The organism is Streptomyces sp. SS7 (assembly GCF_037993025.1).
Taxonomy (GTDB): domain Bacteria; phylum Actinomycetota; class Actinomycetes; order Streptomycetales; family Streptomycetaceae; genus Streptomyces.
Genome location: NZ_CP141223.1, coordinates 2,178,010 through 2,380,000 on the forward strand (window position 1 = coordinate 2,178,010; position 201,991 = coordinate 2,380,000).

Below are 201,991 nucleotides of genomic sequence, written 5' to 3' on the forward strand. Positions count from 1 at the left end.
AAGGAGGCTCCGGGCAGCACCGTGACGGTCTCCTTGCCCGCGTTGATCAGGTCGGGGTCGACCTCGGCCTCGGTCGGGTACGGGCCTGTGCCCAGGATGCCGTTCTCGGAGTGCAGGACCACATGGACGTCCGGGGGCAGGTGGCCGGGTATGAGGGTGGGCAGGCCTATGCCGAGGTTGACGTAGGAGCCGTCGGTGAGTTCGGCGGCGGCGCGGGCGGCCATCTGGTCCCGGGTCCAGCCCAGCCGCGTTCCGAGGGTGGTGCTCATGCGCGTACGGCTCCTCGTGTCGAAGACGCGGAAAGGGAAAGGCGCTCGATCTGCTTGTCGGCGGCCTCGGTCGGGGTGAGGACCACGATCCGCTGGACGAAGATGCCCGGCAGGTGGATTTCGTCCGGGCTCAGCGCGCCCGGCTCGACGAGCTCCTCCACCTCGGCGACGGTGATGCTGCCCGCCATGGCGGCCAGCGGGTTGAAGTTGGCGGCGGACTTACGGAAGACCAGGTTCCCGTGGCGGTCGCCGCGCCAGGCCCGTACGAGGGCGAAGTCGGTGGTGATGCCGTGCTCCAGGACGTACGTACGGCCCACGAAGTCGCGGGTCTCCTTGGGCGGGGAGGCCACCGCGACCGTGCCGTCGGGCCGGTAACGCCAGGGCAGCCCTCCCCTGGCCACCTGGGTGCCCACCCCTGCCGGGGTGTAGAAGGCGGGGATGCCCGCTCCCCCGGCGCGCAGCCGTTCGGCCAGCGTGCCCTGCGGCACCAGCTCCACCTCCAGCTCGCCCGACAGGTACCGGCGGGCGAACTCCTTGTTCTCGCCCACGTAACTGCCCGTGACACGGGCGATCCGGCCGTCGGCCAGCAGGACTCCCAGTCCGCGCCCGTCCACACCGCAGTTGTTCGACACGACCTCCAGGCCGGTGGTGCCCTGGGTGTGGAGTGCCTGGATGAGCACGCCGGGGATGCCGCTGAGGCCGAAGCCGCCGACGGCCAGCGACGCGCCGTCGGGGATGTCGGCGACCGCCTCGGCGGCGCTCGCGCGGACCTTGTCCATGAGAGAGGGGGCCTTTCTGTCGTGGCTGTCCTGCGTGGTCGCCGGTTCAGGCGTCCGCGCGCAGGGCGTCGGAGATCGACTTGGCGCCGCCGTGCGCGGTGAGTCCGCCGTCGACCGGTATCTCGGCCCCCGTGATGAAGGACGCCTCGTCGGAGAGAAGGAAGACGACGAGCGGGGTGATCTCGTCGACGGTTCCGGTCCGGCCGAGCGGTGTCTCGCGGACGTTCGCCTCTCGGAAGCCGGGCGCCGCGGAGGCGGTCATGTCCGTTTCGATGAAGCCGGGGTGAATGGTGTTCACGCGGATGCCGGCGGGTCCCAGTTCCATGGCGGCGGTCCGCGACAGGCCGCGCAGCGCCCACTTGCTGGCCGTGTAGGCGACCGGGTAGTGGGCGGTAAGCGCCGCGGTCGAGCCGACGTTCACGATCGAGGAGCCGGGTGGCATCAGCGGGGCGAGGTGCTGGATGCCCAGCAGCGGGCCGGTGACGTTGACCGCGTGGACGTGGGCCATGTCCTCGAGGCGTACGGCGTCGAGACGGGCTCGCCAGGTGACGCCCGCGTTGTTGACCAGGCCGTGCACCTGCCCGTACGCCTCACGCAGGTCGGCGGCGAGTTCGGCCCAGTCCTTCTCGTTCGTGACGTCGAGACGGCGGCAGCCGGGTGACTCCGAGACGTCGGTGGCGATCACCCGGGCGCCCTCGCGGGTCAGCTCCTCGGCCTCCGCGGCGCCCTGGCCGCGGGCGGCGCCGGTGACCACGACGACCTTGCCGAGCAGCCTCCCCCAGCCTTCGGCCGGGAGGTGCCCCCAGGGGTGGAGGTCGGTCACGGCCGCTCCCGGGAGCGGCGTCGGGCGACGGGAACGGTCATGGGGTCCGGGCCGGCCACCACGGTGTTGGAGACGGAGCCGATGCCCTCGACGGTGAGGGTGACCGTGTCGCCGGGCTTCAGGGGAGGCGGGGACTGCTCACCCCGTACACCCCACAGCTCGGCGAGGCAGCCGCCGTTTCCGCAGGTCCCGGAACCGAGGACGTCGCCGGGGCGGACGACGGTGCCGCGTGAGGCGTAGGCGGCCATCTCCTCGAAGGTCCAGCTCATGTTGGACAGCAGGTCCTCGCCGACCACCTCGCCGTTGATCTCGGCGGTGAGCGCCAGGCGCAGGAAGCCGTCCGCGTCGCGGTACTTGGCCAGCTCGTCGGCGGTGACCAGGTAAGGACCCAGCGTGGTGGCGGTGTCCTTGCCCTTGCAGGGGCCGAGGCCGACCTTCATCTCGGCGGACTGCAGGTCCCGTGCCGACCAGTCGTTGAAGACGGTGTAGCCGACGATGTGGTCGCGGGCCTGCTCGGGCGTGAGGTCGCGGCCCTCCTTTCCGATCACGGCGGCGACCTCCAGCTCGAAGTCGAGCACGCTCGACCCCGGCGGCATGGGGATGTCGTCGTGCGGCCCGTACATCGCGTAGGGGTTGCCGAAGTAGAACGTCGGGGCCGCGTACCACCGCTCCGGTACCCCCGCAGCCCCGTCCACGGACCGCCGTACGCCCTCGACGTGTTCCTCGAAGGTGACGAAGTCCCGCACGGTGGGCGGCTGGAGCGGCGCCAGCAGTCGTACGTCGCAGACGTGGGGGCCGGCCGGGACGTCGAGCGTCGCGGAGCCCGCCTCCAGCAGTTCGGGCAGGCCGCCGCCCTCGGCGAGCAGGCCGGTCAGTGAGCTCACGCCGGGCAGGGGGTGAAGCGTGCCGTCCTCTGAGACGACGGCCACGTGGCGTCGGTGGCGGTACTCGTACGCGGCGAAACGCATGGCGGTCTCCTGTCGGCTGGCGGCGTGAGGGGTGGCACGAGGGCCGGGGGTGCGGCAGGGAGTCAGGGCAGTTGACAGGGCAACCGCACCCCCGGGGACTGAGGGCTCCGCCGATCAGACCGGCGGAGCGACGAAGACGCCGCGGTCCACGTCGTTGAAGGACTCCTTGGTGACCAGTTCGTTCATGGGGTTGGCGGTGCCCCACTGGTCGGTGACCTCGGGCTGGGAGAAGTCGTAGACGTGCGGGTGCCAGGTGTCCTCGTCCAGCAGCTCCAACTCCGTCGTGTACTCCACCGTGTTGCCGTGCGGGTCGAGGAAGTAGGTGAAGGTGTTGTCGCCCGCCATGTGCCGGCCCGGCCCCCAGATCTTGCGGGCACCGGAACGGATGACACGGCCGGAGCCGCGCATGTACTCGTCGATTCCGCGCATCTCGAAGGAGATGTGGTGCAGCGAGGTGTGCGGGCCCTTGGCGATGGCCATGGAGTGGTGCTGGTTGCTGATCCGCATGAAGTGCATGACGTCGCCGATGTGCGGATGGCCGAGCGTGTCGGACAGCCGGAAGCCGAGGTGCTCCTCGTACCACGCCTTGGTCTTGTCCAGATCCGGCGAGTTGAGGACGACGTGCGACAGCTTGACCGGGATCGACTCCTTCTCCTCGATCTTGCGGTGCTGTCGCACCTCGACGTCCGCCGACACCTCGATGGTGCGGCCGTCGACGTCGAAGAAGCGGAAGCCGTAGCCGCCTCCGGGGGTGTCGACCTTGCCCGGATGGGAGATCAACTGCACTCCGTCTGCGAGGAGTTGCTCGGCGAGCGTGTCCACGTCGACGGCACTCGCGGCACCGTAGGAGACGAGGTCGAGACGCTTCTCATCGGCCTTGCGCAGCCGGACGACGTACTGCTCCGGGCTGCCCTCGGCGGCCAGGAAGGAGATGCCGGAGTCCTCGGCGACCTTGGTCAGGCCCCAGACTCCGGCGTAGAAGTCGAGTTGCTCGTCGTACTCCGGCACGGCGAGGTCGACGTGGCGGAGGTGGGTGAGCAGGCGGTTGTTCATGGGGGGCTCCTCAGACGAGGTCGAGCAGAGCGGCGGCGTTTCCGCCGCGGACGGAGTGGAAGTCGGTGTCGGGCAGGTCCGCGGCGCGCAGCGCGCCGAGCGGGTCGTCGGTGCCCATGTCGAAGGGGAAGTCGGAGCCGAGCAGGACCCGTTCCGGGCCGACCGCTCGCAGCAACTCCCGCAGCACCTGAGGGTCGTGGACCAGGGAGTCGAAGTACAGCTGCTTCAGATAGCTGCTGGGTTCCCGCTCACAGTCCCGGGCGTCGGGACGGGCCCGCCAGGCGTGGTCGGAGCGGCCGATGTGGGTGGGCAGGTAGCCGCCGCCGTGCGCTGCTATCAGCTTCAGGCCCGGGTGCCGGTCCAGGACACCGGAGAAGATCAGGTGGGAGAGGGCGACCGCGTTCTCGGTGGGCTGGCCGACGGTGTTGGACAGGTACCACCGGTCCAGGCGCTCGTCGAGGGAGCAGCCGAACGGGTGCAGGAAGACCAGGGCGCCTGTCTCCTCCGCACGGGACCAGAAGGCTTCGTACGCCGGGTCCGACAGTTCGTGGCCAGGCGCGTGCGAGGAGATCTCCACGCCCCTCAACCCCTGGTCCAGGGCGTGGTCGAGCAGGCCGACCACGAGGTCGGAATGCTGGAGCGGGACCAGGCCCAGGCCGTGCAGGCGGTCGGGAGCCTTCGCACAGTGTGCGGCGGTGCCCTCGTTGGCCAGTCGGCAGACCTTCTCGGCCAGTTGGGGCTCGGCCCAGTAGTGGTAGTGGGAGGGCGAGGGGCTGACCAGCTGGATGTCCACGCCCTGCGCGTCCATGGCCGTCAGGCGCACCGCGGCGTCCGTCAGCTTCGGCACGCGCGCGCCGACCATCGGACCGTTCACTGCCAGGGCCGCCGGGCCGTTGCGGCGCGCGTCGAGGGCACGGGCCTCGGCGAGACAGGGATGACCGGCGACGGCCTCCTCGACCTCCGGGAGCAGGAGGTGGGCGTGGACGTCGACGGTCGGCGCGGAGGATGCGGTGGTGGTCACGGGCGCTCCTTGAGGAGGTTCATGGTGCGCGCGACCAGCCCGGCCATGTCGGCGTCGCGCACACCGTCCAGCTGCCACTGGCCGATCTGCAAGGACGCCTCGACGACGGTGCGCACCCGGGGAATGCGGCGGTCGTGGTAGGCCCGGAGCAGCTCGTCGTCCCAGTCCCGGCCGTCGGCCATGGCCCCGCTGAGCAGCTCGGCGAGGACGAGGGCGTCCTCCAGGGACATGGCCGCGCCCTGGGCCATGGTGGGCGGGCAGCAGTGGGCGGCGTCGCCGATGAGCACGACCCGGCCCCGGTGCCAGGAGTCCTCGACCAGCAGGCGGTCGAACCAGGTGTAGTTGACCTTCTTCGGGTCGGTGATGTGCTCGGTGATCTCCGGCCAGACCCCGCCGTAGCTCTGCGCCAAGCGGCGCATCTCCTCGGCGTAGGTGGCCGGGTCGATGGAGGCGCGGTCGCGGCACCCTTCGACGACGTATGCGTAGATGGTGTTCTCGCTGGTGGGGCAGTAGCCGGCGATGTAGGCGGGGCCGCCGTAGGCGAGGTCGGTGCGCGTCACGCTCTCGGGTCGCGGGGCGGCGATGCGCCAGATGGCCATGCCGGTCGGCTCGGGTTTGTCCGTGATGCCGATCGCGGCGCGGGTGGCGGAGTTGACTCCGTCGGCGCCGATCACCAGGTCGTAGCGGCCCTCGCTGCCGTCGCTGAAGCGCACCGACACGCCGTCGGCGTCCTGCTCCAGCGCTTCGGCGGTGATGCCGAGGCGAACGCCGGCGCCGGAGGCCCGGACCGTGTCGATGAGGATCTGCTGCAGCTGGGGGCGCTGCATGCCGAGGGTGGCGGGCAGGTCCTCGCCGCCGGTCTGGATGTCCTCGGCGACGAACAGGACGGTGCCGTCGGGGGTGGTCACGCCCAGCGAGCCGAAGGCGTATCCGGAGGCTCTCACCCGTTCCCACACGCCCAGCTCGCGCAGGACCCGCAGGGCGTTGCCCTGGAGGGTGATGCCGGAGCCGGTGGTGGCGTTCCAGTCCGGCTTGGCCTCGATCAGGTCGACGGCGATGCCGGCGTGGCGCAGCAGGATGGTGACGGCGTTGCCTGAGGCGCCCCCGCCGATGACCAGGACGGTGGGCGTGCCCCCGGCCGGAGGCTGGGAGAGAGTGCGGCTGTCAGCCATGTCGGGGATTCCTCCCGGGGTTGGGCCGCGCGACTTCGGGCGGCGGGGGCTGCGGCTCGCCCGCTGCGAGTGCGGGCCAGAGGTGGGGCGGGTCACCCGGCGAAGCGGGTGGAGCGGTGGGGGCCGGATGCGCCGCTGCTGTCCGGGGAACGGCGCATCCGGCAGTGGTGCGGGTTACTTGACGGCGATCGGGTTGACCGGGGAGCCGACGGCTCCGGTGATGGGGAGGGGGGCGGCGGTGAGCCAGAACTCGTACACGCCGTCGTCGGCGCAGTCGGCGGCGAGTGTGTCGAGGTCCCACATTTCGCCGATCAGCAGGCCCATGTTGGGGATGACGACCTGGTGCAGCGGCTGGAAGGCGCCCTCGAACTCGTTGGGGCGGACCTCGAAGCCCCAGGTGTCGGTGGCGATGGCGGCGATCTCGGTGCCGTGCAGCCAGCCGGCGGTGGTGAACGACAGGCCGGGCGCGGGGCCGCCCGCGTAGTCGCCCCAGCCGTCGCGGCGGGCGCGGGCGAGACGTCCGGTACGGACGAGGACGATGTCGCCGGGGCCGACGGTCACCCCATGGGCCTCGGCGGTCTGCTCGAGGTGCTCCTCGGTGATGGCGAACCCGTCGGGCAGCTCGGGCAGCTCTCCCCCACTCTCGGCTCCGCTCGAGCGGGAGGTGCCTCCACCCGCGCCGACGACCAGGCCCACGTCCAGCAGCACGCCGCGTCCCGCGACGTACGGCGCCATGTGCTCGATGCCGGTGACCAGGTCTCCGTCGGAGGTGACCACCTGCTCGGCGGCCCGTCCGTTCCACGCCTTGCCGTGGTCGAAGATGTGCCCGAGGCCGTCCCACTGGGTGGAGCACTGCAGCGGCATCGCGATCACGTCGTCAGCGCCGCCGATGCCGTGCGGGAAACCCTGGTTTCCCAGTGCCGCGTCGGTCCCCGTGTCGAGCATGGTGTGCACCGGGTTGGTCCGTCGGCGCCAGCCCTTCTGCGGGCCGTTCATGTCGAACCGCTGCGACAGTGAGAAGCTCACGCCGCGGCGCACGAGCGCCGCGCCCTCGCGCCGCTTGGCCTCGTCGAGGAAGTTCAGTGTGCCGAGCACGTCGTCCTCACCCCAACGCCCCCAGTTGGAGTACGCCTTGGCGGCCTCGGCTATCGCGCCCTCCGGGTCGCGGCGGTCCAGGCTCATGCCGTTCCCTCCGCGACACAGCGGGTGCGCTGCAGGCCCAGACCGGTGATCGAACCCTCCATGACGTCGCCGTCGCGCAGCAGGCGTCCCCAGTGCATGCCGTTGCCGGCCGGGCTGCCGGTCAGCACCAGGTCACCGGGCAGAAGTTGAGCCGTCTGCGAGGCGTACGACACCAGCCGGGCGACTCCGAAGAGCATGTCCTTGGTGGACTCGTCCTGCATGGTCTCGCCGTTCAGCTTGAGCGTGACCCGTAGATCACCGGGGTCCGCGATCGACTCCGCGGGTACGAGCCACGGGCCGAGCGGCGTGAAACCGGGAGCGTTCTTGCAGCGCAGCCAGTCGGTGCCGATGGCCTTCATGTCCCGGCGGAACACGGTGGCGCGGTCGGTGAGGTCGTTGGCGATGGTGTACCCGGCGACGTACTCCAGGGCCTCCTCGACCGTGACCCGGTAGGCGGGCTTGGCGATGACGGCCGCCAACTCCAGCTCCCAGTCCGGCTGTTCGGCCCAGGCGGGCAGGACCACGTCGTCGTAGGGGCCCGTGATCGCGCTGGGCAGGCCGATGAACACGTAGGGCAGGTCCTCGGCGGCCCGGCGGTCCATGACCGCGGCGATCTCCGCTCGTGCCTCCTCGACGGTGCGGGGGTCGTCGGGGGAGCGGTGGGCGACCTCCAGATCGATCACGTGCTGCCGGTAGTTGGCGCCGGACTGAAAGATCTGCCGCGGCTCGACGGGGGCGTGCACTCGCAGGCCCTCCAGTGGCAGCCGGCCGAGGGAGTCGTCGTCCGCCAGGGTGCGCAGGACGGGAAGGGTCTCCTCCCACCGCTCCAGGACTGCGCGCAGATCCGACGGCGCCCAGTCCAGGGCGCTGCGCAGATCGAGTACCCGGTCATCGGCCAGGAGGCCGGGAAACGACTCCCCGTCCTGAGCGGAGAACGTGCCGAGCGCGAACGGGCCGGCTGATTGCGCAAGCATTGCCATCAGATTTCCTCCTGCGGGGTTGGGGTCTACTCTGAGCCCGATCGGCCAATCACGGAAATTAATCCTGCGGATGTGTCGAATCCACGACATGGATGGCTCTCGTTGCTGGGTGGTTGCCGGTGAACCTGTCCCGACTCGACCTCAATCTGGTCCTCGCCCTTCGCGCGCTGCTGGAGGAGCGCAATGTCACCCGGGCCGGCGAGCGCATCGGCCTCAGCCAGCCGGCCATGAGCGCCGCGTTGTCCCGGCTGCGCCGCCATTTCGACGACGAATTGCTCGCACGCACCGGCAACGCCTACGAGCTGACTCCGCTCGGGGCCGCCCTGCGCGACCGCAGCGCCACCGCGTGCGACCTGCTGGAGCGGGTCTTCTCCAGCCAGGCCGACTTCGACCCGGCGGCGGAGTCTCGTGAGTTCACCCTGCTCGCCTCCGACTACGGGGCGGCCGTGTTCGGTGCCGCACTCGCCCGCACCCTCCACGAGGAGGCGCCCGGCATCCGGCTCACCTTCCAGCACCCGGCACCGTCCGTCGTGGAGAACACCGCCGCGGTGCTGAGCACCGTCGACGGACTGCTGATGCCGCACGGCGTCATCGACGGCTTGCCCGCCGTCGACCTCCACCAGGACCGCTGGCTGTTCCTGGTCCCCGACGATCACCCCGAAATCGGTGACGAACTCTCCCTGGACCAGCTGGGGCGTCTGCCCTGGGCCGTCTACCAGCGTCCCTACGACGCCCCGGCAGCCCGCCAGCTCAGCATGACAGGGATCAGTCCCCAGGTGGAGGTGTCCGTGCAGACCTTCCAGCTGCTGCCCCTCATGGTCGAGGGCACCCGCCGGATCGCGATGATCCAGGAGCGCCTGGCGCGCAAAGCGGTCCGATCGGCCGCGGTGCGCGTCCTGCCCTGCCCGTTCGAGGCAGTACCGGTGCGGGAGGCGATGTGGTGGCACCCGGTGCACGCTCAGGACGCGGGCCACATCTGGCTGCGGCAGAAGGCCGCGGAAGTGGGCGCGACGCTGGCGGGCAACGGCTACAGCTATGGCAAGGGCCCCGGGAAGGCCGTGCCCGTCGACCAGAGCGCGGGGTTGCCGCCGGGCCGGCTCTGACCGGGCCCGGCGGCAGCCCGTGACCGACGCGCTCTCAGTGGTCTTCCCGCACGCCCTCAGGCCAACTGCTCCGGCAACGGCCGGGGATCGACGGCGCCCACCCGGCGGCGGGCCGCCCACAGCCCCGCCGCGACGAGGGCGGTGGCCAGCCCCAGCACGCCCACCGCACCTGCGAGACTGCCGGCCGCGGACTCCCCGGCGAGCAGCACCAGCGGGCAGATGAACTCACCGCCGAAGAAGGCCGCCGTCCACAGCCCCGTCCCGCGGCCGCGGTCCTCGAATGCCAGGCGGGACATGGCACTGGTGAGAAGGGCGGGCAGCAGCATGCCGGTGCCCACACAGTTGACGACCGCCCCGATGACCAGCAGCGGGGCCTTGCCCGCGAGGAACATCACCCCGAAGCCGACCGCGCAGACCGCGAAGACGGCGGGCAGCATCGGGTCGGGAGAACGCTTGAGCCGGGCGAAGGTGACCGCTCCGCCCACGGTCGCGGCACTGGCGACCGCGGTGGCCAGTCCGATCACGCCGGTGTTCTCCACCCCGAGGTCGTCGAGCAGGTACGACATCTCCACCGGGACGGTGTAGAAGACCATCGCGCCGAAGAAGGTGAGGGCACAGATGCCGCCCAACTGCCGCCAGGGGAACGAGCGGCGGGCCTCCGTCTCGGCCGGAGGCTCCTCGCCGTCCGCACGGGCCGCCGGGTTGGGCAGGGCGGTTGCCATCAGCGGGGCGAGCGCCAGGCTCACGGCGTAGACCCAGAAGGGCACGCGCCAGCCCGCCGATCCGGCGGCGCCGCCGAGCACGAAGAAGACGGTGGCCGACGCGGAGGCGCACATGGTCTGCAGGGCGAGGTACTTCACCCGCCGGTGACCGCTGTAGTAGTCGCCGATCAGAGTCGTGCAGCAGGTCATGATCGCGGCCTCGGCGACTCCGACCAGGGCACGGCTGGCGATGATGCCGCCCAGCGAGTCCAGCCACAGCGGTGCCGTGCCGAAAAGCGCGTACAGGACGGTCGCCACGACCAGCAGGCGCTTGCGGCCCACCCGATCCACGATCACCCCGGCGAACGGGGCCAGCAGCGCCAGCGCCAGCGCCGGGACGGTCAGCGCGAGGGGCACCAGCGCCTTGGCCCCCGGGACCGACGCGAAGTGGTCCTGCATTTTCGGCAGTACCGGGGCGATCAGCACCGCCCCCAGGATCGGCAGACAACTGCCCGCCATCAGCAGGGTCACCCGCAGCAGATGGGCCGGGCCCGAGACGGCGACGGCTGACGGAGTGGTGGCATCGACCGCCGCGTGAGGCAGCGGGGGCACGGAACCGGGCATGGCGACTCCACGGGGCGGTGTAAGGGAGTGGGCATGCCTCACAGGCGCCGACGGCGCACGGCATGCTGGGGAAGCTCGCACGCCGACGCCCATCCGGACGGCGGCGTGCGGTAGCGACGACTATGAGGGCGCCGAAGCGCCGATGCCATCCCCTGCGCGATCCGAATCCCCTATCCGGGTTATCCAGGCCGTGGATGGGACGGCCAACCGTCACGCAGACGGAAGACGTGCACGACCGTTCCTGCGCAGCGGTGTCCCGGAGCTCGGTCGTCCCGGCCTCCGAGACACCGCCGACAGCCGGCAGCCGACGCGTCGCGCACGCCGGGCAGCGTCAGCGGACAGGCAGCGGCAGGACGCGCCGATAGGCGGCGACGGCCACGACCGCGACCACCACATGCATCACCATCAGCGCGGCGACGGCCAGCGGCCCACTGCCGGGCGTACCGCCGCCGAGCAGGGACAGGTCGGGCCCGAACGACACGACCACGAGCACGGGCACCAGCCACCGCAGCAGCCCCGCCGGGTTCTTGGCGACACCACGGACGACCGCCCAGCCTATGGCGCCCAGGACGACGCCGAACACCGTCAGCGGCCCGTACGCGGAGAAGTGCAGCGGAGCGAAATCGCCCGACGCCCCCGCCGCGCGGGCGAGCAACGCGACCACCACGTCTCCGAGGACGGCCACGACAGCCGCCGCGAGAAGCCCTGCGACCGCGGTCAGGCCGCGGGAGCGCGGCGCGGGCGGGGCGGACGATACGGCTTCGGGGACGGAACCGGGCATGGGGACCTCCTGTGGAGAGCTCAAGAACGACAGGTACAGCGCCGGAATGGCAGGCGTTTGATTCCTCAAACATGCGGGACGCTACTCCGAAGTGTTTGATCAGGCAAACACCTCGGTTAGGGTGGCCACCATGACATCCCCCCGGTGGCTCGCTCCCGAAGAGCTGCGAGCCTGGATCAACTACCTCGACTGCTCGACGCTGCTGAACGACTACCTCGATCAGCAGTTGCGGCGCGACGCGGCCATGACCCACGCGGACTACAGCCTCCTGGCCCGCCTGTCCGTGGCACCCGGCCGCGCCCTGGGGATGTCCTTGCTCGCCGAGCAGTTGAAGTTCACCCGCAGCCGCCTCACGCGCGCGGTGATCCGCCTGGAGGAGTCGGGCTACGTGCGACGCCGGGAGGATCCGGCCGACGGACGCGGACAGCTGGCCGAACTCACCGATGCCGGCATGGAGTTGATGACCAAGGTCGCCCCCGGCCACGTTGCTGCCGTACGCCGCGTGGTGTTCGACGCCCTCAGCCCCGAGCAGGTGGAACAACTCGCCGCCATCACCGCCACCATGGTCGCCTCCCTCAAGCAGGCCGGCGAGGAGGACGCCTACCCGGCGGCCCTGCCGTGGCATCGCCGCTGACTCCGAGAACCCCGGAGTCCGACAACCATCCCAGGCGGCCACAAGGCCACCTGCCCAAGCGCCGCCTCTGCCACCGGTTCCTTCTTCGGCGCATCGCCTGCCCGAGCGGCCGCCCCCCAAGGGCCGACACCCGGGTGTCCGCGCTCGATGCCGACCGACCGCTGTACACCTTCCGCGCCCCGCCCGAGGGCACTTCCTCACGCCAAGGGGCCGCTCTCGACTGCCTGGCCGGCCTGAGCGGCAATGCGGCGCAGCCATATGTGGGCCGGTTCCCGCTCATGGAGGGGATGCCACCACAGGGACTCCACCAAGTGGCCGATCTCGAAGTCGGGTTGGACGACGGTGATCGGTTGTCCGGAGAGGATGGGGATCGCGGCCCGTTCGGGCATCAGGCCGATCCGGTCGGTCCCCACGACCAGGTGGGGAATGGCCAGGAAGTTCTCCGTGACGATCTCCGCGTGCGGTTCGATGCCCTCGGCGTGCAGACGGTTGAACGGGGAGAAGACCGGCGACGGGTGACGGTAGGGCAACACCCAAGGATGTTCCGCCAGTTCCTCCCGCCCGAGGACGGCCGGGGCGCGGTCGGCGGACATCACGCACACCCAACGGTCCTTGTACAGGTCGAAGGTGGGGATGTTCGACAGGATGCCCTGGGGCAGGACGAGGGCGTCCACCGTGCGCAGGTTGTCCAGCGCCTGCTGCACGACCCGTTCGGTGCTGTGCTGGAACCGCAGCCGCACGTTCGGCGCGGCGGTGCGGACCAGGTCGGCCAAGGCCCGCCCGAACGTAGGCAGTTGGCAGTCGGCCATGATCACGGTGAACTCGTGCCGGGCCTGCGTGGGATCGAAGTCGGGGCGCGTCCGGAGGACTCGGTCCGCCCAGCTCAGGGCCTGCTCGGTGTGTTCCACCAGTCGTTCCGCCAGGGGGGTCAGCTCGTAGCTGTTGCCCACCCTGACGAGGAGTTCGTCACCGTAGTGCCGGCGCAGCCGGGCCAGGGCTGCGCTCAGCGAGGGCTGGCTGAGACCGAGCCGTTGTGCGGCCCGCGTCACACTGCGCTCCTGGAGGAGCGCGTCCAGCGACGTCAGCAGGTTGAGGTCCAGATTCACGGCACCCACCTCGAATGATCATCAGCCCTGTCTATGTCGAGCATAGGCGATTTCGGCTTCCCTGATCCCAGCGCGGACGCGAGAGTGGTGACACGGCTCGGCGGGACCTCGCATCAGACGGACCGCCACCACCCCAGACGTTCGCATTCTCGGGCCTGCACCGATCGATGCAGGTGTTCCGAGCCCATCAAGGAGGCGACAATGCCGTCGTTCCATGTCCTGATCGCCGGCGGAGGCATCGGAGGGCTCTGTCTGGCGCAGGGTCTTCGCCGCGCGGGCATCAGCTGCACCGTCTACGAGAGCGCGCCGGGCATTGGACAGGCCGGCTACCGCCTGCACATGAACGGCGCGGGTGGCCGCGCTCTGCAGCAGTGCCTGCCGGACAACCTCTTCGAGCTGTACATGCAGACCTCGCGCGAGACGCCTCGCCGTGAGGTCATGGTCATGCTCGACCACCAGGCCCGCGAACTGGGCGCCCGTCCCCACATCGGCCCGCCCAACGACCCGCGGCGGCCCCACACAGCGGTCAACCGGCGCACGCTGCGCCAGATCCTGAGCCTGGGGCTGGAGGACATCGTCCGCTACGACAGCACCGTCACCGGCTTCGAGACGGACGGCGAGAAGGTGCGGGTGCTGCTCGACGACGGCACGAGCGAGACCGGAGACGTACTGGTGGGCGCCGACGGCATCAACTCCGTCGTGCGCGGGCAGTTGCTGCCCGACGTTCCGGTCGTGGACACCGGCATACGCGGCCTGTACTCCACCGCACCGCTGACCGAGGATCTGGCAGCGGGCCTGCCCGAGGCACTGTTCGACGGTTTCGCCATCGCCGCGGAGCCGAACGGCGCGATGTTCGCGTACGGCGTGTACCGACCGCGCAGGCCGGTCGACGAGGCGGTGGCCGAACTGGCGCCCGGCGCCGCCGTCGATCCCGTCGATCCCTACATCATGGTCAACCTCGCCCTGCTGCCCGGCAGCCCTTTCGCCGTCGCAGCTCCCGACCTGTGGCACAGCTCCGCCGAAACCCTGCACGCGCTGATGCGCACCGCGGTACGGGGTTGGGACCCCGCCCTGGCCGATCTCGTCGAGCACGTCGACGCGTCGACGATCTTCCCGGTGTCCATGCGTCACCTACAGCCGGCAGACCCCTGGCCTGCCGGCCGTGTCACCCTGCTCGGTGACGCGATCCACGCCATGCCTCCCTCGTTCGGCTCCGGCGCCAACACGGCACTGCGCGACGCCGCGGCCCTCACCCGGGCCCTGGAGCGCGCCGCCCACGGTGACACACCTGTGGCGGCGGCCGTGGCCGAGTACGAGACCGAGATGCGCGCCGAGGTCTTCCCCATCCTGCGCGCCTCGGCCGACCCGCGGGCCGTCGACATCGACTTCCTGCCCGACGACCTCCCCGTCAGTCACACCTGATCGCCGCCTGCCCCACACGAGCCGCACCACGAGGAGAATCATGCCTGTCGCCGAAGACATCGAGTTCCGAGTGTCGGAACTGACCCTGCGGGGCAAACTGTTCCGCCCGACCGACGGTCCCGAACGCCCGCCCGTCGCCATCCTCCAGGGCGGCCTGGGCGGTCCCGCGGAATCCATGTTCGCCATGGCCGAGGGCTTCACCGACGCCGGTCTGGCCTGCCTGATCTACGACCACCGCAACACCGGCTACAGCGACGGCGAACCCCGTCAGCAGTTCGATCCCTGGCAGCAGTGCCGCGACCTGCGCGACGTCATCACCCATCTGACCTTGCGTGAGGACGTCGACCCCGACCGCATCGCCCTGTGGGGCATCAGCATCGGCGGCGCCAACTCCCTCTTCACGGCCGCCACCGACCGCCGGGTCAAAGCGGTCGTCAGCATCATCCCCCCGGTCAGCGGCTGGAGCGCGCGCACCCTCCAACCGGCCGACACACTCGCGGCGCTGGAAGCTCTCATCCCCGCCGACCGTCAGGCCCAGCTGCGCGGCCAGCCGGCCGCGAGTATCCGCCTGCACGGCGTCCCGGAACCCGGGGACCCGGTCATGTTCAGCGACCAGGAGGGTCTGGAATTCGTCGAGAACATGATCCACCAGCTGCCCAGCTTCCGGAACGAGATCACCATCTCGACCCTCGACCGCATCTTCGAGATGGAGGCGCGCGCCTACGCCGAACGCATCACCGCCCCGGTCCTGATGATCCTCGCCTCCAAGGACACCGTCGCCCCCGTCGAGGAGGCCCGCGAGATGTACGAGCGGATCCCCGGCCCGAAGGAGGTCATCGAGTACGCGGGCCAGCACTACGAGATCCTCTCGAACCACTTCCCCGAGATCATCACCCGCAGCGCCGACTGGCTGGCCGCCACCCTGCGCGGCTGACCGCCCCACCATCCGCTCCCGTCCGGTCCGCCGGAACCCGCCTGGCCCGGCGGACCGCCCCTCGTCCCCCCGACCACACAGAGAGGTGTCGTCAATGCGTCTGCTCGGACTTGCCTGCGGGCAGGAGGACGGCAGTGCCGAGGTACTGCTGAAGGCCGCGCTCACCGCGGCCGCGCGCGATGGTACAGCCGTGGAGATGGTCAGGCTGACCGACCTGTCCCTGGTGACCGCCGCCACCGCGGACGCCGGGGACGACGCGGCCTGGTTCTGCGACCGGCTGCTCGACGCGGACGGCGTGATCGTCAGCTCCCCCACCTACACCCGCAGCGCACCGGGCGCGTTGAAGCTCCTCATCGACCGCGCCTTCGGTCCGCGCACGGACGTGGTCTTCGTCCGTGAGGCCCTCGCCCCCCGCGAACACGGCCCGGCCGAGCAGGAGGAGACTCGCGGTCTTCTGGGCCTCGACTCGGCCCCCGATCCGCGGGTCCTCAAGCCGCGCGTGGCCGGCTTCATCGCCGTGGGCGGCTGCCCGTCACCCCACTGGCGCACGCTGACGCTGCCCACTCTGCACGCCCTGGCCTTCCCCCTGCACATGGCCGTCGCCGACCAGATGGAAGTCCCCACCCCCGGCGGCCTGGGTGGCATAGCCACCGACCGGGCGGCTGTGCTGCGCGCCGAGCGGCTGGGCGGCGCGGTTGCCCGGCAGCTCGGCCTGCCCCACGACGAGGTCCGGTTCCTGGGGGAGCCCGGCACCTGTCCGATGTGCCACCTCGACCTGATCGTGCTGCGCGGCGGCCACGCCGAATGCGGCACCTGTGGGGCCGCGGGCCGTTTCGTCGTCGAGGACGGCGACGTCCGGGTCGACTTCTCCCCCGCCGGCACCGCTTCCTCCGTCCACACCCTCACGGAGCTGGAGGAGCACTACCGGGAACTGCTGAGCGCCGCCGCGCTGGAGCCGGACCCCCAGGAGATCGACAAGCACGCCGCCGCGTTCCGCGACAGCGTCCCCGTCCTACGCCCACCGCGGCCGTAGACGACCGTGGGGGGTCTCCACCGACGCCGGCGCGGCCCATCAGCGGTGGCAGATCATCCCCTCCTGACAGGGGGCGCAGGATGCCTGCAGTCGGCGCGCTCAGGCGCCGGCTGCGGGGTCGATCCGGCTGTGCGGGCAAGGCGGTGTCATGGCTGGTGCCGGCCACCGGCCATGACACCGACGGTGGCTTGGTGCGCCCGTGGGTGACCTGGTTGATGACACCGTCAACAAAGCCACCACCGGCACCGCGGTCACTCCTGGCGTCCCATCCCGCACCTCCGTGCTGGCCGCGCCGCGCGCCGCCGTGCTGCCTGACATGCCGTAAATCGCCGCCACACCCCCGGCGCGACTTCGTCCCTTCGTCACGCGAGGCGGTACACCGCACACGCGAGCGGAATGGGCTAGACCACACTCTCACGAGCACCTGACGTGCCATCAGATCGAGCGTCGTATGAGCGTCGAGACTGCCGCGCACCGCCCCGCGGAAATCCTGGCGCAACGCCCGCCCCCGAGGCTGCTATGTCGTGTCAAGCCGCTTGAGCGAGTTCTTCGACGTTGCCGAGTTGGTTCCGGTCGGCACGCTCAAGGATCTTGAAGATCTGGCGGCAGATCACCCGCTTGAGGCATCGCTGCGCGTCACGGGAGGTCTTCCCTTCGGCGACCTTGCGTGCGACGTACGTCTTCGTAGGGGGATCGAGTCGCATCCGGATCAGGGTGATCGTGTGCATGGCCCGGTTAAGACGTCATCTCATTTGGCTGGGTAAGCTGCCGGTCGTGGTGGGGATCGTTGAGCGGCTGGTGCCGGATGAGTTGTGGGAGCTGTTTCAGCGGGTGGTGCCGGAGGCACCGTCGCGACCTCAGGGAGGTGGCCGGCGTCGGCACGGCGACCGTGAAGTGCTGGCCGCGATCGTGTTCGTGGCCACGTCGGGCTGCACGTGGCAGCAGTTGCCTTCCGCCTCGTTCGGCCCGTCAGGGGCGACGGCTCACCGGCGCTTTGCCGAGTGGACGAGGGCCCGCGTATGGGCCAAACTCCACCGCCTGGTCCTCGACGAGTTGGGCTCCCGTGGCGAGTTGGACTGGTCCCGGTGCGCGATCGACTCGGTGAACATGCGGGCCCTGAAAAGGGGGACCTGACAGGCCCGAATCCTGTCGATCGAGGCAAGTACGGCTCGAAGATCCACCTGATCACCGAGCGGACCGGTCTGCCCCTGTCCGCCGGAATCTCGGGGGCGAACCTGCACGACAGTCAGGCGCTGATCCCGTTGGTGCAAGGGATACCGCCGATCCGCTCACGGCGCGGACGCCGACGGCGCAGGCCGTCCAAACTCCACGCCGACAAGGGATACGACTACGACCACCTGCGCCGATGGTTACGCGGACGCGGCATCAAGCACCGCATCGCCCGCAAAGGCATCGAGTCCTCGACCCGGCTGGGCCGCCACCGCTGGACCATAGAACGCACCATGTCCTGGCTCGCCGGATGCCGCAGACTGCACCGACGCTACGAGCGCAAAGCCGAGCACTTCCTGGCCTTCACCAGCATCGCCTGCACCCTCATCTGCTACCGCCGACTCACCAAATGAGATGACGTCTAAGCTGCCGGTCGCCGCTGCGGTTGAGACGGTGTCGGTTGGTCAGCCCGGACGAGGCAGGGATCGGCGACACACCGGCGAAGGAGGCGAAGGCGGCTTCCGAGCGGAATCGTCCCTGGTGAGACCAGCTGACCAAGACCTGGGCGGCGGTGATCGGTCCGACTCCGAGCAAGCCGAGAAGCTCGGGAGCCTGTTGCCGTACCAGGGCGAGGATCTCGTTCTCGAGCTCCTTGGCCTCGGCCTGCAGGGCCTGGACGCGCTGGGCCGTGGACCGCATGGCTCGCACCGTCATCCGGTGCTCGAGGTCCTGGGCCGGGCGGTCGCGGAACTGAGCGCAGTAGGCGATCTGGGTGGGGCGCTTGAGCTTCCGCAGCTCGGCGCGGAGCCCGTCCGGCGCAGAGACGATCAGGGCCTTGAGCTGGTTGATCGCGGCGGTGGAAGCGAGGACCGCGCCGTGACGGGTGGCAAGCAGCACCCGCAGTGCCTCGCGTTCGCCGCGGAGGCGGGGCTGGATCAGATGCTCGGTGGCCAGGGCCTCCTTGGCGGCCCGGATGGCGTCGAGCATGTCGGTCTTGCGGCCTCCGCGGTTGGCCGCTCGTTTCGGGCGGCAGACCTCGACGACCTGCTCGCCGGCCTGGTCCAGGAAGACCGCGAGGCCGGCGCCGTAGCTGCCGATGCCTTCCAGCGCCCAGCAGCGGCGGCCGGGAACCTGCTGGCGGGCGAAGTCCAGCAGGCGCCGGTAGCCGCGGGCGTTGGCCGGGGAATCGGTGCTGGCCAGGACGGCGCCGATGGGGCTGACGGCGGCTGCGGCGAGAGTGTCGCGGTGGGTGTCGACGCCGATGACGCCATCGACGTGTTCTGCGAGCATGGTCATGCGGTTGTTCTCCTCCGGGCGGACGACCGTAACGGCGTCGGCCTGGGTGGAGTCACCACGTGGCGGAACTGTGATGAGTCACGCCGGAAGGCGGACAAGCTGCTGATCAAGCCAACGGGTGGGCCGGGCCGACGCCCGTGTCCGGCAGACATCTCGGGGGAACGGCAGTCCCTGACGGGACGCCAGTTATGTTTCGAGTCATGCCGGATCACGAGCGCCGAGCCTGGCAGCAACCCATCCCGGGCCGCAGAAGAACTCTCACAGTTATGTTTTCCGCGGCTCCGCAACGGGGCCGCTGGCCTCTGGGCCCGGCATGACTGTTGCCCCCTGTCGAAGGCATGACCTGGGGGGTGGTGTCACCGGGCCCGGGAGGTGCCGTCGGAGACGCTGATCAGAGGTCCGGCCACCGTCCGGTCCGGCGCAACGCCGGGCAGTTCGCGGACGGCAGGTCTGCATAACGTGGATGCGCGAGCACGACACCCAAGCCGAGGCCGGCACCGTCAACACCCGGGAAAGGGCACGATGTTCGAGATCGAAGACGTGGGCGTGTTCCTGGGCCTGGACGTCGGCAAGAGTGCCCACCACGGCCACGGGCTCACCCCGGCAGGGAAGAAGGTCTTCGACAAGCCGCTGCCCAATAGCGAACCCAAGCTGCGGGCCGTGTTCGACAAGCTGACCGCAAAGTTCGGCACCGTCCTGGTCACCGTGGACCAGCCCGCCTCCATCGGCGCCCTCCCACTGACCGTCGCCCGCGACGCCGGCTGCCGCGTCGCCTACCTGCCCGGCCTGGCCATGCGCCGGATCGCCGACCTCTACCCCGGCGAGGCCAAGACCGACGCCAAGGACGCCGCGGTGATCGCGGACGCAGCCCGCACCATGCCGCACACCCTGCGCTCCCTCGAACTGACCGACGAGATCACCGCCGAACTGACCGTGCTGGTCGGCTTCGACCAGGACCTCGCGGCCGAGGCCACCCGCACGTCCAACCGGATACGCGGCCTGCTCACCCAGTTCCACCCCAGCCTCGAACGCGTTCTGGGTCCCCGCCTCGACCACCAGGCCGTGACCTGGCTGCTGGAGCGCTACGGCTCCCCGGCCGCTCTGCGCAAAGCCGGCCGCCGCAGACTCGTCGAGCTGATCCGGCCCAAGGCCCCGCGCATGGCCCAGCGGCTGATCGACGACGTCTTCGACGCCCTCGACGAACAGACCGTCACGGTCCCCGGCACCGGCACCCTCGACATCGTCATCCCCTCCCTGGCCGCCTCCCTGGCCGCCGTCCACACCCAGCGCCGGGCGATGGAAGCCCAGATCAACACCCTGCTGGAGGCCCACCCTCTTTCCCCGGTCCTGACGTCGATGCCCGGCGTCGGCGTCAGGACCGCCGCCGTCCTGCTGGTCACCGTCGGCGACGGCACCAGCTTCCCCACCGCCGCCCACCTCGCCTCCTACGCCGGACTTGCCCCACCACGAAGTCGTCGGGAACCTCGATCCACGGTGAACACGCACCCCGAAGCGGCAACCGGCAGCTCAAACGGGCCATGTTCCTGTCCGCCTTCGCCTGCATGAACGCCGACCCGGCCTCCCGGCCTACTACGACAAGCAACGCGCCCGCGGCAAGACCCACACCCAGGCCCTCCTCCGCCTCGCCCGCCAACGCATCAGCGTCCTGTTCGCCATGCTCCGCGACGGCACCTTCTACGAACCCCGCACCCCCAAGGACGTCGAACTCGCCGCATAACCCCAGCGACCCTGAACCACCCCACACCCGACAGGGGCGCCTTGACGCAGGACATAGAGGCACCCCCCGCCGGGCCGTGAAGCCGACTCCCTTCAGTACGTCCTGACTGCGATAGCCCATCCATAACTCGCTTACGTCGATGACCGTGTCGCTCTGCGGCGGTGCACCGCCCCGTCCATCGAGCGAGGCATGAACAGTCGTCATCAGTGTTCCCCCATCCCGGTCCATGGACCGTGGTCTTTATGCCGTTAGCTTGCCTGGTCAAGAGGTCTCGTTGGCCGTGGGACCGTGTCTGCGGCCGCGACTGCCCACCCTCGGCTCCACCACATTCCTCAACCGAACACACTACCGAGCAGCATGAACGGCTTACGGCGCTGCCGGGTGTACAGGTCTCGTCGTCGCTGCGGTGGTCGAGCATCTGCAAAGCAGGCTCAAAAACTCGCCAACGTCTTACCAGAACCACGCAACCACTACGAGCATCTCCACACGCCTGAAATAAAGGCACTTGATAAGTGCGCTAGCGGGGCCACCAACGGTCGCGCAATAAATTACAGCGAACGCTGCAAGATTAGCATGGCGGCCAGGTCGGCTTGAAAGAGTCACACGTCAGACCTCCAATTCAACCCACCCTTGCATCTCCTCTCCCCTCCCGTAGCATTGACCCGCTAGCTGGCGTTTACGCAGATGCCGACCGCAAGGAGGGGTAATGAGTTCAGGACAGCCGGGTACCACGACAGGCTCCGTCACTGCCTCTTGAATTAATGGTCGGCAGCCCACGGTTCGGCTAGGTGGTTCGGCACACGGTGGACCGAACGACAGCGGGACAGTTCTCGTGGTCAACATCCCCCCAGTACGGTGCCGAAGTCTCTCCCGTCAACCTTCGGCTGAGCTATCGACCCACCACCACCAGCCAACTGAAGGTGTGTCGGGGCGCCGCGGACACCGCAGACTACGAATCGGCCACATCTCTCACTACCTGACCGATAAGCAACGCGAAGAGAGCCATCTCCTACACTTAATCGCCTCCTTGTTGATATCCCTGGTGGACCGGCATACCAGGGCTCCTGGAATGCCGGCCCATATCAACTCCACTATTGAAAGGCCCCCCACATGCCACAGTCCCTGTGGAAACGCCACGGCCTGGTCCTGGCCGTCGGCGCCGCGTGCATCCTCGTCAACGGCGAAGGCATCGGGCCGTTATGGCTCGTCGGGCTCGCCCTGCTGGTGACAGGTCTGCTGATGCGGTGGGTGATGACGCGTGCCCAGCGCCCGCCGAGCGAGGAGGCCCCACCGTTGGCACTGGACATCCCCGTGCATGGCCGCTGGATGGCCCGCAACGGGCCCGCCACCAAGGTGCCCAGCCACACCCACAACCTCGCGCAGACCTACGCCATCGACCTGGCCCGCCGCCCGGCGCCGGAACCCGTGTGGCTGTGGCCGCTGACGCGGCGCCCGGAGTCCTACCCGTCCTTCGGTGAACCGCTGCTGGCCCCCGCGGACGGCCGGGTGGTCGCCGCCACGGACAGCCAGCGCGACCACCTGACGCGTACTTCCCTGGCCGGCTTGCTCTACGTACTGCCGGAGGGTTTCGTGCGCTCCCTCGGCCTTCCTCGCCACCTGCTCGGCAACCACTTGATCATCGACTTGGGCAACAACGGAGCACACGCCGTCTTCGCACACCTGCGGCGCCACTCGCTGAACGTGGCCGTGGGGGACCACGTGACCGTCGGTCAACTGCTGGCCGAATGCGGCAACTCCGGAAGCTCCGCAGAGCCCCACCTGCACTTCCAGTTGATGGACGGCCCTGACATCGCCTCCGCCCACGGCCTGCGCTTCAGCTGGCGCTACCAGGCCGACGACGGTCGCGAGCACGAAGGCGTCCCCGCCGACAACACGTGCTTCGTCCCCGTCCGGACCGCCCCGGCCGACTCGTCGGCCCCCTACGCAGCGCCGTAGCCGGGATCGAGCGCGAAGCGGACCGACTGAATACGGCCGTCCGGGGCGAACTCACCGAAGGCGAAGACTTCCTGCGGCCGCTTCGGGTTCCCGTCCCGGCTCGTGGCCTTGCTGGCATTGGGATAACGCTGCGTCAGCCGGTACGCGCGCTCGAGGCCGTAGGTGCGGAGCAAGTCCAGTGACCGTCTGCACCTGTGTGGCAACTTGGTCCGAGCCGTCCGTGCCGTAGCGGTGGCGTGCCTGGAGAAGGGTGGTCGTGGCGGCGAGATAGAGGTTGCCTGCCGCCCGCCACTTGCCGTTGCCGGGCAACAGCATTCCCAGGCTGCAGGCGACGCGCGTGGCGTGCAGGGTCAGCGTGGTCCGCCTGCCACTCACAGTATTGGTGAGCTTCTGGATCACCGGGATCTTACTCTCCGGCGTCTGTTTCATGATCTCCCAGTCGTTGAGACCACCCGACGCCAGGTTCCGATGCTGGTGCAGGTATTCGAGAGAAGGTCCGCACCAAGGACGCCCGCGGTGCCAGCAGCCCGGCCGCAGCGCTCGCCATGGTGTTCAATCTCGTCGCCACACCCCCTCCAAGCCCAGACCCGCAGACCTGGAACCGTTCCTCCACGGCTGGAGCCCGCACGGACCCCGCTCCTACTGAGCCGCTCCCTCACCAAGGGACAGTAAAGAAAGGCTTCCCACAGGGAGTAGCTGACCGCCCGCCACCTGCAAGAACAGCTACCTGACATCCCATCAGAACGTGCGTCAAACATCCGCAGCACGCGTCAAACATGCGTCAAGATATCGCCCGTAACGCCCACAGCGCACATAACGCACACCACCCGAACCTGCAGGTCAGGAGCCCTTTGCCGCAGGCTCAAGAATCGCCACGCACTCAACGTGATGCGTCATCGGGAACAGATCGAACGCCCGCAGCGTCCGCACCCGGTACCCCCCGTCCCGGAAGTACCCCAGGTCGCGCGCCAGGGCGGCGGGGTCGCAGGCGACGTAGGCGATGCGGCGGGCGTCCAGGGAGACCAGGTGTTCGACCGTGGCGCGGCCCGCTCCCGCGCGGGGCGGGTCGAGGACGATGAGGTTGACCTCGGTGATGCCGGTGCGCGGCAGGACGGATTCCACCTTGCCCTGTTCGATGCGGACCCGGGGGAAGTCCGCGAGGTTGTGCCGGGCGTCCTCGACCGCGCGCTTGCCGGACTCGATGCCGAGGACCGCGCCCTTCTCGCCGAGGCGGTCCGCCAGGGCGCCGGCGAAGAGGCCGACGCCGCAGTACAGGTCGAGGGCGGTGTCGCCCTTGCGCGGCAGCAGGCCCTGCATCACGGCGGTCACCAGGGTGTCCGCCGCCTTCGGGTGGACCTGCCAGAAGCCGCCGCTGCCGACCCGGTGGGTGCGGCCGTCCGCGCGCTCACGGACGAAGGGGCGGCCGTGGACGCGGTGCACGCCGCCGTCCTTCTCGCCGACCCGCATGACGGAGACGGGACGGTCCAGTTCCACGATCGGCAGCCGTGCGCCGGGCCGCGGGGTGAGGATCACCTGCCGGTCCTGGGAGCCGGTCGCCGAGATCGCCTCGACCGTCGCCATCCCGGTCCAGTCGCGCCGCTCGATGCCCAGTTCGGCGACGCCCTCGGCGGCGATCATGCAGTGGTCGATCCGCTCCACGTCGTGCGAGCGGTGCCGGCGCAGGCCGGCGTGGCCCTCGGCGTCCACCGCGTACTGCACGCGCGTGCGCCACTGCGGCACCTGCCCGGCGGGCAGCTTGTCGCCCTCCGCCGGCATCACGGTGCCGTCCCAGCCGGCCTCCTCGGGCGTGAGGCCCGCGAGCCGCTGGAGCTGCTCGGCGATCACCTCGCCCTTGAGCCGGCGCTGGGCGCCCGGCTTGGCGTGCTGCCAGTCGCAGCCGCCGCAGCGGCCGGGGCCGGCGAAGGGACAGGGGGCCTCGACGCGGTCCTTGGAGGCGGAGAGGATCTCCACGGCGTCCGCGCGCAGGAAACGGGCGCCCTCCTCGCCCTCGGTCACCCGGGCCACGACCCGCTCGCCGGGCAGGGCGTGCCGGACGAACAGCACCTGACCGGCGTCGGTGCGGGCGATGCAGTGGCCGCCGTGGGCGACGGGGCCGATCTCGACCTCGTACTCGTTCCCCACCAGTGTCTTCTTCGGTTCTGCCTGCATGGCGGGGTGACTCCACAACGTCGAACGAGGAACGGCCGGACAACAGCCCACCAGTCTACGTGGCTGTCGTCCGGCCGTTCACCACACGGTGGGCCCGCCGGGCGCTACGACTCCGACGAGGAGCCCGAGGGGCCCGTGGCCGAACCCGACGCCTCCTTCGCCCGGCCCTGCTCTGCGGGACCGCGCCGCACCGCACCGGGCGCGTTCCACTCCTGCCGCTTGCGGGCCCGCATCCGGGCCGCCTCGGAGGACTCCAGCTGGTACGGCACGGAGGTGACCATGACGCCGGGCGTGAACAGCAGGCGCCCCTTGAGCCGCAGCGCGCTCTGGTTGTGCAGCAGGTGCTCGTACCAGTGGCCGACCACGTACTCCGGGATGATCACCGAGACGGCGGCGCGCGGCGACTCCTTGCGCAGGCTCTTGACGTACTCGATGATCGGCCGCGTGATCTCGCGGTACGGGGAGTCCAGGACCTTCAGCGGTACGTCGATCCCGCGCCGCTCCCACTCCTCGCGCAGCGCCTTCGTCTCGGTGGGGTCGACGTTGACGGTGAGCGCCTCCAGGGTGTCGGAGCGCATCAGCTTGGCGTAGGCGAGGGCCCGCAGGGTCGGGCGGTGGATCTTGGAGATCAGGACCACGGAGTGCACCCGGGACGGCCGTACGCTGTCGTCGCTCGGGCCCTCGGGTGCCGCGATCTCGTCGGAGACGCGGTCGTAGTGCTTGCGGATCGCCGTCATCGTCGCGTAGAAGATCACCATGCCGAGCAGCGCGACCCAGGCGCCGTGCGTGAACTTGGTGACGAGGACGACGACCAGCACGAGGCCGGTGAAGAAGGCGCCGAAGGCGTTGATCGCCCGGGAGCGGACCATGTGGCGGCGCTTGGCCTGGTCGGTCTCGGTGGCCAGATGGCGGTTCCAGTGGCGGACCATGCCGGTCTGGCTGAGCGTGAAGGACACGAACACGCCGACGATGTACAGCTGGATGAGACGGGTGGAGTCGGCGCCGTAGATGATGATCAGGAAGGTCGCCGCGCCGGCCAGGAGCACGATGCCGTTGGAGAAGGCGAGGCGGTCGCCGCGGGTGTGCAGCTGGCGGGGCAGGTAGCGGTCCTGGGCGAGGATCGAGCCGAGCACCGGGAAGCCGTTGTAGGCGGTGTTGGCGGCGAGGAACAGCACCAGCGCGGTGGCCGCCGCGAGGACCACGAAGAAGAAGCTGCCCTTGCCGAAGACGGCCTCGGCGACCTGGGTGATCACCGGGTTCTGGACGTAGTCGGGGCCGACCCCGACGCCGTTCTTCAGCAGGTCGACGGCCGGGTTCTCGGCCATGCGGACATCGGTGGTCAGGGCGAGCACGATGATGCCGCAGAACATGGTGACGGCCAGCAGGCCCATCGCCGCGAGCGTGGTCGCAGCGTTCTTCGACTTGGGCTTGCGGAAGGCCGGCACGCCGTTGGAGATGGCCTCGACGCCGGTGAGCGCCGCACAGCCGGAGGAGAAGGCGCGCAGCATCAGGAAGACCAGGGCGAAACCGGCCAGGCCCTGGTGCTCGGCCTTGATCGTGTACTCGGCGGTCGGCGCCCGCATGGTGTCGTCGAGGACGAGTCCGCGGAACGCACCCCACGCGATCATGATGAAGACGCCCGCGACGAACACGTACGTCGGGATGGCGAAGAGCTTCCCGGACTCCTTGACCCCGCGCAGGTTCATCAGCGTCAGCAGCACCACGACGGCGACCGCGCAGACCACCTTGTGCTCGACGACGAAGGGGATCGCGGAGCCGAGGTTCTCGATGCCGGAGGCGATGGAGACGGCGACCGTGAGGACGTAGTCGACGAGCAGCGCGCTCGCGACGGTCAGGCCCGCCTTGGCGCCGAGGTTGGTGGTGGCCACCTCGTAGTCGCCGCCGCCGCTCGGGTAGGCGTGGACGTTCTGACGGTAGGAGGCGACCACCGTGAACATCAGCACGACGACCGCGAGGGCGATCCACGGGCTGAAGTGGTAGGCCGACACGCCCGCGATGGACAGGACCAGCAGCACCTCCCCGGGCGCGTAGGCCACGGAGGACAGCGGGTCGGAGGCGAACACGGGCAGGGCGATGCGCTTCGGCAGGAGCGTTTCTCCGAGCCGATCACTGCGCAGGGCGCGCCCGATCAGGATCCGTTTGGGCACGTCGGTCAGTTTGGACACAACAGAGGATCGTATGCCTTCGAACTGGGGCGCGCCCACCCTCCCCCGGGGTGAGCCGGGTGACGCAGCACCGCGTCTGCCTCACGAGTGAAATCGGCCACGCGTCGGCTGCGGATTCCCTGGCCGCGCCGATCGTCATGCCTATATGACAAACCCCGTCCCGCCGCCGCCCATCGGAGGTCCCATGCACACGACCGCGGAGCTGATCGGAGCCGTCGGCACCCTCGTCGGCCTCGGAATCCTTACCGCGCTCAGTCTCTGGAGCATCAGCCGGCGCTGATCGCGCAAAGCGTGCACGGGGGTGCCCCACGTGCACCGTGGCTGTGTAGCTTGGTCGCCGGTCTGAGACTCTGTTCAGAGCCACGCCAGAAAATTTATTGACTTCTTGACTTCTTTACTTCCGGAAGGACGGTCGTGCACATCGTCATCATGGGCTGCGGCAGAGTGGGTTCCGCTCTCGCGCAGACCCTGGAGCAACAGGGGCACACGGTCGCCGTGATCGACCAGGACCCCACCGCCTTCCGACGACTGGGCTCCGGGTTCGGCGGCCGTCGTGTCACCGGGGTCGGCTTCGACCAGGACACCCTGCGCGAGGCGGGCATCGAGGAGGCCGGCGCCTTCGCCGCCGTCTCCAGCGGCGACAACTCCAACATCATCGCCGCCCGGGTGGCCCGCGAGATGTTCGGCATCGAGAACGTCGCCGCCCGGATCTACGACCCCCGGCGGGCCGAGGTCTACCAGCGCCTGGGCATCCCCACCGTCGCCACCGTCCGCTGGACGGCCGACCAGATGCTGCGCCGGCTGCTGCCCTCGGGCGCCGAGCCGCTGTGGCGCGACCCCACCGGCGGCGTCCAGCTGGCCGAGGTGCACGCGGCGCCGTCCTGGGTCGGCCACAAGATCAGCGAGCTCCAGGAGGAGACGGGCGTCCGGGTGGCGTTCCTGACCCGCCTCGGCGAGGCCATGCTGCCCACCTCGCAGACGGTGCTGCAGGAGGGCGACCTGGTGCATGTGATGATGCGTACCGACGAGGTGGAGAAGGTCGAGGCGTCGTTCGCCGAGGGCCCGAAGGAAGGCGGTCACTGATGAGGGTCGCCATCGCCGGAGCCGGTGCCGTCGGCCGCTCGATCGCGGGCGAGCTGCTGGAGAACGGCCACGAGGTCCTGCTCGTCGACAAGGCGCCGACCGCCATCTCGGTCGAGCGCGTCCCCCAGGCGGAGTGGCTGCTCGCCGACGCCTGCGAGATCACGTCCCTGGACGAGGCGGCGCTCCAGCGCTGCAACGTCGTGATCGCCGCCACCGGTGACGACAAGGTCAACCTGGTGGTGTCGCTGCTGGCGAAGACGGAGTACGGCGTCCCGCGCGTCGTCGCCCGCGTCAACAACCCCAAGAACGAGTGGCTCTTCAACGAGTCCTGGGGCGTCGACGTCGCCGTCTCCACGCCGCGGCTGATGTCCGCCCTGGTCGAGGAGGCGGTCTCGGTCGGCGACCTGGTCCGGCTGCTGCGCTTCAGCCACGGCGACGCCAACCTCGTCGAACTGACCCTGCCCGAGGAGTCGGCGCTGGCCGGCACCCAGGTCGGCGACGTCGAGTGGCCCGAGGACACCTCCCTGGTCACCATCATCCGCGGCACCAGGGTCCTCACCCCGACCAGGGAGGACTCCCTGGAACCGGGCGACGAGCTGCTCTTCGTGGCCGCGCAGGCACGGGAGGAGCAGTTGGAGGACCTGTTGTCCGTACGGCGCGACACGTAGGCCTGTCCGCAGCGGGGGTCTGGGGGCGGCAGCCCCCAGGCCTCAGCCGTCCCTACGGTGCCGACCGCCCGCGGCCTCGGCGGCGGCCTTGCGCTCGGCCTCCGCCTTCTCCTCCGCCTCCATCTCGGCGAACACGTCGATCGGCGCGGGCGCCTTGGCCAGGAAGACCCAGGTCAGCCAGACGGCCAGCAGGAAGGGCGGGATCTTCAGCGCGATCAGGACCCAGCCCAGCTGCGCGGTGTTCGCCCACCAGTACAGCGGGAAGAGGATCGCGCACTTGGCGAGCAGGATCAGGCCCCAGGCCCAGCTGGCCTTGGCGTACGCCTTCTTGCGGCCGGGGTTGCGGGTGCGCCAGGAGAGGTTCTCCTTGAAGACCGGGCCGAGGATCAGACCGATCAGCGGGACCCCGCACAGGGTCGTGATGATGTACGCCAGCGCCAGGCCCAGCGTGTAGAGCATGCCGGGGAGGTAGAAGTCCTTCGCGTTGCCGGTCATCATCGCGAAGACGACGCCGAAGGCGACCCCGAAGACCCCGCTGAAGGCGTGCTTGACGGTGTCCTTCATCGCCAGCCGGACCACGACCAGGACCAGCGACACCGCGAGCGCGGCGATCGCGGACATGTGCAGGTCCTTGTTGATCGTGAAGATGGTGACGAAGAGCAGGCCGGGCACGACCGTCTCGATCATGCCCCGCAGCCCGCCGAACGCCTCGAACAGCGCGGCCTCGGTCACCGCCCGGGCGTCGGCCGCGGCGGTGTCCTCCGCGGTCGTGTCTTCGGTCGGCTTCTCGAGCGACGTCACCGGCTACTCCCTACCGAGGGGTCTCAGTTCGTACTTCGGGTTGAACAGCACCCGGCGGCCTCTGCTCATGGAGACCCGGCCCGATGCGATGAGCCGGCGCCCCGGCTCTATGCCCACGATGGAGCGCCTGCCCAGCCACACCACGTCCAGCGCGGCGCTGCCGTCGAACAGCTCGGCCTCCAGGGCCGGGACTCCGGCGCGCGGACGCAGGGTGACCGTGCGCAAGGTACCAGTAACGGTGACGATCTGCCGGTCCTGGCAGTCGCCGATCCGGACGCAGCCGGCCGTCTCGGCGTCCTCCCGCAGCTCCTGGGACTCCAGGTCCTCCTGGGACGAGGAGAGCCGGTCGAGCATGCGCCGGAACCGGCCCACCGGCTTGTCGGAACGCGGAACAGTACTCATGTCTGAAAGCGTACCGGGGCGCACCGACACGGCCGTACCCGTCCCGTGGCTCACTTCTCGAAGCGGTAGCCCATCCCCGGCTCGGTGATGAAGTGCCGCGGATGTGAGGGGTCCGCCTCCAGTTTCCGTCTGAGCTGGGCCATGTAGACCCGCAGGTAGTTCGTCTCGGTGCCGTACGACGGCCCCCACACCTCCTGGAGGAGCTGCTTCTGCCCGACCAGGCGCCCGGTGTTGCGCACCAGCACCTCCAGCAGATGCCACTCCGTCGGGGTGAGCCGGACGTCCCGGCCGTCCCGGTGGACCTTCTTGGCGGCGAGGTCGACGGTGAACCCGTCCGTCTCCACCAGGACGTCGTCCTCCCCGCCCCCGGCCGGCTCGGCCCGGCGCACGGCGGCCCGCAGCCGGGCCAGCAGCTCGTCCATGCCGAAGGGCTTGGTGACGTAGTCGTCGGCGCCCGCGTCGAGCGCCTCGACCTTCTCGTCCGAGGAGTGCCGGGCCGACAGCACCAGGATCGGCACCCGGGTCCAGCCCCGCAGCCCCCTGATCACCTCGACGCCGTCCATGTCGGGCAGCCCGAGGTCGAGGACCACCACGTCCGGCTGGCGGGCGGCGGCGAGCCGGAGGGCGGTGGCGCCGTCGTGGGCGGCGTCGACCTCGTACTTGCGCGCCTTGAGGTTGATCACGAGGGCGCGCACGATCTGCGGTTCGTCGTCGATCACCAGCACCCTGGTGGCGGTCTGGGAGGTTCCCCCAGCAGGACTCACCATGAAGCCTGCCTTTCCGGTCGTACCGAATGTCCTGGTGCCGCGGGGTCCGCGGCGGGCGGTGCCGGCGGCTGTGCCGTCACCGCCGCCGCGCGCAGTGTGAGGACCATGGTGAGGCCTCCGCCGGGGGTGTCCTCGGCGTTGAGGGTGCCGCCCATGGCCTCGGCGAAGCCGCGCGCCACCGCGAGGCCCAGCCCCACCCCCGCCCCGCGCGGTGCGTCGCCGTGGCGCTGGAAGGGCGCGAAGATCCGCTCCTTGGCCTCGTCGGGGACGCCCGGTCCGCGGTCCACCACCCGGACCTCGACGCGGTCGGACAGGGCGCTCGCGGCGACCAGCACCGGTTCGCCGTCCGGGCTGTACTTGACCGCGTTCTCCACGAGGTTGGCCACCGACCGCTCCAGCAGCCCGGCGTCGACGGCGACCATGGGCAGCGTCTCGGGGATGTCCAGCTCGACGCTCTCCTCCGGGTCGGGGACCCCGCCGAGGGCCATCGGCACCACCTCGTCGAGGTCGATCTCCCGGATGATCGGCGTGACCGTCCCCGTCTGCAGACGCGACATGTCGAGCAGATTGCCCACCAGGTGGTCGAGCCGGTCGGCGCCGTCCTCGATGCCTTCGAGCAGCTCCGCGCGGTCCTCCTCGGACCAGGCCACGTCGTCGGACCGCAGACTGGAGACCGCGGCCTTGATCGCGGCCAGCGGGGTGCGCAGATCGTGGCTGACGGCGGCCAGCAGCGCGGTGCGGATCCGGTTGCCCTCGGCCAGCGCGCGGGCGTGCTCGGCCTCCTCCTTGAGTCGTCGGCGGTCCAGGACGACGACGGCCTGCGCGGCGAACGCGGCCAGCACCCGCCGGTCCTCGGCCGGCAGCACGCGGCCGGTGAGCGCCAGCGCCGCGCGGTCGCCGACCGGAACGTCGACGTCCGCCTCGTCGGGGCGCTGGACCGGCCGCCCGGGGCCGACATGGCCCGCGCAGGTCCACGGGGCCCGGTCGTCCGCCCGCTCCAGCAGGGCGGCCGACTCCATGCCGAACGTCTCCCGGACGCGTTCCAGCAGGGCCTCCAGGCTCGTCTCGCCGCGCAGCACGTTGCCCGCGAGGAAGGACAGGATCTCCGACTCGGCTCTCAGCCGGGCCGCCTGGTGGGTGCGGCGGGCCGCCAGGTCGACCACCGACGCCACCGACACCCCCACCCCCACGAAGATCACTATGGCGATGATGTTCTTCGGGTCGGCGATCGTCCACCGGTGCAGGGGCGGGGTGTAGAAGAAGTTCAGCAGCAGCGAGCCCAGCGCCGCCGAGGCCAGCGCCGGAAGCAGTCCGCCGAGCAGCGCCGCCGCCACGGTCACCGCCAGGAACAGCAGCATGTCGTTGGCGAGCCCGAGCTGGACGGTGTTCAGCAGCAGCGCGAGGATCACCGGGCCGCCCAGGCCGACGAGCCAGCCCCAGATGATCCGGGCCCGCCCGAGCCGGGCACCGCGGGCCACGGGGAGCCCCCGGCCCTTGGCGACCTCGCCGTGCGTGACGATGTGCACGTCGAGGTCGGGGCCGGACTCGCGGGCGACGGTGGCGCCGACGCCGGGCCCGAAGACGTACTGCCAGGCCTTGCGGCGCGAGGAGCCGAGGACGATCTGGGTGGCGTTCACCCCCCGGGCGAAGTCCAGCAGCGCGGACGGTATGTCGTCGCCGACCACATGGTGGAAGGTGCCGCCGAGGTCCTCCACGAGGGTGCGCTGGACGGCCAGTTCCTTGGGCGAGGCCGAGGTCAGTCCGTCGCTGCGCGCGATGTAGACGGCGAGGACCTCGCCGCCGGCGCCCTTCTCGGCGAGCCGGGCCGCCCGACGGATCAGGGTGCGCCCCTCGGGGCCGCCGGTGAGCCCGACGACGATCCGCTCGCGCGAGCCCCAGATCGCCGACACCCGGTGCTCGCTGCGGTACCGCTTCAGGTACGCGTCGACCCGGTCGGCCACCCACAGCAGGGCGAGCTCCCGCAGGGCGGTGAGGTTGCCGGGCCGGAAGTAGTTGGAGAGGGCCGCGTCGACCTTGTCCGGCCGGTAGATGTTGCCGTGCGCCATCCGGCGGCGGAGGGCCTCCGGTGACATGTCCACCAGCTCGATCTGGTCGGCCCGGCGGACGAACTCGTCGGGGACGGTCTCCTGCTGCCGTACGCCCGTGATGGACTCGACCACGTCTCCGAGGGACTCCAGGTGCTGGATGTTGACGGTGGAGACGACGTCGACACCGGCCGCGAGGAGTTCCGCCACGTCCTGCCAGCGCTTGGCGTTGCGCGAGCCGGGGACGTTGGTGTGCGCGAGTTCGTCCACCAGGGCGACCTGCGGGTGGCGGGCGAGGACCGCGTCCACGTCCATCTCGGTGAAGACGGCGCCCCGGTGCTCCAGCTCGCGGCGCGCGACCTGCTCCAGGCCGTGCAGCATCACCTCGGTGCGGGTACGGCCGTGGTGCTCGACGAACGCCACCACGCAGTCCGTACCGCGTTCCACCCGGCGGTGCGCCTCGGACAGCATGGCGTAGGTCTTGCCCACGCCCGGTGCCGCACCGAGGTAGATCCGAAGCTTGCCGCGCGCCATGGCCCCATTGTCTTCCCGTGACTCCTGCCCACGCAGCGTCGACCCTACGGCCAGGGGGTCCGACAAATGGGGCGAGGGGTGCGCCGGGGGGCGCCTTTGACGCAACCCTGACGCGACCGGGTCGTACGCGGTCGTCCCCGGCGGTACGAAAAGAGCCGCACCCCGAAGGATGCGGCTCTCTGTGACTCGCTCTCGCGCTCAGCGGACCTCGGTGATCTCCGGTCCGCGCTGGAGCTGGCCCATGCCTCCGGAGAAGCGGGAGCTCTCGTCCTGCTGCTGGATGCCCTCGGGGACCATCTGCGCGTCGTTCGGCAGCTTGAGGACGATGGGGTCGCGCGGCGCCATCGGGCCGTCTCCGCGCACCACGACCGTGTCCCGGAAGATCTGCTCCAGCAGCCCGGCGGCCTGCGGCTGCACCGCGCCCTGGCCGGAGATCACTCCGCGCAGGAACCAGCGGGGGCCGTCCACACCGACGAACCGGACGACGTGGAAGCCGCCGGTGCCGTCCGGCAGCTGCACCGGGACCTGGGCCCGCAGCTCCCAGCCCAGCGGGCCCTCGACCTCGTCGATGATCCCGCCCTGCTGGGTGATGCCCGCCCCGATCTCCTCGCGCACCTCGCCCCAGATGCCCTCGCGCTTGGGTGCGGCGAAGGCCTGGAGCTGGACGGCGCTGTCACGCAGGACGACGGTGGCGGCGACGATCGCGTCACCCGCGACCTCGACGCGCAGCTCCATGCCGTCGACGCCCGGCACGAACAGACCGCCCAGGTCCACCCGGCCCTCGGCCGGGTCGCGGACCTCGGAGCTGTCCCAGGGTCCGTCGGGCCGCGGCTCGGGCTCGAGCCGGACGCGCTCACGCTCGCCCGTTACCTCTTCGTCCGCCTCAGTGTCGACACTGTCGACGACCTGCTCGGCCTCGCCGGCCGCGTCCTCGGCGGCACCCTTCTTCTTGCGACGTCCGAACACGTCACTGTCCTTCCCGGTCGGATACGACCGATGCGTATCGATACCCACCCACACTGCCGCCCAGGGCGGCCTGACCGCTTGCATCGCCCACCGCGGCATGCCCGCCGGTGGACCCGAAGCCCCCCGCGGCCCGTGCCGATTCGGGAAGTTCCGCGACCTCCTGGAAGCGGACCCTCTCGACCTGCTGGACGACCAGTTGGGCAATCCGGTCGAAGCGCTCGAACCGCACGGACTCGCGCGGGTCGAGATTCACCACGATCACCTTGATCTCCCCACGGTACCCGGCATCAACCGTCCCCGGGGCATTCACGAGTCCGACTCCGCAGCGGGCCGCGAGCCCCGACCGGGGATGCACGAAGGCCGCGTACCCCTCGGGCAGCGCGACGGACACCCCCGTGGGCAGGACGGCCCGTTCCCCGGGCCCCAGCTCGCAGGCCTCGGTGGTCCGCAGATCCGCCCCGGCGTCCCCGGGGTGCTCGTACGCCGGAAGCGGTACGTCGGGGTGGACGCGCCGGATCAGGACGTTCAGGGGGGCACGGCTCACGGGTTCACCTCGAAGGCGCGGGCGCGCCGGACCTGGTCGGGGTCGCTCATGGCCGCCTGGATCTCCTCCTCGCGGCCGTGGTGGACGAAGTGCGCCACCTCGACCTCGACGAAGAGTGCGTCGGCGCGGACCGCGACGGGGCCCTCGGGGCCGCCGATGCGTCCGGTGGCCGTCGAGTAGATCTTCCGCCGGGCCACCGCCGTCACCTCGGCCTCCAGGTACAGGGTGGTGCCGACCGGCACCGGCCGGACGAAGTCGGTCTCCAGCCGGCCGGTCACCGCGACGGTGCGCAGCAGCCAGTTCAGCGAGCCGAGCGTCTCGTCGAGTGCGGTGGCCAGCACCCCGCCGTGCGCGAGCCCCGGAGCGCCCTGGTGGGCGGGCTGCACGGTGAACTCGGCGGTGACGGCGACCCCTTCGCCGGCCCGCGCCTCGAGGTGCAGCCCGTGCACCTGTCCGCCGCCGCACCCGAAACACTGTTCGTAGTGGGCACCGAGGAGCTCGCCGGGTGCGGGAGCATCGGGGTGCCGAACGGGTTTCACGGCGTCGGCGGGGGGCTGAAGAGCTGCGGAAGTACCACTCACAGCCGCAGACCTTACCCGCGCGTCGGCCGATACCGGGCACCGTGCCAAGCTTGACTCCATGCAGCTCTCCGCCGCCCCTTACGAAGAACGTCTCACCGCGCCCCGCACCTGGTGGCTGATCTCGTTCCTCGTGGGCGTCTCCTTCGCCCTGATCCTGCTGCCCTTCGGCACCCTGCCGCTGCTGGGCGGCCTGGTCGGCGGGACGGCGGTGGCCGCCGTCGCCGCCAGTTCGTACGGCTCCGTGCGCATCCGGGTGGTCGGGGACGCGCTGATCGCCGGCGAGGCGAAGATCCCGGTCGCGGACCTCGGCGAGGCAGAGGTCCTGGACCCGGAGGAGGCGCGCGCCTGGCGCACCTACAAGGCGGACGTGCGCGCGTTCCTGCTGCTGCGCGCCTACATCCCCACCGCGCTGAAGGTGCAGGTCACCGATCCGGACGACCCGACCCCCTACCTGTACCTGTCGACGCGGGAGCCGGAGCGGCTGGCGCAGGCGCTGCGCACGGCGCGGGAGGCCGCGGTCTAGGTCGCCGCGCCCCGGCTCAGTACCCGAGCTCCCTGGGATGTCCGGGGAGCTCCGTCATGTCCAGCGGTTCGGCGGGCTTCTCCAGCGGCGGCAGGTCCGCCAGGGCCTCCCAGGGCACCTGGGCCTTGCGCAGATCGGCGCGGATCCTCGCGGCCAGCTTCTTGGTGTCGCGCCGGTTCATGGCCGCCCCCACCACGGCGCCCACCAGGAACGGCATCAGCATCGGCAGGTCACGGACGAGCCGTTTCATGATCTGCTGGCGCAGCTCGCGTTTCATCTGGCCGCCGAGCGCGGAGTTGACCGAGGACGGCTTGAGCGGGTCTATGCCGCGCTCGCCCGACCAGGCGCGCAGATAGGCCGTGCTGCGGTCCTTGAGGTTGCCGGGGGGTCTGAGGCCGTACACCTCGTGCAGTTCGGCGATGAGCTTCAGCTCGATCGCCGCCACGCCGGTGATCTCCGCGGCCAGCTCGGTCGGCATCGCGGGCGGCACGGGCAGCATGGCCGCCGCGCCGACGCCCGCGCCGACCGTGGACGTGGCGTTCGCGGCGCCCGCCACGAGCTTGTCGGCGAGCTGTTCCGGCCCGAGGCCGGGGAACTGTCCGCGGAGCGTCCTGAGGTCCCGTACGGGGATCCTCGGGGCGATCTCGATGATCCGGTCCGTCAGGTAGGCCAGACCGGCCCTGGCGCGGTCCCCGCCCTTGCGGACGCCTTCCCGGGCCAGGTCCCCGGCCTTGTCGCGGATCACCGCGGCCCGTCGCCTGGCGACGGGCGCGGGTCCTCGTCCAGGCTCGGGGAGGTCGGTCCCGTCGCCTGTCGTACCGAGCGAGGCCGATCCCGCCGGGACCACTCCCGTACAGGATGAGCCTCGCCCGTCGTCACGCACGCCGTGAGGGCCGTCGGACGGCCCGTGGTCCGCTCCCGGCTTGCGGAAGCGGCGCTTCCGAGAGGGGGTCGAGCCAGTCACGGCCGACCCCGCCTCAGTCGCAGTCGCGGCAGATCGGCTGACCGTTCTTCTCCCGGGCCAGCTGGCTGCGGTGGTGCACCAGGAAGCAGCTCATGCAGGTGAACTCGTCCTGCTGCTTCGGCAGCACCCGGACGGCCAGTTCCTCGTTGGACAGGTCCGCTCCGGGGAGCTCCAGCCCTTCCGCGGCCTCGAACTCGTCGACATCGACGGCGGAGGCGGACTTGTCGTTCCGCCGGGCCTTCAGCTCCTCAAGGCTGTCGGAGTCGACATCGTCGTCGGTCTTGCGTGGGGTGTCGTAATCGGTTGCCATTTCGCCTCTCCCCCTCTGGGTGAATGCGGTGTCTCCAGCGCACGTAACGCGTGAGAGGCCGGACTTGTGCCCGCCTCGAGGCGGAGATTTTGCCTCACATCAAGGTCTGTTACTCAATCGACACCCAACCGGACTCCTCATGAGTGATCGGCTTGGATGGCGATCGGGACCGTACACGGTCCTGATGCCGCACTTCAAAGGCGTCTCACCGTGTACTTCCCGTGTTCAGGACCCCCGAAAACCCGGATTTTCCGGGCTTTCCGGCGGGCATCATGATCACGGAGAGTAGATGGCCGGAAATTCGCCTTTGTGATCGATCACACACGGGGCCGCCCTGGCCGAGTGCTGAGAATTCCGCGCAAAGCGAACATCCCCGCGTGTGTCGGCGACATGATCTCAGACGGGCAGGGTCACCCGCATCACGAGTCCTCCCCCCTCCCGCGGCTGGGCCGCGATGTGCCCGCCGTGCGCCCGGGCCACGGACCGCGCGATGGACAGCCCGAGCCCGACCCCCTTGTCGCTGCCCGTGCGCTCCGTGCGCAGCCGCCGGAACGGCTCGAAGAGATTGTCGATCTCGTACGCCGGCACGACCGGCCCGGTGTTGGACACCACCAGGACCGCGTGCCCGTGCTGGACCTCGGTGGTCACCTCGACCCAGCCGTCCTCCGGGACGTTGTAGCGCACGGCGTTCTGCACCAGGTTCAGCGCGATGCGCTCCAGCAGGACGCCGTTGCCCTGCACGACCGCGGGTTTCTGCTCACCGCGGATCACCACGCCCTTCGCCTCCGCCTCCGCGTGCACCTGGTCGACGGCCTGCTCGGCGACCTCGGCCAGGTCCACCGGCTTGCGCTCGACGATCTGGTTGTCGCTGCGGGCGAGCAGCAGCAGGCCCTCCACGAGCTGCTCGCTGCGCTCGTTGGTGGCCAGCAGGGTCTTGCCGAGCTGTTGCAGCTCCACGGGCGCGTGCGGGTCGGAGAGGTGCACCTCCAGCAGCGTGCGGTTGATCGCCAGCGGGGTGCGCAGCTCGTGCGAGGCGTTGCCGACGAAACGCTGCTGGGCGGTGAAGGCCCGCTGGAGGCGCTCCAGCATGTCGTCGAAGGTGTCCGCGAGCTCCTTGAACTCGTCGTCCGGGCCGTCCAGCTCGATCCGGCGGGAGAGGTCCGAGCCGGCCACGGCGCGCGCGGTACGGGTGATCCGCCCCAGCGGCGACAGGACGCGTCCGGCCATGGCGTAGCCGAAGGCGAAGGCGATCACGGCGAGACCGAGGAGTGCCAGGAGGGAGCGGCTGAGGAGGTCGTCCAGCGCGTGCTGGCGCTGTTGGTTGACGCACTCGGCCATCGAGCGGTTCAGCTCGGTCGCCGTCGGGTTGGCGGGGAAGTTGCAGCTCTCGCTCGCGACCTGACCCGAGAGGATCTTGAAGGGCAGCTCACTGCCGACGTTCAGCGCGTGCGCGGCGAGCAGGTAGATGATCGACAGCAGCACGATGCCGGCGATCAGGAACATCCCGCCGTACAGCAGGGTGAGCCGTATGCGAATGGTCGGGCGCAGCCAGGGCAGCTGGGGCTGCACCCGCCGGGGGTCCCACGTGGGCTTCGGGGGCGCCTGGGGAGGCGCGGGTGCGGCGGCCACGGCCGTCAGATCCGGTAGCCGGAGCCGGGGACGGTGACGATCACCGGGGGTTCGCCGAGCTTGCGGCGGAGCGTCATGACGGTCACCCGGACGACGTTGGTGAACGGGTCGGTGTTCTCGTCCCACGCCTTCTCCAGGAGCTGTTCCGCGGAGACGACGGCGCCCTCGCTGCGCATCAGGACCTCCAGGACGGCGAACTCCTTGGGTGCGAGCTGGACCTCCTTGCCGTCGCGGAAGACCTCGCGGCGGTTCGGGTCGAGCTTGATGCCGGCGCGCTCCAGGACGGGCGGCAGCGGCACGCTGGTACGCCGGCCGAGGGCCCGCACGCGCGCGATGAGCTCGCTGAAGGCGAAGGGCTTGGGGAGGTAGTCGTCGGCGCCGATCTCCAGGCCCTCGACGCGGTCGCTGACGTCACCGGAGGCCGTGAGCATCAGCACGCGCGTGGGCATGCCGAGCTCGACGATCTTGCGGCAGACGTCGTCGCCGTGCACGAGCGGGAGGTCGCGGTCGAGGACGACCACGTCGTAGTCGTTGACGCCGATGCGCTCCAGGGCGGCCGCACCGTCGTACACGACGTCGACGGCCATGGCCTCCCGGCGCAGTCCGGTGGCCACCGCATCGGCGAGCAGCTGCTCGTCCTCGACGACGAGTACGCGCACGTCGCTTGTCCTTCCTGTGTCCACCCGTAGCGCTCCGTGAGCGCACGCGGGCAGGGATTCCTGGTGGGTGTGTGCTTCCATCCTGCCCTTTTCGGCCATAAGTCGGCGGTAAGACGGTGAGCACGCGATGAAGGACAGGTATGAACCCCGGGAATGCGAGATTTTCTCGTTCGGTTGAGGTTTCCGTGGAAGGGAGCGGGGGGAGGACGGCTTTACACCCCGCGATCACGCTCTGCATGTGCCACAACACCATGTGGTACTCCGCTGTCCGCTTGCCGCAGAGTGGGCGTGGGTGTCCGGCACCGTCGCCGCCCGGCAGGGCAGCGCTGGGCACCCACGGGAGACGTGATCGCCCCTTCCGAACCGGCACACCCCCGTGCCATCGACCCACGACCCAGGACGAGGGGGCGCAGCATGGACGCATTCACCACAGGACTTCTGCAGCGCATAAGGGCGACCGAGTCCGATCTGACCAGGGCGCTCGACGAGGGCGACGACTTCCTCGTCGAGGTGGAGCAGGCTGAACTCGACGACCTGCGACGCCTCGCCGCCGAACACGGTGTGGAGGTCGGCGCGACGAGCGTCTGAGTGGTTGGTACGCGTCGTTCGCACGCGTGACGGAGGGGCCCCGGCGAATCCAGCGCCGGGGCCCCTTCGCGTGCGCGCCGGGCCTCAGTCGTGCCAGGCGCCGAAGTCCTCCAGGAGGCGCTGAAGGGGCTCGAAGACGGCCGGGGTGGCGGCGATCGCCAGGTCGCGCGAGGGAGGCTCTCCGGGGCGTCCACCGGTCAGCGCGCCCGCCTCCCGGGCGATCAGGTCACCCGCGGCGAGGTCCCAGGGGTGCAGTCCGCGCTCGTAGTAGCCGTCGAGGCGGCCGGCGGCCACGTCCGCCAGGTCCACGGCGGCCGACCCGCTGCGCCGGATGTCCCGCAGCAGCGGGACGATCCGCCGGGCCACCTCGGCCTGGTGGGTGCGGACCTCCGTGACGTAGTTGAAGCCGGTGGAGACCAGGGCCTGGTCGAGCGGGGCCGGGGCCCGGCAGGACAGCTCCCGCTCGCCGTCCCGGGCGCCGGTCGCGCGGGCGCCACGACCGCGCACGGCGTGGTACGACTCCCCGCGCATCGGGATCTCCACGACCCCGACGACGGTCTCGCCGTCCTGCTCGGCGGCGATGGAGACGGCCCAGGTGGGCAGGCCGTAGAGGTAGTTGACCGTGCCGTCGAGGGGGTCGATCACCCAGCGGATGCCGGTGCTGCCGGGGCTGGCGGCGCCCTCCTCGCCGAGGAAGCCGTCATGGGGGCGGTGCTCGGAGATCAGCCCGGTGATCAGCTTCTCGGCGGCGATGTCCATCTCGGTGACCACGTCGATCGGGCTCGACTTGGTGGCGGCCACCGCGAGGTCGGCCGGGCGGCCGTCCCGCAGCAGCGCGCCGGCCCGGCGGGCGGCCTCCCGGGCGAGTGCGAGCAGATCGGCGTGGAGGGGGTCGGTCACGGGGTTCCTCACGCGTAGGGGCTGTCGGCGCCGGCGGCGGCGGGGCGGGGCGCGCGGGCCGGGCAGCAGCCGACGGGGCACAGGTCGTGGCTCGCGCCGAGCGCGCCGAGGGCGCACGGGGTGACCGGCCGGCCGGTCTCGGCCGCGGCACGCTCCAGGACCAGCTCGCGTACGGCGGCGGCGAACCTCGGGTCGGCGCCGACGGTGGCCGAGCGGCGCACCGGCAGGCCGAGTTCCGTGGCCTTGGCCGTGGCCTCGGTGTCGAGGTCGTAGAGGACCTCCATGTGGTCGGAGACGAAGCCGATGGGGGCCATCACGACGGCGGGGACGCCGGCCGCGTGGCGCTCCTCGAGGTGGTCGCAGATGTCGGGCTCCAGCCAGGGGATGTGCGGGGCGCCGGAGCGGGACTGGTAGACGAGCTGCCAGGGGTGGTCGACGCCGGTGCGCTCGCGGACGGCGTCGGCGATCGTACGGGCCACGTCCAGGTGCTGCCTCACGTACGCCCCGCCGTCGCCGTGGTCCTCTTCGGGGCCGGAGGTGTCGGCCGAGGCGTCGGGGATCGAGTGGGTGGAGAAGGCGAGGTGGGCGCCGTCGCGGACGTCCTCGGGGAGGTCGGCGAGGGACCGGAGGACGCCGTCGATCATGGGCTCCAGGAAACCCGGGTGGTTGAAGTAGTGCCGCAGCTTGTCGATCCGGGGCAGCGGCAGGCCCTCGGCCTCCAGCGCGGCCAGCGAGTCGGCGAGGTTCTCGCGGTACTGGCGGCAGCCCGAGTAGGAGGCGTAGGCGCTGGTGGCGAGGACGAGGATGCGACGGCGGCCGTCGGCGACCATCTCGCGCAGGGTGTCGGTGAGGTAGGGGGCCCAGTTGCGGTTGCCCCAGTAGACCGGCAGGTCCAGGCCGTGATCGGCGAAGTCCTTGCGCAGGGCGTCCAGGAGGGCGCGGTTCTGGTCGTTGATGGGGCTGACCCCGCCGAACAGGAAGTAGTGCCGGCCGACCTCCTTGAGGCGTTCCTTCGGGATGCCGCGCCCGCGGGTCACGTTCTCCAGGAACGGGACCACGTCGTCCGGGCCTTCCGGGCCGCCGAAGGAGAGCAGGAGCAGGGCGTCGTAGGGGGTGGCATCGAGCGCGTCTGGCATGACTCCGATCCTGCCACCCGCCCCCGACAGCCGAGAAACGGCGGGGGCAGACGGGGGCAGACGGGGGCAGACGGGGCGGCAGCGGGCGCGGAACCGGGGTGCCCGCGGGGACGCGCGCGCCGGTGGCGCCGGTGCGGGCCGGTACGACCGGCGGGTGCAGGCCCGTACGGCCGGTACGGGCCAGTGCGCCCGATACGGACCGGTGCAGCCGGTGCACCCGTGCGGCCCGGTCCAGCAGGGGCGCCGGTGCGGGCCGGTACCGCCGGTGCAGGCCGGTCCAGCCGGTGCGGACCGGTGCGCCCGGTGGGGACCGGTGCAGCCGGTGCGAACCGGTCCAGCCGGAGCGGCCGGTCCAGCCGGAGCGGCCAGTGCGGACCGGTACGCCCGGTGGGGACCGGACGCCCGTTGCAGCCGGTGCGAACCGGTGCAGTCGCTGCAGGCCGGTGCCCCCGGCCCAGGCCGGTGCAGCAGGTGCAGGCCGGTGCAGTCGCTGCAGGCCGGTGCATTAGGGTTGCCTAACTCGTAAGCTGTATGGGTTGCCTTCGCGCCTTACCGGGCGTGACCGGGCACGCACCGACGAGCCGCTTTACTTGTCCCGCCGCGCGGAGCCGCCACGCGCGCGTGACCGGACCGACCGGAGACACCGTGCCCAGCCCGTACCGCGCCCTGTTCGCCGCCCCCGGCTCCAAGGGCTTCTCCGCCGCGGGGTTCCTCGGCCGGATGCCGTTGTCGATGATGGGCATCGGCGTGGTCACGATGGTCTCCCAGCTGACCGGGCGCTACGGCCTCGCGGGCGCGCTGTCGGCGACGATCGCGCTGGCGGCGGCGGTGGCCGGCCCGCAGATATCCCGCCTGGTGGACCAGTACGGCCAGCGCCGGGTGCTGCGTCCGGCGACGCTCTTCGCGCTGGCCGCGGCGGCCGGGCTGCTGCTGGCCGCTCACTTCCGCCTGCCGGACTGGGTGCTGTTCGTGTGCGCCGCCGGCATCGGCGCGGTACCGAGTCTCGGCGCGATGGTGAGGGCCCGGTGGGCGGCCCTGTACCGGGGCACCCCGCAGCTGCACACGGCGTACTCCTTCGAGTCCGTGGTGGACGAGGTGTGCTTCATCTTCGGGCCGATCATCTCGATCGGGCTGTCCACGGTCTGGTTCCCGGAGGCGGGCCCGTTGCTGGCGGCCTGCTTCCTCGCGGCCGGGGTCTTCTGGCTGACGGCACAACGGGCCACCGAGCCCGTGCCGCACCCGCGCGAGCAGCGCGGCGGCGGCAGCGCCCTGCGCTCGCCCGGTCTGCAGGTCCTGGTGGTGACGTTCGTGGCGACCGGAACGATCTTCGGCGCGGTCGACGTCGTCACGGTCGCCTTCGCCGACGAGCGGGGCCACAAGGGCGCGGCGAGCGTGGTGCTGGCGCTCTACGCGGCCGGTTCCTGTGCCGCCGGGCTCGTCTTCGGCCTGCTGCGGCTGCGGGGAGCGCCGGAAAAGCGCTGGCTGCTGGGCGTGTTCATGATGGCCGTGAGTATGATCCCCCTCCTACTGGTCGGAAACTTGCCGTTTCTGGCCGTGGCGCTGTTCGCTGCGGGACTGGCCATCGCTCCGACGATGATCACCACCATGTCCCTCATCGAAGAGCACGTACCACGCGCACAATTGACCGAGGGCATGACCTGGATCAGCACCGGGCTCGCGGTCGGGGTGGCGCTCGGCTCCTCCATCGCCGGCTGGGTCATCGACGCGGCCGGGGCACAGGCCGGGTACGGGGTTCCGGCGGTGTCCGGGGCCGTCGCGGTCGCGGTCGGTTTCCTCGGGTACCGCCGGCTCGGCAGGCCGGCTCCGGGTCGGGGAGGCACCCTTGAGCACCACAACGAGCGGGAAGAACGGCACGTGGCGTAACTGGGGCGGCAATGTGACCGCCCGCCCCGCGCGGGAGGTGATGCCCGCCTCCGTCGACGAGCTGGCCGCGGCCGTGCGCCGGGCGGCCGAGGACGGCCTGAAGGTGAAGGCGGTCGGTACCGGCCATTCCTTCACCTCGATCGCCGCCACGGACGGCGTATTGATCCGCCCTCAACTGTTGACCGGTATCCGCAGGATCGACCGGGACACCATGACGGTCACGGTCGAGGCCGGCACCCCGCTCAAGAGACTCAACATGGCGCTCCTGCGCGAGGGCCTCTCGCTCACCAACATGGGCGACATCATGGAACAGACGGTCTCCGGGGCCACCAGCACCGGCACCCACGGCACCGGCCGTGACTCCGGCTCGATCGCCGCACAGATCAAGGGCCTGGAGCTGGTGACGGCGGACGGCTCGGTGCTCAGCTGTTCGGAGAAGGAGAACCCGGAGGTCTTCGCGGCCGCCCGGATCGGCCTCGGCGCCCTGGGCGTCGTCACCGCGATCACCTTCGCCGTGGAGCCGGTCTTCCTCCTCACCGCTCGCGAGGAGCCGATGCCGTTCGACAAGGTCCTCGCCGACTTCGACGAGCTGTGGGCGGAGAACGAGCACTTCGAGTTCTACTGGTTCCCGCACACCGGGAACACCAACACCAAGCGCAACAACCGCAGCGCGGGCCCGAGCAAGCCGGTGAGCCAGGTCTCGGGCTGGATCGAGGACGAGTTCCTCTCCAACGGCGTGTTCCAGGTGGCGCAGTGGGTCGGCCGGGCGGTGCCCGCGACGATCCCGGCGATCGCGCAGATCTCCAGCAAGGCGCTGTCGGCGCGCACCTACACCGACGTCCCCTACAAGGTCTTCACCTCTCCGCGCCGGGTGCGCTTCGTGGAGATGGAGTACGCCGTCCCGCGCGCGGCCGTCACCGAGGTGCTGCGTGAGCTGAAGGCGATGGTCGAGCGCTCCGGCCTGCGGGTCAGCTTCCCCGTCGAGGTGCGCACCGCGCCGGCCGACGACATCGCGCTGTCCACCGCCTCCGGCCGCGACACTGCGTACGTCGCCGTCCACATGGTCAAGGGGACGGCGTACCAGGGGTACTTCACGGCCGCCGAGCGGATCTTCACCGCACACGAGGGCCGGCCGCACTGGGGCAAGGTGCACACGCGCGACGCGGAGTACTTCGCGCGGGTCTATCCGCGTTTCGGGGAGTTCACGGCGCTGCGTGACCGGCTCGACCCCGGCCGTCTGTTCCAGAACGACTACCTGCGGAGGGTTCTCGGGGCGTGACCCGACCGGCGACCGGGTCCGTGACTGCACGGCGACCGGGCCCGCTCGCCGTGGCGGAAAACGTATGAAGCGCTCCCGGCGGTTCCGATTCGGGAGATTGCGTGAAGTGTGCCACTTCCAAGATCACAGAAACCGCGTAACGGGCGGCCAAGTCGCACCTCTTGCCAGAAGTTGAGCGGCGCGCCAATCCACGCACGTGGCCCAAATGGAGTACTGTTGCGAGCCTTGGGCCCGGGCCCCCTACAGGGTGTCCTGGGCCTTGCTGGACCGCCGGGAGGGGACTAGTTGCACAGGGTGACGGTGTTGGTCACTTAGCGTGGCGAACAGGTAACCGTGCCATAACGGCGATCCAGGGCCCGCGCCCGACACGCCGGGCAACTCGGCAAGGTTGTGGCAGGCTGCACCCGGGCAGGCCACACTCGACTAGCGGAAGCAGCGACGCACGTGACGTCGGCAGGCACCACCCGGGAGGTCCCCATGCCCGAACTGCGTGTCGTGGCCGTCTCGAATGACGGCACACGGCTGGTGCTGAAGGCTGCGGACAGCACGGAGTACACGCTTCCGATCGATGAGCGTCTGCGCGCCGCCGTCCGCGGCGACCGTCCCCGCCTCGGCCAGATCGAGATCGAGGTGGAGAGCCATCTCCGCCCCCGAGACATCCAGGCGCGTATACGAGCCGGTGCGACCGCGGAAGAGGTCGCCCAGATGGCGGGCATCCCGGTCGACCGGGTCCGCCGCTTCGAGGGGCCCGTGCTGGCCGAACGCGCCTTCATGGCCGAGCGGGCCCGCAAGACCCCCGTCCGCAGGCCCGGCGAGAACGCCGCGGGACCCCAGCTCGGCGAGGCCGTCCAGGAGCGGCTGCTGCTGCGCGGCGCCGACAAGGACACCGTCCAGTGGGACTCCTGGCGCCGCGACGACGGGACCTGGGAGGTCCTGCTCGTCTACTGCGTCGCGGGCGAACCGCACTCGGCGAGCTGGACCTACGACCCGCCCCGGCGACTGGTCCAGGCCGTCGACGACGAGGCGCGCTCGCTGATCGGCGAGTCCGACGACCTCGCCGCCCCGGAGCCCAGCTTTCCGTTCGTCCCCCGTATCGCGCGGCTGCCGCGCGACCGTTCGATGGACCGTGCGCTGGAGCGCCCGAGCCTGCCCGCCCAACCGTCCGAACCGGCCGAGGAGAGCATCGGCGAGCGTGAGCGGGACTCGCTGACCAGCCTGCTGGAGGCGGTGCCGAGCTTCCGCGGCGACATGGTCGTCCCGGAGCGCCCCGCCGAGCCCGCGGAGGAGCCGGAGGAGCAGGAACCGGAGGCCGAGGAGCCCCCGGCGCCCGCCGCCTCCGCCGGTTCCGCGTACGCCGACGTCCTGATGCCGCGTTCGGTCGGCAGCCACCGCGACCGGCTGATCGGCGCCACCGACCGGCAGGCCGAGGCGGACGGGGTCCGTCCCGGACGCCGGGCCGCCGTGCCCAGCTGGGACGAGATCGTGTTCGGGACGCGCCGCAAGAAACAGGAGTGACGGGACCGGGACGCCGTACGGCGGCGCGGTCCCGGCCTTCGCCGGTTCGGGTAATTCGGTTTGCACGACGATCCATACGTACGGAGGGGCCGCACCTGCTCGGTGCGGCCCCTCCGTATGTCCGGATGCGAGGCAGGTCACTGTGGGTCGGGGCCCACCGCGACCGGCCGGGCCGGGTCCGAGGACCACTCCGACCAGGAGCCCACGTACAGGTCCGCCGGGATGCCGGCCACCGCCAGCGCCAGCACCTCGTGGGCGCCGGAGACGCCCGAGCCGCAGTACACACCCACCTCGGTGCCGTCGGACGCACCCAGCGCCTTGAAGCGGTCGTGCAGTTCCTCGGCGGGCAGGAACCGGCCGTCGGGGGCGACGTTGTCGGTGGTGGGCGCCGACACCGCGCCCGGGATGTGCCCGCCGACCCGGTCGATCGGCTCGACCTCGCCCCGGTAGCGCTCCCCCGCACGCGCGTCGAACAGCACCCCGGCGCGTGCCCGTTCGGCGGCACCGTCCGCGTCGAGCAGGCCCGCGGCGCCCGCCACGGGCACGAAGTCGCCCTCCACGCGCGCGGGGACGTCCGTCGAGAGCTCGCCGCGCCACTGCGGCAGCCCGCCGTCGAGGACCCGCACGTCCGGGTGACCCGTCCAGCGCAGCAGCCACCAGGCGCGGGCGGCGGCCCAGCCCTGTCCCCCGTCGTACACGACGACCGGCCGGGCGGCCGACACCCCCGCCCGGCGCATCGCCGCGCCGAACTCCGCCAGATCGGGCAGCGGATGGCGGCCTGCCACGCCTGCCGTGCCCGCGAGTTCGCGGTCCAGGTCGACGTAGACCGCGCCGGGCACATGTCCGGCCGCGTAGGCGGCCCTGCCGTCGAAGGGCGGCTCACCGGCCGCCTTCGCCACGGTGAGCTGCCAGCGGACGTCGAGGACGACGGGCGGGTTCTCCCCCGCCAGGTCGCCGCCGAGTTCGGTTGCGGTGATGATGGCGTTCATGGTCCCCATCCTCGCGCACGGGGGTGGCCCCCACGCTCCGCTCCGGCTACTCTGCTCGGCCGGACAGGGTCGGTCACGGGGCGTACGGGATCGAGCACATGCCGTACAGAAGGTCGCCCTACGGCGACCACCGCGTGTATCCCGGCGGGAAACCCCCCATCAGGCATCCTCCGAGGGCGGAAGCGACACGGCCACCGCGAGGGGCCGGGGAGAGAGGGACGATGACCGAGGCACGCGGGTCGGCCGGCCCGAGCGGCGCAGCGCAGGCCCGGTACGCGCCCGGTACACCCTGTTGGGTGAGACTGATGGTGCACGGATTGACGGCCACGCAGGAGTTCTACGGCGCTCTCTTCGGCTGGGAGTTCCAGCCCGGTCCGCAGCAGCTCGGCCCCTACGTCCGGGCCCTCCTCGACGGCCGTGAGGTCGCCGGGATCGGCCAACTGCCCCCGGACCGGCATCTCCCCGTCGCCTGGACGCCGTACCTCGCCTCGGACGACGTGGACACGAGCGCCGAGACGGTGCGGCTGTGCGGCGGCACCATCGGGGTCGGCCCGCTGGACGCCGCGGAGGCCGGGCGGCTCGCGATCGGCTCCGATCCGTCCGGCGCCGTCTTCGGCATCTGGCAGGCGGCGGCCCACCGCGGCACGAACATCACCGGGGTCCCCGGCACCCCCGCCTGGAACGAACTGGTGACCTTCGAGACCGCGAGCGTCACCAAGTTCTACGAGACGGTCTTCGGCTACACCCAGGAGGCGGAGGTGTCCGCCGACTTCGACTACGTGACCCTGCACATCGGCGGGCACCCGGTGGCCGGCATCCACGGTGTGGGCAACGCCCTGCCCCGGGACCGGGGTCCGCACTGGGTGACGTACTTCGAAGTGGCCGACGTGGACGCCTCCCTCGCACTCGTCACCGACCTCGGCGGCCACGTCCTCGGACCGGCCCGGGACAGCGCCCACGGGCGCGTGGCCACCGTCAGCGATCCCGAGGGGGCCCGCTTCGCCCTGATCGAGGGGCCGCTCTGAGGCGCTCACGGCAGACGAACACCTTCTTGACGAGTCACCCTGACGGTGTTGCGGATGCGCTTGGTGCGGCCGGCCCGGGCGAGGATCTCGAGTGCTTCCGTGTCCGTCCCGGCGGCGGTCTTGAGCTGGAGCCAGTCGGATGACGCGATCAGGTCCTCCGGCTGCCAGGGAAGGTGGAGCGTGATGGCGCGGAAGAGCGACCACTCCCGCAGGCGCTGAGCCGGGTAGGGATGGCCGCTCGTGGCCTGAGCCATCGTCCGGTCCGGGTCGGCGTCCGGGGAGGCAAGGCCCCCAACGGTAGGTGGAGCTCGCCCCGTTCAGCCGAGTTCGCAGTCGGAGCCCACCGGCAGGACGTCCGGTGAGAGCGCGCCGGCGCGGGTGGAGGCGCTGGTCATGCGGCGCCGGAAGTGGCGGCGGCACAGGACCTCGTAGGCGACGGTGTCCGCCTGGTCCACGTCGCCGACGACGACCTGGGCGCCCTCGACCACCATGGCGCCGCCGACCGTACGGGCGTTGTGGGTGGCGCGGGCGCCGCACCAGCACAGGGCCTCGACCTGGAGGACCTCGACGCGGTCGGCGAGTTCGACGAGCCGCTGGGAGCCGGGGAAGAGCTTGGAGCGGAAGTCCGTGGTGATGCCGAACGCGTAGACGTCTATCCCGAGATCGTCCACCACGCGCGCGAGCTGGTCGATCTGCTCCTCGGCGAGGAACTGCGCCTCGTCCGCGATGACGTAGTCCGCGCGGCGGCCCTGGGAGAGGTGGTCGACGAGGTAGGCGTACAGGTCCTGGCCGTCCTCGACCTCGACCGCGTCGGTGACGAGGCCCAGGCGGGAGGAGAGCTTGCCCTGGCCCGCGCGGTCGTCGCGGGTGAAGATCATGCCCTGCAGTCCGCGCGCGGAACGGTTGTGCTCGATCTGGAGAGCCAGCGTCGACTTCCCGCAGTCCATGGTTCCGGAGAAGAACACCAGCTCGGGCATGGTGAGGGGGGAACCTTTCGGTGGGGAGGTCGGTGGCGACGGGGGACGTGCGGGCGTCAGGAGCGTACTTCGAGCAGCGGGACGAGCTGCTCGGCAGGGGTCATCGAGCCGTGGTTGCCGACCATGGCCGACTCCTTGGGCTCCCGCTCGGAGGCGATGATCAGGACGTCGTCCCGGGCGGCCGCGATCACGTCGCCGAGCCGGTCGTACACACGGTCGTCTATGTGCGGCCCGAACCAGCCCGCGGCGATCGCCTCGTCCCGCGAGGCCACCCAGAACTGCTCGCCGAGCACCTCGCGCCAGCAGGTCAGCACGTCGTCGGCGGCACCGGGGACGGCGTAGACATGGCGGGCCCGGCCCTCGCCGCCGAGCAGGGCGACTCCGGCGCGCAGCTCCCAGTCCTCGTCGAAGTCGATGCGGTGCTGCTCGTCGAAGGGGATGTCGAGCATGCCGTGGTCGGCGGTGACGTAGAGCGCGCTGCGCGGGGGCAGTTGCTCGGCGAGGCGCTGGACCAGCCGGTCGACGTACATGAGCTGGCCGCGCCAGGTGTCGGAGGCGACGCCGTAGCGGTGGCCCGCGCCGTCCAGTTCGGCGTAGTACGTGTAGACGAGGGAGCGGTCGCCGGCGGCGAGCTGCGCGGCGGCGAGGTCCATGCGCTCCTCGCCGGTGAGCCGCCCGTGGAACGTGCCGCCGCTGAGCGCGACCTTGGTCAGCGGGGTGTTCTGGAAGGCGGGTGAGGAGACCTGCGCGGCGTGCACGCCCGCCCGGTCGGCGAGCTGGAAGACGGTGGGGTACGGCTGCCAGGTGTGCGGCGCGGTCCACGGGTGCCAGCGCAGCTGGTTCATCAGCTCGCCGGTGGCCGGGTCGCGCACGGTGTAGCCGGGCAGGCCGTGGGCGCCCGGCGGGAGACCGGTGCCGACGGAGGCGAGGGAGGTCGCGGTGGTCGCCGGGTAGCCGGCGGTGAGCGGGCGGCCGGTGCCGCCGCGGGAGCCGCCGAGCAGCGCGTGCAGGTACGGCGCCTCGTCCGGGTGGGCCTTGATCTGCTCCCAGCCGAGGCCGTCGATCAGGAAGACGCAGTTCCGGTCGGCCGGGGTGAGCTCCTCGATCGCCGCGGTCACCCCGGGCACGCCCATGCCGGCGGCGAGTGTGGGCAGCAGGTCGGCGAGGGAGCCGGTGCCGTACTCGGGGACGGGGGCGGAGGAGACGGCGAGGGGTTCGGGGTGGTCCCAGGAGGCGGGGGCGGCCATCAGCGGGAGGTGTCCGCGGTCGCCTCGGAGAGCGCCTGGGCGAAGACGAGCGCCTGGCGCACCGTCTCCGGTCCGTCGCCCGCCTCGCTGACGCGCAGGCTGAGGTCGTCCGCCGTGGAGTTGCCCGTGTAGCCGTGGTCGGCGTCGCAGTTGGGGTCGCCGCAGGCGGCCGGCTCCAGGTCGATGCGGGAGACGGCGCCCCAGCCGATGGTCAGCACGACCTCGCGGGGCAGGGTGCCCGGGGTGTAGGACTCCGGGTTCGCGACCACGCGGCTGAGGACGACCGAGGAGATCCGGCCGAGCTTCACCGACTCCGTGGACGTCGTGGCGTACGGCGTCGGGGAGGTGGTGTCGGCGGCCTGCTCGTCGGTGTGGCTGACGATGAAGCGGTTGCCGGTGAGGACCAGCACGGTCACATGCCGGCGCACCTCGTTCTGGTCGAACGTGGTCTCCTGGTGGACCAGGTACGACCGGATCGGCTCGCCGCCGACGGCGGCCTCCACCGCCTCGGCCACGAGGGCCGGGTAGTAGCCGCTGCGCTCGATCGCCGCGCGCAGCCCCTGGGTCGTCGTACTGGTCTTGGCCATGCCGTCCATCCTACGGGGACCCACTGACTGCGAGGCACCGCTCGGGGGCGCCCGGTCCGGGGCCGTGCGGGGCGTCCGGCCCGTCAGTACGCCGGCAGGGTCCGCGGGCCCAGGTCGTCGCGGGCCGGGGGCGGGGCGAGGCGGACCGAGGCGCCCAGGACGCTGACGCCGTGCCGGGCGACGACGACCGGCTCCAGCGTGACCGCGACGACCTCGGGGTGGTCGTCGACCAGGCGGGAGACGCGCAGCAGCAGCTCTTCGAGGGCGGGGGTGTCGACCGGGGCGGCACCGCGCCAGCCGAAGAGCAGAGGGGCCGTGCGGATCGAGCGGATCAGGGAGGTCGCGTCGCGGTCGGTCACCGGCACCAGGCGGTGCGCCATGTCGCCGAGCAGCTGGGAGGCCGCTCCGGCGAGCCCGAAGGAGAGCACGGCCCCGGCCGCCGGGTCGATGACCGCGCGGACGACGGTGTCGACCCCGCGCGGAGCCATCGCCTGGACGACCGGACGGATCTCCTCCGGCCTGCCGAACAGCTCGGTCAACTCGGCGTACGCCCGCAGCAGTTGTTCCTCGTCGGCGAGGTCGAGGCGGACGCCGCCCAGGTCGGCGCGGTGGCGCAGGTGCGGGGCGGTGGCCTTGAGGGCGACGGGGTAGCCGAGCGCGCCGGCGGCGCAGGCCGCCTCGTCGGGGGTGGGCGCGGGGGTGGCGCGGCGGGGGTGGACGCCGTAGTGGCCGAGCAGCTCGCAGGTCTCCTCGGTGCCGAGGGTGAGGCCCTGCCCGCGGGAGAGGAGCCCGTCGATCAGCCGGGCGGCGCCCTTCTCGTCGATGTCGTCGTAGGCGGGCACCCGGCCGGGGTCGGCGGCCTCGCGTCGCCACTGTCCGTACTTCACCGCTTCGGCGAGGGCGCGTACGGCGCGTTCGGCGGCGGGGTAGGCGGGGATGAGGTGGGCACCCGCGGGGGCCTCCACCGCTGGGGCGCCCGCGGGGGCGCCGGTCCGGGGCGGTGTCGTGTCACGCGTGCGTGCGCCGGCTCCGGCGCGCGGTGCGGTGCTGGTCGCGGCGGACAGCGCGGCGGCGAGGCCGCCGAGTTCCACGTGGACGACGAGGACCGGTTTGGCGGGGGCCGCGGCGGCCGCCGAGCGCAGGGCCTGGGCGAGGGCCGCGTCGCTGGGCGAGGTCTCGCCGATCGCGGGGATCGCCGTCACCACGACCGCGTCGCAGGTCTCGTCGGCGAGGGCCCGGGCGAGCGCGGCGTGGAAGTCGTCCGCCGACGCCTCGGTGGTCAGGTCCAGCGGGGGCAGCGGGCGCAGCCCCTCGGAGAGGCAGGCGTCGTAGGTCAGCAGGCCGAGCGACTCGGAGTTGCCGAGGATGGCGACCCGGGGTCCGGTCGGCAGGGGCTGGCGGGCGAGCAGCAGGCCCGCGTCGACCAGTTCGGTGATGGTGTCGACGCGGATGACGCCGGCCTGGCGCAGCAGCGCCGACACGGTGGCGTGCGGGAGCCGGGTAGCGCGGACGGCGTGGCCCTGCGGGGCGGAGCCGGAGCCCTGGACGACCACCAGGGGCTTGACCGCCGCGGTGCGCCGGGCGAGGCGGGTGAACTTGCGGGGGTTGCCGATGGATTCGAGGTACATCAGGGCGACGTCCGTGTCCGGGTCGTCGTACCAGTACTGGAGGACGTCGTTGCCCGAGACGTCCGCGCGGTTGCCGGAGGAGACGAAGGTGGAGACCCCGGTGGTGCCGGTGACGCCGCCGCCGCGCCGGTGCAGCCGGGACAGCAGGGCGATGCCGATGGCGCCGGACTGGGCGAACAGTCCGATGCGGCCGGGGCGCGGCATCTCGGGGGCGAGCGAGGCGTTGAGCCGGACCTGCGGCGAGGTGTTGATGACGCCGAACGCGTTGGGGCCGATGATCCGCATGCCGTAGGCGCGTGCGTGGCGGACGAGGGCGCGCTGGCGTTCGCGGCCGTCGGGGCCGCTCTCGGCGTAACCGGCGGAGAGCACGACGAGGCCCTGGACGCCGTGCTCCCCGCACTCGCGGACGACCTCGGGCACGTCCTCGGCGGGGACGGCGACGATCCCGAGGTCGACGGGGCCGGCGATCTCGCGCACCGAGCGGTGGGCGGGGATGCCGTCGATGTCCTTGAGGTCCTCGGGGAAGGCCCGGTTCACGGCGTACAGCGGGCCGGTGAAGCCCGCCGCACGGAGGTTGCCGAGGACGCTGCGGCCGACGCCGCCGGGGGCACGTCCGGTGCCGAACACGGCGACCGAGCCGGGTGCCAGCAGCCGTCGTACGGAGTGGGACTCGGCGCGCTGCTCCCGCGCGCGCTGCACGGCCAGGGACCGCGCGGTGGGTTCGAGGTCCAGCTCCAGGCGGACGACGCCGTCCTCGAAACTGCGCTGCTGGGTGTAGCCGGCGTCCGTGAACACCTTGATCATCTTGGTGTTGGCGGGCAGTACCTCGGCGGCGAACCGGCGGATGTCGCGCTCGCGCGCGACGGCCGCGATGTGTTCGAGGAGGGCGGAGGCGACGCCGCGCCCCTGGTGGGCGTCCTGGACCAGGAAGGCGACCTCGGCCTCGTCGGCGGGTGCGGAGGCGGGCATGCCGTCGGCACCAATGCGGTCATAGCGTACGGTGGCGATGAACTCGCCGCCGACCGTGGCCGCGAGTCCCACCCTGTCCACAAAGTCGTGGTGCGTGAAGCGGTGGACGTCCTTCGCGGACAGTCGCGGGTAGGGCGCGAAGAAGCGGTAGTACTTCGACTCGTCCGAGACCTGCTCGTAGAAGCTGACCAGGCGCTCGGCGTCATCGACGGTGATGGGGCGGATGCGCGCGGTGCCGCCGTCGCGCAGCACCACGTCGGCTTCCCAGTGGGCGGGGTACTCGTGCCGGTCCGAGGCGCTCTGCATGGGGCCCAGAGTACGGCTCGCGTACGACAACGGCGCGGGGCAGTCTGTGGAGGACGGGGGCCGGATCGAGGCCGCGATCCGGTGACCGCCCGAGGGACGGGACGTTCGACCCGTTCCTCACCGGCTTCACGTGTGGAACACTGGTCTAGACAACACCGGTCTAGACAACCTGAGAACCGAAGGGCAGCAACACATGGCTGAGCGCCGCGTCAACGTCGGCTGGGCCGAGGGCCTCCACGCCCGCCCCGCTTCCATCTTCGTCCGAGCCGCCACGGCCGCAGGCGTCCCGGTGACGATCGCCAAGGCCGACGGCAACCCCGTCAACGCGGCCTCCATGCTGGCCGTCCTCGGCCTCGGCGCGAAGGGTGGCGAGGAGATCGTCCTCGCCTCCGACGCCGAGGGCGCGGACGTCGCGCTGGACCGGCTGGCCAAGCTGGTCGCCGAGGGTCTCGAGGAACTCCCCGAGACCGTCTGACGCACCCGCCGGGCCGTGTCACCTTCGAAGGTGACACGGCCCGGCTTTTTTTTGCACAAACGGAAACCCGGCCCCGGGCACACCGAAAGCGCGCCTTCGAGAATTCCCGGGCGCGCATGAAAAGGGCAGCGGAAATACTCCTCCGCTGAATATCCCTTCTTTGTATACGGCCCCCGTGTTAATGCCGCAGCCCCGTCATGTTTACGGGAGGTTGCGAAGTCCTCACACGGTCGGCGCGGTCCCCGCCGCCGGCGAAACGCAGGCGGTGCACGGCCGTGGCGCGCTCGGTGTGCAGGGCCGTGACCGTCCGCGCGCGCTCCTGGTCGCCGCGCGCCACCGCGTCCACGATCGCGCCGTGCTCGGCCCAGGACTCCACCGGGTCGGCCGGCGCCTCCACCGCGTACATCCAGGCGATCTTGTGGCGGAGCTGGGTGAGCACCGAGGTCAGGGCATGGCTTCCGGAGGCCTGGGCGAGCGTCTCGTGGAACCAGCCGCCCAGCGAGCGCAGATCCTCGCTGTTGCCCCTGCGGGCCCGCTCCTGGCCCAGCCGGACGAGCCCGCGCAGCACCTTCAGATGCGCCTCCGTGCGGCGCTGGGCGGCCCGGGCGGCCCCCAGCGGCTCCAGGAGCATGCGCATCTCCAGCAGGTCGGCCGCCTCCTGCTCGGTCGGCTCCGCGACGCACGCGCCCGCGTGCCGCCGGGTGACGACGAAGCCCTCGGCCTCCAGGGTGCGCAGCGCCTCCCGGACGGGGACGCGGGAGACGCCGTAGCGGCGGGCGAGGAGTTCCTCGGTGAGACGGCTGCCGCGCTCGTAGACACCCGCGACGATGTCGTCCCGGATGGCCGTGCACACCGAGTGCGCCGGAATACGCATGACAGCCTCCGTCTTAATCCCCGTGAAACGTCGCCGAGCTCCGCCGATTGACGTGTGTTCCGTGACTCTATTGCAATCAGCGGCAATTTCCGAAGGCGGACCGGAATCCAGGGATATTTTTTGGACAGCGGGGTGGCGAAAACGGCGAAAGCCCCGGCCGCTGGGGCCGGGGCTCTGGGACGCGGTGTCGCCGGGTGGCGTCAGACGTTGACGCCGTGCTGGCGGAGGTAGGCGACCGGGTCGATGTCGGAGCCGTACTCCGCCGTCGTCCGGGCCTCGAAGTGCAGGTGCGGGCCGGTGACGTTGCCGGTCGCGCCGGACAGGCCGATCTGCTGCCCGGGGGTGACCTGCTGGCCGACCGAGACCCCGATGGAGGACAGGTGCGCGTACTGGGTGTACGTGCCGTCGTTCATCCGGATGACGACGTTGTTGCCGTAGGACCCGCCCCAGCCCGCCTCGACGACGGTGCCGAGGCCGACCGCGTGCACGGGGGTGCCGCTGGCGGCGTGGAAGTCGATGCCGGTGTGGCTGCCGGAGGACCACAGGGAGCTGCTCGCGTGGTAGCCGGTGGAGACGTAGGACCCGGTGATCGGCAGCACGAAGGCGTTCAGGCGCTTGCGCTCGGCCTCACGGGCGGCACGCACGCGTGCCTCGCGCTCCTCGGCGGCCTTTTTGGCGGCGGCCTTGCGCGCGGCCTCCTCGAAGGCGGCCTTCTTCTGCAGGGCGACCTGGTCGTCGACCTGCTCGGCGACGGCCTCGCCGGCGGTGACGACCGGGATCAGGCCGGTCTGCTCGGGGGTCGGCTCCGCGGCGAAGGCCGGGCTGGAGGCGACGGTGGCCATGACACCGGTGGTGGTCAGCGCCGCGAATCCCGCCGCGCGGGCGGTGGTGCGCTGCATCCGGCTGGGCCGGCGGTGCTTCCCGGTGGTGCAGGTATACGCCATGAAGGGCGAGCGGTCCTTTCCTTCCCTCTCGCCTACCGGGTTAGCTGACGGGTTCGGAGCAGGAAGGTCTCCTACGGACCCCCTCGCTCACGCGCGGGCGTCCGATTCACCCCAGGGACTGGGCCCCTCCAGCCCCGAAGGCGGCGACAGGAGGGCGGGTCCCCGGCTCCCCTGGCTCGCGCCGTACGGGGACTCGGCGATGACTGTCCGGTGCCGCGGATGCGGCGCGGTGCCTGACGGACAGCCGGGCCGACGCTATGCGGGACCGTTATCAATCCTCAAACGGATCACGGTTTTTGTAGCGCACGCCACAGCACAGACACACAACCTCCGCATCAATTCGGACATCTTGCGGCCCCGGGACGACGCCCCGGGGCCGCAGTACGTCCGCCTCTGCCGCGTCTACTCGGCGGGGACGACGGTGACTTCGCCGATCCCGAGCGCCTCGACGGGCTCCTTGATCTGCGCGGCGTCACCGACGAGGACGGTCACCAGACGGTCCACCGGGAAGGCGCTCACGGCCGCGGCGGTGGCCTCGACCGTGCCGGTCGCGGCGAGCTGACGGTAGAGCGTGGCCTGGTAGTCGTCGGGCAGGAACTGCTCGACCTGGTCGGCCAGCGTGCTCGCGACGGCCGCCGCGGTCTCGTACTTCAGCGGCGCCACGCCCACCAGGTTCTGCACGGCGACATCGCGCTCGGCGTCCGTCAGGCCCTCCGCCGCGAGGGTGCGCAGCACCTTCCACAGGTCGTCCAGCGCGGGACCGGTGTTCGGCGTGTCGACGGAACCGCTGATGGCGAGCATCGCGGCGCCCGAGCCGTCCGGGGCGGAGCGCAGGACCTGCCCGAAGGCACGCACGCCGTACGTGTAGCCCTTCTCCTCGCGCAGGACGCGGTCGAGGCGGGAGGTGAGGGTGCCGCCGAGGCAGTAGGTGCCGAGGACCTGGGCGGCCCACACGCGTGCGTGCCGGTCGGGGCCGACGCGGCCGATGAGCAGCTGCGTCTGGACGGCGCCGGGGCGGTCCACGATGACGACGCGGCCGGTGTCGTCGGCGGTCACCGGCGGGACGGGCCGCTGCTGGGCCGGGGAGCCCGTCCAGGCGCCCAGGGTCTCGCCGAGGAGCGCGGCGAGGTCGATGTCCGTGAGGTCGCCGACCACCACGGCGGTGGACGTGGCCGGCCGGACATGGCGCTCGTAGAAGGCCCGTACGGCGGCGGAGTCGATCTTCTCGACGGTCTCCGCGGTGCCCTGGCGCGGCCGCGACATGCGCACGGTCGCCGGGAACAGCTCCTTGGAGAGCTCCTTGGCGGCGCGGCGGGAGGGGTTGGCCAGCTCGTGCGGGATCTCGTCGAGCCGGTTGTGGACGAGACGCTCCACCTCGCTGTCGGCGAAGGCGGGGGCGCGCAGGGCGTCGGCGAGCAGGCCGAGCGCCTTGGGCAGCCGGGAGGCGGGCACCTCCAGGCTGATCCGGACGCCGGGGTGGTCGGCGTGGGCGTCGAGGGTGGCGCCGCAGCGCTCCAGCTCGGCGGCGAACTCCTCGGCGGAGTGCTTGTCGGTGCCCTCGGTGAACGCGCGCGCCATGATCGTGGCGACGCCGTCCAGGCCGGACGGCTCGGCGTCCAGGGGCGCGTCGAGGAGGACCTCGACGGCGACGACCTGCTGGCCGGGGCGGTGGCAGTGCAGGACGGTCAGGCCGTTGTCCAGCGTGCCGCGCTCGGGCGCCGGGAACGCCCACGGCCTGGCCTCGCCCGCCCGGGGCTGGGGGTGGAAGTCCATCGTGGCGAGCTCCGTCACTGGGCCGCCTCCTCGTTCTCGTCCTGGTCGGCGGGGGCTTCGGGGGCGGTCGGCTCGTAGACGAGGACCGCGCGGTTGTCGGGGCGCAGGCGGGCCTGGGCGACCTCCTGCACCTCCTCGGGGGTGATGTCCAGGACGCGCTGGACGGCGGTGAGGGCGAGCTGCGGGTCGCCGAACAGGACCGCGAACCGGCACAGTTCGTCCGCGCGGCCGGCGACGGTGCCGAGCCGGTCGAGCCACTCGCGCTCCAACTGGGCCTGGGCGCGCTCCATCTCCTCGGCCGTGGGGCCCTCCTCGGCGAACCGGGCGAGCTCCTCGTCGATGGCGGTCTCGATGACGGGCACCTCGACGTCCCCAGAGGTCTTCACGTCCAGCCAGCCCAGGGAGGGCGCTCCGGCGAGCCGCAGCAGCCCGAAGCCGGCCGCGACGGCCGTACGGTCGCGGCGCACCAGCCGGTTGTACAGGCGGGAGGACTCGCCGCCGCCCAGGACCGTGAGCGCCAGGTCTGCCGCATCGCACGCGCGCGTGCCGTCCTGCGGCAGACGATAGGCGGCCATCAGCGCGCGGGCCGGGACCTCCTCCTCGACGAGCTCGCGCAGCTGCTCGCCGATCACGTCGGGCAGGGTGCCGTCCCGCGGCTCCGGCTTGCCGTCGTGGGAGGGGATGGAGCCGAAGTACTTCTCGATCCACGCGAGCGTCTGCTCGGGGTCGATGTCGCCGACGACCGACAGGACGGCGTTGTTGGGCGCGTAGTAGGTGCGGAAGAACGCGCGCGCGTCCTCCAGCGTCGCCGCGTCCAGGTCGGCCATCGAGCCGATCGGCGTGTGGTGGTAGGGGTGGCCGTCCGGGTAGGCGAGGGCGGTCAGCTTCTCGAAGGCGGTGCCGTACGGCACGTTGTCGTAGCGCTGGCGGCGTTCGTTCTTGACGACGTCGCGCTGGTTCTCCATGGACTCGTCGTCCAGGGCGGCGAGGAGGGAGCCCATGCGGTCGGCCTCCAGCCAGAGGGCGAGCTCCAGCTGGTGGGTGGGCATGGTCTCGAAGTAGTTGGTGCGCTCGAAGCTGGTGGTGCCGTTGAGCGAGCCGCCGGCGCCCTGGACCAGCTCGAAGTGGCCGTTGCCCTTGACCTGGGCGGATCCCTGGAACATGAGGTGCTCGAAAAGGTGAGCCAGGCCGGTACGGCCCTTGACTTCGTGGCGGGAGCCGACGTCGTACCAGAGGCACACCGCCGCGACGGGGGTCAGGTGGTCCTCGGAGAGCACCACGCGCAGGCCGTTGGCCAGGCGGTGCTCGGTCGCTGTCAGGCCCCCGGTGCCTGCCTGGTCTGTGGCCGTGTGACCCATGGGCATGTACGTCCTTCCGATCGCGGACGCGGTCGTGGAAACCGCGCGTTTCCTGCCGGTCCTGTCACTGTATGCAAGCGCGCGGTGGGTCGGCGAAGTTCCCGGGTGCGGTACGCCGAGAGCGAGAATCCGGGACGTCGCGCCGGATCGGACATGACGTACCCTGCGGGCAATCATGAGAGGGCGGGGGTCCTGGGCCCGTCTTGTCAGTGCCGCGGTCCACAATGGACCGCGTCAGCATCCGTCACACGCCTCAGCAAGGAGCCGGCAGCGATGGCCCGCCGCAGCACGAAGACCCCGCCGCCCGACGACTCGTACGAGGAGCGGATCCTCGACATCGACGTCGTCGACGAGATGCAGGGCTCCTTCCTCGAGTACGCGTACTCGGTCATCTACTCCCGCGCCCTGCCCGACGCCCGCGACGGACTCAAGCCGGTCCACCGTCGCATCGTCTACCAGATGGCCGAGATGGGCCTGCGCCCCGACCGCGGGTATGTGAAGTGCGCGCGCGTCGTCGGCGAGGTCATGGGCAAGCTGCACCCGCACGGCGACGCGTCGATCTACGACGCCCTGGTGCGGATGGCGCAGCCGTTCTCCATGCGTGTGCCCCTGGTCGACGGCCACGGCAACTTCGGCTCCCTGGGCAATGACGACCCGCCGGCCGCCATGCGGTACACGGAGTGCCGTCAGGCCGAGGCGACCAGCCTGATGACGGAGTCGATCGACGAGGACACCGTCGATTTCGCACCGAACTACGACGGCCAGGAGCAGGAGCCGGTGGCGCTGCCCGCCGCCTTCCCGAACCTGCTGGTCAACGGCGCTTCCGGGATCGCGGTCGGCATGGCCACGAACATGCCGCCGCACAACCTGGGCGAGGTCGTCGCGGCCGCCCGGCACCTGATCCGCTACCCCAACGCGGACCTGGACACCCTGATGAAGTTCGTCCCGGGGCCGGACCTGCCCACCGGTGGCCGGATCGTCGGTCTGTCCGGCGTCCGCGACGCCTACGAGACGGGCCGCGGCACCTTCAAGATCCGAGCCACGGTCGCGGTGGAGACCGTGACGGCCCGCCGCAAGGGCCTGGTCGTCACGGAGCTGCCGTTCACGGTCGGCCCCGAGAAGGTCATCGCCAAGATCAAGGACCTGGTCGGTTCGAAGAAGATCCAGGGCATCGCCGACGTCAAGGACCTGACCGACCGTCAGCACGGCCTGCGCCTGGTCATCGAGATCAAGAACGGCTTCGTGCCGGAGGCCGTCCTGGAGCAGCTCTACAAGCTGACCCCGATGGAGGAGTCCTTCGGCATCAACAACGTGGCGCTGGTGGACGGCCAGCCGCTGACGCTGGGCCTCAAGGAGCTGCTGGAGGTCTATCTCGACCACCGCTTCGACGTGGTCCGCCGGCGCAGCGAGTACCGCCGCGGCAAGCGCCGGGACCGGCTGCACCTGGTGGAGGGCCTGCTCACGGCGCTCGTCGACATCGACGAGGTCATCCGGCTGATCCGCTCCAGCGAGAACAGCGCACAGGCCAAGGAGCGCCTGATGGAGCGCTTCTCGCTGTCGGAGATCCAGACCCAGTACATCCTCGACACTCCGCTGCGCCGTCTCACCAAGTTCGACCGGATCGAGCTGGAGGCGGAGAAGGAGCGGCTCAACGCGGAGATCGCGGAGCTGACCCGGATCCTGGACTCGGACGCGGAGCTGCGCAAGCTGGTCTCCGCGGAACTGGCCGCGGTGGCCAAGAAGTTCGGCACCGAGCGGCGTACGGTCCTGCTGGAGTCGTCCGGCACCCCGGCCGCCGCCGTACCGCTCCAGGTCGCGGACGACCCGTGCCGGGTCCTGCTGTCGTCCACGGGTCTGCTGGCCCGTACGGCGAACGGCGAGCCCTTCACCGGTGAGGGCGACGGCAGACGCGCCAAGCACGACGTGATCGTCTCGGCGGTGCCGGCCACCGCGCGCGGGGAGATCGGCGCGGTCACCTCGGCGGGCCGGCTGCTGCGGATCAACGTCGTCGACCTGCCGCAACTGCCGGACACGGCGTCGGCGCCCAACCTCGCGGGGGGTGCCCCGGTGACGGAGTTCGTCTCCCTGGAGGGCGACGAGACACTGGTCTGCCTGATCACGCTCGACGAGTCCTCGCCCGGGCTGGCGCTCGGCACCGAGCAGGGCGTGGTCAAGCGGGTGGTGCCCGACTATCCGACCAACAAGGAGGAGCTGGAGGTCATCACCCTCAAGGAGGGCGACCGGATCGTGGGCGCGATCGAGCTGCGCACCGGCGAGGAGGACCTGGTCTTCATCACCGACGACGCCCAGCTGCTGCGCTACCAGGCGGCGCAGGTGCGTCCGCAGGGCCGTCCGGCGGGCGGCATGGCGGGCATCAAGCTCGCCGAGGGCGTGAAGGTCATCTCGTTCACCGCGGTGGACCCGTCCGTGGACGCGGTGGTCTTCACGGTCGCCGGCTCGCGGGGCACGCTGGACGACTCCGTCCAGACGACGGCCAAGCTGACCCCGTTCGACCAGTACCCGCGCAAGGGCCGTGCCACCGGGGGTGTGCGCTGCCAGCGGTTCCTGAAGGGCGAGGACTGCCTGTCCTTCGCCTGGGCGGGACCGGTCCCGGCGAAGGCCGCCCAGAAGAACGGCATGCCGGCCGAACTGCCCGAGATGGACCCGCGCCGCGACGGCTCGGGAGTCTCCCTGCCGAAGACGGTGGGCGTGGTGGCGGGGCCGATCTAGGCCGTGTCCGGGAAGGGAAGGGGGCTTCGTTCCTTGCCCTGCGCCACGGATCATCTTGGTGTGGGGCGAGGGGACCTTTCTGACGAGCAGTGGTCCGTGGTGAAGTCGTTGCTTCCGGTCGCGGCGTGGGGGGCAGGCCGATGGAGTACGGGCATCGGCAGACGGTCTCCGGACTCTTCCGCCGCCGACAGCGCGACGGCACCCGGCCCCGTGACCGGAAAGTCACCAACGGGACCGCCGAAACGGCGCCCGGGCTGACCGTCACCCGTAGACCCCTTCGAGGCCGGCCCGTCCCCGTGGGACGGGCCGGTTCTGTATGGCCGTCCGCCACCGCCCCGGACGGTCGTCGAGCCGGATCACCGGCTTCTCTCCCCTGGTTCAGGCCGGTTCGCCGGGGTCCGACGCGCCGTCCGGTTCCTGTACGTAACGCAGGACGCCCCACATGCCGTGCTCGTCGGCGTGCGGGGCGTCGCTGCCGCAGGCCCGGAGCTCCTTGCCGAGCGCCTCGGCGTCGATGCCGGTGCCGATGAGGACGAGCTGGGTGAGGCGGTCCTCGGCGGGGCCGCGGCGCTCCGGGTAGAAGCGCAGGAAGCGGCCGACGGCGTGCACGGCGTAGCGGTTCAGGACGTCGTGCGCGCCGAAGTCGACGTACCCCTTGATGCGGTAGAGCCCCTCGGGCCTGCTGTCGAGGAAGGCCATCAACCGGCGCGGGTCGAGGGGGACTTCGGAGACGAAGGAGACGCTGTCGTAGGCGGCGTGCAGGTGTCCGCCGTGGTCTTCGTCGTCGCCGTGCTCGTGCAGGTCGTCGAAGGACAGCTGTCCGACGCGTTCCTCGCCGGGCCGGCAGTCGAAGAGGAACTCCGGGTCGACCCGGCCGTACGTCGCGGGGACGACGGCCGCGCGGTCGGTGAGCGAGCGGACGAGGTCCAGGACGTGCCCGGCCCGCGGGGCGCGGTCCACCTTGTTGACGACGACCAGGTCGGCGAGGGCGAGATGCCGGTCGATCCCCGGGTGCCTGGCGCGGGTGTCGTCGAACTCGGCGGCGTCGACGACCTCGACGAGCCCTCCGTACACGATCCCCGGGTGCTCGCTGGCGAGCACCATCCGCACCAGCTCCTCGGGTTCGGCGAGACCGCTGGCCTCGATGACGATGACGTCGATACCGGTGTCGGGGTGGGCGAGCCGCTCCAGGTACACGTCGAGCTCGCTCGCGTCGACGGCACAGCACAGACAGCCGTTGCCGAGGGAGACGGTGGAGTCGCCGAGCGCGCCGGCCACGGCCATGGCGTCGATCTCGATCGCGCCGAAGTCGTTGACGATCGCCCCGATACGGCTGCCCCCGCTGCGGTGGAGGAGGTGGTTCAGCAGGGTCGTCTTGCCGGAGCCGAGGAATCCGGCGAGTACGACGACCGGGATCTGCTGCGGACTGCGGCTCTGCGTCACCGTGCGACCTCTCTGACACCTGCGCGCACTCCGGCTCACGGCCGCGGAGCGCGTACGACGTTGGGACGCGCCCCAGGATACGAGTCCACCGAATCCCCCCGAAGTGAACGATTGTCAGCCGCACTTGCCGGGCAGACGTCTGGCAAGGCGCCCTGGCGTGCGACCCTCGCTTCCCTCCGTGCGCCTCCCCTCCGCCTCCCCCGCCGATCAGGGCGGCTCGGCACCCTGGAGGCGGCAAGCGCCGCCCACCGCTCGCCGGTCCCCGTCACTCCACCCGCACCCCGACGACCGGCGCACGGCCGCCTGATTCGGGGGTTGACATGGCCACACGGAAGTCCCGGACGCGAGGACTCGCTCCCGTCGCTGCGGCGGGCCTCGGCCTCGCGGCCGGGGCCCTCGCGGCACTGACCGTCCAGCGGAGCGCCCTCAACGCGCTGCGCACCCGGCTGGAGCGCCTGGAGCGGGCGGTCCCGGCGCCGCCCGGCACGAACCTCGCCCACCAGCAGAGGCTGCACTGGGAACTGCTGAGCAAGGCGATCGACAGCCCCGAGCTGGCCGAGGTGCTGGACATCTTCGAGGTGCCGGCGTCGCCCCAGAAGCGACGGCAGTACCTGTTCGCGAACGCCCTGTACACGAACCTGCTCTTCTACCACCGCATCGGCAACCTCACCCGCGAGGAGTTCCACGGCCGGATGCGCGGACTGCTGCAGAACCCCGTCGTCCGGGAGTACTGGTACGCCACCCAGGGCCAGCGGGCGACCCTCCCCGCCGACTCGATCGAGGCCGACCTCGGGCGCATGGTCGACGAGCTGCTGCGGCAGCTCGAAGAGGCCGATGTGGACGAGTGGTGGGTGGTGGGCGAGCCACCGGCCGAGTAGACGGCGCGCGCCGTGAGGTTCACGCCGACGGCCCATAACGAACCGATCAAGTGCACAGTTGAGGGGTGCGTCAGGGAGTTGACTCGCGCTTGATCGCGTAGAGGACCCCACACCATCGTCGCCTACGCCGCCGGATGACGAGTGCACCCCACAGGGTCCGCCTTGCACCGAGCAGTCGTCGTGCGCAAGCCAATGGACCAAGGGAAACAACAGTGAGTCAGATCATCCGTCGGATCGGTGCGGCCCCAGCCGAGCGGGGGAGCACGGGCGGGGGCAACTGCCCCGACATCTTCGAGTTGGCCGACGGGAACTTCGCCGTGATCGGTACGGACGCCACGGATTCGCTGGACCCCGGCCTCCCGTCCGACGCCTCCCGCGCCGACTACGAACGGATCGTCGTCATCACCCGGGAGACCCTGATTCGCGCGAAGGCCGACATCCCGGACGCCTGACACCGCTTCGGGGAGGGCCGTCCGGCTCCGGCACCGGCGGCCCCGTCGGGTGGCCGGTGCGCCGTCGCCGCCTGCTCGGTTCAGGCGAGTGCGTTCACCGCTGCCGCGAAGAGCCGCGGGAGCCGGGCCGCCGCCGGGGCGATGCGCGGGCCCAGGGCGCGCTGGGTGCGAGCCCGCACCAGGGTTTCGGTGAGGAGCCGGTGGCGGCGGGTGACCCGGCGCCAGTCGCTCTCGTAGCGGCCGGGGGTGCCGCGGCGCACGTTGGCGACCAGGACCTCGGCACCCGTGAGCGCGAGGGAGATTCCCTCGCCGGTCAGCGCGTCGACGTAGCCGGCGGCGTCGCCGACCAGCAGGACCCGCCCGTGCACGCGGGTTCGGGCGCTCTGGCGCAGCGGCCCCGCGCCCCGCACCGGGGTGACGGCCGCTTCCGGCGGGAGCCGCGCCACCAGTTCGGGGAACGCCCGCAGCTGGTCACCGAAGGGGGCGCGCCGGCCCGTCAGCAGGGCGACGCCGACCAGCGCGGGACCGAGCGGGGTGACGTACGCCTCCCCCTCCGCGCCCCAGTGCACCTCGACGTACGACGACCAGGGCGGCACCGCGTAGTGCCGCCGCAGCCCGTACCGCGCCTCCGCCGCGCCCCGCGGTGTGGCACCGAGGCCCAGGGCGCGGCGTACCGGCGAGTGCAGCCCGTCCGCGGCCACGAACCACCGGGCCCGCAGTCCCGTGCCGGGGACGGTCACGCCCGCGCCGTCCTGCCGCACCTCCGCCACCCGCAGCGGCAGGACGGGCACCCCCGCGTCCAGCACGGCGCGGTGCAGGGCGCCGTGCAGGGCGGTGCGGCGCACGCCGAGACCGGGCCCGCGCCGGAACGCGGCCTGCACCGCGCGGGGTCCCTGGACGTACCGGATGCCGGCCAGGGGGCGGCCGGGGACCTCCAGTCCCAGCGCGGCGAGGGCACGGACGGCGCCCGGCATCAGGCCCTCACCGCACGCCTTGTCGACGGGCGCGGGGCGCGGCTCGACGACGACCGTGTCGAGACCGGCGCGCGCCGCGTGCAGGGCGGTGGCCAAACCGGCGGGTCCGCCTCCGGCGATCACCAGGTCGTGCACGTACCTCACGCGGGCCCCGCGAGGGCCAGAGCGGTGTTCTCACACCGGACGCGGACCGTCAGCAGCGCCGCGTTGGCGAGGCTGAACACGGCCGCGGTCAGCCAGGCGGAGTGCACGAGCGGAAGAGCGGCGATCTCCACGACCACCGCGAGGTAGTTGGGGTGGCGCAGGAACCGGTAGGGTCCCGCGGCGACCAGGCGGGCCCCGGGCACGACGATGACCCGGGTGTTCCAGAACGGACCGAGCGTGGTCACGCACCACCAGCGCAGCCCCTGGGCCAGCACCGCGAGCGCCAGCATGGGCCAGCCCAGGGCGGGCAGGAAGGGCCGGCCCGCCAGCGCGGGTTCGAGCAGACAGCACACCAGCAGCCCGGTGTGCAGGGCGACCATGACGGGGTAGTGACCCCGGCCGTGCTCCACTCCGGCGCGGGCGAGGGTCAGGGCGGCGTTGCGCCGGGCGACGAGGAGCTCGGCGAGGCGTTCGGCGGCGACGGCGAGGAGGACCAGCGCGTACCAGGACATGGGCATCCCTCACCAGCGCAGGAGGACGAGTTCGGAGCAGAAGCCGGGCCCCATCGCGAGCAGCAGACCCCAGGTGCCGGGCGCGGGCCGGCCGGCCGCCCGGATGCTCTCCAGGACGTGCAGGACGGAGACCGAGGACATGTTCCCCGCCGCCGCGAGGGAGCGTCGCGCCGGGTCCAGGGCGTCAGGTGGCAGCTCCAGCGCGTCGGCCAGGGCGGACAGCACCCTCGGGCCGCCCGGATGGCACACCCAGGTCCCGATGTCGTCGACGGTGAGACCGTGTTCGGCGAGGAAGTCGCGCAGGTCTCGGCCGATGTGCTCGCGCACGAGGGCGGGCACGCCCGCGTCGATCACCACGCGGAATCCGCCGGCCCCGATCTCCCATCCGAGCAGCCGCTCGCTGTCCGGGTACAGACGGCTGCGGGTGGCGACCACCGACGGGCCGGCCGCCGCGTCGGGCGCTCCGGCATGGGGTTTGGCACCGGCGCGGCGTGCCACGAGCGCGGCCGCGCCGTCGCCGAACAGGGCGCCGGCGACGAGGTTGGCGCGCGAGTCGTCGTGCCGCTGCAGCGTCAGCGAGCAGAGTTCCACGGTGAGCAGGACCGCGACGCCGCCGGGATGCCCGCGCAGGTAGTCGTGCACCCGGGCGAGTCCCGCGGCGCCCGCCACGCACCCCAGGCCGAACACCGGCACCCTCTTGACGTCGGGCCGCAGTCCGATGCGTCCGGCCAGCCGGGCGTCGAGGGACGGCGCGGCGACGCCGGTGATGGAGGCGCACACGAGCAGGTCCACGTCGGCCGGCCCGAGCCCCGCCTCCGTCAGCGCCCCCGTCACGGCCGCCTCACCCAGCTCCAGGCCCGCCGCGAGCCACGCGTCGTTCGTCTGCCCGAAGTCGCCGAGAGCGGCGTACCGCTCGATCGGCAGGGCGAGGTGGCGCGTACGCACCCCGGAGGCGGCGTGCAGACGGCGCAGCACCGCGCGGTCGGCGCCCGGGGGCAGACACAGGTCGCCGATCCGCTCGGTGAGGTCCTCCTGGGCGTACCGGTGCGGGGGCAACACGGTCCGGACGGCGGCGACGGTGGTGGTGGCGGCGGCGGGCGTCGTGGCGACGGGCGTCGTGCCGAAGGGCGTGGCGGGGGCGGTCGTGGCGGTGGCCGGCGTCGTGCCGACAGGCGTGGTCGCGGTGGGGGTCGTCGCGGTACGGGCGGGGGTGGCGGCCGCCGTGGCGGCGGCGGCCGTGGTGAGGGCGTCGGTGGTGGTCATGGTGGCGGGGACGGCCGTCCGGCCGGGCGCCAGCGACGGCACGGCCGCGGCGGCCGGAGGGCCTGCGGACGGGGCCGCGGCGGGGGACGGCGCTGCGTCGGCGATCGCGGGGACACGCATGCCGGCAATGCCTTCCTCGTGCCGGACGCCCGCCTACCGTGCGTAGGTGTCTCTCCACCCGTCTGGGGCTCTCCCCCGTACGGCATACGGGCTCTCGGCGCTGCTGCGCTCGTGTCACCCGGAGCCGGCGCTCGCCGTCACCGTGTTCGTGACGGCCCTGGCCGTGGCGGCCGGCCGCGGGGCGGCGGGGTCGGCGGCGGTGGCGGCGGCCGTCCTGGCCGGCCAGCTCTCGGTCGGCTGGTGCAACGACGCGGCCGACGCACGGCGCGACACGGCCTGCGGCCGCCGTGACAAACCGGTGGCGGCGGGCGAGCTGCCGCCCCGGGCGGTGGCCGTGGCGGCCGGGACGGCGTTGGGGCTGTGCGTCCCCCTGTCCCTGCTGAGCGGCGCCGCCGCCGGAGCGGTACACCTCGGGGGCGTGGCCTCGGGCTGGGCCTACAACCTGCGGCTGAAGCGGACCGTGCTCTCACCGCTTCCCTACGCCGCCGGCTTCGCCTCACTGCCGGCGTTCGTCACCCTCGGCCCGCCGTCACAGACGTGGCCCGCATGGTGGGCGACCACGGCGGGGGCGCTGCTCGGCGTCGGCGCGCACCTGGTGAACGTCCTCCCGGACATCGACGACGATCTCGCCACCGGAGTGCGCGGGCTGCCGCAGCGGCTGGGCCGTCCGGGCTGCCGCCGGCTGGCTCCTGCCGTGATGCTGACGGCCCTGGCCGCGGTCGTGGCCGGGCCACCCGGGCCGGTCGGGCTCACGGACCGCGTCCTGGCGGCGACGGCCGGGATCGTCGCGGTCGCGGGCAGTGCCCTGCCGGGGGAGGTGAGCCGATGGCCGTTCCGCGCGTCGCTCGCGGTGGCCGGACTGGCCGTGGCGCTGCTCCTGCTGCGGGGCGCCGCCATGGGCTGAGCGGGTCCGCTGCCGGGTGCGTGCGTTTCCGCGCGCCCGCGACGGGGGACTCGCCGCGCGTGGTGGCGTACGGAGCGGAGCAGCGGGTGCTCCTGCCCGCGTTGCGGGCCGGCTGGGTCGCGCAGACCTTCGTCCACTGGGCCTACCGGCCCCGGGAGGTGCAGGCCCTCCTGCCGCCGGAGCTGGTGGCGGACCTTCACGAGGACGCGGCCTGGGTCGGGCTCACGCCCTTCGTCATGGCGGACGTGCGCCCTCCGGTCGTACCGGCGACGGCCCCGGGGCTGCCGACGTTCGCGGAGACCAATCTGCGGACGTACGTACGGCACCACGACGGACGGGACGGGCTCTGGTTGCTGACCGGCGCGGCGGGCCTGCCCGCCCCGCTCGGTGAGCCGGTGGTGCACTTCTCGGAAGGGGTCAGGCAGGTCCGCCTCGGCGCCACGAGGCCCTGCGCCCGGCGTCCCGGGGCGAGCGGATGAGGATGAGGCCGCCACGGCGCGGCCGGTCCGGCAGCGCCTCCCGCATGCGCTTCGACGGCTGGATCGCCGGTCTGGGCACCGCTTCCGGGACGCGCGTCGTGCTCGGGCACTGGGAGCGGTCGCCGTTCGGGCCGTTCAGCGACGTGATGCTCGAACGGGCCGACGGTGAACGGATTCTGCTGGCGCCCACCCGGGAGATCGCCGACTTCGTCAGCGGCACCTACACGTTCGACTCGGTCCGCCTCGTCGCGGTCGACGTCCGCGTCACGGGCCGCACCTGGACGGTCACGGCGGGGCCGCTCGGCCTGGGCTTCCGCACCGGCCGAAGGGGGTTCCTCGGACTCCTGTTGTGTGCCGTTCCGGGCGTCCTGGCCCGGCGTCCGGCGTGGGCGGCGCTGACCGACCGGCCGGCCCGGGTGCTGCTGCCCGGCGTACGGACGCGGGGCAGCGCCGGCGCGGGCCGCCGTGAGTGGTACGGCGCCCGTGACCTGCGGGCGGTGTGCGCGGTGTCGGGGGTGTTCGAGGGCACCGACCTCGGCGGGCCGGCGCCCGTCGAGCCGCCGGTCCGCTTCGGTTTCGGATCGGTGCCACGACGCCCCTGCCTCACCCGGGTCACCACGACCGTGGAAATGCCGTCGGCGCGGTGAGCGGCCCGGCCGGGTACGTCCGGCGGGCCCGGCTCGCGCTCGCTCCGGCTCGCGCTCGCTCCCGCAGCGCACGCCTAGTCGGACAGTGCGCCCGGGCGCGCCCCGCGCTCGGTGACCGCTCCCGCGAGGCCGTCGTAGACGAGGAGCCCGTCCGCGCGCAGCCGGACCCCGGCCGTCGGGACATGGGCGCCGGCGCGGCCGCCGGGCAGGAGGTGGCGGACCGGTGTGTCGCGGGCGAGCACCGCGAAGTCGGCGATGAGACGCCGGTGACAGCGCCACCAGACGGCCTCGCTGCACATCACCGCGGTGCGGACGCGGGCGGCGTCGCCCAGCAGCCGGTCCACTGCGGTGACGAACTCGGGGGAACGGGTGTGGGCGGCGTAGCCGCGGAAGGAAACGTTGCGCCAGACGGTGTCGGGGCTGTCCGGAGGCGGTCTGCGGAAACCGCCGAGCGCGGGCTCCCACCGGTAGTCGATCCCGGCGTGCGGGAGCCATTCGGCCAGCCGCTGCCGGGACACGTCGGGATTGCGCCGGCTGCCCGGAGCGGTGCGCACGTCCACCACGGCCCCGACACCGGCGTCGTGCAGCAGAGCGGTGATCCGGTCACGGTCGGCGGTGCTGTGCCCGAAGGTGAGCAGGGGCTGGTCCATACGGCCGGCGCCTCCTCGGACGGAAGGGCGGAAGGGCGGAACAGACAGAGTGGATGGAACGGACGCTGGAGCTTGCCGGGTTCCCGACGGCGGCCGCCCCATGACCGGAATCAGACTCTTTTACGACTCATGGGAAGCCGCGTGGCGCCACCTTCCCGCACCCGGGCGGGTCACGCGCCGCCGACGGCTTCCGCGCTCGCCGGACACAGGCGGTAGGTGCGCGGCCGGCGCAGCCGGGTACGGCGGACGAGTTCCCGGTGGACCGCCGCGCCGAGGACCGCTCCGACGACCGGTGCCAGCAGGTAGACGGCCAGGTCGTGGTGGTTGCCCGAGAGGACCGCGGGCCCGATCTGCCGGGCCGGGTTGGTCGAACCCCCGCTGCGCGGGCCGAGGATCGCGATGATCGCCGCGGTCAGCATCGCCAGGACGGCGGGCAGCCACGCGTCGTACGTCGGATTGGCCAGGAAGAACCCGATCACCAGGGTGAGCAGGAACAGGCAGCCGATCTCCGTGGCGGCGACGGCCGGCGTGCCCCAGCCCGGAGCCGGCTGTACGACGGCGTAGTCGGCCGGAGGGTCGCTCGCGGGCGCACCCCACATCAGGGCGGCCAGCGCCGTCCCCGCGAGCGAACCGGCGGCCTGCGCGCCGACGTACGGCAGGACGCAACGGCCGGGGAAGGCACCCATGAGCCACAGCCCGACGGAGACGGCCGGATTCATGTGCGCGCCGGAACGCCGCCCCCACGGGCTGCGGATCAGCAGGAGCGCGAGCGCCCCCACCACCGCGCCGACAGCGGCGAGGGCGAGGTGGAGGCCGCTCACGGCCAGCGCCGAAGAGGGCACGACCAACAGGCGTACCGCGCTGACGACGCCGAACAGCAGCACGGTCACCAGCGCGAACTCGTACAGCGCGTACCAGCTGCTCGCCTCCGGTGGAGCAGGAGGGCGCGGCACGTCACCCGACCGACTCACCGTGGAACTCAGAACATGGTGTTGTCGTTGGCGCTGTTCTCGGGCACTTCCTGGATCACGTCCCAGTGCTCGACGATCCTGCCGTCGGCGACGCGCCAGAAGTCCGCGACGGCCATGCCGCGGTCGCCGGGCTTGAGGTGCAGGTTGCTGTGGGTGACCACGAGGTCCCCTTCGGCGATCGTGCGCTTGATGTCCAGGCGCAGGTCGGGGAACTGGCCGCGCAGCCAGTGGACGTAGCCGACGAAGGCGTCGGGGCCGTCCTGTGCCTCCGGGTTGTGCTGGGTGTAGCTCTCACCGAGGTGGGCGGCAGCGGCCTGCTCCGGCTGGTAGTCGTTGAACGCCTGCTCGTAGAACGCGACGACGAGCGCCTTGTTGTCGGCTGCGGACATGGGGATCTCCTGGTTTGTGCGGGCGGGGTGCGGGAGGGCTTCAGTCGGTCATGGCCTCGCGGACGAGGGCGGTGTCCACGAACTGTTCGAAGCGGACGACGAGTCCGCCGCGGACGACGAAGTGGTGGGCGACGCGGACGTCGATGTTCTTGCCGGTGGCCTTGTGGGTCGCGGTGTAGCGGGCCAGGACGACGACGTTCTCGCCGTCGACGACGTAGGTGTCGTCGTGGGCGGTCCAGCCGTCCCAGTCCTGGCCGAGCTTCTCCATGACGTGGGAGGTCACGCCCTCGGGGGTGCGGTAGGTGCCGGCCAGCGGGAAGCCGGCCATCTCGGTCCACTCCACGTCCGGGGCGAGGGTGGCGCGCAGGGCGTCCAGGTCACCCGCGGCCGAGGCCAGGTACTGCCGGCGTACGACGTCGGCGGGCGCGGAGGAGGTGGCGAAGTCGGACATGCCGGTCAGCCCCACGTCATCTCGCCCTTGGCGACCTTCGCACCGATCTGCGCGGCGATCAGCATGCCGTTGTCCGGGTAGCGCTTGACCAGCGCCTCGGTGAGCGCGGCCCCGTCCGCGGCCTTGCCCAGCTCCTCCTCGAAGGCGAGGAGGTAGTCGCGGGTGGCGGTGATCGCGGAGGCGTCGGCGGCGGTGCCGGGCAGCCGGTGGCCGGGGACGACCAGCTCCGGGTCGAGGGCGGCCATGCCGTCGAGCAGGTCGATCCAGGCGGCGCGGTCACCGGGGGTGGGGGTGTCGGCGACCCAGACGTGCTCCTGCTGGAAGAGCAGGACGCCGCCGAGGAGGGCGCGGTGTCCGGCCTGCCACAGGTAGTGGCGGTCGGGCAGTCCGGCCGGGCCGCCCCGGAGCTCGAAGGTGTGGCCCTCCAGGGTGAGGTCGCCGGTGAGCGGGGTCAGGTCGACCAGCCGGGTGGGGAGGTTGGGGCCCAGGGCCGCCCAGGCCTTGAGCTTGCCCTCGTAGGAGTGCGCGATGTGCTCGATGACGATCGGGGTGGCGACGAAGACGGCGTCGGGGAAGGCGTCGGCGACGACCTCGGCACCGAAGTAGAAGTCGGGGTCGCCGTGGCTGACGAAGACGGTGGTCAGCTTCTTGCCCGAGTCGAGGACCTCGGCGACCAGGCGGTGACCGTCGGCACGGGTGAAGCCGGCGTCCACCAGCAGCGCCTCCGACTCACCGGTGACGAGGGTGGCCGTCTTGTTCTTGCTGCCGGCCGGGAAGTCCAGATCGAGGACCTTGAAGGAGAGGGTGCTCATGGGATGACTCCTGCACGCGATCGCGGGGGACATGGAGGACGTCTCGCACGGAGCCGAACGGGTAGATCGGCGTGCCTGATGCGGACGGCAATGTCTGCGGAGACAGTATCTGAGGGTTCAAATATGTGCCCGCCGGGACGAGGGGAATCGCATTTTTTTGGGGGGATGTTTAGTCTGCGGCCGGCACCCTCGCGACGACCGCCCATCAGCGGCGGACCACGCCCGCCCGGCCCACCCGGTCACCCACCCGGTCACCCACCCGGTCACCCACCCGGCCTGCCCACCCGGCCCGGCCACCCGGCCCCTCGCCCCGCCCTCGCGTCCCGCCCGCGCCGCCGCCCGACACATCGCGGCAACGACTTCGCCACGAGCCATTGACAGTGACTTCGACGACCAGGCACCCTCATCTCCACACGGTTGGCTAAACGATTAGGCAACCCGTAATCAACCGGAATCAACCACCTTGGGGCAGGGGTCATGGCGCGCCGGATCGGGATCAAGGACGTGGCCGCGGCGGCAGGTGTGTCGACCGCGACCGTGTCGCACGTCCTGAACCGGGTCGAGGGCAAGCGGATCAGCGAGGAGACGCGGCAGCGCGTCTGGAAGGCCGCCGACGACCTCGGGTACGCGCCGAACGGACTGGCCCGCGGGCTGAGGACGCAGCGGTCGCAGACCATCGGCTTCGTCAGCGACCAGATCGCCACCACCCCGCACGCGGGCCGCATGATCCTGGGAGCCCAGGAGGCCGCGGCCGCCGAGGGCCTGGTGCTTCTGCTGGTCAACACCAGCGGCGACGCCGAACTGGAGCGCACGAGCATCGAGATGCTGCTCCAGCGGCAGGTGGACGGTGTGGTGTACGCGGCCATGTACCACCGCGTCGTGGAACTGCCGGAGGCTCTGCGTACGACGCCCACCGTCCTGCTCGACGCGGCCTCGGCCGACCCCGCGGTGCCCTCCGTGGTGCCCGACGAGGTCCAGGGCGGTTACGCCGCGGTGCGCGAGCTGACCGATCACGGCCACCGCCGGATCGGTGTGACCGTACAGACGGTCGACCTGCCCGCCCGCAACGGCCGACTGGAGGGCTACCGCAAGGCGCTGGCCGAGATCGGCGTCGCCTACGACCCCTCGCTGGTCGCGGCCGAGACGGCGGTGCCGTTCAACACGGTCGGCGGTGACGTGGAGACGGGCTACCGGGCCGCGCGGCGCCTGCTGACGGCGGACCGGCCTCCCACGGCCCTGTTCTGCTTCAACGACCGGATGGCCGCCGGTGCCTACCGGGCCGCCGCGGAGCTGGGGCTGTCCGTCCCCCGCGACCTGTCGGTCGTCGGGTTCGACAACCAGGAGCTGGTCTGCGAGTCGGTTCACCCGCAGCTGAGCACGGTTCAGCTCCCGCACTACGAGATGGGGGCACGGGCCGTGGCCCAGTTGCTCGCGCTCACCAAGTCTCCGGGCCGGCCACCGGGCCCGGACCTGCACGAGAAGCTGCCTTGCCCGCTGGTGGCGCGGGCATCGGTCGCTCCGCCGTCCCGACTCTGACCCCGGGACGACGGAGCAACACCGTGACAGGCGACCGTCGCAACCGGTCGTCGGTCCTGTCAGTTCACGCAACACAGTGAGGGTACACAGATGTCCCCCGAGTCTTTCGGCGAGCGGCCGAGTCGGCCCGTCCGCCCCCTGTCCGACAGCGCCTCGGAGTACTGAGCCGCGCCCTTCCCGCCGACCAGGGGTCGGCGCTCGCCACGGCCTTTCCCGCGCCCCGTCGCCGGCAACACGCGATCCGTCCCGCCCCGTGAGGAGGGCGGGCGGCGGGCGCCGAGGGAAGGCGTCCTCACCGGGTTGCGCGGGGCGTTCGTGGCCGGCCGGGTCCGGTCACCCACGCCCTCGCATGCTCCGCCGCACCCATCGAAAGGCACGCGTGTGTCCACCGCGCCCTGCGATCCGTACCGGCCCGTCGCCCATCTGCGACCGCCCCGGAACTGGATCAACGACCCCAACGGGCTGGTCTTCCATGACGGCCACTATCACGTCTTCTACCAGTACAACCCCTCCGGCGCGACGCACGCGAACATGCACTGGGGCCACTTCCGCAGTCCCGACCTGCTGAGCTGGGAGCCCCTGCCGGTCGCCCTGTCCCCGGCCCCGGGAGGCGTGGACGCCGACGGCTGCTTCTCCGGCAACGCCGTCTCCGACGGCGACCGTCTGGTCGCCTTCTACTCCGCGAACCGCTGGGACCGCTCACCCCAGCACCAGCCGGTCACCACCGCCGCCTCCCACGACGGCGGCCGGACCTTCACCCCGCGGGGCGACCTGGCCATCCCCACCTGGCCCGAGGACTGCACCATGTACCGCGACCCGTACGTGTGGCGGGACGGCGAGCGGTGGCGGATGCTGGTCGGCGCCGCCCTCGCCGACGGCCGGGGCGCGGCCCTGCTCTACGAGTCGGCGGACCTGGAAACCTGGACCTACCGGGGCCCCTTCGCAGGCCGCGGGCAGACACCGGTCGGCGGCACCGGTCTGCACACCGGCGAGGGCTGGGAATGCCCGCAGTACCTGCCGCCGCGGCCGGGGCACCCCGGGGCCCTCATCTTCAGTGCCTGGAACGACCACGACGGCGACCGCTGTGTCACCGCCCTGATCGGCGAGGAACACGGCGACGCCTTCGAGGCCGGCCCGCCCGTGCTCGTCGACCACGGCCCGGACTGCTACGCGCCCGCCCTGCTGCGCGCACCCGGCGGCCGATGGCTGCTGTGGGGCTGGTCCGCGGAAGCCCGCGAGGAGAGCTGGGCGGTCGCCGACGGATGGGCGGGCACCCTGACCCTGCCCCGCGAGATCTCCGTGGGCGCCGACGGCACACTGCACCAGCGTCCCGCCGCCGAACTCCTCGCCCTGCGCGGCGGGCACACGCTGCACGCGGAGGGCGAGGCGCACGGCGCCCGGCCGGTGGAACTGGGCGGCGTGGGCCGCGCCTTCGACCTGACGGCCCGGCTGGAGACGACCGGGACGGCAGGCCTGCGGCTGCTCACCGGTACCGGGGCCGCCGAGTACCTCGACATCCGCCTCGACGCCGCCGCGGGCGAACTGGTCGTCGACCGCGACCACGCCTCGCCGGACAGCCGCGCCCGCGGCGGTTCCTACCGGATGCCGTGCCCCACGGGGCATCCGGTCGAGCTGCGGCTGGTGGTCGACCACTCCCTCGCCGAGGTCTTCCTGACCACCACCGGCCAGGTGCTCACCCTGCGCTTCTACCCGACGGGCGACGGCCCCTGGCGCCTTGCCGCCCACGCCGCGCCGGACACCCGCCTGAGCTACACGGTCGACGCCTGGCAGCTGCTGCCGCTCACGGTCAAGGAGCAGAGCGCCGCCCCCGGCCTGCCGCACGGCCAGGTCCCCCTGACGGAGTCGTCGGCCTCGTCGTCGTAGAGCGCGTGCCGATCCGGAGACCCCCCACACCCGCGCATCACCCGTCCACCACCCACCCGCACCCCGCACCTCCCACCACCGACCTCACCACCCACCGTCACCCTCACCCGCCCCCGCAGCTCCCCCCACCGATCTCACCATCCACCCACACCACCCACCCACACCCGCCCACCCACACCCGCGCACCCCACACCGGAGGCATCCCGCATGAACCCCGGCACCACAAGATCATCCCGCCGTACGGCGGCCACGGCCCTGGCCCTCGCCCTGCCCCTGGCCTCACTGGCCGCCTGCGGCTCCGGCGGCGGCACCGGCACCTCCGCCGAGCAGGGCAGCGGCACGGGCACCATCACCGTCTGGGCCCACCAGGGCCAGGCGAGCGAGGCCGCCGCCGTGCAGAACGCCGTGCGGACGTTCAACTCCGCGCAGAAGAAGGTCAAGGTCAAGCTGACCCTGATCCCCGACACCGACTACACCAAGACCATCACCGCCACCGACGCCTCCAAGCTGCCGGACGTGATGGAGTTCGACGGCCCGACCATGGCGAACTTCGTCTACAACAACAAGCTCGCCGCGATCGACGACTACGTCTCCGTCAAGACCCTGGCCAACGCCACCGAGGCCATCAAGGCCGAGGGCGAGATCAACGGCAAGCAGTACGGCCTGGGCATGTACGACTCGGGGCTGGGCGTCTACGGCAACAAGAAGCTGCTGGACGCCGCCGGCATCACGTACCCGACCGGGCTGTCCGACGCCTGGACCGCGGCGGAGTTCACCGACGCCGTCAAGAAGCTGGCCGCCAAGGACTCCGACGGCAAGAGCCTGGACCTCCAGGAAAGCGGCGGGTACGCCAACGAGTGGGGCACCTACGGCTTCGCGCCCCTCGTCTGGTCGGCCGGCGGCTCCCTGCTGCGGAACGGGAAGGCCGAAGGCGCCCTGGACACCCCGGCCGTGGCCTCGGCGCTGAAGACGTTCCAGTCCTGGAAGCGGTACACCGACCCCAACACCGACGGCAACGCCTTCGCCCAGGGCCGCGTCGCCCTCAGCTGGGTCGGCCACTGGATGTACCCCGCCTACAGCAAGGCCCTCGGCAAGGACCTCGTCGTCCTGCCCCTGCCCGACTTCGGCAACGGTCCCAAGACCGGCCAGGGCTCCTGGGAATGGGGCATCGGCGCGCACACCAAGAACGGCAAGGCCGCCGGCGCCTTCCTCGACTCCCTCCTCGACGACACCAACGTCACCGCGATGACCACGGCCAACGGCGCCCCTCCCGGCACCAGGTCCGCACTCGCCAAGAGCGAGCTGTACCGGCGGGGCGGCCCGCTCCAGCTCTTCGCCGACCAGCTCGCCAAGCCCTGCGGTGCCACCACCGTCGACACCTCCTGCGTCGCCGTGACCCGGCCGATCACCGCCGGGTACCCCACGGTCACCGCCAAGTTCAGCCAGGCACTCAGCGACGTCTACGGCGGTGCCGACCCGAAGACCGCCCTGGCCAAGGCCGCCCGCGCCATCGACCAGGACTTCTCGGACAACGACGGCTACGAGCTGCCGTAGCCGGCATCCAGCAGCCGGGAGGGACGGACCCACTCTGACAGCGCCCGTCCCTCCCGGCCCGGAGGAGGACCTCTACCGTGACCATCGTGAACCCCGCCCCCGCCCCACCGGACGGGAGCAAGCCCGGCCCCTCGGCGCCCTCCGGCACTCCCCCGCGGTCCCGGCGCCAGGCCCGCGCGTGGGTGCCCGGACTGCTGATGTCCGCCCCCGCGCTGGGCGGGCTGATCGCCTTCGTCGGCGTGCCGTTCGTCTACGCCGTCGTACTGTCCTTCTACAACGTGCGGCTCGGCTCCCCGCTGCCGCCCCGCTTCTTCGGCATCGAGCAGTACCGGCGCATCTTCACCGACCCCGACCTGTCCGGCCCCTTCCTGCGGGCCCTGCTGAACAACCTGACCTTCGCCGTGGTCGTGGTACCGCTGCAGACCGGCCTCGCGCTCGGCCTGGCGATCCTGCTGAACCGCAAGCTCAAGGCGATCGGCGTCTACCGGTCCCTGTTCTTCCTGCCGGTGGTCTTCCCCATGGCCCTGGTCGCGGTCATCTGGCGGCTCATCCTGGCCCGCAGCGGGGACGGCCTGCTCAACTCCGCGCTGCACGCGGTGAGTTTCGGCAACTGGGGCGCCTTCGACTGGCTCGGCGACAGTCTGACCGCGATGGCGTCGATCATCGTGCTGTCCGTGTGGCAGGGCGTCGGCTTCCAGATGGTCATCCTGCTCGCCGGCCTCCAGCAGATCCCCGGCGAGCTCTACGAGGCCGCCGAACTCGACCGCGCTTCGCGCCGGCAGCAGTTCCGCCACGTCACCCTGCCCGGCATCCGCTCCACCCTCACCTTCGTCGCCCTGCTCACCTCCGTCCTCTCCTTCCGCGTCTTCGACCAGGTCTACGTGCTGGTCAAGGGCGGCGGACTCGACGAGGACGCCACCCGCACCGTGATGTACCAGGCCGTCACCACCGCCTTCGACCAGAACAACATCGGCCAGGCGTCCGCGATCACCGTCGTCTTCTTCCTGATCGTCGTCGCCCTGACCCTCATCCAGCGCCGCGTCGTCCGCCCCGGCACCGAGGACTGACCATGACCCGCTCACCCCTGCGCCGCTTCCTCGACCACGCCGTCCTCGGCGCGCTGGCGTTCCTCTTCGTCCTGCCCGTCCTCTACCTGGTCATGGGCAGCTTCAAGCCGTCCGACCAGGTGCTCAGCGGCCTGACCGGCTTCCTCCCCACCCATCTGTCCCTCGACAACTACCGCGCCGTCCTCAGCAGCTTCGACTCCGACGCCACCGGCTACTTCTGGCGCTTCATGGGCGTCTCGATCCTGCTGTCCACCGTCGTCGTCCTCGGCGGACTGATCGTCAACTCCATGGCCGCCTACGGCCTCACCCGGCTGAAGTGGCGCGGCCAGGGCGTCGTCTTCACCGTCGTGCTGCTGCTGATGCTCGTGCCGTTCGAAGCGGTCGCCGTCCCGCTGTTCTACCTGTTCAACAACGAGCGCAACACCCTCTACATCCAGGCCGTCCCCTTCATCGCCAACGCCTTCTCCGTCTACCAGTTCGCCACCTTCTTCCGCGCCGTCCCGCCCAGCATCGAGGAAGCCGCCCGTATCGACGGCGCCGGCCCCTGGCGCACCTTCTTCGCCATCGTCGTCCCGATGTCGAAGCCGGTCTTCGCGTCCGTCGCGATCCTGACCTTCCTCACCCAGTGGGGCTCCTTCCTGTGGCCTGTCCTGATGGTCTCCGACCCGGCCGTGCGCCCGCTGCCCCTGGAGATGAGTGTCTTCCAGGGCCAGATGCCCGTCGACTGGGGCCAGGTCCTCGCCTTCGGCGTCCTGCTCGTCCTGCCGGTCCTGGTCGTCTTCGCGTTCTTCCAGCGGTGGTTCGTCCAAGGTGTCGCCGGCTCCGCCGTCAAGGGCTGACCCCGCACACGCCCGCCGGCCGGACGGGGACGAACGCCACGACCCGCCCCACCTGCTGTCGGCTCGTTGGCGGCCCGCCCCAGCGGCCTGCCCCTGCGGCGCGCGGCCAACGGCAGCGTCACCGTCCGGACGTTCTCCCTTGCCGTGCGTCCGCTGCGGATACGGTGGCCCCCATGCGCGATCACGAAGCCGCCCCCGGCCTCCCGGAGCGGCGACTGAGCACCAAGGAGGCCGCCGATCTGCTCGGCGTGAAGCCCGAGACCGTGTACGCGTACGTGAGCCGCGGTCAGCTCAGCAGCAGACGCACACCCGGCGGCCGGGGCAGCACCTTCGACGCCACGGAGGTCGAGGCGCTCGCGCGGCGCAACAGGCGGCCGGGCGAAGGAAGTCCGGGCGCGAGCGGCGAGCTGTCCGTGCGGACCCGGCTCACGTTCATCGACAAGGACCGGTACTACTACCGCGGCGTCGACGCGACCGAACTGGCCGCGCGGCACCCTTACGAAGAGGTCGCCGAGTGGCTGTGGACCGGCCGCCCGCACCCCGGCACCGTCTTCACGGCCCCCGCCGCCTCCGTCGAGGCGGCCCGCCGCGCGGTCGACGCGCTGCCGGGACACAGCGGCCCCACCGACCGGTTGCGGGTGGCGGCCGTCGCCGCGGCGGTCGCCGATCCGCTGCGGTTCGACCTCACCGAGACGGCCGTGCTCGGCACCGCGCGCATCCTGATCCCCACCCTGGTCGCCGCCCTCCCGCCCGCGCGGCCCACCCACCGCGACGAGGGTTCCCTGGCCCGGCGCCTGTGGGCACGGCTGACCGGGCGGCGCGTCGACGAGGCGCAGCTGCGCGTCCTGGACACCGCCCTCGGTCTGCTCGTCGACCACGACCTGGCGGCCTCGACACTCGCGGTGCGGGTCGCCGCCTCGGCCCGCGCGCATCCCTACGCGGCCGTCTCGGCCGGCCTCGGGGTCATCGAAGGGCCTCTGCACGGCGCCGCGAGCGGCCTCGCGCACCGGCTGCTGGAGGAGGTCCTCGATGTCGGCGACGCGGGGCCGGTGATCGCCCAGGAGCTGCGGGCCGGCCGCCGTGTCCCCGGTCTGGGCCACCGGCTCTACCCCGGCGAGGACCCACGCGCGCGTGCCCTGTTCGCCCTCCTGGAGGAGATTCCGGATGCGGCACCCGCCCTCGCGGCGGCACGCGACATCGTGAGCACGATCGCGCGCCACACCCCGTTGCACGCCAACGTCGACCTCGCGCTCGGTGTCCTCACCGCCTCCTTCGGCATGGAGCCCGCCGCGGGCGAGACGATCTTCGCGGTGGCGCGGACGGCGGGCTGGATCGCCCACGCCCTGGAGGAGTACGGCGAACGGCCCCTGCGGATGCGCCCGAGCGGGCAGTACGTGGGAGCGAAGCCGCCCCAGCACCTTCCCTAGGACCGGGGGACCTGGGGAAGGGCGCCGCCCGTCCCGGGGCGAGGGCTTCGCGCCGGGGCCCTGCCCGCGCAGTCCACGACGATTCACAGGCGCCGTGGGAGGTACGGCGCGCCAAGTCAGGTTAGGCTCACCTCTGTGAGTACGTGTGCGACCGACTCGCGGACCCTCGGCGAGCCCATGCCCGGAACCGCGGCCACCGCCTCGACCTGGCTCCTGCTGGAGCAGGCCGGTCCGTGGGGTGCCAAGGCGCTCACCTCGAGCCACCTGGACCCCGTACTGGGCCGTGCCCTGGAAGCGGCCGCCGAGGACACGGGCGTGCGGATCGCGCTCATCCGCCGCCCGGGCCGGCACGCCGACCCCGGCATGCCGCCGCCCGTACGGCACGTGTACGCGGCCCACACCGCGCCGGGGAACGTCTGGCTGCGCGCCGCCACGACCACCGACCCCGCGCGGCTGCTCGACGTCGACTTCGCCGCGCTCGGCCGGGGCGACCACCGCGGCTTCGACACCGCGCTGCGCGGCGGCGCGCACACCGGTGATCCGCTCGCCCTCGTCTGCACCAACGGCAAGCGGGACCGCTGCTGCGCCCTGCTGGGCCGCCCGCTCGCGGCCGAGCTGGCCGCCTCGGGCGTACCGGGGGTGTGGGAGGTCACTCATCTGGGCGGTCACCGGTTCTCCCCGACGGTCCTCGTCCTGCCGCACGGCTACGTGTACGGCCGCGCCGAGGCCCACACCGTCAAGGAGGCCCTGCGCGGCGTCCGGGAGGGGCGGGTCGTCCTGGACGGCTGCCGCGGGCGTTCCGCCTGGGAGCGGCCCGGACAGGCCGCGGAGCTGGCCGTGCGCCGGGCGACCGGCGAGGACCGCGCCGAGGCGCTCGACGTCGTCCTCACCACCGGCGAGGCGCCCCGCTGGGAGGTGACCGTCGCGCACGCCGACGGGCGCCACTGGCGGGTCGTGGTGGCCCGGGGCGCGTCCGAGCCGCCCCGCGCCGACAGCTGCGGGGCGTCGGTCCTCGGTTCACCGGCGCGGATGGACGTCGTGGCGGTGCGCGAACTGGTGGTGGCGGGGGTCGGCTGACCGGGCCGTGTCCACGGTTGGTCCCAGGCCTCGCGGGGCCGAGGCCGAACCGTTTCTTCTTGAGCTGATCAAGAGCTGGTCAAGAGATCCACACCACACACCCCTACGGCTGCACCGCCCCGCCCACGTACCGTCTTGGGTATGAGCCCCTCTCCCCCCGCCCGTCGCCTGCGCCTCGGCATGCCCCGGCGCGTCTTCTCGCAGGTGCTGCTGATGCAGCTGGCGATCGCCGCGGGAGTCGTGGTGCTCGCGACCGGACTCTTCCTCGCCCCGCTCAGCAACCAGCTGGACGACCAGGCGATGCGCCGCGCCCTCGCCATCGCCCAGACCACGGCGGCGGTCCCCCAGATCGCCGAGGACCTGCGCCGGACCCCTCCCACGGTCGACGGCCCGGTCCAGCGCGAGGCGGAACGGATCCGCAAGGCCAGTGGCGCCGAGTACGTCGTCGTCATGGACCTGAACGGCACCCGCTGGTCGCACACCGATCCCGACGAGGTCGGCGGCCATGTCTCGACGGACCCGCAGAAGGCCCTGGCCGGCCAGGACGTGATGGAGATCGACAGCGGCACCCTGGGCCGCTCGGCCCGCGGCAAGGTGCCCCTGCGCGACAGCGCGGGCACCATCGTCGGGGCGGTCTCGGTCGGCATCGAGTACGACAGCGTGCGCGCCCGTCTGATCCATGCGATCCCGGGCCTGTTCGCCTACGCCGGCGGTGCGCTCGCCGTGGGCGCCCTGGCCGCCTGGGTGATCTCCCGACGGGTCCAGCGGCAGACCCGTGACCTGGCCTTCTCCGATATCTCGGCCTTGCTCGCGGAGCGCGAGGCGATGCTGCACGGCATCCGCGAGGGGGTCGTCGCGCTGGACCGCAGCGGCCGGGTCCGGCTGCTCAACGACGAGGCGCAGCGGCTCCTGGGCATCGGGGACGAGGCGGTGGGCCGCTCCCCCGACCAGGCGCTCGGCGAGGGACGTACGGCCGATGTCCTGGCCGGCCGGGTGACCGGCACCGACCTGATCGCCGTACGCGGACAGCGCGTCCTGGTCGTCAACCGGATGCCCACCGACGACGGCGGCGCCGTGGCCACCCTGCGCGACCGCACCGAACTGGAGCAACTGGGCCGCGAACTGGACTCCACGCGCGGGCTGATCGACGCGCTGCGCGCCCAGGACCACGAGCACGCCAACCGGATGCACACCCTGCTCGGTCTGCTCGAACTGGAGATGTACGACGACGCCGTGGACTTCGTCGGAGAGGTGGTCGGCGACCACCGCGCCACCTCGGAACAGGTGACCGAGAAGATCGAGGACCCGTTGCTCGCCGCGCTGCTGGTCGGCAAGGCGACCGTCGCGGCCGAGCGCGGCGTCGCCCTGTGGGTCTCCGACGGCACCCGGCTGCCGGACCGGCTCGTCGACCCGCGCGGGCTGGTCACGGTCGTCGGCAACCTCGTGGACAACGCGCTCGACGCCGTCGCCGGCACCCCGCACGCACGCGTGGAGGTCGAACTGCGCGCCGAGGGCCGGACCGCCGTCCTGCGGATACGGGACACCGGACCCGGTGTCCCCGCCGAGCAGCGCGAGCTGGTGTTCACCGAGGGCTGGTCCACGAAGAAGCCGCCCGCGCACGGCAAGCGCGGCATCGGACTGTCACTGGTGCGCAGGCTCGCCGAACGGCAGGGCGGCAGCGCCACGGTCGGCGAGGCGGTCGGCGGGGGCGCCGAGTTCACCGTCGTCCTTCCCGAGGCACTGGCCGGACCCGACCTGGAACCGGCACTGACCGCAACGGCGAACGGCACGGTCGAGGAGGAGTCGCGATGATCGAGGTCCTGGTCGTGGACGACGACACCAGGGTCGCCCGGGTCAACGCGGCCTACGTGGAGAAGGTCCCCGGCTTCCGCGTCGCCGGCGAGGCCCACAGCGCCGCCGAGGCGCTGCGCCTGCTGGAGCTGCACCCGGGCCTGGACCTGGTCCTGCTGGACCACTACCTGCCCGACGAGACGGGCCTGGAGGTCGTCCAGGAGATGCGGCGGCGAGGCCACCAGACCGATGTGATCATGGTGACGGCGGCACGGGACGTCTCGACCGTGCAGGCGGCGATGCGTCAGGGCGCGCTCCAGTACCTGGTGAAGCCGTTCAACTTCGCGGGCCTGCGCGCCAAGCTGGAGGCGTACGCCGATCTGCGCCGAACCCTCGACGGCGGCGGGGAGGCCGAACAGGCCGACGTGGACCGCATCTTCGGTGCGCTGTCCGCCTCGTCGGAGCCCGGGCTGCCCAAGGGGCACTCGCCCACCACGGCCGAGCTGGTCCGCCAGTCCCTGATGAACGCCGAGGGGCCGCTGTCGGCCCAGGAGATCGCCGACCGGACCGGGGTGAGCCGCCAGACCGCCCAGCGCTATCTGAAGCTCCTGGAACGCACGGGCCGGGCCCGGCTGACCCTGAAATACGGCGACGCGGGCCGCCCGGAACACCGTTACGTGTGGGCGACCCGCGCCTGAGGGCACGGCGGGCCGGGGCCGTCAGCCGGCCGCCTTCTCGACGAACTCCGTGGTGTAGGTCTTGCTCAGGTCGACGTCGGCGTTCTGGATGGCGGGGTTGAACGCCTTGAGGACCTTCTCCACGGTCTCGGGTCCCTGCGCGGGCATCACGCCGTCCTTGGTGAACATCGGCAGTGTGCTCTTGATGGCGACCGCGTACAGCGTCTTGTTGCCCTGCGAGTAGTCGGCCGGCATCTTGTCGGCGATCTCGGCGGCGCTGTGGGTGGACATCCACTTGAGCGTCTTGACGAATGCATTGGCCAACTTCTGCACGGTGTCCTTGTGACCGTTGACCCAGTCCGTCTGCATGTACAGGCTCGACGACGGGTACGGGCCGCCCAGCGCCTCCATGGATCCCTGCGGCGTCCTCATGTCGATGAGAACCTTGCCGGCCTTCTTGTCCAGGATGTTCGCGACGGTCGGGTCCGTCGTCATGCCCGCGTCGATGGCGCCCTGCTCCAGCGCCGAGATGAACGTCGGACCGGCGCCCACCGCGACCGGGGTGAACTCGCTGACCTTCACGCCGTTCTTGACGGCGAGGTACTTGGTGAGGAAGTCGGTCGAGGAGCCGAGGCCGGTCACACCGAGCTTCCTGCCCTTGAAGTCCTCGGGTGAAGTGATCTTGCCCTCCGCCTTGGTGGAGACGATCTCCACCTCGCCGGGTGCCTGCGAGAACTGCACGACGGACTCGACGGCCTTGCCCTTCACCTGGAGGTCGAGCGTGTGGTCGTAGAAGCCGACGGCGCCCTGGACCTGGCCGGAGACGAGCGCGGTCTCGGCCTGCACACCGGCCGGCTCGCTCAGCAGCTCGACGTCGAGGCCCTCGGCGTCGAAGTAGCCGAGGCGCTGGGTGAGCATCGCGGGCAGGTAGATGACCTTGTCCAGGCCACCGACCATGATCTTGACCTTCGTCCCCTTGCCGTCCCCGCCGGAGCCGGTGGAGGCGGTGCTCGCCGCGTCGTTGGCACAGGCGGTGAGAGAGGAGAGGGCGAGCAGGCCGGCGGCGGCCAGGGCGGCGTTTCTGGCGGAGAAGCGCATGGCGGGTTCACGTCCTTGTGAGAGGGGTGGTGGTGCGGGGTGGGACGGCCGGGACGGGCGCGGATCGTCCGGCGAGGCGGCCGACGGGGCGCGGCTGAGGGCCGTTCAGCGGGTGTCAGCTGTCGGAGCCCGACGGCTTCCAGCGGAAGATGCGCCGTTCGGCGAAGGTGAGCAGTCCCTCGGCGACCAGGGCCACGACGGCGAGGATGACCATCGCCGCGTACACACCGGCCGCGTTGAACGTGCCCTGGGACTGCGCGACGAGCAGGCCGATGCCCTTGGTGGCGCCGATGTACTCGCCGACGATCGCGCCGATGAGGGCGAAGCCGAAGCTGACGTGGAGACTGGTGAAGATCCAGGAGGTGGCGGACGGGATGACGACCTGAAGCGTCACCCTGCGGTCGCTCGCCCCGAGGATGCGGGCGTTGGCGACCAGGTTGCGGTCGACCTCGCGGGCCCCTTGGAAGGCGTTGAAGAAGACGGGGAAGAACACCAGGACGACGGCCGAGGCGACCTTGGAGGCGGGGCCGAGTCCGAACCAGATGACGAAGATCGGCGCGAGGACGATACGGGGGATCGAGTTGAGCACCTTGATGTATGGACCAAGGACATCGGCGAGGAAGGTGATCCGCCCGAGCGCGATACCGCACACGACACCGGCGATCACACCGATGACCCAGCCGAGCAGTGCCTCGTAGAGCGTGTACCAGATCTGTTCGCCGAGGGAGCCGAGCGCGGTCCCGTGGGTGACCCAGGTCCAGATCTGGTCCCAGATCTTGGAGGGCATCGAGAAGTTGAACGGATCGATGGCCTCGGCCCGGGAGAGCGCCTCCCACAGGGCGAGGACGAGCACCAGGAGCAGGACCCGGGAGGCTCCGACGACGATCTTGCGTCGACGGGCGGCCCGCGCGCGCGAGTGGGCGCGATCCGGCGCCTTGACCGCGTCCGCGACGGGCGTGCTGAGGACGTCAGGCGACATGGGCGGCACCTCTTTCACGGGTGATGCGGACCTCTTCGCCGAGGGACTCCCAGATCTCGCGGTAGATCTCGATGAACCGCGGCTCCAGGCGCACCGACTCGACCTTGCGCGGGCGCGGCAGGTCGATGTCGAAGACCTGCTTCACGGTGGCCGGCCCGGCCGTCATGACCACGACCTTGTCGGCCAGCGCGATGGACTCCTCCAGGTCGTGGGTGACGAAGACGACCGAGGCGCCCGTGCCCTCCCACAGCTCCAGGAGCTCGTCCGACATCAGCGCCCGCGTCTGCACGTCGAGTGCCGAGAACGGCTCGTCCATGAGCAGGATCTCGGGGTCGTTGACGAAGGTGGCGGCGAGGGCGACGCGCTTGCGCTGACCGCCGGAGAGCTGGTGCGGGTAGCGGTCCTCGAAGGCGGCGAGCCCGACCCGGGCCAGCCACTCGCGGGCCTTCTCCTTGGCCTCCGCCTTGGGCACGCCGCGGAAGCGGGGGCCCGCCATGACGTTGGACAGGACCGTGCGCCAGGGGAAGGTGGCGTCCTGCTGGAAGACGAAGCCGACCTTGTCGCCGACCCCGCGCACCGGCTGCCCGGCGACCAGCACCTCGCCGCGGCTCGGCTCCTCCAGCCCGCTGACCAGGGTCAGCGTGGTCGACTTGCCGCAGCCGGTGGGGCCGACGACGGCCACGAACTCGCCGCGCCCGACGCTGAGGTCGAGGTCCCGGACGGCCGTGTGCAGACCTCCCGAGGGGGTCTTGAAGACCTTGCTCGCGCCCCGCAGCTCGATGGCGGGGCTGGTGTGTGCGCTCATGGCCGGGGACGGTAGATGTGAGCCGGGACACGGCATCAGCCTTGTGGGCGCATGCGCTTCTTTTGCTTGCAAGAGGCTGTTGTGCTCGTTTTGCGCGCGCTACAACAGCGGAGCCGAAACATGGGCTTGACGCCCACCAGGCCTTGAGGGAAAGAGGCCCGATGATTGACGTCCTGGTCGTGGACGACGACTTCCGCGTCGCCGAGATAAACGCCAAGTACGTGGGAAAGGTTCCCGGCTTCCGGGTGGCCGCCCGCGCGCACAGTGCCGCCCAGGCGCTGGCCACCGTGCAGCGCGGCAGCATCGACCTGGTCCTGCTCGACCACTACCTTCCCGACGGGACGGGCCTGGAGCTGGTGCACCAGATGCGGGAGCAGGGTCAGGGCACCGACGTCATCATGATCACGGCAGCCGGCGACGTCACCACCGTGCAGACCGCGATGCGCCTGGGGGCCCTGCACTACCTGGTGAAACCCTTCACCTTCGCCGCGCTGCGCACCCGGCTCGACTCCTACGCCGCCCTGCGCCGCACAGTGGACCGGGTCGGCGGCCGGGGTGTCGCCGGCCAGGAACAGGTCGACCGGATCTTCGGCGCCCTGCGCACCACCTCGGTCCCGTCCTCCCCCGGCCTGCCGACCGGCCACTCGGAACCGACCACGGACCTGATCTGTACCGTCCTGCACCGCGCCGACCACCCTCTGTCGGCCCACGAGGTCGCCGCCGAGACCGGTCTGAGCCGTTCCACCGCGCAGCGCTACCTCCGCCACCTGGAACAGGCCGGCCGTCTGCGCCTCTCCCTCAAGTACGGCGACACCGGCCGCCCGGAACACCGCTACGCCTGGGTGGCCCCGTAGCGGTCCGTACCGGTCCGGAGCCGCCCGGTGCGCCGGCATACGCCGCCGACCGTCGTACGTCCTACGAGGACACCCCTCGCACGGCCTACGATGCACACCGCGCCCCAGGTCATACGGCGCCCGCCCCCGTCAGCGACCGCACCTCGGTCTCCGCGTGCTTGGCCTCGTCCGCGGCCTCGGTCGAGGTGACCGTGCCCAGCCAGCCCGCGAGGAAGCCCAGCGGGATCGAGACCACGCCGGGGTTCTGGAGCGGGAAGTACTGGAAGTCCACGCCGGGGAAGAGCGACTCGGGGCTGCCCGACACCACCGGTGACAGCACCACCAGCACCAGCGCCGGCACCAGTCCCCCGTACACCGCCCACACCGCGCCCCGCGTGGTGAAACCACGCCAGAACAGGGAGTAGAGCAGCACCGGAAGATTTGCGGACGCCGCGACCGCGAACGCCAGTCCCACCAGGAAGGCGACGTTGAGATCGCGGGCCAGCAGCCCCAGGGCGATGGCGACCACACCGATGCCGACGGCGGCGATCCGCGCCACCGTCACCTCGCTGCGGGCCTTCGCCCCGCGGGCGCGCAAGGAGGCGTACAGGTCGTGCGCCACCGACGCCGAGGAGGCCAGCGTGATCCCGGCGACCACGGCGACGATCGTCGCGAACGCGATCGCCGCCACGACAGCGAACAGCACCGTGCCGCCCGTCGAGTCGGCTCCGCCGCCCAGGTCGAGCGCGAGGAGCGGAACCGCGGTGTTCCCGGCCGCGTTCGACGCGCGCACCGTCTCCGGTCCGAGGATCGCCGCCGCACCGAACCCGAGGACGATCGTCATCAGGTAGAAGCCGCCGATGAGCCCGATCGCCCAGACCGTGGACCGCCGCGCGGCCCGCGCGGTCGGCACCGTGTAGAAACGCGAAAGGATGTGCGGCAGCCCCGCCGTGCCGAGCACCAGCGCCAGGCCGAGGCTGATGAAGTCGAGGCGGGCGGTCCAGTCCCCGCCGTACTTCAGCCCGGGCGCGAGGAACGCGGCACCGTGACCACTGCGCTCCGCCGCCGTGAGCAGCAGCCGGTCGAAGTCACCGTGGAAACGCACCAGCACGAGCACCGTGAGGGCGATCGTGCCGCACAGCAGGAGCACCGCCTTCACGATCTGGATCCATGTGGTGGCCCGCATCCCTCCCAACGACACATAGATCACCATCAGCGCCCCGACGCCGATGACGGCCCACGCCCGGGCCGCCTCCCCGGTGTTCCCCAGCAGCAGGGCGACCAGGCTGCCCGCCCCCACCATCTGCGCCACCAGGTACAGCACGGAAACGGTGACCGAGGAGGTGCCCGCCGCGATCCGCACCGGCCGCTCGCTCATCCGTGCCGCGACGACATCGGCGAGTGTGAAGCGTCCGCAGTTGCGCACCAGTTCGGCGACGAGGAACAGCACCACCAGCCAGGCCACCAGAAACCCGACCACGTAGAGCAGCCCGTCGTAGCCGAAGAGGGCGATGAGACCCGCGACACCGAGGAAGGAGGCGGCCGACATGTAGTCGCCCGCGATGGCAAAGCCATTTTCCATCGGGGAGAACAACCGCCCTCCCGCGTAGAACTCCTCCGCCGACCCGTGCCGGTTGCGACTCACCCAGGTCGTGATCCCCAGGGTGACCGCGACGAAGGCGCTGAACAGCGCCAACGCCAGCGCCTGATGATGTCCGGTCACGACGCTCCACTCCTCGCTCCGCGCGTCAGTTCCTGTGTGTCCCAGCGCAGTTCGAGTGCGGCGCGGTCCCGGCGCAGCCGCGCGTGCCGCGCATAGGCCCAGGTGAGCAGGAACGTCGTGAGGAACTGGCCGAGCCCCGCGAGCAGCGCCACGTTCACCGCGCCCACCACCGGCCTCCCCATGAATCCCGGCGCGGCCGTCGCGGTCACGACATAGCCCACGTACCAGAGGAAGAACCCCGCGCTCGCCGGCCCGACGAACCTCCGGTAGCGGCCGCGCACTTCCTGGAACGCGGCACTGCGCTGCACCTCGAGATACACCTGCGCCGCCGCAACGGCCCCGTCCTCGCGCTCCCTGCGGGCCGCCGGCACCTCGGTCCCGCGAGTGGCCGCCTGGGCCGTCGTCCCCTGCTCGCCCCAGCCCGACGCGAGCGCGTCGTACCAGGGGTCCGCGTAGCGCACCTCGCCCGGTGCCTCGACGAAGTCCGGGCCCCGGCCCTGCTGGTGCTCGCCGGATCTCTCAGGGCCGTCCCCACCGCCGCGGGCCCGGCCATCGCTTGACTGCATGCCCAAGGATGGACAGATCGGGAAGACCCCCGGATCTCCTTCCCCGTCTCCTTCACCCCATCAGGTGACGAAAGACCACCTATCGCGTCGGTGGCCGGACCAGCCCTTTTGTGTACGCGTAACGCACCGCCTGGGCACGGTCCTTGAGCCCTGTCTTGGTGAACATGTTGTTGATGTGGGTCTTCACCGTCGCCGTGGACACCTGGAGCCGGCGGGCGATCTCCTGGTTGCTCAGGCCTTCGGCGATCAGCGTCAGCACCTCCGTCTCGCGTGCGGTGAGTCCGTCCGGCGGAGCGACGGGGGCGACCGGTTCCGGCTCGGGCGCCGACAGCCGGTCCAGCAGCCGCCGCTGCACGCTCGGCGACAGCCCCGCGTCCCCGGACAGCACACTGTGCACGGCCCGCACGATCTCGTCCCCGCCGGCGTCCTTGGTGAGATAGCCCCGGGCCCCCGCCTGAAGGGCCGGGAACAGGGACGCGTCGTCCGCGTACGTCGTGAGCACCACGACCTGCGTCCCGGGGTGCTCGGCCCGGATCCGCCGGGTCGCCTCGACTCCGTCGCACCGCGGCATCCGCAGATCCATCAGCACCACGTCCGGGGCGAGTTCGGCGACGAGCCGCACGGCCTCGTCCCCGTCCCCTGCGGCCCCCACCACCTCGACTCCGGGCAGCAGCCCGAGCAGCATCACGATGCCCTCCCGGACGACGGTCTGATCGTCGGCGACCACCACCCTGGCCGGCTTCCGCTCCGCCGTCTCCGTCATACCGGCACCCTCAGCGTCACCACGAACCCTTCCTCGTCCGGTCCGGTCTCCAGCGACCCGCCCAGCAGCTCGGCGCGCTCGCGCATCCCCAGCAGACCGTACCCGCCGCCGGCCTCGGCGAGTTCACCCGGCGCACCCCCCGAGTCCCGCACGTCCAGCGTCACTTCATCGGTGCCGTACGCCAGCCGCACCCTCACCTTGGCGCCGGGCGCATGCTTGCGGACGTTGGTCAGGGCCTCCTGGGCGACCCTGCGCACGGCCTGCGACGCCTCGGCCGACAGCGCTCTGCGGTCACCCGCGACGGTGACCTCAACACCGTGGGCCGCCCGGACCAGGTCGGTCAGGAAGTCCTCGAGCGGCGTCAGATCGCCGCGCAGCGCGGAGAGGGCGTGCCGGGTTTCGTCGAGCCCGTCGCGGGCCATCCCCCGGGCCGCCACCACTCGTCCGAGGATCTGCTCGCGGTCCGCTCCTCTCTCGATCAGCAGCCGGGCTGCTTCCAGATGCACCAGTTGCGCCGAGAGACTGTGGGCCAGCACGTCGTGGATCTCCCGGGCGATCCGGGCCCGCTCGGCGAGCGCGGCCGACTCCGCTTCCGCGAGCCGCGCCGCCCGCTCCTGGGCGAGCAGTCGCTGGGCGTTGCCGCGGGCCTCGGCGTCCAGGCGCAGGGTGTATCCCGCGAGAGCCATCCCACCGACGGTCGCGGCCGTGGTCAGCCATACGTCGTCGTTGACCGCGACGTACGCGGCGAGCGCCACCGAGGCGACGGGCAGCGCCGCGGCCAGCGGCATCCGCTCCAGCACCGTGATACAGCAACCGCACCACACGACGACGGCCAGTTCCCGGAATCCCACGGCCTGGGCCGCGACGGCGAGCCCCAGCAGCAGGAGGACCACCGCCAGCGAAGGCCACAACCGGTTCCGGAGAGTGGTCCGCCAGAAGCACCAGGCCAGTCCGCCGGTCACGAGGACTCCGACGGCTCCGGCCACCGCGCCCCAGCCGCGCACCCGGGTGTCGTGGAAGGCGCCCCACAGGAGGATCCCGAGAAGCATCAGGCGCACCACCCAGGCGAGCAGGCGCCGGGGAGCCGTCGTCCCCGGCCGGCTCAGCGCCTCCCGAGAGGGCCAGCGCGTCCAGGCGTTCTCCGTCACACGCGCTCCTTCCACGTGGTCCGGACCGTCTGCTCACCGTACGCCGGGCCGGGTACCGGGCTCCGGTCCAGACGCCGCGCGCGCCAGATCAGAATCCCGGAGCGAACCAGCAGGGTGCCCGCCAGCGCCGGCAGCAGGGCCGAGCTGTCCTGGTGGACGCCGAACAGAACGCCCAGGGCGAACAGACCCGCACGCAGGCCCGGGCCGAGAATCCAGACGCCCACGCTGGACCTGGTGCTCCTGCTCCACACCGCACCGTCGGGCTCCACCCCTATGCGGGTGGTCCAGGCCCAGCCGACTCCCGTGGCGAGGCCGACCAGCAGTTCCGCGCCGAGGATCACGGCCGAGGCGGGGACGTGGTGAGCGTCGAGCAGATGGGGCTCGCGCAGGGCCATGACAGCCAGGACCGCAGGCAGGAGCCCCCAGCGCCGGTCCGTGTCGACGCGGCTCGCACGGAACTGGCGCACGATCACCAGCGCGGCGATCGCCACGATCACCAGTGCGTCGACCAGCGCGGACATCACACCTCCGCGAGCGAGAAGGAGTGGCGGCAGCGAGCGCTGCCGACGCCTTCGACGCTACGGATTCGCGCAGGTCGGCGGATCGGAGCCAGGGTGGATCATGGGTGGATCCGCCCGGTGAGGGCACTCCACCCCTGGATGGAGGGCCCGTCTGAACCTGCTCCGACGGGAACACGGAGATGCGCCGACGGGGGCTGGATTCCTCCCGGAACCAGCCCCCGTCGTGCCGATCTTCCCGTGCCCGGCCCGGCGGCTACGCGTCGATGCGTGACCGGTCGAGGGTCGCCGCCGAGCTGGAGATGAACTCCTTGCGGGGGGCGACGTCATTGCCCATGAGCAGATCGAACACCTGCTCGGCCGCCTCCAGGTCGGACAGGTTGATGCGGCGCAGGGTGCGGTGCCGCGGGTCCATCGTCGTCTCGGCCAGCTGGTCGGCGTCCATCTCGCCGAGACCCTTGTACCGCTGGATGGAGTCCTTGTACCGGACGCCCTTGCTCTGGAACTCCATGAGCTTGTCGCGCAGCTCACGGTCCGAGTAGGTGTACACGTACTTGTCCTGGCCCCGCTTGGGCTGGACGAGCTCGATGCGGTGCAGCGGCGGCACCGCGGCGAACACCCGGCCGGCCTCGACCATCGGCCGCATGTAGCGGTGGAACAGCGTCAGCAGCAGGGTCCGGATGTGGGAGCCGTCCACATCGGCGTCGGTCATCATGATGATCTTGCCGTAGCGGGCGGCGTCGATGTCGAAGGTGCGCCCGGAGCCGGCCCCTATGACCTGGATGATCGCGCCGCACTCGGCGTTCTTCAGCATGTCGGTCACGGACGACTTCTGGACGTTGAGGATCTTGCCGCGGATCGGCAGCAGGGCCTGGAACTCGGAGTTCCGGGCCAGCTTGGCGGTGCCGAGCGCCGAGTCCCCCTCGACGATGAACAGCTCGCTGCGGTCGACGTCGTCGCTGCGGCAGTCGGCGAGCTTGGCGGGCAGCGAGGAGGATTCCAGGGCCGTCTTGCGGCGCTGCGCGTCCTTGTGCTGACGGGCCGCGATGCGGGTCCTGGCGGCGGCGACCGCTTTCTCCATGACGACGCGGGCCTGGGCCGCCGCATCGCGCTTGGTGGAGGTCAGGAACGCCTTGAGCTCCTTGGAGATCACCGCGTTCACGATGCGCCGGGCCGCCGAGGTGCCGAGGACCTCCTTGGTCTGGCCCTCGAACTGGGGTTCGGCGAGGCGGACGGTGACGACCGCGGTCAGGCCTTCCAGGGCGTCGTCCTTGACGATGTCGTCCTCGGCGACGCGCAGCATCTTCTTGGTGCGCAGGACCTCGTTCATGGTGCTGGTGACGGCCGTCTCGAAGCCGGCGACATGCGTACCGCCCTTGGGGGTGGCGATGATGTTCACGAAGGACTTCAGGGTCGTGTCGTACCCCGTGCCCCACCGCATCGCGACATCCACCTCGAGCTCGCGGGTGACCTGCGTGGGGGTCATCTGCCCGTGCTCGTCCAGGACCGGCACGGTCTCCCTGAAGGTGCCCTGGCCGGTGAAGCGGAGGACGTCGCAGACGGCCTTGTCGGTGGCCAGGTACTCGCAGAACTCGCTGATGCCGCCGTCGAAGCGGAAGGACTCCTCGCCCTTGCTGCCGCCCTCGCCGAGTCCGTATTCGTCGCGGACGACGATGGTCAGGCCGGGGACGAGGAACGCGGTCTGGCGGGCGCGCTGGTGGAGGTTCTCCAGGGAGAGCTTGGCGTCCTTGAGGAAGATCTGGCGGTCGGCCCAGTACCGCACGCGCGTGCCGGTGCGGGCCCTGGCGATCTTCTTGGTCTTGCGCAGGCCGCCCTGGGCCTCGAACTTCGCGTCGGGGCCTTCGGTGGCGAAGGCGCCCGGCACCCCGCGCCGGAAGCTGATGGCGTGGGTGTGTCCGCTGCGGTCCACCTCCACGTCGAGGCGGGCCGAGAGGGCGTTGACGACCGAGGCGCCCACGCCGTGCAGACCGCCGGAGGCGGCGTAGGAACCGCCGCCGAACTTGCCGCCGGCGTGCAGCTTGGTCATGACGACCTCGACGCCGGACAGGCCGGTCTTGGGTTCGACGTCGACGGGGATGCCCCGGCCGTTGTCGCGCACCTCGACCGAGGCGTCGTCGTGGAGGATCACCTCGATGTGGTCGCAGTAGCCCCCGAGGGCCTCGTCCACGGAGTTGTCGATGATCTCCCACAGGCAGTGCATCAGTCCCCGGCTGTCGGTGGATCCGATGTACATGCCGGGGCGCTTCCGCACGGCCTCGAGGCCCTCGAGGACGAGCAGGTGCCGCGCGGTGTAGTTGGAACCGTCCCGGTCTGCTCCTGCCAGCAGCGCAGTGGACGGCACGGACGTTTCGGCGGTCACGCGGTTCGCTCCTCGCTGAATTTCAGGTGGGGCCCTTCTGGGTAAGGGCGCGGCTTCGTTCGCCGCCAAGAGGGTACCGAGGCCTGGTAGAGCCGTTGTCACGCCACCCTCGGTCTGAACTCAGACTAGTCCAGCGTCGCATGCGTGTTCGATCCCTCGTTGGAGTGAAGTACATATCACGTTCCCTTCGAGGCATGAACCATTTAGGCTCCGGGCACGTCCTCATGAACAAACCGGCAATCCAGCCGGGGAGGATCGAGACCATGACCGACAGCGCGAAACCGTAAGCACCACCGAGACGCAATACGGCACATTCGCCGCCAAACCGGCAGCAGACGGCCGCCTCGAAGATTTTTTTCGAGGAGAAGCCACGAGCGGGAACGTTTTGGGGCTGGTTGGATGTTGACCCTGGTACGACAGCTCGTCGAGCTAGAGAAGAGGCGACGTGACTACTGTTCTGACCCCCGCGAGCCCGCTGACGGCCGCTGACCGCTGCGACCGCTGCGGCGCCCAGGCGTACGTGCGCGTGGTCCTGCTCAGCGGCGGAGAACTGCTCTTCTGCGCCCACCACGGCCGCAAGTTCGAGCCGGAACTCAAGAAGATCGCCGCTGAAATACAGGACGAGACGGAGCGGCTGACGACCGTTCCCGCATCCGCCTCCGAAGAAGAGCGCTGATCCGACGCGTCCACGACGAGCCACTATCGGCACAGGCCGGTACACGGGCGGCAGCCCCTGGAAACAGGGGCGGCCGCCCGCTCTCGTGCTTCCTGGTCCGCCCTACAGGCTTCCCGGGCGGCGCCGCGCCGCGGCAGAGGCGAGGAGAACCGGCTCAGACGTCGTCAGAGGGCCTTTCCGGTCCCCTCGCGCGGCCCGTGCCTCTTGGCCGGCCTTTGCGCCTCGTGGGTCCCGTGCCCCTTGACGGACCCGTGCCCCTTGGGCGCCCGGGCCGGCCCCATCGCCCGGACGATCTCGGAGACGCGGGTGTAGACCCCCGGACTTTCCGGCCTCCCGCAACCGCTGCCCCAGGACACCAGCCCGATCAGCCGGCCCTGTGCGACCAGCGGCCCGCCACTGTCCCCCTGGCAGGCGTCCCGCCCGCCCCGCTCGTCACCGGCGCACACCATGCTCGCCGAGAGGTACTTGCCGTCGGCGGAGCCCGGGTACGCCCGCTCGCAGAGCGCGTCGGCCAGCACACGGACATGGGCGGCCCGCAGTCGGCGGGGATAGGCGCCGAACCCGGTGGTGTCCCCCCAGCCGGTGATCAGAGCCTCCGTGCCGACCCGGTACGCAGCGTCGCCCGGTCCGGCCAACCCGATGGCCGCAGCCCTGGGCAGGGGCTCGGCGAGGGTGAGCACGGCGAAGTCGCCTGCGTTGGTGGCACTGTCGTAGGCAGGGTTCACCCAGGTCTCCCGGACGGCGATCTCCCGCCCCTCGTCCGTGTAGAGATCCGTACGGCCCGTGATGACCTTCAGATCGCGCGCCCGCTCCGGCGGCGCCCCCAGGACGTCCTCGGCCATGCAGTGGGCCGCCGTGAGCACCGTCGTGGGGTCCACCACCACACCGGCGCAGAACTGTCCCGACCTCATACGTCCGAACCGGTCACGGCTGGACAGCGCGACCGTCCACGGGCTCTGGGCGGCTTCGACGGGATATCCGCCCAGGACGACGTCGGAGGCCGCGGGGGCGGCGGACAGCAACGGTATGGCCACCGCGGTGGCCGCCAGTGCCAATGGCCGGGCCAGCGCCCGGACAAAGCGACGACGCATGCACACTCCTCACTCCGAAGTGATCGATGAACACCCAGAGTGATCCAGTGCACGACACCCCGCGACCGCGCAGCCACGCCGAAGACCCTCCGCGCGGACCGAAGGCCCGGCCCCCCGAGGGGAGCCGGGCCTTCGTCGCCGGACGGACGCGACCTGCGGTCGCGCGAGCGATCCGGCCTGGTCTGTGGCCTAGTCGAGGTAGTCGCGCAGGACCTGGGAACGCGACGGGTGGCGCAGCTTCGACATGGTCTTGGACTCGATCTGGCGGATGCGCTCACGCGTCACGCCGTACACCTTGCCGATCTCGTCGAGGGTCTTCGGCTGACCGTCGGTGAGACCGAAGCGCATCGAGACGACGCCCGCCTCGCGCTCGGACAGGGTGTCGAGGACCGAGTGCAGCTGCTCCTGGAGGAGCGTGAAGCTGACGGCGTCGGCCGGGACGACGGCCTCGGAGTCCTCGATGAGGTCACCGAACTCGCTGTCGCCGTCCTCACCGAGCGGGGTGTGCAGCGAGATCGGCTCGCGGCCGTACTTCTGGACCTCGATGACCTTCTCCGGGGTCATGTCGAGTTCCTTGGCCAGCTCCTCCGGGGTGGGCTCGCGGCCCAGGTCCTGGAGCATCTGGCGCTGCACGCGTGCGAGCTTGTTGATGACCTCGACCATGTGCACCGGGATACGGATGGTGCGCGCCTGGTCTGCCATGGCGCGGGTGATCGCCTGACGGATCCACCAGGTGGCGTACGTGGAGAACTTGTAGCCCTTGGTGTAGTCGAACTTCTCCACCGCACGGATGAGACCGAGGTTGCCCTCCTGGATGAGGTCCAGGAAGAGCATGCCGCGGCCGGTGTACCGCTTGGCCAGGGAGACCACGAGGCGGAGGTTGGCCTCCAGCAGGTGGTTCTTGGCGCGGCGGCCGTCCTCGGCGATGATCTCCAGCTCGCGCTTGAGTTTCGGGGCGAGCTTGTCGGCGTTGGCCAGCTTGTCCTCGGCGAACAGACCGGCCTCGATGCGCTTGGCGAGCTCGACCTCCTGCTCGGCGTTGAGCAGGGGGACCTTGCCGATCTGCTTGAGATAGTCCTTGACGGGGTCGGCGGTGGCACCGGCGGCCGCGACCTGCTGGGCGGGCGCGTCGTCCTCGTCCTCGTCGGAGAGTACGAAGCCGGCGCTCTCGGCGCCCTCGGGCTCGTCGCCGCCCTTGGGGGCGTCCTCGAGAACCTCGTCCTCGAGCAGCTCGGCGTCGTCCTTCTTGGCGGTGGTCTTCTTCGCGGCCGCCGTCTTCTTGGTGGCCACGGTCTTCTTGGCGGGCGCCGCCTTCTTGGCGGGCACGGCCTTCTTGGCGGCCGCCCTCCTGGCGGGGGCGGCTTCCTCTGCGGGGTCGTCCACGGCGGGTGCGGCCGGAGCGGCGGCGGTGGTGGCGGTGGCCTTCCTCGTGGTCACCGTCTTCGCCGCGACCGTCTTGGTGGCGGTGCGCTTGGCCGGACTCTTCGCTGCGACGCTCTTTCGTGTGCGCTTGGGCTCCGCGGCACTGACCATCAGCGTCACACCCTCTTCCTCGAGGATCTGGTTGAGGCTGCGCAGTACGTTCTTCCACTGAGTGGCCGGAATCTGGTCAGCTTCGAAGGCCCGACGCACATCGTCGCCGGCGATCTGCCCCTCAGCCTTTCCCCGCTCAATGAGCGCCATGACAGAGACGGACTCGGCGATCTCCGGCGGGAGCGTACGGGATGTGCTGGCCGACACGAACAACCTCTCGGAACGTTGGAAAACGGCTTCCGGCCCCGTCCACGGCGGACAGGAGCCGACCATCGGCCTTGGGGGTGGACCGACGGTGCGGGCGGGGGGCCGGGAAGATGCACAGCGCCTTGAACGGCGTCCGTATTCCCTCCTCGGCTGCCACCTCTTAGGTCATCGCGTTGTTTCCACAAGCGTTACGCCCAATCTTCGTGGCCCGAGTCACACCGCGTAAGCACTCAAAAACGGCCAGACACGGGCAGAGGTGGTCACCCGTAGTACGTACCCAGGTTGCCGCGATCCACCCCGATCCCGGTCGCACCGTCGGACCCCGCGGCCCCAGGACGGGGTTCTGCGGGGTCCGACACCGAGGGCGGGGAGCCGGCCGAGGAGGGCGGAAGGGGACGACCATCCCCGGTCGCACTTCCCGCGGCGGGCCGTCAGTGCTCGCGCGGCGCCGGCACGACGCGCTCCACCTCGGGGTGCACGGTGAGGAGCTGGCGCATGGCCGCCTCGGCCGCGCCGCCGTCGGCCGCGGCCAGCGCGTCGACGATCCTGGCATGGTGCGCCAGGGACGCCTCGGTCGGCCGGTCGCAGCCCGTGACCGGACCTCCGGACACCTGCAGGGCGGCCGAGACGATCCCCGAGAGGTGCTCCAGCATGCGGTTGCCGGCGACCTGGATGAGCAAGGTGTGGAACTCGGTGTCGGCCCGGGAGTAGGTGAGCGCGTCACCCTGACCCATCGCATGTCCCATGATCTCGACCATGTCGCCCAGCCGCTGCTGGACGTCGTCGCGTCCGTGCCCGGCGGCGAGACGGGCGGCGAGCGGCTCGATGGTCCAGCGCAGCTCGCTCAGCTCCCGCCGCTGGTCGTCGCGCTGCGGTCCGAAGGCCCGCCACTCGATGATGTCCGGGTCGAGCAGGTTCCAGTCGCTGACGGGACGCACGCGCGTGCCGACGTTCGGTCGGGCGCTCACCAGGCCCTTGGCCTCCAGCACGCGCAGCGACTCCCGGACGACGGTGCGGGACACCTCGAAGCGCTGGCCGATTTCCTCGGGCACCAGCGGACGGTCGGCGCCGAGGTCACCGGAGACGATCATCTGGCCCAGCTGCTGGACGAGTTGGCCGTGCAGCCCGCGTCCGCGACTGCCCGCGCTGCGCCGGCCCACGCGGCCCAGCTCGGGGTCCGCGCCCTCCCAGACGGGGGTTCCCACGCGGTCGGCCACCGGAGCGTCGGCGTAGGGGTAGCGGTCGAGTTCGCCCGGGCCGGCCAGACCGGAGTCGGCGGAGCGGGCGGTGGTCATCATGGTGTGCGCAAGGGTACTCACGCATCATTTGTCGGCGCCGCCTCCAACTGCCTTGAGGTCTTTGGTGAAAAGCACACGAAAGGGTGATCGCTCACCCCGTCGCAATTGACGCCTTATCGGAAAGAAACGGGCGTTCTCTGGGTAGTTGTGCACACGCCATGACAGGAAGAGTGCACAACAGCCGTCATCGGACCCTGCTCCGCAGGTTCACCAGCACATACGCGCCCAGGAGTGCGGCGAGGGACAATGCCATTGCGCCGCCCACGGGTTGGCCGATCACGCGCAGTGCCGCGAACAGATAGCGCTCTCCCCCGAAGGGCCACTGGACGAGCAGCACCTCGCGCAATCTCAGCGAGAAGCCTGCCGCGGTCCGCACGGACGCGTGCTCGGCGGCCCTCTGTGCGACGGGTACCACGGCGACCGGTACGGCCAGCACGGCGGCGAGTCCGGCCGTGGTCGACCGGAAGACACCGGCCGCGAGGACGCCGGCCCAGGCGCAGCCGACCACGAGGGCCAGCCAACTCGCACTCAGCGAGACCCACTCGGTGGGAACCTTCGCAAGCTCCCGGCCGTAGAGGAGATAGAGCATCTCGGCGTCGCAGCCCACGGTGAGGAAGGCGAGCATCAGCGCGGTGAGCCCGGCGACGAGGAGCTTGGCGCCGAGCAGTCCGAGCCTGCGGGGGACGGTGCCGCGGTCTGCGGCCAGGGCGGGGTGGCGGAACTCGTCCCCGAAGGCGAGCGCGCCGAGCAGCCCGGCACCGAGCGCCGCCGGCGGCAGCGGCAGCTCCACGGGCCACGCCGCGAGCAGCCGCGCCTGCGACGTGTGTCCCGCACGGGCCAGGAGTACGGCGATGGCGGCGGACGAGAGGAGCACGGCGGCGCCGGTCAGGAAGCCGGTGCCGATTCCGGCGGCACGGCGGAGTTCGTAGCGGAGGGGGCGCAGCGGGCTGGGGGCGGAGCGGACCGAGATCGGGGGCGGCAGGGCCGACGCGGAGTCGAGGTTTCCCGGCAGGGTGGCGAAGCGTGACGCCCGGGAGCGGTCTCGGCGTCTGCCTCGCAGGGTGAGACCGGACCGCTTCGGCGCCCGGGGTCCGTCTCCCGCGGGGTCGGAGGGCGGCTCGGGGAAGGTCAGTTGCTCGGCGACCGCCAACGTCAGAGGCAGGAGTTCGGGCCTGGTGGCGCGTTCGGGAGCCGTTGCGTCGTCCGGACCCGGGGCGGGGGCCAACGCCGGGGCAGGGGCCGACGCCGGGACCGGGGCCGACGCCGGGACCGGGGCCGACGCCGCGGCTGAGGCTGAGGCCGGGTCTGCACCCTCCGTCTCTCCGCCGCTTTCCGCCTCTGCGCCGTCCTCGGTCGCTACGCCGCCCTCCTCCCGTACGGCACGATGCTCACCCACGGCGCTCTTCCCGCGTACGACGGCAGAGCCCCCAGCGCCGGACGGGCGCGGCTCGGGCACGGCGCCCGGGCCCATGTCTCCGGTCTCGTCGGCGAGTTGGTGGACGAGGATGCCGTGCCGGAACGCCGCCTCGCCGACCTCTGCGCAGGTACTGCCGTACACGCAGAGCCGGTTGCCGTCCTCCTGGACGACTTCGACGGAGCGGTGCCCGGTGCGCGCCTCCTTGGTGAGCAGGGCGGCCAGGCGGGCGGCGTGCGGGCTGCGTACAGCCACCCGGGGGCGCAGCCGGGTGCGGGCGAAGTCGGCGACGTCCTGGTCGGCGACGAGCCTGCCCTGTTCGAGGGTGACGACCCGGTCGGCCGTACGGACGGCCGCCTTGGGGTCGGCCGTGGTCATCAGCACCGTGCCGCCGTGGGCCGCGTGCGCACGCACCATGCCGTGCAGCCAACGGTCTTCGCGGCCGGAGAGCCCCTCGGCCGGTTCGTCGAGCACGAGGGTGTGCGGGTCCGCGAGGAGGGCGCAGGCGAGCCCCAGCCGCCGGTCCATGCCCCGGGACAGGGTGCCGAGGCGCTCGTCCCGCAGGCTGATCAGGCCGACCACCTCCAGCACTTCGTCGGCGCGACGGACCGGAACCCCGGCGGCTGCGCAGAGCATCCGCAGATGACCGCGGACGGTGCGGGCCGGGTGCCCGGGCACATCGCCGAGCAGGACTCCGACCTCGCGGCAGGGATGGGCGATGCGGTGCAGCGGGCGGCCTCTGAAATAGGTGAGACCACGGCCCTGTTGGAGTTCGAGCATGAGTCTGAGCGTCGTGCTTTTTCCCGCACCCGGCGCCCCGAGCAGCACGGTGACGCGGCCCGCACCTGCCTCGAAGGAGACGTCGTCGACGGCGGCTGGAAGCTCCTTGCGGGAGTCACTGGTCAATCCGAAGGCCTGGATCACCTTCAGGAAGATAGCGCGCCATATGAGGTTTTTCCGGACACAGCATGGCCGACGGGGCGGGCCGTGTGGACACGTCCGACCCGCCTCCCCTCGGCGTTGGCACCGACTCCCTTGCTACGGCGCGCAGTTGCGGAGTTCCGGTGTCACACCTCGGGACGCAGCATCGGCGGGTTGAGCAGCGTCGCGCCCCCGGCGCGGAACAGCTGGGCCGGGCGGCCGCCCTGGCGCGTGGTGGTGCCGCCGGTGGGGACCAGGAAGCCGGGGGTGCCGGTGACCTTGCGGTGGAAGTTGCGCGGGTCGAGGGCCACGCCCCAGACCGCCTCGTAGACCCGGCGCAGCTCGCCGACCGTGAACTCGGTGGGACAGAACGCGGTCGCCAGGGAGGAGTACTCGATCTTGGAGCGGGCCCGCTCCACCCCGTCCGCGAGGATCCGGGCGTGGTCGAAGGCGAGGGGCGCGACGGGTTCGCCGTCCCGTCCGTAACCACCCTGTTGGAGCAGTTCCTCGACCGGCGCCCAGCGCGCGTTGCTCGCGTCGCCGCCGGCCCGGGGGGCGGGCAGGTCGGGGGCGAGCGCGAGGTGGGCGACGCTGACGACACGCATCCGGGGGTCGCGCTCGGGGTCGCCGTAGGTGGCGAGCTGTTCGAGGTGGGCGCCGTTGCCCTGGGCCGGGGCGTCGGGGTCGTGGGCCAGCAGTCCGGTCTCCTCCTCCAGCTCCCGCGCGGCCGCCCGGGTGAGGTCCTCGTCGGCCCGTACAAAGCCGCCGGGGAGGGCCCATCTGCCCTGGAACGGCGACTCGCCGCGGCGTACCGCCAGTGCGCACAGGGCATGACGGCGCACGGTCAGTACGACCAGATCCACTGTGACGGCAAAGGGCGGAAAGGCTGACGGGTCGTAGGGCATGCGGCGATCATAGTCGTCTCCCTGACGATAAACACACACTTCGCCGGGCGCTGTCCCGTCCCTCGTCGTCCGAGGTCACACTCCCCATTGCAGTCCTTCCGCCGCCTCCTCGACCATGGCGAGACCGAGTCGGCTCACCCGTACGGAGAAGGGCTCGCCCGCGACCCGCAGTCCGGTCAGACCGATCTCGCCCAGGGGTGCGCTGCGCTGGGGGCGCAGCGTGACCGTACCGGCGGGTGCGTCGGGCCGGATGCCGACCGCAGTGGTCAGCAGCAGGATCCCGGCGGCGGCCGAGGTGGCGGCCGGACGGCAGGCGGCCGGGTGGGGCACGGGGAGGCTCCCTTCGGTGCGCTGCTCCCCGGCGTACATCTCCGGGAGGCGGTACCCGAAGGCCTCGGCCGCTGCCAGCACCCCGCCCAGCAGCCCACCCGCCTCCTTCTCGTAGCCGGCGGCGGCCAGACCGGCGACGGCGATCGCCGTCTCGTGGACCCGGACGGCGCCGCCGCGGTGGCCGAACGGGTTGTGGCCCGCCTCCTTGGCGCTCAGGCTGCGCAGGCCCCAGCCCGAGTCGAGTGCGGGGCCGCCGAGCAGCCGGGCCAGGCTCTCGGTCTGCACCTTGTCGAGGAGTCCCGCAGCCATGACACCGCCTCCGAGCAGGCCGGTGTCGAGGAGGTGGACCGCCGCGGCACCGAGCTGGGGCACCGGGCGCCCGTCCGGGGTGAGCGCGGCCGGGGGTCTGCCGGCGGCTCGGTCGTCGAGCCAGAAGTCCCGCCGGAAGACCGCCCGCAATCTCCGCGCCCACTCCCGCAGCCAGTCGGCGTCGGCGCTGGCCCTGCCACAGCTGTCGAGCAGGTCGGCGCCGAGCAGGGCCGCCCGATGGGCGTGCGCCTGGGTCTCGCAGCGGACGGGCCCGCCGGGCTGGGGGTCGCGCAGGTACGTCCCCTCCCCCACGGCGGTCCGCAGCCAGGCAAGGCAGCGTTCGGCACTCGGCAGCAGTTCCTCCGTGTCCTGCTCGGGCAGCCCCCAGCGGCGGGCCTCGGCGAGGAGTACCGGGAAGAGCAGGGTGGCCTCGGTGCCGGTGCAGCTCGGCGGCAGATGGGCGCCCGCGTCCCGCCGCGGGCCGGGAATCATGCCGTGGCGCGGTCCCTGCTGTGCGCACTGGGTGCGGGCCAGGGTGCGCAAGGTGCCCACCGCGAGCCGGGTCCCCAGCGGCAGGGTCATACGGGCTGCGGCGAGGGCCTCGGCCGGTGCCAGACCGCAGCGCCACGGCGCCCCCGCCGCGAGATGGATGTCCGCGGGACGGGCGGGGTCGCGGACCAGCAGGGCCTGGAGATCGTCGACGCTCGTGGCCATGAGCGCCGCCAGGCGTGGATCGTCCCCCGTCGCACGGGCGGGCGCCAGTGGACTCGTGGCCGCGCGGCCGACGGCCCGGGCCGGGCCCGCGCCGTCCGGGCGGACCTTCAGTTCCACGCGGACGCTGCCACCCGGGGTCAGCTCGAAGTCCCAGCGCAGGAGTCCCGCGGCGGCGATCGCGTCGGCCGGTGGCGGGTCGGCGGTGACGCGCGAGGTGCCTGCCGGGGACGACCAGCACAAGCCGGAGTCCCGGACGTGGGCGGGGAGTTCCGGGCCCACGGCACCGGCCGCGATCGCCCCGATGTCGGCGAGGTCCGTACCCAGCGCCACTTCGACCGGCACGCGCAGGGGCCGGGCGCAGGCGTTGCGCAATGTGATCAGTTCCGTGCCGTCCGCGCAGCGGCTCCGCTCGACGACGACGTCCGGATCGGGGCCGCCGTGCGGCGTGACGCGCACCGTGCCCGTGAAGTGCGCCCGGTCGGCGGAGACCATCCGGGCCTGCACTCCGAGCGGTTCCCGGCCGGCCACACGCACCTGGCAGCGCGACAGGACGCGCCGGCCGGCCCGGTAGAAGCCTTCCAGTCCGCGACCGGTCAGCTGTCCCTGCTCCGTGGAGACGGCGAGGCCCGGCAGGGCGACGCAGATGATCGCGGTGTGGGTGGACGGCAGTTCTCCGAGCGGCGGAACCGCCGAGGTGCCGACGGTTCTGCCGGGGCTGTGGCGGCCCTGGCCGGTGAAGGCGCCCGGAGTGTCCTCCGCCCTTCGAGCAGGCGAGGCGGGTCGCGCGGTGGAGGGCGGAGTCGGCTGGTTCATGAGGTGGCTTCTTCTGCTCTCTGTGCGCCTCGGACAGGGCGTGGCCGGTGACGGACTCCGGCGATGCGGGTGCCGGTGGCTGGCGGTTCCTCGCGGTGCGGCTCTACCGCCACTCAGGTGAACGGGGCGGGACTCGCCCAGGTCACGGCTTTGGCGGGCGGACGCCGCCGATCGGCGGAGGGGCGGGCGGCCCGTCATACGGGGAGGGACGCGGGAGACGGCCGTCGACGTCTCCGCTCCGGTTCAGCCCTCACCCTGGGTGTCGTCGCCGTCGGCCGGCACCCCTTCGGGGCAGGCTCGGCGCCGTGCGGTGGGCTTGCCGACGGCGGGTGGGCGGGAGCCGCCCCTGTCGGCGGGGGCGGGACGCGTCCCGGGCTTACGCAGACGCCCGGCGTTCGCGCCTGGCACGCGCCGCGCGCGTGCGGTCCGGTCGGCGCGCTTGGCGTCCCCGGCGGCGGCCGGGGCGTCCACCTCGCCTGCCGTCGGTGCGCCGGTCCGACGTCCTTCGCGCTCCGAGCGCAGGCAACGGCGTACCGATTCCGGGTCGAGTCCCTCGTTGCAGGCCTGGTGCAGCAGACGGGCGAAGAGGTAGTCGGGGTCCGCGCCCAGGGCCATGGCGAGGGCCTCGCGTGCCTCGAGTTCGTCGCCGCCGGACCAGGCGACCCAGCCGGCGAGGGTGAGCGGTGCCGCGGCGTGTTCACGGAAGGGACCGACGCAGCGGCGGGCCAGTGCCCGCCACAGGCGCAGGGCGGGCGGCGCTTCGTCCCCTTCCATCCATTCCGCCGCCCGGTCGCGGGTCACCCGGTCCTGGAGGCCGAGAATCAGGGCGGCGGCCTCGTCACAGCCGAGCAGTGCGTCGTCCCTGCGGTCCGCTTCGGCGTCGCCCAGGACGACGGGTGCTTGGGCGAAGCGCCTGATGAGCCGTCCTGCCCGTTCGATCGTCTCCCGGGCCACCACCGCACGGCTCGCCTCGTCGAGCATCCTCGTGACCAGCGCGATGTTCGCCGTGTCCAGGGCGACCTCCTGTTCCAGCGCGACGCCCGTCTCCAGGGGCTGTAGCCGGGCGCGCAGCTCGCGCAGGGTGCCCCGGACCTGGATCCCGGCGTAGGTGGCGGCCGCGGCCAGCACGGAGGTGCCGGGCAGGCCCATGGAGGTCCCCTCCACCGGGCAGCAGCCCACGCGCGGGCAGCAGTAGGACCAGAATCGGCCGTCGGAGATGCAGAGCGCCTCGATGACCGGGGCGCCGAGCCTGCCGCAGGCGACCCGCAGGGCCTGGGCCAAGGGCTTCAGCCGGGCCATCACCTCGCGGCCCGTCTCACCCTTCGCCGGGTCCTGGCAGAGGTAGGCGACCATCTGGGCCGGGCGGGCGCCTCGGCGGGCGCCTCCCTTCACCAGTCCCTCCGCGAGCTGCCGTGCGACGGCGGTCCAGTCGGCGGGCTGGGCGGGGATGCCGAGCCTGGCCCGGCCGCCGAACCGGCCCCGGCCGGCCCGGTCGCTGAGGGCGACCAGCACGATGCTGTCCTCCGGGCGGTAGCCGAGCAGGTAGGGCAGGGCGTCGGCGAGTTCGCCCGGGGTGCGCAGGGTGACGTGGTGGGCGGCGGAATCACCGGTGCACGGGGGGCTCGCGTCGTAGGGAGTGCTCGCGTCATAGGGGGTGTGACTGATGTACGCCAGGGGCGCGTCGTACGGGGGCTCGTCGTACGGCCAGTCCTCGCCCGTCACGGATGTGTCGCCGTACGGAGTCGTGTCGCCGTGACCGGGGCCTACGCCGTCGCCAGGGGCGTCACCGTGGCCGGAGGCTCGGCCGTGACCGGACCCGGACGCCTCGCCGTGAGCGGGCCGGCCGTCCTGAGGGATGGGCCCGTCGACCTCCGCACGGCGGGAAATGTCACCGTTTTCGAAGGAGCCGGTCGTTTCGCTGTGGTTCGTCATGAGCCGACGATCTCGCGGATCACGATCCTCCGCTTCGACCTGTGGATAAGTCCGATCAGGGACACATCAACGCAAAGCCCGGGTGTCGCTCGGGCGCGGTCTGTCAGAGCCGTCCTGTTGTATGGGAGGCATGGAGCACACGAGCAACGCGGATCTCCGGGCCGATGCCGACGCCGTCCTCGCCCGCCTCGTCGGCGGCACCCCGGGCGCGGCCAGACTGCGCGAGGACCAGTGGCGGGCCATCGAGGCGCTGGTCGCCGACCGGCGCCGGGCCCTGGTCGTGCAGCGGACGGGATGGGGGAAGTCCGCGGTCTACTTCGTGGCGACCTCCCTGCTGCGGGCCCGTGGCTCCGGCCCCACCGTGATCGTCTCGCCGCTGCTCGCCCTGATGCGCAACCAGGTCGAGGCCGCGGCCAGGGCCGGTATCCACGCACGCAGCATCAACTCCGCGAACACCGAGGAGTGGGAGACCGTCCGGGCCGAGATCGCCTCGGGCGAGGTGGACGTACTGCTGGTCAGTCCGGAGCGGCTCAACAACCCTGACTTCCGGGACCAGGTGCTGCCGGAACTGGCGGCCGCGACCGGCCTGCTCGTGGTGGACGAGGCGCACTGCATCTCCGACTGGGGGCACGACTTCCGGCCGGACTACCGCCGGCTGCGGACGATGCTCACCGATCTCCCGCCCGGGGTCCCGGTGCTCGCGACGACCGCGACGGCGAACGCGCGCGTGACCGCCGACGTCGCCGATCAGTTGGGGACGGGCGGCTTGTCGGACGCCCTGGTACTGCGCGGCCCGCTGGACCGGGAGAGCCTCAGTCTGAGCGTGCTGCGGCTCCCCGACGCGGCGCACCGGATGGCCTGGCTCGCCGACCATCTCGACGCGCTGCCGGGCTCCGGAATCATCTACACGCTCACCGTCGCCGCCGCCGAGGAGGTCACCGCGTTCCTGCGGCAGCGCGGACACGTCGTCGCCTCGTACACGGGCCGGACGGAGAACGCAGACCGGCAGCAGGCCGAGGAGGATCTGCTCGCCAACAAGGTCAAGGCCCTGGTCGCCACGTCCGCGCTCGGCATGGGCTTCGACAAACCCGACCTGGGCTTCGTCGTGCACCTCGGTTCCCCCTCCTCCCCCATCGCCTACTACCAGCAGGTGGGCCGCGCCGGCCGCGGCGTCGAGCACGCCGAGGTGCTCCTGCTGCCGGGCAAGGAGGACGAGGCGATCTGGCAGTACTTCGCGTCGCTGGCCTTCCCCTCCGAGGAACTGGTGCGCCGCACGCTGGACGTCCTCTCGCGCGCGGAGCGGCCCGTGTCGCTGCCCGCGCTGGAGCCGCTGGTGGAGCTGCGCCGCTCCCGGCTGGAGACCATGCTCAAGGTGCTGGACGTGGACGGCGCGGTGAAACGGGTCAAGGGCGGCTGGATCGCGACCGGCCGGCCGTGGACGTACGAGACCGAGCGCTACGCGTGGGTCGCGCGCCAGCGCGAGGCGGAGCAGGAGGCGATGCGCGGGTACGCGGCGACGACCGACTGCCGGATGGAGTTCCTGCAGCGTCAGCTCGACGACGAGGACGCCAAGCCGTGCGGACGGTGCGACAACTGCGCGGGGGCTCGCTACGCCGCGGAGACTTCGACGGCCGCACTGGACGCCGCGCGCGTGGATCTCGGCCGGGCGGGGGTCGAGGTCGAACCGCGGCGGATGTGGCCCACCGGCCTCCCCGCGATCGGTATGGATCTCAAGGGGCGCATTCCGGCCGCAGAACAGGCGCAGCCGGGACGCGCGCTGGGACGCCTCTCGGACATCGGCTGGGGCAATCGGCTCCGTCCGCTGTTCGCCCCGCAGGCACCTGACGGCCCGGTACCGGACGACGTGGCCAAGGCGGTGGTGGGCGTCCTGGCCGACTGGGCGAAAGGGCCCGGCGGTTGGGCCTCGGGCGCCTCCGACGCCGTCGCGCGCCCGGTCGGCGTGGTCACCGTCGCCTCCCGGACTCGGCCTCGGCTGATCCAGTCGCTGGGAGCGCGGATCGCCGAGGTGGGGCGGCTGCCCCTGCTGGGAGCGGTGGAGTACGCGGCCGATGCGGCGCCGGTCTCGCGCAGCAACAGCGCCCAACGCCTCAAGGCCCTCCACGGTCTGCTGGAGGTACCGCCCGCGCTCGCCTCGGCGCTGACGGAGGCCCCGGGACCGGTCCTGCTCGTGGACGACTTCACCGAGACGGGGTGGACCGTGGCGGTCGCGGCGCGCCTGTTGCGGCGCTCGGGCGCCCAGGCGGTGCTGCCTCTGGTGCTGGCTGTACAAGGCTGATCACGCACCGGGTGCGGAAGGGGCGTCCACTGCCGTCGCACGCGTCCGTCCATGAATCACTGGGTAGGGATATAAGACACACACTGCCCTATAACGGTCTGTGGCCCCAATTGCTCGTTGCCGCATCCAAGTTCGACAGGAAGAATTGAGGTCCGCTCCCCGCACGGCTGGCCCGTAGTCCGGTTGGGCTCTGCTGCGGCGTGCGCTCCCCCCATCCGACCCGCCCGCAGTGTGGGCCGTAGCCGAAGGGAGGATCGTGACCCTCGGATTCGCTCCGTCCTCGACAGCATCGTTGTCGTCGTCCACGTCCGCCGCCTCCGCCCATCGTCTGCTCGAGCCCGCGGAGTGGTCCGCGGCCGGCATCCCTCTGCTGCGCAACCCGCGCGAAGTGGTCAGCGGGCTGCACTCGCGGCACCGGCCCGGGCCGGCCACCGCGATCGTGGCCGTGCTCGATCCCGACGAACGGGTCTGCGCCAGCGCGTCCTTCACACGACGTCAGGCACCCGCTGACGGCTGGATGTTCCGAAACGCGCTGCTCGCCCAGCTGCGCCGGGTCATTCCGCACGACCTGCGGCGGCGTACGCCGGTGCGGACCGCGGTGCTGCTCTACTGCCGCGAGGGCGACGCGCGCTGGACGGAAGAGGACGGAGCGTGGATGTGGGGCCTGCGTGACGCCTGCACGCTGCACGGGCTGCGCTGCGGGGCGTACATCACGCTGACCCGGGACGGCTGGCAGGTGCTCGGCGAGGGGCGCGGAGGCCGCCGCCCCAACACGGAATCCGCTCCGGAGCCCTTCGGCCTGTCCGAGGCACCGCCTCCCCTGCCGCGTACCGGTGGGGTCATGTCGGAGGTTCTGCGCCGCGCTGCCGCCCGCTGAGCGCATCAGGGGGTACGACGGCCCGGGCAGGCTCCGGGTTCGCTTCGGTGGGACCCGCGCACGACACCGCCCGGTCCCGGCTTTGAAAGGCCATCCGGCCACCCCTGGAACCCCAGGCGTCCTCGCGTGCCGTCCGCCCAGGTGCTCTGCTGATCCTCGGCGGACCACCAGCCCGGTGCGGCGCGGCGCCGAGCGAAGCCTGTGCCGTCCACCGGGGCTACCGCGAGGCCACGTTCGTCCGGCGGCCGGTTCCGGGCGCGCCGAAGCGTGCGCCGAGACTCACGTCGTCCGCGCACGCGAAAGCACACCGTGGAGGTGCCGCGGCAGCGAGGCCTTGCCCGGCCCCGGCGCCTCCTGGTCCACCGGTTCGGCTCAGACTCCTGCGCCGAGCACCGCGTTGATCTGCTGGGGGTCTCCGCAGACGATCAGCAGCGAGCCGGCCCGGGAACGAGCCGTCGGCAGAGCCTCGGCAGCGGACTCCGCGCCGCCGTTGACGGCGACCACGACGACGGGCCGCACGCCCGCGCGGCCCGCGGCGGCGCCATCGGTGTAGAAGACGTCGTCCCCGGCGTCGTGCTGCGCCCAGTAGGACGCCTCACCGAAGGACAGTTCATGGACGGCCCAGGGGTGCTGTTCACCGGTGGTGATCACCAGTACGTCACCTGGGGCGCGCCCCGAGTCCAGGAGCAGGTCCACGGCCTCCTCGGCGGCGTCCAGCGCCCCCTGGGCCGAGGCCGGGATCAGCTGGATCTGGGGAGTCGCCGAAGCGGGAGCGGCCGGGGCCGAGGGCCCGGGCTTGGGGGCGGCGTCACGCGGGGTGCGCTGCACCGGCGGCGCGGGCCGGAGGGGGCCGGGACGACCGGGACGCGACGGAGCCGCGGGACGGGGGCCGGGTACGGGTCGAGGGGTCGGCGCTGTACGGCCGCTGGCCGGAGTGGCGCGGGGACCCTGGGCACTCTCGTGAATCTGAGGCTCCTCGGGAATGAGAGGCATGGGCTGATTTTTATCAAACATTGGTGCGGCTGGCGCCAGTGGGTGGCACATCAGTGCGAGCGAAATCGTCAGAAGTCGAAGCCGAGCTGACCCTCGATCTCCGGAACGCTTCCGTCCGCCCAGCTGCGGGCCTTCTTGAGGTGCCGCCACTGGGGCAGCGCATCAAGATACGCCCACGACAACCGGTGGTACGGGGTGGGGCCCCGCTCCTCCAGTGCGGCCTTGTGCACGGGCGACGGATACCCGGCATTGTCCGCAAAACCGAAGTGTGCATGCTCGACACCCAGTTCGGCCATCATTTTGTCGCGCTGAACCTTGGCGATCACCGAGGCCGCCGCGACCGCCACACACGACCGGTCGCCCTTGATGACCGTGCGGACCTGCCAGGGGGCGCCGAGGTAGTCGTGCTTGCCGTCGAGGATCACCGCGTCGGGCCGGACCGGCAGCGCCTCCAGCGCCCGCCCCGCCGCGAGCCGCAGCGCGGCCGTCATCCCCACGTCGTCGATCTCCTCCGGGGAGGCGTGCCCCAGGGCGTAGGACGTCACCCAGGTCCGCAGCACCTCGGCCAGCTCGGTGCGCCGTTTGAGGGTGAGCAGTTTGGAGTCGGTGAGACCTGCGGGCGGGCGACGTAGTCCGGTGACCGCCGCGCAGACGGTGACAGGGCCGGCCCAGGCTCCGCGGCCCACCTCGTCGACACCGGCAATGACCTTCGCTCCGGTCGTTGCGCGGAGGGAGCGCTCGACGGTGTGGGTGGGGGGTTCGTACGGCATGGCGCCCTTAGCGTACGCCGCCGAGATCCCCTCGCGACACCCCGGTTCGCCATGACTGCCCACCCGCCTCCGACAGGCCCGCCTCCGTCACCGTCAGGCCGGGTCCGGACGCAGCAGCGGAAGCATGAACCCGTCGATCATCTCTTCCAGTTCTTGATCGCTCCATTCGCTTCCGCACACTTTGGATCGGTACATCATCATGGCCGGAATGGCGTCGAAGACGTAACCGTTCGCGGCCCCCTCCCCCACCTCACCTCGCTCGATCCCCCGAGTAATGACGTCATGCAGCATCCGGACGGCCGGTTCGACGACCCCTTGGACGATCAGTTCCCGGAACCGCTCCGACTGAGATGGATCGCATTCGTGAATGATCGAACGCAACGCGAAGCCCGGGCGCGAGAACATCGCGTCCCGCGCCGTCCGGCACAGCGCCACCAGGTCCTCCCGCACGTTCCCGAGATCGGGTGCCGCGTCCAGCCGGGGCAGCTCGGCACTCAGCGCGTCGGCGACGAGATCCTCCTTGGAGGGCCAGCGGCGGTAGACCGCCGCCTTTCCGGTCTGGGCCCCGGCGGCGATCCCTTCCATCGTGAGGCCGTTCCAGCCGACGGTGCCGAGTTGCTCCAACGCGGCATCGAGGATCGCGCGTTCGAGCACGGCGCCGCGCCGCCGCGGGGAGGCCGTCCGGGCAGGTGCGGCCGTCCAGCGCGAAGTAACCATCCGAGTGTCTCCAGGCGAGCAGAGGGGGCGGGGAGTTCCGAGCGGTACGGGGTGCGGGGCGGGGCCGCGGCGACAGCGGGGGACGACGCCGACGGACACCCTGAAAGTGAACGCTTGCGTTCACTAGTGGGGACTCACTACCGTGAACGTGAACGCCAGCGTTCACTAATGCAGTTGTGGGGGACCCATGATGACAACCTCTCAGTTGATTCAGGACCAGAAACCGGGGCGGGCCCGCCGGGAGGGGCACCCCGGTGTCGCGCTCACCGTCATCGCAGCCTGCCAACTCATGGTGGTACTCGACGCGACGATTGTGAACATCGCACTCCCGCACATTCAAGACGCGCTGAAGTTCAGCACGACCGACCTCACCTGGGTCGTCAGCGCCTACACACTCACCTTCGGCGGTCTGCTCCTGCTCGGCGCCCGAGCAGGGGACATCCTCGGCCGACGCCGCGTGTTCATGACCGGAATCCTGCTCTTCACCTTCGCCTCGCTGCTCGGCGGACTGGCTCAGGAACCCTGGCAACTGCTGGCGGCGCGAGCCCTCCAGGGGATGGGAGGCGCCATCGCCTCGCCCACCGCGCTGGCGCTCATCACCACCACGTTTCCCGAAGGCCCGGAACGCAACCGGGCCTTCGGCGTCTTCGCCGCCGTCTCCGCGGGCGGCGGGGCCATCGGCCTGCTCGCGGGCGGCATGCTCACGGAGTGGCTGGACTGGCGGTGGGTGCTCTTCGTCAACGTGCCCATCGGCATGCTGATCGCCTCGCTCACTCCGCTCTACATCAACGAGTCGGAGCGGCATCCGGGGCGCTTCGACATCGCGGGCGCCGTCACCTCGACGGCCGGTATGGCCTCCCTGGTCTACGCGTTCATCCGGGCCGCCGGGGAGGGCTGGCGGGACGATCTGACGCTCGGGGCCTTCGGCGCCGCGCTGGTGCTGCTGCTGGCCTTCGTGTTCACCGAGATGCGGGCCAAGGAGCCGATCACCCCGCTGAAGATGTTCGCCGACCGCAACCGCTCGGGCACGTACCTGATCATGCTGAGCCTGGCGGCGGCGATGTTCGGCATGTTCTTCTACATCGTCCTCTTCGTGCAGAACGTGCTGGGCTACAGCCCGATCAGGGCCGGGCTCGCCTTCCTGCCCATCACGGCCGCGATCGCGGTCGGCGCCGGCCTGTCGCAGCGCTTCCTGCCCACCCTGGGCCCCAAGCCGTTCATGCTCGCCGGGGCCGCGCTGGTCGTGTCCGGGCTCTCCTGGCTGACGTTCATCAGCCCGGACAGCTCGTATCCGAGCGGAGTGCTCGGCCCGATGCTGGTGTTCGGCTTCGGCATGGGCCTGAACTTCGTGACGGCGACGGTCACCGCCGTCTCCGGCGTCGCCCCGCACGAGGCCGGTGCCGCATCCGGACTGCTCAACGCCACCCAGCAGGTGGGGGGTTCGCTCGGTCTTGCCATCCTGACCACGGTCTTCGGCTCGGCCGGCAAGGACGAGGCGGAGAAACAGCTGCCTTCCTTCCTCACCCACGGCACGGCCGAGCAGAAGGCCGAGTTCGCCAAGACGCATCAGCTGCCCGCCCCCTGGGGCCACGAGGTCCTCGCGCACGGTATCTCCACCGCCTTCGTCCCGGCCGCCGCGATAGCCTGCCTGGCCCTGATCACCGCCGGGTTCGTGATCAAGGTCCGCAAGAGCGATCTGGACGCCCTGTCCGGGACGGCGGGGCCCATGGCGGGGTGAATCGCGCGGACGGCCCGGCGCCGCCCCGAGCGCGCCCCGCAGAGGCGGCGCCACGGCCGTATGCGACGCACCGACCACCCGCAGCAACGCGCCGACCACCCGCGCGAACACGACGCACCACACGTCCACCACCCCCGAACTACCGCTCCCCGTCGCCCGCGGCTCGCCCGTGGCCTGTGCACATCGAACGGCGGATGACCGAAGAACGCCCCGCGGTCACACAGAGTTCCCGGCGAACACGCTGAGTTTCGGACCGGGCGGAGGATTTCCGGCTCGGCGCGGGAGAATCCGGCTTTGGGACGGTCGAGTCCGACGCAGCGGTCGCCGCCGCTCGACCTGGTCAGGCGGGCGCGGCGACCCACCCCGGAAGCGCCTCCACCTGTTCCGCCCACGCGGCCGGAGGGATGCCGGTCTTGCCGGCGGACAGCACGCCGCCCACGATGGCGCAGGTGGTGTCGACGTCCCCGCCGACCTGCGCGGTCGTCCAGAACGCCGTCTCGTAGTCGCCGAGGGCGCGCGCGGCCGACCAGAGCGCGAAGGGGACGGTGTCATGGGCGGACGTACGCCGTCCGCAGCCCAGTACGGCCGCGACCGTACCCGCGTCGTCGTAGTCGAGCATGTCCCTGGCACGCCGCAGACCGGCGCCCACCGCGCTCTTGGGGACCAGGGCGATGACACCGTCCAGCAGCGCCGCGGGGCCGGGCGGGCCACCCGGTGCGCCGACCAGCGCGGCGGCCGCGGCGACGGCCATGGCACCGACCACGGCCTCCCGGTGCTGATGCGTGGGATAGGAGGAGATCTCCGCCTGGTGGGTGGCCTGCTCGGGGTCGTCCGCGTACCAGGCCCCCAGAGGAGCGATCCGCATCGCTGCGCCGTTGCCCCAGGACCCCTGCCCCTTGAACAGGGCCGCCGACAGTTCGCGCCAGTCGGCGCCCTCCCGGACCAGCCGCAGCAGGCGGTTGACCGCGGGGCCGTAGCCTCGGTCGAAGTCGTGGTGCTCCGCGAAGGAGCGGGCCAGGGCGTCCTGGTCGATACGGTCGTGGGAGGCCAGGACGGCCACCACCGAACAGGCCATCTCGGTGTCGTCGGTCCATTGCCAGGGGCCGGGCGGCAGGGCGCGTTCCTTCAGCAGCGGGTAGTTCGCGGGTACGAAGAACTGGGACCCGAGCGCGTCGCCCACCGCGAGGCCGCGCAGACTGGCGAGGGCGCGCTCCAGGCGCCCGTCGGAAGAGGAGTCAGCGGTCATCGCCCTGCCACTCTATCCGGTGACCCCGTACGGCTCAGGATCTCGCCACCGGTCGAAGGGCCGGTCAAGGGTGTACTTGCCGTCGTCCCCGAGGACGAGCATGCGCATCTCGGCGTTCCCCGGGTTCGACAGCGACTCGAATTCGGCGACCGTCCAGTGGAACCAGCGCATGCAGAACAGCCGCATGGCGAGGCCGTGGGTCACGATGAGCACGTTCGGCGGATGGTCGGGGGCCTCGAAGCTGCGGAACAGGCTCTCCAGGAAGCCGCCGACCCGGTCGTACACATCGGCTCCGCTCTCCCCCTGGGCGAAGCGGTAGAAGAAGTGCCCGTAGGCGTCCCGGTAGGCCTTCTGCAGCCGTACGTCGTCACGGTCCTGCCAGTTCCCCCAGTCCTGCTCGCGCAGCCGGGGCTCCTCGCGCACCCTGATGCGGTCGGGATCGAGATGGAAGGCCTGAAGGGTCTCGTGGGTGCGGCGGTAGGGGGAGACGTACACACTGACGGGCTCGTCGCCGAGCACCTCCCGGAGCCTTTTGCCGGTCTCCTCGGCCTGTCGCCGGCCCCGGTCGGTGAGGGCCAGCGCATGGTCGGGTTCACGCTCGTAGACGGTGTCATCAACATTGCCCGTTGATTCCCCGTGCCGGACAAGGACGATGCGCCGTGGTCGTGCCATGCCAAAACCCTAGATCGGGATGCGGCAGATCGAATACTCGTACGGCGCCCATACGGCGTAGGTCACACGCAGCGGGCCTCATGCGTCACAAAGTGCACACCTTCCCCCACAAGCGGTCAGGATGAGCGCTCAGACGGTCCAGGTCGGCTCCAGTTCGACGATGTCACCGGTGAGGGCGGCGATGTCCGCCTCCGTCTGGGCGCGCAGGGCGAGCCGCTCCACGCGTTCGGTGCGGTACTTTCCGTGCTCGGCCTCGGAACGCCACATCGACAGGACCATGAACTCGTGGCCGGGCGCCTCGGCGAACAGCCCGCGGATCATGCCGGGCGAGCCGGCCATCGCCGGATTCCACACCTTCTCCTGCATGAGGGTGAAGTGTTCGGCGCGCTCCTCATGGACCCTGCACAGCGCCACGCGCAGCAGGTCGGAGTCGGTGAAGCGGGGCTCGAAGCCGGTCTTCACGTCGAAGCGGTGGTCGAACAGGCGGACCTGGGCGTCCTTGAAGGTGCCTGCCTGGGCCGCGGCCAGCCGGTCGTGGGAGCGCGCCATGAAGGAGTCGTAGAAGGCACGGCTCTCCCAGAAGGCGAAGACATGCGCGACCGAGGGCCGGCTCCTGCTCCAGCCCCCGCCCTGTCCCCGAAATCCCGGCTCCCCCAGAAGCCCCGCCCACTTTCGCTGTCCCCGTTCGAAACCGCGGCGGTCCACCACGGTGCAGCGAATCCACTTGACCAGCACCGCGCCATGGTAAGGCCACAGGGCGTGGCGTCGGTCACTCTCTGGCGCAGAGCAGCCATGCCGTGAGCCACGCGCGCGTGGCAGGATGGACAACCGGCCCTGATGATCGGGGACTTCAGGGCAAGGTCGGACGGTGAACGGGGAGGGAAGTCCGTGAGCGGCATCAACAAGGGGCTCCGCAAGATCGAGCTGTCGCTGAAGTGGGACCCGAGTCCGGCGGGGCAGCCCGCCACCGATCTGGACATCGTCGCCGCGACGTACCTCGCGAGCGATCCGTCCGGGGCACCCGCCTATGTGGTGCACTTCGACAGCCGCTCGCCGGACGGCACGATCTATCTCAACCGCGACAGCAAGGACGGCAAGGGGTTCGGCTGGGACGAGGTCATGACGCTGGAGCTCGAGCGGCTGGACGCGCGGTACGCGCGCGTGGTGGTCGGTGTCGTCATCCAGCAGCAGCCGGCGCACCGCACCTTCGTCAGCGTCCTCAACCCCGCCTTCCGGATCCGGGAGGGCTACACGGTTCTGGACGAGGACGAGTTCGGTGACGTGCTCGGCGCGACGGCGGCGACCGTCGGGGAGTTCGTGCGCGAGGCCGACGGCTGGACGTTCCACCAGGGGGTCCAGGGGTTCGAGGACGACCCGGCGACGTTCACCAGGGTCATGGGCGAGGTGCGCCGGCCCTGATCCGGACGCCGCGGTCGCGCGGCGAGAAACACCGAGGGCGGTGGAGCCGAGGACCGGCTCCACCGCCCTTGCCAGATCGCGGGGACCTGGCCGGAACGGCGGGGATCAGCTGCAGCCGCTGGTCGAGCCGCAGCCCTCGCAGATGTAGCAGGACCCGGCGCGCTGCATCTTCGTACCGCAGGAGAAGCAGAGCGGGGCGTCGGCCTGGATGCCCAGCTGCATCTCCACCAGCTCGGCGCTGGTGTGGGCCTGCTTCGGAGCGGGCTTGACCGCCTCGGCGGCGGCCTGCGGGGTCGCGACGGCCTTCAGGTCCGTCTGGCGCGGGGCCGACTGGGCCAGACCTTCGACGTCGACGTCCTCCTCGGTCGGCTCGTAGGAACCGGTCTCCAGGTGGCGCTGGCGCTCCTCGGCGGAGTGGATGCCGAGCGCGGAGCGCGTCTCGAAGGGCAGGAAGTCGAGCGCCAGGCGGCGGAAGATGTAGTCGACGATCGACTGCGCCATCCGCACGTCCGGGTCGTCCGTCATACCGGCCGGCTCGAAGCGCATGTTGGTGAACTTCGAGACGTACGTCTCGAGCGGGACGCCGTACTGCAGGCCCACCGAGACGGCGATGGAGAAGGCGTCCATCATGCCGGCGAGGGTCGAACCCTGCTTGGACATCTTCAGGAAGACCTCACCAAGGCCGTCGTCAGGGTAGGAGTTGGCCGTCATGTAGCCCTCGGCGCCACCGACCGTGAAGGAGGTGGTGATGCCGGGACGGCCCTTGGGGAGACGCTTGCGGACCGGGCGGTACTCGACGACCTTCTCGACCGCGGTGCGGATCGTGTCCTCGGCCTTCTCCGTGATCTCGGCGGTCTCCTGCTCCTTGCTGTCCTTCGTCTTCGCGGAGAGGGGCTGGCCGACCTTGCAGTTGTCACGGTAGATCGCGAGCGCCTTGACGCCGAGCTTCCAGGCCTCGAAGTAGATCTCCTCGACCTCCTCGACGGTCGCCGTCTCCGGCATGTTGACCGTCTTGGAGATGGCGCCGGAGATCCAGGGCTGGATGGCGGCCATCATGCGGACGTGGCCCATCGGGGAGATGGCGCGCTCGCCCATGGCGCAGTCGAACACCTCGTAGTGCTCCTGCTTGAGACCGGGGGCGTCGATCACGTTGCCGTTCTCGGCGATGTGGGCGACGATCGCCTCGATCTGCTCCTCCTGGTAACCCAGGCGGCGCAGGGCCTGCGGGACGGTGCCGTTGACGATCTGCATCGAGCCGCCGCCGACCAGCTTCTTGAACTTGACCAGGGCGAGGTCGGGCTCGACACCGGTGGTGTCGCAGGACATCGCGAGGCCGATCGTGCCGGTCGGGGCGAGCACGGACGCCTGGGAGTTACGGAAGCCGTTCTTCTCGCCGAGACGCAGTACGTCCTGCCAGGCCTCGGTGGCGGCGGCCCAGACCGGGGTGTCGAGGTCGTCCATGCGGACGGCCGTGCCGTTGGCGTCGGCGTGCTGCTTCATGACGCGGTTGTGGGCGTCGGCGTTGCGGGCGTAGCCGTCGTACGGGCCGACGACCGAGGCCAGTTCGGCGGAGCGGCGGTAGGCCGTGCCGGTCATCAGGGAGGTGATGGCGCCGGCGAGGGCGCGGCCGCCGTCGGAGTCGTAGGCGTGGCCGGTGGCCATCAGCAGGGCGCCGAGGTTGGCGTAGCCGATGCCGAGCTGGCGGAACGCGCGCGTGTTCTCGCCGATCTTCTGGGTGGGGAAGTCGGCGAAGCAGATGGAGATGTCCATCGCGGTGATGACGAGCTCGACGACCTTCTGGAAGCGCTCGGCCTCGAAGGACTGGGTGCCCTGGCCGTCGTCCTTGAGGAACTTCATCAGGTTCAGCGAGGCGAGGTTGCAGGACGTGTTGTCCAGGTGCATGTACTCGCTGCACGGGTTCGACGCGGTGATCCGGCCGGACTCGGGGCAGGTGTGCCAGTTGTTGATGACGCCGTCGTACTGGATGCCGGGGTCGGCGCAGGCCCAGGCGGCCTCGGCGATCCGGCGGAAGAGCGCCTTGGCGTCGACCTCCTCGATGACCTCGCCGGTCATCCGGGCGCGCAGGCCGAACTTGCCGCCCTGCTCGACGGCCTGCATGAACTCGTCGTTCACCCGGACCGAGTTGTTGGCGTTCTGGTACTGGACGGACGTGATGTCGTCGCCGCCCAGGTCCATGTCGAAGCCCGCGTCGCGCAGGACGCGGATCTTCTCCTCTTCCTTGACCTTGGTCTCGATGAAGTCCTCGATGTCCGGGTGGTCGACGTCGAGGACGACCATCTTGGCGGCGCGACGGGTGGCGCCACCGGACTTGATGGTGCCGGCGGAGGCGTCGGCGCCACGCATGAAGGAGACCGGGCCGGAGGCGTTGCCGCCGGAGGACAGCAGCTCCTTGGAGGAGCGGATGCGGGAGAGGTTCAGGCCGGCGCCGGAGCCGCCCTTGAAGATCATGCCCTCTTCCTTGTACCAGTCGAGGATCGACTCCATGGAGTCGTCGACGGCCAGGATGAAGCAGGCGGAGACCTGCTGGGGCTGCGGGGTGCCCACGTTGAACCAGACGGGGCTGTTGAAGCTGAAGATCTGGTGCAGCAGGGCGTAGGCCAGCTCGTGCTCGAAGATCTCGACGTCGGCGGCGGAGGCGAAGTACTTGTGGTCCTCGCCGGCCTTCGAGTACGTCTTCACGATGCGGTCGATCAGCTGCTTGAGGCTGACCTCGCGCTGCGGGGTGCCGACGGCACCGCGGAAGTACTTGCTGGTGACGATGTTGACCGCGTTCACCGACCAGAAGTCGGGGAACTCGACGCCACGCTGCTCGAAATTGACCGAGCCGTCGCGCCAGTTGGTCATGACGACGTCACGACGCTCCCAGACCACCTCGTCGTACGGGTGCACGCCGGGGGTGGTGTGGATGCGCTCGATACGCAGGCCCTTGGTGGTCTTCGCGCCCTTCGCGCGGGACCCTCGTGCCGGACCGCTCGCCGTCTCTGTCATGCCGCCTCCCTGTACAGGCAAAAACGCCCTGAAATGCCACGATGTTCCCGTGGCACGGTGTGGTGTCTGGTGCTGCGGACGTCGATGCGCCTGGTCCGCAGCAAGTCTTGGTCCGCCGCCGCCCGACCGGATCCGGGGTCTCCGCCCGGTTCCGGTCCGCCGGGTCAGTCGGCGGCGTGGGCGGGCTCGGGGACCCGCGTGGTCCCTCCGCGCCCGCCGTCGTCCTCCTGGCCCCCCACGACAGCGTCCGGGTCGCCTTCGCGGTCGTCGTCGTCCGCGCCGGGGCGTCCGGTCTGGTCCCTGAGTTCCGCGATCGCGGCCTCGAAGTCCTCGAGCGAGTCGAAGGCCCGGTAGACCGAGGCGAACCGCAGGTAGGCGACGAGGTCGAGTTCCTGCAACGGGCCGAGTATGGCCAGGCCCACGTCGTGGGTGGTCAGCTCGGCGCTCCCGGTGGCCCGCACCGCCTCCTCGACCCGCTGGCCGAGCTGGGCGAGCGCGTCCTCGGTGACCGGCCGCCCCTGACATGCCTTGCGCACGCCGTTGATGACCTTGGTGCGGCTGAACGGCTCGGTGACTCCGGACCGCTTCACCACCATGAGCGAGCACGTCTCCACGGTCGTGAAACGACGGGAGCAGTCAGGGCACTGGCGGCGCCTGCGGATCGACGTGCCGTCGTCCGTCGTACGGCTGTCGACGACACGGCTGTCGGGGTGCCTGCAGAAGGGGCAGTGCATGAAGTCCCAACCCTCCTCACAGCAGACTCAATGGCCTCGCCGGGCCTCACGGGCCCCTCGAAGCAGCCCCAAGCATAGGCGATCCTCGTGGATGCGAAGACCATGGGCAACACAACTTGTGGGCCGCTGATGACATCCAAGCACTAGATATGGGGCTTGGACCATTCAGCCAGGCCGTGTCGCGTGTCGCGGCCGAACCCTTCACCCCACGCGTTCCCGCCGTCACGGCGAGCACCCGAAACGCGCCCCCACGCGCGCGTGGACAAGCATGTCCGCGCGGCGCGTACGGCGATATCGTGGGCACGGCGGTGAGCACCCGAGGGACTCTCGCGCACATGCGGGAGCGGTCCGTCGACCGCGGGGAGCTGATGGCAAACTGGGGCGGCACCGCTCCGGGGCGCCCCCGGCGGTGAACAGTACAACAACGGACCCTTCCATCCGCCGGTCATCACGTTGGCTATACACCCAGACACATGATCAAGTCAGGCTATCCACACTTTTTCACTCGAACGTGTGTTTGGCGCAACCTTTCGAAAGCAACTACCGTTGTGCAGCAGGGAGACAACCGAGAGGGGCCGACGACGTGACCACCACCGCAGACAGCGCCACCATCACCGCCCAGGACCGCTCCCAGGGCCGACTCGAGCCGGTGCATGCGATGAACGAAGCCGTGAACCCGGAGGGGCACAAGCGCTCCCTGCCGGGCCGACCTCCAGGCATCCGGGCGGACAGCTCGGGCCTGACCGACCGGCAGCGCCGAGTGATCGAGGTCATCCGGGACTCGGTACAGCGGCGTGGCTACCCGCCGTCCATGCGGGAGATCGGACAGGCCGTCGGCCTGTCCAGCACGTCCTCGGTGGCGCACCAGCTGATGGCGCTGGAGCGCAAGGGCTTCCTGCGCCGCGACCCGCACCGCCCGCGCGCGTACGAGGTCCGCGGTTCCGACCAGGCCGTCTCCGTACAGCCCACGGACACCACCGGCAAGCCCGCCGCGTCGTACGTCCCCCTGGTGGGCCGGATCGCCGCCGGTGGCCCGATCCTCGCCGAGGAGTCCGTCGAGGACGTGTTCCCGCTCCCCCGGCAGCTCGTCGGCGACGGTGAGCTGTTCGTGCTGAAGGTCGTCGGCGACTCCATGATCGAGGCAGCCATCTGCGACGGCGACTGGGTCACCGTGCGGCGCCAGCCCGTCGCCGAGAACGGCGACATCGTGGCGGCCATGCTCGACGGTGAGGCCACCGTGAAGCGCTTCAAGCGCGAGGACGGCCATGTGTGGCTGCTCCCGCACAACGCCGCGTACGAGCCGATCCCCGGCGACGACGCGACCATCCTCGGCAAGGTGGTGGCGGTTCTCCGCCGCGTCTGAGCACGGCGGGCGGCCTCACCTCCTCCGCCCCCCCTGACTGGGCCCCGGGATCCCTGCGCCGGTTCCGGGGCCCTGTGCTGTTCCCCTACGCCTGCTCGGCCTCGGTCTGCCGTGCCATCGCGTCGATCGCCGCGAGCGACTTCCGGACCTGGTTGCGGTCCGTGGTGTACCAGAAGTCCGGCAGGGAGGCCTTGAGGTAGCTCCCGTAGCGGGCCGTCGCCAGTCGCTGATCCAGTACGGCCACCACGCCCCGGTCCCCCGACGCGCGGACCAGACGGCCGGCCCCCTGGGCCATCAGCAGCGCCGCGTGTGTGGCGGCCACGGCCATGAAGCCGTTGCCTCCGGCGTCCTCCACCGCTTTCTGGCGGGCGCTCATCAGCGGGTCGTCCGGACGCGGGAACGGGATCTTGTCCATGACCACGAGCTGGCAGCTCGCCCCGGGCACGTCGACGCCCTGCCAGAGCGACAGCGTCCCGAACAGACATGTCTTCGGGTCCGCCGCGAAGTTCTTGATCAGCTCACCCAGGGTCTCCTCTCCCTGGAGCAGGATCGGGAACTCGGGGATGCGCCCCCGCAGCTCCTCGGCCGCGAGCTGTGCGGCGCGCATCGAGGAGAAGAGGCCCAGCGTCCGTCCACCGGCCGCCTGGATCAGTTCGGTCAGCTCGTCCAGCATGTCCGCACGATCGCCGTCCCGCGCGGGGCGCGACAGATGCTTGGCGACGTACAGGATTCCCTGCTTGCGGTAGTCGAAGGGCGACCCCACGTCGATCCCCTTCCACGGAGGAAGGTCGTCTCCTTCCATGCCCTCCGGCGCGAGTCCCAGGGAAGCGCCCACTCCGTTGAAGTCGCCGCCGAGCTTCAGCGTCGCCGAGGCCAGGGTCACGGAGCGGTCGGCGAAGAGCTTCTCCCGCAGCAGGCCCGACACGGACATGGGGGCGACGCGCAGGGAGGCTCCGAAGCGGTCGTGCCGTTCGTACCAGACGACGTCGTACTCCGAGCCGGCCACGATCCGCTCCGCCACGTCGTGCACGCTCTCCACGGAGGCGAGCGCCTGCTTGCGGACGGCGTCCTCGTCCTGGACGGACCGGTCACGGGTGGCGCCGATGGCGGAGATGACGGCGCGCGCGGCGTCGCGCAGGGCCATCAGGGCGTAGTTGAGGTCCTCCGGGATCTCCTCCAGGCGGCCCGGCAGGGCCAGCTCCATCAGGCGCTCGAAGCCCTCCGCGGCGGTCTGGAGCTGGTCGGCCACCTTCTCGTCGACCAGCTTCGCGGCCCGGCGCACGGCCCGGTTGACCTGGCCGGGTGTGAGCTCGCCGGTGGCGACGCCGGTGACCCTCGACACCAGTTCGTGTGCCTCGTCGACGATCAGCACCTCGTGCTGCGGGAGGACCGGGGCGCCTTCGATGGCGTCGATGGCCAGCAGCGCGTGGTTGGTGACGACGACCTCGGCCAGCTTGGCGCGCTCACGGGCCATCTCGGCGAAGCACTCGGCGCCGTAGGCGCACTTCGTCGCGCCGAGGCATTCCCGTGAGGACACCGACACCTGGGCCCAGGCGCGGTCGGACACGCCCGGGGTGAGGTCGTCCCGGTCGCCCGACTCCGTCTCGTCCGACCAGTCCCGCAGCCGCAGCAGGTCCTGGCCCAGCTTGCTGCTGGGCGCGGCCGCCTCGAACTGGTCGAAGAGGCCCTCCTCCTCGTCCTGCGGCACTCCCTCGTGCAGCCGGTGCAGGCACAGGTAGTTGGAGCGGCCCTTCAGCATGGCGAACTCGGGGCGCCTGCGCAGCAGCGGGTGCAGCGCGTCGACCGTGCGCGGCAGGTCGCGCTCGACCAGCTGGCGCTGCAGGGCCAGGGTGGCGGTCGCGACCACGACCCGCTCCCCGTGCGCGAGCGCGGGCACCAGGTAGCCCAGCGACTTGCCGGTGCCGGTGCCGGCCTGGACCAGCAGGTGGGATCCGTCGTCGATCGCCTCCGCGACGGCTTCGGCCATGGCCACCTGGCCGGGGCGCTCCGTACCGCCGACAGCGGCGACGGCGGCATGGAGGAGTTCGGGAAGTGAGGGCTTCGTCATAGCGCGACCACCCTACGGCTCGGCACTGACAAACGGGTGATCGCGCAGGTGGTCGGCGGGGACGACAGCGAGGGAAGCGGTAAGCGGTTCACGGTGCGGACTTCTCGGATTCGGGACGGGAAAGGGTCGGGAAAGGGCCTGGGGAGACATCGGCAGGCGGAGAAAAAATCCTCGGAGATTCTCGGGGCGGGTGGGAACCGGCTGGAATCCCGAGCCGTTGCATGGGTGACAGGACGATTACTGACAGTCACAGAACCTCTCGGAGGTGTCTGTCCCTGACCATGAGGCCGGCCCGCTTCGCGGGCAGGTCGAGCTCGGCGCAGAAGCGGAAACCGGCACGAAGGAAGGCGGCGATGGAGGGGGTGTTGCGGAGATCGGGTTCAGCTACGACGCGTGAGCAGGCGGGCCTGCTGTCGAACAGGAGGTCGGCGACGGCCCTGAGCAGCAGTCCGCCGAGTCCACGCCCACGGGTGTCCGGGCCTGCGATGAGGAGATGGATACCAGTGTCGTGAGGCCGGGCCGGGTAGTGGCGGGCCAGCGGGTCGAGATCGGCCCGGTAGATCTCCCAGTAACTCATCGGTGCGCCTTCCAGCAGACCGAGGCACGGAAGGCTGTGGCCCTCGGTGAGCTGGCGGCGAAGGTGCCGTTCGGTCACGGTCCGGGGTCCCGCCAGCTCCCAGAAGGCGGCGACCGCGGGCTCGTTCATCCACCGGCCGATGCGGGACAGGTCCCGGTCGACCTGTACGGGGATCAGATGGAAGGCGCCTGCGGGTGTGGGGGTGGGTCCCCAGCCATCCGGCCGGCCGAGCAGAGCTGTGGGCGCGGCGCCGGCGACGGCGAGCGGGCCGATGGGGGGCACGTCGGGGCTCCTCTCAGCAGGGTCGAAGGGGGGCGATGTCGCGTAGGCGGACGGTTCAGGAGTGCAGGGGGTTGGCGATGGTGACGTACACGGACTGGGTGTCCACGGGGCCCACGAGTTCGTCCATGCCGTGCAGCCGGGTCAGCAGGTTGGCCTTGCAGCGCAGCACGGGTGAGTCGAGGAGGCGGGCGGGCAGCGAGCTGCGGGACCGGTCGGGGCCGCAGGCCGCGGTGGTGAGGAAGCGGCGGAAGGCGGCGAGCAGCAGATGTTCACCGGCAAGACGCTGTGAGCCGAAGGCTCCGACGAGCCCGAGGACGTTGTTGATACCCAGGTAGTAGGCGAAGCGCTCGTCGGTGACGGCGTCGGAGACGAAGGTGTCGCTGTGCTCGCCGATACCGGGCAGCCGGGCTTCGAGTTCCGCGCGGCGGGAGTCGCGGAAGTAGTAGCCCTGGTTGTCGCGGTACCGGCCGCCCGTGGGCCAGCCGTCGGGGTCCAGCAGGAGGAGCGTGTTCTGCTGGTGGGCCTCCAGGGCGATGCCCGCTTCCCCGTCGAGCCAGAGCACCGGGCGCACGACGTGTTCCAGATAGCGCAGGAACCACTCGACGGCGACGGTGGCGAGCGGGCGCCCCGTCCGGGTTGCGAGCCGGGTCACGACCTCGGCCAGCCGGGAGCGCTGTTCGGGTCGCGCGTCCGTGGCCGGGCTGAAGCCCCCGGCGACGCGGGGGGACGGCCGGGGCGAAACCAGGCCGGCCACACAGGAGACGTCGTCCGCGGGCTTGAAGGGGTTGTGGCGGATCACCACGTCCAGCCCCGGCACCGGGTGACCGTCGCTCCCGTCGACGGCCAGCCAGGCGGGGTCGCGGACGATGTCGAAGCCCGGGTGGGCCGCCTGCCACCGCCGGGAGAGTCCGGCGCGCAGGAGGCGGTGGACTTCGACGCCGCGATGGAGTTCCTTGCGCAGGTTCTCCCGACGGGAGTTGGTGATGTGCAGACCGAGCGACGTCTTGAGCATCGCCGGGGCGGCGGACCGGTAGACGGTGCGCAGGGAGGAGGTGGGATGCCAGGGACTGCCGAGCGGGCCGAGGTCCCGGAGCAGTCCGCTTGCGAACAGGGCGGCGACATCGGGGCGGTGACCGACCTCGTGCCGTTGCCAGGGGTGCATCGGCAGGAGGGCGTAGCCGTCGGGCAGCGTACGGCGGACGGGCAACGGCAGTCCGGTGTCGGCGAGTCGGGACGTCAGCCGGTCCGCGGGGACGGTACGCCCGCTTTCCGTCCACGCTGAGTCGGCAGCCAGCACGGAGGGTGCGACAGCCAGCCAGTGAAGCAGGAAGGAGCCGCGCAACTCGGGTGAGTACAGCCGTGTCTCCGCGTCGGAGAGGCCTTCGCGGCTCTTCGGGGTGGGGTGCAGAGGGTGGCCGAGGAGCAGGGCCTGTTCGGCCGCGAGGAACAGGTCGGGGCCGTCGGCGGGGTGCTTTCGGCGCTCGCGGATGAAGTCGGCCGTCCGGCGGACGGAGTCCGCGACGCGGGCCACCAGGGCGACCTGGTCGAGGCCGTGGCCGACCGGTGGGGATGAGGCGGGCGTCTCGGCCGCGTCGGGCAGGGCGGGCGCATCGACTGGTCCGAGCGGCCGGGGCGCATCGGGGGTCCCGGTTTGTGCGGATGCCGCGAGCGGCTCGTGTGTCGCCGACGTCTCGGGAGTCTGAGGATTCGCTGGCGGTGCGGGGATCGCCGGCGTCGCGGGCATCGCTGGCGTTGCGGGGATCGCTGAAGTCCCCGGCGTCTCTCGGGAGAGGAGCGCGGCGAGTGTGACGGCGTCCACGGGTGGGGACTGCTCGGGGGCGTCGGCGAGGCGTGGGAGACCGAAACGGTGCCAGCCGGTGGGGGACCAGTGGTGGACGGGGGTGAGCAGGGCGGTGCCGCTGGCGGGGAGCGGCACTTGGAGGATGCCTTCGGCGGGGGCGGCCAGGCCTGCCTCGCGCACCCAGCAGCGCAGCAGGCTCTCCACGGCCGCCGCCTGGGCCGCGGTGTGCGGGTCGAGGTGATCGAGGGGGTGAGCAGGGACGAAAGGCCTCGGTGCGGCGGGGGCGGTCTGACGCTGCTGGGGAGGGACGGACCCGTTCGGGGTGACATCGGTCGACGTAACGGAGGAGGTGGACGCTGATGGGACGGAAACAGCGGTGGTGGGACCGGAAGAGCGGGTGGGCTCGGGGAAGTCGTTCACGGGCGTTCCTCGTCGGGTGGGGCCGGCGTAACCGGCGGCGTGACGGGCCGGGACGGCGGTGGGGTCGCGGCGGCGTGGAGCGGCCGGCCGGTGTCCGTCCGCCGGGCGGGGTGGGCGAGGGGTCGGCGCATGGGCGGAGCCGCCGCGGGGCCCTCGTCGTCGTACGGTCTGCCGACCCTGGCTCACCGCGTGCGGCCCGCGCGATCGTGCGGCTCAGGAACCTGCTGCTTGGACTGCCGGTTCGGCTGGTTCTCGTCGCCCTGGTTCTCGTCGCCCTGGTTCTCGTCGCGCCGGTTCTCGTCGCGACGGTTCTCGTCGCGACGGGGTTTGCGGCGGGCGTGTCCACGGGCCGCCGCCTCGATCGCGTCGGCCAGCCGGTCGAGCACGGCGGCGGCCTGTTCGTCGGTGATCGTCAGGGGCGGGAGCAGGCGTACGACGCTCGCGTGGCGGCCGCCCAGTTCGACGATCAGACCGCGGCGCAGACACTCGCGCTGGACGGCGACGGCAAGGTCGGGGGCGGCGGGGTGGGGACCGCGAGCGGGAATGGCGTCCGTGCCCGCGGAGTCCTTTTCTCTCTCCTCCCGCTCCGGGGCGACGAGTTCGACGCCGAGCATCAGTCCGCGTCCGCGCACGTCGCCCATGCACGGGAAGTCCTCGGCGAGGTGCCGGAGGCGGCCCAGCAGGTGGGCTCCAAGGGTGGCCGCGCGTTCGGCGAGGCGGTTCTCGCGGACGTGGGCGAGGGTGGCGGTGCCGGCCGCCATGGCGAGGTGGTTGCCGCGGAAGGTGCCGGCGTGGGCTCCCGGTTCCCAGACGTCGAGGTCGTCGCGGTAGACGACGACGGCCAGGGGCAGGCTGCCGCCGATGGCCTTGGAGAGGACCATCACATCGGGCGTGATCCCGCTGTGTTCCACCGCCCAGAAGGCGCCGGTGCGACCGACGCCCGTCTGGACCTCGTCGGCGATGAGGGGGATGGAGCGGTCGGCGGTGATCTGCCGCATGCGCCGCATCCAGGTGTCCGGCGCGGGGATCACACCGCCCTCGCCCTGGACGGGTTCGAGGATCATGCCGGCGGGGCGCCGGACCCCGGACTTGGGGTCGTCGAGGACGGACTCGGTCCAGCGCGCGGCGAGTTCGGCGCCGCGGTCGCCGCCGACGCCGAACGGGCAGCGGTAGTCCTGCGGATAGGGCAGACGGGCCACGCGGACGTCGAAGGCACCGCCGGAGGCTTCGAGGGATCCGGTCGTCATGCCGTGATAGGCGCCGGTGAAGGCGAGGACGCCCGTGCGGCCGGTGGCGGCGCGGACCAGGGTGAGCGCCGCTTCCACGGCGTCCGTTCCGGCCGGCCCGCAGAACTGGACGCGGGCACGGTCGGCGAGTCCGGGCGGCAGGGTGCTGAAGAGTTCGGTGACGAAGGCGTCCTTGACCGGGGTGGCGAGGTCGAGGACGTGCAGGGGTGCACCCGAGTCGAGGACCTTGCGAATGGCCTCCAGGACTACGGGATGGTTGTGGCCGAGTGCGAGGGTGCCGGCGCCGGAGAGGCAGTCGAGGTAGCGGCGTCCGTCGGCGCCCTCGACGGTCAGTCCGCGGGCGCGTACCGGCACGATGGGGAGGGCGCGCGCATAGGTGCGCGCCGCGGACTCGCGGGCCGATTGGCGCCGCAGGATGCCGTCGTGCGCGGGGCGTCGGCCGGCCTGGCCGGCGGGGGACCTTCCGGCGGTCGATGGTCCGGTGGATCTCCCCGGAGGGACCTCCTCGGGCACTGGCTCGGTCACGGCTTGCTGTCCTCCCGCGGTTCCGGGGGCCGCGCGCGGGCAGCGGAACCCCCACCGCTACCAACCCCGGACGGGCGGCCTGGTTACGGGTTGCCTCAAGATCCCTGCCGTGACGGAACCGTTGCCCTCCTGTCGGAAGTCCCCCACAGCGAACGCATATCGTGAGGGGGCATCGCACAGGGCCGTGGGACCCGGCTGAACTCGCGTGAGAACACGCCGGGTTCCGCCCCGCGGGACCCGCCGCAGCATCAAGTTCGTTGACAGCAGGGGGAGCCAGACCATGCGATCGATACGCCCGTCGTTCACCGCTCGTCGAGGGAGGACCGTGCGCCGCAGAACCTCCCCCGTGCTCGGCGCCGTCGCCCTCGCCTCGGTGCTCGCGCTCACCGCGACCGCCTGCGACTCGGGCGGCGCCGACGCCGACGGCAAGGCCACCGCGTCGGCCACGGCGGTCGGCGACGGAAAGATCACGATCCCGGACGACATCAAGGACCGGCTCAAGGAGCACGGGATCGATCTGGACAAGTGGAAGAACGGCGCGTGGAAGAACTGGGACAAGGACGACTGGCTGCGTGAGGCCCAGGACTACGTGAACCCGATCATCAAGGGCCTGTGGGACCCGGACCGGATGCGGGAGGCGGAAGACCCGGACCGGCGAGTCGACGACAACGACCTCTCCGGCGACCAGGGCGTGACCGACCCGACGCCCGAGCCCGTGGACGCGAAGGCCGTGCCGACGACGTACCACGCCAACGCCCCCGAGGCGGGCAAGGTGTTCTTCGACTCCCCCGAGGGCACGATGGTCTGTTCGGCGACGGTCGTGAAGGACCCGGCCCACCCGGGCAAGTCCAACCTGGTGTGGACGGCGGGCCACTGTGTGCACGCGGGCAAGAAGGGCGGCTGGTACCGCAACATCGCGTTCGTGCCGTCGTACAACGACAAGGGTCTGTCCGCCGAGCGGCTCCAGACGGCCACCAAGGAGGAGGCCGCGCCCTACGGTGTCTGGTGGGGTGACTGGGTGAAGACCTCGGACCAGTGGATCGCGCAGGGCGGGGAGACGGGCGGTGACGGCGCGCCGTACGACTTCGCCGTGATCCATGTGACGCCGGAGGCGGGCGGTTCCGGCAAGTCGCTGGAGGAGACGGTCGGTTCGGCACTGCCCGTGGACTTCGACGCTCCGGCGGTGCCGAAGGTGGACGGCATCACCGCGACGGGTTATCCGGCCGCGGCGCCGTTCGACGGGCAGAAGCTCTACCAGTGCCAGGACAAGCCGGGGCGACTGTCGTTCAACGAGTCGGACCCGACGATGTACCGCATCGGCTGCACGATGACCGGTGGTTCGTCCGGCGGCGGCTGGGTGGCGAGGGGCGCGGACGGCAAGCCGGCGCTGGTCTCCAACACCTCGGTGGGCCCGGTGAAGTCGGGCTGGCTCGCGGGGCCGCGGCTGGGCGAGGTGGCCAAGGGTGTGTACGACTCGGTGAGCGACAAGTTCGCCGAGTGAGCGACGGGCCGCCGGGCAGGAAGCGCGTCGGCGGCCCATGACGAAGGCCCGCCCCCTGGAGTGCTTGGCAAGGGGGCGGGCCTTCGTGCGTCGGCCTTCGCAGGTCGGCCTTGGCAATCGGCCTCGTGTGTCGGTCAGGCGAGGGGTGCCGGGACGTACGGTGCGAGGTCCGCGGCCAGTTCCTCGTGCACCCGCACCTTGAGGAGGGTGCCGTCCGCCGTGTGCTCCGCGGAGATCACCTCGCCCTCGGTGTGGGCACGGGCGACGAGCTTGCCGTGGGTGTACGGCACCAGCGCCTCGATCTCGACCGAGGGCCGCGGCAGCTCGTCGTCGATGAGCGCGAGCAGTTCCTCGATGCCCTGGCCGGTGCGGGCCGAGACGGCGATGGAGCGCTTCTCGATCCGCATCAGCCGCTGGAGGGTCAGCGGGTCGGCGGCGTCCGCCTTGTTGATCACGACGATCTCGGGCACCTGGGTGGCGCCGACGTCGTGGACCACCTCGCGCACGGCGGCCAGCTGCTCCTCCGGGTTGGGGTGCGAGCCGTCGACCACGTGCAGGATCAGGTCGGACTCGCCGACCTCCTCCATGGTCGAGCGGAACGCCTCGACCAGGTGGTGCGGCAGGTGCCGGACGAAGCCGACGGTGTCGGCCAGCGTGTACAGGCGGCCGCTCGGGGTCTCGGCCCGGCGCACGGTCGGGTCGAGGGTGGCGAACAGTGCGTTCTCGACGAGGACGCCGGCGCCGGTGAGACGGTTGAGCAGGGACGACTTGCCGGCGTTGGTGTAGCCCGCGATGGCCACCGAGGGCACCTTGTGGCGCTTGCGCTCCTGACGCTTGATCTCGCGGCCGGTCTTCATCTCCGCGATCTCCCGGCGCATCTTCGCCATCTTCTCGCGGATGCGCCGCCGGTCCGTCTCGATCTTGGTCTCACCGGGACCACGGGTGGCGAGTCCGCCGCCCTTGCCGCCGCCCATCTGCCGGGACAGCGACTGACCCCAGCCGCGCAGTCGCGGCAGCATGTACTGCATCTGCGCGAGCGCGACCTGCGCCTTGCCCTCTCGGGACTTGGCGTGCTGGGCGAAGATGTCGAGGATCAGGGCCGTACGGTCGATGACCTTGACCTTGACGACGTCCTCGAGGTGGATGAGCTGGCCCGGGCTGAGCTCACCGTCGCAGATGACGGTGTCCGCGCCCGTCTCGATGACGATGTCACGCAGTTCGCCGGCCTTGCCGGAGCCGATGTAGGTGGCCGCGTCGGGCTTGTCCCGACGCTGGATCACGCCGTCGAGCACCAGCGCGCCCGCGGTCTCCGCGAGGGCGGCGAGCTCCGCGAGGGAGTTGTCCGCGTCCTGCGCGGTCCCCGTGGTCCAGACGCCGACGAGGACGACCCGCTCCAGACGGAGCTGTCGGTACTCGACCTCGGTGACGTCCTCGAGTTCGGTGGAGAGGCCCGCGACGCGGCGCAGAGCCGCACGCTCGGAGCGGTCGAACTGGTCGCCGTCCCGCTCTCCGTCGATCTCGTGGCTCCAGGCGACGTCCTCTTCCATCAGGGCATCGGCCCGAAGACCTTCGGGGTAGGCGTGCGCGAAGCGCTTCGTGTCCTGGGAAAAGGAAGAAGAGGAGGTCATTGGGTCCTTACGTCGTGGGGATACCGATGCCGGCGGGGTTCACCTTCCATGCTGCACAACGCACGAGCACCGCGGGAGATTCCCGCCCTCGTGCCCCGCGCCCCGTGCCGCGCCGACCTGACGATGGTCGCACGGTACGCCCCGTCTCGTCACGGCCTTATTCCGGGCCCGGGGCCGAGGGAACTGTGCGGGCTGCCTTGGTGGAGTGGCGGGCCTTGGCGGAGTGGCGGGCCTTGGCGGACCGCGGAGCCGGAGAGGTCTGTGCGCCCGCCTCTCCCGCCGGCGTCGGCTTCCAGTCCGGGTGGCCGGGCATCGGCGGGGTCTTCTTCCCGTACAGCCAGCCCTGGAAGAAGGCGCCGAGGTCGCGTCCGGAGACCTCCTCGGCGAGCCGGCGGAAGTCCGCCGTGCCGGCGGTGGAGTCCTTGTGGTCGCGTACCCAGTCCCGCTCGACCTGCTCGAACGCCTTCTGGCCGATCTCCTGGCGCAGGGCGTACAGGACGAGGGCGGCGCCGTCGTACACGTTCGGGCGGAAGATGCTGATCTTCTCGCCGGGGGCGGGCGCCTTGGGGAGCGCCGGGGGGCCGCCGGCGGCGCGCCAGCCGTCGGACGCGCCGTACGCGGCCTTCATGCGCTCCTGGAGGGTGTAGCCGCTCTTCTCCTGGGCGTAGAGGGCCTCGTACCAGGTGGCGTGTCCCTCGTTGAGCCAGAGGTCGGACCAGGTGCGGGGGCTGACGCTGTCGCCGAACCACTGGTGGGACAGTTCGTGCACCATGATCGACTCGATGTACCACTTGGGGTAGCCCGGCTCGGTGAAGAGGTCCTTCTCGAACAGGGACAGGGTCTGTGTCTCCAGCTCGAAGCCGGTGTCGGCCTGGGCCATGAGCAGGCCGTAGGTCTCGAAGGGGTAGGGCCCGACCTTCTTCTCCATCCAGGTGATCTGGTCGGGGGTCTTCTTCAGCCACGGTTCGAGAGCCGCGCGGTCCTTCGTGGGGACGACGTCGCGGACGGGCAGGCCGTGCGGTCCGTCGCGGTGCAGGACGGTGGAGCGGCCGATGGACACCTGGGCGAGCTCGGTGGCCATGGGGTGCTGGGTGCGGTACGTCCAGGTGGTCGTGGAGCCGGACCGGTCCGCGCCGGTGGGCAGCCCGTTGGCGACGGCCGTGTAGTCGTCGGGGGCGGTGATCCGGATGGTGAACATCGCCTTGTCGGAGGGATGGTCGTTGCACGGGAACACCAGGTGGGCGACGTCGGCCTGGTTGGCCATGGCGAGGCCGTCGGCGGTGCGCACCCATCCGCCGTCCCGGCCGTCGGCGCCCATCGGGTCGCTCGTGTGCCGCACGGTGATGCGCGTCCAGTTGCCCGGCATCAGCTCATCCTCGGGGGTGACCACGAGGTCGTCACCGGCGGTCTCGAAGGTCGCGGGCCTGCCGTCGACCTCGACCGACTCGACGTCACCGTGCGCGAAGTCGAGGTTGATCCGGTCCAGGGTCTCGGTGGTCCACGCGTCGATGGTGGTGACCGCCTGGAGCGGCTTGCTGTTGGAGCCGGAGTAGGTGAAGGAGAGGTCGTACGACGCCACGTCGTAGCCGGGGTTGCCGAGGTACGGGAAGAGGCGGTCGCCGATGCCGAGCGGCGCCGCCGGGGCGCTCGCGGCGACGAGGCAGACGGACACGGCCGAGGCCAGCAGCGCGGACTTCAGCCGGCGGGCGGCGCGGGGCCGGGCGGCCCGGGGGCGCGGGGCCGAGGGGACGGGTGCCGGGGGTCGTGGGGCCGAGGGGTGGGGGGCCGAGAGACGTGGGGCCGAGGGGTGGGGGGTGAGCAGCATGGACCACCGCTACCAGCGCGCATCTGCCCTACGGCGGCGACTCGCGCCCTTCCCACCCGAACGGGTTGCCCCCGCGCGCGTGCGGGTGCGCCGGGCGGATCGAAGTCGTACGACCGGGCCCTGTCGGTGGGCTGCTCAGGAGGCCGAGGCGTGGTGCTGGGCCCTGCTCACGTCGTAGACCCCCGGGACGTTCCGCATGGCGCGCATGAGGGCGGGCAGGTGGGCCGCGTCGGGGAGCTGCAGGGTGTAGGTGTGGCGTACGCGCTGCTGGCTCGGGGGTTCGACGGTCGCGGAGACGATCTCGGCGCCCTCCATCGCCATGGCCTCCGTGAGGTCGGCGAGCAGATGGGGACGGCCGAAGGACTCGGCGACCAGCGTGACCCGGCACTCGGTGGTGTCGCCCCAGCTCACGTCCACGGCCGCGCGCCCCGCGTCCGCCATGCGCGCCACCGCGGCGCACTCCACGCGGTGCACGGTCACCACTCCCCCGCGCACGGCGAAGCCGGTGACCTCGTCGGCCGGGACGGGGGTGCAGCAGCCGGCGAGGCGCACGCCGGCGTCGGGGCGGCCGACGACGGTGATCGCGGTGTCGGGGCGGGAGAGCGGGGCGTCGGCGGCCGGGATGTCCGTCACCGTCCGCGCCGCGTCGACGCTCTCCTCGGGTTCGGCCGGGGCCGGGTGGGTCGCCAGCCAGCGCTGGATGGCGATCCGGGCGGCGGGGGTGTGGGCGTGTTCCAGCCACTCCCTGGAAGGCTCGGAGGCGGGGTCCTGGCCCATGAGCAGCTGGACGGTGTCGCCGTCGCGGAGCACCGTGCTCAGGGTCGCCAGCCGGCCGTTCACCCGGGCGCCGATACAGGCGTGCGCGTCCTCGCCGTACTGCGCGTAGGCGGCGTCGACGCAGGTGGCGCCGTCGGGGAGGCCGAGGGTGCCGCCGTCGGGGCGGAAGACGGTGATTTCGCGGTCCTGGGCGAGGTCCTCGCGCAGGGTGGACCAGAAGGTGTCGGTGTCCGGAGCGGCCTCCTGCCAGGCGAGGAGGCGGGAGAGCCAGCCGGGCCGGGTCGGGTCGACCCGTTCCCCGTCGGTCCTCGCCCCGTCCGTCCGCTCGCCGCCGGGGCGGTCCTCGTCCGCCGGGGTCCCCTCGCGGGTCTGCTCCTCCTGCGGACCGGCGTAGGGGTTGCCGAGGGCGACGACTCCGGCCTCGGCGACCTTGTGCATCTGGTGGGTGCGGATGAGGACTTCGGCGACCTGGCCGTCCCCGCGGGCGACGGCCGTGTGCAGCGACTGGTAGAGGTTGAACTTGGGGACGGCGATGAAGTCCTTGAACTCGGAGACGACGGGCGTCATGCAGGTGTGCAGCTCACCCAGGACGGCGTAGCAGTCCGCGTCCTCCCCTACCAGCACCAGCAGCCGGCCGAAGTCGCAGCCGCGCAGCTCGCCGCGCTTGCGCGAGACGCGGTGGACGGAGACGAAGTGCCGGGGCCGGATGAGGACTTCGGCCTGGATGCCGGCCTCGCGCAGGACCGCGCGCATCGCGTCGGCGAACTCGGCGAGGGGGTCGTCCGCGCGGGAGGCGTTGTCGACGATCAGCTCGCGGGTGTGCTCGTACTCCTCGGGGTGCAGGATCGCGAAGACGAGGTCTTCCAGCTCGGTCTTGAGGGCCTGGACGCCGAGGCGTTCGGCGAGCGGGATGAGGAAGTCCCGGGTGATCTTGGCGATGCGCTCCTGTTTCTCGGGGCGCATCACGCCGAGGGTGCGCATGTTGTGCAGCCGGTCGGCGAGCTTGATCGACATCACGCGGACGTCGCTGCCGGTGGCGACGAGCATCTTGCGGAAGGTCTCGGGCTCCGCGGCGGCGCCGTAGTCGACCTTCTCCAGCTTGGTGACGCCGTCGACGAGATAGCGCACCTCCTCGCCGAACTGCTCCCGCACCTGGTCGAGGGTCACATCGGTGTCCTCCACGGTGTCGTGCAGCAGGGACGCCGTCAAGGTCGTCGTCTCGGCGCCGAGTTCGGCGAGGATCAGGGTCACGGCGAGCGGGTGCGTGATGTACGGCTCGCCGCTCTTGCGCATCTGGCCGCGGTGCGAGGACTCGGCCAGCACATAGGCGCGGCGCAGGGGTTCGAGGTCGGCGTCGGGGTGGTGCGCGCGGTGGGCCTCGACGACATGGCCGATCGCGTCGGGCAGCCGGCCGCGGGCGGGGCCGCCGAGCAGGGCGGCCCGTCCCAGGCGGCGCAGGTCGATCCGGGGCAGGCTGCGCCTGCGGCTCGTGGCGGGCGCTACCGGGCCCGGCGTCGCAGGGTTCGTGGCCTCCGCACTCATGGGCACCTCCGGCTGCGTGGACCGGCGGACGGGGTGTCCCAGGGCGGACACGGCTCAGGGGACTTGGCAAAGGTCCCCCGTCCGGGCCGGTGCTTGATGCTACCGAGCCCATCACGTGCGACTGACCGCCTCTCGCCGAGCGTGAAACGGATCACCCATTCGAGCGACGATTCGGGGGTTTACGGTTTTGCGCCACCAGAACCGGGACCGGCCCCCCATTCGAACCCCTGACCCTGCCTCAGGTGTGCGGTTGCTCGCCCCGCAGCCGCACAGACCTGCGATACGAAGACGTCATCCCGTCAACGAGCCGCGCTTTCAAGCCAATCGGGATCGATCTCGCCTGTGGCGACGATCACTGCGGGTCCGGTCATCTCGATCTCGCCGTCGGGGCGCTCGGTGATCACCAGACGCCCGCCGGGGACGTCCACGGTGTAGGTCGCGGGGGTCCCGGTGACGGTCGGGTCGACGCCGTCCCTGCGGGCGGCGGCCACGGCGACGGCGCACGCGCCCGTGCCGCAGGAGCGGGTCTCGCCGGAGCCGCGCTCGTGTACGCGCAGGGCGACGTGCCCGGGTCCGCGGTCGACGACGAACTCGACGTTGACCCCGTCCGGATAGGCGGAGGCCGGGCTGATGGGCGGCGGGCTGTACAGGTCGCCGGCGTGCGCGAGGTCCTCGACGAAGGCCACGGCGTGCGGATTGCCCATGTTCACGTTCCGCGCGGGCCAGCTGCGCTCGCCGACGCGCACGGTGACCTCGCCCTCGGGGAGACGCGCCCGGCCCATGCCGACGGTGATGTCTCCGTCCTTGGCGAGGTGCACGCTCTTGACGCCCCCGCGCGTGGCGACGGAGATGTCCCCCTCGGGGACGAGGCCCGCGTGCTGGAGGTAGCGCGCGAAGACACGCACGCCGTTGCCGCACATCTCCGCGATCGAGCCGTCGCCGTTGCGGTAGTCCATGAACCACTCGGCCTCGGCCGCCATGTCCTTCGCCTCGGGGTGCGCGGCGGACCGCACGACGTGCAGCAGCCCGTCGCCGCCGATGCCCGCGCGCCGGTCGCACAGCGCGGCGACGGCGGTCGCGGGGAGGTCGATGACGTTCTCCGGGTCCGGGACGATCACGAAGTCGTTCTCGGTCCCGTGTCCCTTGAGGAAGGCGATCCGCGTGCTCATTCCTCGATCGTACGGCGTGGGTACGACACCCCGCGCACGCGTGCGTGCCGAGGCCCGGGGCACCCCTGCCTACGCGCGCGTGATTCCGCTCAGCGCAGGCGGGCCACGCGCCACACGGCGAGGACGGCCACCACGGCGACCAGGACGACGTACGCCAGGACGACCCGCCAGTCCGGGCGGCGGCCGGAACCGCGCGCGGGGAGGCCGGGCCACGTGTAACCAACGCGACGGGCGGCCATCATGCCCCAGCCGGCCGCGCAGGAGCAGATGAGCAGCCCCAGCATGGCGATCACGGCCCCGCTGTCGCCGAAGTCGAAGGCGAGCGGGAACGCGAACATCAGGGAGCCGGTCGCGGACAGGGCGACGATCGGGGCCAGCTGCCAGATCCGCAGCCGGCGCTGGGGGCGCAGCTCGACCTCGACCTCGGGCCCGCTCGCGAACATCTCCTCGGGCTCGGGCCCGTCGTCGGTCACCCCGCCGCCCTGGGTGTCGTCCACCACGTCGGGATCCACCGCGTCGGGCAGCGCGTGCCCGTCCCGGGGCTCCGGTTCCCCGCGCTCGGGGGTGAGGCCCTCGGTGCCTTGTGCGGTGTCACGAGGGCCGGCCTCCATCGCCACGCGCCCTCCCAACTCGGACTCCACTTGGTCGATCGAAGCTCGATGATGGCACGGCACCGGAGGCACGGATGACGGCCTGGGCGTCCCGATGCCATGACGTGATCAGGCTGTAACCGGTCGTTCCACCAACGCCAGCGCGAGCTCCGGAAGTTTGGTGAGATCCGCCGCAGCCCCACTCAACCAGTGCACCCGCGGATCGCGCCTGAACCATGAATCCTGACGGCGCGCGAAGCGCTTGGTGGCACGGACGGTCTCGGCGCGCGCCTCGGCGTCCGTGCACTCCCCGGCGAGCGCGGCGAGGACCTGCTGGTAGCCGAGCGCGCGCGACGCCGTACGCCCCTCGCGCAGGCCTTGCGCCTCCAGGGCGCGGACCTCGTCCACGAGCCCGGCGTCCCACATGCGGTCGACCCGGCGGGCGATGCGCTCGTCGAGTTCGGGGCGCGCCACGTCGACCCCGATCTGGACGGTGTCGTAGACCGAGTCATGGCCCGGCAGGTTGGCCGTGAAGGGGCGGCCGGTGATCTCGATGACCTCCAGGGCGCGCACGATACGGCGGCCGTTGCTGGGCAGGATCGCGTGCGCGGCCTCGGGGTCGGCGGCGGCCAGCCGGGCGTGCAGCGCGCCGGAGCCGCGCAGGGCCAGCTCCTCCTCCAGCCGGGCGCGGACCGCGGGGTTGGTGCCGGGGAACTCAAGGTTGTCGACGGCGCCCCGGACGTACAGCCCGGAGCCGCCGACGAGGACCGGCCAGCGGCCCTCGGCGAGCAGGGCGTCGATCCGGGCGCGGGCCAGCCTCTGGTACTCGGCGACGGAGGCGGTGACGGTGACGTCCCAGATGTCGAGGAGGTGGTGCGGGACTCCTGCGCGTTCCCCGGGGGTCAGCTTGGCGGTGCCGATGTCCATCCCTCGGTAGAGCTGCATGGAGTCGGCGTTGACGACCTCGCCGCCGAGGCGTTGGGCCAGGAAGACGCCCAGATCGGACTTTCCGGCCGCGGTCGGTCCGACGACGGCGATGACGCGGGGGGTGGGGGCTGCGCTGCTCACCGCACCAGTCTCCCAAACCGGCGGGACGCCCTCGAACGTGTTACGCGCCGGTGGGCGAAGGGCGTAGCCGGGGCAGGGCGGGATGCCTTCCGCACGGGTACCGTATGGGTTGGTATGGGCGTTTCAGGACCTGCGAGGGAAGGTGGCCCATGGGTCTCTTGGACAATCTGAAGGCCAGGCTCGCCCCGGCCAAGGGCAAGGTCTCGCACCTCGCCCACGAGCACGGGCACAAGGTCACGCACGGTCTCGACAAGGCGGCGAAGGTCGTCGACGAGAAGACCAAGGGCAAGTACACCGACCGGATCCACACGGGCACCGACAAGGCCAAGGGGGCCATGGACCGGCTCGCGCACAAGGACGAGCCGCCGACGGGCGGCGGCGACACGTTCACCCCGCCGCGCACTCCGCCGCCGGCCTCCTGACCCCGCGCCCCGCTAGGACCAGGTCGCGACCACGTACCCCACTCCGTACGGCGCGTCCTCGTACAGCAGCGCGCCGTCGAGCCCGGCGTTCTCGGCGGCGCCCGCGAGGACCTGCCAGGGCGCCCGCCCGGCGGCCTTCAGCTCCTGCGCCAGCCCGGCGTCGAGCGCCTTCAGCGCGCCCACGTCCGCGGTGCCCAGCGCCCGGCCGACCTCCGCGTCGAAAGGGGCGGCGCGCTCGTCGAGGTAACCGGGCGCCTTCAGGGTCCGGCAGGCGCTCGCGTCGCCCATGACGAGCAGCGCGACACGTCCGGCGCGGGCGCCCAGCTCTCTGCCCGCCTCGACGCACCGCTCGGCCGGGAGCGGTTCACCGACCCCGAGTCCCTCGACGGGGGCGGCGGCCCAGCGGGTCCGTTCCAGCAGCCAGGCGGCGACGGCGAGCGAGGGCGGCAGTTCGCGCGCGGAGGGGGCGACCGCGCCCGTCCGGCCGAGCCGTACCGTCACGTCCACCCCGAAGCCGCTGAACGAGCCGCGCGCGCCCTCCGGATGCGGGCCGCGGCCCGTCTCCTCGGCGGGCCCGACGACGTAGAGCCGGTCCGGCCGGGCGGCCGCGAGCACGGCCAGCGCCGCGGAGCAGGCGGCCCGCGCCGCGTCCAGCTCGGGCGCGGCGCCCCCGGCCACCTCGGGCACGAGCAGCGGCGGACAGGGGCAGACGGCTGCGGCGACAAGCATGCTCGGCAGGGTAACCCTGCCGGACCCGGCACGTAGTGCGCGGCATCGGTGCCACTCGACCGGCATCGGGCTTGGCCCATGCGGGCGTGGGCCGACCGCTTCTCTGCCCCACGGCTCTCGGTCGGCTGGGACGAGAGGGCCCGGCCTGGAGGGCCCGGCCTGGAGGGCCCGGCCTGGAGGGCCCGGCCTGGAGGGCCCGGCCTGGAGGGCCCGGCCTGGAGGGCCCGGCCTGGAGGGCCCGGCCTGGAGGGCCCGGCCTGGAGGGCCCGGCCTGGAGGGCCCGGCCTGGAGGGCCCGGCCTGGAGGGCCCGGCCTGGAGGGGCTGATGGGGGGCGGGGCGCCGGAGTCGGAGTAGGACGAAGCCGGGGGGAGCGACCTCGGCCGGACGAGAAACCCCCTCCGGCTGGACCGACGGGCGAGCCCCCTCCCCGGGCCTACCGTGCGCGGACATCGGCAGACAGCACCGAACTCGGTGCCCTGCCTCGGTCGGGGGTCATGTCCCGGACGGGACAGGTCCCGGCCGACACCGGGCCCGGCCGGGGTCGAACCCACGGCAAGGCCCCAGACGGACGGAGGCGCGCCCCGCACAGAGCGGGCAGGCCCCCTCAGGGGCGAGCCCTCGGCAGCGTCAGTCGCAGCCGCACGCGTTGCCCGCGGGCACCGGCTCGGGGGTCGGGGCGCCGATCTTGGGGAGGCCCAGCATGACGCCGGCCGGCTTGGTGGTCTTCTCGGCGTTGCGCTTCTCCCACGCGTCGCCCGCGCGCGTGCGGCGCACGGCGAGGACTGCGCCCTCGGCGAGGAGGTGGTGCGGGGCCGCGTAGGTGATCTCGACCGTGACGACGTCGCCGGGGCGGACCTCCTGGTCGGGCTTGGTGAAGTGGACCAGGCGGTTGTCGGGGGCGCGGCCGGAGAGCCGGTGGGTGGCGCCGTCCTTGCGGCCCTCGCCCTCGGCGACCATCAGCTCGAGGGTGCGGCCGACCTGCTTCTTGTTCTCCTCCCAGGAGATCTCCTCCTGAAGGGCGACGAGACGCTCGTAGCGCGCCTGGACGACCTCCTTGGGGATCTGGTTCTCCATGGTCGCGGCCGGGGTGCCGGGACGCTTGGAGTACTGGAAGGTGAAGGCCTGCGAGAAGCGCGCCTCACGGACGACGTGCAGGGTCTGCTCGAAGTCCTCCTCGGTCTCGCCGGGGAAGCCCACGATGATGTCGGTGGTGATCGCCGCGTGCGGGATCGCCGCCCGTACCTTCTCGATGATCCCGAGGTAGCGGTCCTGCCGGTAGGAGCGGCGCATGGCCTTCAGGACCGGGTCGGAGCCGGACTGGAGCGGCATGTGGAGCTGGGGCATGACGTTCGGGGTCTCCGCCATGGCCGCGATCACGTCGTCGGTGAAGTCGCGGGGGTGGGGGGAGGTGAAGCGGACGCGCTCCAGGCCCTCGATCGTGCCGCAGGCCCGCAGCAGCTTGCTGAAGGCCTCGCGGTCACCGATGTCGGAGCCGTAGGCGTTGACGTTCTGGCCGAGCAGGGTGATCTCGGAGACGCCCTCGCCGACCAGGGTCTCGATCTCGGCGAGGATGTCGCCGGTGCGGCGGTCCTTCTCCTTGCCGCGCAGGGCCGGGACGATGCAGAAGGTGCAGGTGTTGTTGCAGCCGACGGAGATCGACACCCAGGCCGCGTACGCGCTCTCGCGGCGCGTCGGGAGGGTGGAGGGGAAGGCCTCCAGGGACTCGGCGATCTCGACCTGGGCCTCCTCCTGCACACGCGCACGTTCCAGCAGGATCGGCAGCTTGCCGATGTTGTGCGTGCCGAAGACGACGTCCACCCAGGGCGCCTTCTTCACGATGGTGGCCTGGTCCTTCTGCGCGAGGCAGCCGCCGACCGCGATCTGCATGCCGGGACGGGAGGCCTTCTTCGGCGCGAGGCGGCCGAGGTTGCCGTACAGCCGGTTGTCGGCGTTCTCCCGGACCGCGCAGGTGTTGAAGACGACGACGTCCGCGTCCCCGTCGGACCCTTCGGGGGCGCGGACATAGCCCGCCTCCTCCAGCAGCCCGGACAACCGCTCGGAGTCGTGGACGTTCATCTGGCACCCATAGGTGCGGATTTCATAGCTCTTGGGTGCTGGAACGTCCACTGCGAGGCTCCGGTCGCTGCTGCTGGTCATGCCTCAAGGGTAGGTGCTCGCGCGGGAGCCACGCCCCGGCCCTTTGACCGCCGCTCGACCGCCCCTCAGGTCTCGATCACGGCGTCGCAGTCAGGGCAGACCACGGACTCGAGTTCCGGCGGGTACCAGTGCGCCCCCTGGTGCTCCGCGGGCTGGCGGCGGGCCCGCACCATGGTGAAGGTGTCCTTGCCGCACAGGGTGCGGGGCCCGGTCGTACCGGGGGTGCCGGGGGCCGCGGGGGCCGCGTGCACCCTGCGGACGTGGGACTCCGCGCCGCCCGGTGCGGCCACGGGGTTCTCTACTTCGTAGACGACGATCTCGCTCATGTCCGTACCGGTTCCTCGATGAGGGAGAGCACATGGCCCGCCGGGCGGTGAACCACGCGATCAGCGGACCGCCACCACGGAGAAGGCCCTTGTGCCCCTTCGGTCGTTCAGCCCCACGCCGTGGAGGCGTCCGGGGCCTCGCCATGATCACCGTCCGTCCCGTCCTCGGCGACCCGTACGACCGCGAGCGTGATGTTGTCGGGGCCGCCCGCGGCGATGGCGGACTTCCACAGTTCGAAGGCGGCGCGGACGTCGTCGTACTCCCGCATCACCTCGTCGAGCGTCTCGTCCGGCACGGCGTCGCTGAGGCCGTCGGTGCAGATGAGGTAGCGCTCGCCGGGGGTCAGGGGCACGGTCGACACGTGGGGGTGCACGGGGCGGTGGGTGAGGGAGCCGCCCAGGCACTGGGTGACCAGGGAGGTGATGTGCCGGCCGGGGCCGAGCGGCGGGCTGTCGTCCACGCTGACCCGGCGCAGACCGTCCGGGGAGGCCGCGTAGACCCGGCTGTCGCCGACGTTGAACACCAGCGCCGAGCCCGGCCGTACGACGACCCCGGCGACCGTCGTCCCCATGCCGGCCAGGTCGTTCGCCGGGTCGCCTGCGGCCTCGTACACGGCGCGGTTGCAGGCGCTCAGGGCGTCGCGTACGGCGTCCTCGCCGGTCAGGAGCGTGCCGACGGCCGCGATCCGGCGGGCGACGAGGGCGCTGGCCACGTCGCCGCCGGGATGTCCGCCGAGCCCGTCGGTGACGGCGGCGACGAGGGGGGTGCCGAGCGGGAACACCAGGGTCTGCGGGTTCTCGGTGACGGTGGCGCACAAGGTCCACGGCCCCACGACCAGGCTGTCCTCGTTGCGTTCACGGAGCAGCCCGGGATGGCTGAGCGCGCTGACGGCGACGTACGGCACGGGACGTCACCGCCGGGCCCGGTCGCCACTGCCGCTGCCGGTCTGGCCGGTCATGTCTCCAGCCTAGTGCCGTGACCGGAAAGGTTCACCGGCTCGCGACGCCCGGCACGGCACCTCGCCGCGTTGTCGCATCACCCGAGTACATCCCGTACACGAAGACGCTCCGTCTTGCGATGCGCCGCACCGGACGCCGCGAGCTTCCCGGCAGACCTTCCCGGTCACGACACTAGGCGGCCTGCGTGAGGTTTCCATCGGGCGCCCGGCCGGGACTCCGTCGCGCCCGTCTGCGCCACTGAGTCGATCTTGAAGGACGTGAGGTCGGGGCCGTACTCCCCGGCTCCCGGGCACCGCCGTGACACTCGCGGACCGCGTTTGATCAACTTGGCTCGTTCTTTAGGTCGTTGAACGGTGAATTTGGCAGGAAACCGCCGGTGAGAATGTGTGAAAGGGGTTTCGTACGAGAACGGGAACGATAGGTTCCCAGCATGAACGCACGGCTCGCTCTGCTCAGCACTGTGGCCCCCGGTGTCACGGAGAGCGAGGTGTTCCGGCTTGCGTTGCAGCACGCAATGGGCGAACTGGACGCGCTCGGCGCGGCGATGCACCTGCGGGGTCCGATGTCCGCACTGCGGCTCGTGTCGGCCGTGGGCCTTCCCCCCGTTCTGACGAGTTCCTGGGAGATCGTCGACCAGGAGGGACCGTCGGCTCCGGCCCGCGCACTCCGGGAGAGCAAGGGCGTGTGGGTACCGAACGCCGCCCGGCCGGGGTCCGGGTCCCCCCGGCCTGGGGCCGCGCCCGCCGCGCCGGGGTCCGGGTCCGCCGGGCCAGGGGCCGCGCCCGCAGGGCGAGCGTCCGGGTCCGCCGGGCCGGGGCCCGGGTCAGCCCGGCCCAAGTCCGGCTCCGCCGAGCCGAAGCCGGGGTCAGCCCGGCCGAAGTCCGGGTCCGTCGAGCCGAGGTCGGGTTCCCCATGGCCGGTCGCCGAACCCGCCAGGCCGGCCCCTGGGTCCCGCCAGCAGGCCTTCGGGTCCCCCCGGCCGGTCCCCGAACCCGCCAGGCCGGTCCCCGGGCCCGCCCGGCCGGTCTCCAAGGCCGCCGAGCCTGGCCCCGGGGCGGCGAGTCCGGTCCCGGCGCCCGTCTGGCCCGGTACCGGACTCGCCGCCCTCCCCGTGTTCAGCGGATCGCGGAGCGTCGGCGTGCTGACCGTGGTGGCCGGTGACCGCGGTGGACCCACGCCGGAGCAATGGGAGTTCCTGCGGTCCCTCGTCGCCTGGACCGAGGACCGCATGGCCGGGGCACCGCGGCCGTCCGGGCCTGCGCGGCCGCGGCCGAGCGGGGAGCGGCTGCGGCGGGCCCTCAAGGAGGTCCGGGTCGGCTCGTGGGACTGGGACATCCGCAGCGGTGAACTGATCTGGGACGAGGCGGCGCTGGAGCTGTACGGCACCCGCCCGGCCGACTTCACCGGGAGGATCGACAGCTGGATGCGGCTCGTCCACCCCGACGACCTGGCGCCCACGCTGGCGGCGACCCAGCGGGCGATCCTCGACCGGTCCGTCTACGAGGCCGCGTACCGGGTGCGGCGCGCGGACGGCTCGTACGTCTGGACGCACGCGCGCGGCCGGGCCACGTACGACGCGCGGGGCGAGGCACTGCGGATGATCGGGGTGGGCTGGGAGAGCGAGGAGTCGTGCAGTGCCCGCGACACGCTCGGCCGGGCCCTGCGGCACATGAGCGACGGCTTCCTCGCGGTGGACGACGAGTGGCGGATCACCTTCGCCAACCTGGAGGCCGAGCGGTTCCTCGGTTTCTCGGAGGAGGAGCTGTTCGGACGGCTGCTCTGGGACCTGCCCGCCGCACGGCAGGTGCCCGGGCTGCAGGCCCGCTGTCTGGCCGCCGCGGCCGAGGAGAAGCCGGCCGGCTTCGACGTGCGGGTGCCCTCCTGCGGCTGCCGCTACCACCTGCGGCTGGTGCCGGGACCCGACGGACGCACCCTGTACTTCACCGACGTCACCGAGAACCGCCGGCTCGCCGAGTCACGGCAGTCGGACGAGCGGGCCGCGGCCGAGCGGTCGGCGCGGATCGCGGAGCTCGCCGCGGAGCTGGCGAAGGCCACCACCTCGCAGGACGTGGTGGACGCGGTGGCCCGCCGGGTGCTGCCGCCGTTCGCCGCCGCCGGGGTACTGGTCCAGGTGACCGAGGAGGACCGGCTGCACTCGGTCGGGGCCGTCGGTTATCCGGAGGACTTCCTGACCCTCATCGACGGCCGCCGCAGGGTGTCCGGCGATCCCTCCTGGGACGCGATCCGCACCGGTACGCCCCTGTTCTTCTCCTCGCCGCAGGAGCTGACCGCGCACTCCCCCCGGCTGACCGGCCTGCCGGAGCGCGCGGGCAAGCAGGCGTGGGCGTTCCTGCCGCTCACCGCCTCCGGACACACGTTCGGGGTCTGTGTGGTGGCCTTCGACCGGCTGCGCCTGCTCACCGCCGAGGAGCGCGCCCTGCTGACCACGATCAGCGCCCTCGTGGCGCAGTCGCTGGAGCGAGCCCGGCTGTACGACGCCGAATACACCCGCTCCCGCGAGCTCCAGCGCAGTCTGCTCCCCCAAGCGCTGCCCGACCTCGCCGCGTGCACGGCGGCCGCCCGCTATCTGCCGGCCGGACCGGGCGCGGACGTGGGCGGCGACTGGTACGACGTCATCCCGCTGTCCGGGGGGCGGGTCGCGCTCGTCGCCGGTGACGTCATGGGGCACGGACTGCCGGAGGCGGCCACCATGGGGCGGCTGCGCACCGCCGTCCACACCCTGGCCGACCTGGAACTTCCGCCCGGCGAGATCATGGGCCACCTCAACGACATCGTCGGGGCCATGGGCGAGGGGTCGTACGCCACCTGTCTGTACGCGCTCTACGACTCGACCACCCGGCTCTGTTCCCTGGTCCGCGCCGGGCATCCGCCGCCGGCGCTGGTGCGTCCCGACGGGAGCGTGTACTTCCCGGAACGGGACGCCGACCCGCCGCTGGGCGCGGCGGAGCCGCCGTTCGAGACGGTCGAGCTGGAGGTGCCGGAGGACAGTCTGCTCGTGCTGTACACCGACGGACTCGTGGAGTCGGCGAAGCGGGACATCGACGAGGGGACCGCGGAGCTGGCCCGGCTGCTGAGCGCGGCCCACGCGCGCGGTGCGCTCGACACCACCACGGAGCTCGAACAGTTGTGCGACACGTTGACGTCCGCACTGCTGCCCGCCGACCAGCAGGCCGCCGACGACGCGGCGTTACTCGTCGCGCGTCTGCACGCGCTGCCCGCCGGGCGGCTGGCCTCCTGGCCGCTGCCCGACGACCCGCGAGCGGCCGGGCACGCCCGTCGCCACGTCCGGGAACAGCTCGCCCTGTGGGACCTGGAGCAGCTCGCCCCCACCGCGGAACTCCTGGTCAGCGAACTCGTGGGCAATGTCGTCCGCCATGCCCGCGGCCCGGTGCGGCTGCGGCTGCTGTACGGCGCCGAGTTGGTCTGCGAGGTGTACGACGGCAGCCAGGCCATGCCCCGCATCCGCCGGGCCACGGAGACCGACGAGGGCGGCCGGGGTCTGCAGCTGATCACGGCGTTGTCCGGGCGGTGGGGCGCGCGCTACACGGCGCACGGCAAGTGCATCTGGACCGAGCAGCCGCTGCCCGGTCCGGACGGCGCGCCCGAGGAAGCGGCCGACGACCGTGAGTTGCTGTTCCTCGGGGCGACCGGCCTGGACCCGGACGAGGACTGGAGCACGCTGCTGTGACGGCCGTCGACGGGCTGGGGAACCGACGGCGCCGTCAGGGGTCGATGAGGCCGGCGCGGATGGCGTAGCGGGTCAGCTCCAGGCGGTCGCGCATGCCGAGTTTCTGGAGGAGGTTGGCCCGGTGCCGTTCGACGGTCTTGGCGCTGATGTGCAGCAGGCCGCCGATCTCGCGTGAGGTGTGGCCCTCGGCGACCAGTTTCAGGATCTCCTCCTCGCGCTCGGTGATCGGCCGCTCGGGCAGCCCCTCGACCCCGTCGCCGCGGTGCAGCCGCTCGAGGTAGGAGCGGACGAGGGCACGCTCGGCGCCGGGGTAGATGAACGGTTCGTCACGCACCACGGCCCGGCAGGCCTCGACCAGGTCGCGGTCGGCGACGGACTTCAGGACGTAACCACCCGCGCCCGCCTTGAGGGCCTCGAAGAAGTACTGCTCGTTGTCGTACATGGTCAGGACGAGGATGCGCAGGGCGGGCAGCCGGCGGGACAGCTCACGGGCCGCCTGGAGACCGGTCATGCGGGGCATCGCCACGTCGAGGACCGCCAGGTCGATGTCCCCGGCCCGGGCCCGCTCGACCGCCTCGGCCCCGTCCCCGGCCTCGGCCACGACCTCCAGATCGGGCTCCCCGTCGAGGATGAGCCGCACCCCGCGGCGGACGAGGGTGTGATCATCGGCGAGGAGGACACGGATCGGCGGGCTACCGGCCTGCGGCTCCACCGCCCGTGACCTGGTCGCCGGTGACCCGGCCGACGACCAGGTGCCGGCCCGCGACCCGGCCCCCGTCGACCCGGCCGCCTGTGAACCGGACGGCTGAGCCCCGGACGCCTGTGAACCGGACGGCTGAGCCCCGGACGCCTGTGAACCGGACGCCTGTGAACCGGCCGACGACGACGTGCCAGCCTGCGACAGAGCCACCTGCGCCCCGGCCGACGACGGGGTGCCGACCCGTGACCCGGCCGCCTGCGGGGGCCCGGCCGACCATGGAGTGCCGGCCCGGGACGCGGCCGACCGCGCCAGGCCGTCCCGGGTCATCGGTCCACTCCGAGCGGGGGCGCGGCCGGCGCCGGGCCGGCTTGCGCCGTCACCCGCAGTCGTACGTCCGTACCCGCGCCGCCGGTCGCGGGCCGACCCGCACCAAAAGAACGTTTCTCCGCACCCCCCGCCGCCCAGGCACCGCTCGGCGACTGCACCGTCAGCGTCGCCCCTATCAGCAGGGCCCGTTCCCGCATGCCCGTGATGCCCGCGCCCTCCACGGCCGCCGTACCGAGGCCTCGGCCGTTGTCGCGTACGAGGAGTTCGACGCCGTCGCCGAGCGGCCGCAGCCGGAGTTCGGCGCGGTCGGCGCCGGCGTGGCGTGCGGTGTTGGTGAGGGCTTCCTGGGCGACCCGGTAGAGCACGAGTTCCGTCTCCTCGGTCAACGGAGGCAGACCGGCGTGCACGTCGTGCCGCACCGTCAGCCCATGGGTGGTGAACTCGGTGGCGAGCGAGCGCAACGCGCTGAGCAGGCCGAGTTCGTCGAGGACGCCGGGGCGCAGCCGGCGCGCGATGTGCCGGATCTCCTCCAGCCCGGCGCGGGTGGCCTCCTGCGCCTGCCCCAGTTCCTCGCGCAGGTCCTCCGGCGCGCGGTCGGCGACCCGCTTGAGCTGGAGGAGGACGGCGGTCAGGGTCTGGCCGACCTCGTCGTGCAGTTCGCGCGCGATGCGATGGCGTTCGCCCTCCTGGGCGGACAGCGCCCGGGCCGCGCTGGCGGCCCGCTCGGCCTCCAGCCGGTCGAGCATCGTGTTGTACGTGGTGATCAGCTCCGCCGTCTCGACCGGCCCCGAGACCACGGCACGGGCGCCCGGTCGCAGCAGGTCGGCACCGGCCATCGCGCGGCCCAGCCGCCCGAGCGGGGCCAGGCCCACCCGCAGCACCAGGACGTTGACGGCCAGGAGCACGGCGAGTCCGCCGAGGACGACGAGCGCCTCGCCCGGAAGGACAGGGGTGGAGACGGTGACCGGTCCCAGCAGCAGCGCGGCGGCCACGGTCAGACCGACGGCGTTGAGCGTGAAGATCCGCACGAACAACGACACGCTCCTGGTCCCTCCCTTCCCGCCACGCACCCACGGCACAGCCCTGCCCAGCCTCTCCGGGCTCCACCACCCCTGTCCATCCGTCACAACACCCATGTCGTCACCGTACGACCGGATGGCAGCATGACCGCTCCAGGCACCTTCATTTTGAAGATCACCGACTTACCCGAAGAACGTAATAAAAAGAGCAAAAGGGGAAGAAAAGTGTCTGCTCCACGCCTCCGCACGACACCGCTGCCAGGCATCGGCGTCCAGTACGACCTGGTGACACGAGAGCAGCGCCATCTGTCCGTGGTGGCCCATCGTGACGGCTCCCGCACCGTCGGCGTGTACCAGGCCGACGACCCGGACTCCTGCGCCCAGTCGCTGCGCCTGACAGGCACGGAGGCCGCTTCGCTGATCGATGCGCTGATGCCCTCCCATCACAGCCCGAGCCTGCTGTACACCAGCGACCTGGGCCTGGTCGCCGAGCGCATCGAGATCGCGGGCGCGTCCCGCTGGAACGGCCGCCTTCTGGGCGACACCCGGATGCGCACCGAGACGGGCGCGTCCATCGTGGCGGTGCTGCGGCGCGCGGAGGCCATCCCGTCCCCGGCGCCGGACTTCCGGCTGGCGGGCGGCGACACCCTCATCGTGATCGGCACCCGCGAGGGCGTGGACGCGGCCGCCGCGATCCTCGGGCGGGAGTGATCGAGTGCACTCCGCAGTCCTGTTGATCGAGTTCGGTTCCATCATCCTGGCGCTCGGACTGCTCGGCCGGTTCGCCGCCCGCTTCTCGTTCTCGCCGATACCGCTGTACCTGCTGGCCGGGCTGGCCTTCGGCGAGGGCGGGCTGCTGCCACTGGGCGCGAGCGAGGAGTTCGTGGCCACCGGCGCCGAGATCGGCGTCATCCTGCTGCTGCTCATGCTGGGCCTCGAGTACACGGCGAGCGATCTGGTCTCCAACCTGAAGTCGCACTATCCGTCGGGCCTGGTCGACTGCGCCCTGAACGCGCTGCCCGGCGCGGCCATGGCACTGCTGCTGGGCTGGGGTCCGGTGGCGGCGGTGGTGCTGGCGGGCGTCACCTGGATCTCGTCCTCCGGGGTGATCGCGAAGGTGCTGAACGACCTGGGCCGGGTCGGCAACCGCGAGACGCCGGTCATCCTCAGCGTGCTGGTCCTCGAAGACCTGGCGATGGCGGTCTATCTGCCCATCGTCACGGCGCTGGTGGCCGGGGTGGGACTGGCTGCGGGCAGCCTCACCCTGGCCGTCGCGCTGGGCGTCGCGGGGCTCGTGCTGTTCGCGGCGGTGCGCTACGGCCGGGTCATCTCCCGGTTCGTCTCCAGCGACGATCCGGAGAAGCTGCTGCTCGTGGTGCTGGGCCTGACGATCCTGGTCGCCGGCGTGGCGCAGCAGTTGCAGGTGTCCGCGGCGGTGGGTGCGTTCCTCGTGGGCATCGCGCTGTCGGGGGAGGCGGCGGAGGGCGCGCACACGCTGCTGAGCCCGCTGCGGGACCTGTTCGCGGCGATCTTCTTCGTCTTCTTCGGGCTGCACACCGACCCCGCGAGCATTCCTCCGGTCATCCTGCCCGCGCTGGCGCTGGCCGTGGTCACCGCCGCGACGAAGATCGCCACCGGCTACTGGGCGGCCCGGCGCGCGGGCATCTCCGTCAAGGGCCGCTGGCGCGCGGGCGGCGCGCTGGTCGCCCGCGGTGAGTTCTCGATCGTCATCGCCGGTCTCGCGGTCACCGCCGGGATCGAGCCGTCCCTCGGCCCGCTGGCGACGGCGTACGTCCTGCTCCTGGTGGTCCTGGGCCCGCTCACCGCGCGCTACACGGAACCGCTCGCCCGCTGGTGGACAAGCCGCCGGACCCCAGGGGCCGACCTGCCGGAACAGTGGACCGAGTCCGTGCCGCGGTCGCAGACCCCGGTGGGCGACTGAGACGAGGCGCCGACGACACGTCGGCGTCAAGGCGGGGCCGCGTTCTTCCGGAGCGCGGCCCCCGTCCCACTCCGTGACGCACGTCACATCCCACGGTGGCGGAATCCCGGGCCGCCGACGAGGGGGCCATGGCATGCTCATGGCTTATTACCGGCAAGTAGGCATCCGGTGTCCCACCGTGCCCGGCCGGTCCCCCCTCTCACCCCCCATCCCCAGGACTGACCTTGCGCAGACGCCTGAGGCACACCCGTGCCCTCATGCCCGCCTTAGCCGCATCCGCCCTCCTCCTCGCCACGGGGTGCTCCTCCGCCCAGCCCCAGGCCGCTTCCGCCTCCGCCTCCACCGCGGCCGTCCGGGAGTCCCCCGCCCCGGACTCCGACGCCGGCCGCTCGCTGGCGGTGGCGGCCGCCCCGGCGGGCACGGCGACCGCCTCGGCCAATCCGGCCAGGTCCGACGGCAGGGCCCACCGGACCGAGCTCAGCGTCGCCTCGTACGACAGCAGGACCCGACGGGCCGTCATCTCCTCGAACGAGACTCCGGGCCGGGCGAGTTCCCCGCCCTCGCCGAGTGCCTCCCCCTCGGGTCCCGCCTCGCCGAGCGCCTCGGCGGCCCCGCGGCAGCGCACCGCCGTCGGCGACGTGATCGCCAGCGCTCCCGCACCCGGCGCCCCGCGGGGGCTCCTCGCCAAGGTCACCAAGGTGATCGGCGAGACCGAGCAGGGCACGGAGGTGCAGACCGAACCGGCCCGGCTCAACTCCCTGCTCGGGGACGACACCGCCAAGGGCAGCGTGCCCGTCGACCCGGCCTCCTTCGACGTCGACACACTGCTGCCCGACGTCGACGTCTCCTGGGCGGGCACGGGCGACGTCCGTGTCGGATCGGAGGGCGCGACCGTCCCGCTGGGCAGCCTGCGCCTCGACGTCCGCGCCGCACTGCCCACGGTGACCCAGGGGTCCGCCTCCGCAAACGCCTCAGTCGAGGGCTTCGTCCAGGTCGCCCCGCAGGTGGACTTCCGGTACGGCGGCGAGGGCACCGACACCGCGCCCGCCTCGGCTTACCTGGGCGTGTCCGGGGAGTGGACCTCGGGCTGGTCCCTCAAGGGCCGGGCCGGCGCCTCCGCCGCCCCCACCCGGATCCCCTTCGCGACCCTGCACGCCGACCCCGTCCTCCAGGTGGGTCCCGTGCCCGTCGTGGTCAACCTCGATCTGACCTGTTACGTCGAGATCAGCGGCGACGGAAAGATCACCGTGGACGTGGAACAGAAGCTCAAGGGCGACTTCAAGGCCGGTGGCACCTTCGGGCTCGACCGGGGCTGGACGCCGGTCAGTTCCTCCGACATGACCAGCACCCCCGTGCGCACCTCCGTCACCACCGCAGGGGGCGTCAAGGCGGCCCTGGGCGCCGAGGCCGGCGTCGGCCTCTACGGCAGTGTCGGCGTCCTCGCCGACCTCGCGCCGTACGTCCGCGGCGAGGGCACCGCCACGGTCACCGGGACCGACGCGGTGTTCGAGGCCGACGGCAGCTGGGCCCTCTACGGCGGCGTCGACCTCACAGGCACCCTGCGGCTCCAGCTGACCATCTTCGGCACACCGGTGCTCCGCAAGGACATCCCCCTCGGCACACTCCACCGGGAGTGGAAGCTGGCGGGCAACGCGCCCTAGCCGTCCGAGGCGGCCTGCACCCGGCCGCCCGGCTCCGACGCGCCGGTCGCCGCGCCGCCGGGTATCCATCCCTGGCGGCGCAGCACCGCGGAGACGTCCGGCGCCTCGTAGTGCTCGCCCTTGAGCACCTTGCCGTCGGCCCGGCGGGAGACCTGTCCGTCGGGGCCGAGCTTGGTCATGTTCGAGCGGTGGATCTCGGCGATCACCGCGTCGAGGTCGATGCCGTGCACCAGCGCGGTGCCGTACGCGACGTAGACGACATCGGCCAGTTCGTGCGCCAGCCGGTCCAGCGGGCCGCTCACCGACACCTCGGCGACCTCCGCCGCCTCCTCGGCGAGCAGTTCACCGCGGTGCGCGGCGAGGCCCGGGGACACCTCCGTGGGCGTGCTGCGCGCGTCGAGCCCGAAGGCGCGGTGGAAGTCACGGACCAGGTCCGCGGGCGAGGAAGTGCTCATGCCCCCGACTCTAACGAGCCCCACTGACAGCGGCCCGGAGCGCCCGTCCCCCTGCGCCCGGCCTGGCCAGCTCCCCGCACCGGCTGGCAGGATCGGCGCATGTCCAAGGTTTTCTCCCGTATCGGCCGACGGCAGGCCCGGCAGGGGGCGGCGGCCGGTGTCGTCGTGCTCGGTCTGCTGCTGTGGTGGCTGCTGCCGCTGGGCGAGGATCCGCCGAGCGGGAGGATCACCTTCAGCACGGGCACGTCCCGCGGTGTCTACCAGTCGTACGGCAGCCAGTTGCGCGACGAGCTCGCCAAGGACATGCCGGGCCTGACCGTGGTCCTGATGTCCAGCAACGGCTCGCAGGACAACGTCGAGCGCGTGGCGACCGGCCACGCCGACTTCACCATCGCGGCGGCCGACGCCGTGCAGCTGTACGAGTCGCGGCATCCGGGCTCGGCGGCCCGGCTGCGCGGAGTGGCCCGGCTCTACGACGACTACGTGCAACTGGTGGTGCCGCGTGACTCCGGCATCCGCTCCGTCGCCGACCTGAAGGGCAAGACGGTGGCCACCGGCCTGCCCGGCTCGGGTGTCCGTCTGATCGCCAACCGGGTGCTGGAGGCGGCGGGCCTGGACCCGGACAAGGACGTGAAGGCCGTGGACAAGGGCATCAACAACGGCCCGCAGGCCCTGAAGCAGGGGGACATCGACGCGTTCTTCTGGTCCGGCGGCATTCCCACGGGCGGTCTGACGGGCCTGGCGAAGACCTTCGCCTTCCGCTTCGTGCCGATCGACGCCGCGCTCGTCGCCAAGATGCACAGCCAGGACAGCTCCACGAGCTACTACCGGGCCACGAACATGTCCGAGTCGGTGTACCGGACCGTGCAGAACGGCGAGACGGTCCCGACGATCGCCGTGTCCAACGTGATGATCACCCGTACGGACATGGATCCGCGGCTCACCGAGTGGATGACCCGGATCGTCATCAAGAGCCGGGACGACATAGGTTCGCGCGTCCACTCCGCGCAGTTGGTCGACCTGCGCACCGCGATCGACACCAACCCGCTCCCCCTGCACGAAGGAGCGCGGCGCTACTACCGCTCGGTGAAGCCGTAGGTCGCGGCCGCGGGCCGCGGTCCAACTGTCGGGCGCGGTCCGGCTGTCGGCGTTGCCCGGCTGTCGGGCGCGACCAGGCCGAAGACCACGGTCCGGCCGTGGGCCCCGGACAGGTCACGGGCCGCAAACACGCGGTTGGCCGCAGTCGAGCCGCAGACCGCAGTCCGCGCCCGCAGTCCGGCCACGGGCCACGCCGGCTGTCGCCAGCGACCAAGCCGTAGGTCACAACCAGGCCATAGGCCGCGATCAGGCCGCGGGTCCTGGACAGGCCATAGGCCGAGATCAGGCCGCGGGTCCTGGACAGGCCGCGGGTCCTGGACAGGCCGCGGACCGCAACCAAACCGTCGGCCGCGACCAAGCCGTAAGCAAGACCAGCCCTCGGCCCCTCGACCGAGCCGTAAGCCGCACCAGCCCGCAGACCTCGATCGAGCCGTAATCCGAAATCAGGCCGCAGGCCGCGACCTCGGTACCGACACCGTCACCTTCAGGCCGGTCGGCTCGTGGCGTTCGTAGGAGAGTGAGCCGCCGCCCGCCGCCAGCAGCGTGCGGGTGATGGACAGGCCGAGGCCGGAGCCCTTGATGTTCTGGTGGTGTGCGCTGCGCCAGAAGCGGTCGCCCACGCGCGTGAGTTCCTCGTCGGTGAGGCCGGGTCCGTGGTCGGTGACGACGACGGTGGACGTCTCGCCGTCGGCCGCGACCCGGACCTCGACGCGCTCGCCCTCCGGCGTGAACTTCACCGCGTTGTCGATCACCGCGTCCAGCGCGCTGGACAGGGTGACGGGGTCGGCCCAGGCCGTGGTGGCCGGGCAGTCGCCGACCAGCCGGACGCCCTTGGCCTCGGCCGTCGGCGCCCAGGCGGCGACGCGCTCGGCGGTCAGCGCGCCGATGTCGGTGACCCTGAGATCGGCCTCGGTGTGCTCGGCCAGGGCGAGGTCGAGCAGGTCGTCCAGCACCTGCGCCAGGCGTTTGCCCTCGCTCTGGACGGAGGCGATCTCCTCGTTGCCCTCCGGGAGTTCGTAGGCGAGCAGTTCGATGCGCAGCAGCAGCGCGGCGAGCGGGTTGCGCAACTGGTGCGAGGCGTCGGCGACGAAGGCGCGCTGCTGCTCCAGCACGTCCTCGACGTTGTCGGCCATCTCGTTGAACGACCGGCCCAGCCGCCTGAGTTCCGGCGGTCCGCTCGCCACCGCCACCCGGGACTTCAGCCGGCCGCTGGCGATCGCGTGCGTGGTGATGTCCAGCACGCGTACGGGTTTGAGCACCCATCCGGTCAGCCGCAGCGCGGCGCCGATGGCCAGCAGCATGGCGGCCACCTCGCCCGCGCCGATGATCAGCCAGCCGTGCAGGATGCGGGACCGCATCGGCCCGGTGGGCGAGTCGGTGACGACGACCGCGACCACGTCACCGTCCCGGATGACCGGCGACGCCACGACGAGCCGGTTGCGCTGCCAGGGCCACACCTGCTCCGGGTCATGGCTGCGCCGGCTGAGCAGGGCCTCGGCGTACGCCACATGCACCTCGCCCGCCTGGGGGATGGTGAACCCCTTGGGCGCACTGGCCAGCGGGGTACCCGTGGTGGAGAAGACGGCGGCCCGGATGTCGTAGACCTCGTAGTAGCTGTCGAGTTCACGCCCGAGCGTCAGCAGCCGCTCGTCCATCGACGCGGACGCGCTCGCGTCCGTGCCCGACGGTACGGTGACGTTCTGGGCGAGCGCGGCGAAGCGGGCGGTGTCGTCGATCCGGTCGACGACCACCCGCTGTTGCTGCGCCCCCGCCACACTGGCGGCCAGCGGCACCCCGAGGGCGAGCAAAACGGCCGCCAACAGGACGATGAGCAGCGGCAGCAGACGTGTACGCAACGACGGTCCCCGCTACCCGGCCGGAGCGACGAGCCGGTACCCGACGCCGCGCACGGTCTCGATCAGGGCGGGCATGCGCAGCTTGGCGCGCAGGGAGGCGACGTGCACCTCCAGGGTGCGCCCCGTCCCCTCCCAACTGGTGCGCCACACCTCGCTGATGATCTGTTCCCGGCGGAAGACGACACCGGGCCGCTGGGCGAGCAGCGCGAGCAGGTCGAACTCCTTCCGGGTGAGCTGGACGACGGTGCCGTCCACGGTGACGCGCCGGGTGGGCAGTTCGATCTGTACGGGCCCGAGCCGCAGCGCGTCCTCGGCGGCCGTGCCCGCGTCCTCGTGGACGGTGCGCCGGCTGACGGCGTGGATGCGGGCGAGCAACTCGCCGGTGTCGTACGGCTTCACCACGTAGTCGTCGGCGCCCAGGTTGAGGCCGTGGATGCGGGAGCGCACGTCGGAACGGGCCGTCACCATGATCACCGGCGTGGCGGTGCGCTTGCGGATCTTGCCGCAGACCTCGTAGCCGTCCTGGTCGGGCAGACCGAGGTCGAGCAGGACGACTCCGAAGCCGGGGCCTTCGGGGACGAGCGCCTGGAGGGCCTCCTCGCCGTTGCGGGCGTGCGTGACGTCGAAACCGTGCCGCTTGAGGACCGCGGACAGCGCGGCGGCGACATGGTTGTCGTCCTCGACGAGGAGCAGTCTCATCCCGGCCCCCTCCGATTCATCGGCCGTTTGGTCTGTTTGTGTACAAAACGCGGGCACGCGCGCGTGCGCACCATGCAGTCACGCTGATGGACGATGACGCCGTCAAGTGGGTTCCGGTTGCGCACGGCTTCCGTTACCCGCCCGATACGCACGCACGTCCAAGTGCTACGACCCGTGTCCGATTGCTATCGGATCGTGATGCTCAGATTCCCCTCAGATGTAATGACGCTGGTCGCGGCCGGTCACTACTGTCCTCCGAAACCGAGGTGGACGGAGCCTGAGAGCGATGACCGAAGTATCGGTGACCAAGCAAGACGCGGTCCCGCCCGGCGGGGATCTCGTCGTCCTGAAGAGCGTCAACAAGCACTTCGGCGCGTTGCACGTACTCCAGGACATCGATCTGACGATCACCCGCGGTGAGGTCGTCGTGGTCATCGGGCCCTCCGGGTCCGGGAAGTCGACCCTGTGCCGCACCATCAACCGTCTCGAGACAATCGACGACGGCTCGATCACGATCGACGGGAAGCCGCTGCCCGAGGAGGGCAGGGCGCTGGCACGGCTGCGGGCCGACGTCGGCATGGTCTTCCAGTCGTTCAACCTCTTCGCGCACAAGACCGTGCTCGAGAACGTGATGCTGGGTCAGGTCAAGGTCCGCAAGACGGACAAGAAGCAGGCCGAGGACAAGGCCCGCGCCCTGCTGGACCGCGTCGGAGTGGGTACTCAGGCGGACAAGTACCCGGCCCAGCTCTCGGGCGGTCAGCAGCAGCGTGTCGCCATCGCCCGGGCACTGGCGATGGACCCCAAGGTCATGCTCTTCGACGAGCCGACCTCCGCTCTCGACCCCGAGATGATCAACGAGGTGCTGGAGGTCATGCAGCAGCTCGCCCGCGACGGCATGACCATGATCGTCGTCACCCACGAGATGGGCTTCGCCCGATCGGCCGCGAACCGGGTGGTCTTCATGGCCGACGGCCGCATCGTCGAGGAAGCCGCACCCGAGCAGTTCTTCAGCAACCCGCGCAGTGACCGTGCGAAGGACTTCCTGTCGAAGATCCTGCACCACTGAACCGCCGGCACCCGAAACGCGCTCATCCCTTCTTCACTCCCTAAGGAAGTAGCCATGAAGCTTCGCAAGGTCACTGCCGCCTCGGCCGTCGTGCTCGCTCTCGCCCTGTCCGCCACCGCCTGCGGCGGCGACAACAAGAAGGACGACACGGGCAGCGGCTCCAGCGGGGGCGGCGGCAAGATCAAGATCGGCATCAAGTACGACCAGCCCGGCCTCGGCCTGAAGAAGCCCGACGGCACCTTCGCCGGCTTCGACGTGGACGTGGCCACCTATGTCGCCAAGCAGCTCGGCTACGACGCGGACAAGATCGAGTTCGTCGAGACCAAGAGCGCCGACCGCGAGAACGCCCTCGCGCGCGGGGACGTCAAGTTCATCGCCGCGACCTACTCGATCACGGACGAGCGCAAGCAGAAGGTCGACTTCGCCGGCCCGTACCTGCTGGCCCACCAGGACCTGCTGATCAAGACCGACTCGACCATCGCCAAGGGCACGGACCTCAACGGCAAGAAGCTGTGTTCCGTGACCGGTTCGACCTCGGCGCAGAACGTGCAGAAGACGATCGCCCCGGACGCGAAGCTCAAGGAGGTCAGCTCCTACTCGGAGTGCATTGCCGCCCTCCAGAACGGCGCCGTGGACGCGGTGACCACCGACGACTCGATCCTGGCCGGCTTCGCCTCCCAGGACCAGTACAAGGGCAAGTTCAAGCTCGCCGGTCTCAAGCTCAGCAACGAGAACTACGGCATCGGTGTCAAGAAGGGCGACACCGCAACCGTCGACAAGATCAACAAGGCGCTGGAGAAGATGGTCAGCGACGGTTCCTGGGACAAGGCGGTCTCCGCCAACTTCGGCCCGGCGAACTACAAGAACGAGCCGGCCCCGAAGATCGGCGTCATCGTCCCGAACGCCTCCTAGCCGCCCAGCGGGATTTCTGCGGTGCGCCGCCGTCCGTCGCGATCACGGCGGCGGCGCGCCCCGCCCTCCTCATACGCCACCCACCCGGAAGCGCGGGAGATCGTGTTCGACTTTCTTGAAGGTTACGACGTCCTCGGGGCGTTCTGGATGACGGTGAAACTCACCGCCCTCTCCGCCGTGGGGGCCCTGGTCTGGGGCACCCTGCTGGCCGCGATGCGGGTCAGCCCGGTCCCGGTGATGCGCGGCTTCGGCACCGTCTACGTCAACGTCGTCCGGAACATCCCCCTGACGGTCATCGTCCTGTTCAGTTCACTCGGCCTCGCCGACGTCTTCGGAATGACCCTGGGCGCCTCGGACTTCGACGTCCAGGGCTTCCGGCTGGCCGTGCTCGGCCTGGCCGGCTACACCGCGGCCTTCGTCTGCGAGGCGCTGCGCTCCGGCATCAACACCGTGCCGCTCGGCCAGGCGGAGGCGGCCCGCGCGATCGGTCTGAGCTTCCACCAGACCCTGCTGCTCATCGTCCTGCCCCAGGCGTTCCGCGCGGTGATCGGCCCGCTGGCCAACGTGCTGATCGCACTGACCAAGAACACCACGGTGGCGGCCGCGATCGGCGTCGCCGAGGCCGCCTACCTGATGAAGACAATGATCGAGAACGAGGCGCAGACGCTGCTCATCGGCGCGGTCTTCGCCTTCGGGTTCGTGGTCCTGACCCTGCCGACCGGCCTCCTCCTCGGCTGGCTGGGCAAGCGACTGGCGGTGAAGCGATGAGTTCCGTCCTCTACGACACTCCCGGCCCCCGCGCCAGGCGGCGCAGCCTCGCCCTCTCGGTGACCTTCGGCGTCCTCGTCGTGCTGCTCCTGTGGTGGATGTGGCAGAAGATGGACGAGAAGGAGCAGCTGACCTCCGCCCTGTGGAAGCCGTTCACCGAGTCCGAGGCCTGGACGACGTATCTGCTGCCCGGCCTGGTCAACACGCTCAAGGCCGCGGCGCTCGCCATGGTGATCGCCCTTCCGCTGGGCGCGGTCTTCGGCATCGCCCGGCTGTCCGACCACCGGTGGGTGCGCATCGCGGCCGGCACGGTGGTGGAGTTCTTCCGCGCCATCCCGGTGCTGCTGCTCATGCTGTTCGCCAACGAGTTCTATTCCCGCTCCACGGGCGTCACCAGCGAGGACCGGCCCCTCTACGCCGTCGTCACCGGCCTGGTCCTCTACAACGCGGCGGTGCTCGCCGAGGTCGTACGGGCCGGCATCCTGGCCCTGCCGAAGGGCCAGACGGAGGCGGCGTACGCCATCGGTCTGCGCAAGGGGCAGACCATGAGCAGCATCCTGCTGCCGCAGGCGGTCACCGCGATGCTCCCGGCGATCGTCAGCCAGTTGGTGGTCATCGTGAAGGACACCGCGCTCGGCGGTGTGATGATCGGCTTCACCGAGCTGCTCAACTCGCGCGGCACGCTCGCCGCCAACTACGCCAACGTGATCCCGAGCTTCATCGTGGTCGCGGTCATGTTCATCGTCCTCAACTTCATCCTGACCAGTTTCGCGAGCTGGCTGGAGCGACGACTGCGGCGCAGCAAGCGCGGCACCGGCGCGGTGCTCGGCGTGGAAAAGGTGCAGGGCCTCAACGCGGCCGAGGTCGGCGGAAGCTACGGCGCCGGCGCGGGCGGAGCCAGTTTCTGACGCGCACTCAAGCGGAGCGACACAGGCGGAGGCAGTGGCATGCGCCACTGCCTCCGCCTCAAGATCGACAAGCTCAGGTGCGCTGCCGCGCTCGCGGCGGCGCACCGACCGCCGGTCGGCGTCACGCGCCGCGGGACGCCCTGCCTCTGGCCGGGAGACAGCGCTCCGCGCGCCACTGCCTTTCGTCGCTTGACGCAAACAACGACAATGGGTTGCATACGTTCTGTGATCGTGCACCCTGCTCCAACCTGTTGTTCACTCTCGTCCCCGAGGACACCGTCGAAGGCAGGGAGCGCCACGCCGTGGACCCGGTGATCATCGTCGGAGCGGGGCCGGTCGGCCTCACGCTCGCGCTGGCCCTGGCACGCCAGGAGGTGCCCTCGGTCGTGCTCGACGAGGGCCCCGGCAAGGACGAACCGCGGCTCGCGCGCACCGTCGTGCTGCGCGAGGACACCGCCGCCCTCATGGAGCGGCTCACCGGGACGCCCCTGGACCAGGCGGGGACGCGCTGGTCCGGATGGCGGTCGATGCGGCGCCGGCAGGTGACGAACGAGGTTGTGTTCGGCGAGGGCGAACCGGCCCCGCTGCACATCGCCCAGCATGTGCTGACCGGCGCCCTGCGCACCGCCCTCGCGCGCGAGCCGCTGGTCAAGGTCATCGCGGACAGCCGGCTGGACTCCGTGGAGCAGGAGCCTTCCGGTGTCACCGCCCACACCCGCGGCCCCCGGGGCACCTGGTGGCGCGGCAGCTATCTGGTCGGCTGCGACGGCCCCCGCTCCACCGTCCGCAAGCTCCTCGACATCCGCTTCCCCGGCCGTACGGCGGTGGAGCGACACGCCGTGGCCGCACTGCGCGTGGAACTTCCCTGGGACGGCGAGGCGTTGCTCCATCGGACACCGCCGTGGCGCTCGTCCGGCCCCTCCGCCGGGGAGGTCACCGGACGTCCGCTGCCCGACGGCGTCTGGCGCCTGGACTGGCTGCTCCCGCCGGGCAACGACCTGGTCACCCCGGAGCTGCTGGTGGCGCGCGTCCGCGAGACCCTCGCGGGCTGGAGCGAGGGCCCGACACCGGAGTACGAGCTGCTCGACACCGGTGTGCACACCGTGCACCACCGGCTCGCCCGCCGCTGGCGCATGGGCCGGATCCTGCTTGCCGGGGACTCCGCGCACCTGCTCGGCGCCCTCGGCACCCAGGGGCTCGACGAGGGACTGCGCGACGCCGACAACCTCGCCTGGAAGCTGGGCCTGGCCTGGCACCACGGTCCGCACGAGGCGCTGCTCGACAGCTACCAGAGCGAGCGCCGCGCGGTGGTCGCCGCCCGGCTGCGCGCCGCCGACCAGGTCCTGCCGCTGCTGCGCGGAACCGGCGGCATAAGGGCGTACGTCCCCGGCGCGGCCCGTGGCCACGACGTCCTGCTCTCCGACGGCCACCTGGGGCGCGGCCAGCTCGGCGCGCCGGGCACCTACGCCGGCTCACCGCTCGCGCCGCAGCACCTGGAGGCGGAGGTCCCGGTGGACACGCCCCTCGGCTCGGCGGTCGAGGACGTACGGGTGACCGCCGAGGACGGCTCCTTCGTCCAGCTGCGGGACCGGCTCGGCCGGGGCCGGCTGCTCGTCCTGCTGATCGCGCCCGGTACGGGTGTCTGGGAGCGCCGCCACTGGGTGAGCGCCGGGCTGATGCCGCGGCTGGCCGCCGCCGTGACGGCCCTGCCGACGCCGGCCGAGCTGCTCGTGGCGGAGAGCTACCCGGGGGCCGCCGCCCACACCGTGCTGCTGGTACGGCCCGACGGTCACCTGGTCACCGCGCTGAACGGGGTGCGCCCGGCCGACCTGTACGCGGCGGCCGAGGCGGCGGTCGGCGGAAAGGCGACGGAAGAGGCCACGGCGGGGTCGGCGGCGCAGTAGCCGGACGGACGACCGTACGCGCTGCCACTGTGCAGTGCAGTGCTGTCTTGTCCGCAAGGTGACAGTGAGTTGACCGGCCTCGACCGGCGTGGTCTACTCCGGATCGTGACCGACACCGATGTGCGCCTGTGGCGGAGGGTCCATATGGACCTCGTCCGCTATGCGGGCTGCGTGTGTCGCCCCTCCTGCTGAACTCGCCCTCTCCTCTCCCCCGGCGTGCGCCGCCACAGCGCCTGTGCGCCCGCGCGCCGTCGCACGCTCCAGCGAACGTTCCCAGGACGGTGTCCGTGTCTGTCTCCCCCGTCGTGTCCCCCGGTGCGGCCCCTGGTTCGGCCCCCGCGCAGGCCGCGCCCACCCAGGCCGAACTCCTCGACTTCGTCCGGCGCACGGCCGCCGACGCCGAGCTGGTCGCCTCCCTCCCCCTGGACCCCGAGGGGCGCACCTGGGTGCGCCTGGAGGGGCCCGGCGGCAGCGAGGCGTGGCTGATCGGCTGGCCGCCCGGCACCGGCACCGGCTGGCACGACCACGCCGAATCGGTGGGCGCCTTCGTCACCGCCCGGGGCGAGCTCAAGGAGTACTCGCTCGCCGCGCGGCTGCCCACCGACGGCTGGAAGACCCTGGAGCTCAACGAGGGCGTGGACCGGGAACGCACCCTGCCCGCCGGCCGGGGCCGCTCCTTCGGCCGCCACCACGTCCACGAGGTGCTCAACGAGTCGGGCGAGGAGCATGCCGTCTCGGTCCACGCCTACTACCCGCCGCTGCCGCGCATCCGCCGCTTCAGCCGCACGGGGCAGATCCTCCGCCTGGAGCAGGTCGAGCGCCCGGAGGACTGGCAGTGAGCGACGACAGCCCGCTCGGCATAGACGAGCTGCTCGACCGGGTGCGGGCGGGATACGCGCGCGTGGAGGCCCGGGAGGCGTACGAGGCCGCCCGCGCGGGTGAGGCGCTGCTCGTCGACATCCGGTACGCGGCCCTGCGCGAGCGGGACGGTCTGATCCCCGGGGCCGTGGTCGTCGAGCGCAATGAACTGGAGTGGCGGCTCGACCCCCAGGGCAGCCACCGCCTCCCCGAGGCCACGGACCACGCCCTCCGGGTCGTCGTGATCTGCAACGAGGGGTACGCGTCGAGCCTGGCGGCCGCCTCCCTGCACCAGCTCGGCCTCCACCGGGCGACCGACCTGATCGGCGGCTTCCAGGCATGGAGGGCGGCGGGACTACCGGTGGCGCCGTAGCCCTGCGGGGGCGGCGGGACTACCGGTGGCGCCGTAGCCCTGCGGGGGCGGCGGGACGGCCGGTGAGGCCGTGGCTCGGCGGGCGCGACGGAATTGCGCCAATGACACCGCAGCCCGGCGGACACGGCAGGACTGCGCCGCTGACACCGCAGCCCCGCAGCCCGGCGGGCCGTCCCTCGCGCGTCGGGCGGCTCCCCGTCGGCCTCTTCGACGAAGCCGTATCTGGCCAGTTCGCGCAGGTGGTAGCTGGTGGATCCGGTGTTCAGGCCGAGGGCCCGGGCGAGGGTCGCCGAGGTGGCGGGGCCGTACGGCGTCAGATGCTCGAGCATGCGCTGGCGGCGCGGCTGGGCAAGTGCCTTGAGCGCGGCGAGATCACCGATCTCGACGGGCACGGGAGTGGCTGGGGGCATGCGTACACAGTCGTCTGTGCACACCTGCCTGTGCAGTGAGGTGGCCCGGCGTCCTCGGCGGGGGGGTGTCCCCACCTCACCGGATCAGTCCCCGTCCTCCAGGAGGAACTCCGTGTCCTCCCCCTCCTCCTCCAGCGCCTGCCGGACCACCCGCAGGGCCATGCCCTCGGGGTAGCCCTTGCGGGCGAGCATGCCCGCGAGGCGGCGGATCCGTCGGTCGCGGTCGAGGCCGCGGGTGGAACGGAGCTTGCGGGCGACGAGGTCGCGCGCGGTCTCCTCCTCCTGCTCGGAGTCGAGCTGGGCGACGGCCTCGTCGATCAGCGTCGGGGCGACGCCCTTGGTGCGCAGCTCCCGCGCCAGCGCGCGCCGGGCCAGTCCCCGGCCGTGGTGGCGGGACTCCACCCAGGCGTCCGCGAAGGCGCTGTCGTTGATCAGCCCGACCTCCTCGAACCGCGAGAGCACCTCCTCGGCCACGTCGTCAGGGATCTCGCGCTTGCGCAGCGCGTCGGCGAGTTGCCTGCGGGTGCGCGGGGTCCCGGTGAGCAGGCGCAGACAGATCGCCCGCGCCCGCTCAGCCGGGTCCGCGGAATGCTCTTCCCGCTCGGCCCTCGACGAGGGAGAAGAGTTCTCGTCCTCGGCGGAAGATTCGCCGAAGCCGCGGCGACGACGTCCGCGCGCGCCGCGCGGCCCGCCCTCGCCACCGCGCCCGGCCGTGCGGCCGCCACGGCGCGGGCCGTCACCCTGTGCGCCGTCGTCGCCGTACGGCAGGTCACCCGGCCGGTCCTGGTCGCCCCGGGCGGGACCGCCGTGGTCCCGGCCCCCCGGCTCCCAGGGGGTGCCGGGGTGGGCGTCGTACTCGGCCCAGTCCGTTCGTCGTGTCACGGATCAGCTCTTGGCGGTCGCGGCCTTGGTCTTGGCGGTCTTGGCGGCGGCTGCCGGTCCCGCCTTGGGGTCGTCCGCGGCTGCGCCCGGGATGGCCGCCGCGTCCGTGCCCGGCTCGGCGGCGGGCTCCTCCGGGCGCACACCGACGCCCAGCTTCTCCTTGATCTTCTTCTCGATCTCGTTGGCGAGATCGGGGTTGTCCTTCAGGAAGTTGCGGGCGTTCTCCTTGCCCTGGCCGAAGCTGGTCGCCCTCGTACGTGTACCAGGCGCCGGCCTTGCGGACGAAGCCGTGCTCCACGCCCATGTCGATCAGACCGCCTTCGCGGCTGATGCCCTGGCCGTAGAGGATGTCGAACTCGGCCTGCTTGAACGGCGGCGCGACCTTGTTCTTGACGACCTTGACGCGGGTGCGGTTGCCGACCGCCTCGGTGCCGTCCTTCAGGGTCTCGATACGGCGGATGTCGATCCGGACCGAGGCGTAGAACTTCAGCGCGCGGCCACCGGTCGTGGTCTCCGGGGAGCCGAACATCACGCCGATCTTCTCGCGGAGCTGGTTGATGAAGATCGCGGTGGTCTTGGACTGGTTGAGCGCACTGGTGATCTTCCGCAGCGCCTGGCTCATCAGACGGGCCTGGAGACCGACGTGGCTGTCACCCATCTCGCCCTCGATCTCCGCGCGCGGGACGAGCGCGGCGACGGAGTCGATGACGATGAGGTCGAGGGCGCCGGAGCGGACCAGCATGTCCACGATCTCCAGCGCCTGCTCGCCGTTGTCGGGCTGGGAGAGGATGAGGTTGTCGATGTCGACGCCGAGCTTGCGCGCGTACTCGGGGTCGAGGGCGTGCTCCGCGTCCACGAAGGCGACCTGGCCGCCGGCCTTCTGGGCGTTGGCCACGGCGTGCAGGGTCAGCGTGGTCTTACCGGAGGATTCCGGTCCGTAGATCTCCACGACACGGCCGCGCGGCAGACCGCCGACGCCCAGCGCCACGTCGAGCGCGGTCGACCCGGTCGGGATGACCTCGATGGGCTCCCTCGACCGCTCGCCCATGCGCATGACCGCGCCCTTGCCGAATTGCCGTTCAATCTGTGCGAGTGCGGCATCCAGGGCCTTCTCGCGGTCGGTTCCTGCCATGGGTTCCACCCGGTTTGCTTGAGTCGATCGCTTCACGTCAAAGACGCTAACGCCTGCCACTGACAATGCGCCCCGACGCCGGTCCAGCCTGTGGATAACTCAGGGACTTACCCGTACGAATCGGGACGTAACCCCCGTCGCGAGCTTCGCCGGAGCCCCCATAAGAATGTATGTTCGATTTTCGTGTCAAGCGCGCCACTCGGCTGCAGCGAGCCGTTCCCGGCGCGTGCCGTGGGTCCGGCAGGAGTTCAGTCCCCGGTCGAGCGGCCGGCGCGCCGCTCCCGTGCCCGTGCCCGCGCCCACAGGCCCTGGGCGCGGTCGAGCAGGCGGGTGCCGTCACCGTCGCCCCGGTGGCCGTGGACGCGCGGGTTGTCGGTGACGTCGTAGCGCTTGACGTACGCCCCCAGGAACGCCTGGAGCGTGGCGACGGCCGGGATGGCTATCAGGGCGCCTATGGCACCCAGGAGGGCGGTGCCGGCGATGACCGAGCCGAAGGCGACCGCGGGATGGATGTCGACGGTCTTGGAGGTCAGCTTCGGCTGGAGCATGTAGTTCTCGAACTGCTGGTAGACCACGACGAAGACCAGCACCCACAACGCGTACAACGGCGAGACCGTGAAGGCGATCAGCATGGGCAGGGCGCCCGCGAGATAGGTGCCGATGGTGGGGATGAACTGCGACACCACGCCCACCCACACGGCGAGCACCGGCGCGTACGGGATGCCGAGCGCCTCCAGCAGTACGTAGTGCGCGACCCCCGAGATCAGCGCCATCAGTCCGCGGGAGTACAGGTACCCGCCGGTCTTGGCGACGGCGATCTCCCACGCGCGCAGCACCTCGGCCTGTTTGGCGGGCGGCAGGACGGAGCACAGCGCGCGGCGCAGTCGCGGTCCGTCGGCGGCGAAGTAGAACGAGAACAGGGCGATCGTCAGCAGCCGGAAGAGGCCGCCCAGGACCTGGGTGGAGACGTCCAGGACACCGGCGGCGCTGTTCTGGGCGTACCTGCGCAGCCAGTCCGAGTGGAGGAGCCCCTCCTGGATGTCCACGCGGCGCAGATCGGTGTGGAACGTGGTGTTGACCCAGTTGATGACCGAGTCGAGGTACTGCGGGAAGCCCTCGATCATCTTGATGATCTGCCCCGCGAGCATCGAGCCGAGCAGGGTGAAGAACCCGGCGACCATGATCAGCAGACCGAAGAAGACCAGGAAGGTGGCGAACCCCCTGCGCATGCCCCGGGCGGCCATCCGGCTCACGGCCGGTTCCACCGCGAGCGCCAGGAAGAACGCGATGAGGATGTTGAGCAGCAGGCCGATGACCTGGTGAAAGGCCCAGGTGCCCAACTGGAACGCGCCGACGAGCGCGAGCGCGAGGACCATCGCGCGCGGGAGCCAGCGCGGCATGCGCTCCCCCGCCGCGACGGCGCCGTCGGCCGGGGGCCGGTTCGGCGGCGTCGTGCCGGACGGGGATGCGTGCCGGGGAGCCTGCCCGGTCTCGTCAGTGGATGCCACGGCACAAGTCTCGCCTACGGCACCGACACTCCGGCACCCCCGGGTGATCTTCCCCGTGGATCAGCGCAGCTCCGCCGGAACGTTCATCACCGCGCACACCACGCGCCACACGTCCTTGGCCTCCCAGCCGTCCGCCAGCGCCTCGTGCACGGTGCGCCCGCCGAGTTCCGTCATCACGTGATCACGCGCGAACGTCTCGGCGTAACCCGCGCCGAAATGTTCGTCCATCCGCTGCCAGAAGACCGTCAACCGCATGCCCCCAGTATCCCGCCCCCGGGGGTGGCCCCCGCCGGGACCGCCTGCCGAGACCGCTTTCCGCCCTACGGTCTGCCCATGGCCGAAACCGGATCATCCCCACTCACCCAGACGCCCCCGGCGCGTTCCCCGCTCTTCTGCGCCGAGCAGTTCGTCTGGCTCACCGCGCGCGTGCTGGAACAGCGCCTCTTCGCGTACGAATTCCTGCACGGCGGCGCCGACCCCGTCGAGGCGGCACTGGACGCCTACCGCAACGAGGACGGCGGTTACGGCCACGCGCTCGAACCCGATCTGCGGGGCCCGGTCAGCCAGCCCCTGCACACCGCGCACGCGCTGCGGGTCCTGGACCGCGTCGGCCTGCTCGGCGGGAGGCGCGTCGAGCGGGTGTGCCGCTACCTCACCTCCGTCTCCACCTCCGACGGCGCCCTGCCCGCGATCGACCCCGGCCAGCGCGGCTATCCCGCCGCCCCCTTCGTCCCGATCGTGGACGACCCGCCCAGCGACCTGCTGGCCACGGGCCCGGTGGTGGGTCTGCTGCACCGCAACGACGTGTGGCACGCCTGGCTGTTCCGGGCCACGGACTTCTGCTGGCAGGCCGTGGACTCCCTGGAGCGGTCCCACCCGTACGAGGTCGAGGCCGCCGTCACCTTCCTGGACTCCGCCCCCGACCGCCCGCGCGCGGAGGCGGCCGCCGACCGCCTGGGCCGCCTGGTGCGCGACCAGCGCCTGGCTGCACTGGACCCCGACCACCTGGAGGCGTTCCCGGTGGCCCCCGGGTACGCGCCCGGCGAGCACCACTTCCCGCACGACTTCGCGCGCACGCCGCGCTCCCTGGCGCGCGCGTGGTTCACGGACGACGAGATGGCCCGCTCCCTGGACCACCTCGCGAGCGAGCAGCAGGAGGACGGCGGCTGGCCGGTCCGCTGGCGCCACTGGGCGCCCGCCCCGGCCCTGGAGGCCCGCCCCATGGTGACGATCGAGGCCCTGCGCACCCTGCGGGCGCACGGCCGCCCGATCGGCTGATCCTCCGGGCCCGGCGTCATCCGCCCAGGGCCCGCACCCCGGCCGTCACCACCACGGCCGCCGCGACGACCACCAGGAAGGGCGCCCGCAACACCAGGGCCACGGCGGCCGCCGCCAGCCCGGCGGCCCGCGCGTCGAGGACGAGCGCGTGCCCGTCGGCGAAGGTCTGCTGGGCCGTGAGGGCGGCCAGCAGAGCCACCGGCAGCAGGGCGGCGAGCCGCCGTACGGCAGGCCGTTCCAAGGCCCCGTCGGGCACGAGCAGCCCGGCGAGCTTGACGGCGTAGCACCCCGCGGCCGTAGCGATGATCGCGATCCAGACACCCATCACGCATCCTCCTCGTCACGCGGCCGCCCCTTCAGGTACAGCACGGCGGGCGCGGCGAGCGCGGCGACCAGCACCGGCACCCCGGCCGGCACGACCGGCAGCAGCCCGAGCCCCAGCACGACGGCGAGCCCGGCCACGAGCCGCTCGGTGCCGGTCCGCAGCATCGGCGCGAGCAGCGCCAGGAAGACCGCGGGGCCGGCCGCGTCGAGCCCCCACGCGTCCGTGTCCCCGATCGCCTCGGCCCCCAGGGCACCCAGCAGGGTCGTGAGATTCCACAGCACGTACAGGCTCACCCCGGTGACGGTGAAGCCGATCCGGGCCGCGCGCCGTCCGGGCTGCGCCAGCGACACTGCCGTCGTCTCGTCGATCACCCAGTGGGCGGCCAGCGGACGCACCGCGCGCGGGAGGGCGAGCACCTGCGACAGCCGCAGACCGTAGAACGCGTTGCGCACCCCCAGGAAGAACGCGCCCGCGGCCGCGGTGAGCGGGTTGCCGCCCGCCGCCAGCGCGCCGACGAGCGCGAACTGGGACGCGCCGGTGAACACCAGCAGGCTCAGCGCGCAGGTCTGCCACACGGTGAGCCCGCTGCCCGCCGAGGTCACCCCGAAGGCGAACCCGGACAGGCCTACGGCGACGCCGACGCCCAGTCCGTCCCGGACGACGGCGGAATCCGGTTTCCCGGTTCGGCCGACGCGTATGTCTGAGGAAGCTGTCCGTTCTGCCACGTGTCCCACGGTAGGAGGAGCCGCCGCGGCAGGTCTTGTACGTTCTTGCGCTCGCGCTGGTACGCCCCCGGGGGCACGCCCACGATCCGGGCGAAGTGCCGGTTGAGGTGCGGCTGATCGGTGAACCCCACGGTCACCGCGGCCTCCGCGGGAGAGGTGCCGCCGTCCAGGAGCCGACGGGCCCGTCGCACCCGGGCATCGGTGAGCCAGGCGTGCGGCGGCATTCCGAACGCGTCCCGGAAGGCGCGCAGGAGCGCGAAGGAACTGGTCCCGAGCTCCCGCGCCAGCCGCTCCAGCGTCGGCGGATCGGCCATACGCTCCTCCAGCACCTCACGCGCGCGTACCGCGATCCGCGCCCCGGCCGTCCGTACCTCCCGCTGCGGCAGCACCCCGCCGTTGAGCCGCAGGAGCCGCGTCACGGCGACCCGCAGCAGCGTGTCGGCGGCGAGCGCGTTGCCCTCGTCGGCGGCCCGGAGCACCTGGTGCACCAGCGCGGCGGCGTACGCGTCCTCCAGCACCGGACTCACGAACCCGGGCGTGCCCCGCAGGCTCGTCGTCTCGGCCGCGATCTCGGCCACCAGCTCCGGCAGCGGGTAGACGGCCCCGTACCGCCAGCCCTCCGGAACCCCGGCCCGGCCGGTGTGCGGGGTGTCCGGGTTGACCAGCGCCAGCGCGTCGGCCCCCACGTACACGTCGGACCCGCGATGCCGGAAGACCTCCGCCCCCTCGGCCACGGCGGCGATCACGAAGTGCTCATGGGTGTGCCGCAGGAACGTCTTGCGGACGTACGAGGCGCGCAGCAGGTCGACACCGGGCAGTTCCGCGTACCGCCAGTGCCGGGCCGACTCACGTGCATGCGCCATGCCCCCATTCTCCGCTGCGGCCCCCGCCGGTGTCGCCGCCGCCATAGCCGCAGGTCGGAGCGATTGTCAGTGCCCGGGTGCAGGATGGATCCATGGTCAGCTCCGCACACCGAGCCCTCGACGGCTTCTCGCCCGCGACCCGCGGCTGGTTCACGGGGGCGTTCTCCGCGCCCACCGCGGCCCAGGCGGGCGCGTGGCAGGCCATCGCCGCGGGCTCGGACGTCCTGGTGGTGGCCCCGACCGGCTCCGGCAAGACCCTCGCGGCCTTCCTCGCGGCGCTGGACCAGCTCACCTCGACGCCTCCGCCGGCCGACCCGAAGAAGCGCTGCCGCGTCCTCTACGTCTCCCCCCTCAAGGCCCTCGCGGTGGACGTCGAGCGCAACCTCCGCAGCCCCCTGACCGGCATCCGCCATGAGTCCGTCCGCCTGGGCCTGCCCGAACCCGAGGTCACGGTGGGCATCCGCTCCGGAGACACCCCGCCCGCCGAGCGCCGCGCCCTCACCACCCGCCCGCCGGACATCCTGATCACCACCCCCGAGTCCCTGTTCCTGATGCTCACCTCCGCCACGCGCGACGCGCTGACGGGCATCGACACCGTGATCCTCGACGAGGTCCACGCGGTCGCCGGCACCAAGCGCGGCGCCCACCTCGCCCTCTCCCTGGAGCGCCTGGACGAGCTCCTGCCCCGGCCGGCCCGCCGTATCGGCCTCTCCGCCACCGTCCGCCCGGTGGACGAGGTCGCCCGCTACCTCTCCCCGCACCGCAAGGTGGAGATCGTTCAGCCGGCGTCGGGCAAGGAGTTCGACCTCTCGGTCGTGGTCCCGGTTGAGGACCTGGGCGAACTGGGCGGCTCACCCGTCGCCGACGGTTCGGAGGGGGCCGAGCGCCCCTCGATCTGGCCGCATGTGGAGGAGCGGATCACCGATCTGATCCAGGCCCACCACTCCACGATCGTATTCGCGAACTCCCGCCGTCTGGCCGAGCGCCTGTGCAACCGGCTGAACGAGATCGCGTACGAGCGCGCCACGGGCCGGCCGCTGGACGAGCACCACGCCCCGGCAGAACTGATGGGCGGCTCGGGAGCGGCCCAAGGCGCCCCGCCGGTCATCGCGCGCGCCCACCACGGCTCGGTGTCCAAGGAACAGCGCGCCCTGGTCGAGGAGGACCTCAAGGCGGGCCGCCTTCCCGCGGTGGTCGCCACCTCCAGCCTGGAACTGGGCATCGACATGGGCGCGGTGGACCTGGTGGTCCAGGTCGAGTCCCCGCCCTCGGTGGCCTCCGGTCTCCAGCGCGTGGGCCGTGCGGGGCACCAGGTCGGCGCGGTCTCCACCGGCGTGGTGTTCCCCAAGTACCGCGGCGACCTGGTCCAGGCGGCCGTGGTCACCGAACGCATGCGGACCGGTTCGATCGAGTCCCTGAAGGTCCCCGCGAACCCCCTGGACGTCCTGGCCCAGCAGCTCGTGGCCATGACCGCGCTGGACACCTGGCAGGTGGACGACCTGCTCGCGACGGTCCGCCGGGCCGCCCCCTTCGCGTCCCTGCCGGAGTCGGCCTTCACGGCCACCCTGGACATGCTCGCGGGCCGCTACCCCTCCGACGCGTTCGCCGAGCTGCGCCCGCGCGTGGTGTGGGACCGCGTCGCCGGCACGGTCACCGGCCGCCCGGGCGCCCAGCGCCTCGCCGTCACCTCAGGCGGCACCATCCCCGACCGCGGCCTGTTCGGGGTCTTCCTCGCGGGCGCCGACCCGAAGAAGGGCGGCGGCCGGGTCGGCGAACTCGACGAGGAGATGGTCTACGAATCCCGCGTGGGCGATGTCTTCACCCTCGGCACCAGCTCCTGGCGCATCGAGGACATCACCCGTGACCGGGTCCTGGTCTCCCCGGCGCCCGGTGTCCCGGGGCGGCTCCCGTTCTGGAAGGGCGACCAGCTTCGGCCGCCCCCTGGAGCTGGGCCGCGCGGTGGGCGCGTTCCTGCGCGAGGTCGGCTCCCTGCCCAAGGACGACGCCCGGCTGCGGCTGCTCACCGCGGGTCTGGACGCCTGGGCCGCCGACAACGTCCTCGCCTACCTGGACGAACAGCGCGAGGCCTGCGGCCATGTCCCCGACGACCGCACGATCGTCGTGGAGCGCTTCCGCGACGAGCTCGGCGACTGGCGGGTCGTCGTCCACTCCCCGTTCGGCGCGCAGGTCCACGCCCCGTGGGCCCTGGCGCTCGGCGCGAAACTCTCCGAGCGCTACGGCATGGACGCCCAGGTCATGCACGCCGACGACGGCATCGTGCTGCGTCTGCCCGACGCCGACCTCATGGGCCTGGACCTGCTCGACCAGGAACCGAGGAAGGCCGGGACGGAGTACGACGCGGAGCAGGCCCCGGTCGGCGCGGCGGACGTCGTCTTCGACAAGGGCGAGGTCGACCAGCTCGTCACCGACCAGGTCGGCGGCTCCGCCCTGTTCGCCTCCCGGTTCCGCGAGTGCGCCGCCCGCGCGCTGCTGCTGCCCCGCCGCAACCCCGGCAAGCGCACCCCGCTGTGGCAGCAGCGCCAGCGCGCCGCGCAACTGCTCCAGGTGGCGAGCGAGTTCGGCTCGTTCCCGATCGTCCTGGAGGCCGTCCGCGAGTGCCTCCAGGACGTGTTCGACGTCCCTGGCCTGTCCGAGCTGATGGGCGATCTGGAGTCCCGCAAGGTCCGCCTGGTCGAGGTCACCACCGCCGAACCGTCGCCGTTCGCCCGCTCCCTGCTGTTCGGGTACGTGGCGCAGTTCCTGTACGAGGGGGACTCTCCGCTCGCCGAGCGCCGTGCCGCCGCCCTCTCCCTGGACTCACGGCTGCTGGCCGAGCTGCTCGGCCAGGCGGAACTGCGCGAGCTGCTCGACGCCGAGGTCCTCGCCGAGCTCGAACAGGAACTGCAGTGGCTCACCGAGGACCGGCGTGCCAAGGACCCGGAGGGCGTCGCCGACCTGCTCCGGCTCCTCGGTCCGCTCACCGACGCCGAGCTGGCCCGGCGCGGCGCCGAACCCCAGTGGGCGCAGGAGCTGGCCGGGGCGCGCCGCGTCATCCGCGTCCGGATCGCGGGCACCGATCACTGGGCGGCCGTCGAGGACGCGGGCCGGCTGCGTGACGCACTCGGCACCGCGCTCCCGGTCGGCGTCCCGGAGGCCTTCACCGAACCGGTGAAGGACCCGCTCGGTGACCTCCTCGCCCGCCACGCCCGCACCCACGGCCCGTTCACCTCGGCCGCCGCCGCCGCCCGTTTCGGCCTGGGGGTCGCGGTCACCGAGGGCGCCCTGCAACGGCTCGCGGCGAGCGGACGCGTCGTCCAGGGCGAGTTCCACCCGGCGGGCATCGGCCAGGAGTGGTGCGACGCGACCGTCCTGCGCAGACTGCGCCGCCGCTCGCTGGCCGCCCTGCGGCATGAACTGGAACCGGTTGCTCCACCGGCGCTGGCCCAGTTCCTGCCCCAGTGGCAGCACATCGGCAAGGGCCACTCCCTGCGCGGGGTCGACGGACTGGTGCGCGCGGTGGAGCAGCTCCAGGGCGCCTCCGTGCCCGCCTCCGCCCTGGAGAAGCTCGTCCTGCCCTCCCGGGTACGGGACTACACCCCCGCCCTGCTCGACGAGCTCACCGCCGCCGGGGAGGTCCTCTGGGCGGGGGCGGGCTCGCTCCCCGGCAAGGACGGCTGGATCTCCCTGTACCTGGCGGACGCCGCCCCGCTGCTGCTGCCCCCGCCCCACCCGCTGGAGCCGACCGCCCTGCACCAGTCCGTCCTCGACGCGCTGTCCGGGGGCTACGGGCTGTTCTTCCGCCAGATCGCCGACCATGTGCGCGCCACCACCCATCCCGACGCCACGGACCCCCAACTCGCCGACGCCGTCTGGGACCTGGCCTGGTCGGGCCGGCTCACCAACGACACGCTGGCGCCGATGCGCGCCCTGCTGGGCTCGGGCCGCACGGCGGGCTCCACCGCCCACCGTGCCAAGCGCGCGGTCCCCCGGGGCCGCTACGGCTCCCTGACGGCCGCCGCCCGGCCCGCCTCCCGCGGCGGCCCGCCGACCGTCGCCGGCCGCTGGTCCCTCGTCCCGGCCCGGGAATCCGACCCCACCGTCCGGGCCCACGCCCTCGCCCGTGCGCTCCTCGACCGGCACGGCGTGGTGACCCGGGGAGCGGTCGCCGCGGAAGGCGTCGAGGGCGGCTTCTCCGCGACGTACCGCATCCTGTCCGCCTTCGAGGAGAGCGGCCAGGCCCGGCGCGGTTACGTCGTGGAGGGGCTCGGCGCGGCCCAGTTCGCCATGGACGGCGCCGTGGACCGGCTGCGCGCGGTGTCCAACGCCCGCGACCGGGGCGAGGCGGTGCAGGCCCCCGCCGACACCCGGCCGGGTGCTGCCCCGGGCGCCTTTCCCGGCCCGTTCACCGACCCCTTCCCCGACTCTTTTCCCGGGCCGTTGGACGCCCCGCTCACCGGCCCGTCTGCCGGCACGCCCACCGACCTCACCGGACCGTCCACCGACGCGCTCCCGGACGGCTTTCCCGAGCCCTTCCCGTCCGGTGCCGAGGGCGCCCCCTGGGCCCCGTGGGACCCCGTGGAACCCGCGCACCCCGGCGGGCACGCCTCCCCACCCCCGCCCTTCGACTCCCGGGGCCCGGGCGGCCCCGCCCGGCCGTACCGCCGTACGGCATCCCGCGCCGACGACCCCGCCTCCCGCGCGGTCGTACTCGCCGCCGCCGACCCGGCGAACGCGTACGGCGCCGCCCTGGCCTGGCCGGAGCCACCGACGGGTGCGGGGCACAAGCCTGGCCGCAAGGCGGGCTCCCTGGTGGTGCTCGTCGAGGGTGAGCTCACGCTCTACATGGAGCGCGGCGGCAAGACCGTGCTCGCCTGGCCGTCCCTCCCGGACGCCGAGGACAGTCCCACCGACGACCCCCGGCTGCGGGCCGCGGCGGAGTCCCTCGCCCAGGCCGCCCGCGCCGGCTCGCTCGGCACGGTCACGGTGGAGCGGATCAACGGCGTCTCCGCCCTGACGTCCCCCGTGGGCGCCCTCCTGGAAGGAGCGGGCTTCGTCGCGACCCCCCGCGGGCTGCGGCTGCGCGCATGACCTCACCGCCGCACGGCCACCCCGTGCCACCCTTGACCCATGCCCGAAGGTGACACGGTCTGGCAGACGGCGAAGCGGCTGCACGACGCTCTCGCGGGCCAGGTGCTGACCGCGAGCGACTTCCGGGTGCCGAAGTACGCCACGCTCGACCTGAGCGGCCGGCAGGTGCTGGACACGGTTCCGCGCGGCAAGCACCTGCTCACCCGCGTCGAGGGCGGACTGACCCTGCACACGCATCTGCGCATGGAGGGCGCCTGGCGGGTCTACGGCGACGGCGAGCGCTGGAAGGGCGGTCCGGCCCACCAGATCCGCGTGGTCCTCGCCGCCGACGACCGCACGGCGGTCGGCTACCGGCTCCAGGTCATGGAGCTGATGCGCACCACCGAGGAGGACCGCGTGGTCGGCCATCTCGGACCCGATCTCCTCGGCCCCGACTGGAACCCCGGCCTCGCGCTCACGAACCTCCGCGCCGACCCCCAGCGTCCCCTGGGCGAGGCTCTCCTGGACCAGCGCAATCTCGCCGGCATCGGCAACGTCTACAAGAGCGAGCTCTGTTTCCTGCTCGGCGTCACCCCCTGGCTCCCCGTCGGCGCGCTCCCCGCGGACCGCGCCGCGCACCTGCCGGATCTCGCCCGGCGACTGCTGGAGGTGAACCGCGACCGGGTGGTCCGCCGCACCACCGGCCTGCCCCACCAGGACCTCTTCGTCTACGGGCGCGCGCCCCGCCCCTGTCTGCGCTGCGGCACCTCGGTCCGGGTCGCCGACCAGGGCGACGGATCACAGGAGCGGCCCACCTACTGGTGCCCGACCTGCCAGCGGGGTCCGGCACCGGCACCGGGCTCCCCGCAGCGCTGGCGGGAGCGCTATCGCCGTACGCCCGGCTGACCGCCGTACGCGCACGGATCCCCGTGCCCGATCCCCGTACGACCAATTGACGCCCCGTCAGAAACGCTCGTACCGTCCCCTCATGGGCGTGAAGGCGTACGACCTCACCGGACGCACCGCGTTCGTCACGGGCGCCGCGAGCGGGATCGGCCGGGCGTGTGCCGTGCTGCTCGCCGAGGCCGGGGCTCTCGTGCACGGCGCGGACCGCGACGCGCAGGGCCTGCACGAGACGGCGACGCTGATCAAGGACCGGGGCGGCACCGCCCGTACGCACCGGCTGGACGTCACCGACCGCGCCGAGGTCCGCCGGGCCGTGGAGTCCTGCGAGCGGCTGGACGTGATGGCCGCAGTCGCCGGGATCATGCACAGCAGCCCCGTCCTGGAGACCCGCGACGAGGACCTCGACCGGGTACTGGACGTCAACTTCAAGGGCGTGCTGTACGCCTGCCAGGAGGCCGCCCGACTGATGCTCGCCCAGGGCCGAGGAGGCAGCATCGTCACGATGGCCTCCGGTGCCGTGGACACCGGCGGCCCGGGACTGCTGTGCTACGGCGCCGCCAAGGCGGCCGTGGTCCAGCTGACGAAGACCCTGGCGACCGAGGTCGGCCGGCACGGCATCCGTGTCAACGCCGTGGCCCCCGGCTGGATCCGCACGCCCATGACCGATCGCCACGGCCCCGGCGCACAGGCGCACACCGAGGCGCTCATGGCGCGTATGTCGCCCCTGGGACGCGTCGGCGCACCGGAGGACATCGCCCATGCGGTCCTCCATCTGGCCTCGGACGCGTCCGGCTTCACCACGGGCCAGATCCTCCGCCCGAACGGCGGCGTGGCCATGCCCTGGTAGTCCTCAGCCGGGGTCGTCGGCGGTCCCGGCGCCCGGCGCCTGTGTCTGGAGGACGGTCGGCCCGGGCCCGCGCCAGGCGGCGCGCCAGCGCCCCGCCGCGACCGCTCCCGCCGCCCGGCCCTTGGCCACGCAGTGCACCGGCAGCAGGCTCAGCCCCCAGCCGCCGGCGGCGACCGTTCCCTCCAGCGCACCGGCGCCCGGTGCCACGGCGAGCCTGACCACGGCCCACCACCACAGGGCACCGAGCCCGAGCATCACCCCCCGGCGCACTATGCGGTCCGCCACGGCCCTCCCGTCCGGGATCAGACGTTCTCCGCCTGGAACATCCAGTGGTGCTTCTCGAGATCCGCCGTGATCCCGATGAAGATGTCCTGGCTGACGGGGTCCGGGTGTTCGGTGGCCGCGACGCGCTCGCGCATCCGGGTGATGGCCGCGCCCAGCGCGGACACCAGCGCGCCCACCGCGTCGGCGTCCTTGATCCAGCCCTCCGGCAGCGAGCCGAGTCCGCTGCCGCCCGCGACCGTCGACGCCCGGCCGTCCGGCGAGACGCCGAGCGCGGACGCCCGCTCCGCCACGGTGTCGGAGTGGGCCCGGGCGACGGCCACGACCTCGTCGAGCTGGAGGTGGATGGACCGGAACCGGGACCCGACGACGTTCCAGTGGACCTGCTTGGCGAGCAGCGACAGATCGATCAGGTCGACGAGTGCGCCCTGGAGCGCCTCGCCGACGGTCTTCAGGTCGGCGTCGGACAGGGGGCTCTTCACGACGTACATCCCTACCTCCGGTGTGTGGCGGCCGTCGTGCCTCTTCACCATGACCGCAGTACCCCGGATGGGCAAACCGACGCGGAGAACGCGGAAAGCCCCGTCCGCGCTCCTCCGGACCTGCCCGGAGAAGCCCCGGCCGGGGCTTCACACCCGCACGTCGGCGCTCGCACGCCCACGCGGATGAACCTATGCGGCGACCACGTCCACCGCCTCGGCGGGTGCCTTGATGGTCACCCGCTCCGGTGGCACACCGGTCACCGACACGGAACCCAGCATCGGACGGACCGACGTGGGCACAGGCTCGCTGGGGGTGGCCGCAGCAGACTGGGCCAGCTCGGCGAGGGCGAGCTCGTCGCTCACTTCCCGCATGAGCTCGGACATCCGTACGTCCAACGCGTCGCAGATGGCGGAGAGCAGCTCGGAGGAAGCCTCCTTCTGCCCCCGCTCCACCTCGGAGAGATAGCCGAGTGAGACTCGGGCGGACGAGGAGACTTCGCGCAGAGTACGGCCCTGGCGCTGGCGCTGCCGACGCAGCACGTCACCCAGCAGGCGACGGAGCAGAATCATCGGTGGCTCCCTCCTCGGACCGCGTAGCCGCATCCTTCACGCCCCACCGTACCGCCTCGCGCTGCGGCCGTGCGGGGAGCGATGTCGTGTTCACTCAGGGCTGCAAACATCAAAACCCCCCGTTCTGTTCCGTATCCTGTGCCCGCTCATTCCCGGTGTGTTCGCCCGCAAGCTCTGTCAGAAGCAGTACGAGCACGCTCCGTACACTCTCTCTACGAATTTCCTCGCGGTCGCCGTTCAACCGCAGGGCCTCGACTTTTCCGCCAGAGGCGGAACCGTCCCCCGGCCGCAGGGGGCCGTCGACGGCCACGAAGACCGTCCCGACGGGCCGGCCGTCCTGGGGTTCGGGGCCGGCGACCCCGGTGGTCGCGATGCCCCAGTCGGCGCCCAGCGCCTTGCGCACCCCGGCCGCCATCTGGGCCGCGACCTGCGGATCCACCGCCCCGCGGGTGGCCAGCAGGTCGCCGTCCACGCCGAGCAGTTCCCGCTTCAGCTCGGTCGCGTAGGCCGTGACCGAGCCGCGGAAGACCTTGGACGCCCCGGGCACCGAGGTGATCTCCGCCGCGACCAGGCCACCGGTCAGCGACTCGGCGACAGCGAGCGTCCCGCCCTTCACCGTGAGTAGTCGCACCAGATCGGTGGCCGTCGGATTCACGCGTCCGTCTCCTCCGAGGCCGCCCGGCGCGCGGCGATTCCCTGGCGGCGCAGCACGACGGCCTGTCGTACGTAGTCCAGGCCGGTGACCACGGTCAGGACGACCGCCGCGGCCATCACCCACCACCTCAGAGTGGCCAGCCACCCCGTCAGCGCCAGGACGTACATACCGACCGCCACGCCCTGGGTGAGCGTCTTGAGCTTGCCGCCGCGGCTCGCCGGGATCACTCCATAGCGGATGACGAGGAAACGCAGGAGCGTGATCCCGAGTTCCCGGCCGAGGATCACGATCGTCACCCACCACGGCAGGTCGCCGAGCCCGGAGAGACAGATCAGCGCCGCCCCCATGATCGCCTTGTCGGCGATGGGGTCGGCGATCTTCCCGAAGTCGGTGACGAGGTTGTAGGTACGCGCCAGGTGGCCGTCGAACAGGTCGGTGATCATGGCGATGGCGAAGGCGGCCCAGGCGAGCGAGCGCCACGCCGGGTCGTAGCCGCCGTCGGCCAGCATCAGCGCGACGAAGCCGGGCACCAGGAGCAGCCGGAGCATCGTCAGCAGATTGGCGATGTTCCAGACGCTCGCCTGGTTGACCGCGGCGGCGGCCAGCTTGCCGCCGCGCGGCGCCCTGCCGTCGCCGGAGGCGTCCGGCCCGGCATCGGGCCCGGCGGCATCGCGCGCGGCGGTGCCGGGCCCTGTGGCAGCGGTCGGTTCGACGGCGCCGGACGCCTCGACGGCGGACCCGTCCGCCGCGTGGGCACCCTTCGCCGGTTGGGTCAGGTTCGCCGGATTCGCCTGCTTCGCCGGCGAGGAGCCACCCGCGGCCGATGCCGGGACACCCGTCATCTGCCCGCCTCCTCACTACACCCGAAAGAGCCCTGCAGGGGTTCGGCCACGAGATCGACACCCTCGGTGCCGGTCACCTTCGCCTCGACCATACGGCCGACGGCCAGACCTTCGCCCGACGTGAGCAGCACCTGGCCGTCGGTCTCCGGCGCCTGGTGCGCCCCCCGGCCGTGCACGCCGTCCTCGTCCAGGGACTCCACGAGCACGTGGACGGTCTCGCCGACGCGCTCCTCGGCCCGCTGCGAGACGAGTTCCTCGGCGAGGCGGGAGACATGGGCGAGCCGCTCGGCGACGACGTCCTCGTCGAGCTTGTCGTCGTACGTCGCGGCCTCGGTGCCCTCCTCGTCGGAGTACCCGAAGACGCCGATGGCATCCAGCCGGGCGCCGTTCAGGAACCGCTCCAGCTCGGCCAGGTCGGCCTCGGACTCGCCGGGGAAGCCGACGATGAAGTTGGAGCGCACGCCCGCCTGGGGCGCCTTGCCGCGGATGGTGTCGAGCAGTTCCAGGAACCGGTCGGTGTCGCCGAAACGGCGCATCGCGCGCAGCACCCCGGGCGCGGAGTGCTGGAAGGACAGGTCGAAGTAGGGCGCGATCTTGGGCGTGGAGGTCAGGACGTCGATGAGACCCGGCCGCATCTCGGCGGGCTGGAGGTAGCTGACCCGCACCCGCTCCAGGCCGTCGATCTCCGCGAGCTCGGGCAGCAGCGACTCCAGCAGCCGGATGTCGCCGAGGTCCTTGCCGTAGGAGGTGTTGTTCTCGGAGACCAGCATGATCTCCTTGACGCCCTGCTCGGCCAGCCACCGCGATTCGTTCAGCACGTCGCTCGGCCGGCGCGAGATGAAGGAGCCCCGGAAGGAGGGGATGGCGCAGAAGGTGCAGCGGCGGTCGCAGCCGGAGGCGAGCTTCACCGAGGCGACGGGGGCGCCGTCGAGGCGGCGGCGCAGGGGCGCGCGCGGGCCGGACTGCGGCGCGACGCCCTCCGGAAGGTCCACCGGGGCACCCTGCCCGGGCAGCTCCGCCGGGGCCGCGTGCCCGGGCAGCGCCACATCGGTCGCGGACTGCCGCTCGGCCGGGCTGATCGGCAGCAGCTTGCGCCGGTCGCGCGGGGTGTGGGAGGCGTGGATGCCGCCGTTCAGGATGGTCTGGAGGCGGTCGGAGATGTCCGCGTAGTCGTCGAAGCCGAGCACGCCGTCGGCTTCCGGGAGGGCCTCGGCGAGTTCCTTGCCGTAGCGCTCGGCCATGCAGCCCACCGCCACGACGGCCTGGGTTCTGCCATGTCCCTTGAGGTCGTTGGCCTCGAGGAGGGCGTCGACGGAGTCCTTCTTGGCGGCCTCGACAAAGCCACAGGTGTTGACGACGGCGACGTCCGCGTCCTCGGCGTCCTCGACGAGCTGCCAGCCGTCCGCCTCCAAACGGCCTGCGAGCTCCTCCGAGTCCACCTCGTTACGGGCGCAGCCAAGGGTGACGAGTGCGACGGTACGGCGTTCAGGCATGGGCTCAAGACTACGTTGTCCCACCGACAGCGAACGTCGACGGGGTTGGCGATCTTGGCCGACCCCGTCGACGCACGGATCTCAGGTGCTCAGCCGGCCTGCGGGTCGCCCTTGGTGTAGGTCAGGCGCTCCACGGCACCGGGCTGGAACTTGTCGTCGATCTTCTTGCCGTTGACGAACAGATCGATCGCCCCGGCGTCGCCGAGGACGAGGTTGATCTTCTCGCTGTCCTGGAAGGTCTTGGAGTCGCCCTGCTTGAGGAATCCGTCGAACAGCAGCCGGCCGTTGTGGTCCTTGACGGAGATCCAGCTGCGGCCGTCGGTGGCGCTGACCTGGACGGTCACCTTGTCCTGGGGAGCCGCGGCGATGGCGCTGTCGGAGGGCTCGGGCTTCTCGTCGACGGTTTTCTCGGTCTTCGGGGTGGGCGAGGCGGTGACGCCGGCCGTGGGCGTGCTGCCCTCGGCGGCGGTGCTGCCGGAGCCGCCCTCGCCGCCGCCCTTGAACGCGGTGAAGCCGACGAAGCCGACCACGGCGACGATCGCGGCGACCATGGCCGCCGTCCAGTTCGGCCCGCGGCGTTCGGGACGGATGCGTTCCGCCTCGAACAGCGGGGCGGCCGAGGTCGGCGCGGGACGGCCGCCGTGGGTCGCGTCGTAGCGTTCGATCAGCGGGGCGGGGTCGAGCCGGACGGCACGGGCCAGCGTACGGATGTGCCCGCGCGCGTAGACGTCACCGCCGCAGGGGGCGAAGTCGTCCGACTCGATGGAGCGGATGATGGCGATCCGGACTCGGGTGGCGGTACTGACGTCGTCCACCGTCAGCCCGGCGCTGATCCGCGCCTGGCGCAGGGCACGACCGATGGAGAAGGGGGCTTCCTCGGACGGGTCTTCGAACGGACGCTCGTCTTCAGGGGAGTTGCCGATGGACACGGGGGCGCCTTTCGAGCGTGTAGCCACCTGTGCTGGAAGTTCAGTCTAGGGGGGGTGCCAAAGGGAGGGGCAACCGGACAGTACGACTTTGTACGCCATCGGAATGGCCGGTCACGCCGATGACGGCGGCCAGGCGCGACCCTCGGTTGAAAGTCGTACCTGTCCTCTCGCTCAACTGGACGTACGCCGAAGGGAAACGGTTGCCCTGCGGTTTCTAACGGGTGAGTCACGGGCCACACGGGTGAGTCACGGGCCCCGGCGCCCTCACGCGACGCCTACCCTGCGGACTCTCCCCGAATCACCGCGAGCACGCCGTCCAGTTCGTCGGGCTTCACGAGAACGTCACGGGCCTTCGAGCCCTCGCTCGGCCCGACGATGTTCCGCGACTCCATGAGGTCCATCAGCCGGCCCGCCTTGGCGAAGCCGACGCGCAGCTTGCGCTGGAGCATCGAGGTCGAGCCGAACTGGGTGGTGACGACCAGTTCGGCCGCCTGGCACAGCAGGTCGAGGTCGTCGCCGATGTCCTCGTCGATCTCCTTCTTCTGCTTGCTGCCGACGGTGACGTCGTCCCGGAAGACGGGCGCCATCTGGTCCTTGCAGTGCTGGACGACGGCCGCGACCTCGGCCTCGGTCACGAAGGCGCCCTGCATACGCGTCGGTTTGTTGGCGCCCATCGGCAGGAAGAGGCCGTCGCCCTTGCCGATCAGCTTCTCGGCGCCCGGCTGGTCGAGGATGACCCGCGAGTCGGCGAGCGAGGAGGTGGCGAAGGCGAGCCGGGAGGGCACGTTCGCCTTGATCAGACCGGTGACGACGTCGACCGAGGGCCGCTGGGTGGCGAGCACCAGGTGGATGCCGGCCGCGCGCGCGAGCTGGGTGATCCGCACGATCGCGTCCTCGACGTCCCGCGGGGCGACCATCATCAGGTCGGCCAGCTCGTCCACGATCACCAGCAGGTACGGGTACGGCTGGAGCTCGCGCTCGCTGCCCTCGGGCGGCTTGACCTTGCCGTTCCTTATGGCCTCGTTGAAGTCGTCGATGTGCCGGAAGCCGTACGCGGCGAGGTCGTCGTAGCGCAGGTCCATCTCGCGCACGACCCACTGCAGCGCCTCGGCGGCCCGCTTCGGGTTGGTGATGATCGGCGTGATCAGGTGCGGGATGCCCTCGTACGCGGTCAGCTCCACGCGCTTGGGGTCGACGAGGACCATCCGCACGTCCTCGGGGGTCGCACGGACCATGACCGAGGTGATCAGACAGTTGATGCACGACGACTTGCCGGAACCGGTGGCTCCGGCGACCAGGATGTGCGGCATCTTCGCCAGGTTGGCCATGACGTAGCCGCCCTCGACGTCCTTGCCGAGCGCCACCAGCATCGGATGGTCGTCCTCGGCCGCGTCGGCGAGCCGCAGCACGTCCCCGAGGTTGACCATCTCCCGGTCGGTGTTGGGGATCTCGATGCCGACCGCCGACTTGCCCGGGATCGGGCTGATGATCCGTACGTCCGGGCTGGCGACGGCGTACGCGATGTTCTTGGTGAGGGCGGTGATCCGCTCGACCTTCACGGCCGGGCCGAGCTCGACCTCGTAGCGGGTGACCGTCGGGCCGCGGGTGAAGCCGGTGACGGCGGCGTCGACCTTGAACTCGGTGAAGACGTTCGTCAGCGAGGCGACGACGGCGTCGTTGGCCGCGCTGCGCGCCTTGCCGGGGCCGCCGCGCTCCAGGAGGTCCAGGGAGGGCAGCGCGTACGTGATGTCGCCGGAGAGCTGGAGCTGTTCGGCGCGCGGCGGCAGGTCGCGGATCTCCTGTGGAGGCGCCTTGGTCAGATCGGGGACGGCCCCGCCCTTGAGCATCTCCTGCTTCGGCCGCGCGGCCGGGACCGGCGTCGGCGCGGTCGCCTCGCGGTCGCCGCTGCGGACGCCCTGGGTGAGGTCGGCGACGAGCGGGGACGGCGGCAGGCCGTGCATCACGACCCCGTCGAGATCGGCCGCGGCGGCCGCGGCGATGTCCACGGCGTCGGGCTCCCGGTCCGTCGCGGGCTGCGGCACGGCCGACCGCCGGGGCCGGCCGCGGCGCTCGGAGAGCGCCTCCTGCTCGGCGCCGTCGGGGTCGTACGCCCGGGGTCCGCCGGAGCGCCGCCGGGGGCGTGCGTCCAGCCCTTCGCGCCACTGCTCGTCATAGCGCGCGTCGTCGTCGGAGAGTCCGTCCGCAGCGTGGGGGTCGTCGAGCACTCCGAGGCGCACGGCGAGCTGCCGCAGCCGCTGCGGGATCGCGTTGACCGGGGTGGCCGTGACCACCAGCAGCCCGAACACCGTGAGCAGCACGAGCAGCGGTACGGCGAGCACCTCGCCCATGGCGTACGTCAGCGGGGTCGCCGCGCCCCAGCCGATGAGCCCGCCCGCGTCCCGTATCGCCTGCATGCCGTCGCTGCGGGCGGGGGAGCCGCAGGCGATGTGGACCTGGCCGAGGACGCCGATGACGAGCGCGGACAGGCCGATCACGATGCGGCCGTTGGCGTCGGGCTGCTCGGGGTGACGGATGAAGCGCACGGCGATGACGGCGAGCAGGATCGGCACGAGCAGGTCCAGCCGGCCGAAGGAGCCGGTGACGAGGATCTCGACCAGATCCCCGACGGGGCCCTTCAGGTCGGCCCAGGTGCCCGCCGCGACGATCAGCGCCATGCCGAGCAGCAGCAGGGCCACGCCGTCCTTGCGGTGGGCGGGGTCGAGGTTCTTCGCGCCGTTCCCTATCCCCCGGAACACCGCGCCGACGGCGTGCGCCAGGCCCAGCCAGAGGGCGCGCACGAGGCGGTAGATGCCCCCGGTGGGGCTGGGCGCCGGCTTGGGCGCCGGTGCCGCCTTCCTGGCGGGGGCCTTCTTGGCGGGCGCCTTCTTGGCCGGGGCCTTTTTCGCGGCGGCCTTCTTCGCCGGGGCCTTCGCGGGAGCAGCGGCCTTCTTGGCGGGCTGCTTCTTCGCTGCGGAGGGACGTGAGGCCATGGGTGTGAGGTTACCGGGGGAGACGACAGCGGACACGTGTGCCCACTGCTTCACCCGTTCGTGTCGGCCTCGCACAGCCGCGGAACTGACGCGTCCGGACGGCTGGGACCGTGAGCCGGCGCATCCGCCCCCTGACGGCGGGGAACTGACCGCCGCTCACGCCCAACGGCTCCCGCCTCGCGGCTCAGTTCCGCGACGAACCGCACCTGGTCCGCAGAGTACGGATCAGGTCCGCAGACGACGGCTCAGCTCCGCAGACGACGGCTCAGGTCTGCGACGGCACCGAGGCGGCGCCGTTGCCCGTGCCCGGCTCCAGCGCGTCCAGGGCGCGGCGCAGGCCGGTGAGCTTGCGCTCCAGATGCGCCGCCGTGGCCACCGCGGCGGCGTCCGCCGACTCGTCGTCGAGCTGCTTGGACAGCGCCTCCGCCTGCTCCTCGACGGCCGCGAGCCGTGCGGACAGCTCGGCCAGCAGACCGGCCGGCTCCTTGGCGCCGCCCGCCGCGGCCTTGCCGCCACCCTCCAACTGGAGCCGCAGCAGCGCCGCCTGCTCCCTCAGCTGGCAGTTCTTCATGTACAGCTCGACGAACACCGAGACCTTCGCGCGCAGCACCCACGGGTCGAACGGCTTGGAGATGTAGTCCACCGCTCCGGCCGCATACCCCCGGAAGGTGTGATGCGGGCCGTGGTTGATCGCCGTGAGGAAGATGATCGGGATGTCCCTGGTGCGTTCTCGCCGCTTGATGTGCGCGGCCGTTTCGAAACCGTCCATTCCCGGCATCTGGACGTCCAGCAGAATGACCGCGAAGTCGTCCGTCAGCAGTGCTTTGAGCGCCTCTTCCCCGGACGATGCCCGCACCAGCGTCTGATCGAGCGCCGAGAGGATCGCCTCCAGCGCCAGCAGATTCTCCGGCCGGTCATCGACCAGGAGGATCTTGGCCTTCTGCACCATGGCCCGCCCTCCTCGCCCCGGCAGTGCACCGGGCGCCGCCCCTGGGGACGACTCCTTTGCGCCGCCCTTCCTTGTGCCGGTCATGGTAGCCGCACCCCGACCGTCGCCACACCCTGTCACCGTGATGTCACTGTGCACGTAGCAGGAACGCGGCAGAAGACCAGAAGGTTCCCCGATCCGGGCCCCGCCATGCACCTCGGCGCGCCCGGGGTCGGCAACTTCTCACGTCGTCCGCCGCATCCCGTCACATCCCGCCACACACCGATCCGGTCACACCCCGCGCATCCACTGCTCCATCACCGACAGCAGATGATCGGGATCAACCGGCTTCGTGACGTAGTCGGAAGCACCCGACTCGATCGCCTTCTCCCGGTCGCCCTTCATCGCCTTCGCCGTCAGCGCGATGATCGGCAAACCCGAGAACTGCGGCATCCGCCGGATCGCCGTCGTCGTCGCGTAGCCGTCCATCTCGGGCATCATGATGTCCATCAGGACGACCGCCACGTCGTCGTGCTGCTCCAGGACCTCGATGCCCTCACGGCCGTTCTCCGCGTACAGCACCGACAGGCCGTGCTGCTCCAGGACGCTGGTCAGCGCGAACACATTGCGGATGTCGTCGTCGACGATCAGCACCTTCTCGCCGCCGAAGCGGATGACCCGCTGCCCCTGCGGGGCCGGCCACTGCGCCGTCTCACCGACCTGCTCGCCGCCGTTCGCCGAACGCCGCCGACGCCTGAACAGCGCGGCCGCGCCGTTCTGGGTCTCCTGGTACGACTTCACCTCCGCCGGCGTCACGATCTCCGCCTCGCGCAGCCCCGGCAGCTCGATCGCCCCGTTCTCCGAGGCCACCAGCTCACCGGCCTCCAGCGCGGGCACGATCTGCTGGTAGCCCTGCGGCGGCAGCTCGCTGGGGTGCAGCGGCAGATACAGCGTGAACGTCGACCCACGCCCCGGCTCGCTCTGCGCGTGGATCTCGCCGCCGAGCAGCTGCGCGATCTCCCGCGAGATCGACAGCCCCAGCCCCGTACCGCCGTACTTGCGGCTGGTCGTGCCGTCCGCCTGCTTGAACGCCTCGAAGATCACCCGCATCTTGCTCGCCGCGATCCCGATCCCCGTGTCGGTCACCGAGAACGCGATCATCGGCGCGTCCGGATCCGTCAGCGAACCGGCCTCCAGCAACTGCTCCCGGATCGCCACCGGCACATCCGCCCCGGCCGGGCGGATCACCAGCTCCACCGACCCGGAGTCGGTGAACTTCACCGCGTTGGACAGCAGGTTGCGCAGCACCTGCAACAGCCGCTGCTCGTCCGTGTGCAGCGTGGCCGGCAGCTCCGGCGACACCCGCACGGACAGATCCAGGCCCTTCTCCGCGGTCAGCGGCCGGAAGGTCGCCTCCACGTAGTCCACCAGCTGCACCAACGCGATCCGCGTCGGCGAGACGTCCATCTTGCCCGCCTCGACCTTCGACAGGTCCAGGATGTCGTTGATCAGCTGAAGCAGATCGGAACCCGCCCCGTGGATCGTCTCGGCGAACTCGACCTGCTTGGGCGAGAGGTTGCCCTCCGCGTTGTCCGCGAGCAGCTTCGCCAGGATCAGCAGCGAGTTCAGCGGCGTACGCAGCTCGTGCGACATGTTCGCGAGGAACTCGCTCTTGTAGCGCATCGACACCGCGAGCTGCTCGGCACGCTCCTCCAGGACCTGCCGCGCCTCCTCGATCTCGGTGTTCTTCACCTCGATGTCCCGGTTCTGCTGGGCCAGCAGCTCCGCCTTCTCCTCCAGTTCCGCGTTGGACGCCTGGAGGGCCTTCTGTCGCTGCTCCAACTCCACCGACCGCTCACGGAGTTGCTCGGTCAGCTCCTGCGACTGCTTCAGCAGCTGCTCCGTCTTGGTGTTGACGGAGATCGTGTTGACGCTGGTCGCGATCATCTCGGCGAGCTGGTTGAGGAAGTCCTTCTGGATCTGTGTGAACGGCGCGAAGGAGGCCAGCTCGATCACCCCGAGCACCTTGCCCTCGAACAGCACCGGCAACACGATCACCTGCGCGGGCGGCGCCTCGCCGAGCCCGGAGGAGATCTTCAGGTAGCCGCTCGGCGCGTTCTCCACCAGGATCGTGCGCTTCTCCTCGGCCGCCGTCCCCACCAGCGCCTCACCCGGCCGGAACGAGGTCGGCATCGACCCCATCGAATAGCCGTACGACCCCAGCATCCGCAGCTCGTACGGGTCCTCCGTGCCCTCCGGCGAGGGCATCGCCAGGAAGAACGCGCCGTGCTGCGCGGCCACCAGTGGAGGCAGCTCACTCATGATCAGCGAGGCCACGTCCTCCAGGTCGCGCCGCCCCTGCATGAGCGCCGACACGCGCGCGAGGTTGCCCTTGAGCCAGTCCTGCTCCTTGTTGGCGATCGTGGTGTCGCGCAGGTTGGCGATCATCTTGTTGATGTAGTCCTGGAGCTCCTGGATCTCACCGGCCGCGTCCACGTCCAGCTTCAGGTTCAGGTCGCCCCGCGTCACCGCGGTCGCCGCACGCGCGATCGCGCGCACCTGCCGGGTCAGGTTCCCGGCCATCTCGTTCACGGACTCCGTCAGGTCCCGCCAGGTCCCGTCGACGTCACGCACGCGTGCCTGACCGCCGAGCTGCCCCTCCGTACCCACCTCGCGGGCGACCCGGGTGACCTCCTCGGCGAACGACGACAGCTGGTCGACCATCGTGTTGATGGTCGTCTTCAGCTCCAGGATCTCCCCGCGCGCGTCGATGTCGATCTTCTTCGTCAGATCGCCCTTGGCGATGGCCGTCGTGACCATGGCGATGTTGCGGACCTGACCGGTCAGGTTCGACGCCATGCCGTTCACGGAGTCGGTGAGGTCCTTCCACGTCCCCGCCACCCCCGGCACGTGCGCCTGCCCGCCCAGGATGCCGTCCGTGCCCACCTCACGGGCCACCTTGGTGACCTGCTCGGCGAACGAGCTCAGCGTCTTCACCATCGTGTTGATCGTGTCGGCGAGCTGCTGGACCTCGCCCCGCGCCTCGATCGTCACCGTCCGCGTCAGATCGCCGTTGGCGACCGCCGCCGCCACCTGGGAGATGTTGCGCACCTGCATGGTCAGGTTCTTGGCCATGAGGTTCACATTGCCGCTCAGGTCCTTCCAGATGCCCGTGATCCCCGGGACGTGCGCCTGACCGCCCAGGATGCCCTCGGTGCCCACCTCACGGGCCACCCGGGTCACCTGCTCGGCGAACGACGACAGCTGGTCCACCATCGTGTTGACCGTGGTGACCAGTTCGAGGATCTCGCCCTTGGCGTCGACCGTGATCTTCTTCGACAGGTCGCCCTTGGCGACCGCCGTCGTGACCTCGGCGATCTGACGCACCTGGATCGTCAGATTGTTCGCCATGAAGTTCACCGACTGCGTGAGGTCCTTCCAGGTACCGGAGACCCCCTGCACCTCGGCCTGACCGCCGAGCTGCCCCTCCGTACCGACCTCGCGGGCGACCCTGGTGACCTCCTGGGCGAAGGACGACAGCTGGTCGACCATCGTGTTCAGGGTGTTCTTCAGCTCCAGGATCTCCCCGCGCGCGTCCACGGTGATCTTCTGGGACAGATCACCGCGCGCCACCGCCGTGGCGACCTGCGCGATGTTGCGCACCTGGGCGGTGAGGTTGCCGGCCATGCCGTTCACCGAGTCGGTCAGGTCCCGCCACACGCCGGCCACACCCGGCACCTGCGCCTGACCGCCGAGCCGGCCCTCCGTACCCACGTCCCGCGACACCCGCGTCACCTGGTCCGCGAACGCGGAGAGCTGGTCGACCATCGTGTTGATGGTGTTCTTCAGCTCCAGGATCTCCCCGCGCGCGTCCACGTCGATCTTCTGCGACAGATCACCGCGCGCCACCGCCGTCGTCACCTGGGCGATCTGCCGCACCTGGGAGGTGAGGTTGCCGGCCATGAAGTTGACGGAGTCCGTCAGCTCCCGCCAGGTGCCCGACACACCGTCCACCCGCGCCTGACCGCCGAGCCGGCCCTCGGTGCCCACGTCCCGGGCCATGCGCGTCACCTGGTCCGCGAACGACGACAGCTGGTCCACCATCGTGTTCACGGTGTTCTTCAGCTGGAGCATCTCGCCCGAGACGTCGACGGTCACCTTCTGCGACAGATCTCCGTTGGCCACGGCCGTCGTCACCTGCGCGATGTTCCTCACCTGTCCGGTGAGGTTGCGGAACGCCGTGTTGACGGAGTCCGTCAGGTCCTTCCACGTCCCCGCCGCACCCGACACCTGCGCCTGGCCGCCCAGTTCACCCTCGACACCGATCTCTCGCGCCACACGCGTCACTTCGGCACCGAACGCCGACAGCTGGTCCACCATCCCGTTGACGGTGTTCTTCAGCTCCAGCATCTCGCCCGCCACGTCCACGGTGACCTTCTGCGACAGATCACCGCTCGCCACGGCCGTCGTCACGGCCGCGATGTCCCTGACCTGAGTGGTGAGATTGCGGAACACCGTGTTGACCGAGTCCGTCAGGTCCTTCCACGTCCCCGCCGCACCCGGCACGTTCGCCTGGCCGCCCAGCTGGCCCGCGGCCCCCACCTCGTTGGCCACCCGCGTGACCTCGTCCGCGAAGATCCGCAGCGTCTCGGTCATCTGATTGATCGTCTCGGCGAGCTGCGCGACCTCACCGCGCGCCGGAACCGTCACCTTCCGCGACAGATCACCCCCCGCGACCGCCGTCGTGACCTCCGCGATCTGCCGCACCTGGGCCGTCAGATTGCCGGCCATGGTGTTCACCGAATCGGTGAGTTCCTTCCACACGCCGTCGACGCCCGACACCCGCGCCTGACCGCCCAGCATGCCGTCCGTGCCCACCTCGCGCGCCACCCGGGTCACCTCGGAGGAGAACGCGGAGAGCTGGTCCACCATCGTGTTGACGGTGTTCTTCAGCTCCAGCATCTCGCCCTCGACGTGAACCGTCACCTTCCGTGACAGATCACCCTTGGCCACCGCCGTCGTCACCAGCGCGATGTCCCGCACCTGGGCCGTCAGCCGCTCCGCCATCGTGTTGACGGACTCCGTCAGGTCCTTCCACGACCCGGACATCCCGCGCACCTGCGCCTGCCCGCCCAGCTTGCCCTCGGTGCCCACCTCGCTGGCCACCCGCGTGACCTCGTCGGTGAACGTCGACAGCTGGTCGACCAGGTTGTTGACGGTCCGCCCGACCTTCAGGAACTCCCCGCGCAACGGCTGCCCCGCCACCCCCTCGGGCGTCTGCGTCCGCAGCTCCATCCGCGGCGACAGATCACCCTCGGCCACCGCCGACAGCACGCGCCCCACCTCGGACACGGGCCGCACCAGATCGTCGACCAACGCGTTCGAGTGATCGATCGCCGCCGCCCACGAGCCCTCGCACGCGCCCGTCTCCAGCCGCTCGGTCAGCTTGCCCTCACGTCCCACCATGCGACGTACGCGCGAAAGCTCACCCGTGAGGTGGAGATTACGGTCCGCCACCTCGTTGAACACGGCCGCGATCTCCGACATCACGCCGTCGCCGGACACCGTGAGCCGCTTGCGGAAGTTCCCGTCCCGCATCGACACCAGGGCCGCCAGCAGCCGCTCCAGGGCCGCCGTGTCCACCGTGGTGGTGCCACCGCGCGGCGCGCGCCTGCTCAGGGACGGTCCGCCTTTCGCGCGCGCCTTAGTGCTCCGCGTCGCTGCGCCAGACTCCACTTGTCCCTCCCGCAGGGATTCGACCGTTACGCTGTGCTGGGGTGTTACTACTCGACGTTGCCGGTTACCGCAGGGTTCTCCACCTGATCCAACCAGGCGGACCCGGGGGGCTGCTGCCCCCTGTACTCAGAAGACACCCAGTCTGCCCGGACCTTCACAAGAAGCTTGCCCAGTGTTTCACCCTCTCCGAACCCGGCCATAACAGTTCGGCAGCTTCGCACATCGTCCGCACGCCCACAGGCGCTCTTGAGACGGAAACACCGGTGACCGGCATCCGAACGGGCGGGGAAGGTAAGTAACCTTGCATGCGGCTGTCCAGCCACGCCGGTCCGTCCGGCCTGGGCGGTGGCACGAGGCACGAGCGGGCATCGGAGGGGCGGCCGCAACATGACCACCGGACTGATCCCGGGGGGACAGCCCCCGGACCCCCGGCCTTCCGGCCTGCGCCCGCCGCAGCAGCGGCGCGACCAGGGCGGCCAGGGGTCCCCCCACGTCGACGACCGGCCGAGGAGTTCCGTGATCACCGCGCGCGCGGCTGCCAGCTTCGAGCCCGTCGGGCGATCCGTCGCCACCGCCCGCTCGTTCGTCCGCGACACCCTCCAGGGCTGGGGCTTCGCCGACATCGTCGACGACGCCGTCGTCCTCACGAGCGAACTGGTGACGAACGCCGTCGTCCACGCGGGCACGCACGCCGACGTCCTGTGCCTGCGCTCCGAGGACGGCGTACGCATCGAGGTGGGCGACCGCTACCCGGAACGCGAGATCCCCCTCCAGGGCTCCCCCGCCACCATGGGCAGCCCCGACCGCGAGGGCGGCCGCGGCCTCCAGCTCTGCGCGGCCATCGCCACCCGCTGGGGCGTCGACTACACCTCCACCCACAAACAGGTCTGGTTCCAACTCGACCTCCCCGACCGCCCGGTGGGCACCCGGACCGCCGGACCGTCCCTCCCCGCCGACCTCCTTCCGCTCGCCGACAGCCGCGTCCGCGTCGCCGTCGTCCAGATCGACCGCGCCGGCGCCGTCTCCGCCTGGAACGAGGACGCGGAGGAACTCTTCGGTTACGCGGCCGACCAGGTCACCGGCAAGCCCCTCACCGACCTCGCCGCCTGGCCGCACACCCCGGGCACCGGCACCGGCATCGCCGAGGCCCTCCAGCTCTCCCGCTGGGAGGGCAGCTACGGCATCCGGGCCGCCTCCGGCCGGGTCACCCCGGTGTACGCCTCCCACCTCCGCGTCCGCGACACCGACGGCGAGCCCTCCACGGTCTGCCTCCTGGTCCGCGACCACGAACGTGCCGTACTGCAGACCCCGTCGCGCGTACCCGCCTCCGACTCCACCCCGACGGACGGCCAGAGCACCGACCCCTTCGAGGTCTTCATCGGCTCCCCCGCCCCGGACGACCTGGACGGCCTCCTCCAGCGCACCGTGGAACGCGCCCGCGACATGCTCGACGGCGACTCCGCCTTCCTGCTCCTCGCCACCGACGACGAGACCGAGCTGGAGGTCCGCGCCTCCACCGGACTGCCCTCGGCCCGCCAGCGCTTCGCACGCGTACCCGTCGAGGCGGGCCCCGGCCGCTACGGCTCGGCCCGTATGCCGGCCGTCCACGAGGACCTCCTGGCCGTCCCCGGCGCCGTCCCCCTGCTGAACGGCACCGGCATGCGCTCGGTCGTCACCGTCCCCCTGAAGGTGGAGGGCCGCCTCACCGGGTCACTGGGCGTCGCGGCGGAGGCACCGGGCCGATACACCAACGAAGAGGCCCTGCGCCTGCAGTTCGCCGCCGACCGCATCGCCCTCGCCGTGGAGTCGGCCCGCCTCGGCGAGCTGGAGCGGCTGCGCCGGGGTTCCCTCAGCTTCCTCGTCGAGGCCTCCGACCTCCTCGCCGGCACCCTCGACCGCGACCAGACCCTGGCCCTGATGGCCCAGATGACCGTCCCCACCCTGGCGACCTGGTGCGCGGTCTACACGATCGCCGACCAGGCCTCCGAGCCGTACCTGTCCTACGTCCTGCACGAGGACGAGGAACTCATCGACGGCATCAAGTCGTTGCTCTCCAAGATCGCCCCGCCCGACCCGGTCCCGACCCCGGGCGCCCGCGTCTGGGCGGCCCCCGGCGAGGCCGCGCACGAGGCGGCCCTGCGCAGCTCGATGCGCAGCCTGGGACTGACCGGCGGCCCCACCCACCAGATGTCCTCCGGTATCGGCCCGACCCTCGCCACGGCCTCCGCGGTCGGCGGCGAGACGGTCGTCCTCCCCCTGGTCGCCCGCAACCGCGTCATCGGCATGCTGACCCTCGGCAAGCCCACCGACGAACACTTCCGCCAGGAGATCCTGGAACTGGCCGAGGACCTGAGCCGCCGAGCCGCCCTCGCCCTCGACAACGCCCGCCTCTACTCCGAGCGGACGGCCATCAGCCAGTCCCTCCAGCGCAGCCTGCTGCCCCCGGGCCTCCCCGACATCGACGGTGTCGAGGTCGACGTCATCTACCGCGCGGCCGGCGAGGGCAACGAGGTCGGCGGCGACTTCTACGACGTCTTCCCGATCAGCGACGGCGCCTACGGCTTCGCCATCGGGGACGTCTGCGGCACGGGCCCGCACGCGGCCGCCGTCACGGGCCTGGCACGCCACGCGCTGCGCCTGCTGGCCCGTGAGGGCCTCAGCGGCCCGGCGGTCCTGGAGCGCCTCAACTCGGCCATCCTCGACGAGGGCGCCCGCAGCCGCTTCCTGACCCTCCTCTACGGCGAGATGCGCCCGCGACCCGACGGCAGCGCGGAGCTGAAGGTGGTCTGCGCCGGCCACCCGCTCCCGCTGCGGCTGCGGCAGGACGGCACGGTCGAGCCCGCCGCAGAGCCCCAGCCGCTCCTCGGTGTCATCGAGGACCTGGAGCTGTACGAGCAGACGGTGACCCTCGATCCGGGCGATGTCCTGCTCTGTGTCACGGACGGCGTCACCGAACGCCGTGAGGGCACCCGCATGCTGGGCGACGACGGCCTCACCGACGTCCTGGCGACCTGTACGGGGCTCACGGCCGGCGCGGTCGCGGCCCGCGTCATGCGCGCGGTCGAACGCTTCGCCTCGGACGCCCCGTCCGACGACATGGCGATCCTGGCCATGCGGGTGGCGTGAAGGAAAGAGGGCAAAGGAAAAGCCCCCCGCCCTTTTCGGGCGAGGGGCTTTCTCTGTTGAGCCCCCTAACGGAATCGAACCGTTGACCTTCTCCTTACCATGGAGACGCTCTGCCGACTGAGCTAAGGGGGCTGGTCACTTTTCGAGGTTTCCCTCGCGGCAACGAAATAGAGCATACCCCGAACTGGCCGGTGTTCCCAAACTCGTTCAGAAGGCAGGTTCAGAAGGCAGGCTGAAGCAGTCCGCCGAGCGCGTTGCACGCGGCCACGATGCGCTGCATATCCCGCTTCGTCAGGGAGGCATCGACCGGCAGAGCGAGGGTCTCGTCCGCGGCCAGCTCGGTCTCCGGCAGCGCCACACAGCGCCGGAACTCGGGCAGCCGGTGCAGCGGCGTCTTCACGGGCACCCGGCAGTCAACTCCCCTCCCCCGCAGGGCCCGGGCGAAGGCGTCCCGGTCGGGCCTGCCGTTGCCGGGCACCCGCACGACGTACTGCTGGTAGGAATGCCCGTCCCCGCCGTCGGGCGTCCGCACACCCCTCAGCCGAGCGTCGAGGTAGGCGGCCCGCTCCCGCCGCCGCGCGATCTCGTCGTACGGCGCCTCGGACTCCGCCTGCTCCAGCACGAGCAGCCCATGCCGCTGCCCCACCCCGTGCAACCGCGGCACATCGGCCGGCCGCCCGAAGCGGTGTACGACAACGACGGCCGCCGTGCGCGGAGTTACGACCGCTTCGACGGCGGCCGGGTCCAGGCAGTAGGTCACCGGATCCACGTCGGCGAACACGGGCAGCGCACCCGCGAGGGCGACGGCCCCGGCGACCTCGGCGTTTCCGAAGGCCGGCACGATGACCTCGTCACCGACTCCGACCCCTGCGGCCCTGAGCATTGCAGCAGTACCCATGCCGTGGATGCTGAGGGCGCAAGTTGAACTTCAAGTGAAGGCAAACAAAAAAGGGTTGGGCCCTGAACCGAAGTTCAGAACCCAACCCTTTGAATGATTGTTCGGCGGTGTCCTACTCTCCCACAGGGTCCCCCCTGCAGTACCATCGGCGCTGTGAGGCTTAGCTTCCGGGTTCGGAATGTAACCGGGCGTTTCCCTCACGCTATGACCACCGAAACACTATGAAACTGTCAGCCGCACCGTATGTGGCATACGGGGCTGTTCGTGGTTTCAGAACCAACACAGTGGACGCGAGCAACTGAGGACAAGCCCTCGGCCTATTAGTACCGGTCACCTCCACACATTACTGTGCTTCCAGATCCGGCCTATCAACCCAGTCGTCTACTGGGAGCCTTACCCCATCAAGTGGGTGGGAGTCCTCATCTCGAAGCAGGCTTCCCGCTTAGATGCTTTCAGCGGTTATCCCTCCCGAACGTAGCCAACCAGCCATGCCCTTGGCAGAACAACTGGCACACCAGAGGTTCGTCCGTCCCGGTCCTCTCGTACTAGGGACAGCCCTTCTCAAGACTCCTACGCGCACAGCGGATAGGGACCGAACTGTCTCACGACGTTCTAAACCCAGCTCGCGTACCGCTTTAATGGGCGAACAGCCCAACCCTTGGGACCGACTCCAGCCCCAGGATGCGACGAGCCGACATCGAGGTGCCAAACCATCCCGTCGATATGGACTCTTGGGGAAGATCAGCCTGTTATCCCCGGGGTACCTTTTATCCGTTGAGCGACGGCGCTTCCACAAGCCACCGCCGGATCACTAGTCCCGACTTTCGTCCCTGCTCGACCCGTCGGTCTCACAGTCAAGCTCCCTTGTGCACTTACACTCAACACCTGATTGCCAACCAGGCTGAGGGAACCTTTGGGCGCCTCCGTTACTCTTTAGGAGGCAACCGCCCCAGTTAAACTACCCATCAGACACTGTCCCTGATCCGGATCACGGACCCAGGTTAGACATCCAGCACGACCAGAGTGGTATTTCAACGACGACTCCACCTGAACTGGCGTCCAAGCTTCACAGTCTCCCACCTATCCTACACAAGCCGAACCGAACACCAATATCAAACTGTAGTAAAGGTCCCGGGGTCTTTCCGTCCTGCTGCGCGAAACGAGCATCTTTACTCGTAGTGCAATTTCACCGGGCCTATGGTTGAGACAGTCGAGAAGTCGTTACGCCATTCGTGCAGGTCGGAACTTACCCGACAAGGAATTTCGCTACCTTAGGATGGTTATAGTTACCACCGCCGTTTACTGGCGCTTAAGTTCTCAGCTTCGCCGAGACGAATCTCGACTAACCGGTCCCCTTAACGTTCCAGCACCGGGCAGGCGTCAGTCCGTATACATCGCCTTACGGCTTCGCACGGACCTGTGTTTTTAGTAAACAGTCGCTTCTCGCTGGTCTCTGCGGCCACCCCCAGCTCGGAGAGCAAGTCCCCTCACCAGACGTGGCCCCCCTTCTCCCGAAGTTACGGGGGCATTTTGCCGAGTTCCTTAACCATAGTTCACCCGAACGCCTCGGTATTCTCTACCTGACCACCTGAGTCGGTTTAGGGTACGGGCCGCCATGAAACTCGCTAGAGGCTTTTCTCGACAGCATAGGATCATCCACTTCACCACAATCGGCTCGGCATCAGGTCTCAGCCACATGTACGACGGATTTGCCTATCGCACGGCCTACACCCTTACCCCGGGACAACCACCGCCCGGGCTGGACTACCTTCCTGCGTCACCCCATCACTCACCTACTACAAGTCTGGTTCGTCGGCTCCACCACTCCCCTTTGCCCGAAGGCTCCGGGGCGGCTTCACGGACTTAGCATCGCCTGGTTCGATGTTTGACGCTTCACAGCGGGTACCGGAATATCAACCGGTTATCCATCGACTACGCCTGTCGGCCTCGCCTTAGGTCCCGACTTACCCTGGGCAGATCAGCTTGACCCAGGAACCCTTAGTCAATCGGCGCACACGTTTCTCACGTGTGAATCGCTACTCATGCCTGCATTCTCACTCGTGAACCGTCCACAACTACCTTCCGGTGCTGCTTCACCCGGCACACGACGCTCCCCTACCCATCACAGCCGCCGTTGGGCGTTAATGCTGCAATGACACGACTTCGGCGGTACGCTTGAGCCCCGCTACATTGTCGGCGCGGAATCACTAGACCAGTGAGCTATTACGCACTCTTTCAAGGGTGGCTGCTTCTAAGCCAACCTCCTGGTTGTCTCTGCGACTCCACATCCTTTCCCACTTAGCGTACGCTTAGGGGCCTTAGTCGATGCTCTGGGCTGTTTCCCTCTCGACCATGGAGCTTATCCCCCACAGTCTCACTGCCGCGCTCTCACTTACCGGCATTCGGAGTTTGGCTAAGGTCAGTAACCCGGTAGGGCCCATCGCCTATCCAGTGCTCTACCTCCGGCAAGAAACACACGACGCTGCACCTAAATGCATTTCGGGGAGAACCAGCTATCACGGAGTTTGATTGGCCTTTCACCCCTAACCACAGGTCATCCCCCAGGTTTTCAACCCTGGTGGGTTCGGTCCTCCACGAAGTCTTACCTCCGCTTCAACCTGCCCATGGCTAGATCACTCCGCTTCGGGTCTTGAGCGTGCTACTGAAACGCCCTGTTCGGACTCGCTTTCGCTACGGCTACCCCACCCGGGTTAACCTCGCAACACACCGCAAACTCGCAGGCTCATTCTTCAAAA

166 protein-coding genes, 1 tRNA gene, 2 rRNA genes, 5 pseudogenes and 1 riboswitch (2 of these 175 running past the window's edge) are annotated in these 201,991 nt (G+C 71.4%); of the genes and pseudogenes, 59 read left to right on the forward strand and 115 right to left on the reverse strand.

Going from position 1 to position 201,991, the window contains the following annotated elements:
- The 9 genes from U5640_RS09745 to U5640_RS09785 all read right to left on the reverse strand — a co-directional run.
- Positions 1-245 carry the start of a CoA transferase subunit B gene (locus U5640_RS09745; protein ID WP_340385024.1) on the reverse strand. 391 nt of this gene lie to the left of the window's left edge, so the window shows 245 of its 636 coding nt (coding positions 1-245); its start codon is at positions 243-245; the stop codon falls past the left edge of the window.
- Between the two features lie 20 nt (positions 246-265).
- Positions 266-1,048, reverse strand: coding sequence for a CoA transferase subunit A (locus U5640_RS09750; protein ID WP_340375401.1), 783 nt, complete (start codon positions 1,046-1,048; stop codon positions 266-268).
- 46 nt (positions 1,049-1,094) lie between these two features.
- Positions 1,095-1,871, reverse strand: coding sequence for an SDR family oxidoreductase (locus U5640_RS09755; protein ID WP_340375402.1), 777 nt, complete (start codon positions 1,869-1,871; stop codon positions 1,095-1,097).
- Positions 1,868-2,839, reverse strand: coding sequence for a fumarylacetoacetate hydrolase family protein (locus U5640_RS09760; RefSeq protein WP_340375403.1), 972 nt, complete (start codon positions 2,837-2,839; stop codon positions 1,868-1,870). The genes U5640_RS09755 and U5640_RS09760 overlap by 4 nt, the downstream gene beginning before the upstream one ends.
- Before the next feature lie 114 nt (positions 2,840-2,953).
- Positions 2,954-3,892 carry a VOC family protein gene (locus tag U5640_RS09765; RefSeq protein WP_340375404.1) on the reverse strand — a complete coding sequence of 313 codons (939 nt, stop codon included), beginning with the start codon at positions 3,890-3,892 and terminating at the stop codon, positions 2,954-2,956.
- Positions 3,893-3,902: 10 nt separating this feature from the next.
- On the reverse strand, positions 3,903-4,913 hold the full coding sequence (locus U5640_RS09770) for an amidohydrolase family protein (RefSeq protein ID WP_340375405.1): 1,011 nt from the start codon (positions 4,911-4,913) through the stop codon (positions 3,903-3,905).
- Positions 4,910-6,085: an FAD-dependent oxidoreductase gene (locus tag U5640_RS09775; RefSeq protein WP_340375406.1), complete on the reverse strand. Its 1,176-nt coding sequence runs from the start codon at positions 6,083-6,085 to the stop codon at positions 4,910-4,912. Before U5640_RS09775 ends, U5640_RS09770 begins: the two co-directional genes overlap by 4 nt.
- 174 nt (positions 6,086-6,259) lie before the next feature.
- Positions 6,260-7,267: a cyclase family protein gene (locus U5640_RS09780; protein WP_340375407.1), complete on the reverse strand. Its 1,008-nt coding sequence runs from the start codon at positions 7,265-7,267 to the stop codon at positions 6,260-6,262.
- Positions 7,264-8,247 (reverse strand): fumarylacetoacetate hydrolase family protein, encoded by a 984-nt coding sequence (locus U5640_RS09785; protein ID WP_340375408.1) that lies wholly within the window; start codon positions 8,245-8,247, stop codon positions 7,264-7,266. Before U5640_RS09785 ends, U5640_RS09780 begins: the two co-directional genes overlap by 4 nt.
- A 119-nt stretch (positions 8,248-8,366) precedes the next feature.
- Here U5640_RS09785 and U5640_RS09790 point away from each other — a divergent pair, with 119 nt between their 5' ends.
- The gene (locus tag U5640_RS09790) at positions 8,367-9,350 is read left to right on the forward strand and encodes a LysR family transcriptional regulator (protein WP_340375409.1); all 984 of its coding nucleotides are present in this window, start codon (positions 8,367-8,369) and stop codon (positions 9,348-9,350) included.
- A gap of 56 nt (positions 9,351-9,406) precedes the next feature.
- On the opposite strand, the gene U5640_RS09795 is transcribed toward U5640_RS09790, so the two are convergent.
- Together U5640_RS09795 and U5640_RS09800 are read right to left on the reverse strand one after the other, a co-directional pair.
- Positions 9,407-10,675, reverse strand: coding sequence for an MFS transporter (locus U5640_RS09795; RefSeq protein WP_340375410.1), 1,269 nt, complete (start codon positions 10,673-10,675; stop codon positions 9,407-9,409).
- Positions 10,676-11,006: 331 nt separating this feature from the next.
- The gene (locus U5640_RS09800) at positions 11,007-11,456 is read right to left on the reverse strand and encodes a DUF6069 family protein (protein WP_340375411.1); all 450 of its coding nucleotides are present in this window, start codon (positions 11,454-11,456) and stop codon (positions 11,007-11,009) included.
- Between the two features lie 130 nt (positions 11,457-11,586).
- Here U5640_RS09800 and U5640_RS09805 point away from each other — a divergent pair, with 130 nt between their 5' ends.
- Positions 11,587-12,090: a MarR family transcriptional regulator gene (locus tag U5640_RS09805; protein WP_340375412.1), complete on the forward strand. Its 504-nt coding sequence runs from the start codon at positions 11,587-11,589 to the stop codon at positions 12,088-12,090.
- Between the two features lie 197 nt (positions 12,091-12,287).
- Here U5640_RS09805 and U5640_RS09810 read toward each other — a convergent pair whose 3' ends face one another.
- The gene (locus U5640_RS09810) at positions 12,288-13,196 is read right to left on the reverse strand and encodes a LysR family transcriptional regulator (RefSeq protein WP_340375413.1); all 909 of its coding nucleotides are present in this window, start codon (positions 13,194-13,196) and stop codon (positions 12,288-12,290) included.
- Positions 13,197-13,397: 201 nt separating this feature from the next.
- Here U5640_RS09810 and U5640_RS09815 point away from each other — a divergent pair, with 201 nt between their 5' ends.
- The 3 genes from U5640_RS09815 to U5640_RS09825 all read left to right on the forward strand — a co-directional run bounded on the left by U5640_RS09815 (position 13,398) and on the right by U5640_RS09825 (position 16,585).
- Positions 13,398-14,618, forward strand: coding sequence for an NAD(P)/FAD-dependent oxidoreductase (locus U5640_RS09815; RefSeq protein ID WP_340375414.1), 1,221 nt, complete (start codon positions 13,398-13,400; stop codon positions 14,616-14,618).
- 40 nt (positions 14,619-14,658) lie between these two features.
- A complete protein-coding gene (locus U5640_RS09820) occupies positions 14,659-15,552 on the forward strand; it encodes an alpha/beta fold hydrolase (protein ID WP_340375415.1) in 894 nt (297 codons plus the stop codon).
- Positions 15,553-15,646: 94 nt separating this feature from the next.
- Complete coding sequence (locus U5640_RS09825; RefSeq protein WP_340375416.1) at positions 15,647-16,585, forward strand: NAD(P)H-dependent oxidoreductase; 939 nt, start codon at positions 15,647-15,649, stop codon at positions 16,583-16,585.
- A gap of 527 nt (positions 16,586-17,112) precedes the next feature.
- Here U5640_RS09825 and U5640_RS09830 read toward each other — a convergent pair.
- Positions 17,113-17,313: a hypothetical protein gene (locus U5640_RS09830; protein ID WP_340375417.1), complete on the reverse strand. Its 201-nt coding sequence runs from the start codon at positions 17,311-17,313 to the stop codon at positions 17,113-17,115.
- Here U5640_RS09830 and U5640_RS09835 point away from each other — a divergent pair.
- Positions 17,312-18,168 (forward strand): IS5 family transposase gene (locus tag U5640_RS09835; protein WP_340375418.1). Its coding sequence is split into 2 segments (ribosomal slippage): positions 17,312-17,704 and positions 17,707-18,168, totalling 855 coding nucleotides; the frame shifts between segments, so codons are not numbered across the junction. The two genes, U5640_RS09830 and U5640_RS09835, sit on opposite strands and share 2 nt — an antisense overlap.
- Here the strand turns inward: U5640_RS09835 and U5640_RS09840 are convergent.
- On the reverse strand, positions 18,158-19,051 hold the full coding sequence (locus U5640_RS09840) for an IS110 family transposase (RefSeq protein ID WP_340375419.1): 894 nt from the start codon (positions 19,049-19,051) through the stop codon (positions 18,158-18,160). The genes U5640_RS09835 and U5640_RS09840 overlap by 11 nt on opposite strands.
- Before the next feature lie 522 nt (positions 19,052-19,573).
- Here U5640_RS09840 and U5640_RS09845 point away from each other — a divergent pair.
- Both U5640_RS09845 and U5640_RS09850 read left to right on the forward strand, forming a co-directional pair.
- Positions 19,574-20,789 (forward strand): annotated as a pseudogene (locus U5640_RS09845) (IS110 family transposase).
- Between the two features lie 1,110 nt (positions 20,790-21,899).
- Positions 21,900-22,745, forward strand: coding sequence for a M23 family metallopeptidase (locus U5640_RS09850; RefSeq protein ID WP_340375420.1), 846 nt, complete (start codon positions 21,900-21,902; stop codon positions 22,743-22,745).
- Here U5640_RS09850 and U5640_RS09855 read toward each other — a convergent pair.
- The 3 genes from U5640_RS09855 to U5640_RS09865 all read right to left on the reverse strand — a co-directional run bounded on the left by U5640_RS09855 (position 22,730) and on the right by U5640_RS09865 (position 27,100).
- Entirely contained in the window at positions 22,730-22,918 is a 189-nt protein-coding gene (locus U5640_RS09855) for a hypothetical protein (protein WP_340375421.1), read from the reverse strand. The genes U5640_RS09850 and U5640_RS09855 overlap by 16 nt on opposite strands.
- Before the next feature lie 667 nt (positions 22,919-23,585).
- On the reverse strand, positions 23,586-24,914 hold the full coding sequence (locus U5640_RS09860; protein WP_340375422.1) for a TRAM domain-containing protein: 1,329 nt from the start codon (positions 24,912-24,914) through the stop codon (positions 23,586-23,588).
- Positions 24,915-25,018: 104 nt separating this feature from the next.
- Positions 25,019-27,100 carry an APC family permease gene (locus U5640_RS09865; protein WP_340375423.1) on the reverse strand — a complete coding sequence of 694 codons (2,082 nt, stop codon included), beginning with the start codon at positions 27,098-27,100 and terminating at the stop codon, positions 25,019-25,021.
- Positions 27,101-27,514: 414 nt separating this feature from the next.
- Here U5640_RS09865 and U5640_RS09870 point away from each other — a divergent pair, with 414 nt between their 5' ends.
- Both U5640_RS09870 and U5640_RS09875 read left to right on the forward strand, forming a co-directional pair.
- The gene (locus tag U5640_RS09870) at positions 27,515-28,183 is read left to right on the forward strand and encodes a TrkA family potassium uptake protein (protein ID WP_340375424.1); all 669 of its coding nucleotides are present in this window, start codon (positions 27,515-27,517) and stop codon (positions 28,181-28,183) included.
- Positions 28,183-28,851: a TrkA family potassium uptake protein gene (locus tag U5640_RS09875; RefSeq protein ID WP_133914085.1), complete on the forward strand. Its 669-nt coding sequence runs from the start codon at positions 28,183-28,185 to the stop codon at positions 28,849-28,851. The genes U5640_RS09870 and U5640_RS09875 overlap by 1 nt, the downstream gene beginning before the upstream one ends.
- Positions 28,852-28,893: 42 nt before the next feature.
- Here U5640_RS09875 and U5640_RS09880 read toward each other — a convergent pair whose 3' ends face one another.
- From U5640_RS09880 to U5640_RS09910, 7 genes are all read right to left on the reverse strand, one after another.
- Positions 28,894-29,652 carry a DUF3159 domain-containing protein gene (locus U5640_RS09880; RefSeq protein WP_340375425.1) on the reverse strand — a complete coding sequence of 253 codons (759 nt, stop codon included), beginning with the start codon at positions 29,650-29,652 and terminating at the stop codon, positions 28,894-28,896.
- Between the two features lie 3 nt (positions 29,653-29,655).
- Positions 29,656-30,054: an OB-fold nucleic acid binding domain-containing protein gene (locus U5640_RS09885; protein ID WP_340375426.1), complete on the reverse strand. Its 399-nt coding sequence runs from the start codon at positions 30,052-30,054 to the stop codon at positions 29,656-29,658.
- A 50-nt stretch (positions 30,055-30,104) separates the two neighbouring features.
- The gene (locus U5640_RS09890) at positions 30,105-30,821 is read right to left on the reverse strand and encodes a response regulator (protein WP_340375427.1); all 717 of its coding nucleotides are present in this window, start codon (positions 30,819-30,821) and stop codon (positions 30,105-30,107) included.
- On the reverse strand, positions 30,815-33,400 hold the full coding sequence (locus tag U5640_RS09895; protein ID WP_340375428.1) for an ATP-binding protein: 2,586 nt from the start codon (positions 33,398-33,400) through the stop codon (positions 30,815-30,817). The genes U5640_RS09890 and U5640_RS09895 overlap by 7 nt, the downstream gene beginning before the upstream one ends.
- Before the next feature lie 198 nt (positions 33,401-33,598).
- A complete protein-coding gene (locus U5640_RS09900; RefSeq protein ID WP_340375429.1) occupies positions 33,599-34,366 on the reverse strand; it encodes a DUF3710 domain-containing protein in 768 nt (255 codons plus the stop codon).
- 1 nt (position 34,367) lies between these two features.
- Positions 34,368-34,910 carry a dUTP diphosphatase gene (gene dut, locus U5640_RS09905; protein ID WP_055633559.1) on the reverse strand — a complete coding sequence of 181 codons (543 nt, stop codon included), beginning with the start codon at positions 34,908-34,910 and terminating at the stop codon, positions 34,368-34,370.
- Positions 34,907-35,491, reverse strand: a complete 585-nt coding sequence (locus U5640_RS09910) for a PaaI family thioesterase (RefSeq protein ID WP_340375430.1) — start codon at positions 35,489-35,491, stop codon at positions 34,907-34,909. Before U5640_RS09910 ends, dut begins: the two co-directional genes overlap by 4 nt.
- A 58-nt stretch (positions 35,492-35,549) precedes the next feature.
- On the opposite strand from U5640_RS09910, the gene U5640_RS09915 reads away from it, so the two are divergent.
- Positions 35,550-36,014 carry a DUF3093 domain-containing protein gene (locus tag U5640_RS09915; protein WP_340375431.1) on the forward strand — a complete coding sequence of 155 codons (465 nt, stop codon included), beginning with the start codon at positions 35,550-35,552 and terminating at the stop codon, positions 36,012-36,014.
- 16 nt (positions 36,015-36,030) lie between these two features.
- On the opposite strand, the gene U5640_RS09920 is transcribed toward U5640_RS09915, so the two are convergent.
- The 4 genes from U5640_RS09920 to U5640_RS09935 all read right to left on the reverse strand — a co-directional run bounded on the left by U5640_RS09920 (position 36,031) and on the right by U5640_RS09935 (position 39,576).
- Complete coding sequence (locus tag U5640_RS09920) at positions 36,031-36,978, reverse strand: hypothetical protein (RefSeq protein ID WP_340375432.1); 948 nt, start codon at positions 36,976-36,978, stop codon at positions 36,031-36,033.
- A 13-nt stretch (positions 36,979-36,991) separates the two neighbouring features.
- A complete protein-coding gene (locus tag U5640_RS09925) occupies positions 36,992-37,288 on the reverse strand; it encodes a DUF4193 domain-containing protein (protein WP_003993510.1) in 297 nt (98 codons plus the stop codon).
- A gap of 396 nt (positions 37,289-37,684) precedes the next feature.
- Entirely contained in the window at positions 37,685-38,917 is a 1,233-nt protein-coding gene (locus tag U5640_RS09930) for a HAMP domain-containing sensor histidine kinase (RefSeq protein WP_340375433.1), read from the reverse strand.
- 5 nt (positions 38,918-38,922) lie between these two features.
- Positions 38,923-39,576, reverse strand: a complete 654-nt coding sequence (locus tag U5640_RS09935; RefSeq protein ID WP_003993508.1) for a response regulator transcription factor — start codon at positions 39,574-39,576, stop codon at positions 38,923-38,925.
- Between the two features lie 414 nt (positions 39,577-39,990).
- Between U5640_RS09935 and U5640_RS09940 the strand changes: the two genes are divergently transcribed.
- Positions 39,991-40,164, forward strand: coding sequence for a hypothetical protein (locus U5640_RS09940; protein ID WP_340375434.1), 174 nt, complete (start codon positions 39,991-39,993; stop codon positions 40,162-40,164).
- Between the two features lie 84 nt (positions 40,165-40,248).
- On the opposite strand, the gene U5640_RS09945 is transcribed toward U5640_RS09940, so the two are convergent.
- A complete protein-coding gene (locus U5640_RS09945; protein ID WP_340375435.1) occupies positions 40,249-41,064 on the reverse strand; it encodes an inositol monophosphatase family protein in 816 nt (271 codons plus the stop codon).
- Between the two features lie 8 nt (positions 41,065-41,072).
- Positions 41,073-42,200, reverse strand: coding sequence for a ferrochelatase (locus tag U5640_RS09950; RefSeq protein ID WP_340375436.1), 1,128 nt, complete (start codon positions 42,198-42,200; stop codon positions 41,073-41,075).
- Between the two features lie 645 nt (positions 42,201-42,845).
- Between U5640_RS09950 and U5640_RS09955 the strand changes: the two genes are divergently transcribed.
- The 3 genes from U5640_RS09955 (at position 42,846) to sepH (ending at position 46,878) form a co-directional block, all read left to right on the forward strand.
- Positions 42,846-44,084, forward strand: coding sequence for an MFS transporter (locus tag U5640_RS09955; RefSeq protein WP_340385026.1), 1,239 nt, complete (start codon positions 42,846-42,848; stop codon positions 44,082-44,084).
- Positions 44,044-45,363 (forward strand): D-arabinono-1,4-lactone oxidase, encoded by a 1,320-nt coding sequence (locus U5640_RS09960; RefSeq protein ID WP_340375437.1) that lies wholly within the window; start codon positions 44,044-44,046, stop codon positions 45,361-45,363. The genes U5640_RS09955 and U5640_RS09960 overlap by 41 nt, the downstream gene beginning before the upstream one ends.
- 477 nt (positions 45,364-45,840) lie before the next feature.
- Positions 45,841-46,878: a septation protein SepH gene (gene sepH / locus U5640_RS09965; protein WP_340375438.1), complete on the forward strand. Its 1,038-nt coding sequence runs from the start codon at positions 45,841-45,843 to the stop codon at positions 46,876-46,878.
- A gap of 137 nt (positions 46,879-47,015) precedes the next feature.
- Here the strand turns inward: sepH and U5640_RS09970 are convergent, their stop codons facing one another.
- A complete protein-coding gene (locus U5640_RS09970) occupies positions 47,016-47,867 on the reverse strand; it encodes a sulfurtransferase (RefSeq protein ID WP_340375439.1) in 852 nt (283 codons plus the stop codon).
- Between the two features lie 221 nt (positions 47,868-48,088).
- Here U5640_RS09970 and U5640_RS09975 point away from each other — a divergent pair, with 221 nt between their 5' ends.
- Complete coding sequence (locus U5640_RS09975; RefSeq protein WP_340375440.1) at positions 48,089-48,892, forward strand: VOC family protein; 804 nt, start codon at positions 48,089-48,091, stop codon at positions 48,890-48,892.
- A gap of 5 nt (positions 48,893-48,897) precedes the next feature.
- On the opposite strand, the gene U5640_RS09980 is transcribed toward U5640_RS09975, so the two are convergent.
- The 5 genes from U5640_RS09980 to U5640_RS10000 all read right to left on the reverse strand — a co-directional run bounded on the left by U5640_RS09980 (position 48,898) and on the right by U5640_RS10000 (position 54,606).
- The gene (locus tag U5640_RS09980; protein WP_340375441.1) at positions 48,898-49,146 is read right to left on the reverse strand and encodes a hypothetical protein; all 249 of its coding nucleotides are present in this window, start codon (positions 49,144-49,146) and stop codon (positions 48,898-48,900) included.
- 63 nt (positions 49,147-49,209) lie between these two features.
- The gene (locus tag U5640_RS09985) at positions 49,210-49,869 is read right to left on the reverse strand and encodes a thymidine kinase (RefSeq protein ID WP_340375442.1); all 660 of its coding nucleotides are present in this window, start codon (positions 49,867-49,869) and stop codon (positions 49,210-49,212) included.
- A 56-nt stretch (positions 49,870-49,925) separates the two neighbouring features.
- Entirely contained in the window at positions 49,926-51,116 is a 1,191-nt protein-coding gene (locus U5640_RS09990; protein ID WP_340375443.1) for a nucleotide pyrophosphatase/phosphodiesterase family protein, read from the reverse strand.
- Positions 51,116-51,712, reverse strand: a complete 597-nt coding sequence (locus U5640_RS09995) for a DUF5998 family protein (RefSeq protein ID WP_055633546.1) — start codon at positions 51,710-51,712, stop codon at positions 51,116-51,118. Before U5640_RS09995 ends, U5640_RS09990 begins: the two co-directional genes overlap by 1 nt.
- Positions 51,713-51,786: 74 nt before the next feature.
- Positions 51,787-54,606 carry a GNAT family N-acetyltransferase gene (locus U5640_RS10000; RefSeq protein ID WP_340375444.1) on the reverse strand — a complete coding sequence of 940 codons (2,820 nt, stop codon included), beginning with the start codon at positions 54,604-54,606 and terminating at the stop codon, positions 51,787-51,789.
- A 193-nt stretch (positions 54,607-54,799) separates the two neighbouring features.
- Here U5640_RS10000 and U5640_RS10005 point away from each other — a divergent pair, with 193 nt between their 5' ends.
- A complete protein-coding gene (locus tag U5640_RS10005) occupies positions 54,800-55,081 on the forward strand; it encodes an HPr family phosphocarrier protein (protein ID WP_067247392.1) in 282 nt (93 codons plus the stop codon).
- A gap of 178 nt (positions 55,082-55,259) precedes the next feature.
- On the opposite strand, the gene U5640_RS10010 is transcribed toward U5640_RS10005, so the two are convergent.
- The 4 genes from U5640_RS10010 to U5640_RS10025 all read right to left on the reverse strand — a co-directional run bounded on the left by U5640_RS10010 (position 55,260) and on the right by U5640_RS10025 (position 60,036).
- Positions 55,260-55,955: a GntR family transcriptional regulator gene (locus U5640_RS10010; RefSeq protein ID WP_340375445.1), complete on the reverse strand. Its 696-nt coding sequence runs from the start codon at positions 55,953-55,955 to the stop codon at positions 55,260-55,262.
- Positions 55,956-56,155: 200 nt separating this feature from the next.
- Positions 56,156-56,899 carry a M23 family metallopeptidase gene (locus tag U5640_RS10015; protein WP_340375446.1) on the reverse strand — a complete coding sequence of 248 codons (744 nt, stop codon included), beginning with the start codon at positions 56,897-56,899 and terminating at the stop codon, positions 56,156-56,158.
- Between the two features lie 14 nt (positions 56,900-56,913).
- Positions 56,914-57,108, reverse strand: a riboswitch (cyclic di-AMP (ydaO/yuaA leader).
- 193 nt (positions 57,109-57,301) lie between these two features.
- Positions 57,302-58,690: a pitrilysin family protein gene (locus U5640_RS10020; RefSeq protein ID WP_340375447.1), complete on the reverse strand. Its 1,389-nt coding sequence runs from the start codon at positions 58,688-58,690 to the stop codon at positions 57,302-57,304.
- Positions 58,687-60,036, reverse strand: coding sequence for a pitrilysin family protein (locus U5640_RS10025; protein WP_340375448.1), 1,350 nt, complete (start codon positions 60,034-60,036; stop codon positions 58,687-58,689). The genes U5640_RS10020 and U5640_RS10025 overlap by 4 nt, the downstream gene beginning before the upstream one ends.
- Positions 60,037-60,303: 267 nt before the next feature.
- On the opposite strand from U5640_RS10025, the gene U5640_RS10030 reads away from it, so the two are divergent.
- A complete protein-coding gene (locus tag U5640_RS10030) occupies positions 60,304-62,760 on the forward strand; it encodes a DNA topoisomerase IV subunit A (RefSeq protein ID WP_340375449.1) in 2,457 nt (818 codons plus the stop codon).
- Between the two features lie 378 nt (positions 62,761-63,138).
- Here U5640_RS10030 and U5640_RS10035 read toward each other — a convergent pair whose 3' ends face one another.
- Positions 63,139-64,203, reverse strand: a complete 1,065-nt coding sequence (locus U5640_RS10035; RefSeq protein WP_340375450.1) for a GTP-binding protein — start codon at positions 64,201-64,203, stop codon at positions 63,139-63,141.
- Positions 64,204-64,523: 320 nt separating this feature from the next.
- Here U5640_RS10035 and U5640_RS10040 point away from each other — a divergent pair, with 320 nt between their 5' ends.
- Together U5640_RS10040 and U5640_RS10045 are read left to right on the forward strand one after the other, a co-directional pair.
- Positions 64,524-65,081 (forward strand): DUF6082 family protein, encoded by a 558-nt coding sequence (locus U5640_RS10040; protein WP_340375451.1) that lies wholly within the window; start codon positions 64,524-64,526, stop codon positions 65,079-65,081.
- Positions 65,082-65,293: 212 nt separating this feature from the next.
- Positions 65,294-65,533: a hypothetical protein gene (locus U5640_RS10045; protein ID WP_107122000.1), complete on the forward strand. Its 240-nt coding sequence runs from the start codon at positions 65,294-65,296 to the stop codon at positions 65,531-65,533.
- 80 nt (positions 65,534-65,613) lie between these two features.
- Here the strand turns inward: U5640_RS10045 and U5640_RS10050 are convergent, their stop codons facing one another.
- From U5640_RS10050 to U5640_RS10060, 3 genes are read right to left on the reverse strand one after another with little or no spacing between them, the layout of a single operon-like run.
- Entirely contained in the window at positions 65,614-66,651 is a 1,038-nt protein-coding gene (locus tag U5640_RS10050; RefSeq protein ID WP_340375452.1) for an NAD(P)/FAD-dependent oxidoreductase, read from the reverse strand.
- Entirely contained in the window at positions 66,648-67,163 is a 516-nt protein-coding gene (locus U5640_RS10055; protein ID WP_340375453.1) for an isoprenylcysteine carboxylmethyltransferase family protein, read from the reverse strand. The genes U5640_RS10050 and U5640_RS10055 overlap by 4 nt, the downstream gene beginning before the upstream one ends.
- 9 nt (positions 67,164-67,172) lie before the next feature.
- Positions 67,173-68,222, reverse strand: a complete 1,050-nt coding sequence (locus tag U5640_RS10060) for a 3-oxoacyl-[acyl-carrier-protein] synthase III C-terminal domain-containing protein (RefSeq protein WP_340385029.1) — start codon at positions 68,220-68,222, stop codon at positions 67,173-67,175.
- Between the two features lie 370 nt (positions 68,223-68,592).
- Here U5640_RS10060 and U5640_RS10065 point away from each other — a divergent pair, with 370 nt between their 5' ends.
- The 3 genes from U5640_RS10065 to U5640_RS10075 are packed head-to-tail and all read left to right on the forward strand — an operon-like array spanning position 68,593 to position 70,576.
- A complete protein-coding gene (locus U5640_RS10065) occupies positions 68,593-69,450 on the forward strand; it encodes a UbiA family prenyltransferase (RefSeq protein WP_340375454.1) in 858 nt (285 codons plus the stop codon).
- Between the two features lie 59 nt (positions 69,451-69,509).
- The gene (locus U5640_RS10070) at positions 69,510-69,929 is read left to right on the forward strand and encodes a DUF2071 domain-containing protein (protein ID WP_340375455.1); all 420 of its coding nucleotides are present in this window, start codon (positions 69,510-69,512) and stop codon (positions 69,927-69,929) included.
- A 2-nt stretch (positions 69,930-69,931) separates the two neighbouring features.
- Positions 69,932-70,576, forward strand: coding sequence for a hypothetical protein (locus U5640_RS10075; RefSeq protein WP_340375456.1), 645 nt, complete (start codon positions 69,932-69,934; stop codon positions 70,574-70,576).
- A gap of 74 nt (positions 70,577-70,650) precedes the next feature.
- On the opposite strand, the gene U5640_RS10080 is transcribed toward U5640_RS10075, so the two are convergent.
- The 5 genes from U5640_RS10080 to U5640_RS10100 form a co-directional block, all read right to left on the reverse strand.
- Entirely contained in the window at positions 70,651-71,226 is a 576-nt protein-coding gene (locus U5640_RS10080) for a DUF488 domain-containing protein (protein ID WP_340375457.1), read from the reverse strand.
- A 170-nt stretch (positions 71,227-71,396) separates the two neighbouring features.
- Positions 71,397-72,179, reverse strand: coding sequence for an aquaporin (locus tag U5640_RS10085; RefSeq protein ID WP_340375458.1), 783 nt, complete (start codon positions 72,177-72,179; stop codon positions 71,397-71,399).
- 26 nt (positions 72,180-72,205) lie between these two features.
- The gene (locus U5640_RS10090; RefSeq protein WP_340375459.1) at positions 72,206-72,586 is read right to left on the reverse strand and encodes a nuclear transport factor 2 family protein; all 381 of its coding nucleotides are present in this window, start codon (positions 72,584-72,586) and stop codon (positions 72,206-72,208) included.
- A gap of 40 nt (positions 72,587-72,626) precedes the next feature.
- Positions 72,627-73,037, reverse strand: a complete 411-nt coding sequence (locus U5640_RS10095; protein ID WP_340375460.1) for a nuclear transport factor 2 family protein — start codon at positions 73,035-73,037, stop codon at positions 72,627-72,629.
- A gap of 5 nt (positions 73,038-73,042) precedes the next feature.
- Positions 73,043-73,849 (reverse strand): MBL fold metallo-hydrolase, encoded by an 807-nt coding sequence (locus U5640_RS10100; RefSeq protein WP_340375461.1) that lies wholly within the window; start codon positions 73,847-73,849, stop codon positions 73,043-73,045.
- 477 nt (positions 73,850-74,326) lie between these two features.
- Here U5640_RS10100 and U5640_RS10105 point away from each other — a divergent pair, with 477 nt between their 5' ends.
- From U5640_RS10105 to U5640_RS10145, 9 genes are all read left to right on the forward strand, one after another.
- Positions 74,327-75,385, forward strand: coding sequence for a LacI family DNA-binding transcriptional regulator (locus U5640_RS10105; protein WP_340375462.1), 1,059 nt, complete (start codon positions 74,327-74,329; stop codon positions 75,383-75,385).
- Positions 75,386-75,766: 381 nt separating this feature from the next.
- On the forward strand, positions 75,767-77,269 hold the full coding sequence (locus tag U5640_RS10110; protein WP_340375463.1) for a glycoside hydrolase family 32 protein: 1,503 nt from the start codon (positions 75,767-75,769) through the stop codon (positions 77,267-77,269).
- Between the two features lie 207 nt (positions 77,270-77,476).
- Complete coding sequence (locus tag U5640_RS10115; RefSeq protein ID WP_340375464.1) at positions 77,477-78,823, forward strand: sugar ABC transporter substrate-binding protein; 1,347 nt, start codon at positions 77,477-77,479, stop codon at positions 78,821-78,823.
- A 77-nt stretch (positions 78,824-78,900) separates the two neighbouring features.
- Positions 78,901-79,890, forward strand: a complete 990-nt coding sequence (locus U5640_RS10120; protein ID WP_340375465.1) for a sugar ABC transporter permease — start codon at positions 78,901-78,903, stop codon at positions 79,888-79,890.
- Between the two features lie 2 nt (positions 79,891-79,892).
- Positions 79,893-80,729, forward strand: coding sequence for a carbohydrate ABC transporter permease (locus tag U5640_RS10125; protein ID WP_340375466.1), 837 nt, complete (start codon positions 79,893-79,895; stop codon positions 80,727-80,729).
- 173 nt (positions 80,730-80,902) lie between these two features.
- Positions 80,903-82,156, forward strand: a complete 1,254-nt coding sequence (locus tag U5640_RS10130; protein WP_340375467.1) for a citrate synthase — start codon at positions 80,903-80,905, stop codon at positions 82,154-82,156.
- A gap of 135 nt (positions 82,157-82,291) precedes the next feature.
- Positions 82,292-83,233, forward strand: coding sequence for a sucrase ferredoxin (locus U5640_RS10135; protein WP_340375468.1), 942 nt, complete (start codon positions 82,292-82,294; stop codon positions 83,231-83,233).
- Positions 83,234-83,374: 141 nt separating this feature from the next.
- The gene (locus U5640_RS10140) at positions 83,375-85,045 is read left to right on the forward strand and encodes a sensor histidine kinase (RefSeq protein ID WP_340375469.1); all 1,671 of its coding nucleotides are present in this window, start codon (positions 83,375-83,377) and stop codon (positions 85,043-85,045) included.
- Positions 85,042-85,722: a response regulator gene (locus tag U5640_RS10145; RefSeq protein WP_340375470.1), complete on the forward strand. Its 681-nt coding sequence runs from the start codon at positions 85,042-85,044 to the stop codon at positions 85,720-85,722. Before U5640_RS10140 ends, U5640_RS10145 begins: the two co-directional genes overlap by 4 nt.
- Positions 85,723-85,743: 21 nt before the next feature.
- On the opposite strand, the gene U5640_RS10150 is transcribed toward U5640_RS10145, so the two are convergent.
- The 3 genes from U5640_RS10150 to U5640_RS10160 form a co-directional block, all read right to left on the reverse strand.
- On the reverse strand, positions 85,744-86,799 hold the full coding sequence (locus U5640_RS10150) for an ABC transporter substrate-binding protein (protein WP_340375471.1): 1,056 nt from the start codon (positions 86,797-86,799) through the stop codon (positions 85,744-85,746).
- A gap of 115 nt (positions 86,800-86,914) precedes the next feature.
- Positions 86,915-87,778, reverse strand: coding sequence for an ABC transporter permease (locus tag U5640_RS10155; protein WP_340375472.1), 864 nt, complete (start codon positions 87,776-87,778; stop codon positions 86,915-86,917).
- Positions 87,768-88,583, reverse strand: a complete 816-nt coding sequence (locus U5640_RS10160) for an ABC transporter ATP-binding protein (protein WP_340375473.1) — start codon at positions 88,581-88,583, stop codon at positions 87,768-87,770. Before U5640_RS10160 ends, U5640_RS10155 begins: the two co-directional genes overlap by 11 nt.
- 161 nt (positions 88,584-88,744) lie before the next feature.
- Between U5640_RS10160 and U5640_RS10165 the strand changes: the two genes are divergently transcribed.
- Positions 88,745-89,437 (forward strand): response regulator, encoded by a 693-nt coding sequence (locus U5640_RS10165; RefSeq protein WP_340375474.1) that lies wholly within the window; start codon positions 88,745-88,747, stop codon positions 89,435-89,437.
- Positions 89,438-89,546: 109 nt separating this feature from the next.
- On the opposite strand, the gene U5640_RS10170 is transcribed toward U5640_RS10165, so the two are convergent.
- The 6 genes from U5640_RS10170 to U5640_RS10195 all read right to left on the reverse strand — a co-directional run bounded on the left by U5640_RS10170 (position 89,547) and on the right by U5640_RS10195 (position 96,514).
- A complete protein-coding gene (locus U5640_RS10170; RefSeq protein ID WP_340375475.1) occupies positions 89,547-91,139 on the reverse strand; it encodes a cation acetate symporter in 1,593 nt (530 codons plus the stop codon).
- On the reverse strand, positions 91,136-91,705 hold the full coding sequence (locus U5640_RS10175; protein WP_340375476.1) for a DUF485 domain-containing protein: 570 nt from the start codon (positions 91,703-91,705) through the stop codon (positions 91,136-91,138). Before U5640_RS10175 ends, U5640_RS10170 begins: the two co-directional genes overlap by 4 nt.
- Before the next feature lie 79 nt (positions 91,706-91,784).
- On the reverse strand, positions 91,785-92,468 hold the full coding sequence (locus U5640_RS10180; RefSeq protein ID WP_340375477.1) for a response regulator transcription factor: 684 nt from the start codon (positions 92,466-92,468) through the stop codon (positions 91,785-91,787).
- Positions 92,465-93,616 carry a histidine kinase gene (locus U5640_RS10185; protein WP_340375478.1) on the reverse strand — a complete coding sequence of 384 codons (1,152 nt, stop codon included), beginning with the start codon at positions 93,614-93,616 and terminating at the stop codon, positions 92,465-92,467. Before U5640_RS10185 ends, U5640_RS10180 begins: the two co-directional genes overlap by 4 nt.
- The gene (locus U5640_RS10190; protein WP_340375479.1) at positions 93,613-94,137 is read right to left on the reverse strand and encodes a DUF1453 domain-containing protein; all 525 of its coding nucleotides are present in this window, start codon (positions 94,135-94,137) and stop codon (positions 93,613-93,615) included. The genes U5640_RS10185 and U5640_RS10190 overlap by 4 nt, the downstream gene beginning before the upstream one ends.
- Before the next feature lie 253 nt (positions 94,138-94,390).
- The gene (locus tag U5640_RS10195) at positions 94,391-96,514 is read right to left on the reverse strand and encodes a DNA topoisomerase IV subunit B (protein WP_340375480.1); all 2,124 of its coding nucleotides are present in this window, start codon (positions 96,512-96,514) and stop codon (positions 94,391-94,393) included.
- A 445-nt stretch (positions 96,515-96,959) separates the two neighbouring features.
- Between U5640_RS10195 and U5640_RS10200 the strand changes: the two genes are divergently transcribed.
- A complete protein-coding gene (locus U5640_RS10200) occupies positions 96,960-97,190 on the forward strand; it encodes a hypothetical protein (RefSeq protein ID WP_030790025.1) in 231 nt (76 codons plus the stop codon).
- Between the two features lie 164 nt (positions 97,191-97,354).
- Here U5640_RS10200 and U5640_RS10205 read toward each other — a convergent pair whose 3' ends face one another.
- The 7 genes from U5640_RS10205 to U5640_RS10235 all read right to left on the reverse strand — a co-directional run bounded on the left by U5640_RS10205 (position 97,355) and on the right by U5640_RS10235 (position 108,306).
- The gene (locus U5640_RS10205; RefSeq protein WP_340375481.1) at positions 97,355-98,281 is read right to left on the reverse strand and encodes a serine protease; all 927 of its coding nucleotides are present in this window, start codon (positions 98,279-98,281) and stop codon (positions 97,355-97,357) included.
- A gap of 189 nt (positions 98,282-98,470) precedes the next feature.
- The gene (locus U5640_RS10210) at positions 98,471-100,021 is read right to left on the reverse strand and encodes an RNA polymerase sigma factor (protein WP_340375482.1); all 1,551 of its coding nucleotides are present in this window, start codon (positions 100,019-100,021) and stop codon (positions 98,471-98,473) included.
- A 431-nt stretch (positions 100,022-100,452) separates the two neighbouring features.
- Positions 100,453-101,340, reverse strand: a complete 888-nt coding sequence (locus U5640_RS10215) for an FCD domain-containing protein (protein ID WP_340375483.1) — start codon at positions 101,338-101,340, stop codon at positions 100,453-100,455.
- A gap of 163 nt (positions 101,341-101,503) precedes the next feature.
- Complete coding sequence (locus tag U5640_RS10220; RefSeq protein ID WP_340375484.1) at positions 101,504-103,657, reverse strand: ABC transporter ATP-binding protein; 2,154 nt, start codon at positions 103,655-103,657, stop codon at positions 101,504-101,506.
- 143 nt (positions 103,658-103,800) lie between these two features.
- Positions 103,801-104,559, reverse strand: coding sequence for an NUDIX hydrolase (locus U5640_RS10225; RefSeq protein WP_340375485.1), 759 nt, complete (start codon positions 104,557-104,559; stop codon positions 103,801-103,803).
- Between the two features lie 75 nt (positions 104,560-104,634).
- Entirely contained in the window at positions 104,635-106,725 is a 2,091-nt protein-coding gene (locus U5640_RS10230; RefSeq protein WP_340375486.1) for a glycogen debranching N-terminal domain-containing protein, read from the reverse strand.
- 243 nt (positions 106,726-106,968) lie between these two features.
- The gene (locus U5640_RS10235) at positions 106,969-108,306 is read right to left on the reverse strand and encodes a DUF4192 domain-containing protein (RefSeq protein WP_340385031.1); all 1,338 of its coding nucleotides are present in this window, start codon (positions 108,304-108,306) and stop codon (positions 106,969-106,971) included.
- A 481-nt stretch (positions 108,307-108,787) separates the two neighbouring features.
- On the opposite strand from U5640_RS10235, the gene U5640_RS10240 reads away from it, so the two are divergent.
- Positions 108,788-110,953: a RecQ family ATP-dependent DNA helicase gene (locus tag U5640_RS10240; RefSeq protein ID WP_340375487.1), complete on the forward strand. Its 2,166-nt coding sequence runs from the start codon at positions 108,788-108,790 to the stop codon at positions 110,951-110,953.
- Between the two features lie 256 nt (positions 110,954-111,209).
- Entirely contained in the window at positions 111,210-111,830 is a 621-nt protein-coding gene (locus U5640_RS10245) for a hypothetical protein (protein ID WP_340375488.1), read from the forward strand.
- Positions 111,831-112,202: 372 nt separating this feature from the next.
- On the opposite strand, the gene U5640_RS10250 is transcribed toward U5640_RS10245, so the two are convergent.
- The 3 genes from U5640_RS10250 to U5640_RS10260 all read right to left on the reverse strand — a co-directional run bounded on the left by U5640_RS10250 (position 112,203) and on the right by U5640_RS10260 (position 114,310).
- On the reverse strand, positions 112,203-112,823 hold the full coding sequence (locus U5640_RS10250; protein WP_340375489.1) for a hypothetical protein: 621 nt from the start codon (positions 112,821-112,823) through the stop codon (positions 112,203-112,205).
- Positions 112,824-112,891: 68 nt separating this feature from the next.
- Positions 112,892-113,593 (reverse strand): ribonuclease HII, encoded by a 702-nt coding sequence (locus U5640_RS10255; protein ID WP_340375490.1) that lies wholly within the window; start codon positions 113,591-113,593, stop codon positions 112,892-112,894.
- A 93-nt stretch (positions 113,594-113,686) separates the two neighbouring features.
- Positions 113,687-114,310 (reverse strand): TetR/AcrR family transcriptional regulator, encoded by a 624-nt coding sequence (locus tag U5640_RS10260; protein ID WP_340375491.1) that lies wholly within the window; start codon positions 114,308-114,310, stop codon positions 113,687-113,689.
- Between the two features lie 190 nt (positions 114,311-114,500).
- Between U5640_RS10260 and U5640_RS10265 the strand changes: the two genes are divergently transcribed.
- Positions 114,501-116,048, forward strand: a complete 1,548-nt coding sequence (locus U5640_RS10265; RefSeq protein WP_340375492.1) for an MFS transporter — start codon at positions 114,501-114,503, stop codon at positions 116,046-116,048.
- A gap of 340 nt (positions 116,049-116,388) precedes the next feature.
- Here U5640_RS10265 and U5640_RS10270 read toward each other — a convergent pair whose 3' ends face one another.
- The 3 genes from U5640_RS10270 to U5640_RS10280 all read right to left on the reverse strand — a co-directional run bounded on the left by U5640_RS10270 (position 116,389) and on the right by U5640_RS10280 (position 118,701).
- Positions 116,389-117,294, reverse strand: coding sequence for an ADP-ribosylglycohydrolase family protein (locus tag U5640_RS10270; RefSeq protein WP_340375493.1), 906 nt, complete (start codon positions 117,292-117,294; stop codon positions 116,389-116,391).
- A 12-nt stretch (positions 117,295-117,306) separates the two neighbouring features.
- Entirely contained in the window at positions 117,307-117,966 is a 660-nt protein-coding gene (locus tag U5640_RS10275) for a histidine phosphatase family protein (RefSeq protein WP_340375494.1), read from the reverse strand.
- 129 nt (positions 117,967-118,095) lie between these two features.
- Entirely contained in the window at positions 118,096-118,701 is a 606-nt protein-coding gene (locus U5640_RS10280; protein WP_340375495.1) for a YdbC family protein, read from the reverse strand.
- 153 nt (positions 118,702-118,854) lie between these two features.
- On the opposite strand from U5640_RS10280, the gene U5640_RS10285 reads away from it, so the two are divergent.
- Positions 118,855-119,385 carry a TerD family protein gene (locus U5640_RS10285; RefSeq protein WP_340375496.1) on the forward strand — a complete coding sequence of 177 codons (531 nt, stop codon included), beginning with the start codon at positions 118,855-118,857 and terminating at the stop codon, positions 119,383-119,385.
- A gap of 105 nt (positions 119,386-119,490) precedes the next feature.
- On the opposite strand, the gene U5640_RS10290 is transcribed toward U5640_RS10285, so the two are convergent.
- On the reverse strand, positions 119,491-122,394 hold the full coding sequence (locus tag U5640_RS10290) for a vitamin B12-dependent ribonucleotide reductase (protein WP_340375497.1): 2,904 nt from the start codon (positions 122,392-122,394) through the stop codon (positions 119,491-119,493).
- A gap of 164 nt (positions 122,395-122,558) precedes the next feature.
- On the reverse strand, positions 122,559-123,128 hold the full coding sequence (nrdR, locus tag U5640_RS10295; protein WP_067247497.1) for a transcriptional regulator NrdR: 570 nt from the start codon (positions 123,126-123,128) through the stop codon (positions 122,559-122,561).
- 583 nt (positions 123,129-123,711) lie between these two features.
- On the opposite strand from nrdR, the gene lexA reads away from it, so the two are divergent.
- Positions 123,712-124,491, forward strand: coding sequence for a transcriptional repressor LexA (gene lexA / locus U5640_RS10300; protein ID WP_340375498.1), 780 nt, complete (start codon positions 123,712-123,714; stop codon positions 124,489-124,491).
- 85 nt (positions 124,492-124,576) lie between these two features.
- On the opposite strand, the gene U5640_RS10305 is transcribed toward lexA, so the two are convergent.
- The 4 genes from U5640_RS10305 to U5640_RS10320 all read right to left on the reverse strand — a co-directional run bounded on the left by U5640_RS10305 (position 124,577) and on the right by U5640_RS10320 (position 131,303).
- Complete coding sequence (locus U5640_RS10305) at positions 124,577-126,559, reverse strand: ATP-dependent DNA helicase (RefSeq protein ID WP_340375499.1); 1,983 nt, start codon at positions 126,557-126,559, stop codon at positions 124,577-124,579.
- A gap of 247 nt (positions 126,560-126,806) precedes the next feature.
- The gene (locus U5640_RS10310; RefSeq protein ID WP_340385033.1) at positions 126,807-127,409 is read right to left on the reverse strand and encodes a GNAT family N-acetyltransferase; all 603 of its coding nucleotides are present in this window, start codon (positions 127,407-127,409) and stop codon (positions 126,807-126,809) included.
- 64 nt (positions 127,410-127,473) lie between these two features.
- Positions 127,474-129,423 (reverse strand): IucA/IucC family protein, encoded by a 1,950-nt coding sequence (locus tag U5640_RS10315; RefSeq protein ID WP_340375500.1) that lies wholly within the window; start codon positions 129,421-129,423, stop codon positions 127,474-127,476.
- Between the two features lie 398 nt (positions 129,424-129,821).
- Positions 129,822-131,303 carry a diaminobutyrate--2-oxoglutarate transaminase family protein gene (locus tag U5640_RS10320; protein WP_340385035.1) on the reverse strand — a complete coding sequence of 494 codons (1,482 nt, stop codon included), beginning with the start codon at positions 131,301-131,303 and terminating at the stop codon, positions 129,822-129,824.
- Positions 131,304-131,691: 388 nt separating this feature from the next.
- Between U5640_RS10320 and U5640_RS10325 the strand changes: the two genes are divergently transcribed.
- On the forward strand, positions 131,692-132,912 hold the full coding sequence (locus U5640_RS10325; RefSeq protein ID WP_340375501.1) for a hypothetical protein: 1,221 nt from the start codon (positions 131,692-131,694) through the stop codon (positions 132,910-132,912).
- A 134-nt stretch (positions 132,913-133,046) separates the two neighbouring features.
- On the opposite strand, the gene hflX is transcribed toward U5640_RS10325, so the two are convergent.
- The 6 genes from hflX to miaA form a co-directional block, all read right to left on the reverse strand.
- Positions 133,047-134,540: a GTPase HflX gene (hflX, locus tag U5640_RS10330; RefSeq protein ID WP_340375502.1), complete on the reverse strand. Its 1,494-nt coding sequence runs from the start codon at positions 134,538-134,540 to the stop codon at positions 133,047-133,049.
- Positions 134,541-134,697: 157 nt separating this feature from the next.
- Positions 134,698-136,365, reverse strand: coding sequence for a M1 family metallopeptidase (locus tag U5640_RS10335; protein WP_340375503.1), 1,668 nt, complete (start codon positions 136,363-136,365; stop codon positions 134,698-134,700).
- 135 nt (positions 136,366-136,500) lie between these two features.
- A complete protein-coding gene (locus tag U5640_RS10340; protein ID WP_340375504.1) occupies positions 136,501-138,684 on the reverse strand; it encodes an HD domain-containing protein in 2,184 nt (727 codons plus the stop codon).
- A 299-nt stretch (positions 138,685-138,983) separates the two neighbouring features.
- A complete protein-coding gene (dapF, locus tag U5640_RS10345; protein WP_340375505.1) occupies positions 138,984-139,853 on the reverse strand; it encodes a diaminopimelate epimerase in 870 nt (289 codons plus the stop codon).
- An 89-nt stretch (positions 139,854-139,942) separates the two neighbouring features.
- Entirely contained in the window at positions 139,943-140,464 is a 522-nt protein-coding gene (locus U5640_RS10350; protein WP_340385037.1) for a hypothetical protein, read from the reverse strand.
- A gap of 108 nt (positions 140,465-140,572) precedes the next feature.
- Positions 140,573-141,511 (reverse strand): tRNA (adenosine(37)-N6)-dimethylallyltransferase MiaA, encoded by a 939-nt coding sequence (gene miaA / locus U5640_RS10355; RefSeq protein WP_340375506.1) that lies wholly within the window; start codon positions 141,509-141,511, stop codon positions 140,573-140,575.
- Positions 141,512-141,660: 149 nt separating this feature from the next.
- Here miaA and U5640_RS10360 point away from each other — a divergent pair, with 149 nt between their 5' ends.
- Positions 141,661-141,933: an antitoxin gene (locus U5640_RS10360; protein WP_340375507.1), complete on the forward strand. Its 273-nt coding sequence runs from the start codon at positions 141,661-141,663 to the stop codon at positions 141,931-141,933.
- A 12-nt stretch (positions 141,934-141,945) separates the two neighbouring features.
- Here the strand turns inward: U5640_RS10360 and U5640_RS10365 are convergent, their stop codons facing one another.
- From U5640_RS10365 to U5640_RS10380, 4 genes are all read right to left on the reverse strand, one after another.
- Positions 141,946-142,662 (reverse strand): class III extradiol dioxygenase subunit B-like domain-containing protein, encoded by a 717-nt coding sequence (locus U5640_RS10365; RefSeq protein WP_340375508.1) that lies wholly within the window; start codon positions 142,660-142,662, stop codon positions 141,946-141,948.
- A gap of 628 nt (positions 142,663-143,290) precedes the next feature.
- Positions 143,291-144,820 carry a tRNA (N6-isopentenyl adenosine(37)-C2)-methylthiotransferase MiaB gene (gene miaB, locus U5640_RS10370; RefSeq protein WP_340375509.1) on the reverse strand — a complete coding sequence of 510 codons (1,530 nt, stop codon included), beginning with the start codon at positions 144,818-144,820 and terminating at the stop codon, positions 143,291-143,293.
- A gap of 65 nt (positions 144,821-144,885) precedes the next feature.
- Complete coding sequence (locus U5640_RS10375; protein ID WP_340375510.1) at positions 144,886-145,146, reverse strand: hypothetical protein; 261 nt, start codon at positions 145,144-145,146, stop codon at positions 144,886-144,888.
- Between the two features lie 107 nt (positions 145,147-145,253).
- Positions 145,254-146,051, reverse strand: coding sequence for a protein phosphatase 2C domain-containing protein (locus U5640_RS10380; RefSeq protein WP_340375511.1), 798 nt, complete (start codon positions 146,049-146,051; stop codon positions 145,254-145,256).
- A 485-nt stretch (positions 146,052-146,536) separates the two neighbouring features.
- Here U5640_RS10380 and U5640_RS10385 point away from each other — a divergent pair, with 485 nt between their 5' ends.
- Positions 146,537-149,815, forward strand: a complete 3,279-nt coding sequence (locus U5640_RS10385) for a SpoIIE family protein phosphatase (RefSeq protein WP_340375512.1) — start codon at positions 146,537-146,539, stop codon at positions 149,813-149,815.
- Positions 149,816-149,849: 34 nt separating this feature from the next.
- On the opposite strand, the gene U5640_RS10390 is transcribed toward U5640_RS10385, so the two are convergent.
- Together U5640_RS10390 and U5640_RS10395 are read right to left on the reverse strand one after the other, a co-directional pair.
- On the reverse strand, positions 149,850-150,527 hold the full coding sequence (locus tag U5640_RS10390; protein ID WP_340375513.1) for a response regulator transcription factor: 678 nt from the start codon (positions 150,525-150,527) through the stop codon (positions 149,850-149,852).
- A 311-nt stretch (positions 150,528-150,838) separates the two neighbouring features.
- A complete protein-coding gene (locus tag U5640_RS10395) occupies positions 150,839-151,882 on the reverse strand; it encodes a sensor histidine kinase (RefSeq protein ID WP_340375514.1) in 1,044 nt (347 codons plus the stop codon).
- A 204-nt stretch (positions 151,883-152,086) separates the two neighbouring features.
- On the opposite strand from U5640_RS10395, the gene U5640_RS10400 reads away from it, so the two are divergent.
- From U5640_RS10400 to U5640_RS10410, 3 genes are all read left to right on the forward strand, one after another.
- Entirely contained in the window at positions 152,087-152,572 is a 486-nt protein-coding gene (locus U5640_RS10400) for a TrkA C-terminal domain-containing protein (protein WP_340375515.1), read from the forward strand.
- A 4-nt stretch (positions 152,573-152,576) separates the two neighbouring features.
- A complete protein-coding gene (locus tag U5640_RS10405; protein WP_340375516.1) occupies positions 152,577-153,803 on the forward strand; it encodes a cation:proton antiporter in 1,227 nt (408 codons plus the stop codon).
- Positions 153,804-154,060: 257 nt separating this feature from the next.
- A complete protein-coding gene (locus tag U5640_RS10410; RefSeq protein WP_340375517.1) occupies positions 154,061-155,464 on the forward strand; it encodes a hypothetical protein in 1,404 nt (467 codons plus the stop codon).
- Here the strand turns inward: U5640_RS10410 and U5640_RS10415 are convergent.
- Entirely contained in the window at positions 155,461-155,919 is a 459-nt protein-coding gene (locus U5640_RS10415) for a MazG nucleotide pyrophosphohydrolase domain-containing protein (RefSeq protein WP_340375518.1), read from the reverse strand. The genes U5640_RS10410 and U5640_RS10415 overlap by 4 nt on opposite strands.
- A 99-nt stretch (positions 155,920-156,018) precedes the next feature.
- Between U5640_RS10415 and U5640_RS10420 the strand changes: the two genes are divergently transcribed.
- Entirely contained in the window at positions 156,019-157,017 is a 999-nt protein-coding gene (locus tag U5640_RS10420) for a TAXI family TRAP transporter solute-binding subunit (protein ID WP_340375519.1), read from the forward strand.
- A gap of 443 nt (positions 157,018-157,460) precedes the next feature.
- Here U5640_RS10420 and U5640_RS10425 read toward each other — a convergent pair whose 3' ends face one another.
- Positions 157,461-158,873 (reverse strand): HAMP domain-containing sensor histidine kinase, encoded by a 1,413-nt coding sequence (locus U5640_RS10425; RefSeq protein WP_340375520.1) that lies wholly within the window; start codon positions 158,871-158,873, stop codon positions 157,461-157,463.
- A 12-nt stretch (positions 158,874-158,885) separates the two neighbouring features.
- Entirely contained in the window at positions 158,886-159,572 is a 687-nt protein-coding gene (locus tag U5640_RS10430; RefSeq protein ID WP_067247542.1) for a response regulator transcription factor, read from the reverse strand.
- Between the two features lie 286 nt (positions 159,573-159,858).
- Between U5640_RS10430 and U5640_RS10435 the strand changes: the two genes are divergently transcribed.
- The 8 genes from U5640_RS10435 to U5640_RS10470 all read left to right on the forward strand — a co-directional run bounded on the left by U5640_RS10435 (position 159,859) and on the right by U5640_RS10470 (position 166,361).
- Positions 159,859-160,638 (forward strand): amino acid ABC transporter ATP-binding protein, encoded by a 780-nt coding sequence (locus U5640_RS10435; RefSeq protein WP_340375521.1) that lies wholly within the window; start codon positions 159,859-159,861, stop codon positions 160,636-160,638.
- Positions 160,639-160,692: 54 nt separating this feature from the next.
- Positions 160,693-161,550 (forward strand): glutamate ABC transporter substrate-binding protein, encoded by an 858-nt coding sequence (locus tag U5640_RS10440; RefSeq protein ID WP_340375522.1) that lies wholly within the window; start codon positions 160,693-160,695, stop codon positions 161,548-161,550.
- A gap of 102 nt (positions 161,551-161,652) precedes the next feature.
- On the forward strand, positions 161,653-162,318 hold the full coding sequence (locus U5640_RS10445) for an amino acid ABC transporter permease (RefSeq protein WP_340375523.1): 666 nt from the start codon (positions 161,653-161,655) through the stop codon (positions 162,316-162,318).
- Positions 162,315-163,226, forward strand: a complete 912-nt coding sequence (locus tag U5640_RS10450) for an amino acid ABC transporter permease (RefSeq protein ID WP_340375524.1) — start codon at positions 162,315-162,317, stop codon at positions 163,224-163,226. Before U5640_RS10445 ends, U5640_RS10450 begins: the two co-directional genes overlap by 4 nt.
- Before the next feature lie 302 nt (positions 163,227-163,528).
- Positions 163,529-165,130 carry an FAD-dependent monooxygenase gene (locus tag U5640_RS10455; protein WP_340385038.1) on the forward strand — a complete coding sequence of 534 codons (1,602 nt, stop codon included), beginning with the start codon at positions 163,529-163,531 and terminating at the stop codon, positions 165,128-165,130.
- A 120-nt stretch (positions 165,131-165,250) separates the two neighbouring features.
- Positions 165,251-165,322: a putative leader peptide gene (locus U5640_RS10460; protein WP_309544753.1), complete on the forward strand. Its 72-nt coding sequence runs from the start codon at positions 165,251-165,253 to the stop codon at positions 165,320-165,322.
- 95 nt (positions 165,323-165,417) lie between these two features.
- Positions 165,418-165,969, forward strand: a complete 552-nt coding sequence (locus U5640_RS10465; protein WP_340375525.1) for a cysteine dioxygenase — start codon at positions 165,418-165,420, stop codon at positions 165,967-165,969.
- Positions 165,966-166,361, forward strand: coding sequence for a rhodanese-like domain-containing protein (locus U5640_RS10470; RefSeq protein ID WP_340375526.1), 396 nt, complete (start codon positions 165,966-165,968; stop codon positions 166,359-166,361). The genes U5640_RS10465 and U5640_RS10470 overlap by 4 nt, the downstream gene beginning before the upstream one ends.
- Positions 166,362-166,576: 215 nt before the next feature.
- Here U5640_RS10470 and U5640_RS10475 read toward each other — a convergent pair.
- From U5640_RS10475 to U5640_RS10500, 6 genes and pseudogenes are all read right to left on the reverse strand, one after another.
- Positions 166,577-166,771: pseudogene (locus U5640_RS10475) on the reverse strand (helix-turn-helix domain-containing protein); the annotation flags it as partial.
- 84 nt (positions 166,772-166,855) lie between these two features.
- Positions 166,856-167,653 (reverse strand): recombination regulator RecX, encoded by a 798-nt coding sequence (recX, locus tag U5640_RS10480; RefSeq protein WP_340375527.1) that lies wholly within the window; start codon positions 167,651-167,653, stop codon positions 166,856-166,858.
- A pseudogene (locus U5640_RS10485) lies at positions 167,541-167,852 on the reverse strand (hypothetical protein); the annotation flags it as partial. The gene recX and the pseudogene U5640_RS10485, both read right to left, overlap by 113 nt.
- Positions 167,798-168,785 (reverse strand): annotated as a pseudogene (gene recA / locus U5640_RS10490) (recombinase RecA); the annotation flags it as partial. The pseudogenes U5640_RS10485 and recA, both read right to left, overlap by 55 nt.
- Before the next feature lie 248 nt (positions 168,786-169,033).
- Positions 169,034-170,293 carry an AI-2E family transporter gene (locus U5640_RS10495; RefSeq protein ID WP_340375528.1) on the reverse strand — a complete coding sequence of 420 codons (1,260 nt, stop codon included), beginning with the start codon at positions 170,291-170,293 and terminating at the stop codon, positions 169,034-169,036.
- Between the two features lie 60 nt (positions 170,294-170,353).
- Entirely contained in the window at positions 170,354-170,548 is a 195-nt protein-coding gene (locus U5640_RS10500) for a DUF3046 domain-containing protein (protein WP_067247567.1), read from the reverse strand.
- Positions 170,549-170,626: 78 nt separating this feature from the next.
- On the opposite strand from U5640_RS10500, the gene U5640_RS10505 reads away from it, so the two are divergent.
- Positions 170,627-171,571 (forward strand): hypothetical protein, encoded by a 945-nt coding sequence (locus tag U5640_RS10505; RefSeq protein WP_340375529.1) that lies wholly within the window; start codon positions 170,627-170,629, stop codon positions 171,569-171,571.
- A gap of 16 nt (positions 171,572-171,587) precedes the next feature.
- Here U5640_RS10505 and U5640_RS10510 read toward each other — a convergent pair whose 3' ends face one another.
- The 3 genes from U5640_RS10510 to U5640_RS10520 are packed head-to-tail and all read right to left on the reverse strand — an operon-like array spanning position 171,588 to position 173,484.
- Positions 171,588-171,896, reverse strand: a complete 309-nt coding sequence (locus U5640_RS10510) for an AzlD domain-containing protein (RefSeq protein ID WP_340375530.1) — start codon at positions 171,894-171,896, stop codon at positions 171,588-171,590.
- A complete protein-coding gene (locus U5640_RS10515; protein ID WP_340375531.1) occupies positions 171,896-172,621 on the reverse strand; it encodes an AzlC family ABC transporter permease in 726 nt (241 codons plus the stop codon). The genes U5640_RS10510 and U5640_RS10515 overlap by 1 nt, the downstream gene beginning before the upstream one ends.
- Complete coding sequence (locus tag U5640_RS10520) at positions 172,522-173,484, reverse strand: AraC family transcriptional regulator (protein ID WP_340375532.1); 963 nt, start codon at positions 173,482-173,484, stop codon at positions 172,522-172,524. The genes U5640_RS10515 and U5640_RS10520 overlap by 100 nt, the downstream gene beginning before the upstream one ends.
- A 92-nt stretch (positions 173,485-173,576) precedes the next feature.
- On the opposite strand from U5640_RS10520, the pseudogene U5640_RS10525 reads away from it, so the two are divergent.
- The 3 genes and pseudogenes from U5640_RS10525 (at position 173,577) to U5640_RS10535 (ending at position 180,304) form a co-directional block, all read left to right on the forward strand.
- Positions 173,577-178,572 (forward strand): annotated as a pseudogene (locus tag U5640_RS10525) (ATP-dependent helicase).
- 39 nt (positions 178,573-178,611) lie between these two features.
- A complete protein-coding gene (locus tag U5640_RS10530; RefSeq protein WP_340375533.1) occupies positions 178,612-179,457 on the forward strand; it encodes a DNA-formamidopyrimidine glycosylase family protein in 846 nt (281 codons plus the stop codon).
- An 82-nt stretch (positions 179,458-179,539) separates the two neighbouring features.
- A complete protein-coding gene (locus tag U5640_RS10535; protein ID WP_340375534.1) occupies positions 179,540-180,304 on the forward strand; it encodes an SDR family NAD(P)-dependent oxidoreductase in 765 nt (254 codons plus the stop codon).
- Positions 180,305-180,307: 3 nt separating this feature from the next.
- Here the strand turns inward: U5640_RS10535 and U5640_RS10540 are convergent, their stop codons facing one another.
- From U5640_RS10540 to U5640_RS10585, 10 genes are all read right to left on the reverse strand, one after another.
- Positions 180,308-180,559 (reverse strand): hypothetical protein, encoded by a 252-nt coding sequence (locus U5640_RS10540; protein ID WP_340385043.1) that lies wholly within the window; start codon positions 180,557-180,559, stop codon positions 180,308-180,310.
- Between the two features lie 47 nt (positions 180,560-180,606).
- A complete protein-coding gene (locus U5640_RS10545; RefSeq protein WP_340375535.1) occupies positions 180,607-181,077 on the reverse strand; it encodes a DNA starvation/stationary phase protection protein in 471 nt (156 codons plus the stop codon).
- 180 nt (positions 181,078-181,257) lie between these two features.
- Positions 181,258-181,638, reverse strand: a complete 381-nt coding sequence (locus tag U5640_RS10550; protein WP_015657463.1) for a helix-turn-helix transcriptional regulator — start codon at positions 181,636-181,638, stop codon at positions 181,258-181,260.
- A gap of 109 nt (positions 181,639-181,747) precedes the next feature.
- A complete protein-coding gene (locus U5640_RS10555; RefSeq protein ID WP_340375536.1) occupies positions 181,748-182,293 on the reverse strand; it encodes a CinA family protein in 546 nt (181 codons plus the stop codon).
- Complete coding sequence (pgsA, locus tag U5640_RS10560) at positions 182,290-183,135, reverse strand: CDP-diacylglycerol--glycerol-3-phosphate 3-phosphatidyltransferase (RefSeq protein WP_340375537.1); 846 nt, start codon at positions 183,133-183,135, stop codon at positions 182,290-182,292. Before pgsA ends, U5640_RS10555 begins: the two co-directional genes overlap by 4 nt.
- Positions 183,132-184,628 (reverse strand): 30S ribosomal protein S12 methylthiotransferase RimO, encoded by a 1,497-nt coding sequence (gene rimO / locus U5640_RS10565; RefSeq protein WP_340375538.1) that lies wholly within the window; start codon positions 184,626-184,628, stop codon positions 183,132-183,134. The genes pgsA and rimO overlap by 4 nt, the downstream gene beginning before the upstream one ends.
- Before the next feature lie 89 nt (positions 184,629-184,717).
- The gene (locus U5640_RS10570; RefSeq protein ID WP_340375539.1) at positions 184,718-185,557 is read right to left on the reverse strand and encodes a RodZ domain-containing protein; all 840 of its coding nucleotides are present in this window, start codon (positions 185,555-185,557) and stop codon (positions 184,718-184,720) included.
- 275 nt (positions 185,558-185,832) lie between these two features.
- Positions 185,833-188,547, reverse strand: coding sequence for a DNA translocase FtsK (locus U5640_RS10575; RefSeq protein WP_340375540.1), 2,715 nt, complete (start codon positions 188,545-188,547; stop codon positions 185,833-185,835).
- 265 nt (positions 188,548-188,812) lie between these two features.
- Positions 188,813-189,496, reverse strand: coding sequence for a response regulator (locus U5640_RS10580; protein ID WP_340375541.1), 684 nt, complete (start codon positions 189,494-189,496; stop codon positions 188,813-188,815).
- A gap of 270 nt (positions 189,497-189,766) precedes the next feature.
- Entirely contained in the window at positions 189,767-195,211 is a 5,445-nt protein-coding gene (locus U5640_RS10585) for a HAMP domain-containing protein (RefSeq protein ID WP_340375542.1), read from the reverse strand.
- A 387-nt stretch (positions 195,212-195,598) separates the two neighbouring features.
- Here U5640_RS10585 and U5640_RS10590 point away from each other — a divergent pair, with 387 nt between their 5' ends.
- On the forward strand, positions 195,599-198,337 hold the full coding sequence (locus tag U5640_RS10590; protein ID WP_340375543.1) for a SpoIIE family protein phosphatase: 2,739 nt from the start codon (positions 195,599-195,601) through the stop codon (positions 198,335-198,337).
- Between the two features lie 59 nt (positions 198,338-198,396).
- On the opposite strand, the gene U5640_RS10595 is transcribed toward U5640_RS10590, so the two are convergent.
- The 4 genes from U5640_RS10595 to U5640_RS10610 form a co-directional block, all read right to left on the reverse strand.
- Positions 198,397-198,469 (reverse strand) — tRNA-Thr (locus tag U5640_RS10595).
- Positions 198,470-198,557: 88 nt separating this feature from the next.
- The gene (locus U5640_RS10600) at positions 198,558-199,220 is read right to left on the reverse strand and encodes a DegT/DnrJ/EryC1/StrS family aminotransferase (RefSeq protein WP_340385045.1); all 663 of its coding nucleotides are present in this window, start codon (positions 199,218-199,220) and stop codon (positions 198,558-198,560) included.
- A 114-nt stretch (positions 199,221-199,334) separates the two neighbouring features.
- A 5S ribosomal RNA gene (gene rrf, locus U5640_RS10605) occupies positions 199,335-199,451 on the reverse strand.
- Positions 199,452-199,535: 84 nt separating this feature from the next.
- A 23S ribosomal RNA gene (locus U5640_RS10610) occupies positions 199,536-201,991 on the reverse strand (it continues 665 nt past the right edge of the window).

Bases quoted from the DNA above. Each gene is read 5' to 3' on its own strand.
- U5640_RS09750 (WP_340375401.1), bottom strand. From the start codon at position 1,048: ATGGACAAGGTCCGCGCGAGCGCCGCCGAGGCGGTCGCCGACATCCCC.
- U5640_RS09760 (WP_340375403.1), bottom strand. From the start codon at position 2,839: ATGCGTTTCGCCGCGTACGAGTACCGCCACCGACGCCACGTGGCCGTC.
- U5640_RS09765 (WP_340375404.1), bottom strand. From the start codon at position 3,892: ATGAACAACCGCCTGCTCACCCACCTCCGCCACGTCGACCTCGCCGTG.
- U5640_RS09775 (WP_340375406.1), bottom strand. From the start codon at position 6,085: ATGGCTGACAGCCGCACTCTCTCCCAGCCTCCGGCCGGGGGCACGCCC.
- U5640_RS09780 (WP_340375407.1), bottom strand. From the start codon at position 7,267: ATGAGCCTGGACCGCCGCGACCCGGAGGGCGCGATAGCCGAGGCCGCC.
- U5640_RS09785 (WP_340375408.1), bottom strand. From the start codon at position 8,247: ATGGCAATGCTTGCGCAATCAGCCGGCCCGTTCGCGCTCGGCACGTTC.
- U5640_RS09795 (WP_340375410.1), bottom strand. From the start codon at position 10,675: ATGCCCGGTTCCGTGCCCCCGCTGCCTCACGCGGCGGTCGATGCCACC.
- U5640_RS09800 (WP_340375411.1), bottom strand. From the start codon at position 11,456: ATGCCCGGTTCCGTCCCCGAAGCCGTATCGTCCGCCCCGCCCGCGCCG.
- U5640_RS09805 (WP_340375412.1), top strand. From the start codon at position 11,587: ATGACATCCCCCCGGTGGCTCGCTCCCGAAGAGCTGCGAGCCTGGATC.
- U5640_RS09815 (WP_340375414.1), top strand. From the start codon at position 13,398: ATGCCGTCGTTCCATGTCCTGATCGCCGGCGGAGGCATCGGAGGGCTC.
- U5640_RS09820 (WP_340375415.1), top strand. From the start codon at position 14,659: ATGCCTGTCGCCGAAGACATCGAGTTCCGAGTGTCGGAACTGACCCTG.
- U5640_RS09825 (WP_340375416.1), top strand. From the start codon at position 15,647: ATGCGTCTGCTCGGACTTGCCTGCGGGCAGGAGGACGGCAGTGCCGAG.
- U5640_RS09830 (WP_340375417.1), bottom strand. From the start codon at position 17,313: ATGCACACGATCACCCTGATCCGGATGCGACTCGATCCCCCTACGAAG.
- U5640_RS09840 (WP_340375419.1), bottom strand. From the start codon at position 19,051: ATGACCATGCTCGCAGAACACGTCGATGGCGTCATCGGCGTCGACACC.
- U5640_RS09850 (WP_340375420.1), top strand. From the start codon at position 21,900: ATGCCACAGTCCCTGTGGAAACGCCACGGCCTGGTCCTGGCCGTCGGC.
- U5640_RS09860 (WP_340375422.1), bottom strand. From the start codon at position 24,914: ATGCAGGCAGAACCGAAGAAGACACTGGTGGGGAACGAGTACGAGGTC.
- U5640_RS09875 (WP_133914085.1), top strand. From the start codon at position 28,183: ATGAGGGTCGCCATCGCCGGAGCCGGTGCCGTCGGCCGCTCGATCGCG.
- U5640_RS09885 (WP_340375426.1), bottom strand. From the start codon at position 30,054: ATGAGTACTGTTCCGCGTTCCGACAAGCCGGTGGGCCGGTTCCGGCGC.
- U5640_RS09890 (WP_340375427.1), bottom strand. From the start codon at position 30,821: ATGGTGAGTCCTGCTGGGGGAACCTCCCAGACCGCCACCAGGGTGCTG.
- U5640_RS09895 (WP_340375428.1), bottom strand. From the start codon at position 33,400: ATGGCGCGCGGCAAGCTTCGGATCTACCTCGGTGCGGCACCGGGCGTG.
- U5640_RS09915 (WP_340375431.1), top strand. From the start codon at position 35,550: ATGCAGCTCTCCGCCGCCCCTTACGAAGAACGTCTCACCGCGCCCCGC.
- U5640_RS09925 (WP_003993510.1), bottom strand. From the start codon at position 37,288: ATGGCAACCGATTACGACACCCCACGCAAGACCGACGACGATGTCGAC.
- U5640_RS09940 (WP_340375434.1), top strand. From the start codon at position 39,991: ATGGACGCATTCACCACAGGACTTCTGCAGCGCATAAGGGCGACCGAG.
- U5640_RS09950 (WP_340375436.1), bottom strand. From the start codon at position 42,200: ATGCCAGACGCGCTCGATGCCACCCCCTACGACGCCCTGCTCCTGCTC.
- sepH (WP_340375438.1), top strand. From the start codon at position 45,841: ATGCCCGAACTGCGTGTCGTGGCCGTCTCGAATGACGGCACACGGCTG.
- U5640_RS09970 (WP_340375439.1), bottom strand. From the start codon at position 47,867: ATGAACGCCATCATCACCGCAACCGAACTCGGCGGCGACCTGGCGGGG.
- U5640_RS09975 (WP_340375440.1), top strand. From the start codon at position 48,089: ATGACCGAGGCACGCGGGTCGGCCGGCCCGAGCGGCGCAGCGCAGGCC.
- U5640_RS09980 (WP_340375441.1), bottom strand. From the start codon at position 49,146: ATGGCTCAGGCCACGAGCGGCCATCCCTACCCGGCTCAGCGCCTGCGG.
- U5640_RS09985 (WP_340375442.1), bottom strand. From the start codon at position 49,869: ATGCCCGAGCTGGTGTTCTTCTCCGGAACCATGGACTGCGGGAAGTCG.
- U5640_RS09990 (WP_340375443.1), bottom strand. From the start codon at position 51,116: ATGGCCGCCCCCGCCTCCTGGGACCACCCCGAACCCCTCGCCGTCTCC.
- U5640_RS09995 (WP_055633546.1), bottom strand. From the start codon at position 51,712: ATGGACGGCATGGCCAAGACCAGTACGACGACCCAGGGGCTGCGCGCG.
- U5640_RS10000 (WP_340375444.1), bottom strand. From the start codon at position 54,606: ATGCAGAGCGCCTCGGACCGGCACGAGTACCCCGCCCACTGGGAAGCC.
- U5640_RS10005 (WP_067247392.1), top strand. From the start codon at position 54,800: ATGGCTGAGCGCCGCGTCAACGTCGGCTGGGCCGAGGGCCTCCACGCC.
- U5640_RS10010 (WP_340375445.1), bottom strand. From the start codon at position 55,955: ATGCGTATTCCGGCGCACTCGGTGTGCACGGCCATCCGGGACGACATC.
- U5640_RS10015 (WP_340375446.1), bottom strand. From the start codon at position 56,899: ATGGCGTATACCTGCACCACCGGGAAGCACCGCCGGCCCAGCCGGATG.
- U5640_RS10025 (WP_340375448.1), bottom strand. From the start codon at position 60,036: ATGCCCATGGGTCACACGGCCACAGACCAGGCAGGCACCGGGGGCCTG.
- U5640_RS10030 (WP_340375449.1), top strand. From the start codon at position 60,304: ATGGCCCGCCGCAGCACGAAGACCCCGCCGCCCGACGACTCGTACGAG.
- U5640_RS10040 (WP_340375451.1), top strand. From the start codon at position 64,524: ATGGCCACACGGAAGTCCCGGACGCGAGGACTCGCTCCCGTCGCTGCG.
- U5640_RS10055 (WP_340375453.1), bottom strand. From the start codon at position 67,163: ATGTCCTGGTACGCGCTGGTCCTCCTCGCCGTCGCCGCCGAACGCCTC.
- U5640_RS10075 (WP_340375456.1), top strand. From the start codon at position 69,932: ATGAGGCCGCCACGGCGCGGCCGGTCCGGCAGCGCCTCCCGCATGCGC.
- U5640_RS10080 (WP_340375457.1), bottom strand. From the start codon at position 71,226: ATGGACCAGCCCCTGCTCACCTTCGGGCACAGCACCGCCGACCGTGAC.
- U5640_RS10090 (WP_340375459.1), bottom strand. From the start codon at position 72,586: ATGTCCGCAGCCGACAACAAGGCGCTCGTCGTCGCGTTCTACGAGCAG.
- U5640_RS10095 (WP_340375460.1), bottom strand. From the start codon at position 73,037: ATGTCCGACTTCGCCACCTCCTCCGCGCCCGCCGACGTCGTACGCCGG.
- U5640_RS10100 (WP_340375461.1), bottom strand. From the start codon at position 73,849: ATGAGCACCCTCTCCTTCAAGGTCCTCGATCTGGACTTCCCGGCCGGC.
- U5640_RS10105 (WP_340375462.1), top strand. From the start codon at position 74,327: ATGGCGCGCCGGATCGGGATCAAGGACGTGGCCGCGGCGGCAGGTGTG.
- U5640_RS10115 (WP_340375464.1), top strand. From the start codon at position 77,477: ATGAACCCCGGCACCACAAGATCATCCCGCCGTACGGCGGCCACGGCC.
- U5640_RS10125 (WP_340375466.1), top strand. From the start codon at position 79,893: ATGACCCGCTCACCCCTGCGCCGCTTCCTCGACCACGCCGTCCTCGGC.
- U5640_RS10130 (WP_340375467.1), top strand. From the start codon at position 80,903: ATGCGCGATCACGAAGCCGCCCCCGGCCTCCCGGAGCGGCGACTGAGC.
- U5640_RS10140 (WP_340375469.1), top strand. From the start codon at position 83,375: ATGAGCCCCTCTCCCCCCGCCCGTCGCCTGCGCCTCGGCATGCCCCGG.
- U5640_RS10145 (WP_340375470.1), top strand. From the start codon at position 85,042: ATGATCGAGGTCCTGGTCGTGGACGACGACACCAGGGTCGCCCGGGTC.
- U5640_RS10150 (WP_340375471.1), bottom strand. From the start codon at position 86,799: ATGCGCTTCTCCGCCAGAAACGCCGCCCTGGCCGCCGCCGGCCTGCTC.
- U5640_RS10155 (WP_340375472.1), bottom strand. From the start codon at position 87,778: ATGTCGCCTGACGTCCTCAGCACGCCCGTCGCGGACGCGGTCAAGGCG.
- U5640_RS10160 (WP_340375473.1), bottom strand. From the start codon at position 88,583: ATGAGCGCACACACCAGCCCCGCCATCGAGCTGCGGGGCGCGAGCAAG.
- U5640_RS10165 (WP_340375474.1), top strand. From the start codon at position 88,745: ATGATTGACGTCCTGGTCGTGGACGACGACTTCCGCGTCGCCGAGATA.
- U5640_RS10175 (WP_340375476.1), bottom strand. From the start codon at position 91,705: ATGCAGTCAAGCGATGGCCGGGCCCGCGGCGGTGGGGACGGCCCTGAG.
- U5640_RS10180 (WP_340375477.1), bottom strand. From the start codon at position 92,468: ATGACGGAGACGGCGGAGCGGAAGCCGGCCAGGGTGGTGGTCGCCGAC.
- U5640_RS10190 (WP_340375479.1), bottom strand. From the start codon at position 94,137: ATGTCCGCGCTGGTCGACGCACTGGTGATCGTGGCGATCGCCGCGCTG.
- U5640_RS10205 (WP_340375481.1), bottom strand. From the start codon at position 98,281: ATGCGTCGTCGCTTTGTCCGGGCGCTGGCCCGGCCATTGGCACTGGCG.
- U5640_RS10225 (WP_340375485.1), bottom strand. From the start codon at position 104,559: ATGCCCTACGACCCGTCAGCCTTTCCGCCCTTTGCCGTCACAGTGGAT.
- U5640_RS10230 (WP_340375486.1), bottom strand. From the start codon at position 106,725: ATGAACCAGCCGACTCCGCCCTCCACCGCGCGACCCGCCTCGCCTGCT.
- U5640_RS10240 (WP_340375487.1), top strand. From the start codon at position 108,788: ATGGAGCACACGAGCAACGCGGATCTCCGGGCCGATGCCGACGCCGTC.
- U5640_RS10250 (WP_340375489.1), bottom strand. From the start codon at position 112,823: ATGCCTCTCATTCCCGAGGAGCCTCAGATTCACGAGAGTGCCCAGGGT.
- U5640_RS10255 (WP_340375490.1), bottom strand. From the start codon at position 113,593: ATGCCGTACGAACCCCCCACCCACACCGTCGAGCGCTCCCTCCGCGCA.
- U5640_RS10260 (WP_340375491.1), bottom strand. From the start codon at position 114,310: ATGGTTACTTCGCGCTGGACGGCCGCACCTGCCCGGACGGCCTCCCCG.
- U5640_RS10265 (WP_340375492.1), top strand. From the start codon at position 114,501: ATGACAACCTCTCAGTTGATTCAGGACCAGAAACCGGGGCGGGCCCGC.
- U5640_RS10270 (WP_340375493.1), bottom strand. From the start codon at position 117,294: ATGACCGCTGACTCCTCTTCCGACGGGCGCCTGGAGCGCGCCCTCGCC.
- U5640_RS10275 (WP_340375494.1), bottom strand. From the start codon at position 117,966: ATGGCACGACCACGGCGCATCGTCCTTGTCCGGCACGGGGAATCAACG.
- U5640_RS10290 (WP_340375497.1), bottom strand. From the start codon at position 122,394: ATGACAGAGACGGCGAGCGGTCCGGCACGAGGGTCCCGCGCGAAGGGC.
- nrdR (WP_067247497.1), bottom strand. From the start codon at position 123,128: ATGCACTGCCCCTTCTGCAGGCACCCCGACAGCCGTGTCGTCGACAGC.
- U5640_RS10305 (WP_340375499.1), bottom strand. From the start codon at position 126,559: ATGACGAAGCCCTCACTTCCCGAACTCCTCCATGCCGCCGTCGCCGCT.
- U5640_RS10325 (WP_340375501.1), top strand. From the start codon at position 131,692: ATGCGATCGATACGCCCGTCGTTCACCGCTCGTCGAGGGAGGACCGTG.
- hflX (WP_340375502.1), bottom strand. From the start codon at position 134,540: ATGACCTCCTCTTCTTCCTTTTCCCAGGACACGAAGCGCTTCGCGCAC.
- U5640_RS10335 (WP_340375503.1), bottom strand. From the start codon at position 136,365: ATGCTGCTCACCCCCCACCCCTCGGCCCCACGTCTCTCGGCCCCCCAC.
- U5640_RS10340 (WP_340375504.1), bottom strand. From the start codon at position 138,684: ATGAGTGCGGAGGCCACGAACCCTGCGACGCCGGGCCCGGTAGCGCCC.
- dapF (WP_340375505.1), bottom strand. From the start codon at position 139,853: ATGAGCACGCGGATCGCCTTCCTCAAGGGACACGGGACCGAGAACGAC.
- U5640_RS10350 (WP_340385037.1), bottom strand. From the start codon at position 140,464: ATGGAGGCCGGCCCTCGTGACACCGCACAAGGCACCGAGGGCCTCACC.
- U5640_RS10360 (WP_340375507.1), top strand. From the start codon at position 141,661: ATGGGTCTCTTGGACAATCTGAAGGCCAGGCTCGCCCCGGCCAAGGGC.
- U5640_RS10365 (WP_340375508.1), bottom strand. From the start codon at position 142,662: ATGCTTGTCGCCGCAGCCGTCTGCCCCTGTCCGCCGCTGCTCGTGCCC.
- miaB (WP_340375509.1), bottom strand. From the start codon at position 144,820: ATGACCAGCAGCAGCGACCGGAGCCTCGCAGTGGACGTTCCAGCACCC.
- U5640_RS10375 (WP_340375510.1), bottom strand. From the start codon at position 145,146: ATGAGCGAGATCGTCGTCTACGAAGTAGAGAACCCCGTGGCCGCACCG.
- U5640_RS10385 (WP_340375512.1), top strand. From the start codon at position 146,537: ATGAACGCACGGCTCGCTCTGCTCAGCACTGTGGCCCCCGGTGTCACG.
- U5640_RS10410 (WP_340375517.1), top strand. From the start codon at position 154,061: ATGCCCGCCTTAGCCGCATCCGCCCTCCTCCTCGCCACGGGGTGCTCC.
- U5640_RS10415 (WP_340375518.1), bottom strand. From the start codon at position 155,919: ATGAGCACTTCCTCGCCCGCGGACCTGGTCCGTGACTTCCACCGCGCC.
- U5640_RS10420 (WP_340375519.1), top strand. From the start codon at position 156,019: ATGTCCAAGGTTTTCTCCCGTATCGGCCGACGGCAGGCCCGGCAGGGG.
- U5640_RS10430 (WP_067247542.1), bottom strand. From the start codon at position 159,572: ATGAGACTGCTCCTCGTCGAGGACGACAACCATGTCGCCGCCGCGCTG.
- U5640_RS10435 (WP_340375521.1), top strand. From the start codon at position 159,859: ATGACCGAAGTATCGGTGACCAAGCAAGACGCGGTCCCGCCCGGCGGG.
- U5640_RS10440 (WP_340375522.1), top strand. From the start codon at position 160,693: ATGAAGCTTCGCAAGGTCACTGCCGCCTCGGCCGTCGTGCTCGCTCTC.
- U5640_RS10450 (WP_340375524.1), top strand. From the start codon at position 162,315: ATGAGTTCCGTCCTCTACGACACTCCCGGCCCCCGCGCCAGGCGGCGC.
- U5640_RS10500 (WP_067247567.1), bottom strand. From the start codon at position 170,548: ATGCGGTTGACGGTCTTCTGGCAGCGGATGGACGAACATTTCGGCGCG.
- U5640_RS10505 (WP_340375529.1), top strand. From the start codon at position 170,627: ATGGCCGAAACCGGATCATCCCCACTCACCCAGACGCCCCCGGCGCGT.
- U5640_RS10510 (WP_340375530.1), bottom strand. From the start codon at position 171,896: ATGGGTGTCTGGATCGCGATCATCGCTACGGCCGCGGGGTGCTACGCC.
- U5640_RS10520 (WP_340375532.1), bottom strand. From the start codon at position 173,484: ATGGCGCATGCACGTGAGTCGGCCCGGCACTGGCGGTACGCGGAACTG.
- U5640_RS10530 (WP_340375533.1), top strand. From the start codon at position 178,612: ATGCCCGAAGGTGACACGGTCTGGCAGACGGCGAAGCGGCTGCACGAC.
- U5640_RS10535 (WP_340375534.1), top strand. From the start codon at position 179,540: ATGGGCGTGAAGGCGTACGACCTCACCGGACGCACCGCGTTCGTCACG.
- U5640_RS10540 (WP_340385043.1), bottom strand. From the start codon at position 180,559: ATGCTCGGGCTCGGTGCCCTGTGGTGGTGGGCCGTGGTCAGGCTCGCC.
- U5640_RS10545 (WP_340375535.1), bottom strand. From the start codon at position 181,077: ATGTACGTCGTGAAGAGCCCCCTGTCCGACGCCGACCTGAAGACCGTC.
- U5640_RS10550 (WP_015657463.1), bottom strand. From the start codon at position 181,638: ATGATTCTGCTCCGTCGCCTGCTGGGTGACGTGCTGCGTCGGCAGCGC.
- pgsA (WP_340375537.1), bottom strand. From the start codon at position 183,135: ATGACGGGTGTCCCGGCATCGGCCGCGGGTGGCTCCTCGCCGGCGAAG.
- rimO (WP_340375538.1), bottom strand. From the start codon at position 184,628: ATGCCTGAACGCCGTACCGTCGCACTCGTCACCCTTGGCTGCGCCCGT.
- U5640_RS10575 (WP_340375540.1), bottom strand. From the start codon at position 188,547: ATGGCCTCACGTCCCTCCGCAGCGAAGAAGCAGCCCGCCAAGAAGGCC.
- U5640_RS10580 (WP_340375541.1), bottom strand. From the start codon at position 189,496: ATGGTGCAGAAGGCCAAGATCCTCCTGGTCGATGACCGGCCGGAGAAT.
- U5640_RS10590 (WP_340375543.1), top strand. From the start codon at position 195,599: ATGACCACCGGACTGATCCCGGGGGGACAGCCCCCGGACCCCCGGCCT.
- U5640_RS10600 (WP_340385045.1), bottom strand. From the start codon at position 199,220: ATGCTCAGGGCCGCAGGGGTCGGAGTCGGTGACGAGGTCATCGTGCCG.